This is a genomic window from Mycolicibacterium sp. XJ870 (assembly GCF_053483975.1).
On record NZ_JBEFTI010000001.1, the window covers coordinates 2,105,602 to 2,335,752 of the forward strand.

A 230,151-nucleotide genomic window follows, 5' to 3' on the forward strand; every position below is an offset into this window, starting at 1 on the left:
TCGAGATGGACGCAGGCGCAGGCCCGCTGACCGATGTCGGTGCCTTGTTGACGAGCAGGGCGTCCGACCGGGTGTCGGTCAGCCTGCCGGCCGAGCCGGTTCTGCTCGAGCGCGAGGTTGCCAATGAACTGTTCGCAGCTGCAAGCAATGCCCTCGACAACGTCGCCGCCCATGCCGGGCCGGACGCGCATGCCTTCGTGCTGCTGGAGGATCTGGGCGACTCGGTGACGGTCAGTATCCGCGACGACGGCGTGGGAATTGCGCAAGGACGACTGGCCGAGGCGGCCCGGCAAGGCCGTCTCGGTGTATCGAAATCGATTGTGGGCCGGTTGGATTGGTTGGGCGGCACGGCGCAGTTGACCACCGGGCCGGGTTGCGGAACCGAGTGGGAGCTGACGGTTCCCCGCGGACGTGAGGAGGAATCATGACCGAGTCTGCGCCGACGGTGATGGTGGTGGACGACCATCCGATCTGGCGGGACGCGGTGGCGCGCGACCTGGCCGACGACGGGTTCAACGTCGTGGCGACGGCCGATGGAGTGGCCGCTGCGAGTCGCCGGGCCGCCGTGGTTCGCCCGGACGTGGTGGTGATGGATATGCGACTGGGCGACGGTACGGGTGCTCAGGCGACCGCGGAGGTGCTGGCGGTTTCACCGTCGTCCCGGGTGCTGGTGCTGTCGGCTTCCGACGAGCGCGACGACGTGCTGGAAGCCGTGAAGGCCGGCGCCACCGGCTATCTGGTGAAGAGCGCATCGAAGGCCGAACTCGGTGAGGCGGTACGGGCCACCGCCGAGGGCCGCGCGGTTTTCACGCCGGGCCTGGCCGGGTTGGTGTTGGGCGAGTACCGGCGTATCGCGCAGCATCCGGACGGTGGACCGGCCACGCCAAGCCTCACCGAACGCGAGACCGAGGTGTTGCGGTACGTGGCAAAAGGGTTGACGGCCAAGCAGATCGCCACCCGGCTGTCGCTGAGCCATCGCACCGTGGAGAACCATGTGCAGGCGACGTTCCGCAAACTGCAGGTCGCCAATCGCGTCGAGTTGGCCCGCTACGCGATCGAACACGGACTGGACGAGTAGTCCTACTCATCTACTCGGCGGGTTTGGGTGTCACGCTGACGGCATGACCGAACCGCAGCGGCTTCTGATCACCCGAATGTCGGCGGATTTCGCCGCCATTCACGCCTACATGGCCAGGGTGTCGGCCGACCTGACCGAACTCGACCGGATGCTGGCCCAGCAACCCGAACCCACGCCACCACAATGGGTTCCGGCGCCATACCCCGTCGTTGCGCAAGCTGCGCCTGCGCCTGCGCTCAGACCGGCCGAACGCTCGGAAGGTTGGATCGGCAAGGTGCTCGCCGTCGCCGGGGTGGCCGTGACGCTCACCGGCGTGGTGCTGCTTCTCGTCCTGGCCGCGCAGGCGGGCATCCTGCGGCCCGAGATCCGGGTGATCGCCGGTGCGGCACTGTCCGGCACATTGGTTGCCGCCGCGACTTGGCTGATCCGTCGGCCGGGCGGTCGCGTCGGCGCGATAGCCCTGGCGGCAACCGGTGTGGCGGCGGCGTACATGGATGTGATCGCCGTGACGACGATCTACGAGTGGGTTCCGGCGACAGTCGGCCTCGCGCTGGCCGCCGTCATCGGCGGCGGTGGCCTGATGCTGGCGAGGCGTTGGGGTTCGGAGCATCTTGGTCTGCTCGTGTTGGTGCCGTTGATCGGATTGGCGCCTGTGGTCACCGACGGCATCACGCTGCTGATGATCGGATTCATGCTTGCGCTGTCGGCGGCCTCGCTGCCGGTGCAGCTCGGTAGGGACTGGATCTGGCTGCACACGGCGCGAACCGCTGCGGCCACGTTGCCGTTGCTGATCGCGTTGGCCGTGGCAACATTCGACAACCGGGAGGATGTGCCGTTGGCGATCGCCTGTGGGCTTGCCGCTGTCCTCGCGATCGCGGGCGGGTTGATGCTGCTGCGTTCGACGACGAACGCAGCGGCGACGGGCGTGCTGACCGCGCTGGGAGTGGTTCCGCTGCTTTGTGTTTCGGTCGCTGTCGATCAAGTTTTAGCGGGACTCATGGTTGCCACCCTGGCAGCCGCGCTGCTGGCGATTGTGGCGATCGGTGATCGACTTCCCGGTGTGACGCCCGTGGTGCGTCGGATTTTCTCGGCCTTGTCGGCCGTTGCCGCCCTCATCACGGTCACCGTCGCGTTCGACGGGATGACTGCTGGGCCGGTCCTGTTGGCAATGGCGATCGTGGTTGCCGTGGCAGGCCGACGCGACGCCGTGGCCCGGTGGGCAGCCGTCGGATTCGTCGTCGTCGGAGGTGGCTTCTGTCTCGGGTACGCGCCGCCCGACACCCTGGCCCACGCAACGGAACTGCGGCCGGGGATCGCCGTTTCAGTGTTGATCGCCGGCATCCTCGCGATCGGTGCGGCAGTGGCGATCGGCTGGTCCTGGCCCGTCAGTGCGTCGGGCGGCGATGACACGGCCCGGGTGCTCTGGACCGCCGCGGCGGCAGTGATCGCATATTCGGTCACAACCTTTACCGTCACTGGTGGCGTCCTGATCGGCGGCCCCGGCGGCGGGTTCTTCAGCGGCCACATGGCCGCGACGATCTGCTGGATTGTGGCGTCGGCCGGCTTGTTCAGATACGCCGCCCACCGGCCGAAGGCGCAACGATCGCTGCCGGTCGGCGGCGGGCTCGCCCTGGTGGCTGCGGCCACGGCCAAGCTGTTCCTGTTCGACCTGGCCACTCTCGACGGCATGTTCCGGGTGGTGGTGTTCATCGTCGTCGGCCTGGTCTTGCTCGGTATGGGAGCCGGATATGCCCGGCTGCTGGCCCAGCAGGATGAGCAGGAGCAACGCGGCGCCGACACTGCGGTGTGATATCAGCCACATCGAGTCTATTCTGGATTGATTCCAGAATAGGCCGCGTTGGAACAGGCATGAGTACACGCCGAACTGACGCAGATATCCAAGGTTTCCACGCAACTCCCGAGCTCAGCGGCAACCTGCAGCAGGTTCTCGCTGATCTCGTCGAACTCGCGCTTCAGGGCAAGCAGGCGCATTGGAATGTCGTCGGCACGAACTTCCGCGACCTGCACCTGCAGCTCGACGAACTCGTCGACTTCGCCCGGGAAGGCGCAGACACCATCGCCGAACGTATGCGAGCTCTCGACGCCGTGCCGGACGGCCGGTCTGACACCGTCGCAGCAAGCACCACGCTGCCGGCGTTCCCCGGCTACGAACGCAGCACCGACGAGGTGGTCGACCTCATCACCATCCGCATCTACGCCGCTGTCGACACGATGCGGCGGGTACACGACGCGGTCGATGCCGAGGATCCCACCACCGCCGATGTCCTGCATCAACTGATCGACGGGCTGGAGAAGTTGGCCTGGCTGATCAAATCGGAGAACCGGAAGGTCTGAAGCGTGCCGGGTCGATGACCGCGTCGTCGTCGCGACGGCCGACCAGATACCAGGTGTGCATGACGCCCTTGCCCTTGATCTCGACCTCGCCCCGTTCCTCGAGAACGAAGGCATGGCTGAGACGGTCATGGACGTCCTGCGGCACCTGGATTCGGCCCTCGACATCGGTGGTCTCCATGCGTGAGGCCACGTTGACCGCGTCGCCCCACACGTCGTAGAAGAACTTGCGGGCGCCGACCACACCGGCGACCACCGGACCGGCGGCCAATCCGATCCGCAGCGGAACTTCTCGGCCCTGCGGATCTTTCAGGCCGGCCACCGCCTCGGCCATATCGAGGGCGAGACAGGCCAGCGCCTCGACGTGGTCGGGCCGGGGCTTGGGCACCCCGGCCACCACCATGTAGGAATCTCCACTCGTCTTCACTTTCTCCAGGCCGTGCCGATCCACCAGAGCGTCGAGGTCGGTGTAGAGCCGGTCGAGAAACCGCACCAGATCGGTCGGCGTGGTGTCGCTGGCCCGCTTGGTGTAGCCGGCGATATCAGCGAACAGGATCGATGCGTCGTCGTACTTGTCGGCGATGATGTTTCGCGCCGGGTCCTTGAGCCGTTCGGCGATGGTGGCCGGCAAGATGTTGGCCAAAAGCCTTTCGGAACGCTGATATTCGGCTTCCATCGCCTGTTCGGCGCGAGCGATCTCGCGTAGCGAATACCAGACGGTGGCGAACACCAACACCGCCGACGAGACCGTGGACAGTACGAATCCGACCGTCAGCGTCCAGTGCGGGCCGAGACCACGGTCGTTGGGCGCCAGGATCTCCAGGGCGATGGTGGCTGCAACGCCTGACGCCACCAGTGATGCCGCCAGCACGACGCGTTCGATTCCCAGCACCAGCACCACAAGTGACGCCGCCACCAGAAAGTAGAACTGCAAACCTGAGCCGGTGCCGATCTCGTAACACATGAGCGACACGGAGACGTAGGCGATGACGAAGAACGTCAGCGGTGCGACCAGCTCGCCGAACCGGTACAACAGCGGCATCATCACGAACAGGCAGGCGAAGGCCAGGTTGATGAACCCGAAGCGCCACCGAGGGCGAGCTGGAAGATTCCGAAGCCGCCCGACACCGCTGCGGCGATCCACGTGGCGATTGTGAGCACCCGTAGCCTGCTGGCCACGCTCTCGGCGTAGTGCTGAGTGCGGGCGGGCACGGGGTTGTCCAGCGCAAGTTCGGGCATGCACACCGAGCGTCGGAACTCGCTGACCACCACGGATTGAGCGTATCGCCGCAGGCCGCTCCGTCGGCCGACATTGGTGCAGACAGTGGCCGGGTCCGACCGCAGATCAGCAAACAATTCGCGAGCAAAATGTGTCAGAATGGACGCTGCCAGTGAGTGCGGCGTGGGGTGCCGCGGACCTCCGGGGGAGTTGTGAACGTGGACCGGTCGTGGATGCGCAACACGGCGATCAGCTGTGCAATCGCCTGTGGCGCAATGATTGCCGGGCCCGGTGTGGCCGGCACCGCGATCGCGTCTGCCGATCTGTTCGGTATCGACTTGGACATCTTGGACATCTTTGATCACAAGGAGAAAAAGAAGTCCGACCAGGGCGCCAAGGTGGCTGCGCAGCAAAACGGCGGAACCAAGAGGTCCGGAGGGCCGGGGCATCCTGGTCCCAACAAGGCGCAGGGACCAGGGCAGGGCAGCGTGAGCCGGGCGGCGCCGGGGCAGGCAGACAACGCGGCCGAGTCCGCGAATGTGCCGGGGCGTTCGTCGTTCGGCGGCAGTGCACTAGGCCAGTCGCCGGCCGCCGCGGTGTCCGGCGGTGGCGGCGGCGGCGGTGTGCCCACCAACAGCAATATCGGCCGGGCTCCCAATCTGGCACCGGTGCCCACCACCCCGAGTAACAGGGGCATTGTCATCCGGGCCGAGCCCCCGGCTGGGCCCGCGGCTGGGCCCGCGGCTGCGGCGGGGCCAGCCGTGCCGCAGGCGCCGGTGCTGGCACCGCCGGTCGTTGTTCCGCCGATGCCCGTCGTAGTGCCGCCCCTGCCGGTTGCGCCGCCGGGTGGAGCGCCCGGGGCGCCTGGCGCGCCGAGCACGAATCCGCCCACCGTCAATCTGCCGAATTCTGAACCACCAAGGCCAGATTCATTGCCGCCGAATGCGGTCCCGGAGTCCTTCCGTATCGGCTATGCGGATTACCTGCGGACGGCAAGCACCACGGATCTATTGTTCGCGGCGCTGCCCGGACTTGCCGGGATGGTATTGCTCACCGCCGCGGGCGGCGCGGTCGGCTTCCGTCAAGCACGTGCGGCCCAAACGCTGCCCTCGCCACAGATTGCCCGGTTCCTGCCGTAGCGCCCCGCAGGCGGTTAACCGACCTTGGTCAGTGAGATCGAGCTGGGCGGAACCGCGCCGTCGCCGCAGCCTGCGCCATCGGCAACGGCAATGGCACTGCCGGTCAGCGAAGCGTGCTCGAGGGTGACCGTCTGCGTGCCGGCGACTGTGCGCCCGTCAGCACAACTGATCGCATCGGGCATGTGGTGCTTTGCCACCCACTGTCCGCCCGAATACAGGAGGTCGGCCGTCCACCCGTCGTCCGGGTTGCGGACATGGGCCACGCACCCGTCAGCGTCGCACGCGGTGTCGATGTCCCACTGGTAGGAAACCGACCCGCTTGGGCTGGTCCACACCGCGGTGTAGGTGCCGTTCAAGGCTGGATCCTCTGCTGGTGCAGGAGTGGCGAGAGCAATTGCCACACCGGTGAATGCCGTTGCGGTTATGACGATTCCGACCTTCATGCTTCCGCCCCTCTGATGCCGGCCGCTGCCGGACCCGCGAATGATAACCCACGCCCTCACAGCGGCCTCTCGGTGTCATCACCCACGTAGATCAGGGGGTCGTTGTGCCGCGGGCACACACAGGATGAATTCCTTGTCGCAGGCTGCCCGGGCGTGGAGCGGTTCGGTGCCACTCCATCCCGCTGCGGTTGGTCATCTGCGCGGCTGGCGAGTGGTGGTCACGGCTGGTACTCGGCCGCCGCGCCGACGTTGATCGATGCGGCCGGGCATGCGGATCGGGTGAATGCAAAGGCATTGTGGCGGTCCCTGCCACTACCTCGGTTTGAGCCGTTATTGACACACCGGCATGGTTTACTCATCGAGATCGGTCGCACTCCACGATGCGCCGCATGTTTGCGGTACCTCGCGCCAGACGAGCCTGGAATGCACAGCATTCGAGGCTCGTCTGGCATTCGCGGCCGGTGCGAAGATGCATGTTCGTGCAGCTGACATGGTGGCACGCACGGAAACTGGCGGAGGTACTTGCGATTTTCAGGCTATTGAGGCGGCTGTGGATCCCGCTGGTCATCTTGGTGGTAGTCGTTGCCGGAGGGTTTACTGTGTCGCGGCTTCACGGGGTTTTCGGAACCCAGAATCGGCCCACGTACGCCGGCGCCGAACGTGAGGAGAAGCGGCCGCACGATCCCAAGCACCTGATTTACGAGGTGTTCGGTCCCCCTGGGACGGTGGCAACCATCAGCTATTTCGACGCCGACGCCGAGCCGCAGCTGGTTGAAGATGCCACGCTGCCGTGGTCGGTGGAATTCCCGATCACCGAGGCGACAGCGATGGGAAACGTCACCGCGCAGGGCGACGCCGACAGCATCGGATGCCGCATCACCGTGGGCGATGACATCAAAGACGAGAAGGTCCGGAACGGCGTGAGCGCGTTCACCTTTTGTGTGCTGAAGGCCGCATGAGCACTGACAGCGAACCCATAACGGAGCCGTTGCCGGTCGTCAGTCGCCCGCCGCTGATCGCGCGGATGGTCCGTCGTCTCGCGGTCCCGATCATTCTCGGGTGGTTGGCGATCACTGTCATCTTGAGTATCAGCGTTCCCTCACTCGAGCAGGTCGAGAAAGAGAATGCGGTTGCGATGAATCCCACCGCCGCACCGTCGTTCCAGGCGATGCAGCGCATGGGGGAGATGTTCGGCGAAGCCAATTCCGGCAGTGTGGCGATGATCGTGTTGGAGGGTGAGCAACCCCTCGGCGACGACGCGCACACCTATTACGACGAGATGATTCGTCAGCTAAAAGCCGACACGGTGCATGTGCAGCACGTCCAGGATTTCTGGGGCGACCCGATGACACAGGCCGCCGCGCAAAGTGTCGATGGTAAGGCCACGTATGTCCAAGTAACCCTCGTCGCTCCCGAGGAAGGAGTTTCGGCGAACAAGCCTTTGGAAGCCGTCCGGGGCATCGTCGAACAGACACCACCGCCTCAGGGCGTCACCGCATATGTAACCGGCCCGGCCGCATTCGCCGCGGATCTGGGCCCCGCCGGTAACCGGACGGTCCTCCTCGTAACGTCGTTGAGCCTCGCGGTCATCTTCACGATGTTGCTCCTCGTCTACCGATCCATCATTTCCGTCATTCTGATGCTGGTGGTTGTCGGAATAGAATTGACGGTGGCGCGAGGAGTTGTCGCGTTACTCGGCGATCTCGGGTTTATCGGAATTACCACGTTCGTCGTCAATCTGCTCGTAGCGCTCGCGATCGCGGCTGGAACCGACTACGGAATATTCTTCACCGGGCGTTATCAGGAGGCACGCCAGGCCGGTGAAGATAAAGAGACAGCCTTCTATACCACTTTCCGCAGCGTTGCGAAGGTGGTCTTGGGTTCGGGTTTGACGATTGCCGGAGCGGTTCTCTGCCTGCACTTTACCCGGTTGCCCGTTTATCAAACTCTCGGTATTCCAACTGCGGTGGGTATGGTCGTCGCAGTGGTGGTGGCCATCACGCTGGTTCCGGCGGTTATCACCGTAGGCAGCCGCTTCGGCATATTCGAGCCCAAACGGAAGATAGCGGTCCGTCGGTGGCGGCGATTGGGCACCGCGATCGTGCGGTGGCCGGCACCTATTCTCCTGGCCACGTGTGCGGTCTCGTTGATCGGGCTATTGGCGCTGCCCGCATACCAACCCAGCTACAACGACCAGAAGTACATCCCGCAAGATATTCCCGCCAATGTGGGTTATGAAGCGGCTTCGCGCCACTTCCCCCAATCGTTGATGATGGCGCCCGATATTCTTTTGATCGAAGCCGATCACGATATGCGCAATCCAGCAGACTTTCTGGTGCTGAACAGACTGGCCAAGGGCGTCCTATCCGTTCCCGGTGTCTCCACGGTGCAATCCGTGACCCGCCCAGGAGGCGAGCCGCTCAAGCACACCACGATCCCGTTCATGATCAGCGCCGGCAGCGCATCCCAGTCGCTGTTGATGCCGTTTCAGAAGAATCGCATGGATGACCTGCTGGTCCAGGCGGACGACATGCTGGAAACGATCGGCATCATGCAGCGCATGCAGGGGTTGATGCAGCAGATGGTCAGCACGACCCATGAGATGGTCGGCACCACGCATGAGCTCGAAGAGATCACGAATGAATTGCGGGATCACGTTTCGAATTTCGACGATTTCATCAGACCGATCCGCAACTACTTCTACTGGGAGCCGCACTGCTACGACATTCCGGTGTGTTCTGCGATCAGATCAGTCTTCGATACGCTTGACGGCGTCGACCAGGTCACCGTTCAGATGGAAGGTCTGGTCAAGAACCTAGATCGCCTGGATGCGCTCATGCCGCAAATGCTCGAGCAATTTCCGGTGATGATCGAAACCATGAAATCCACGCGGACCATGATGCTGACCATGCACAGCACCATGACCGGGATCATTGATCAAATGGAGGAGACAACCGACAACGCCTCTGCGATGGGCAAGGCTTTCGACGCGGCGCAAAACGATGACTCCTTCTATCTGCCCCCGGAAGTTTTCGAGAACGAAGACTTCCAACGCGTCATGGATATCTTCCTGTCACCCGACGGGAAGGCGGCTCGTATGCTCATTTCGCAGCGCGGTGACCCGGCGACCCCCGAAGGCATCGCGCTTGTCGATCCGATAGAAACCGCGGCCGAGGAGGCCCTCAAGGGAACTCCGCTGCAAAACGCCACGATCTATCTCACCGGCACCGCCGCGTCGGTGAAAGACATCGTCGACGGGTCCGAATACGATTTGTTGATCGCGGCAACCGCGGCGCTCTGTCTCATTTTCAGCATCATGCTGATTGTGACGCGAAGTTTTGTCGCCGCCCTGGTCATTGTGGGTACGGTGGCGCTTTCGCTCGGCGCGGCCTTCGGGCTTTCTGTGCTCATTTGGCAGCATATTCTCGGCATACCATTGAACTGGGTCGTCCTCGCGATGTCCGTGATCATCCTCTTGGCGGTCGGTTCCGACTACAACCTGCTGCTGGTATCCCGGATGAAAGAGGAGATCCACGCCGGGATCAACACGGGCATCATCCGGGCGATGGGCGGCACCGGCAAGGTGGTGACGGCCGCCGGCCTGGTGTTCGCCTTCACCATGCTGGCGATGGTGTTCAGCGACCTGATCACCATCGGACAGTTGGGTGCCACCATCGGTGTCGGGCTGTTGTTCGACACATTGGTGGTGCGCGCGTTCATGACGCCCGCGATCGCCGCGTTGCTGGGTCGATGGTTCTGGTGGCCGCAGCGGGTGTACGCCCACCCGGTCAGTGCGTCACCGCGCCGGACCGGCGCCCGCCCGCTGATGCGTTCCCTCCTGCAGAGGGAAGAGCGCTGACTGCAATGAACGCGTTTACCTTTTGCCTGGTGAAGGCCGCATGAGCGATCGGCAGATGAGCAGTCGGCCGTCATTCATACCTCGGATGATCTATCGGTTGTCGGTGCCGATCATCCTCGGGTGGTTGGCGGTCATCGCCATCGTGACCTTCGCCGTTCCGTCACTCGAACAGGTCGGACGGGAAAGTTCCGTCTCCCTGATTCCCAAGGACGCACCGTCGTTCCAGGCGATGCAGCGCATGGGGGAGATGTTCGAGGAATCCGACTCCGACAGCGTGGCGATGATCGTCTTGGAGGGACAGCAACGCCTCGGTGGCGACGCGCACCTCTATTACGACGAGTTGATTCGGCAGCTGAGAGCCGATACGACCCATGTGCAGCACATCCAGGATTACTGGGGGGATCCGATCACGGCGTCGGGTGCAGAGAGCGCCGACGGTTTGAGTGCCTATGTCCAACTGAATCTGGCCGGCAACCAGGGCGAGGCGTTGGCCAACGAATCCGTCGAAGCCGTCCGGGACATCGTGGAGCGGACACCGCCGCCGGCCGGTGTACAGGCCTATGTGACAGGTTCGGCACCGTTGGTGTCGGATATGAACCACGCCGGTGATTCGTCACTTGTCAAAATCACGCTGGTGACACTCGTGGTGATCTTCACGATGTTGCTTTTCGTGTATCGCTCCGTCATCACCGTCGTTCTCCTGCTGATGATGGTGGGCGTACAAGTACAGGCGGCCCGGGGGGTTGTCGCATTTCTCGGCGATCACCAGATCATCGGGCTTTCGACGTTCGCCGTCAATCTGCTTGTGTCGCTTGGGATCGCGGTCGGAACGGACTACGGCATCTTCTTCACCGGGCGATATCACGAGGCGCGTCAGGCCGGCGAGGACAAGGAAACGGCGTTTTACACCACCTACCGCAGCGTTGCCAAGGTGGTCGTCGCTTCCGGTTTGACGATTGCTGGTGCGGTTCTCTGTCTGAGCATTACCCGGCTGCCCTATTTCCAGACCATGGGCGTTCCCACCGCCGTGGGTATGGCGGTTGCGGTTGCGGTCGCGGTCACGCTGGTTCCTGCGGTTATTGCCGTAGGCGGTCGTTTCGGATTGTTCGAGCCCAAGCGCAAGGTCATGGTCCGCCGTTGGCGACGGCTGGGCACGGCGATCGTTCGGTGGCCGGCGCCCATTCTCGCCGCCACGTGCGCCGTCGCGTTTATTGGTCTATTGGCACTGCCCGGGTACCAAACCAGCTACGACGATCGGTTGTATGTACCCCAGGACATCCCCGCCAACATGGGATATGCGGCGGCCGAGCGGCATTTTCCCGAGTCGCGAATGACGCCCGACGTCCTGATCGTCGAAGCCGATCATGATATGCGCAATCCAGCGGATTTTGTGGTTCTGCACAAGCTCGCCAAGAGCGTTTTCGCCGTTCCGGGCATTTCGACGGTGCAGAGCATAACGCGGCCCGAGGGAGTCCCGATCGAACGGACATCGATACCGTTCCAGATCAGCCTGCAGAGCGCCGGCCTCTCTCAGATCTTGCCCTTTGGCAAAGAACGCATGGCCGACATCCGCCAGCAGGCCGACGACATGGCGAACATGATCAGCCAAATGGAACGCACCTACCACCTGATGCAACAGATCTCCGATGTCACTCACGAAACGATTGTCGTGAACAGGGAGCTCACTGCGACGGTTGACGAGATGCGGGATAACATCGCGGATTTCGATGATTTCTTCAGGCCGCTCCGCAATTACCTGTACTGGGAGCCGCACTGCGAGAACATTCCGGTTTGCTTTGCGATCAGATCAATATTTCAGGGACTCGACGGCACGGACGAACTCAGCGCCAAGTCGCACGAGATTCTCGAACGCGTAGAGGAAATGGACGGGTTCCAGCGGGAGCTGCTCACCCTGTTCCCGCCGATGATCGTGACCATGCAGTCAATGCGAACCATGATGCTGACGATGCACAGCACCATGTCAGGGATGTTCGCCTTGATCGACGACACGACCTCGAACGCCAGCGCGATGGGAAAGATTTACGACGCCGCGCAGAACGACGACTCCTTCTATCTGCCTCCAGAAGTTTTCGAGAACGAGGACTTCAAACGTGCAATGGGTCTGTTCCTGTCACCGGACGGGAAGGCCGTACGGCTGATCCTGACGCATAGGGGCGATCCCGGGACGCCGGAGGGCATTGCGCGGGTCGACGCCGTGCGGATCGCCGCGGAGGAGGCGCTCAAGGTGTCGCCGCTCGAGAACGCCACGATCCACCTCGCTGGGACGGCGCCGACCTTCAAGGATCTGCGAGACGGGTCGACCTACGATCTGTTGATCGCGGGCGTCGCGGCGCTCTGTCTCATTTTCAGCATCATGCTGATCATGACGCGAAGTTTTATTGCCGCCCTGGTTATCGTTGGGACAGTGGCGCTTTCGCTCGGCGCGGCCTTCGGGCTCTCCGTGCTGATCTGGCAACATATCCTCGGCATCGAATTGCACTGGCTCGTCCTGGCGATGTCCGTAATCGTTCTCCTGGCAGTTGGTTCTGACTACAACCTGCTGCTGGTATCCCGCATGAAAGAGGAAATCGGCGCCGGGATAAACACGGGCATCATCCGGGCAATGGGCGGCACCGGAAAAGTGGTGACCGCCGCGGGCATGGTATTCGCCGTGACCATGTTGTCGATGGTCGTCAGCGACCTGCGCATCATTGGGCAGGTGGGTTCTACCATCGGGCTGGGCTTGTTGTTCGACACGTTGGTGGTGCGCGCATTCATGACGCCCGCGATTGCCGCGCTGTTGGGACGGTGGTTCTGGTGGCCGTTGAGGGTTCGCCAGCGTCCCGCCAGTGAAGTATTGGGCCCGCCAAGACCCGATCCATTGCTCGCGCAGGTGCCATAACTCATTTTCGGTGTAGTCAGCTTCTGGCTGGTTACGCAAAAGCCTGGGCGAGATCGCGGCCGGCCCATATAGAGTCGAAAATGGCCGGGGAGTGATTGTAAGGAGGAAGTCTGCACATGTTCCATCTGTCGTTGACCAGAGTGGCTGTCGGGCTTGGGGGGCTTGCATTGTCGTTGACCGCCGGGGCCGGGATCGCTGCCGCGGGACCCAATTTGGATTCGGCCATCAACACGACGTGCAGTTATCCGCAATTGGTGGCGGCGCTCAACGCACAGGATCCGCAAGTGGGCAGAGCATTCGATCAAACGCCTCTACTGCAGCGCGGTTTGCGGGAATTCCTTGCCGCCGGGCCAGACAGGCGGGCGCAGACGGCTCAGGATGTGGCGAACGCACCGATGTTCCGGCCGTACCTCGGCTCGATTGAGCAGGCTTTCAACACCTGCCATAACTTCTGACCAGATTCGCTGGCCCACTGCGGTGTTCACCCGCAGCGGGTCAGTGAATCTCGCCGCTCAGGCTGAAATCAGCCAGCGTATCTGCGGCCACCGCACGCAGAGCGTCCTTCGTGTTCTGTGCGTCCGGTTGGTAGGCGCCGACGCTGATGAAGATATTGCCGTTGATACGGCCCGAGAGAACGATCATTCGGCCGCCGATGCGGTCTAGGAGCCGTCGTGATTCGCGTTGCCCAGTCCCTCGGGCATTCTCGAACTCGGCGATTGTGCCTGCGGGGCAGCCGATTATCGAGTCGAGGTCGCCGAGATACGAACAGAACACCGACTGATCGGGATCTGCGGGCATCTTGGCGACCATCCGTTTCAGCGCCCGCTTCGGCGCGAACGACGGCAGCCACAGCAGCTGCTTCGACTCGTCCGGTGTCTCCTTCAAGTCATTCAGCGTCTGCTTGATCGTGGCGCGGATGTCCCGCAGATCCGTCGTCAGGGGCGCCGGATCGATGGTGACGCGCGCATACGACAGTGCCATCGCACGGGTGTCGTCTTCAGTGCGGTCGCTGATGGGAACTTGTAGGGTGACGGCGCCGTCATCGGCCCTCCGGCGCCCGATGCGCTCGCCGAACTTCGCAGCGAACGCCGCGGCCAGCGTGTGACTCGCTCCGCCGAGAGCCTCCGCACGGGCATCCCAATCGTTCAGGCCGACGTAGATCGTGATCGCGGGCACCAGGACGACTTCATTGTCATCGCCGCCGACGGCGTTGACGGCGGCGGGCCGTGGTGCCGGAGAACGCTGATTCTCAGCCTTGGTACGGGCCTGTTTCCGGGCCAGTTTGGCTGCCGTGACGAGTGCCCGGCCGACCTGGGGTACGTCGCGCGCCGTCGCGAGGGCATCCTCGCGCAGCGCGCGTAGTCGAGTCCGCGAGCGCGGCGGCGGATAGCCGAGATCGCGCGTCTTGCCAAGGGCCGCTTCGATTATCACGAGTGCGAGCCCGAGACCGTCGATGAGGTTGTGCGAAAGCACGAGGCTGATCGCGGTCGAACCGTCGGTAAGGGGAAGGACGCCGATGTGCCAGCCGGGCCCTGATTCAGCATCAATGGGCAGTTGTGAGCGTTCATCGACCCAGTCGCTGAAGTCGGCCCGGGGACGGGCGCGCTGAGCGATGTCGATGTCCGACGGCCCGCGATCGAGGACCCATCGATGCCGGGCGATCGGCAGCGCCGGACGCTCGATGCGCCGACCCAACAACCCCTGACCGAGATTGTGGTGAAACTGCCGCAGCGCATCGAGGTCGACAGCGTGCTCATACAACCAGGTGACCTGGATGACCACGTTCATGTCGGCGGCGTGATGCTCCGCCAACAAGGCTTCGTCCGCCAAAGCCAGCCGATTGTCCGGTCGCGCATCACCTTTGGATGGGCGCTTACGCTCAGGCACCAATCACCCTCCTTCATTCTCCAGCCGTGCGTTCACGGCTTTACGTAGTGGTTCGCGTTGTCTGCAATGTGGCCAGCGAGTCGGCGAGGTGCCGGCCTAAGGCCCGCGCGGTGTTGTGCGTGGCAATGGCCTTGGGGGTGATGCGAATTCCGGTTTCGGTTTCGATGCGGCTGCGCAATTCGAGGTAACCCAGGGAGTCCAGGCCGTGGTCGGGGAACGGGTGGTCGGGATCGACGGTTCGGCGCAGGATGAGGCCGGCCTGTTCGGTCACCAGGCGCCGAAGCCGCGCCGGCCACTCGTCTGGGGACAGAGACAGCAACTCGGCGCGCACAGTGGCGGTGTCGTGGTGCTCTGCTCCGCCCGCGGTCTTGAACGCCTCGGCGAACGGGCTGCGCGCAACGAGGGCGGTGAACAACGGCGTTCCGGACGTGGGCATGTACCCGGTGTAGGCGCGGTCGTACCGCAGCAGCGTCTGGAAGGCGTGCGCGCCCTCGTGGGGGGCGATCATCGTCGTGCGGCCTTCTTCCATGGCCGCGGCGCGGCCGATCTGTGCCCACGCTCCCCACGCAATCGTGGTGGCGGGCAGGCCTTGAGCGCGTCGCCAATGGGCGAAGGCGTCGAGCCAGCTGTTCGCCGCCGCGTACGCTCCCTGGCCCGGCGAGCCGAGCAGCGCGGCTGCCGACGAGAACGAGCAGAACCAGTCCAGTGGCTGTCCGGCCGTCGCCTGGTGCAGGTGCCAGGCACCGCAGACCTTGGCCACCCAGTCTCGGTCGATCAGATCGTCCGTAATGGTGGTGAGGGTGGCGTCCTCCACCACCGCGGCGGCGTGCAGTACACCACGTACTCCAAGCCCGGTGGCAGTGGCGGCGGCGACCAAGCGACCGGCGGTTTCCGGCTCGGCGATGTCGCCGCACTCCACGTGGATGTCGGCGCCGGTCGCACGGATATCCGCAATAGCCTTCTGGGCCTGGGGGCTTGGTTGCGATCGGCTGGTCAGCACGATGCGGCGGCAGCCCGCCGCCGCCATCTCGGCAGCGAGGAACAGCCCCAGACCGCCAAGCCCGCCGGTGATGATGTAGGCGCCGTCGGAGCGGAAGACCCGCGCCTGCTCCGGTGGCACCACGACGCTGCTGCGTCCACGGCGCGGGACGTCGAGCACGAGCTTTCCCGTGTGCTCGGCCCCGGCCATCACCCGAATCGCGGTCGCCGCCTCGGCGAGCGGATAGTGAGTCCTCTTTGGTGCTGCCAACTCACCGTCTGCGACGAGCCGGTACACGTGGCGTAGCAGATCCGCGACTTTCTGCGGACGACTGGTGACCATCAACGCCAGGTCGACGTAGTGGAACGTGAGGTTGCGGCGGAAGGGATACAGCCCCAGCCGGGTGTTGGCGTAGACGTCGCGTTTGCCGATCTCCACGAAACGTCCGTCGATGGACAGCAGTTCGAGCCCGGCGCGCTGGGCGGCGCCGGTGAGGGAGTTGAGCACGACATCCACGCCGTATCCGTCGGTGTCGCGGCGGATCGCCTCGGCGAACTCGATGCTGCGTGAGTCGTAGACATGCGCTATGCCCATGCGGCGCAGCAATTCTCGACGCGCCGGACTGCCGGCCGTGGCGAAGATCTCCGCACCCGTGGCCCTGGCGATCGCGATGGCCGCCTGGCCCACGCCGCCGGTGGCGGAGTGGATCAACACCCGGTCACCGGCGCGGATCCGGGCTTGGTCGTGCAGGCCGTACCAGGCGGTCGCGTATGCGGTGGTCGTTGCGGCGGCCACCTCGTCGGTCAGCCCGGGTGGCAGTGTGACGGCGGCGCGCGCGTCGCAGGTGACGAACGTGGCCCAGCACCCGTTCTTGGAGAAGCCGCCGACATGGTCACCGATCCGGTGATCGGTGACGTCGGGTCCGACGGCGGTCACGACGCCGGCGAAATCGGTGCCCGGCTGCGGCAGAAGTCCTTCGACGCTGGGGTATTGACCGAAGGCGACCAGGACATCGGCGAAGTTGATGCTGGATGCGGTGACCGCGACTTCGATCTCTCCGCGCCCCGGCGGAACACGTTCGAAGGCCGCGAACTCCATGCTGGCCAGGTCACCAGGAGTGCGGATCTCCAGGCGCATACCGTCGCTCTCGTGATTCACCGCGGTAGTGCGCCGCTCGTCCGGGCGCAACGGTGTGGGCCGCAGTCGCGCGACGTGCCATTGGCCACCCCGCCAAGCGGTTTCGTCCTCGTTCGAGCCGGACAGCAATTCCAGGGCCAGCATTTCGGGGTCGTAGTCGTCGTCCACATCGATGTGGGTGGGACGCAGCTCTGGATGTTCGGCACCGACTACGCGGACCAGTCCGCGCAGCCCCGCTTGTTCCAGGTTGGCCCCCTCCCCGTGCCGGACGGTTTGAGTGGCCCTGGTCAGCACGTAGAGACGCGGCGGTTGCTCCGGTGATTCAGTCAGTTCGCGGGCAATTCGCACGAGGCGAGACACATGCTCGCGGGCCCGGACCAGTCCGTCTTCGTCCGGGTCTCCCACCGGTCCGAACACGACGACCAGGCCTTTGACGGCGCTCGCGCGCAGCCGGCCGTTCAGCTGTTCCACACAGGTCGCATGGTCGGCATGCTGCGGCCAACTAAGCCAATCACAGCGCGCATCAAGGGATTTCAATGCATCGACGAGCCCGGTTGCCAGGGAGTCCTCGGTATCAGAGTTGGTTATCAGCAGCCACTGGCCAGGATCGGTATCCGGGGCGACGGGTGGCTCGCTGCACCGCCACTCGACGGCAAGGAGCCGATCGGCGAGCACCCGCTGCGCGTCACTCCCGGCGGTGGCACTGCTGCCCAGCCGGAACCCCCGCATGATCAGCACTGGCATCCCGGACTCGTCGAGCACATCGAGGTCGGCCTCGAACCCCGACTGATCATGCGGGGTCAACCGGACGAGGCAGTAGCGGGGATTGCGTGCCGGGTCGCAAATGCGGAGCAGTCGCACACCCATCGGCACCAGCAAGCCGCCGTCGCCGACCGCCGGATGGGCAGCGACGGCCTGGAAGCACGCGTCGAGCAACACCGGATGCACGCGGTACGCGCCCCGCTGAGCGCGAAGCGCCTTGGGCAGCGCAATCTCGGCCACCAGAGTGGGCGCGTCCTCGGCGGTGTGGACGGCGATCAGACCGGCGAAAGCAGGACCCAGCTGGACTCCCCGTAGGTCGAACCGCTGCCGTAATTCCTCCCCGTCGATATGTGACGGGTGCGCGGCGAGGAGCGCAGGTACGTCACATGGCGTCGGCGAGGCCTCGTCGTCAGCAAGGCGCAGGGTGGCAACGGCTCGCTGGGTGCGTTCGCCTTCGTGATCGGTCAGCACCTCGAATTCTGCGATGCCAGGCGCGTCAACCGATGCCACGGTGGTTACCTGGGTTTGCTTGTCCAGCAACAACATCTGCTCGAAGCGGATGCCACGAACCTCGGATTGCTCGCCCAGCACCAGGTGAGCAGCTGACAACGCCATCTCACAATAGGCAGCCCCGGGAAGGGCAGGCAGGGCATGAACCCGATGGTCGCTCAGCCACGGCAGTGCCGCGGTCCCGACATCGCCCTGCCAAGCGTGGCGCTCCGGCTCCTCGGGTAGGCGGACATGTGCCCCGAGCAATGGATGCACGGCAACGGTCCGAGTACCGAGTCCCTGGTTGCCCGGGCCACCTGAGCCGACACGCAGTTGGCGGTGCGTCCAGGTCGGCAGGGGTGCATCGACCAGCCGTCCCTCCGGATACAGTGCCGCGAAATCCACTGCGGCGCCGACACAATGGAGATTCGCCAGAAGTTCAGACAGTCCGTGCGGCAGCTCCTGTTGGCGCAACAGGCAGGGCAGGGCCAGAGCTGAGACATCGGCTGCCCGCGCGGACTGCTCCACCGCGCGGGTCAACAACGGATGAGGGGAGAGCTCCGCGAACACTCGATGGCCGTCCTCGAGTGCGGCCTGTACCGCGTCGGCGAACCGCACCGGACGCCGCAGATTGTCCACCCAGTAACGGCCGTCGGTGACCGGTTGCGCCCGTGGATCATCCAACGTGGCCGAGTAGTACGGGACTGACGGCGTCACGGGCGACAGGTCGGCCAACGCCTCGGCCAACTCGGCGAGGATGGGATCGACCTGGGGGGAGTGCGACGCGACGTCGACCGCCACTTCGCGTGCCATGATGCCGCGGCGCTCCCACATCGCCACCAAGTCCTGAACCGACTCGGTCGTGCCGCCGATGACGGTGGACTCCGGCGAGGCAATTACCGACACCACGACATCCGAAATGGTGCGGGCCGCCATCTCCTCACGCACGCGCGCGGCAGGCAGCTCCACCGAGGCCATCGCCCCGGCGCCGGCGACGGTGCACAGCAACCGGGAGCGGCGGCAGATGACGCGCACCCCGTCTTCGAGCGAAAGTGCCCCTGCGACAACGGCGGCCGCGACCTCCCCGAGCGAATGCCCGATGACCGCGCCGGGCACGACCCCATGGGAGCGCATCGCTGCGGCCAACGCGACCTGCATGGTGAACAGGGTCGGCTGGATCTGGTCGATGCCGGTGACCGTATGCTGCGCCGACATCGCCTGGGTGACCGAGAATCCGGCTTCGGCGGCGATCAACGGCTCCGCCTGCGCGACCGTCGCGGCGAAGACCGGCTCGGCCGCCAGCAGGTCCGCACCCATCGCGGCCCACTGTGAGCCCTGCCCGGAGAACACCCATACGGGTCCCCGGTCGTCCTGGCCTACTGCGGGTGGATACGCGGCGTCGCCGTCGGCGACGTTGTGCAGACGCTCGGTCAGCTCCCCGAGGGTCGCGGCGACCACGGCCGCGCGCACCGGACGGTGTCCGCGCCGGCGCGCCAAGGTGTAGGCCAGATCGGACGGCACCAGCTGATCCGTGTGGCGGCTCACCCACTCGGCCAGTCGCGCCGAGGAACGGCGCAGCTCTTCGGTCGAGGTAGCCGACAGCGCGAACACCAGGGAGCGGGCGGGGCCGGGGGAGAGGTCGTGTTGGTGCGCGGTGTCCGGGGCTTGTTCCAGCACGGCATGCACGTTTGTTCCGCTGAGACCGTACGACGACACGGCAGCACGCCGTCGCTCCTGGTCGTTTCGCGACGGCCACGGCATGGCCGCTGTCGGTACGAACAGGCCCGTCTCGATCTGTGCTAGCTCATCGGGCAGCCGGGTGAAGTGCAGCGATGGCGGGATCACCCCTTGTTGCAGTGCCAGGGCGGCCTTGATCAACCCCAACGTGCCTGCCGCGGCCTCGGTGTGCCCGAAGTTGCTCTTCGCCGATCCGAGCGCACAAGGCTCACCGCCTGTGCCGTATACCTGGGCAAGGCTGCCGAACTCGATCGGGTCACCGACCCGGGTGCCGGTGCCGTGGGCTTCCACCATGCCGACCGTTGTGGGATCCACGCCCGCCGCGGCCAGCGCCGCCCGGTACGCGTTGGCCTGCGCATCGAGCGACGGCCGGGAAATGGTTTTGGTGCGGCCATCGTGGTTGGCTGCGGTGCCGCGTACCACAGCGTGGATCCGATCGCCGTCTCGCAGGGCATCCGGCAGCCGCTTCAGCAACACCACGGAACATCCCTCGGAACGCACGAACCCGTCCGCCGCGGCGTCGAACGAATGGCAGTGGCCTGTGCGGGAGTACATGCCAAGCGCCGAACCCGCCGCGTTCATGATCCCGGACATCATCACGTTGACCCCGCCGGCGAGGGCAAGGTCGCTCTCGCCGTGGTGCAGGCTGCGACACGCCAGGTGCAAGGTGAGCAGACCGGTCGAACATGCGGAGTCCACCGTCATCGCCGGGCCGTGTACCCCCAGCCAGTAGGCAATGCGCCCGGAGGCCATGCTGAGTGTGGTCCCAGGGTAGGCGTAGGCATCGTGTATCGCGCCCGCCTCGAATGTAAGTGCGGTGTAGTCATCGTGAGACAACCCCACGAAGACGCCCGTATTGGATCCGAACAGCGAGCGGGGAGCCAGGCCGGCATGCTCGATGGCCTCCCATGCTGTTTCCATCAACACCCGGTGGTGCGGATCCATATGAGTCGCTTCATGCTTGCGGAGACCGAAGAACTCGGCGTCGAAACCCCAGATGTCGTCCAGGAATCCGCCATATCGCGTCACCGACTTGCCGGGCACGCCCGGTTCCGGATCGTAGAATTCGTCGACGTCCCAACGGTCGGCCGGGATTTCGGTGACCAAGTCGTCGCCCCGCTGGAACGCTTCCCACAACTTCTCTGGCGAGTCGATACCCCCGGGGAGCCGGCAACCCATTCCGATCACTGCAACAGGAGTGACGGATGGGTCCGTCATAGCCGTTCACCTCTTTCCAGCCGGTGTTCCAGCAGGCACGGCTGAATCCCGATACGGGTCGGGCTATCGCAGCGGCGTGCTGCCGGCCGTTCAGTCGAGCTCACATTGAATTGAACAGGTCGGTAGCCTAACCACTCCGCTGAGATGTGGTGTGAAAATCGGGATGCCTCGGCGCTCTCCGGTCCGACGGAAGCCGCCGGGGGTGAAAAGATCCGAGCCACAGCCGTCGAGGATCTCGATTTTCGGCGGCCGTCGACCTGAATGTATGCAGGGCAGAGTCCCGGCCTGGACGTCGGGCACCATTTCGCCGAGCAAATGCGCTCGGCACGGTAGGGTTCCGGCCGTGTGGAGCACGCTGCTGGGTTTCGCGTTTCTGTTCGCTATCAACCCGGTGCTTCTTGCCATCATCGTTTTGATGGTCTCCCGACCACGACCAGTGCAAAACCTGCTGGCGTACTGGGCAGGCAGCGTGATGGTGACCATTCCCTGTCTGTTGGTCCCGCTGCTGGTGCTGGACGCTACGTTCAGAGCAGATGATGTGGCCAGCCCGGCCACGAACTCCGTAGTCCGCTACTTCCAACTCGGTATGAGTGTGCTCGCGCTGGCCCTTGCCGTGTTGATGATTGTGCGCGGAGCGCGTCAGCGGGCACAGGTGCCGGTACCCGTCGGGGCCGCATCGGGACCGGAGGCGGACTCAGATCCGCCGAACCCGGTCGCATCGCCGTTCGGCCGCGCGTCGGACACCCCGATAGAGGGCGCATCCGTATTCCGGCGCCTGCTCAGCCGCCTCCAGAAGGCGTGGGAAGACGGTGCATTGTGGGTCGCGTTCGTGTTCGGACTCGGCGGGTTCCCGCCGCCCCCCGTAGTGCTGTTCGTGGGTGCGACCATCATGGCTGCGGGAGTCCCGACCGGCACGCAGGTCCTCGCCGTCGTCGTATTCGTCGTCGCGATGTTTGCGGTTATCGAGATCACCCTCGTGAGTTATCTGGTCGCGCCGACGAAAACCCTTGCGGTCCTACGGCCGATGCATGACTGGGCGCTGGCGCACCGTCGACAGATCCTGATAGCCCTCTTCGCGGTGGGCGGATCCTTTGGGCTCGCCCACAGCTTGGGCATTGTTTGAGCTGGTGGCTCAGAGTGGTGACGGGTCAGTCAGTCCGCCTTGAACCGGCGAATTCTTCCAGGAGATCAGCGGTGCCGGTAACGCTTTCAGCGGGTTTGGTCATCTGGGTAGCGATCTCGCGGGTTTGGGCTACATATCCTGGTTCCAGGATCGTTCGCAGATCCGCTACCAGTGATTCGCGGGTAACAGCCGAAATGCGGCGCCCAAAACCAGCTTTCAGTCGTTTGACCCGAGATGCCCAGATCGCCTGATCGAGCGCCGTCCAGAGAATCAGCATAGGGACTCCGGCGCGCAGACCCGCGGATATCGTTCCCATGCCACCGTGGTGCACCAGGGCGCGGCAGGCCGGAAAGGCCGCCGCGAAATTCATCGTGTCCACCACCTTGACGTGGTCGAAGCCGGGGACGTCGCTGAATTCGCTCAAGGCGGAGCAAACCAGCGCCCGCTCACCCAACTGCGCGCAGGCCGTGCTGATCATGGCGAGCGTGTCAGCGGCGGATTTCACTGGCGTGCTGCCGAACCCGAAGAAAATCGGAGGTGTTCCCGCGGCAATCCACGACGCAACCTCCTCGTCGGTATCCGTGGTCAACTCCATCGTCAGAGCGCCGACAAGCGGCCGTTGACCATTCCATTTCGCCCATTCGGCCGCCAGCCCCGGAAAGCAGACCTCGTCGTAGGCCTGGATTTCCAACGACCCGCGTTCCGTGATCCGCCGTGGCGCGGAGCGCTCGGCCTTCGGCAGGCCCAGTTGGCGGCGCTGCGCATCGTCGAACTTCTTCACCCCGCGCCAGTTCGCCCATTCGAACACTGCCAGTGCTTGCCGGCCCAACGACGACGACAGGAACGGCACCGTATGGCCGTTGGCCCGCACCGGCGAGACATGCAGCGTGGCCAACGGAATGTCGTAATACTCGGCGACGTTGGCAGCCGGCTGCTCGAAATTCAGAAAGGTGACCAGCAGGTCGGCCCCGTCCGCCAGCGATGTCAGCGTCGCGGTGATCTCATCCCAGAACTGGATGACCGACTCCCCGATTTCGCGCATCTCACGCCATACTTCGATCAATTCTCGGATCTTCCAGAAGTTGCCGAAGAATCGCGTCCAGAGGTCGCGGTGCGCGCCCGACCATACCTTCGTGTCCGGCCCGTACGGGACCGCCGCAAGTCCGGCTGACTTGGCGAAGTCAACCAGGTCGGGCGAGACAGCCATGCATACTTCGTGCCCGCGACGCTGAAGTTCAACGCCGACCGCGACGCAGGGCTCCACATCGCCCCGAGTTCCATAGCTTGCCAGCACCACTTTCATCGAGGACCTTTCGGCATGGAATCTCTCTGACCTGTAGCGAACGACGCTGAACCAGCCCAGCTCGGCGCTGAATATCGAGAGGCTAACCTACGTACCTGCGGTGTGCGGCGTTCTCGCCGATCTACTTGGCGCGGGTCACCAGCAGTCGTCCTGCGCCACCGCGCAAGCACGCATTCCTGAAGTGGGAGCTATTGTGCTGCAATACATTAGATGAGACCGCTCAGGCATGGGCATGGTAACCGAGTGGCGCAAGAGGCGGGGGATGTCCTCCACCACGTCGGGGCATTGCAGCCGAGGTGAGCCCCGTCTGCCCGGGGATTATGCGGCATAAAGCGATTCACGACGATAGCGCCGGGCTCATGGTTTATTGTCGCGGCAGTCACTCGCATAGTCGAAGCATTTCTCGAAGGGATGTGCCGACGTACTTGGTCAGCCGGCCGCAGGAGGATCTTATGGCCGCTCGCCCCACCGTTCTGTTCGTGCTGGGTTTCAACCGGTCCGGAACGTCGGCGCTCACCCGGGTTCTCTCGCTTTGCGGAGCTGCGCTCCCGACCGGGTTGGTGGGCGCTATGGCGGCCAATCCTCTCGGCCATTGGGAACCGCGGGCAGCCAACTACATCAATGAAGCCATCTTGCAACGCCACCGCAGCACCACCTTCGACCCGACACTGCGATTGCAGGAGGAAGGGGCGTTCGACGCCAACGAGAAGGCCGCCTGGATCGCCGAGATCCGGACGTTTTTCAGCGCGTTGCCTGCCGCGCCGCTCGTGGTTGTCAAGGACCCGAGAATTACGGTGTTGTCCGGCTTGTGGTTCGAGGCAGCGCGTCTGGCCGGATTCGACATCGTGACCGCAATTGCGGTTCGCCATCCGCAGGAGGTCATCGCATCGGTTGCGAAAAACAGCCCAGCCTCCCCGCAGCTCTCCAGTGCGGTCTGGCTGAAGGCCAATCTGTTGGCCGAACGAGATACTCGCGACTCGCCGCGCGTGTTCGTCGAGTACGCCAACCTCCTGGATGACTGGCGTCGGGAAGTGAAGCGAATTTCGGTAGCGCTCGGGCTCGATCTCGATACCCGCGATGAGGGCGCGATCGACGACTTTCTCACACCGGATCTTCACCGCGAGCGACACTATGGCCCGGTGGCAGAACCCTTCGGCACAGACTGGATGTCTGTGGTCTACGAATGCCTGTGCGCGGCTGCGCGGGACGAGCCCTGGGATCAGGCTGCACTGGACCAAGTTTTCGAGGCGTATCGAGCGACCACACAAGGATTTCAGCCGGTGTTCGAGGATTTCCACCGTTTGCGCAAGTTCAATCGGCTATTCCCGCCGTCCATCATCAAGCTGAACTATGAGGTCCTCGCAATGGTCAACCGGCGCCGCGGGACTTGGGCCTAGAACTCGAAACAATGCCCAGCCTGAACCATTCTGTCGCACAAGGCTTCCGGTGGCGTAGGAGGGCGAAGTTTCCCTCCCCGGGAATCGGCTGCGCAGTTTTGAACCGGAACTGACAAAGGATCGGGATAATGACCGATGCCCATGGCGTTGACCATGGGTACGACGACTGAAAGCTAGAGGTTTCCGCCTTGAAATTTGTGCTGGCGTTCTATGGAACTCGTGGTGATGTTGAGCCCGGTGTCGCTGTCGGACGTGAGTTGCTGCGCCGCGGGCACGACGTGCGGATGGCCGTTCCGCCCGACCTGGTCGGCTTCGCCGAGGCGGCTGGGCTGACCGCGGTCGCCTGCGGCCCCGATGTCCGCGTGTGGCAGGACGTGAACCGTGACTTCTGGGCCCGATTCTTGCGGAACTTCTGGAAGAACTTCTGGCGGATCGGGGATCTGAAGGAGCTGTTGGGCGAGGATTGGCAGTTGTTGACTCAGTGCTGGCAGGACGTCAGCACGACGCTGAAGTCGCTGGCGGCCGATACCGATCTTCTGTTCACCGGCGTGATCGGCGAGGAGTCCGCCGGCAACGTCGCGGAGCATTACGGCATTCCGTTGGCGACGCTGCATGTGTTCCCGATGCGGGCCAACGGCCAACTCGTTCCGAGTCTGCCTTCGGCGGTGGGCCGGTCGGTGATGAAGGCGTCGGAGTGGTTGGGTTGGCCCATGTTGAAACGGCTCGATGACGGGCAGCGTCGTGAACTGGGCCTACCAAAGGCCAAAGGGCCTTCTCCGTGGCGGATCACCGCGCGCGGATCGCTGGAGATCCAGGCCTACGACGAGGTTTGCTTTCCCGGACTGGCAGATGAATGGGCGAAGTTCGATGGCCGACGTCCCTTCGTCGGCGCGCTTACCTTGGATTTGCCGACCGAATCCGATGATGAGGTCGCCTCGTGGATCGCGGCGGGGACGCCTCCTATTGGCTTCGGCTTTGGCAGCATGCCGGTCGAATCTGCCGCCGACACGCTTTCCATGATCAGCGGGGCCTGTGATCAGTTGGGTGAGCGGGCGTTGGTTTGCGCGGGGTCGAGCGACTTCAGCGGGGTTGCCCATTCCGACCACGTCAAAGTGGTCGAGTCGATGAACTACACGGCCGCTTTCCCCGCTTGCCGCGCGGTTGTGCATCACGGTGGCGCGGGCACCACGGCCGCGAGTCTGCGCGCCGGAGTTCCCACCTTGGTCCTTTCGACAGACCTCGATCAGACCCTGTGGGGAGCACGCGTCAAGAAACTGAAAGTGGGTACCGCTCGGCGCTTTTCGGCCACAACAGAGAAGTCGTTGGTGGCGGACATACGCACCGTCCTCGACCCGCAGTATGTCGCGCGCGCCCGCGAGGTCGCCACCCAGATGACCAAGACCGCCGAAAGCGTTACGACCACCGCCGATCTATTGGAGAATTTCGCCGGCCGCAAGCTTGTCGGCTGACCGGCGCGGGCCGTCGGATTGAAGAACATGGACAGCAGAACCCGAGACATCGCGAGCATGCCCAGGGGCGGGCCGGACGCGTCCTGGCTGGACCGGCGATTGCAGACCGACCGGCTGGAATACCTGGACCGCAACGATGTCGACGATCTGAAGCGCAAGGTCATGGTTTCCCTCGACCGCGCCGGCCGGCGACGCTGGATCGGCGTTCACGACAAGTGCGCCCGGATGGCTCTTCGTGAAGTGGCCGATGTGCCATCTCCGAAGATCCTCGAACTCGGGGCCGGCTTCGGCGGGTTGTCGCGCAAGCTGCTGCAGAATCACCCGACCGCTGCGGTGACGATCACCGACATCGATCCCGCGTTCGTGGCTGCCGTCGCCGCCAGTGACCTTGGCCGTCACCCACGTGTCACGGTGCGCGAAATGGATGCGACCGCAATCGATGCGCCGGACGGGTATTACGACCTTGCGGTGTTCGCGTTGTCATTGCACCACCTGTCACCTGAACTCGCTGCCCGGGTATTCGCCGCAGGGACCCGCGCGGCGAGGAAGTTGTTGATCGTCGACCTCCCCAGGCCGCCGGCGCCGCTGCACATGGCGTTGTTGGCGGTGGTGCTGCCACTCACGAAGCTCTCGCCGTTGCAACACGATGGGTTCATCAGCTCGCTGCGTGCCTACAGCCCGTCAGCGCTGCGTGCGCTCGCCCATCACGCAGACCCGGCGATCACCGTCGAGTTCCGGTCCCGACGCGGGTTGGGCCCGACAGTGGCCGTTGCCAGTCGTGATGGGCAAACCCACAATCCACCAAGGGAATCGCCGTGAATCCGTCGAACTCGACGAGGTTGCCGTCGGCAAAAAAAGGAGCCGTTTTGACCGCACCCGAACGTGACGTCCGATCTCTGTACCTAGACCTGATGCGACGCAATCTCACCAGAGACGGGATGCACCAGCGAATGCCCGAGGGGTGGTCGTTGCGGCGCCGCCTGCTCTTCAAAACCATCAAGAAAACGACTCCCGTGCGCTGGCCGGCGGAGGCGGAGACGATGATCGGGATGGAGAGGCTCACCAGCCTGCAGCATTGCGTTGAGACGGTGCTGGCTGAGGAAGTTCCGGGCGATCTGATCGAATGCGGGGTGTGGCGCGGAGGGGCTTGCATCATGATGCGAGCCGTCCTGGCAGCCTATGGCGATGAGACACGGCGGGTATGGCTGGCCGATTCGTTCGAGGGTCTGCCACGCCCGGATCCCGCGAAGTACAAAGCGGATAAAGGTCTCAGATTGGATCTTCTCGCGAGCATCCTGGGGGTGTCAGAGGCAGAAGTCAGGGAGAATTTCCAGCGCTACAACCTGCTGGACGACCGGGTCCACTTCCTTCCTGGCTGGTTCAAAGACACGCTGCACGACGCTCCGATCGATCGCATCGCCGTTCTGAGGCTTGACGGTGACCTGTACGAATCGACGATTCAGGCGCTTGACGCGCTGTACCCGCGATTGTCACCCGGGGGTTTCTGCGTGATCGACGACTATTACGCGATCGAGGCGTGCCGACAAGCTGTCACCGACTACCGCGCGAAACATGAGATATCTGCTCCGATCGTCGACATCGACTGGTCAGGTGTGTTGTGGCGCAAGCAGTGACGGCTCAGACACTGCCCAAGCCTCGGACCACAAGCACGACCCCGGCGACTGTGCACATCGCAATCAGGATCTTGCGATGGTGAGCCCACGCCCAGTCGTGTAGCCGTTGCACGATCGCTTCGGTTTTCGCGGGAGTGACCAGATAGCTGATCAGGATGATCTCGACAACCAAGAGCATCCCGACGATGAACGCGATCACGGCCGCGACCTGGGTGCCGATCGCGGTTCCTGAGACCACGATGATGGCGAGAAGGAACAGCGCTACGTCGGGAGGCGCACCCGCGAATCCGAGCCCGATCACGAAACTGACCCACAGGGATCCGCTTTCCCACGCATTTCGGAGGCGGCCTCGAAGGCGGCGCAATGCCGACCCGTGCTCCGTCGGCGCATCCGTCTCGCCGCCCAGTAGCCGCGAGAGTGCGGTCGGCGTATTCGAGTCCATGACCAACGTCGTCGTATTGCGGTCTGGTGTGGGCACCCGCGCGCGCTGACGCGCCGCCCAGAAGCGCACTGTCAGCAGCGTGGCAGTCGACAGTGCGAGCACACCCATGCCGATTTGGATGAACCCACCGGTCGAGCTCGTGGCCCAACCTTGCGCCGTCGATTTGAACATCGGCGTTGCGTGCAGCAGTGTCAGTGGAATTGCCAGAGTGGGGATACACGCAGTCACACAGCCTGCCCCGTAGGCGAGCAGGTTTTGCACGGGCCGCGGCCGCGAGATCACCAGAAGGGTGATGCCAAGACGCATCGGATCGAGGCCCACCAGCAGCCCTAGCGCCATCACTGAACTCAACACTGCCGGGACCCTACCGCGATGGGCTCCTGTCTGTCGGCTGTTTGCGGTGTTCTGGGCCGCCTGCCGAACCAGGCGCCGAGCCAGTGTTTACTGATCGCACACGGTACGCTTCGTCGAATTCTTTGAGGAGGGCTGAGTGCACACCGTTACCCGAGAATGTCGACTATGCGAGTCGACTGGTCCGCATCAAACTATTGAAGTTCGCGAAATGATGTTCGGGATACGAGAGCCATTCGAATATTTTGGCTGCGCTGAATGCGATACGTTACAGATCGTGAATGCGCTCGAGGGCGAAGAGCTCATGCGCCATTACCCCGAGAATTACTATTCTTACAATGCATCAGCTCAGCCCAAACTTTACCGTTGGCTGATTACCCAGATGGACAAATTCAAATTGGGTTGCGGCAGCAGGATTTTCGGTGGCCTCATGACGACGCCATTGCCCGAAGGAATTATGCGCGTCCTCCTTGGAGGCGACGTCATCAGAATGCTTGCTCAGCTACAGCTCGCACGCGACGCGCGAATTCTTGACGTGGGCTGTGGTGGCGGTGCACTGCTTGACCGGTTGGCCAGCGTGGGTTTCACCAACTTGTCTGGTGCTGATCCCTTCATCACGGCAGATGGCGAGACGCCCCGAGGCGTGCCGCTGATGAAACGAGATTTGAGCGATGTGTCTGGCGCGTTTGATCTCATCATGTTCAATCATTCGCTCGAACACGTGCCCGACCCGGTCGGGATGCTCAAGGTGGCATGCGCAAAGCTTGCTGACGGAGGTATTTGCTTGGCTCGCGTGCCGACTACCTCATCCGAAGCGTGGACCGTTTATGGGGCCGACTGGGTCCAGATCGATGCGCCTCGACATGTCGTCATACCGTCACGGCAGGGGATGGCATTGGCAGCAGAGAAGGCCGAGCTGCAAGTGGAGAAGACGTTTGATGATTCGAACTTGGGTCAATTCATGGGGAGCGAAGCCTATCGGCGTGACGTGGCAGTGACCGACCCCAAAATCCTGCGGTTGTTCGGACCCAAGCAACTCTGGAAGTGGGAAAAGCGCGCATTACGTCTGAATCAGCAGGGCCGAGGTGACCAGGCCGGTTTTGTCTTGCGGGCCAAGTAACAGAGGCGGCGGCGGCACGGCCGTATGACCGGAAGCCGCCCGTGCCGCAACAGTTTTGGTAGCTCCGGATTGCCACCGAAACTACGTTGCGATTTCGCCAGGCCGCCGGACGTCCGCCTAGTACGCTCCGGATGCACGTGGATCCATACCTCGGTGGCAGGAGCAGTCTTGACAGTGACCCAGAGCGACGTTCGATCTCTGTACCTCGACCTGATCAGGAACAACCTCACCAGGTACGGGATGCCCGAGCGGATGCCTGCGCAGTGGCCACTGCGGCGACGCCTCTTTTTCAAAACCGTCAATCGCATGATGGTGCGAAATGGTGCGCATCGACTCGCGCGAGCGACGCCGGACGCACCCCAAAGCACGCTCGTTCAGCGTAGCCGCGACTTGGGCATCGACTGGCCCGCAGAAGCCGAGACGATGATCGGAATGCAGCGGCTGACCAGTCTGCAGGAGTGTGTTGAGACGGTGCTGGCCGAGGACATTCCCGGCGACCTGATCGAATGTGGAGTGTGGCGCGGAGGGGCTTGCATCCTGATGCGTGCGGTCCTCGCGGCGTACGGCGACGAGGCGCGATCCGTGTGGGTAGCCGATTCGTTCGAGGGTCTGCCACGCGTAGATGCGGCGAACTACAAGGCAGACAAAGGGATTAAGACGGAGCGGGTTGCGGGCATACTTGGCGTGCCGGAGACGGAAGTCAGAGAGAATTTCCAGCGCTACGGCCTGCTGGATGATCAGGTCCGCTTTCTTCCCGGCTGGTTCAAAGACACGCTGCACGATGCTCCGATCGAGCGCATCGCTGTCTTGAGGCTTGATGGCGACCTCTACGAATCCACGATACAAGCGCTCGACGCGCTCTACCCGCGACTGTCCCCCGGGGGCTTCTGCATCATCGATGACTACCACGACATGGTGCCGTGTCGGCAGGCCGTCACCGATTACCGGGCGGCACATGGCATTTCGGCCGATATCGTCGAGATCGACGGCAGTGGTGTGCTGTGGCGCAAGTAGTGACAGACCAGAATCCGCAATGAAGTTTGTGCTGGCAAGCTACGGGACTCGCGGCGACATCGAACCGTGTGTCGCTATCGGCCGTGAGTTGCTGCGCCGAGGCCACGACGTGCACATGGCCGTTCCGCCCGACCTGATCGGCTTCGCCGAGGCAGCAGGACTTACGGCCGTTGCTTACGGACCAGATCTGCAGGCCGTTCTGGATGCGCACCGCAACTTCTGGACGCACTTCTTCCGCAACTTCTGGAAGGTGCCGGAACTGATCAGGTTGCGGCGCGAGGTCGTGGGGCCCTTTCTCCAGAGCTGGAAAGAGATCATCGCGACGCTCACCTCGCTGGCCGACGGGGCCGATTTGCTGTTCACCGGCGTGAATTTCGAGGATGCCGCAGGCAACGTCGCCGAGTATTACGACATTCCGTTGGCAACGCTGCATCTGTTCCCGTTGCGGGCCAACGGCCAGTTCCTGTCATTCCTGCCATCGCCGTTGGGCCGGTCCGCGATGAAGGTGTCCGAGTGGGTGGCGTGGCGCGCGGCGCGAAAGGTCGAGGGCGTGCAGCGCGGTGAGCTGCGCTTACCCAAGGCGGCACGGCCCTCGCCGTGGCGGCTCACCGAACGGGGATGCCTGGAAATCCAAGGCTACGATCAGGTCTGCTTTCCCGGGCTGGCTCGCGAATGGACGAAATGGGAGGATCAGCGGCCCTTCGTCGGCGCGCTGACAATGGATTTGGCCGCGGATGCCGATGACGAAGTCGCCTCGTGGATCGCCGCGGGAACACCACCGATCTTCTTCGGCTTTGGCAGCTTGCCGGTCGAATCCGGCACCGAAACGCTCGCGATGATCAGTGCGGCCTGCGCGCAGTTGGGCGAGCGGGCGTTGGTATGTTCTGCCGGAACTGATTACAGCCACGTTCCGGATTCCGGACACGTCAAGGTGGTGGCGGCAATGAACTACTCGGCCGCTTTTCCCACCTGCCGCGCGGTCGTGCACCATGGTGGGCTGGGCACTACCGCTGCAGGCTTGCGCGCCGGGGTTCCCACGCTGATTCTGTCGACGGACCTCGATCAGACGCTGTGGGGAGCTCGGGTCAAACGACTGAAAGTGGGTACTGCCAGGCGCTTTTCGGCGACCACTCAGAAATCGTTGATCGCTGACCTGCGCACGATCCTTGAGCCGCAATGTGTCGCACGGGCCCGCGAGTTCGCCGGCCAGATGACCAAACCCGCCGAGAGCGTTGCGATAGCTGCCGATCTTGTCGAGAAGTTCGCGGCAACTGACAGGCGGTGACGAGAGTCGGATCAGTGTCGCAGGGCGCTACTCCTGCGGCGAATCGCTCGACTGTCTTGTGCCGTGAGCACTGGCAGGGCATTCGGTCGGCACTGCTGCGTGGGATGCCGGCGCAATGTCCCTGATCGCCCGAACTCGGATGTATCCGCCGCGATGCGGCACGAAGGTGACGTGCTTGGACTTCTGTTTCTCGTCGGCGTCTGTGGTGGTGCTCAAGTCGACCCTGCGCAGGATCTCGCGCAGCACGACGCGCATCTCGACCGTGGCGAAAGTGGCACCGAGGCAGCGACGGTTGCCTCCGCCGAACGGCAGATACGCCGTAGGGCTCAGGGTTGCGCCGATCATCCGATCCGGGTCGAACCGCTCCGGATCCGGATACAGTTCGGAGTTCTGGTGCACCAGACCGATTCCCGGGTTGACTATGGCGCCGGCGGGCAGGAGGTAGCCGCCCACCTCGACCGGCTTCTTCAGTAGCCGGCCGGAGCTGAAAATCACCGGGCGGATGCGCAGCGTCTCCTTTGTCACCGCGTCGAGATACTCGTCGCCGGCAGGATCGCCCTCCGCGCTGGCATCGGCGGCGCGCACAGCCTTGGCCAACGTGTCAGGATGGCGCGTCAGCCGCTCGAGCGCCCAAGACAACGATGCCGACGTCGTCTCGTGACCGGCAGCGATCAGCGTCATCAGCTGATCGCGCAGTTCGCGGTCGGCCAGAGTGCGTCCGTCGTCGTCGGCGGCCCGGACCATCATGGCCAGTACATCGGTGCGTTCGGCCAGATCAGGGTCGGCGCGGCGGTCGGCGATCTCGGCATAGAGCAGGGCGTCTGCTTCAGCGAATCGTCGGCCCAGCCCTCGCCACGGGCGATGGCGTTGCAGATTCGGCTTGGCAAGCGCCGGCGTCTCCCATGGCTTCGGGTAGAGCAACTCGGGAATGACCGTGCGCAGCGCGGCCAGCCGGGCCGGATCGGTGGCGCCGATGACGGTCCGCAGGATCACCTCGAGCGTGATCTGGGTCGTCTTGGACTCCACCGGAAATGCCTTGTTCACCGGCCATTCGGCGATGTTCGCAGCAGCGATCTCGGCCATCTGATGAGCCTGGCGCGCAACGGCGTCACGATGAAACGCGGGCATCATCAGCCGGCGCTGGTCCCGGTGGTCGTCCTCGTCGGTCACGAAAAGCGATCTCTCGCCGAGCAATCCGCTCAAGAACCAACGCGCTTCGCCGGCGTGAAAGACCCGCGGGTCGCCGGCGAACACCGTCTTGATGTCGGCGGGATCAGCAAGATAAATCGTCGTGCCCGCCAGTGGTTCTCGCAGTGTGAACACATCGCCGTAGCGCTGCTGACATGCGGTCAGGAAGCGTAAACCGTAGCGAACCATCAATGCGGACTGCACCACCATGGGAAGCGGAGGTCCGGGCGGCAGTGCGGTTTGAGTGGTATCGCTCACAGTGCTCGATCCTAGCTACTTGACGCGTCGAAGATCACTCGCCGACGCCCTTTTCGTCTCCCGCTCATCGATTCATCCGTATGGTGGCTGATTCAACCACCTCGACGTAGTCCTGACTGTCCCCTCGTGGGGCGATCAGCAGAGCCGTCGAACCCCTAGCAACTTCTTTACGTCGTCGGCTCGACCGGCGTAACTGCCGACCGCGGCCGCAAAGGCCTAAGGTTCAGCCCTCTCAGGGGCACTACCTGTAAGTTCACCGCGGTGGGAGCCGCGCACCGGTGGTACCTGGGCCGCGCACCGTCGACTCGGGCTCGGGCATAGCAAATATTGACGAATCTTCTGAAACTACGTACCGTCGCACTCCGCCTCGTCTAGATTTAGAACGTGTTCCACTTCTGTCGCCTAGGTGGTTTGGAGAACAGTTGAGCATCAATCCATTCGACGACGACAAGGGTAGTTTTCTCGTCTTGGTCAACGATGAAGAGCAGCACAGCTTGTGGCCGGCGTTCGCCGATGTCCCAGCTGGCTGGCGGGTGGTCTACGGCGAAGCGGACCGCACCGCGTGCCTGGACTACATCGAACAGAGCTGGCCTGATATCCGGCCGAAGAGTCTGCGCGAGAGATTGGCACAGGGTCGTAGTACGTAAGCGGCGGGCGGAGTCCGATGGAGTGTGACAGCGGGACACTGCCGCTCACGCGTGGTCAGCTGGATATCTGGCTTTCCGAGGAAACGGATCGTTGCGGTGCCAAGTGGCACAACGGCATGCTTGCGAGAATCGACGGCCCGCTCGACCCGGCGATGCTTGAGCAGGCCATCCGTCACGGGTTGCACGAGGCCGAACCGCTCAGAGCCACCTTTTTCGAGGTGGACGGCCAAGTTGTACAAAAAGTGGTCGACGATCCGATCATTGAGCTGGCCTATCACGACCTCATCGGCGCGCAGGATTCCGTAGGGGACGTCTACCGTCTGATTGCATCCATCCAACGCGCTGCAATGCCGCTTGACGGGCAGCTGTTCAAGTTCGCGTTGATCCAGACGCGGGTAGATGAATTCTATTGGTTCGTCTGCTGCCATCACATTGCGATAGACGGAATCGGCATGGCCACCCTCTGCCACCGGATTGCCGCAATCTATTCGGCAATTACCGCCGGCGCGCCGATTCCTCCTCCCGTTTTCGGTTCGCTGAGCAGCCTCGTCGACTGCGAGCTGGAATATGAAGCCTCCGACGATTATCTGACAGACCAGGCCTATTGGGCCGAGAATGCGCCACTCGAAAGCGATGCAAGCTATCGCGTGGCGCCCGGCGGCCCTGGTCAATCCGATGAGTATGTGCCCTCTGCGCCAGTTCAATTGGATCAATCCGTCGTCGCCAAGACCCGCGAGTTATCGCATGCATTGGGGGTGCGTCGCGCCTCGGTGATCACCGCGGCGTGCGCGCTGTTGGTGCGTGGGCAGGACGCCGGGGCCTCTGAGGTCGTGTTCGATTTCCCGGTCAGTCGTCGGGTGACCCCAGAGGCACTGATGGTGCCCGGAATGGTCTCCGGCGTTGTGCCGCTGGTGTTGAAAACTCCGCCGGAGTCAACGGTGGCCGGCTTTTGCGAACATGTCGACAGCCGGATACGAGAAGCGCTGCAGCACCAGCGATTTCCGGCGCGCGCTATCGAGAACAAGGCGCGTTTCCAGGTCGGGCAACCGTCGAACCGGGCAGTCATCAATTTCATTCCGACCGCGCGTCTAGCGGATTTCGCGGGTGCTCCCGGATCGGGGACCGTGACCCATACCGGCATGCTGGATCAGTTCGGTCTCGTCATCATCAGAAACGATGATCAGCTTTTCCTGAGTACGTCGGGTGTTGGGCAATTATTCGCCGGCTGTGATGCCCGCGATGTAGCGGACCGCTTGGAGCGCGTGCTCGAGGCGATGACCGCCGATCCGACGCGGCTGCTTTCGGCAATCGATGTACTCGATCAGGGCGAGCGCCCTCGACTGGATGAGTGGGGTAATCGGGCGGCGTTGACTGGTCCGGCATCGGCCTCCCTGTCGATTCCGGCGTTGTTCGGCGAGCAGGTATCGCGTGATCCCGATGCGGTGGCGGTCAGTTTCGACGGTCGTCACGTGTCGTATCGGGAACTTGATGTGGCGTCGAATCGGTTGGCGCACTTATTGGTTGCTCGGGGTGTGGGTGCGGGTCAGCGGGTGGCGTTGCTGTTCTCCCGCTCGGCCGAGGCGGTCGCGGCCATGCTGGGTGTACTCAAGACCGGTGCTGCATATGTACCGATCGATCCGTCGGTGCCTGATGCGCGGTTGGCGTTCGTGCTCGGTGACGCCTGTCCGGTTGCCGCGCTGACCACCGCCGATCTGGCCGCTAGGTTAGCTGGGCGCGGATTGGTGGTCATCGACGTTGACGACGCGACCGTCGATGCCCAGCCCGTCAGCGCGCTGCCGGAACCGAATCCAGAGGACATTGCGTACCTGATTTACACCTCGGGAACCACGGGTGTGCCCAAAGGGGTGGCAATTCCGCACGAAAACGTGACCCGGTTGCTGCAGGCGATTGCGACTCGGTTGCCGTTGTCGGCGGATTTGGTGTGGTCGCAATGTCATTCGTTGGCCTTCGACTTCTCAGTGTGGGAAATCTTCGGTGCGCTGTTGCGCGGTGGCCGGGTGGTGGTGGTGCCCGAGTCGGTGACGCGGTCGCCCGAAGAGTTGCATGCGCTGCTGGTCGAGCAGCGGGTCAGTGTGTTGAGTCAGACGCCGTCGGCGTTCTATGCGTTGCAGGCTGTTGACGCCGCTGGTGAGTTGGCGCTTGAGTTGGTGGTGTTCGGTGGTGAAGCGCTGGAACCGCAGCGGCTGAAGCCGTGGCTGGACACGCATCCGGAGTCTCCGCGGTTGGTCAACATGTATGGAATCACCGAGACGACGGTGCATGCCTCATTCCGCGAGATCGTTCCCGCGGATCTCGACATTGTGGACAGCCCAATCGGGGTGCCGTTGGCCGACCTGGCGTTTTTTGTCCTGGATGGTTGGCTGCGCCCGGTGTCATCGGGTGTGGTGGGCGAGCTGTATGTGGCCGGTGCGGGTCTGGGTTACGGCTATGCGGGCCGGGCGCCGCTGACGTCGACGCGGTTTGTGGCCTGTCCATTCGGGGAGACCGGACTTCGGATGTACCGCACCGGGGATCTGGCGTGCTGGGGACCCGACGGGCAGTTGCAGTATGTGGGCCGCGCCGATGAGCAGGTCAAGATCCGTGGGTATCGCATAGAGCTCGGCGAAATCCAGTCGGCGCTAACGGCTCTCGACGCGGTGGAGCGGGCCGTGGTGATCGCCCGCGAAGACCGCCCGGGGGATAAGCGTCTCGTTGGATACATCACCGGTACTGCCGATCCGGGGCACATCCGCGCCCAGTTGGCTGAGCGGTTGCCGAGCTACATGGTGCCCGCCGCCGTGGTGGTGATGGACAAGTTGCCGTTGACGGTGAACGGCAAACTGGACAAAAAGGCGCTGCCGGCACCGGAATACGCCGACGTCGACCACTACCGCGCCCCGGCCACCCCTACCGAGGAGATCCTGGCCGGCATCTACGCCCACATCCTGGGCCTGGACCGCGTCGGCGTCGACGACTCATTTTTCAACCTCGGCGGCGACAGCATCCTGTCGATGCAGGTGGCCTCACGTGCCCGGGCCGCCGGCCTGATGTGTCGTCCCCGCGATGTCTTCGTCCAGCAGAGCGTGGCCCGGTTGGCTCAAGTGGTCGGCGTGGCCGTCGGCGCCGGGGGCGAGTTCGACGAGGGCATCGGGCCGGTCGTCGCGACGCCGATCATGCGCTGGCTGAAAGGACTCGAGCGCTCAGCGCTCGATGAGTTCAACCAGACGGTGCTGCTGCAGGCTCCGGCGGGGGTCACCGAGGCCGACGTCGTGATGATGTTGCAGGCCCTGCTGGATCGGCATGCCATGTTGCGCCTGCGCGCCTCGGATGACGGGGCCGGCGGTTGGTCGTTGACGGTGCCCGAGGCTGGATCGGTGGACGCGCGCGCCTGCCTGCGATCGGTGGACGTGCTGTCCGATGCGGCGCTGCTGGCGGCGCGGTCGCGGTTGAACCCGGCCGCCGGGGCGATGCTCAGCGCAGTGTGGGTGTCCTCGACGAACGAGTTGGTGTTGATTGCGCACCATCTGGCCGTCGATGGGGTGTCGTGGCGAATTGTGCTGGAAGACCTCAGCATTGCCTGGACCCAACTACGCAATGGACAACCCATAGCCTTGCCGCCGGCGGGGACGTCGTTCGCGCACTGGTCGGAACTGCTCTTCGAGTACGCGCGCGATTCAGAGGTCGTTGGTCACGCGGACGTCTGGCGACACGTCGCGTCGTCCACTCCCGCGCTGCCTGCGGTGCATCCCGAGGTGGACACATACGTCACTGCCGGGCGGCTCTCGTCGAACTTGGATCACGAGACCACCCGCATGCTGCTCGGTGAGGTGCCTGCGGCGTTTCACACTGGGGTGCACGACATTCTGTTGATCGCGTTCGGGTTGGCGGTCGCAGAGTTCATCGGGAACGACGGCGCGCCGATCGGCATCGATGTGGAGGGTCACGGCCGTCACGAGGAAATCGCCGCCGATGTGGACCTGTCGCGCACGGTGGGGTGGTTCACCACCAAGTACCCGGTGGCGTTGAACTTCGGGAGGCTGCTGGGCGGTTTGCGCTGGGCGCAGGTGGTGGCCGGCGACGCGGCTCTGGGTGCGGCGGTCAAGAACGCCAAGGAACAGCTTCTGGCCCTGCCCGACAGTCTGACCTACGGCCTACTGCGTTACCTGAATCCCGATGTGGAGCTGGCCGGGTCCGACCCGGCGATCGGGTTCAACTATCTGGGTCGACTGGGTGCTGCGGCCATCGAGTCCTCCGACGATGTGTGGCGAATGTCCCCGAAGGCGTTCTCGTTGATCGGCGCGGCAGGCGCTGTTCCCGTTGCTCTGACACACGCCGTGGCACTCGACGCGGCAACCATCGACACCGACGCCGGCCCGCAGCTGCACGCCGACTGGACCTGGGCCACATCGGCACTCGATGAGGGGCGAGTCAGCCGGTTGTCCCACTTGTGGTTCGAGGCGCTTGCCGGCATTTGCGCGCACGTACGTACTGGTGGTGGCGGATTGTCCCCGTCGGATATCGCCCCGGCTCGCCTGAGCCAGCAGCAGATCGACGAGCTCGACAGACAATTCGTGATCGCCGACGTGTTGCCGCTGACCCCGTTGCAGCAGGGACTGCTCTACCACGCCAGCACCGCGCAGGGATCCGGCGATGACGTGTATGCGATGCAACTGGATATCGCCCTGAACGGTCCGCTGGACCAGCACCGCCTGCGTGATGCCGTGCAGGCAGTGGTCGTTCGACATCCACATCTGGCAGCCCGATTCTGCGACCAGTTCGACGAGCCGGTGCAGATCATCCCGGCGGATCCTGTCGCGCATTGGCGGTATATCGAACCGAGCACCGATGAGCCGGCCGAGCAGGTGTGCGCCGCCGAACGTGCGGCGGTCTGCGACCTCAAAGACCAACCCGCCTTCCGGGCGGCTCTCATCCGCGTCGCCGACGACCGCCACCGGTTGGTGCTCACTGCTCACCACATCGTGCTCGACGGCTGGTCGATGCCGATCCTGCTGCAGGAGATCTTCGCCGGCTTCAGCGGGCAACGGCTGCCCGCTGCCGCCTCGTATCGCAGCTTCGTCACCTGGCTTGCCGAGCGGGACCACGTCGCCGCCCACGAGGTATGGCGCGACAGGCTCGCCGATTTGGATGCCCCGACCTTGGTGGGTCCGCCTGACAGGGCGGAACTGGGGGAGCGCGGCAGTGAATCGTTCTCCGTGCCCGAAGATGTCACGCGGGCACTTGGCGAGTTGGCGCGCTCACGCCACACCACCCTCAACATCGTGTTGCAGGCGGCGTTCGCCCGGCTGCTGTGCTCGCTGACCGGTCAGCATGACGTCGCATTCGGCACGACGGTCTCAGGTAGGCCGGCCGAGGTAGTCGGTGCGGAATCGATGGTGGGCCTGCTGATCAACACCGTGCCGGTGCGCGCAACCTTCACGGCGGCCACCACCACAACGGACCTGCTGGATCAGCTGCAAGGCGCGCACATCGACACGCTCGAGCACCAGCACTTGGCGCTCAACGAGATTCACCGCATCACCGGTCAGGAACGCCTCTTCGACACCCTCTTCGTGTTCGAGAACTATCCGATCGACACCGCAGGGCCGCTCGGTATCGACGGGTTGGACATCGCCGAGTTCAATTTCCGCGAATCCAACCACTACCCGCTGGCCGTGCAAGCCCTTCCGGGTCGCGAACTAGGGCTTCGCGTCGAGTTCGACACCGAGGTGTTCGACCTGGCCGGCATCGAGGCGTTGGTCGAGCGGTTCAAGCGGATGTTGGCGGCGATGGCCGCAGACCCGGAGCGGTCGCTGTCGTCGGTGGACCTGCTCGACGCGACTGAGCACATCCGGCTGCAAGAGTGGAGCAACCGGGACGTACTGATCGAGCCGGGGCCAACTGCGGCGGCAATTCCGGCGTTGTTCACCGCGCAGGTGGCGCGCACGCCTGACGCATTGGCGGTGACCTGCGACGGCCGGTCGATGACGTACCGGCAACTCGATGACACCGCGAACCGGTTGGCCCATGTGCTGGCCGGCCAGGGTGTGGGCCCGGGCGAAGTTGTGGCACTGCTGTTTCCGCGGTCGGCTGACGCGATCGTGGCGCTCTTGGCGGTGTTGAAGACCGGCGCGGCGTACCTACCGATCGATCCGGCACTGCCGATGACGCGTATCGAGTTCATGATGACCGATGCCGCGCCTATCGCCGCAATCACCAAGGCTGGTCTGGCCGAGCGGTTCAACGGCTTCGACGTGCCCGTCGTCACCATCGATGGCCCCGCGGTGCCCGTCAAGCCCGGCACGGCACTGGCGGGTCCGGCGCCCGACGACATCGCGTACATCATTTACACCTCGGGCACCACCGGTGTCCCCAAAGGCGTTGCCATCCCGCATCGCAACGTGCCCGGGCTGTTCGGCTCACTCGACGGCAACGTGTCGTCGGGCCCGGGCCAAGTGTGGACACAGTGGCACTCGTACAGCTTCGACGTCTCGGTGTGGGAGATCTTTGGCGCGCTGCTGCATGGAGCGCGGCTGTTGGTGGTGCCCGAACCGGTGGCCGCCTCGCCGGCGGACTTCCATGCGTTGCTGGTCGCCGAACATGTCAGTGTGTTGAGCCAGACCCCGTCGGCGGCGGGGATGCTCTCGCCGCAGGGCCTGGAGTCGGCGGCGTTGGTCGTGGCCGGGGAGGCATGCCCCTCCGAGTTGGTGGATCGGTGGGCGCCCGGGCGAATGATGATCAACGCCTACGGCCCAACCGAGGCCACGGTGTATGCGTCGATCAGCGCGCCCCTGAGGACCCAGGACCCCGGATCGGCGGTGCCGATCGGTGCGCCGGTGGCCGGTGGAGCGTTGTTCGTATTGGACGCCTGGCTGCGCCCGGTGCCGCCCGGAGTGGTCGGAGAGTTGTACGTGGCGGGCCGCGGTGTGGGGTACGGGTATTGGCGCCGTGCGGGTTTGACGTCGTCTCGATTTGTGGCCTGCCCGTTCGGAGAGCCCGGGGCGCGCATGTATCGCACAGGCGATCTGGTGCGGTGGGGCGCCGACGGGCAAGTGCACTATCTCGGGCGCGCCGATGAGCAGGTCAAGATCCGCGGGTATCGCATCGAACTCGGTGAAGTTCAGGCCGCTTTGGCCGATCTGGACGGTGTCACACAGGCGGTGGTGATTGCCCACGGGGACCGTCCCGGCGAGCAGCACCTGATCGGCTACATCACCGGCACCGCCGATCCGGGCCAGATCCGCGCCCGGCTGGCCGAACGGTTGCCTGCCTACATGGTGCCCGCCGCGGTGGTGGCGATCGACGCGGTGCCGTTGACCGTCAACGGCAAACTCGACCGGCGTGCGCTGCCTGCACCGGGCTTCCACGACAGCGATCGCTATCGCGCCCCGGCCAATCCGGTCGAGGAGATCCTGGCCGACGTCTACGCGCGCGTCCTCGGTCTGGACCGAATCGGTGTTGACGAGTCATTCTTCGAGCTTGGCGGGGATTCGTTGTCCGCGATGCGTCTGGTCGCCTCCATCAACATTGCGCTTGATGCCGGCATTGCGGTGCGCTCGTTGTTCGACGCTCCCACGGTCGCGCAGTTGGCGCTTCGTCTCGGCGGAGACAAGGCGCGGCTGGAGCCGTTGGTCGCAGGCGAACGCCCCGCGGTGATTCCGCTGTCGTTTGGCCAAAGCCGGCTGTGGTTCCTCGACCAGTTGCAGGGGCGCTCGTCCGTCTACAACATGACGGCCGCGTTCCGGATCACCGGCGCACTGGATGCCGGTGCGCTCGGTGCGGCGCTGGCCGATGTGGTGGCCCGCCACGAAAGCCTGCGCACGCTGTTCGCCGCTCCCGACGGCATTCCCCGCCAAATAGTGGTGGCCCCTGAGCGGGCCGAGATCAGCTGGGACGTCGTCGATACCGCCGGATGGCCGGCTGATCGACTGGCCGACGCGATCGGCGATGCGGCGCGGCACGCGTTTGACCTGTCCACCGAGATTCCTTTGAAAGCAGTGCTTTACCGTCTCGCCGACGACGAGCATGTGCTGGCGGCGGTGGTGCACCATATCGCCGCCGATGGTTGGTCGATCACCCCGCTGATGGCCGATCTACACGTGGCCTACACCAGCCGATCTACCGGACAGGCGCCGGACTGGGCGCCCTTGCCGGTGCAGTATGTCGATTACACGCTGTGGCAGCGTGCCCAGTTCGGCGATCTCGAAGACAGCAACAGCCGGATCGCGACGCAGCTTGCCTACTGGCAGGATTCGCTGGCCGGGATGCCCGAACGTCTGGCGCTGCCCACCGATCGGCCGTACCCGCCGGTGGCCGACCAGCGCGGCGCCACCGTGGCGGTGGACTGGCCCGTCGAGTTGCAGCAGCAGGTTGCCCGGGTCGCCCGTGAGCACAATGCGACCAGCTTCATGGTGGTTCAGAGCGCCCTGCTTACGCTGCTGTCCAGGCTCAGTGGGACTTCCGATGTGGCAGTGGGATTCCCGATCGCCGGGCGCCGGGACCCTGCGCTGGATGAGCTGGTCGGCTTTTTCGTGAACACTCTGGTACTGCGCGTCGATCTTGCCGGGGATCCGACTGTTTCGGAGTTTTTGGCTCAGGTGCGTGCGCGCAGCCTGGCCGCCTTCGAACATCAGGATGTGCCGTTCGAAGTGCTGGTCGAGCAGGTCAATCCGGCCCGATCCATGACCCATCACCCGCTGGTCCAGGTCGCGTTGGCGTGGCAGAACTTCGCCGGACACGACATCAACGATCCTGCCGCGGCGATTGCGATGGGGGATCTGCAGGTCACCCGGGTGCCGGTGGACACGCACACGGCCCGCATGGACCTGAACTTCTCGCTGTCTGAACGTCGGACCGAGGCCGGTGAACCGGCCGGGATCGGCGGGACGGTGGAATTCCGCACCGACGTGTTCGATCCGGGCACCGTCGAAACACTGATCGCCCGGCTACAGCATGTCCTGACCGTCATGACGAGCGACTCGACGGCACGCATGTCGTCGGTGGATGTGCTCAGTGACGATGAGCGCGCACACCTCACGGCGATGGGTAACCATGCGGCGCTGACCAAAGCTGCGCCCAGGCCGGTGTCGATTCCGGCGCTGTTCGCCGAACATGTGACTCGCACCCCCGAATCGGTGGCGATCACCTACGGCGAGCGATCGTGGACTTACCGTGAACTCGATGAGGCCTCGAACCGATTGGCGCACACACTCATCGGCCGGGGCGCGGCTCCCGGGGAGCGGGTGGCGCTGCTGTTCAATCGGTCCGCCGAGGCGATCGTGGCGATCGTGGCGATCCTCAAGACCGGGGCGGCGTATCTGCCGATCGATCCTGCGGTGCCCGATGCACGGTTGGAGTTCGTGCTGGCTGACGCCAACCCGGTAGTCGCAGTGACCACCGCCGATCTGGCCGACCGGCTCGAGGGGCGGGAACTGGACGTCGTCGACGTGGGTGACCCCGCAGTCGACATGGACGGGAGCCAGTCCATCAGCGCGCCGCCGGGACCGAGCGCCGACGATATCGCCTACCTCATCTACACCTCGGGCACGACGGGTGTTCCCAAAGGCGTTGCCATTACTCACCACAACGTCACGCAGCTGCTGGAGCCGCTCGGCGCCGGCCTGCCGCCCGCCGGCGTGTGGCCGCAGTGTCACTCCTTGGCCTTCGACGTATCGGTGTGGGAGATCTTCGGTGCATTGCTCCGCGGTGGGCGAGTGGTGGTCGTACCCGAGGAGGTGGTGGCCTCACCAGAAGACTTCCATGCCTTGCTGGTTCGTGAACGCGTCAATGTGCTCACTCAAACGCCTTCCGCCGTAGGGGTTTTGCGGCGAGATGGCTTGGAGTCGGCGGCCTTGGTGGTGGTCGGCGAAGCCTGTCCGCCTGAGGTGGTGGATCAATGGGCACCCGGGCGGGTGATGCTCAACGCCTACGGCCCCACCGAGACCACGATGTGCGTGGCGATCAGTGCGCCGCTCACACCCGGGTCGGGGGTGCCGATCGGCTCGCCCGTCCCCTCGGCGGCGCTGTTCGTCCTCGACGAGTGGTTGCGCCCGGTGCCCGCCGGCGTGATCGGTGAACTGTATGTCGCGGGTGCGGGGCTCGGATATGGCTATGTGGGCCGGACGGGTTTGACCGCGTCGCGGTTTGTGGCGTGTCCGTTCGGCGGCCTCGGAGCCCGGATGTATCGCACCGGGGATCTGGTGTGCTGGCGCCCGGACGGTCAGCTGCAATACCTGGGCCGCGCCGACGAGCAGGTCAAGATCCGTGGCTATCGCATCGAACTCGGTGAAGTGCAGGCCGCTCTCGCCGGGCTGGGCGGGGTAGAGCAGGCGGTGGTGATAGCCCGAGAGGACCGTCCTGGGGACAAGCGCCTCGTCGGCTACATCACCGGGACCGCCGAACCGGCCGGGCTGCGCGCTGAACTCGGCGAGCGGCTGCCGCCATACATGGTGCCCGTCGCAGTGGTGGTGCTGGACGCGCTGCCGCTGACGGTCAACGGCAAGCTCGACACCCGCGCACTGCCCGCACCGGAGTACCAGGACGTCGATCGGTACCGCGCCCCCGCAGACGCCGTGGAAGAGATCCTGGCCGACATCTACGCCCAGATCCTTGGACTGGCTCGGGTCGGTGTCGACGACTCATTCTTCGACCTCGGCGGCGACAGCATCATGTCGATGCAGGTGGTGGCCCGGGCGCGGGCCGCCGGCCTGGTGTGTCGCCCGCGCGATGTGTTCGTCGAGCAGACCGTGGCCCGACTGGCGCGAGTGGTCACGGTGGCCGGCAGTGCCTGCGTGATCGATGAGGGTGTCGGGCCGATCCTGGCCACCCCGATCATGCGGTGGCTGCAGTGCACAGATGGCCCGGTCGACGAGTTCAACCAGACGGTGCTGGTACAGGCCCCCGATGGGGCGACCGAGGCCGACGCCGTAATCATGTTGCAGGCCTTGCTCGATCGGCATGGAATGCTGCGATTGCGCGTCGAGGACGACTGGTCACTGACGGTGCCGGAGGCGGGGTCGGTGGACGCGCGACTGTGCCTGCGGTCGGTGGACGTGTTGTCCGATGAGGCACTGACGGCGGCGCGCGCACGGTTGAACCCGGCAGCCGGGGTGATGCTCAGCGCCCTGTGGGTCACCGCCACGGGCCAGCTGGCAGTGAGCATTCACCATCTGGCTGTCGACGGAGTGTCGTGGCGGATCTTGTTGGATGACCTCAACACTGTCTGGTCCCAGCATCGCAGCGGCCGCGCGCCGGTGTTGCCGGTGGCGGGGACGTCGTTCCAGCGATGGGCGGCGCTGTTGGCAGAGCATGCATCCCGTCCGGAAGTGGTTGAGCAGGCGGACATTTGGAGCCAGGTTGCCACGAACCCCGCGGCACTGCCTGCCGTGCAACCCGATGTGGACACGCATCGGAGTGCAGGCCGCTTCTCAGCGGAGCTGGATGCCCAGACCACCGGCATGCTGCTCGATGAGGTACCGGCGGCGTTTCACACTGGGACGCAGGACATCCTGCTGATCGCGTTCGGGTTGGCGGTGGCCGAGATGTTGGGCACCGGGGGCGCGCCGGTCGGCGTCGACGTCGAGGGCCACGGCCGGCACGAAGAAATCGCCGCTGACGTCGACCTGTCGCGCACGGTGGGGTGGTTCACCACCAAATACCCGGTGGCTCTCAACCTCGGCACGCATGTTGGTGGCTTGTCCTGGGAGCAGGTGGTGGCCGGTGACGCAGCGCTGGGGGCGGTCGTCAAAGACGCCAAGGAGCAGCTTCGTGCCCTGCCGGATCCGCTGACCTACGGTCTGCTGCGGTACCTGAATCGCGACGTCGACCTGGCCGCGGCCGAACCGCCGATTGCGTTCAATTACCTGGGGCGGTTGAGCGCGACCGAGGCGTCCGATGAGCTGTGGCGCATGAGCCAGGACAGCTTGACGTCCACCGCCGCGGCCGCGGCGATAGCCATGCCGCTCACCCACACCGTGGCACTCAACGCGGGCATCATCGAGACGGGCACCGGGCCGCGCTTGCGCGCCGACTGGACGTGGGCAGCCTCGGCGCTCGACGAGCGGCAGGTCAGCCGGCTGAGTCAATTGTGGTTCGAGGCCCTGGCCGGGATCTGCGGCCATGTGCGAAGTGGCGGAGGCGGTTTGACGCCGTCGGATATCGTCCCGGCCCGGCTCAGTCAACCGCAGATCGACGAGTTGGCGCGCCATCACCGCATCGCTGACGTTCTGCCGCTGACCGCCTTGCAGCAGGGACTGGTCTTTCACAGCAGCACCGCGCACGGCGTCGACGACGATCTCTATGTGGTGCAGCTGGACATCACGGTGACCGGCGCGCTCGATCAGCACCGGCTGCGTGATGCGGTGCGCGCGGTGGTCAACCGGCATCCCAACCTCGCGGCCCGATTCTGCGACCAGTTCGACGAGCCGGTGCAGATCATCCCGGCTGATCCCGAGGCGGGGTGGCGGTACATCGACCTGGATACCGATGAACCTGACGAGCAGATCAAGCGGCTGTGCGCTGCCGAGCGCGCAGCAGTGTGCGACCTGGCCCAGCCGCCGGCTTTCCGGGTGGCCTTGATCCGTACCGGACGCGACCGGCACCGGTTCGTGCTCACCAATCACCACATCGTGCTCGACGGCTGGTCGTTGCCAATCCTGTTGCAGGAGATCTTCGCCGGCTATCGCGGGCAGCGGCTGCCGGCGGCCACGCCGTATCGGAGCTTCATCACCTGGCTGGCCGAACGCGACCAAGCCGCCGCCCACGCGGCCTGGCGCGAAGTGCTGGCGGACTTCGACACCCCCACCCTCGTCGGGCCGCCGCAAACATCAGAGCCGGGTCGGCGCGGCATCACCTCGCATCATGTGCCCGAGGAGACGACACGGGCGCTTGACGAGCTCGCCCGCTCTCAACACACCACGGTCAACACCGTGCTGCAGGGTGCCTGGGCGCTGCTGCTCACCTCGCTGACCGGTCAGCACGATGTCGCCTTCGGCGTCGTCGTCTCGGGGCGGCCCGCCGAGGTGCCCGGCGCCGAATCCATGGTGGGCCTGCTGATCAACACGGTGCCGGTGCGCGCCGACATCACCGCGGCAACCACCACCACAGATCTACTCGAGCAGTTGCAACGCTCCCACACCAAAACCCTTGAGCACCAACACCTGGCGCTCAGCGAGATCCACCGCATCACCGACCACGACCGACTGTTCGACACCCTGTTCGTGTTCGAGAACTACCCGGTGAACACCAGCGCACTTGCCGGCGCCGACGGGTTGAACATCACCGAGTTCACCAGCCACGAATCCACCGACTACCCGCTGACGATGCAAGCCATCCCGGGCGACGAGCTGCGCCTTCGCGTCGAATACGACACCGACATTTTCGACGCGGCCGGCATCGAAGCGCTCGCCCGTCGGTTCACCCAGGTGTTGGCGGCCATGACCGCCGATCCGCGGCGGCCGTTGTCGGCGGTGGATCTTCTCGACGAAGTTGAGCGCACACACCTTGACGAGATCGGGAACCGGGCGGTGTTGACTCGTCTGCCGGAGCCGGCGTCGGTGCCGGAGTTGTTCGGTTCGCAGGTGGCGCGTGCCCCGGAGGCGGTGGCACTGGTCTGTGGGGACCGGTCGATGACCTATGGGCAGCTGGAGGAGGCGGCCAACCGGCTGGCGCACCTGCTCGTCGCTCACGGGGTCGGCCCGGGCGAGCGGGTGGCGTTGATGTTCCCCCGGTCGGCCGAGGCGATCGTGGCGATTCTGGCTGTGCTCAAGACCGGGGCGGCCTACCTGCCGATCGACCCCGCGCTGCCGGCCGCCCGGGTCGAGTTCATGCTGACCGATGCCGCGCCGATTGCCGCGGTCACCACCACCGCTTTGGTTGATCGGTTCGACGGGCACGACCTGACGATCGTCGACGTCGAGAACCCCGCCGTCGCGACCCAACAGAGCACGCCACTCCCCACGCCGGCGCCCGATGACATCGCCCACATCATTTACACCTCGGGCACCACCGGGCAGCCCAAGGGAGTCGCGGTCACCCAGCGCAACGTGACGCAGCTGTTCGACTCGCTGCAGATCGGCGTGCCGCTCGAGCCGGGCCAGGTGTGGACCCAGTTCCATTCGTATTCCTTCGATTTCTCGGTGTGGGAGATCTGGGGTGCGCTGCTGTACGGCGGCCGCCTGGTGGTGGTGCCTGACCCGGTGACCCGGTCCCCGGAAGATTTCCACGCATTACTGGTGCGTGAGCAGGTCACCGTGTTGACGCAGACCCCGTCCGCGGCGGGGGTGCTGTCGGTGGACGGCCTGGACGCGACAGCGTTGGTGATCGGCGCCGAGCCCTGTCCGCCGGTGTTGGTGGAGCGGTGGGCGCCGGGTCGGGTCATGGTCAACGTTTACGGCCCGACAGAGACCACGATGTGGTTGTGCGCCAGTGCGCCGCTAGAACCCGGGTCGGGATCCCCACCGATCGGCTCGCCGACGGCATGGGCCGCGTTCTTTGTGCTCGATGAGTGGCTGCGTCCGGTGTCCGAGGGTGTGATCGGCGAGTTGTATCTGGCCGGTGCCGGGGTCGGTGTGGGGTACTGGCGACGCTCAGGTTTGACCGCGTCGCGGTTCATGGCCTGCCCGTTCGGTGAACCCGGAAAACGCATGTATCGCACCGGTGATCTGGTGCGCTGGCGCGCCGACGGGCAACTGGACTACTTCGGCCGTGCCGATGAGCAGGTCAAGATCCGCGGGTATCGCATCGAGCTCGGTGAAATCCAGTCTGCGCTGGCCGCATTGGAGGGGGTCGATCAAGCGGCGGTGATCGCCCGCGAGGACCAACCGGGCGACAAGCGCCTGGTGGGCTACATCACCGGCACCGCCGATCCGGTGACCGCGCGTGCCGCGCTGGCCGAGCGGCTACCGACCTACATGGTGCCCACCTCGGTGGTGGCGCTGGCGGCACTGCCGGTCACGGTCAACGGCAAACTCGACGCGCGCGCTCTACCGGCACCGGACTACCAGCAGTCCGATCATTACCGTGCCCCGGCAGGTCCCGTCGAGGAGATCCTTGCCGGAATTTTTGCTCGCGTGCTGGGCGTGGAGCGTGTCGGAGTCGACGACTCGTTCTTCGAACTCGGCGGAGATTCCGTGTCGACGATGCGCCTGGTGTCTGCGATCAACGCCGGGCTGGACACCGATCTTGCGGTGCGCGCGGTGTTCGAGGCGCCGACGGTTGCGCAGTTGGCGCCGCGTGTCGGCGAGGGCGTGGGTCGGCTGGAGCCGCTGGTGGCCGGTGAGCGCCCCGCGGTGGTTCCGCTGTCGTTCGCCCAGAACCGGTTGTGGTTCGTCGACCAATTACAGGGGCCCTCACCGGTTTACAACATGCCGGTGGGACTACGGCTACATGGGCGTCTTGACTCCGACGCCCTGAGCGCTGCGTTGGCAGACGTGATCGGCCGGCATGAAAGCCTACGCACGCGCTTCGAGGCGCCCGACGGAACACCTCGGCAGGTGGTGGCATCCGCCGAAGAGGCCGACTTCAGTTGGGACGTCGTCGATGCCACCGACTGGCCGGAGAGCCGGCTGGCAGAGGCCGTCGGCGCGATGGCCCGCCACAGCTTTGACCTGGCATCCGAAATTCCGTTGTGGGCAAGGCTTTTCCGTGTCTCCGAGGACGAACACGTGTTGGTGGCCGTGGTGCACCATATCGCCGCCGACGGCTGGTCGCTCACCCCGCTGGTGACCGATCTGAGTGTCGCGTACGCCTGCCGGTGCGCCGGACAAGTCCCCGGGTGGCCGCCGTTGGCGGTGCAGTATGTCGATTACACGCTGTGGCAACGCGCGCAGCTCGGTGACCTCGACGACGCTGATAGCCCCATCGCCGCGCAGCTGACCTACTGGGAAGATGCCCTGGCCGGACTTCCCGAGCTCGTAGCGCTACCCACCGATCGGCCCTATCCGGCGGTTGCCGATCAGCGCGGCTCCACGGTGGCGGTGGATTGGCCGGCCGATCTGCAGCACCGGGTACGTACCGTCGCCAGTGAGCACGGTGCGACGAGTTTCATGGTGATGCAGGCTGCCCTGGCGGTGCTGCTGGCCAACGTCAGCGCGAGTTCCGATGTGGCCATTGGCTTCCCGATCGCCGGCCGCCGCGATCCCGCTCTGGACGAGCTTGTGGGCTTTTTCGTCAACAACTTGGTGCTGCGCGTCGATCTGGCAGGCGATCCGACGGTGGCGGAGTTGCTCGCCCAGGTTCGGCAGCGCAGCCTCGCTGCCTACGAGCATCAGGACGTGCCCTTTGAGGTACTGGTGGAGCGGCTCAACCCAACCCGAAGCCTGACTCATCACCCGCTGGTGCAGGTGGCGTTGGCCTGGCAGAACCTTCCTTGGCAGGACACCGGCCCCGCCGACGCGCTGCGCCTGGGCGATCTGCGGGTAACGCCGCTGCCGGTGGACACCCAGACCGCGCGCATGGATCTGACATTCTCCCTCGGGGAACGCTGGACGCAGGACGGTGAGTTGGCCGGAATCGGCGGCGCGGTGGAATTCCGCACCGACGTGTTCGACCCGGACACCATCGAAACCCTTCTCGAACGGTGGCGCAGGGTGTTGGCGGCGATGATTGCCGACCCCGCGCTGCGGCTCTCGTCCATCGATCTGCTCGACGAAGCTGAGCATGCTCGCGTCGATGGGTGGGGCAACCGGGCCGTCCTGGCCGCACCGGCCCGAGCTTCCTCATCGATTCCGGCATTGTTCGGGGCGCAGGTGGCGAGTGTTCCGGAGGCGGTGGCGATCAGTTTCGACGGCCGCCGTACGACCTATCGCGAACTCGATGAGCTATCAAACAGGTTGGCGCACAAGCTTGTCGCCCACGGCATCGGTCCGGCTGCGTGCGTGGCGTTGCTGTCGGAGCGCTCCGCGGATGCTGTGGTGGCGATGCTGGCGGTACTCAAGACCGGTGCCGCCTACCTGCCGATCGACCCCGCACTGCCCGACACGCGGATCGAATTCATGCTCACCGACGCCGCGCCGACCGCCGTGATCACCACCGCCGCCCTGACTCACCGGCTGGCGGGGTGCGACCTGCTGGTCATCGATGTCGGTGACGATACCGAGGTCCCGGCCTTCGCCGGCGGATCCACGGCACTACCGATGTCGGCCGCGGATGATATCGCCTACATCATCTACACCTCGGGCACCACCGGTGTCCCGAAAGGCGTTGCGATCACCCATCACAACGTGACCCAGCTGTTGGGCTCGCGGGACACCTTCCTGGCCGGAGAGGTGTGGACGCAGTGGCATTCGTATTCCTTCGACGCCTCAGTCGAAGAGATCTGGGGTGCACTGCTTCACGGCGGGCGACTGGTCGTCGTACCCGAGTCGGTGGCCCGCTCACCCGAGGACCTCAACGCCTTGCTGGTGGCTGAACAGGTCAGCGTGTTGAGCCAAACCCCCTCGGCGGTGGCGATGTTGTCGCCCGAGTCTTTGGGGTCGGTGGCGCTGTTGGTGGCCGGTGAGCCCTGTTCGGCCGAGCTGGTGGACCGCTGGGCTCCCGGACGAGTGATGGTCAATGCGTACGGCCCGACCGAGACCACGGTGTGTGCGTCCAGGACTGCCGCTTTGACAGCCGAATCGGGAGCACCCCCGATCGGTGCGCCGGTATCGGGCGCGGCGTTGTTCGTGCTCGACGGTTCGTTGCGTCCGGTGCCGCCCGGGGTGGTCGGTGAGTTGTATGTGGCCGGCCGCGGTGTGGGTGTCGGATATGTGGGCCGGGCGGGATTGACCGGGTCACGGTTTGTGGCCTGCCCCTTTGGGGCTGCGGGACAACGGATGTATCGAACCGGGGATCTGGTGCGCTGGGGCGCCGACGGGCAGCTGCGGTATGTGGGGCGCGCCGATGAGCAAGTCAAGATTCGCGGCTATCGCATCGAGCTCGGCGAAATCCAGGCGGTGTTGGCGGGGCTGGACGGGGTCGAGCAGGCGGCGGTGATCGCCCGCGAGGACCGCTCCGGCGATAAACGGCTGGTGGGCTACGTGACGGGCACGGCGAACCCGGCCAAGTTGCGCACCCAGCTGGCCGAGCAGCTTCCGGCCTACATGGTTCCGGCTGCGGTCATGACATTGTCGGCGCTGCCGCTGACGCCCAACGGCAAGCTGAACACCCGCGCGTTGCCGGCACCCGAGTATCAGGACATCGATCACTACCGCGCCCCGGTCACCCTCACCGAGGAGATCTTGACCGGCATCTACGCCCAGGTACTGGGTGTGGAGCGCGTCGGTGTGGACGACTCGTTCTTCGATTTGGGTGGGGATTCCCTCTCCGCGATGCGTCTGGTCGCCGCGGTCAACACCGGCCTCGATGCCGGTCTTGCTGTGCGCACCCTGTTCGAGGCGCCTACGGTGGCCCAGCTGGCGCCTCGTCTCGGTGGGGAAGAGGCTCGGCTGGAGCCGTTGGCCGCAGGCGAGCGGCCTGCGGTGATTCCCTTGTCGTTTGCCCAATCCCGGTTGTGGTTCCTGGATCAGTTGCAGGGCCCGTCGCCGGTGTACAACATGCCGACGGCCCTACGGATCAGCGGGGCACTGGACGTCGACGCGCTCGGTGCGGCGCTGGCCGATGTGGTGGCCCGCCACGAAACCCTGCGCACGTTGTTCCCGGCCGTCGAGGGGATACCCCGGCAGCTGGTCGTGTCCCCCGAGCGGGCCCAGTTCGGCTGGGAAGTCGTCGACGCCACCGGTTGGACGGCGGCGCAACTACACGACGCGATCGGCGCCGCAGCGCGGCACACGTTCGATCTGGCCGCCGAAATCCCCTTGCAGGCCCGGCTTTTCCGCCTCGCCGAGGACGAACACGTACTGGCGGCTGTGGTGCACCACATCGCCGCCGACGCCTGGTCGATCACTCCTCTGGTCGCCGACCTGGGGGTGGCCTACTCCAGCCGATGCGCGGGGCACGCGCCCGGCTGGGCCGATTTGGCTGTCCAGTACGTCGATTACACGTTGTGGCAGCGTGCTCAGTTCGGTGATCTGGCCGACAGCCGAAGCCGTATCGCCACCCAGGTGGCGTACTGGCAGGAGGCACTGGCCGGGATGCCCGAACGTCTGGCGCTGCCCACTGACCGGCCCTACCCGTCGGCGGCCGATCAGCGCGGCGCCACGATGGCAGTGGAGTGGCCTGCCGAGTTGCAGCAGCAGGTTGCCCGAGTCGCCCGTGAACACAACGCGACGAGCTTCATGGTGGTTCAGAGCGCCCTGCTTACGCTGCTGTCCAGGCTCAGTGGGACTTCCGATGTGGCAGTGGGGTTCCCGATCGCCGGGCGGCGCGACCCCGCCCTCGATGAGTTGATCGGATTCTTCGTCAACACCCTGGTGCTGCGCGTCGATCTGGCCGGGGATCCCACCGTGGCGGAGTTACTGGCGCAGGTGCGTACCAGAAGCCTGGCCGCCTACGAGCATCAGGACGTGCCGTTCGAAGTGCTGGTCGAGCGGCTCAACCCGACCCGGTCCATGACGCATCACCCGCTGGTCCAGGTGTCGCTGGGGTGGCAGAACGTCCCCGGGCAGGACGCAGGCGCTTCCGGCGCCGGGCTGGTGCTGGGTGATCTGGAGGTCACCCAGATGCCGGCGGGCACTGACACCGCCCGCATGGACCTGAGTTTCTCGCTGGCGGAACGTCGTACCAAAACCGGTGAGCCGGCCGGAATCGTGGGGACGGTCGAGTTCCGTACCGACGTGTTCGACCCGGCCGGCATCGAAGCGCTGATCAACCGCTTCGAGCGGGTGCTGAAGACGATGACCAGCGACTCCGATCGATACCTGTCCTCGATCGACGTGCTCGATGCCGACGAGCATGCGCGTCTCGACGACATGGGTAATCGGGCCGCATTGACCGCCCCCGCCCCAACCGCGCCGGTGTCGGTTCCCGCGTTGTTCGCGGCACAGGTCGCCCGGGCCCCGCAGGCGGTGGCGATCACCTGCGGTGAGCGGTCGTTGACCTATCGCGAACTCGACGAGGCCGCAAACCGGTTGGCGCGCAATCTCGTCGGGAAGGGTGTAGGCCCAGGGGACTGTGTGACCCTGTTGTTGGAACGGTCCGCGGAAGCGGTCGTCGCGATGCTGGCGGTACTGAGAACTGGGGCGGCGTACCTGGCGATCGACCCCGCACTGCCAGACGCCCGGATCGAGTTCATGCTTGCCGATGCCGCGCCGACCGTCTCGATCACCACCGGCGGTCTGGCCGACCGGCTGGACGGCCGGGACCTACCGGTCATCGATATCAACGACACAGCGCTGGACACGGCCCCTGGAACGGCACTCCCGGTCCCGGACCCCGACGACATTGCGTACCTCATCTACACGTCCGGGACCACCGGTGTCCCCAAGGGCGTGGCCGTGACGCACCACAATCTGACCCACCTCGCACGGTCGACGCCTGAGTGTCTACCTGCGAATCAGGTGTGGACGCAATGTCATTCGTACGCATTCGACTTCTCGGTGTGGGAGATCTGGGCGGCGCTGCTGGGCGGCGGGCGCCTGGTGGTGGTGCCTGAGTCGGTCGTGAGTTCACCCGAGGATTTCCATGCCCTCCTGGTGAATGAGCGGGTCAACGTGCTCACCCAGACCCCGTCGGCCGCAGGGGCGTTGTCCCCGCACGGGCTGGAGTCGGTGGCGTTGCTTCTCGGCGGTGAAGCCTGCCCGGGTGAGGTGGTGGATCGTTGGGCGCCTGGGCGGACGGTGATCAACGCCTACGGCCCCACCGAGATCACGGTGTATGCGTCGATGAGTGCGCCCTTGGAAGCTGGAGCGGCCGGAGCAGCACCCATCGGCGCGCCGGTCTCGACCTCGGCGCTGTTCGTGCTCGACGAGTGGTTGCACCCGGTGCCTGCCGGGGTGATCGGTGAGCTCTATGTGGCCGGTGACGGTGTGGCGTGCGGGTACCTGGGCCGCTCGGATTTGACGGCCGCACGGTTCGTGGCGTGTCCGTTCGGCAGCGCGGGCGCACCAGGGCAAAGGATGTATCGCACTGGCGATCTGGTCAGCTGGCGTGCTGACGGGCAACTGCAGTATCTGGGGCGCGCCGATGATCAAGTCAAGATCCGCGGCTATCGCATCGAACTCGGCGAAGTTCAGGCCGCGCTGGCCGCACTCGACGGTGTGTCGCAGGCGGTGGTGATCGCCCGCGAGGACCATCCGGGCACCAAACGTCTGATCGGCTATGTCACCGAATCGGTGACCGGAGTGGTGGATCCGGCCGCCATGCGGAGCGCGTTGGCAGACCGACTGCCGCCGTACATGGTCCCGGCCGCGGTCGTGGTCCTGGACGCGTTGCCCTTGACGGTCAGCGGCAAGCTCGACACCCGCGCCTTGCCTGCCCCGGACTACCAGGACGTCGATAAGTACCGCGCCCCGGCCGATGCGATCGAGGAGATCCTGGTCGGCATCTACGCCCAAGTTCTCGGGCTCGAGCGGGTTGGGGTCGACGACTCGTTCTTCGACCTTGGTGGAGACAGCATTCTGTCCATGCAGGTGGTGGCCCGAGCCAGGGCGGCGGGCGTGATGTGCAGGCCCCGCGACATTTTCGTCGAGCAGACCGTGGCCCGGCTGGCTCAAGTGGCCGGAGCGGCCGGCAGTGATGACGGCCCGGTCGACGAGGGTGTCGGGCCGGTGACTGCCACGCCGATCATGCGGTGGCTCAAAGGCGTTGACGGGGCGATCGACCAGTTCAACCAGACGGTGGTGGTCCAAGCCCCGCCCGGAGTCACCGAAGCCGATGTGGAGATGCTCCTGGCCGCCCTGCTGGATCGGCACGCGATGCTGCGACTCCGCGCAGAAGGCGCGGACGCGGGGAGCGAATCAACAGACGGTGGCGGAGATTGGTCGCTGCTGGTGCCCGAAAAGGGTTCGGTGGCAGCGCACCTGCAGTCGGTCGACACGTTTTCCGATGAGGCGTTGGCGGCGGCGCGGTCCCGGTTGAACCCAGCCGCTGGGGAGATGGTCAGCGCCCTGTGGGTGGAGTCCACCGGTCAGTTGGTACTGACGATTCATCACCTGGCGGTTGATGCGGTGTCCTGGCGGATCCTGCTCGAAGACCTCAACATCGCCTGGGCCCAGTATCGCCATGGACAACCCGTGGCGTTGCCGACGACGGGAACGTCATTCGCCCGGTGGGCATCGCTACTCGGCCGACATGCCCACGCCTCAACGGTGGTGAAGACAGCCGAGAGCTGGCGACGGGTGTTGGCGACTCCGGCTGCGCTGCCGCCGGTGCGGCCCGAGTTGGACACCTACGCCACCGCTGGGCACCTCACGGCCTCACTCGACGTCGACACGACGCGCGTGTTGCTCGGTGAAGTGCCGGCAGCGTTTCACGCCGGCATCCAGGACATCCTGCTGATCGCATACGGATTGGCGTTGACTGAGTTCTTGGGTACCGCGACGGGCCTGGACACCACCACACCCGTCGCCATCGATGTCGAAGGCCACGGCCGGGATGAAGACATTGCCGCCGGTGTCGACCTGTCCCGCACCGTGGGCTGGTTCACCACCAAGTACCCGGTGGCGCTAACTCTCGGCGGCCTGCGCTGGTTCGAGGTGGTGGCCGGTGATCCGGCGCTCGACCGCGTGATCAAGGACGCCAAGGAACAACTCCGCGCCCTACCCGACGGGATGTCTTACGGACTGATGCGCTACCTCAATCCCGACGTCGACCTCGCCGGGCCCGAACCAACCGTCGGATTCAATTACCTCGGCAGGTTGGGTGGGAGCGGATCGGCCGATCCGACGATTGCCGAACTGTGGCACGTCAGCCCCGAAGGGGCCTCGATCGCCGCCGCGGCTGCTGCGATCGCCATGCCACTGGGGCACACCGTGGAACTCAACGCCAGCGTCGCCGAAACCGACGCCGGCCCAAGCCTTTACGCCACGTGGACGTGGGCCTTCTCGGCGCTGGATGGCGACCAGGTCGGACGGTTGTCCCAGCTCTGGTTCGACGCCCTTACCGGCATTTGCAGCCATGTCGGCCGGGGCGGCGGTGGTCTGACGCCCTCCGACATCACCCCCGCTCGGCTCAGCCAGCAACAGATCGATGAACTTAGCGAGCAACACCGCGTCGCTGACGTGCTGCCCCTGACGCCCCTGCAGCAGGGACTGCTGTTCCACGCCAACGCAACCCGCGGGAATGACGACGACGACGTCTATGCCATGCAACTCGACGTCACTGTCACCGGTCCGCTTGACCCCCAGCGGCTGCGTGAGGCCGTGCGCACCGTGGTCAACCGGCACCCCAACCTGGCTGCGCGGTTCGACCAGCAGTTCGACGAACCGGTGCAGATCATCCCGGCAGACCCCAGCGTGCCGTGGCAGTACCTCGAAATAGCCACGGACGGCGCGGATCACAGCGATGCCACCGACCAGATTCAGCTGCTGTGCGCGGCGGAACGCGCCGCGGTGTGCGACGTGGTGCACCAGTCGGCTTTCCGCGCAGCGCTGATCCGTACCGCCGACAGCGAGCACCGATTCGTGATGACCTATCACCACATCGTGTTGGATGGCTGGTCACTGCCGATCCTGTTGCAGGAGATATTCGCCAGTTATTACGGGCAGCGACTCCCGGCGGCCCCGTCCTACCGCCGATTCGTCACATGGCTGGCCGATCGTGACGTCGACGCGGCCCACAGCGCGTGGCGTGAAGTCCTGGCCGGATTCGACACCCCCACGTTGGTCGCTCCGGTGGGCCGGACCACACCGGGGCGACGGGCCACCGAGTCGTTCCGGCTGCCCACCGAGACCACCCAGGCCGTCAACGAACTGGCCCGTAGCTGCCACACGACCGTCAACACGGTCCTTCAAGCCGCTTGGGCGCAGCTGCTGACGTGGCTGACCGGACATCACGATGTCGCCTTCGGCGTCGCGGTGTCCGGGCGGTCAGCGGAGGTGGCGGGCGCGGAATCGATGGTCGGTCTGTTGATCAACACCGTGCCGGTGCGTGCCACCATCACCCCGGACACCACCATTGCCGACCTTCTCGGCAACCTGCAGCGCCACCACATGGACACACTGGACCACCAGCATCTGGCGCTCAACGAGATTCACCGCGCGGCCGGCCACGATCAACTCTTCGACACCCTGTTCGTGTTCCAGAACTATCCCGTGGACACCGCCGCCATGCACGCCACCAACGGGTTGGCCATCACCGACGTCAACGGCCGGGAGTACAACCACTACCCGCTCACTCTGCAAGCCATGCCGGGCACCGAGCTGGTTCTCCGCGTCGAGTTCGACACCGATGTGTTCGACGCGAACCGCGTCCGCAAGATCATGGGGCGGTTCCAGCGCGTGTTGGCGGCCATGACCGGCGATTCGGTGAAGAAGCCATGACCGCGGACATCACCCGTCGCTTGTTGTCGATGGATCTGGACGACGAGGATGAGCGCGCGGACCTCGATGAGTGGGGTAATCGGGCGGCGTTGACTGCTCCTGTGTCGGCGGTGTTGTCGATTCCGGCTTTGTTCGCCGAGCAGGTGGTTCGTGATCCGGATGTGGTGGCGGTCAGTTTCGGGGATCGTCAGCTGACGTATCGGGAACTTGATGTGGCGTCGAATCGGTTGGCGCACGTGCTTATCGGGTGTGGTGCGGGTCCGGGACAGCGGGTGGCGTTGCTGTTCTCCCGCTCGATCGAGGCGATTGTGGCGATTGTGGGGGTGCTCAAGACCGGTGCGGCGTATGTGCCGATCGATCCTGCGGTGCCTGATGCGCGGTTGGCGTTCGTTCTTGGTGATGCGGGGCCGGTCGCGGCGGTCACGACTGCTGATCTGGTGAGTCGACTCGACGGGTTTGGGCTGGAGGTCATCGATGTTGATGACCCCACGATCGAAGCTCAGCCTGGTGGTGCGCCGGTGGTGGGGCCGGGCGCTGATGATGTGGCGTATCTGATTTACACCTCGGGTACGACGGGTGTGCCTAAGGGGGTGGCGGTCCCGCACCGCAATGTGGCGCGGTTGTTGGACGTGATCGAGACTCGTTTGCCGTTGTCGGCGGGTTTGGTGTGGGCGCAATGTCATTCGTTGGCGTTCGACTTCTCAGTGTGGGAGATTTTCGGGGCGCTGTTGCGTGGTGGTCGGGTGGTGGTGGTGCCCGAGTCGGTGACGCGGTCGCCCGAGGAGTTGCATGCGCTGCTGATTGCCGAGCGGGTCGGTGTGTTGAGTCAGACGCCGTCGGCGTTTTATGCGCTGCAAACTGTCGATGCCGCCGGCGGTCGAGGGTTGGCTGTTGAGGTGGTGGTGTTCGGTGGTGAGGCGCTGGAACCGCAGCGGCTGAAGCCGTGGCTGGATCGGCACCCAGAGTCTCCGCGGTTGATCAATATGTATGGGATCACCGAGACGACGGTGCATGCCTCGTTCCGCGAGATCGTGGCCGCCGATGTCGAAACTACGGGGAGCCCAATCGGGGTGCCGCTGGGCGACCTGGCGTTCTTTGTGCTGGATGGTTGGTTGCGGCCGGTGAGCCCTGGTGTGGTGGGCGAGCTGTATGTGGCCGGTGCGGGTTTGGGTTACGGCTATGTGGGCCGGGCGTCGTTGAGCGCGACGCGGTTTGTGGCGTGTGCGTTCGGTGCGCCGGGGATGCGGATGTATCGCACCGGGGATCTGGTGTCGTGGGGCCCGGATGGGCAGCTGCAGTATTCGGGCCGCGCTGACGAGCAGGTCAAGATTCGTGGGTATCGTATAGAGCTCGGTGAAATCCAGGCCGTGCTGGCCGGGCTCGACGGCGTTGAGCAGGCGGCCGTGATCGCCCGTGAAGACAATCCGGGTGACAAGCGGCTGGTCGGCTATCTCACCGGTACCGCCGACCCGGGGCGCATCCGTGCCCAGTTGGCCGAGCGGCTGCCGGGCTACATGGTGCCCGCCGCGGTGGTGGTGACCGAGTCTTTGCCGTTGACGGTGAACGGTAAACTGGACAAAAAGACGCTGCCGGCACCGGAATACGCCGACGTCGACCACTACCGCGCCCCGGCTACCCCTACCGAGGAGATCCTGGCCGGCATCTACGCCCACATCCTGGGCCTGGACCGCGTCGGCATCGACGACTCATTCTTCAGCCTCGGCGGGGATTCCCTACTGGCGATGCGTCTGGTCGCCGCGATCAACAGATCGTTGGACGCAGGCCTCGAAGTGCGCGCCGTATTCGACGCTCCTACGGTCGCCCAGTTGATACTCCGTATCGGTGGTGATGAAGGTCGGCTGGAGCCGCTGGTCGCCCGTGAGCGGCCCGCGGTGGTTCCGCTGTCGTTTGCGCAAAGCCGGTTGTGGTTCGTCGACCAATTGCAAGGCCCCTCACCGGTGTACAACCTGGGCGTGGGATTGCGGCTCGGCGGGCGCCTCGATGTCGATGCGCTGGGCGCTGCGTTCGCCGATGTGGTGGGTCGCCATGAGAGCCTGCGCACGCTGTTTCCAGCGGTCGACGGGATACCTCAGCAACTGATCGTCCCCGCCGAGCAGGCCGAATTCGGCTGGGAAATCGTCGATGCCACCGGCTGGCCGGAAAGCCTATTGGCGGAAGCTCTCGAGGAAACGGCGCGACACAGTTTCCAGCTGTCCGCCGAGATACCATTGCGGGCAAGGCTTTTCCGTGTCGCCGAGGACGAACACGTGTTGGTGGCGGTGGTGCACCATATCGCCGCCGACGGCTGGTCGCTGACCCCGCTGGTCGCCGATCTGAGCGTCGCGTACGCCTGCCGGTGTGCCGGACAAGTCCCCGGGTGGGCGCCGTTGGCGGTGCAGTACGTCGACTACACGCTGTGGCAACGCGCGCAACTGGGTGAGCTCGACGACAGCGACAGTCGCATCGCCACACAGTTGGACTATTGGCAGGATGCGTTGGCCGGGATGCCTGAACGCGTGGCCATCCCGACCGACCGTCCCTATCCGTTGGTGGCCGATCAAAGCGGCTCCAGGGTGAATGTGAAATGGCCGGCCGATCTGCAGCAGCAAGTTGCTCGCCTGGCTCGCGAGCACAATGCAACGGGTTTCATGGTGATGCAGAGCGCGCTGCTAACCCTGCTCGCCAGCCTCAGCGCCAGTTCCGATGTGGCCGTTGGCTTCCCGATCGCCGGACGACGCGATCCAGCCCTCGACGAGCTCGTCGGATTCTTCGTCAACACCCTGGTGCTGCGGGTCGATGTGGCCGGGGATCCCACTGTCACCGAGATTCTGGCCCAGGTGCGCGCACGCAGCCTGGCCGCCTTTGAGCACCAAGATGTGCCCTTCGAAGTGCTCGTCGAACGGCTCAATCCGGCTCGGTCCTTGACCCATCACCCGCTGGTGCAGGTGATGCTGGCGTGGCAGAACGTTCCCGGACAGACTGGCGATCCTGCCGGCGGCTTGGCGTTGGGCGATCTTCAGGTAACTCAGCTACCGCTGGACACCCACACCGCGCGAATGGATCTGTCCTTCTCGTTGGCGGAATGTTGGACCGAAGCCGGTGACCCCGCAGGGATTTCCGGAACGGTGGAGTTCCGAACCGATGTATTCGACACAGGCAGCATCGAAGCCCTGATCGATCGGCTACAACGGGTGCTCGAGGCGATGACCGACGACCCCACCCAGCGGTTGTCGGCGATCGATGTGCTCGACACCGATGAGCATGCGCGCCTCGATGCGATCGGCAACCGGACGGTACTAACCGCCCCCGCGCCGGCCTCCCCGTCGATTCCGGCGTTGTTCGAGGCGCAAGTGGCCCGAGATCCAGAGGCGGTTGCGGTCAGCTACGACGGCAGCTCGATGACCTATCGCGAGCTGGATCAGGTTTCGAATCGGTTGGCTCACTTACTTATCGGGAACGGCGCGGCTCCCGGTCAGCGGGTGGCGGTGTTGTTCTCCCGATCGGTCGAGGCGGTCGTGGCGATTTTCGCGGTGCTGAAAACCGGTGCGGCGTATGTGCCGATCGATCCGTCGGTGCCTGATGCGCGGTTGGAGTTCGTACTGACCGACGCCGGGCCGGTTGCTGCGGTCACCACCGCCGATCTGGCTGCTCGTCTTGCCGGGCGTGGATTGGTGGTCGTCGACATCGACGACCCGGCCATCGATGACCACCCCGCTAGCGCGCCGCCGGTGGGACCGTGCACCGACGATATCGCGTATCTGATCTACACCTCAGGTACCACGGGCGTGCCCAAGGGCGTGGCGATTCCACACCACAACGTGACGCGGTTGCTGGCGACGCTCGAGGCCGATCTGGAGCTGTCATCGGGCCAGGTCTGGACGCAGAGTCACTCGTTGGCGTTCGACTTTTCGGTCTGGGAGATCTTCGGCGCACTGCTCCATGGCGGGCGGCTGGTGGTGGTCTCGGATTCGGTGGCGCGTTCGCCCGAAGATTTGCACGACTTGCTGGTCGAGCAGCGGGTCAGCATCTTGAGCCAGACGCCGTCGGCGTTCTATGCCCTGCAATCCGTGGAAGAGCTTTCACCTGAGCTGGAATCCGAGCTCGCACTTGAGGTTGTGGTGTTCGGTGGTGAGGCGCTGGAACCGCAGCGGCTGAAGCCGTGGCTGGACACGCATCCGGAGTCTCCGCGGTTGGTCAATATGTATGGGATCACCGAGACGACGGTGCATGCCTCATTCCGCGAGATCTTGGCCGGTGATGTCGCGAGCACCGTCAGCCCGATCGGTGTGCCATTGGGGCATCTGGCGTTCGTCGTCCTCGATGGTTGGTTGCGGCAGGTGCCGGTCGGGGTAGTCGGCGAGTTGTATGTGGCCGGTGCCGGCCTGGGGTCCGGGTATGTGGGCCGGGCGCCATTGACGTCGACGCGGTTTGTGGCGAGTCCGTTCGGTGCACCCGGGATGCGGATGTATCGCACCGGGGACCTGGTGTGCTGGAGCCACGGCGGGCAGCTGCAGTATCTGGGCCGCGCTGACGAGCAGGTCAAGATCCGCGGGCATCGCATCGAGCTCGGTGAAATCCAGTCGACCTTAACGGCTCTCGACGGGGTCGAGCAGGCGGTGGTGATCGCCCGTGAAGACCGCCCGGGGGATAAGCGTCTCGTCGGCTACATCACCGGCACCGCCGATCCGTCCGCAGCGCGTCCCGCGCTGGCCGAGCGGCTGCCGTCCTACATGGTGCCGGCCGCGGTGGTGGCGATCGACGAGCTGCCGTTGACCGTCAACGGAAAACTCGACACTCGCGCACTGCCCGCACCCGAGTACACCGACATCGACCACTACCGGGCCCCGGCGACACCAGTCGAGGAGACCCTGGCCGGGATCTTCGCCGAAGTCCTCGGGCTGGAGCAGGTCGGGGTCGACCAGTCATTCTTCGACCTTGGCGGGGACAGCATTTCGGCCATTCAGGTGGTGTGGCGGGCTCATGCTGCCGGGCTTGTGGGTCGCCCGCGCGATATCTTCGTCCAGCAGACCGTGGCCCGACTGGCCCGGGTGGTCAGGGAAGCCGGCAGCGCCGTAGGGATGGTCGACGAGGGCCTCGGGCCGGTGGTCGCGACCCCGATCATGCGCTGGCTGAAAGGACTGGAAACCGCAGCCGGCTCGCTCGACGAGTTCAACCAGACGGTGCTGCTGCAGGCTCCGGCCGGTGTCACCGAGGCCGACGTGGTGGTGGTGCTTCAGGCCTTGCTGGATCGGCATGCCATGTTGCGGCTGAGGGCCGGGGACGACGGCGCCGGCGGCTGGTTGTTGACGGTGCCCGAGGCCGGATCGGTGGACGTGCGCGCCTGTCTGCATTCGGTGGACGTGCTGTCCGAAGAGGCGCTGTTGGCGGCGCGGTCGCGGTTGAACCCGGCCGCGGGGGTGATGCTCAGCGCGCTGTGGGCTTCCTCCACCGGGCAGTTGGTGGTGATCATCCACCATCTGGCCGTGGATGGGGTGTCGTGGCGAATTGTGTTGGAGGACCTCAACATCGCCTCGACCCAGCTGCGCGGCGGGCAGGAGGTACTGTTGCCGCCCGCGGGGACGTCGTTCCAGCGGTGGGCCGACCGGCTGGCCGAGCACGCGCATCACCCCGACGTGGTCTGCCAAGCCGACGCATGGCGGCAGGTGGCGTCGATCCCAGCGGCGTTGCCTGCGCTGCAACCCGAGGTAGATACGTTTGCCACGGCCGGATATCTGACCGATTTGCTCGACGCCGAGACCACCCACATGTTGCTCGGCGAAGTACCGGCGGCGTTTCATGCCGGGGTCCACGAAATCCTGTTGATCGCCTTTGCCCTGGCGTGGTCACAGTACTTGGGGAGTGGCGGCGCGCCGATCGCCATCGATGTGGAGGGCCACGGGCGTAACGAGGAAATCGCCGCCGATGTGGACCTGTCGCGCACGGTGGGGTGGTTCACCACCAAGTATCCGGTGTCACTGAACTTCGGCGGGCGTCTGTCCTGGACGCAGGTGGTGGCCGGGGATGCGGCGCTGGGCGCGGTGTTCAAAGAGGCGAAAGAGCAGCTTCGGGCCTTGCCCGACGGCCTGACCTACGGACTGCTGCGCTACCTGAATCCCGATGTGGATCTGGCCGGGTCCGACCCGGTGATCGGGTTCAACTATCTCGGGCGGCTGGGCTCCCCGGCTGCCTTTGCGTCTGGTGATGTGTGGCGTTTCAGCGAAGAAGGCTTGTCGATGACCGGCGCTGCTGGGGCGATGCCCATTGCCCTGATGCACACCGTCGAGCTCAACGCGGCCACCATCGACACCGACACCGGCCCGCACCTGAGCGCCACCTGGACGTGGGCGCCCTCGGCGCTGGATCGCATGGCCGTCACCCGGGTCAGCCGGTTGTGGTTCGACGCGCTGGCCGGCATCTGCGCGCATGTCAGGCGCGGCGGTGGCGGGTTGACGCCGTCGGATATCGCTCCCGCTCGGCTGAGCCAGCAGCAGATCGACGAACTGCACGACCGATTCCCGATCGCCGACGTGCTGCTGCTGACCCCGTTGCAGCAGGGATTGCTTTACCACGCCAACATCGCGAAACGCTCCGGCGACGATGTGTATGCGGTGCAACTGGATATCGCGTTGAGCGGGCCGCTCGACGCGCACCGGCTGCGTGATGCCGTGCAGGCCGTGGTCCGCCGGCATCCACACTTGGCAGCCCGGTTCTGCCCCCAGTTCGAGCAACCGGTGCAGGTTGTTCCCGCTGATCCCGTGGCGCCGTGGCTGTATGTCGACCTTGATGCCGATAGTGATGTCGACACGCAGATCGAACAGATCTGTGTCGAAGAACGTGCCGCGGTCTGCGACCTCGTCAACCAACCGGCGTTCCGGGTCGCGCTCATCCGCATCGGCCAGGACCGACACCGGTTCGTGCTCACCAATCACCACATCGTGCTCGATGGCTGGTCGATGCCGATCCTGATGCAGGAGATCTTCGCCGGCTACCACGGTCTGCGGCTTCCCGCGGCGTCGTCGTATCGCAGCTTCATGACCTGGCTGGCTGACCGCGATCACCATGCCGCCCATGCGGCGTGGCGCGAGGCGTTGGCCGGTTTTGACACGCCCATCCTGCTCGGCCCGCCGCGAAAGTTGGGTTTCGGGCGGCGAAGCGTCGAATCGTTCCGGGTTCCTGCGAAGACCACGCGGGCACTCGCCAAGTTGGCGCGCTCGCAGCACACCACGGTCAACATCGTGCTGCAGGGCGCCTGGGCAATACTGCTCAGCTCGCTGACCGGCCGGCATGATGTCGCGTTCGGCACGGTGGTCTCGGGTCGGTCACCAGAGGTGATCGGTGCGGAGTCGATGGTGGGCCTATTGATCAACACGGTGCCGGTGCGGGCGATCATCACGCCCGCCGAGACCACATCCGATCTTCTCGATCAGCTGCAGGGTGCCCACAACGAAACCCTCGAACACCAGCACATGGCGCTCAGCGACATCCACCGCATCACCGGTCACGACAGGTTGTTCGACACGGTCTTCGTCTACGAGAACTATCCGACCGACACCGGCACGCCGCCTGGCGTCGACGGGTTGACGATCACCGGCGTCAACAGCCGCGACTACTACCACTACCCGCTGACGGTTCAGGCTGGGCCGGGCCGGGAACTGGAACTTCGCGTCCAATACGACACCGATGTGTTCGACGCGGAAAGCATCGAAGCGTTGATCCAGCGGTTCAAGCAGGTGTTGGTGGCGATGACCGCCCACCCGCGGCGGGAATTGTCGTCGATGGGTCTGCCGCATTCCAATGGGCGTCCCCGGCTCGAGGGGTGGGGGAGTCGGCCGACCGAGTCGGCGACCACGGTGGCGTCGGCACCCGAAGACCGCGACACCGGCGGTGCTTATTGCGCTCCGGCAACCCTCGTCGAGCAGATCCTGGCGAGCATCTACGCCGAGGTGCTCGGTGTGGACCGCGTCGGGGTCGAGGAGTCGTTTTTCGACCTGGGCGGGGATTCTCTTTCGGCGATGCGGGCGGTCGCCGCGATCAATTCAGCCCTCGATGTCCACCTTGCGGTGCCCGACTTGTTCGAGGCGCCGTCCGTCAGAAGCTTGAGCGGACAGTTGGGCAGGGGAGGAGCCGCGATCACCACATGAGCGGCACGAGGCGATAGCGGGCCTTCTGCGCATACTCCCGGTACCCGTCCAACTCTTCGGCCAGCAGCTTTTCTTCGTCGCGGATGCGCAAGATGAGCACGATCAGGCCAGGGACAACGCAGACGAGTCCCCAATAGGAGCCGAGCGCAAGCGGGAACCCGACGATGGTGATCACGTTGCCGGTGTACATGGGGTGGCGCACCAGCCCGTATAGACCGGTCGAGACGAGCTTCTGCCCCGACTCCACCTGGACCGTCGAGGCCGCGAAACTGTTCTGAATGACCACCAGGCTCGTCACACCCAGGCCGACGGCGACCAGAACATCCCCGGCCAAGCAGATCGCCGTCGGCACCGACGACCAGCCAAAGCGATGGTCGAGGGCACTGACCAGGACCATCGCCGCCAGCGACGAATACCAGCCGGCGATGAGGAGTTTCTGCAGCGTCCGGGTCTCCGCCCCCGGCCCCGCCCGCTTGCGCCGTTCATGCGCGGCGGGGTCTGCCCGCAACAGGTAGGCGCTGGGAATCCACGTCGACAGCGCAAACACCGCCAGGAAAAGCCATGCCTGCCAATAGTCGAAGGTTCCGGCCAGCAAAAACAGCACCAAGCCGAAGACGACGAGTTCAACAAGCCCGAGCACCAACATCTTTGGAATGGCTTTCACGGGTCCTCCTAGCGCAGCGTCGGTTGCAGGCAGCCACAACCGCGGCGCACGGCTAAAGCTACCGCCGGTGACCCCGAACATGTGCGCGATTTGATCCGTGATCTCACTTCCGTTCCGGCCCAAGGGCCTTCAGGGCTCCGGGCGCTGACCGAAAGTGTGCTCGCTATTATCTGTCGGTCATCTGTAGGTGAAGGTTCAACCGTCGAACGGGAATCACATGGCTGCACACGTCGAGCAATTGGAGTTTCAGGCGGAGGCGCGCCAACTGCTGGATCTGATGGTCCACTCGGTGTACTCCAACAAGGATTCTTTCCTGCGCGAGCTGATCTCGAACGCCTCTGACGCGTTGGACAAGCTACGGCTCGAGGCGCTGCGGAACAAGGATCTGGATGTCGACACCTCCGATCTCCACGTCGAGCTCGACGTAGACAACGAGGCAAGAACACTCACGGTCCGCGACAACGGCATCGGGATGACCCGCGAGGAGGTCGTAGACCTGATCGGCACTCTGGCCAAATCGGGTACCGCCGAAGTGCGTCGGAAGTTGCGTGAGGCCAAACACGCCTCCGACTCCGAGGAACTCATCGGCCAGTTCGGCATCGGGTTCTACTCGACGTTCATGGTTGCCGACAAGGTCGAGCTGCTCACCCGCAAGGCCGGCGAGAGTGACGCCACCCGCTGGGTCTCCAGTGGTGATGGCACCTACACCGTCGAATCGGTCGACGATGCTCCGCAGGGAACGTCGGTCACCCTGCACCTCAAGCCGGAAGACGCCGAGGATGAGCTGCACGACTACACCTCGGAGCCGAAGCTCAGGGAACTGGTGAAGAAGTACTCCGACTTCATCGCCTGGCCGATCCGGATGCAGGTCGAGCGACGTACCCCGGCAACAGACGAGGGCGCCGCAGACCAGGTCACCGTCGAAACGCAGACCCTCAACTCGATGAAGGCGCTGTGGGCCAAGACCAAAGACGAGGTCTCCGAGGACGAGTACAAGGAGTTCTACAAGCACATCGCCCACGCTTGGGATGACCCGCTTGAGGTCATTTCGATGAAGGCCGAGGGCACCTTCTCCTATCAGGCGCTGCTCTTCATCCCGTCGCATGCACCGTTCGATCTGTTCACGCGGGACGCGCGGATCGGCGTGCAGTTATATGTCAAGCGGGTCTTCGTCATGGCTGACTGTGACCAACTCGTTCCGGGCTATCTGCGGTTCATCAAGGGCGTCGTGGACGCAGAAGACATGTCGCTCAATGTCTCCCGCGAGATCCTGCAGCAGGATCGGCAACTCACCGCGATCCGTCGCCGCTTGACAAAGAAGGTTCTGTCGACGATCAAGACGCTGCAGTCAGAACGTCCGGACGACTACCGCACGTTGTGGACTCAGTTCGGTGCGGTCCTCAAAGAAGGCCTGATGTCGGACTTCGACAACCAGGACACCCTCCTGCGTGTTTCGTCGTTCGCCTCGACCCATTCCGACGAGGCGCTCACCACGTTGGCCGAGTATGTCGAGCGCATGAAGGACGGTCAGGAGCAGATCTTCTACGCCACCGGACAGTCGCGTGAGCAACTACTGGCGTCACCGCATCTCGAGGCGTTCAAGGCCAAGGGCTACGAGGTGCTGCTGCTCACCGACCCGGTCGACGAGGTCTGGGTGGGAACGGTGACCGAGTTCGACGGCAAGCCGCTGCAATCGGTCGCCAAGGGCGAGGTGGACCTCGACTCCGAGGACGAAAAGGCTGCGCACGAAGCCGAGCGCCGCGAGCTGTCGCAGGACTTTGCTGACCTGCTGACCTGGCTGAAGGAGACCTTGGCAGACCATGTCAAGGAGGTGCGGTTGTCCACGCGCCTGACCGAGTCGCCGGCCTGCCTGATAGCCGACACGTTCGGCATCACCCCGGCGCTTGCGCGCATGTACCGGGCTTCCGGACAGCAGGTACCGGTGGGGAAGCGGATTCTGGAACTCAACCCGAAGCATCCGCTCGTCACCGGCCTGCAGCAGGCCCAGAAAAGCGGCGGCGACGACGCACACCTGCAGCAACTCGCCGAAACGGCCGAACTGCTCTACGGCACAGCGCTTCTGGCCGAAGGTGACATACCTGAGGATCCGGCAAAGTTCGCCGGTTTGCTGGCGGACCGGCTGGCTCGCACGGTATAGCGCTGAGCGCCGCGGTGCCCTCGGTGAGATTCGAACTCACACTGTACGGGTTTTGAATCCGTTTCCTCTGCCAGTTGGGATACGAGGGCGTTGGCACTATTCGTGCCGCGGCCTACCACCATAGAGGATGCCCCCGAGGTCGCTGATCGGTGGTCGTCACGACACAATGTCACCTATGACGTCTCCCATGACCGGGTCATCGAAGGACGCTGAGAAGCCACACCGCGTTCTCATCGCCGAGGACGAGGCCCTGATCCGCCTCGATCTCGCCGAAATGCTGCGCGAGGAGGGCTACGAGGTCGTAGGCGAGGCCGGCGACGGGCAGGAGGCCGTGGATCTGGCCGAAAGCCTGCGACCGGACCTGGTGATCATGGACGTCAAGATGCCCCGCCGCGACGGCATCGACGCGGCATCGGAGATCGCAGGCAAGCGCATCGCCCCGATCGTCATCCTCACCGCGTTCAGCCAACGCGAACTCGTCGAACGTGCCCGTGACGCCGGTGCGATGGCGTACCTGGTCAAACCGTTCAACGTCACCGACCTGATTCCGGCCATCGAGGTGGCGGTCAGTCGGTTCAGCGAGATAGCCGCGCTGGAGACCGAAGTCGCGACGCTGTCGGAGCGACTGGAGACCCGCAAGCTGGTCGAGCGGGCCAAGGGTTTGCTGCAGACCAAGCACAAAATGACCGAACATGAGGCGTTCAAGTGGATTCAGCGCGCCGCCATGGATCGTCGCACGACGATGAAGCGCGTCGCGGAGGTCGTTCTGGAAACTCTCGACGAGCCACAGGAAACTCCCACGCCGGAGCAGTGACAGCCGGCATGGGTGTTAATTCTCGGTTTCCGGGACCGCGATAACTCGATTTCAGCCACTCCGCGCGCCACAAGCATCCGTCAACATCCCGCACTACGCCCCGTCGTTGGCTATGTTCTACCCGAAGCATCGGCGTCGGCTCGTCTCGTGGGCCTGATCGTCGGGGCCGCCGATAACTCTGACGCGGAGGTGAAACGTGCGCGGTCGCGTGGCGCGGAAAGCATTTACTCTCGGTTGTGCGGGTGTGATTGTGCTGGGAATTGCCGGCTGCAATCAGTCCACGCCTGAACAGGAAGCGGCGCAGACCGACCTGAAAATCGTCGAGCAGATACCGATCGACGAGAACGGCGCCGAGATCAAACCACCCGACGCCGCGGCAGCCGCTGATCCGGCCGGCGACGGCAAGGCCACCTGCCCGCCGGTGTCGATCGCCATGGCCGGCGCACTCAACGGTCCCGACGCCGCACTTGGCATCAACATCAAGAACGGCATTCAGCTCGCCATCGACAAGCACAACGGGGCCAACCCGGGCTGCCAGGTGCAGCTGAAGACGTTTGACACCGAAGGCGACCCGCAGAAGGCGAGTGGGATCGCGCCTCAGATCGTCGACGACCAGTACACGATCGGGTTGATCGGGCCTGCGTTCTCCGGTGAGACCATGGCGACCGGCAACGTGTTCAACCAGGCCGGCCTGGTCGCGGCCACCTCGTCTGCCACCAACGTGACACTTTCCCAGAAGGGTTGGCGGACGTTCTTCCGGGGGCTCGGCAATGACGATGTGCAAGGCCGGTCGGTCGCGAACTATATGAAGAACACGCTGGGCTACGACAAGGTCTGTGTGGTCGACGACAGCACCGATTACGGCGTCGGACTGGCCCAGGTGGTGCGTGAAACGCTGGGCCCGGTAGCCGATGGGGCGTGCAACATCTCGGTCAAGAAGGGTGACAAGGACTTTTCCGCGGCAGTCACCCAGATCAACGGCGTCGGTGCCGACGGGGTGTTCTTCAGCGGTTACTACGCCGAGGCCGCGCCGCTCGTCGCGCAGTTGCGCGACGGTGGTGTGACGGCGACGTTCGTCAGCGCAGACGGCACCAAGGATCCGGAGTTCGTCAAGCAGGCCGGCGACGCCGCCAAGGACGCCGTGCTGTCCTGCCCGTGTGCTCCGGCCACCGGCGCGTTCGCCGACGAATACACCCAGAAGTTCAACCAGGCCCCCGGCACCTACAGCGCGGAGGGCTACGACCTCGGCACGATCATGGTCAAGGGCATCGACTCCGGCGCGATCACGAGGCCCGCGCTCCTGGAGTTCGTCCGTAACTACGACGGCCAGGGCGTCGCTCGCCGGTACCAGTGGACCCCCGCTGGTGAGCTCACCACAAACCTGATCTGGGTCTACAAAGTTCAGTAGCGCACCGACGAGACGCGTCCGAGACCATACGGCTCGGACGCGTTTCGTTAGATTGCTTGCCTGAGGAGCCTGCCACCGGATGATCCACCAGTGCCTCGACCAGACCAGCTGCCTGGCGGCCAATATCAATTTCAACGTCGATGGTCTGCTGGATGGGTTCTGGCAGTTGACAATTGACGGCCTGGCCTGGGGTGCGATCTACGCTCTGGTGGCAGTCGGTTACACCCTGGTTTACGGCGTGCTGAAGTTGATCAACTTCGCGCATTCCGAGATCTTCATGGTCGGCATGTTCGGTGCGTACTTCTGCCTGGACATGATCTTGGGCTTCTCGCCGAGCGGCAACACCTATGACAAGGGGATTGCGCTCACCGTCGCCTATCTGGGCATCGCCATGCTCTTTGCGATGCTGGTATCGGGTACCGCCGCCGTGGGTTTGGAGGCAGTCGCGTACCGGCCGCTGCGGCGACGAAACGCCGGACGCCTGTCATTCCTCATCACCGCCATCGGAATGTCGTTCGTGCTGCAGGAATTCGTGCACTTCATCCTGCCCAAGATCATCGAGGGATATGGCGGCTCCAACGCGCAGCAGCCGATCAAGCTGGTCGCGCCGGAAACCCAGTTCACGATCTTCGGAGCGGCCGTCTCCAACATCACCTTGATCATCGTCTGCGCCGCCCTGCTGCTGGCGTTGCTGACCGATATGGCGATAAACCGCACCAAGTTCGGCCGTGGCATTCGTGCGGTGGCTCAGGACCCGGACACCGCAACCCTGATGGGTGTCTCGCGCGAGCGCATCATCATGACGACCTTTCTGATCGGCGGCTTGTTGGCCGGCGCAGCGGCGCTGCTGTACACCCTCAAGGTGCCGCAAGGCATCATCTACTCCGGCGGATTCCTGCTCGGTATCAAGGCTTTCGCAGCGGCGGTGCTGGGCGGCATCGGCAACCTGCGCGGCGCGCTGCTCGGCGGCCTGCTGCTGGGCATCGTGGAGAACTACGGGCAGGTGCTGTTCGGCACCCAGTGGCGCGACGTCATCGCATTCGTTCTGCTCGTGATGGTTCTGCTGATCCGTCCCACGGGCATACTCGGTGAAAGCCTCGGGAAGGCGAGGGCATGAATACGGGTAAGAGCACGACGACGCAAAAACTGCTGGCGCCCGGTGATGTGCTGCGGGAGTGGTGGTCAACGCTGCCCCGGGTCACGAAATGGGGCGTCGGCGTCCTGGGTTTCGGGCTGCTGGCCCTGCTGCCGCTGTTCACCCCGCGCTGGCTGGACACCCCTGGCATCAGCTTCGGCGGCACCATGGCGCAATTCGCGATGGTGGCATTACTCGCAATCGGCCTGAACGTGGTGGTCGGTCAGGCCGGGTTGCTCGACCTCGGCTATGTCGGTTTCTACGCCGTCGGGGCGTATACCGTCGCGCTGCTCACCAGTCCGAGCAGTCCGTGGAACAAGGTCGGGCCCGAAGGGTTCTTCAGCGAGGACTGGGCGTGGTTGTCCTGTGTGCCGCTCGCGATGGCGTTCACTGCACTCGCCGGCCTGATCCTGGGCACCCCCACGTTGCGGTTGCGGGGCGACTACCTGGCCATCGTCACGCTCGGTTTCGGTGAGATCATCCGTCTGCTCGCGGACAATCTGTCCGACATCACCAACGGCTCCCGCGGGCTGCCCGGTATCGCCTACCCGCGGGTGGGGGAGAGCGAGAAGCTGCCCACCGGGGTCTTTTCCAGTGGCAACTCCGCCGGCGATGCCAATTACGGCACCTGGTGGTTCTGGGTCGGCCTGATCATGATCGTGCTGATCCTGTTGTTCGTCGGCAACCTTGAGCGCAGCCGGGTGGGACGCGCCTGGATCGCGATCCGGGAGGACGAGGACGCCGCGGAAGTGATGGGCGTCAACACTTTCCGGTTCAAGCTGTGGGCATTCGTGATCGGCGCCGCCATCGGCGGGTTGTCCGGCGCGCTGTATGCCGGGCAGGTGCAGTTCGTCGCACCTCCGACGTTCAACATCATCAACTCGATGCTGTTCCTGTGTGCGGTGGTGCTCGGCGGCCAGGGCAACAAGCTGGGCGTCATCTTCGGCGCGTTCGTCATCGTCTACCTGCCCAACCGGCTGCTCGGCGTGCACTTCCTCGGTATCAACATGGGCGACTTGAAGTACCTGTTCTTCGGGCTGGCCCTGGTGGTGATGATGATCTTCCGGCCGCAGGGCCTGTTCCCGGCCCGCCAGCAGCTGCTGTCCTACGGCAAGCGTGCGCGGGAGTTGTTGCGGGCCACACCGGTGAAGGAGTCCGCATCGTGAGCGAGCCCATTCAGGTACCGGAAGAAACCATCGAGGAACTGGCAGGCGTCCACCGCGACATTCACGCCGCAGAAGGGGAGATCCTGCTGGAGACACGGGATCTGACGGTCAAGTTCGGTGGCCTGGTGGCACTGGATTCGGTCACGTTCGATATCCGGCGCGGCGAGATCCTCGGCATGATCGGACCAAACGGTGCCGGGAAGACCACCTGCTTCAACGCCATCACCGGCGTTTATCGCCCCACCTCGGGGTCGGTGTTGTTCGACGGCACGCCGCTTGGCAAGGTCAAGCGCCACCAGATCACCCGGCGAGGTATCGCCCGCACCTTCCAGAACGTCAGGCTGTTCGGTGAGATGACGGCGCTGGAGAACGTCATGGTCGGCACCGACGCTCGGCACCACACATCCGTCCCGGGAGCCCTGGTCCGTTCACCCCGGCATCGTCGCGAAGAGCGGTCGGCCATCGAAAGATCCGCGGCCCTATTGCATTTTGTGGGCATCGCGCACCGCGGCGAGGAGAAGGCCAAGAACCTCCCGTACGGGGATCAGCGCCGCCTCGAGATCGCCCGCGCGCTGGCCACCGAGCCCAAGCTGCTCTGCCTGGACGAGCCGGCCGCCGGGTTCAACCCGAGTGAGAAGGCCGCGCTGATCGACCTGATCCGCAAGATCCGAGACGACGGCTACACGGTGTTGTTGATCGAGCACGACATGCGTCTGGTGATGGGCGTGACCGACCGAATCGTGGTACTGGAGTTCGGACGCAAGATCGCCGACGGCGTGCCTTCGGAGATCCGCGAGGATCCGAAGGTCATCGCCGCCTATCTGGGGGTGCCCGATGACTCTGTCTGAATCAACGCCGCCCGATTCCTCTCGCCCGGTCCTGCTCGAGGTGCGCGATGTGGTCGTGCACTACGGCAGAATCCAGGCGCTGCACGGGGTTTCACTCGTGGTGCACGAAGGCGAACTGGTCACCCTGCTCGGCTCCAACGGTGCGGGGAAGACGACGACGATGCGGGCGATCTCGGGTCTGCGTTCGTTGACCTCGGGTTCGGTGTGGTTCGAGGGCCGTGACATCTCCCGGGTCAAACCGCACCTACGCGTCAGCCAAGGACTCATCCAGGCGCCCGAGGGCCGCGGCGTGTTTCCCGGGATGACGGTGGTGGAGAACCTGGAGATGGGCTGTTACGCACGCAAGTTCGCTTCCAAGCAGGAGCATGACGAGCGTTTGGACTGGGTGCTGGAGACGTTTCCGCGCCTGGCCGAGCGACGCACCCAGGTAGGCGGGACGCTGTCCGGTGGGGAGCAGCAGATGCTGGCCATCGGCCGCGCGCTGATGGCCCGACCGAAGGTGTTGCTTCTCGACGAGCCGTCGATGGGGTTGGCGCCGATGGTGATATCGCAGATCTTCAAGATCATCGCGGACATCAACGCGCAGGGCACCACGGTGCTGCTCGTCGAGCAGAACGCCCAGCAGGCGCTCACCCGGTCCGACCGGGCCTACATTCTGGAGACCGGAAACGTCACCCGGACCGGAGCCGCGCGAGATCTGTTGGCAGACGACAGCATTCGCGCCGCCTATCTCGGCGTGGCCTAGCTCTTCATTGCCGAGCGTGCGCGTTTGTCGGCGACACGCCGCACAAACTCCGACATTTGCGCACACTCACGGCAGGCTGGGGTGGTGATGGTCTTCAAGTCGATCTTGCTGTTCGTACTGGCGGCGGTGCTGGAGATCGGTGGGGCCTGGCTGGTGTGGCAGGGCGTCCGGGAGCATCGCGGCTGGCTGTGGGTCGGCGCGGGCGTGATCGCCCTCGGCGCGTACGGCTTCGTGGCGGCATTCCAGCCCGACGCCCACTTCGGCCGGGTGCTGGCCGCCTACGGCGGCGTGTTCATCGCCGGATCGCTGCTGTGGGGCATGGTTGCCGACGGTTTCCGGCCCGATCGCTGGGACATCGTCGGGGCGCTGGTGGCCCTGGCGGGGGTCGCGGTGATCATGTACACCCCGCGCTGACCTGGTCAACCCAACCGTGCGCTCTCGTCGTCGAGGTCGTTCCGGCTCAGGCCCATCGGCGTGGCGGCCGGGACATCGCCGGCCGCCACCACCTGCCGGGTGATCGGAGTCAACGCCTTGAACAGCGCCTCCACCTCATCGTCGGTCAATGGGTCAAGGACTGAGAGAGCGAGCTCGTCCGTGCGATCCTCGATGCTCTGCTTGATCCGGTGGCCGGCGTCGGTGAGCTCGCCGTGCGGGTCCAGCCAGCCGCGCCGGCGTAACTGCTCGGCATAGCGGGCCCATTGCTCGTCGTCGTAGTCGCGGCTGCGCATGATCATCTCTCGGGGAACCCGGCCCGCCGCCGCGTGCAGCACGTTGCATACCCGGCCGCTGATCCCCTCGGCGGCCAGAACCGCGACATGGGTGTCACCACGGTGTTCACGCAACAGGGTCACGGCGTGCCACAGCCTCGCGATCGGTTCCTCCGGCCACTCAAGTGCCAGGTTGGCGGCGTACAGCGGCCGGCCATCGAGCGGGGCGTCACGTGCCGCCCTGCCGGCAAGCTCGGCAGCGGTCCGGGTGGCATCGGAGTCGGTAACCCCGCACCGGCGTAAGGCCGCCACCGCCGATTCCAGGCGCACCGGCAAAACCGTTGATGGCGAAGCGATGTCCCACGCTGCGGGCAGCGCCTTGGCCACCCGCTCGGCAGTGAAGTTGTAGAACATCGCCGCGACGACCGGCGCCGGGACCACGCCCAGTGGGGCCGACCGCGCAGCGAAGTACCCCATCCAGAACCCGCGGTAGCCCAGCGAGTCGAGGGCGGCACGGGATTCCGGCGCGAAATATGTGACGGCGTGTACCGGTTCAAGGCGGTCGAAGAAGCGACGCGCTACCGATGGTGAGCGACCCACCCTGTCAGTTAACCATCGGCGCAATAACCACGCGAGCAGACAGAGAATCGCCCAATAGGGGTGCGAATTGGGCGATTCTGCGTCTGCTCGGCCGAGAACTAAGCGCGGACCACCTGGGTGCCACCGGCAAGCTCGTCGTGCTTGCCTTGCTTGGTCGGGCTGCCGCTGACGGTCACCGCGATCACGATCATGGCGACGACCGCGAGGAACCCGCCGACGAACGGAATGATCGTCAGGATCGTGAACGCGTTGCGGATCGCGGATTGCGCGAGCGTCGGCTTCGGCGCGCCGGCCGGTCCGCGTACCGAAAGGCCGAGCATCTTCTTGGCGGGCGTCCAGCCCTGCGTGGTCTCGAACAGCACGAAATACACGAACATCAGCAGGCCGGTGAACAGGCCCGTCACCCAGATGCTGGACAGCGAATCGGTGACGAAGCTCAGGAAGAACGCGATGATCCCAACAAGGATCCCGTCGATCACCCGGGCGAAGAACCGCCGTGCCAACCCCCCCGGCTGTTGCGCGCCGGACGGCGGCGGATACCAGCCCGGTTGACCGTATTGCCCTGGTTGCGATGCGTAGTCGCCAGTCGTCATACCACCAAACTACCGGCGGCGACGCTGTTTCACCTGGGTGCGCGCCACGTCTGCCAGCTCGCTCGCTCGACCCCGGGCCACGTCGGCGAGTTCGGGGGCCCGTTCACGAGTCACGTCGGCCAGTTCGATGCCGCGTTCGCGGGCCACGTCGGCCCATTCGGTCCCGCGTTCACGCGCCACCTCGGCCAATGCAGCGCCACGTTCGCGGGCCGCTTCGGCCAGCTCGGGCGCATGTTCGCGGGCCACGTGCGCAAGTTCGGTGGCGCGTCCACGGGCCACCTCGGCGAGTTCGCGGCCCCGTTCCGCACCGACCGTGAGGCCGTGGCCGAGCTTTTCGGCGACGGCGCTATCGGTGAGCGAGTCGCCGGCGGCGGCCCCGACCGGCAGCGCCGCCGCAACGGATGCGGTCACCTGCTGGGCGGCCCGACGGCCGCGCCAGGCCAGCGAGGGCTTGCCCGCGGTGTCGGCCGCGGCGATGATCAGCCCGCCGATGAGGCTCACGTCAGTGAGGAATGCCCGACGCTCGTCAGCCGCGCGCTGCGGGTCGGTTTCCTTCCAGAAGGTGTGTGAACCAAGGCTGCCGGGAATCACGCTCAGGGCCAGCGCAGCCGAGGTCAGCCGGGGCAACCGACCGGCGGCGAGCAACAGTCCCCCCGCGACCTGGACCACCCCGTTGACCCGGGCCACCGTTTCGGCGTTGGTCGGGACGTTGGGGCCGACGGGACCGGGAAGCGTGCTCAACATGCCCAGGGTGGGTCGGGCCGCGTCAGCGGCGGGTTTCGGGCTGCGCAGCGCGTCCACGCCACGCGCGATAAAGGTGGCCGACAACATGGGTCGCGCAATTCTTCTGATCAACATGGCGTAGGGGTTCCCCGGCAGCCCAACTGCAAACCTCGCTACGGCAGCAACTCACGCAGCCGGGCTGCGCAGGCCGGGAAGCATCGGATGGGAGTAGCTTCGCAGGCGTGGCTCTTGTTGCTGGCATCGACTCATCCACCCAGTCGTGCAAGATCGTCGTCTGCGACGCTGACGACGGCACCGTCGTGCGCGCGGCCTCCTCGCCGCATCCCGGCGGAACCGAGGTCGATCCGCACCGGTGGTGGGACGCCCTGCAGAGCACCGTGAGTGCCGTCGGCGGGTTGGACGATGTGGACGCGGTATCGGTGGGTGCCCAGCAACACGGCATGGTCTGCCTGGACGAGTCGGGCGCCGTCGTACGAGATGCGTTGCTGTGGAACGACACCCGCTCCGCTTCGAGCGCGACCGATCTGATCGCCGAACTCGGCGGCGCGGCCGAATGGGCAAGTGCGATCGGCGTGGTGCCGGTGGCCTCGATCACCGCCACCAAGCTGCGCTGGCTGGCTGACACGGAGCCGACGAACGCCGACGCCACCGCTGCGGTGTGCCTGCCCCACGACTGGCTCAGCTGGCGGTTGTCCGGTTCGACCGACCTCGCCGATCTGCGCACCGACCGCAGCGATGCCAGCGGAACCGGGTATTTCTCGGCGGAGACGGGCAGCTACCGGACGGACCTGCTGAAACTGGCGATGCGCGGAAGGCAGCCGATGTTGCCGACGGTGCTCGGACCGTACGACAGCGCCGGCCGGCTCCCGAGCGGCGCGATCCTGGGTCCCGGTGCGGGGGACAACGCGGCAGCCGCGTTGGGTCTGGGCGCGGGCCCCGGCGATTGCATCGTCTCGCTCGGGACATCCGGCGTTGTCAGCGCGGTGGGCAACGTTGCGCCCCATGACGCGGAGGGGATCGTCGCGGGATTCGCCGACGCGACGGGCCGGCAACTGCCGCTGGTCTGCACGCTCAACGGGGCGCCGGTGCTGGCCGCTACGGCCGCGATGTTGCGCGTCGACTTCGACGAGTTCGACCGGCTGGCGCTGTCCGCCCCGCCTGGGGCCGAAGGCCTGACACTGGTGCCGTACCTGGAAGGTGAGCGCTCACCCAATCTGCCGCAGGCGCGCGGGGCGCTGCACGGTGTCACCGCTCGGAACTTCAACTCTGCCAACATGGCTCGGGCCGGGGTGGAGGGCCTACTGGCATCGATGGCGTACTGCATCGACAAGATCGTGGGTTACGGCGTCGACATCGAACGGATCATCCTGGTCGGCGGCGGAGCGCGTTCAGAAGCTGTCCGCCGCATCGCCCCGGCGATCTTGGGCCGTCCGGTGGACGTGCCACCGCCGGGCGAGTTTGTCGCGCTCGGCGCTGCCCGGCAGGCGGCCTGGACGTTGACGCAACAGGATTCGCCGCCGTCGTGGACACCCGGCCTGGTCACCCCCTATACCGCGGATCCGACCCCGCACGTGCTCGAGCAGTACCTTGCGGCACAGCCGCTGACGCTGGGGCAGTGAACTACGACTGGGAGAATCTGGGGGACGCACAACCACTTTGATCACTTCCTCGGCTCAGCGGGCTTCCCCGACGCCGAAATGTACTGGGCGAGGAGTCCGGTATCCGGTGATCGATGCGGCATCGGACGTCACCGCCTGGCCGGGCACATTGGATTCAGTGCTGGCCGTCGCCGGACCCGATGCCATCCTCGTACCCGGCCACGGCGCGCTCGTCGACCGGGAATTCGTGCGGCGCCAACAACAGTGGTTGCGGCAGGACAAAGTCAAGTAGTCGACTACGCATGTATTCGGCTTGGCAGGCCTCGACACTGGACTCAGCCAGCATTCACCCGGTCCACTCGAGGAGCCACGATGACGCCACCGGCCACAGGCGAGGCGCTCCGTCCCGACAGTGCCAAGGGGATGTCGTCGACCTGCTTCCAGAACTGCAGTCCGATCCGCAGCCGCTGTCCCGGGCCGGCAGCCCAACTGTCGTGGACGGAGGACGGCTGCTGGACCGCGGTTTGCCGGCGCACCGCCGGGTAGGGGACTGTTCGGCGGCTCATGACTGTGAACAATGGGGCGTGTGGATACCCGGCGGCTGCGTTTGTTGTTGGCTCTCTCGCGACTGGGCTCGATGCGGGCCGTGGCGGATGCGTTCTCGTTGACCACCTCGACGGTGTCGCAGCAATTGGCCGCGCTGGCCAAGGAGACGGACACTCAGCTGATCGAACCCGACGGTCGCCGGGTGCGGCTTACCCCGGCCGGTCAACGGCTGGCAGACCATGCGGTCACCATTCTCGCAGCGGTGGATGCGGCCCGGCTGGACCTCGATCCCGACGCCGAACCCGCAGGCACGCTACGAGTGGGCGGGTTCGCCACCGGCATCCGGGTCTCACTCCTTCCGATACTTCACGACCTGGCGCACACCCATCCGAAGGTTGACGTGGTGATCAGCGAGTACGAGCCGATCGAGGCGTTCGAGCTTTTGGTGAACGATGATCTGGATCTCGCGCTGACGTACGAATACGACTTGGCGCCCGCCTCACCGGATGCCGTGCTCGAGGCCTTCGGGTTGTGGTCGACGCCATGGGGATTGGGGGTGCCCGCCGATGACCCCAACACCGTCGCGGACGTCACGACCTACTCCGACCGATCGTGGATCATCAACTCGCGCAACACTGCTGACGAAGACGCCGTCCGCACATTGGCGTCGCTGGCCGGCTTCACACCGCACATCGCCCATCAGATCGACAGCTTGGATCTAGTGGAGGACCTGATCTTTGCCGGATACGGGGTGGGACTGCTGCCCACCATGCGGCCGGCTCGCGATGGTGTGAAAGTTCTCCCATTGTCGGATCCGCGCGTGGTCATGACGGCATTCGCGATTACCCGACGCGGTCGTTCCACCTGGCCGCCGCTGCGTCTGGTGCTCGACAGGCTGCGGCCCCAACGTGGCAGGCCGCTACCGCTGAAGGGTTGGCCCCGCCCCACCGCGGCTCGTGATTGATACGTCAGGCGGCGGACGGCGGCTGTGTGACCGGGGCCACCGGGCCGGGAAGCGGCCCAGTCGGTGACGGCACATGTGGTGATGGTTCAGCCGGGGTCACGGCAAGCTGCAGGGGCGATGACGGCGGCGGAGTCACCGCAGGATCCGGCACCTCCGACGGCGCCGCCGGGTCCGCAGCATCCATGGCCCAGCTCGCCTGGAGTTGGCTCGCGGCGAACGTGGCGGCCTGATCGACCATGCCGGTATCGACGTACTGGGCGTGAACGGAGAAGCTCCTGCCGTCAGAATCGCAGACCAGGTCATTGTCCACGCACAGGTCGATGGTCTTGGCCACGTACTGAGGGCCGACTGCGACAGGCGGATTGTTGATCGCCCGCATGAACCGGGTCGACGGCTTGCCGAACAGGGCGACCGCCGCAATGTGGTCGCCGACGTCAGGCGGCATCGGGTCGGGCACGTCCATGGAAACCCCGTCGGGCACCGCATCCGCGGTGACGAACCCCGCGACTGCCGCCCCCTGCGAGAACCCGCCCAGCACCATCTTCGTTTCAGGACAGTTCGCCGCGGTGGCAAGAACCCGCGCCCTCGAGTCCCGGATACCGTCGACCGCGGTGGGGAAGTCGATGGTGGCGGGGTAGTTGACCGCATACACCTCGACCGACTTCGGGGCGAGCCGCGAGCGCAGCGACTCGACGAATGCCTGTCCCGTCGGGCCGACGCCCGGCATTTCGGTAGTGCCCCGAGCGAAAATCACCTCGGCGTCGGGACAGGGAGCTGCCTGCGCGGTCGGCATCGGCGCACTTTGCATCGCCCAAGTCGCAGCTGCCGCCGCGCCGATCAATCCAGCGATCCGGCGTGGCATCACCGATTCATGCTGACATACAGCCAGGCCGAGCGCGCGTCGAACGAAAGAGCCCGTGCAGAGGGAGTCGTCACCCTGTGTGCGACGATGCGCCAATGACGGAGCTTGCGGCGCATTTCACCCAGTCTGACCAGGATCGGTTCCTGCCGACCCGGTTCGCGCAGAGCCACTGGGGCGAAGACCATCTCAACGGCCCGGCATTGGTCGGGCTCGCGGCGCGGGCACTGGAATCGGCGTTCGGGCTGCCCGAGTTTCTCCCGGCCCGGCTGACCGTCGACCTGTTCAAGGCAGCCCGCGGGGTGCCGACGACGACGAAGGTGGGCTTGATCCGGGATGGTCGGCGGGTACGCAACTCGGAGTGCGAACTGGTCCAGGACGGCGTGACGGTTGTCCGGGCCACCCTGGTGCAGTACCGCCGGTCGTCGGCTCCGCGGGGCGAGGAATGGGTTACCGACGCCACGTTCGCACCGCCGGCCGACGTCGATTCGGATCTGATGACGTATATGGGCAGCGACGCGGTGGGGTGGAGCCGCGCCATCGCCGACCATCAGAACACCTCGCGCAAGCGGTTCATGAACCGGACCATCACTGTCGTGGAGGGCCGGCCGAACTCGCCGTTCGTGCGGGCGGCGATGGCCGCCGAGGGGACCAGTCTGGTAACCAATCTCGGAACCGGAGGAGTCGGCTACATCAACGGCGACGTCACGGTCGCATTGTCCCGATTGCCGATGGACGAATGGATCGGGGTACAGGCCGATTCGCATTGGGCAACCGACGGAATCGCCGTCGGTGCGTCCACCCTGTTCGACAGTGCAGGCGCATTCGGCACCGGCCTGGTCACGGCCGTCAGCAACCCCGATGTCCAGATCGACTTCGCCAACGATCCGTTTCCGGAGCGCAGTGGACCGAGGTGACCGCCGCGGGTCGTAGGGTTGGCGACGTGGAATTGCTGCTCGGAATCGACATCGGGACAGGCAGCACCAAGGGTGTCCTGGTCGATGCGTCGGGGTCGGTCATCGCCACCGAAACCGTCCCGCATTCGATGGACCTACCCCGGCCCGGCTGGGCTGAGGTGGACGCGCAGAACCTGTGGTGGCGCGAGGTTTGCCAGATCAGCTCGGCGCTGATGGCGCGGATGCCGAGCGGGGGCTCGCTCGCCGGGATGTGTGTCAGCGGCGTGGGCCCCTGCCTGGTGCTGTGCGACGACGACCTGCGGCCACTGCGGCCCGCCATCCTCTACGGCGTCGACACCAGGGCGTCAGCCGAGATCGAGGCACTGACCGCGGAGCTCGGTGAAGCGAACATCCTGGAGCGGGCAGGCACCCTCCTGTCGAGTCAGGCGGTGGGCCCCAAGCTGGAGTGGGTGCGCAGGCACGAGCCCGAAGTGTTCGAACGCGCCACCGGCTGGTACGGGTCGAATTCCTACATCGCCGCGAAGCTCACCGGTGAGTATCTGATGGACCACCACACCGCCAGCCAGTGCGACCCGCTCTACGCCACGCGCGAATTCGACTGGAATATGTCTTGGGCGCAACGGATCTGCGGCCATCTTCCGCTACCGCGGCTGGTGTGGCCGAGCGATGTGGTCGGTACGGTGACGCCGCAGGCGGCCGACGCGACAGGCGTCCCGGTCGGTACCCCGGTGTCGGCAGGCACCGTCGACGCCTATTCGGAGGCGTTCTCGGTCGGGGTGCGTCGCCCGGGTGATCAGATGCTGATGTACGGATCGACGATGTTCCTGGTCCAGGTCATCGACGAGTATCACAGCGATCCGGCGTTGTGGACGACTGCCGGCGTGGAACACGACACTTTGGCGCTGGCCGCGGGCACCGCGACGGCAGGCAGCCTGATCGGCTGGCTGCAGACCGTCACCGGCGGTGCGTCGTTCGACGAACTGATGGCCGAGGCAAGCGACGTGCCGCCCGGTAGCGAAGGGCTGCTGGTGCTGCCGTACCTCGCGGGGGAGCGCACGCCGGTGTTCGATCCGCACGCGCGTGGCGTGGTGGCCGGGCTGACCCTGCGGCACGGCCGCGGGCATCTGTTCCGTGCGGCGTACGAAGGAATCTCGTTCGGTATCCGCCAGATTCTGGAGCGCTTCGACGACGCGCATTCGGCGACCAGGACCGTCGCGGTGGGTGGTGGTCTGCGCAGCCCGATCTGGGCGCAGGCGCTCAGTGACATCACCGGCCGTCCGCAGCTGGTGCCCGCGCAAGGGATCGGGGCCAGCTACGGCGATGCCCTACTGGCGGCGATCGGCGTGGGATTGGTTCCGCCCGATACCGATTGGGCAAAGATCGCCACGGAGATCAAACCGGATGCCCGATACCGCGGGCTCTACGACGACCTGTACGGCACCTGGCAGGAGTTGTACCCGGCGACGCGGGACCAGGTGCACCGGCTCGCCGGACATTAAAGCGTCAGGCCGACTCCGTGGCTTCGAGGATGGCCGCAGCCGTTGCCGGGTCCGTCACCAGCTGGTTGAAGTACCCGCCGCGTGCCCCGGCGATGATGGAATCCACTTTGTCCCTGCCGATGGCCACCGCGATGGTGACCGGAATATGGCGCAGCGCTTCGAGTTCCACCGCGATGAGCCGGTCGCTGCCCTCGAACGCGACGGCTTCCCCGGTTCGGTCGTAGAAGCGCGAGCACACATCGCCGACCGCCGCCCGCAGCGAATTGGACCCGGTGGGCACGAACTGGGGAATGTCGGAGCGCATGAGCGGTGGTGCGCCGACGCCCATCAGTGCACACCGCGCGCGGGGCCACAGATGCAGCACCCGCTGAATCGTCGGATCGTTGATCAGCGACGGGTAGAGATCAGGTCCGGGAAGTGCAGGGGCGAAGAGGTAATTGGGTCGGCCGTTGACCCGGTTGGCGACCAGGCGCGTGATCTCGTTGGTCTGATACCACTCTTCGGGCTGGTCGTTGCCCCCGACTGTGGGGGCCACCAGCACCCCGGGCAGGCTGACGAGTTCGTACTGCGCAACCTCGTACACCGTGCGGCCAGACGACACCAACAGCACGTCGCCCGGCAGTAGCTCGGCCGCCGCGAGGGCTCGACCGACCGCTGGTGCGAGCACGCCGCCCATCACATCCAGGTGTGTTCGGCCCGGGCCCGGGTGAGGTATGGGATGGCTCAGGAAGACCCTGTTCAACGACAGCGCACGAGTTAGCTGTGTGGCGATGTCTCCCGAGCCGAGCTCGTCGGGAGGTACCACTTCGATGCGAACGATGCCACGCCGTTTCGCCTCTGCGAGAAGCCGGCTGACAGTCGCGCGACTCGTCCCGAGTTGGGCTGCAACATCGGCCTGAGTGGCTTCCTCTGTGTAGTAAAGCTTTGCTGCGGCGTACAGAAGGGGGGCCGGGAAGTGGCCGGATTCGGCGTCGGGCGGCTGGCCGTCGACGCCGGCCGAGGGTGTTGGCTGGACGGACCGGGGCACGCCACTGAGTATTGCACTGAACATCTGTTCTTGGTCAAGATTTCCTGAACAGATGTTCTGGACATATGTGCACCGCTTGGTTAGTGTGACTGCAACCACAGCGCGAAAGGTGTGCAGATGTCCGGTCAGATCCCAGAGAAAATGCAGGCAGTGGTGTGTCATGGCCCGCACGACTACAGACTGGAAGAGGTCGCGGTCCCGCAGCGCGGCCCCGGTGAGGCGCTCATCCGTGTCGAAGCGGTCGGCATCTGCGCCAGCGACTTGAAGTGTTACCACGGTGCCGCGAAGTTCTGGGGCGACGAGAACCGGCCGGCCTGGGCCGAGACCATGGTCATCCCCGGCCACGAGTTCGCGGGCCGCGTGGTCGACCTCGACGACGAAGCCGCTCAGCGATGGGGTATCGCGGTCGGAGACCGGGTGGTGTCCGAGCAGATCGTGCCGTGCTGGGAATGCCGGTTCTGTAAGCGCGGTCAGTACCACATGTGCCAGCCGCACGATCTCTACGGCTTCAAGCGGCGCACGCCCGGCGCGATGGCCAGCTACATGGTGTATCCGGTAGAAGCGCTGGTGCACAAGGTGTCCGGAGACATCGCCCCCGCCCACGCGGCCTTCGCCGAACCACTCTCGTGCGCCCTGCACGCCGTCGAGCGCGCGCAGATCACGTTCGAGGACACCGTGGTGGTGGCGGGCTGCGGCCCGATCGGCCTCGGTATGGTCGCCGGCGCCAAGTCCAAGAACCCCATGCGCGTGATCGCGCTGGACATGGCTCCCGAGAAGCTCAAGCTGGCCGAAAAATGCGGCGCCGATCTGACGATCAACATCGCCGAGCAAGATGCGGAGGCGATCGTCAAGGAGCTCACCGAGGGCTACGGCGCGGATGTCTACCTCGAGGGCACCGGCCACACCTCGGCGGTGCCGCAGGGCCTGAACCTGCTGCGCAAGCTCGGCCGCTACGTGGAGTACGGCGTTTTCGGCAGCGACGTGACCGTCGACTGGAGCATCATCAGCGACGACAAGGAACTAGATGTCCTGGGTGCGCACCTGGGCCCGTACTGCTGGCCGGCCGCGATCAAGATGATCGAATCCGGCGTTCTGCCGATGGATGAGATCTGCACACACCAGTTGCCGCTCACCGAATTCCAGAAAGGCCTGGACCTCGTGGCCAGTGGAAAGGAATCGGTCAAAGTCTCCCTGATCCCAGCGTAACGAAGGCAACTGCAAATGACGCGAGAAGTTACCGGCCGGCCGCTGTCGCGGCGAAACATGTTGGCGGCCATGGGCCTGGCCGGCGCAGCGGCCGTGGGAGTACCGCTGCTCAGCTCCTGCGGAGTGGGCGGCCGGATATCGGCGCCGAACGGCGCATCGGATGTGACGGGTGGTTTCGACTGGAAGAAGGCGGCCGGGTCGACCATCAACATCCTGCAGACCCCGCACCCCTATCAGCTGTCGTATCAGCCACTGCTGCAGGAATTCACCGAGTTGACAGGCATCACCGTCAACGTCGATCTGGTGCCGGAGGCGGATTACTTCACCAAGCTCAACACCGAATTGGCCGGCGGCACCGGCAAACACGATGCGTTCATGCTCGGCGCCTACTTCATCTGGCAGTACGGGCCGCCCGGGTGGATCGAGGATCTCGGTCCGTGGCTGCAGAACTCGGCCGCCACCGGACCCGATTACGACTTCGAGGACATCTTCGAGGGCCTGCGCACCTCCACCCGCTGGGACTTCCAGTTGGGCAATCCGCTGGGCACCGGCGGACAGTGGGCGATCCCGTGGGGATTCGAGAACAACGTGGTGGCCTACAACAAGAAGTACTTCGACGATCACGGCATCACGAGGCTGCCGGACAACTTCGACGATTTCATCCAGTTGGCCATCGATCTCACCGACCGGTCGCAGAACCGCTACGGCATCGCCACCCGCGGATCCAAGTCGTGGGCGACCATCCACCCCGGGTTCATGACCCAGTACGTGCGTGAGGGCGCGGTGGATTACACCTTCAACGGCTCGGAATTGGTCGCGGAGATGGCCGGCGACAAGGCCGTCGAGTACACCAAGAAGTGGATCGAGATGCAGCACAAGGCCGGCCCGACGTCGTGGACCACCTACGACTATCCGCAGGCCACCGGCGATCTCGGCGACGGCAAGGCGATGATGGTCTACGACGCCGACAGCGCCACGTACCCGAAGAACAAGCCGGGGGCCAGTGTTCAGGCCGGCAATCTCGGCTGGTACCCGGGCCCGGCCGGTCCGGACGGCAACTACAAGACCAATCTGTGGACGTGGACCTGGGCGATGAACTCCATGTCGAAGAACAAGCTGCCGGCGTGGTTGTTCATCCAGTGGGCCACCGGCAAGGAGTCGATGAGCCAGGCCGTCGAGGGCGGCCAGTACGCGAACCCCACCCGAAAGTCGGTGTTCGACACCACTTTCAAGCGGATCGCCGCCGACCAGTACGGGTACCTGGACACCTTCGAGACCGTCATCGAGTCGTCCAAGATCCAGTTCACCCCGCAGACGAAGTTCTTCGACACCACCAAAGACTGGGCGGTGGCGCTGCAGGACATCTACGGCGGCGACGACGCAGCCTCCCGGCTGCGCAGCCTGGCGAAGACCAACACCTCCAAGGTCAACCTGTAGGAACGGGCCACCATGACAACGCAGACATCCAAAGCGCCCGATACCGCCGCAGAACTCGGTGAGCCGGGTTCGGCGCGCACCCTTCCGGAGGTTCCGGCCTGGCGCCGCAAGTTGCGGCCCTACCTGTTGTCGATCCCGGCCTTGGTGATCGTCATCGGCATTCTGTACCCGTTCTTCGTGGGTGCCTATTACGCCTTCCTCAACTACGCGGCGGTCAACCCCGATCCACACTTCGTCTGGTTCGAGAACTTCAAATCCGTTCTCGGCGATCAGATCTTCTGGAAGAGCGTCCAGGTCACCGGAATCTTCGCCGTCGTGGCCACGGCGATCGAGACGGTCCTCGGCGTCGGCCTGGCGCTGCTGCTCAACCGGTCCTCGATTATCGGCAAGGTGTTCGAGAAGGTGTTGATCCTGCCGTTGATGATCGCGCCGGTCATCGCGGGCGTGATCTGGAAGCTGATGTTCAACCCGCAGTTCGGCATCCTCAATCACGTTCTCGGGCTGGGCAACACCTTCGACTGGTTGTCGTCCACCAATGCGCTGTGGTCGGTGATCCTGGTCGACCTGTGGATCTTCACCCCGTTCGTCGCGATCCTGGTGCTGGCCGGCATCCGCTCGCTGCCCAAGGAGCCGTTCGAGGCCTCCGAGGTCGATGGCGCCAGCTGGTTCTACATGTTCCGCAAGCTGATGCTGCCGATGCTGTGGCCCTACATCCTGGTGGCGGTCATCTTCCGGTTCATGGACAACCTCAAGGTGTTCGACCACATCTACGTGCTGACGGCGGGCGGTCCCGGTGTCGCCACCAGGACGCTGCAGATCGGTGCGTTCGAAGACTCCATCATCAACCTCGACTACTCCCGCGGCAGCACTTACATGCTGCTGCTCTGGATCATCGTGTTCATCACCGCGCGCTACTTGGTCAGCGTGCTGGGCAAGGCGCAGCGTCGAGCTGCCGGAGCGGAGTCGTAATAATGGCCCCCTTGAAAACACTGTTCAGCAGAACCGAGTTGGCTCCCGGGCAGAAGCGGCTGTCGATCGGATCGATCGCGGCCGACGTCGGAGTGATCTTCTGGTTCATCTTCTCGCTGTTCCCGATCTTCTGGATGCTGATGCTGGCCCTGAAGAACGCCGAACAGCAGACCACCACCTACTTCTCATTCAGCCCGACCTGGTCGAATTTCGCGACGGTGCTCTCCGACAAGGGCACTCAGATGACCAGTGTCGACTTCAAGGCCTCGCTGCTCACCAGCCTGCTGAATTGCGGTGGCGCGGTGATCGTGTCACTGGTCATCGGCATCCCGGCCGCCTACGCGGCCGGCCGCTGGCAGTACAAGGGCTCCAATGACCTGATGTTCCAGATGCTGTCGTTCCGGTTCGCGCCAGAACTGATGGTGATCGTGCCGCTGTTCGTGATCTACAACCAGATCGGCCTGTTCGACACCAAGGTCGGCATGATCTGGGTGCTGCAGCTCGTGACCATGCCGCTGGTGGTGTGGATCCTGCGGTCCTACTTCCAGGATCTGCCAGAGGATCTCGAGCAGGCAGCATTGTTGGACGGCTACACGCGACGGCGGGCCTTCGTGATGGTGGCGTTGCCGATCGTGCGACCCGGTATCGCCGCGGCTGCGCTGCTGGCGTTCATCTTCGCCTGGAACAACTACGTGTTCCCGCTGATTCTCGCCGACAGCAATGCCGGCACGGTGACAGTCGCGATCACCAAATTCCTCGGCGGCGGCGGGCAGGCGTACTACAACCTGACCGCTGCGGCCGCCATCATCGCCGCGTTACCACCGCTGATCCTGGCTTTGACCATCCAGCGGTACCTGGTGCGCGGCCTGTCGTTCGGGGCGGTGAAGGCCTGATGGCAACAGTATCGATTGCCGACGTGCACAAGTCTTTCGGCAAGACCAAGGCCGTCAACGGCCTGTCGGTGGATATCGCCGACGGTGAGTTCTTCGTCATCCTCGGCCCCAGTGGCGCGGGCAAGACCACCACGCTGAAGTCGGTGGCGGGACTGGTCGACATCGATGCCGGCTCGGTGCACATCGGCGGTACCGACGTCACTCGGGTGGAGCCGTACCACCGCAACGTCGCGATGGCCTTCGAGAGCTATGCGCTGTACCCCCAGAAGACCGTTGCAGAGAACCTGGCTTCGCCGCTGAAATCCGGTCGAACCGGCAAGTACACCGATGCCCAGCGCGCCGAGCGCATCGACCAGGTGACCACCACGCTGGGAATCAACCACCTGCAGAAGCGGTTTCCGCGTGAACTGTCCAACGGGCAGCGTCAGCGCGTCGCCCTGGGGCGGGTGCTCGTCCGCCCCGCCGACATCTATCTGCTCGACGAGCCGCTCAGCCATCTCGATGCCAAACTGCGCGCCGCGATGCGTGCCGAGCTCAAGCAGCTCGGCGCGATGAGCAACACCACTACGATCTACGTCACCCATGACTACCAGGAGGCACTCGCGCTCGGCGATCGCATCGCGGTGATGCGCGAAGGCAGACTGGTGCAGATCGGCACACCCGAGGAGATCTGGCGCAAGCCGGCGGACACCTTTGTCGCCAAAGCGCTTGGCCAGCCCGAGATCAACCTGCTCGACGGCGTCGTCGACGACGGCCGGATCCGGCTGGGTGACGGGTCGTTCGACGTCGTGATCCCGCCGGGCGTCGAATGCCAACGTGGCGACCGGGTCCGGGTGGGCCTGCGGCCATGCGACATCCATGTCACCGCCGGTCCGGGGTCGTTGCGCGGCAGCGTCTTGCTCGCCGAGCGGCTCGGCCGCAACGTCGAGCTGACCGTCAACATCGGCGGCACTCAACTGATCGTGCTGGCGTCAGGGCGGGAAGGCGTCGGCGAGGGTGCCGAGGTGACGATGTCTATCGCCGAATCCGACATCCACGTGTTCGCCGCGGGAGACGGCGACACCCCGAGATTGTCCGGGGCCGAGCATGGTTCATTGGAGGCAGCACAGTGACGACGACGGTTGCGGAAAAGAAGCAGGCGGGCACAGCGCAGAGCCTGACCCTGACCAAGCTCGTGAAAACGTACTCGTCACGGGGCCGGGAGAGCTTCCAGGCGGTCAAGGGCATCGACATGGCGATCGAGCCGGGCGAGCTGGTGGCGCTGCTGGGGCCATCCGGATGCGGGAAGACCACCACGCTTCGCATGATCGCCGGGCTCGAAACGGTGACCAGCGGCTCGATCCGCATCGGCGATCGCGAGGTGTCGCAACTACCTGCCGCCAAACGCGGTATCGGGGTGGGGTTCGAGAGCTATGCGTTGTACCCGCCGATGTCGGTGCGGGAGAATCTGCTGTACGGGTTGAAGGCCCGCAAGGTCAAAGGCGCCGAGGAGATGGTCGATTCCATCAGCCGCCGGCTGGAGATGGACGACATGCTCCAGCTTCGGCCGGCCGGATTGTCCAGTGGTCAGAAGCAGCGGGTTGCGCTGGCCCGTGCGTTGGTTCGCAATCCTCCGGTGCTCCTGCTCGACGAGCCGCTGAGCCATCTCGATGCGTCGGCCCGGCAACGCGTGCGTCGTGAACTCAAGGTGCTGCAACGCGAATTCGGGTACACGACCATCGTCGTGACCCACGATCAGGTGGAGGCACTGTCTCTGGCCGACCGGCTCGCGGTGATGGACGCCGGGGTGGTGCAGCAGTTCGGCACCCCCGACGAGGTGTTCGACGACCCGGCCAACCTGTTCGTCGCGCAATTCGTCGGAGAACCCCAGATCAACGTGCTGCCCGGGATCGCACGCGTCGACAACGGCCGGACCCGGGTCGAAATCGGCTCGGGCACAGGTTCACTCGACACTGTGGTCACCGGCGTCGCCGACGGCACCCGCGTCACAATCGGTATCCGCCCGCAGGACTGCGCGCTGGCCGCCGAGGGCAGTACGGGAATCCGGACCACCGTGGCGTACTTCGAGCACCTCCTTGAGTTCGGCCTGGCGACCAGCACGGTCGCCGGTGTGGAAGAAGGCATCGTGGTGCAGACTCCCGCTACGGAGGAGTACGAGCCTGAACAACAGGTCGTCGTGACGGCCCCGGCCGAACGCGTCTACCTGTTCGACGTCGATTCGGGGGAGCGGTTGCGATGACCAAGTTGTTCAATGATCCGGCGCGGTTCACCGAGGACATGCTCGTCGGATTCCTGGATGCCAACTCCCGCTACGTCAGTGGCGTCCCCGGTGGCGTGGTGCGGGCACACCGGACCCGGCCCGGCAAGGTCGCCGTCGTGATCGGCGGCGGATCGGGCCACTATCCGGCGTTCTGCGGCACGGTCGGGCCGGGCTTCGCCGACGGTGCGGTGGTCGGCAACATTTTCACGTCCCCCTCGGCGGAGGAAGCGGCCTCGGTCGCGCGGGCCGCGCACAGTGACGCCGGCGTCTTGCTCACCACCGGTAACTATGCCGGCGACGTGATGAACTTCGGACTGGCCGTCACGCAGTTGCGCAGCGAGGGCATCGACGCCCACTACTTCGCCGTCACCGACGACATTGCCAGCGCCGAACGTGGCCAGGAGGCCAAAAGACGCGGTATCGCAGGCGATTTCACCGTCTTCAAGTGCGCCAGCGCGGCGGCTGAAGAGGGCCTGGACATCGCCGGCGTGGTCCGGGTGGCTGAGGCGGCCAACGCCGCCACTCGCACGCTGGGTGTGGCGTTCGACGGCTGCACACTGCCCGGTGCGGACCATCCGCTGTTCACCGTGCCCGAGGGACACATGGGCCTGGGTTTGGGCATCCACGGTGAACCCGGTGTCGCCGACGAGGCCATGCCCACCGCCGCCGGCTTGGCCGCGACACTTGTCGACGGGGTGCTGAGGGACCGGCCGGATGCGCCGGAGAAGCGAATCGCCGTCATCCTCAACGGGCTTGGCCGCACCAAATACGAGGAACTCTTCGTGGTCTGGGGCGAGGTCGCCCGGCTGCTACGGGACCGCGGCTACACCGTGATCGATCCTGAGGTGGGTGAGCTGGTCACCAGCCTTGACATGGCCGGCTGCTCACTGACCGTGATGTGGCTCGACGACGAACTGGAGCGGTACTGGATGGCGCCCGCCGACACTCCGGCGTACAAGAAGGGCACCGCCGCCCAGCCGCAGTCGGGCCAGCTGCGCTCTGACGATGATGCTGAAACCGTCACGGCAACAACGCAGTTGGCGGAGCTGTCCGACGAGGACGGCCGCAAGGGCGCAAAGCTCGTGGCACGCGCATTGGACGCAATGGCCGATGCGCTGGCGGACGCCGAAGAAGAACTCGGCCGCATCGACGCGATCGCCGGGGACGGCGACCACGGACGCGGCATGGTCAAGGGCTCCTCGGCGGCACGCGAAGCCGCCGCCGCCGCGGTCAGCGAAGGTGCCGGGCAAGGTTCGGTATTGACCGCGGCCGGAAAAGCCTGGGCTGCCAAGGCCGGCGGCACGTCCGGTGTGCTGTGGGGCGCGCTGCTCAGTGCGCTCGGTGGCCGACTGGGGGACACCGGTCGGCCCGCCGGGGCTGACATCGCGGCCGGGATGCGCGACGGATACGACGCGCTGGTCCGGCTGGGTGGGGCCGCTCCGGGGGACAAGACCATGCTCGACGCGCTGCTGCCGTTCGTCGAGGACCTCGAGCGCCGCGTCGCCGACGGGCAACGGTGGCAGGACAGTTGGCGCGCAGCGGCCGACGTGGCGACCACCGCGGCGCGCGAAACAGCGCAGCTACGACCGAAAGTCGGGCGAGCCAGACCGCTCGCCGAGCGCAGCGTCGGTACCGCCGACGCCGGCGCCACCTCACTGGCGCTCTGCGCGCGCACCGTCGCCGGCTGCTTCACTCTCACTGCACAAGGAGACAACTGATGCCGCTCAGAATCGTCGTCGGCTCTGACGACGCCGGATACGAATACAAGGAAGCGCTCAAGGGCGATCTCGCGGCCGACGACAGGGTGGCCGAGGTCATCGACGTGGGTGTGGGCGCCGACGAGGACACCGCCTATCCGCATGTCGCGGTGGCCGCGGCGCGCCTGGTCGCCGATGGAAAGGCCGACCGGGCGCTGCTGGTCTGCGGAACCGGTCTGGGCGTGGCGATCAGTGCCAACAAGGTGCCCGGCATCCGTGCCGTCACTGCCCACGACAGTTTCTCGGTGGAACGATCTGTGTTGTCCAACAACGCACAGGTGCTGTGCTTCGGGCAACGGGTCGTGGGCCTGGAGTTGGCGCGCCGGCTGGCACGCGACTGGCTGGGCTACGAGTTCGACCCGGCCAGCAAGTCGGCGGACAAGGTCGAGGCCATCTGCGGGTACGAACCAACGGGGCAGTAACCCGCTGATGTTTTCGCGGCGATGGTTCTGGCTATCCACGCTGCGTGGTTGACGGAGAGCCGGATTGGCGCGGGCTGTTACAAGAACTGTTGACGGCCTATGGGCCGTGCGGCCAGGAGGACGCCGTCCGCGACGTCTGCCGTCGTGAACTGGAGCCGTTCGCCGACGAACTATGGGTCGACGCGGCCGGAAATCTGATCGGATTGATCAGCGGCGAGAAGCAGGACGCCCCGGTCACCCGGGTCATCGCCCACATGGACGAGCTCTCCATGCTCGTCAAGCGGGTCGAACCGGACGGCACGTTGCGGCTGACCCCATTGGGGACGATGTATCCGGCCAACTTCGGGCTCGGCCCGGTCGCGGTGCTCGGTGACCACGAGACGTTGTGTTGCATCTTGGCGCTCGGTTCGGAGCACACCACGCAGGAAAGCCAACGGATTTGGGCGACAAAGCCGGACCAGGGGGACAAGGCGCTGGACTGGCCCGACGTGTACGTCTTCACCGGCCGCACCCCCGACCAGTTGACCGGAGCGGGCATCGGTCCGGGTACTCGGGTCTGCATCGATCGAAGCAAGCGCACGCTGATGGACGTCGCCGACTATCTCGGCTGTTACTTCATGGATGACCGTGCCGCAGTCACGGTTCTGTTGCAGGTCGCACGGCGGTTGAAGATGGATGGGAAGCGTCCGGGGGGCGACGTCTATCTGGTATTCAGCACCAGCGAGGAAATCGGCGGTGTTGGGGCGTCCTACGCATGCCGGACGCTGCCTGGCGAACTCACGCTCGCGCTCGAGGTCGGGCCGACCGAAGCCGAGTACGGGACCACCGTCGGAGGTGGCCCGATCATCGCCTACAGCGACGCGCAATGCGTGTACGACAAGCACGCCGCGGATCGGCTGATGGAGATCGCGACGAAGCTCGACCTGACGCCGCAGGCGGCAGTGCTCGGGGCGTTCGAGTCGGACGCCTCGCACGCAAAGGCAAACGGCCTTTCCGCTCAAGCCGGATTGTTGTGCCTACCCACACTGAGTACCCATGGCTACGAGGTGATCTCGCGCACGGCCGTACCCGCTGCGGTCGATGTGCTTGCCGAGTTTCTCGGCTAGACGCGATCAGCGTCGGAACACGACCCACCGCATGGCGCTGTACATGTACACCGCCTCGCAGCCGCCCGCCACGATGCGGGCGAGCCGATACTCCACGCCCAGGGCTGCCAGCACGTTGGAGACCCCGAGGATGAACGCGAGGTAGTTCACCACGACCACCACGACGTACACCGTCATCTGCGGACCCACCGCGGCATGGGATCGAAAGTTGAAGATGCGGTTGAGGAAGTACGCCAAGCCGAACGCGCAGGCGTAGCCCACGGTCACGGCGACCGGCAGTGGCACCCGGAAACCGCCGTGCAGCACTGTCAGAATCACCAGGTCGACGCCGAAGGTGAAGCTGTTGATCAGCACGAAGCCCAGGAATGTCGGTGCGACAACAGTTCTCAGTCCGAACGGCAGGCGATCGACCACCTGGACACAGAATCGGTGAAACCGCTCGACCGGCGGTACCCGACTCGGCTCGACCCGCACATGGCCACCGTGGCATGCCGAGGTGTCGAATTCGTGATCACGACGCGAACTTCGTGAGGGTTCCCGGTAACCCATATTGTTCGCAATTCATGAACGGTATATCCGCATAAATCACGTGGACGTGAACGGTCGCGGTACCGTTCAATGCACAGGTGACCCCGAACCCGGCCCGCAGCGGCGCACTCATGGCCATGGCCTCCATGGCGTGCGTCCAGGTCGGGCTGGCCGTGGCGGTCTCGTTGATCGACGACATCGGCGCCGAGGGAGCAGCCTGGTTGCGGCTGGCCTGGGCCGGACTCCTGATGCTGGCGATTGTGCGGCCGCGCCCGTCGGCGTTCACCCGCTCGGCGTTCGGCGCCTGCGTGGTGCTGGGCCTCGTCACCGCCGGCGTCACGATGCTGTTCATGGCAGCGCTGTCTCGGATTCCGCTCGGCACCGCCGCAGCACTGGAGTTTCTCGGTCCGCTCGGCGTCGCGGTCGCGCACGGTAAAGGACGCGGTCGGGTGCTCTGGCCGGGCCTCGCGGCTGTAGGCGTGGTCCTGTTGACCGAACCGTGGGCCGGCACCGTCGATCCGATCGGCGTCCTTTACGCATTGGGGGCAGCAGTCTGTTGGGCCTGCTACATCCTGCTCACGCAACGGGTGGGCGACGCGGTGGCCGGCATCAACGGACTGGCGGTGTCCATGCCCGTCGCGGGTCTGGTCGCCACCGTCGTGGTCGGGCCGTCGGTGTTCGGCCAGATGACCCCCGAAACACTTCTCATCGGTGTCGGATTGGCGATCCTGCTACCCGTTGTGCCGTTTGCGCTGGAGATGCTGGCGCTGCGGCGGTTGACCACTGCGGCGTTCGGCACATTGATGAGCTTGGAACCTGGGTTCGCCATGATCGTCGGTCTGGTGATGCTGCATCAGGTTCCCGGGGCGACCGGGGTGATCGGCATCTGCTTCGTCGTGGCCGCGGGCATCGGCGCGGCCCGTACCGGCGCGCGACGAGTCCCGGTGCCGGCTGAGGTCGGTTGATCGGATTCCCGCCGAGATCGACGTGAGGGTCGTGAATCGGCGGAGTTAGCAGCCCTGGCGTCGATTTCGGGGACTGCCAGGCAGCTTCGCTACGCTGGCGCACATGGCACGTGGAGGAATCTTCAATTCGCCCGCCGTCCGCTGGTTCAACGCCGCCGCCGTCGGCCTCACCCGCGTCCCGGTCTTAGGCCGCTGGGTGGGTGACGGCGTGGTGGTCATCCGCTACACCGGGCGCCGCTCGGGGCAGACGTTCGAGACTCCGGTTTCGCTGAAGCGCAACGGCAATCAGGCCACCATCCACGTGATGACGCCCGACAACAAGAACTGGTGGCGCAACTTTCTGGGCGAGGGCGGGCCCATCACCTTGGTCAACCTCGACGGCAAGGATCGCACCGGCCACGCCGTCGCCAACCGTAACGAACAAGGCCGGGTGACGGTCGCCGTAGCGCTGGACTAGGAAGCGATTAGGCGCTGCGCGGCACGCTTTAGATGCCCAGGCTCGCGGCGGCATGCTCGACCCACGTGTCGAGATAGCGGTCGCGGGCGATGCCGCCCGGCGCGCGTCCGATCAGCGAATCGAGTATTTGGTAGTACGTAAGAGACGCGAGCAGCACCGATACTGTTGCCGCCGGATCATCGACATGGACTCGGCCGCTGTTGCGTTCACGCTCGACCCAGTCGGTGAGGCCCCGATAGAGGTTATCCAGCACGCCATCCCAGATCTCGCCCAGCAGATCCGGGAAGGCGTCGAGGTCGCGAAAGATGATTCGGATCAGGTTGCGATCACGTTCGATCGACCGCAGAACCGCCTCTCCAACTATGCGCAGAAACTCACGCGGGTCTTGCGGGGAATCGCCGGCGACGTGGCTCGCACCGTGGGTCAACGTATCCAGATGCTGACGAACCACGGCATCGAGTAGCGCCCGCTTCGACGAAAAGTGTTTGTAGAGCGCACCTGATCCGCCCGTGAGGCCACAGGCGATCTGAATGTCGGCAACCGAGGTTGCCGCGTAGCCACGCTCGGCGAACAGACGTGTCGCCTCCTGTACGAATCGCTGCCGCATCGAGACGTTGGACCGAACCATGGTGAGAGAGTACTCTCTCACCATGGTCCGTGCGCAAGCGACGACAAGCATTCAGTGCAAGCCCGACGAGTTGCTTGAGCTGGTTATGGATATCGAGCGCTATGCCGAGGTAGATGACAAGATCCGACCTGTCTACTGGTCTCGGCGAAGTGGCAACGTCGTCGAGTTCCGGTTCCGGCCGAAGTTCCCGGGCCTTCCATTACGGGCTCCGAAGCTCGCCCAGCGCGTGGAGTTGACTCCCGGTAGACGAATCGACATCACCAACGCTGCCTTGCCGCACAACAAGATCGGGAATCGCATGTCGGACTTTGTCGCGAGCTTTGTGTGCGAGCCGATCGACGACGCGACAGTTGTCACCCGAACGGTCGAGATCACTTTTCGGGCACCGTTGCGCTGGCTGATGGACCTGTTCCTGAGGCGTCGGCTGCAAGCCTCGGTCGACGATGAACTGGCCCGGGCCAAGGACTTGTTGGAGAGCGCAGATGCTCGATAGCGCCGCGGAAAACGTGAGCAAGTCATTCTTTCGGGCGATGGACAAGATGCGCCATCGTGACGCCTCCCAGGTCATCGGAATGGTTCCCACCGGTCAGGACTTCACCGGGTTCGACAAGACGCGCCAGATCCTGCTTGTGACATTCAAGCGCCCGGGGGAGGCGATGCCCAGCCCGATTTATCACGGCGTCGCCGAGGGAAAGCTCTACGTGCGCACCGACGCCCGCACCGGAAAAATCAAGCGGCTGCGCAACAATCCGCATGTCGTGGTCGCGCCGTGCAGTTTGCGCGGAAAGCCGAACGGTCACACCGTTGCGGGCTTGGCGCGGATCCTGCCCGAGACGGACCATGCACACGCCGACGAGGCGATCGCCGCGAACTGGACCTGGCCCATGAAGGCGTTCGAGCGCAGTCTCTACAAGGGGAGCCACGCGATCGGCATACAGGCCGTCTACGTCGAGATCACACCCGCACCCTGATGCCGAGCAGAGCGTGAGAAAGCGTGGGTCCTCAGACCTCGATTCGTTTGCGACGGTAGAGCGTTCCCGCCGCGAGCAGCACCAGACTGACCACCAGGATTGCGGTGGCGAGCACATTGATCTGCGGTGGCACCGCGGCCTTGACCGCCGCATTCACGTACAGCGGGTAGGTGACCGTGGACCCGCTCACGAAATACGTGATGATGAAGTCGTCGAGGGACAGCGCGAACGACAGCATGGCCGCCGCCACGATGCCCGGAACGATCAGCGGCAGCGTCACTTTGAAGAAGGTGCGGGTGGGATTGGCGCCGAGGTCCATCGACGCGTCCTCCAACGTCCAGTCGAAGCCGCGCACCCGGGCCCGCACGGTGTAGGCGATGAAACTGATCTGGAACGCCACGTGCGCGATCACGATGGTGGTGAAGCCTGCCGCCCAACTGAGGTCGAGGAACAACGTCAGCAGCGCGGCGCCCATCACCACTTCGGGCGCCGTCAACGGCAGCACCAGAAACGTGTCGATGGCCTTCTGGCCGCGGAACCGTTGACGCACCAGGGCGATCGCCACCAAGGTGCCCAACACCAGCGCGATGGCGGTGGATAGGGCGGCAACCTCCAGGCTCAGTTTGAGCGCATTGGTCAGCGCCGGGTACTTGAACGGGTCCGCCCAATTCTCCAGGGTGAAGCCCTGCCAGGTGTAGTTGAACTTGCCCGCCGGCTTGTTGAACGAGAACAGGATGATCACGAAGATCGGGATGAACAGGTACAGCAGCACAAGTCCGGCCACGACCCGCAATATCAGATCCCCCCAGCGGGGAAAACCTTTGACCGACTTGGGTTTCGTCGGTTCGAGTGGCTCCGTCATCGCCTGGGTGGTCATACGAGATCCTCCGTGCCAAGGGCCCGGGTGTAGAGCAGCACACCGACCAGGATGATGCCCATCAGGACCATGCTGAGGGCCGCGGCCGCCGGGTAGTCCTTGACCACCAGGAATTGCTTTTGAATGACGTTGCCGATCATGGTGGTCTGCGTACTGCCCAGATAGTCGGCGTTGATGAAGTCGCCGGCGGCCGGAATGAACACCAGCATGCTGCCCGCCAGCACGCCCGGCATCGACAGCGGCAGAATCACTTTGGTGAAGCTGCGGGTGTTCGACGAGTAGAGGTCCTTGGACGCTTCGATCAGCCGCGGGTCGATCTTCTCCAGGCTGACGTACAGCGGCAGGATCATGAAGATGATCCAGTTGTAGGTCAACCCGCCGATCACGGCCCAGCTGGTCGAGAGGAGTCTGCCCTCGTCGGGCAGAAGACCGACGGTGCCCAACGCACTGACCACCCAGCCGTCGTCGGCCAGGATGGTCTTCCAGGCGATGGTGCGGATCAGGAACGTCACGAAGAACGGCAGGATCACCAAGCCGAGGATCAGGTTCTTGAAACGTCCTGCCTTGAACGCGATGACGTAGGCCAACGGGAACGCGAGTATCACGCACAGCACCGTCGCGGCCAGGGCGTAGCCGAACGTCCGCAGAATCTGGTCCTGGTACTCGGTGAACGCGTGCAGGTAGTTGCCGACGTTCCAATCGAACGTCAACGTCGGCAGATACACCGAACCACCTGACGAGGACAACGAGGTCCGCGCCAGCGTGAAGAACGGCACCACGAAGAAGATCCCGAGGTACACCAACGCCGGCAGGATCATCAGGTACGGAGCGATCTTGCTCCGCTGCCGACTACTGGTGGCTACGCCCGCCACCGTGTCAGCCTCCGGTCACTGCGGCGTAGAGGTTGTTGAACTCCTGGGTCTGCTCGTCGCTCAGCGCCGCCCACGACTGCAGGTTGTTCGACATCTCGGCGGGCGGGTTGATCAGCGGGTTCTGGGCGATCGCGGGATCGATCTTCGACAGCTCGTCGGTCATCTCCGACAGCACCGGCACGAACTGCGTGAATGCGATGAGCTTCGCGTAATTGGCACGGTCGTAGATGTAGTCGATCCACGCTTCGGCCGCTTTCTGGTTCTGCGTGGTGTACGGAATCACCATCGTGTCGATGAACCAGTCGCCGCCGGACTCGGGCACGACGAACTGCAGGTCGGGATTGTCGGCCTGCAACTGCACGACGTCACCCGAATATGCCTGGGCCACAGCGATATTGCCGGCAGCGAGATCGTCGGCGTAGTCATTGCCGGTGAACCTGCGGATCTGGCCCTTGTCCTTCTGCTCGCGGACGAAGTCGACGGCCTTGGTCACGGTCTCCGACGTCGGGTCCTCCACGGAGTTGCCCTGCCACTGCATGATCATGCCGAGCCCGTCCTGGACATCGGAGAACAGGCTGACCCGGCCCTTGAACGCGGGATCCCACAGATCGTCGATCTTGGTGATGTCGCGTCCGGTCGCGGCCCGGTTGTAGGCGAGGCCGACCATGCCGGTCATGTACGGCGCGGTCACCTTGCGGCCCGGGTCGACCTTCGAGTTGAGTAGGTCCTCGCGCAGATTCTTCTTGTTGGGGACGCGGGATTCACTGATCTCGTTGAGCCACTTGAGACCGTTGAGCCGGGCCGCCATGAACTCGGTGGGCACGACGAGGTCGGCACCGATGTCCTGCTTGCGGGCCAACGGCTCCTTGACCTTGGCGAACCACTGCTCGTTGTCGTTGAAATCCTCTTTGTAGTCCACCGTCAGGCCGGATGCGGTCTGGAACGCCGCGACGAATCCTTCCGCCATGTACAGCGGCCAGTTCGAGACGCGCAGCGTGCCGCTGGCCGGCGAGCCATCATCCGGAGCGGCGGACGTTGTCGCGGAGGTCTCGTCCCCGCCGGAGCCACACGCGGCGAGCACCGCCGGGCCCAGCGCCAGCGCTGCTGCAGCCGCCGCACCGCCACCCAGGAATCGGCGCCGCGACGTGCGGTTGGTGGCAAATCGTGCGAGCAGTCGGGGATCAGTGTTGTTCGGCATGGGGGGAGAGTGCCTTTCGTCGAGAGGGGAGTGGGGACGGCGACTGGCACTCGTTACGAGTCGTCCAGCATCTCTTCGAGATCTTCTGTGGTGGGGATATCGGCAGCCGGGAGCACCCGGGAGGCGTCAGGCGCCCAGCTGACATGCACCTGGTCACCAGGTCGCAGGAGGGGAAGATCCTGCTCCGCCCCGACGTGGGCAACGATTGGCGAATCATCAGGAGCGGCAAGCGATAGCCGCACCACCGCCCCCTGGAAGGTCAGGTCGGTGACAGTCGCGGAGACAGTGGCGACCTCGCCGATGGGCGCATCCATGGAAACCCGGACCCGCTCCGGACGGATCATCAGCGTGGCTTGGCCACCGGGCTCGATCGTGGTGTCACCGGGCTTGGCCTTCAACGTGGTTCCGAGAACGTCTACTTCGACGTAATCGCGGTTGGCCCGGCCCGTCTGCCGCCCGGGCCACAGGTTGGCCTGGCCGATGAAGCTGGCGACGAAGACCGTCGACGGACGATCGTAGATCTCGGTCGGGCTGCCGATCTGCTCGACATTGCCCGCGTTCATCACCGCGATCCGGTCGCTCATCGTGAGCGCCTCTTCCTGGTCGTGGGTGACGTAGACGAACGTGATCCCGACCTCACGCTGAATCCGCTTGAGCTCGAACTGCATTGCGTGGCGCAGCTTGAGGTCAAGTGCGCCCAGTGGCTCGTCGAGCAGCAGGGCGCTCGGGTAGTTGACCAGAGCCCGGGCCAGTGCGACCCGCTGCTGCTGTCCACCGGACAACTGCCCGGGTTTGCGTTTGGCGAAGTCCGTCAGCCGAACGATCTCCAGCAGTTCGTCGACACTGCGTTTGATCTCTGCCTTTTCTTTTTTCGCGCTGCGCGGGCCGTAGGCGACGTTGTCCCACACGGTCATGTGCGGGAACAGCGCATAGTGCTGGAAGACGGTGTTGACGTTGCGCTTGTGCGGAGGAACGCGGGAGACGTCCACACCCTCGAGCCGAATTGCACCCTCGGTCGGGCTCTCGAAGCCGGCGATCATGCGCAGCGTGGTGGTCTTCCCGCAGCCAGACGGCCCGAGCATCGAGAAGAACTCGCCCGAGGCTATCGAGAAGTCGGCGTCGGCGACAGCGACGTAATCGGCGAACCGTTTCGTGACGTTGTCGATCTCGATGACAGGTTTGCCACTGATGCGTCGCGCGTCGTCTTGTCCCGCCGGGTGGTCGACGGCGGTGGTGTCTGGGCCGGTCAGCGTGGTCCTCCTTGAGAGCAGCCGTGGTGGCTGTGCGTAAACAATCGCGGATTCAGCCGACCTTCGCAAGCGATTCCGCAACGATTTAACATTTTTACAATGGAATCCTTCGTTGAGCAGCGCTTCGGGCGCGTGATTCCACACTGAGGGACGCCACGTCCGCACCTGTTGGGCTCAGTCTCGCAGTCCGCAGGCCGGGCATGGGCGGGAAATCGCGAGTAGGTCAGCCCCACTCGTGGTTCATGGCGCGGGACTCCGACAGATTCCGCAGCGACTCCCGGTGCCGGTCAGGCGCCCGTGACACCGCGATCAGCGCCATCGCCAACCCGGCCGTGACGGCGCCGGCGACAAAGATCATCACGAAACTTGCCTCCGCAGGTACCACGCTGTGGCCGAGCAGGACAGCGACGAGCGCGGCCGCCGTCGAGCTGCCGATCGTCCTGGCGATGGCGTTCATGCTGGTGGCGACGCCGGTCTGGTCGGCGTCCACTTCGCTGACGACCAGTGCGGGCAGGGCGCCGTATCCCAGGCTGATGTAGGCGTTGGCCAACACCCCAGCCACGATCACCTGCCACGCGCGGTCATGCGCAACGGCCAGCATGACGAATCCGGCGATGCCGGCCAGCGCGGCCACCACCAACACCCGTCGCGCGCCGAATCGGTCGATGAACCGGCCGCTGATCAATGCCACGACGAATCCGGCAAGCGCACCTGGCAGCAGGAAGTACACGCTGGCCTGCAGCACGGTGGCGCCGAATCCGTACCCGCCGGCTTCCCGCGGCATCTGCACGAACTGGGTGAGCCCGAGGAACGCGAAGTACAGCCCCATCCCGACGAATATCGTGGCGAGGTTGGTCAGCAGTATCGGTCGTCGGGCCAGCATCCCGGTGGACACCAGCGGATGTGCGATCCGACGCTCCCAGAACCACCAGCCCACGAGCACCGCCACGCCACCGCCCAAAACCCCGAGCGTCGCGGGCGCCGTCCAGCCCCACGAATTGCCCTGGGTGATCGCCAGGAGCACCGCGGACAACCCACCGGCGAGACCCAACGCGCCGAGCCAGTCGATGTCGCCACGGGCGGTCGGCGTGCGCGCCGGTACAACCAGAGCGGTCACCACGATCACCACTGCCGTGAAGGCAGTGGTGAGCCAGAAGACCCGGTGATAGCCGGCGTCGCCGGACATCAACAGGCCGGTCACGACAAGGCCGGTTCCGCCGCCGAAGCCCAGCGTCCCGGACAGCACCGACATCGCGCTCACCAGGCGGTCCTCGGCGAGTTCCTCCCGCAGGATCGAAATGCTGATCGGGTAGAGGGCGTAGGACGCACCTTGCAGGATTCGGCCCACGATCAGCAGCGGCACCGACGCCGTGGCGGCCGCGAGCACTGAACCGGCCAGCACCACCGTCAACACCACAAGGAGCACCCGCTTCTTGCTGTACAGGTCGGCGAGGCGCCCGATCAATGGTGTCGCGGCGGCCGCCGCGAGCAGGTTCGCGGTGACCGCCCAACTGACCGCGACGGAAGAGGTGTGCAACTGCGTGGCGATGATGCCAAGGACCGGCACCACCGCGGTCTGCAGCACTGCGACGGTGAGGACGACCAGGCTGAGCCCCGCGATCAGCAGGGCAGGGCGGCGATGTGCGTCATCTTGGCGGCGAGCGGACCGATCGGTGTCGGTCTCACTGCCGGCCCCAGCCACATCCGCTCCGATCGTTAGCTCATCTTCGTGTTTGTCGATTATGAACCGCCGCCGCACGGCGGGGCCAATCAGCAGCGCAGGGCCGTGATCGAATGGGCGCATGCCTTCCGGACTCAGATCGCGTGGGACGCGCTGGTCGGTGTCGCCGTTCTTGTCGCGCTGGGGATTCGAGGCGTGGTCGGATTCTTCGGCTACAAGTTGATCCACCGCCTGCATGCGGGGCCGCGCGAGCATCGACCCGGGGATCGAACCACCTACAGGCGCGACGCGGTTGCCGCGCTGATCGCCTTCGTGCTGGCCTACCTGATCGCGATGCCGTTCATGAACACCACGCTCATCCAAGGTCCCGTGGCGGTCGCTTGGCATGGCGCCGACATCGCGTATTTCGTCAATTTCCTTGCGACGCTGGCATTCTACGGCGGTTACCGGATGCTGTCGCGGTCTAAGGTTCCTCGGCCATAGCTGTCAATCGCCGGAGCAGCGGCGCTGCCTCGACCAATACCGCCACCTCATGGTCGGTCATGGCATCCAGCTGACGTTGCAGCGCCGTGGTCCAGGCGTCGTTGATCATCCGCGAGTGGTCTTTGGCGGTCGCGCTCAGATGCAGTCGCGCCGACCGCCGATCCCGCGGGTCGACCTCACGGACCAACAGTCTGCGAGCCATCAACCGAAGTTGTCCGCTCAACTCCACCGGCCCCGGCCCAGATGGCGCCACCGGTGATCGCGGTCCTGGCACTGCTCACCGCTGTTGCACCACTCGCGACGGACATGTACCTGCCGGCCTTCCCGGCGATGGCCGCCGAACTAGGGGTGAGCGCTTCGGCGATCCAGCTGACCCTGACGGCATTCATGGTCGGATTGGCGATCGGCCAGTTGGTGATCGGGCCCTTGTCGGACCAGTTCGGTCGCAGGCCGTTGTTGATCGGCGGGACAGCGCTGTGTGTGGTGGCAAGTGCGGCATGCGCCTTGGCGCCCTCGATCGCACTGCTCGGTGCCGCTCGCTTCCTGCAAGGACTCACCGGCGCTGCGGGACTCGTGCTCGGCCGGGCGATCATCTCCGACCGGGCGAAGGGCGCCGCAGCGGCCAAGATGTTCAGCCTGATGATGGTGATCACCGGTGTCGCACCGGTGGCGGCTCCGCTGGTAGGCGGTGCGCTGATCGCGCACATCGGTTGGCGCGGGGTGTTCTGGGTTCTCACCGGTGTTGCGGTCGTCATGATGGTCGGTGTCCTAGTGTGGATCGCCGAGACACATCCGCAGGACCAGCGGATGCGTGGTGGACTACCCGCGTTACTCCAGAACGCCAAGGGACTGCTCATCAACCGCGGATTCGTCTGCTACACGATTGCTTTCGGATTCAGCTTCGCCGTGTTGTTTGCGTACATCGCGGCCTCGCCTTTCGTACTGCAGGAGATGCTCGGGCTGTCGCAGACCTGGTTCTCGGTTGCCTTCGCCGGCAACGCAGTCGGATTGATCGCCATGAGCACGATCAACGCGCGGTTGGTCGATCGCGTCAGTCCTGTGACGCTGTTGCGGATCGGTGTGACCGGACTGTTGGTCTTCTCGTCGGCTCTGCTCGTCGACGGGCTGATCGGCCCGCAGCGTTGGCTCACTCTGCTGTTGTTGTTCAGCACGGTCGCGTGCCTGGGTTTGGTGATGGCAAATGCGACCGCGCTGGCGATTGGCGGGGCGACCGGCGCGGCCGGCACAGCCTCGGCCATCCTCGGCGCCCTGCAGGCGGGGCTGGCGGCCCTGGTGTCGCCGTTGGTCGGTCTCGGCGGTACCGCAACCATGGTGCCAATGGCTGTGGTGATGGTGACCAGTGCCGTGATCGCCGTGGCCGCAACCGGTTTGGCGTCCAGGCTAACCGGCGCGGGGGTCGGGAACCGCTCGGATGGCGAGGAACCCCGTCGGCTCGGATGAAAGTCGACGGTAGGTTTCGGGATCCAACTCGGCCGCCGGAGCCGTCGGTCTTGGTTCGCGCAACTGCTCGATGAGAAAGCCGGCATGGCGCAGTTCATCGCAGGTCTGCTCCAGCGGCGCCAGCCAATACCGGACCCGCCAACCTTTGCTCCAGGTCTCCTCGATCACCCTGGCCTCGAAGTAGTTGCCGCCGTGGCGCAGCCAGTCACCGGTCGGATGCTGGCGGGACAACACGAGTGCACCGTCGGGCCGCAGGACCCTGTGAAACTCCCGCAGCGTCGCCGTGCGGTCGTCGACGTACTCCAACGCGAGGGCGAACAGCACCAGATCCACCGAATGGTCGGGCATCCAGTCGAGGGACTCGGCCAGATCATGCACCCGGAAGTCGCCGGCCGGAACTCGCTCGCGGGACAGCTCGACCATGCGCCGGCTCTGGTCGAGACCGATCACCCTGGCCCCGCGCCGCACGAGTTCCTCCGCGTACAGGCCCGGGCCACACGCTGCATCCAGCACGGTGCGGCCACCAACCTCACCGAGCAGGGCCAAACACGCCGGGCGATCGTAGTGGGCGTTGTAGAGGCCGTCGCGGGCATGGTCGAGGAATTCGTCAGCGAACACGTCGTACTGCGGTCGAGGTCCTACTGCGTCAGCCACCTGCCCAGTGTGCCGATCAGATCGGGTGCGCCGCGAACCACTCCAACAACAGATCCGCGACCGCATCCGGCTTCTCCTCCGGCAGCCAGTGCGATGCGCCATGCAGGGTTTCGAAGCGGTAGGGGCCGGCCACGTAGTTCGCGCTGTCATGGGCGGACTTGGCGGTGATCGCGATGTCGCCATCGCTCCAGACATACAGCGTCGGCACCGTGATCTTGCGCCCGGCAGCCCGTGAGCGGGACAGCGACATCGACAGGGGCATCGCCCGGTACCAGCTCATCGCGGCGGTGAGGACGCCCGGTTCAAGCATCGCCCGGGTGTCCCGTTCGGCGGCCTCGCGGGACAGCCCGCTGCGGAGTAGGGATTTGGTCATCAGCTTGCCGGTGCGGTCGCGTCCCAGCAGCAACCGCTCCGGAATGCGCGGTAGCTGAGTGACGTACATGTACCACGACGCCAAGCCCTGCCGGCTACTGCGGAGCGCGCGGAGGAAGGCGATCGGGTGGGGGACTGACAGCGCCGACACCGTCGCCAGTTGGGCCGGCGCCGCTGCCGCCACACTCCAGGCCACGCCCGCACCCCAGTCATGGCCGACAAGGTGGACACGCTCGGCACCGCTGGCCTCGATGAGGGCCACCGTGTCCCGGACAAGCTCCGACATCAGGTAGTCCCGCCGACGCGTCGGGCGCGCTCCAGGCGAATACCCGCGCTGGTTCGGCGCCAGACACCGGAAACCCTCCGCGGTGAGCCGGGCGATGACCGCCTCCCAACTGGTGTTCTGCTGGGGAAATCCGTGCAACAGCACGACCACCGGGCCATCCGCGGGACCTACGTCGATGACATCGAAAACCAGGTCACCGCGCCGGTATTGATCCATGCTGCACCTTCAATTTCATCGACGGTCAACCTCGCTCACTATGCCAGCCGGATGACGGTCCTCAACGCTGGTTACAGCGGAAGCCAGGTACGACCCTGGTCGAATTCACCAACGCGGTTCTGATCATCCGTAATACTTTCCTCAGGTGCGGAAGGAAGCCTGATGCCGACGTGTATTGACGGCCACAGTTCAGCGGCCGAAGACTACTGCGACGTGTGCGGCGCGCCGATGGCTTCTTCTGCCGCACAAACTGATTCGTCAAGCGTCGAACTGACCGAACCGGGCACACCGGTCAGGGCCGCGGCGCCGGACACACCTTCGCCCGCCTCGGCCGGCGGGTGGGCGGCTGTGGTGGCCGCCGACCGGGAGTTCTATGAGCGGGTTTTGGCCCGGGAAGGCCCCGACACTGTCGAGTTCCCCGCGTTCTTTCCCGAGCGCCGGATTGCGCTACAACGCAGTACCACGCTGATCGGTCGGCGGAAACAGGACCAGGCCGTCGAACCCGATATCGACCTCAGCATCCAGCCCGCCGATCGCGGTGTGTCCAGTCAACACGCGGTGCTGCGTCTCCGTGAGTCTGGGCTGACGGTGACCGACCTGGGTTCGACCAATGGCACGAGCCTCAACGGAAGTGACGAGCGGTTGAAGGAGGGTGTGGAAACGCCACTGACCGACGGCGATCGGATTCACGTCGGGGCGTGGACCACGATCACGATCGAGCAAGTGCGGTAACCAGAGCTTCGGTGACTTCGGTTGTCGAGGCGTGGCCGCCGAGGTCAGGCGTTCGGGTGTCGGGGTTGGCCAAGGTGGCCTCCATCGCCTTGACGACGTCCGCGGCGGCCGTGGTATGGCCCAGATGGTCGAGCATCATCGCCGCCGACCAGACGGCACCGACCGGGTTGGCGATGCCTTGGCCCGCGATATCGGGGGCCGACCCGTGGACCGGCTCGAACATCGACGGGTATTGCTTGGTGGGGTCGAGGTTGGCCGACGGAGCAATGCCGATCGAGCCGGCTACCGCTGCAGCGAGGTCGGAAAGGATGTCGCCGAACAGATTTGAGCCGACCACCACATCGAATCGTTCCGGTTGCAGGACGAACTTGGCGGCCAGGGCGTCGATGTGCTCGCTGTCGACGGTCACGTCGGGGTGCAACGCCGCCCGCTCGGCGACAACTTCGTCCCAGAACGGCAGGGTGTGGACGATGCCGTTCGATTTGGTGGCCGAGGTGACATAGCTACGCCGCGTCTCGGCGAGTTCGAGCGCGAAGTCGGCGATCCGGCTCACCCCGACACGGGTGAACACCGACTCCTGAACGGCCATCTCGTCGGGAAAGCCTCGGTTGAGGCGGCCGCCGATTTCGCTGTATTCGCCTTCGACGTTTTCGCGCACCACGACGAAGTCGACGTCCACGGCGTTGCGGAGCGGACTGGAAACTCCTTGGAACACCCGGATGGGCCGCAGGTTGACGTACTGGCGGAAGGCGCGGCGGATCGGGATCAGCAGCCCCCACAGCGATACGTGGTCGGGCACCCCGGGCCAGCCCACCGCCCCGAGAAAAATCGCGTCGAACTCGCCCAGCGTGTCGATCGCGTCGGCGGGCATCATCGCCCCGGTCTGCGTATAGCGCTGGCACGACCAGTCGAATTCGGTGTAGCCGAGGTCGATTGCGTGCCGGGCGCACACCGCGTCGAGAACGGCGCGGGCGGATGCGATGACTTCTCCGCCGATCCCGTCGCCTGGGATGACCGCGATCCGCTGTCCGGCCATCAGCTACCCAGACCGATCAGCGCAATCATCAAGGGCAGGAACACGATGATCAGAATAGCCCCGGCGATGTCGAAGGTGACTCCGGAGCGGATCATCGTCGTGATCGGTACCGCCCCTGAGCCGTAGGCGATGGCGTTCTGCGGGGTCGACACCGGCAGCATGAAGCCGAACGATGCGGCGAACGTGGCGGCGAGTGCGGGCACAAACGGGTTGATGCCCGCCGCGACCGCGATCGGAATGACGATCGGCACAACGACGGCAGCGGAGGCGGTGTTGCTCGTCGTCTCGGAGACCACGATCGCGAGCAGCACTGCGAAGATGGTGATGGGAACGACACTGGACAGCCCCAGGGCAGAGGCGACCGAGGTTCCGATCGTCTCGGCGAGCCCGGTCTCGGCGAGCAGTGAACCGAAGATGATGCCCGTTCCGAACAAAACGATTGTGCCCCAGTCGATAGCGGCTGCGTCCCGCCAGCGCAGCGTGAACTCCCGGTTCTTCCATTCAGTGGGAAGCAGAAAGAGCAACGCGGCACCGAACACTGCGACGGTGCCCTCGTCGAGACGCTCGCTGACGGTGCCGTAGATGTCGGAATCGTTGCCGAAGATCAGCGCGATCACGCCAGGAAAGATCCACAGCGACACCGTGACACCGAACGCGATCAGCGTGTTCTTCTCGGCCCGGGACAGCGGGCCCATCTCCGCGCGTTCTTTTGCGACGTAGTCGCTGACCCCTTCGATGTTCTTGATCTCGGGCTTGTTGAGCTTGACGAGTACGAATGCGAGCACGAGGAACATGAGCAGGCAGATCGGCGCGGCATGCACCATCCACTGACCGAAGCTGATCCGTTCCCCGGTGGCCTCTTCGATCAGACCGCGGCCGATCAGGTTCGGCGGACTACCCACGGGAGTCAGCAGACCGCCGACGCTGGCGGCATAGGCGAGCATCAGCATGATCGCTGCGCCCACCTTCAGGCGCAGCGGATCGAAGTCGGGTGCGACCTTGCCTTGCTTCTGCAAGAGTTTCGCAATCACGCCGATGATGCCGAGCGCGGTGGGCAGCAGCATGGCGACGGTGGCGGTATTGGAGACGAATGCAGAGAGCAGGCTGGTGATCGCGCCGAACGCGATGATGAGCCCCGTGGTGGAGCTGCCAGCGCGGGGAAGGGCGAGAATCCGGAATGCGAACCGTCGGGCGAGGCCGTGTTTCAGCATTGCCTGGGCGAGGATGAAGGCCCCGATGAACGTGAAGATCGTCGATGATCCGAACGGCGCCAGCACATCGTCGACCGGAGCTACGCCGAGGAAGACCACGACGGCAACGCCGAGCAATCCACCGATGGGAATCGGTACCGCCTCACTGACCCACAGCACGATCACGCCGAGCAGGACCGCGGCGAGGGTCTGCTGCTGAGGCGGAATGTCCAGGGGGAGCAGCAGGAACACGATCGTGACGGCCGGCGCGAGGAACAGACCGATCGTGCGGCGAGCCTTCTCGAATCTCTCTTCGGCCGGCGTCAGCCTCTGCTCGCCGAGGCTGCGATACGTGGCACTACCGAGCAGCGCCTTGTCGACGTCGGTCTTTGCGACCGGCTCTTGAGTGGTCATGATGATGTCCCCTGTCGACAGGTCAACACGCACGATATGGCCCAGATCACTAACCTGGATTCCCGATGCAGCGGAAAACTAACCTCCGAAACACGCGCCGGTTTGTGGGTGCTTCAGATCTGGCTCAATGAATCTGCGGCATCGCGCCTTTGCCACAGGTTGAGCACATTGGTGAGCATCTGCAGTGGTGCACGCAGGCTTTCGTCGTCGCGAATGCCCGGGTCGAACCGGGACATGCCCTGCGCGGACTGACCCAGCTTCGCCCCGATCCGCGACGGTACGTCGAGCAGCCAGGTGATTCCCATGATGACCGCGTACAGGACGATTTGACGGCTCAGCTCGTCCACGTCGAGTTCGGGACCACCGGACTGCCGTAGTTCCGCGATGAACAGCGGAAGCACGTCGCTGTCGAAATGCTCGTCCCATAAGGAGGTTTCGGCGGCGCAGAGACTTCCCCACAGTGCCATCGCGACATTCAGCTGGCTGACACAGCCCCAGTCCATGAGACCGCATTGCAAGGCGCCCTGGCTGTCCCGCCAGAACCAAGCGTTGTCGACGTTGGCGTTCCAGTGGCACAGGGCGAGGTAATCGAGGTTTCTCTCGAGATGGCGCCACACCTGCGCTTCACGGCGTACGAACTCGGCACCCTGCGCGGGGAGGCGCGAAAGGAACTGTGGTGAGCAGACATTGGCGGGCAACAGCTTCGGGTGGGTTTGGATGAAGTCGACCAGGCGGTGCAGCTGCCGGTGCACCTTTTCGGCCCGCAGTGGGGAACGTTCACCGACCGTGGCCGCCTGGAGGTCGACAGGGAACCGCTCGATCAGAGTCGCCGGTGCCGTGCCGGATCGATGCCAGCCGGCCAGGCGCCCCAGTGCGGTCAATAATGCCCGGTAATGCTCAACCGGCTCGGCCAGCCGATAGTCGAGGCATTTGTGGTGCTGGGGTTCGACACCGTCCGCGCCGAATTGGATCCGTTCGCTGATCAGCAGTCCGGTACCGGACTCAGTGTGGTAGTCGGCGAACATGGTGACCGGCACCGTGATTGGAAAGTCTGGTGTGCGTGACAGTTCCGCGAACCGTACCTCAGGTTCCATCTGCGAACGGCCGACGTCGCGCACGGGGTGGTCGAAGTCGCGGGAGAACTTTGCGAACAATTCGGTATGAAGGCTCGGCCCGGGCCGGGCATAGTCCACCGACAGCGCCACTTTCCGGCCGGTGCTGCCGCCGCGGAACTCCTGGAACCCGGTGATGCGGCTGACCGCATTGTCGGCATCCAACGTCGCGGCGGCCTGGAACGCGCGCGTGAGGAATTTCTCGCCACTGCTCGACAATGCGTCGGGATGGGCAGGGAACTCGATGCCGTAGTGATCACCGGTCACCCACTGTTCGACGGACGGCACCCGCCAAGTCTTTCAGCGGTGGAACCGTTTCGGGGTATTTGTACTCTCCGCTTAGCCGCTTCCTCGTGCCCCGAACCTCACCGCGGGCTTCGTGAAACGTTATTCGAGTCGTTCGAGCGCACCCAGAGCGACAACGTGGTAACGCTTGGCCTATGTCGCATATCAGACGATGGGGAGCTGTCTACCTTCTACTAATTCTGTTCGCGGGCTCGTGGATCGGGCAGTTCTTCACACAAATGTCCGAGTACACCAGCACGCAGCAGATGCACGGCCAGCCGTTTGAATGGAGCGGCTATATGGCTGAGTTCTTCGCGAGCACCTTCGAGAACTGGCAGAGCGAATGGCTCCAGCTGGTATTCCAGGCGATTCTGCTGCTGGGAGCCAAGCACTGGATATTCCGTGTCGATGCCGAAGACCTCGAGCGGATCGAGGCCAAGATCGACGACCTGAAGGATGCGGTCGGATTGCCCACTCCGCCGCCCAATTAAGCAACTGCACCAATTTGCGCAAATTTTCGACCCATTCGGCTGTTTGCCGGTCCGCTATCGGGCACGATGGAGATACGCCATCCACCCGGCTACGGGAGATGAATCGCCAATGGCTGGTTCACGCAGGGCACCAAGGGCAATCGGAGATGCTGCGTGCAGGGGCAAGCCAGGGGCAATAAGTGCTGAGGTCTTCCGATCGCCCACGGGTTGTCTGGTTCGGGTGAAAGGCGCGTTCACCGGTTCGGCAGCCGAGCGAACACGTCGCCTCCTGATCGCTGAGTTACAGCGCTCACCACGGCTGCTGGCATTGGACCTGTCGGACGTGTCTGACATGGACACCGCGGCAACGGACCTCCTGACCGCGATCGCGAAGCTGGCCGGCGAGTTCCACATCGCGTTGGCGCTCACCGGAAGCCTGCAGCATCGCGTCGAAGACGCGCTGCGACGTGCCGGTCTTACCGATTTGTTCTCCACGACGCCTACTCCTGGGCAGGCGCTGACGCCGGCACCTGGCACGGCAGCCCGGCGCTGCCGCACTCCACGGCGGTAACGGCTGTCCGCGTTGCTGCCAAAGGTGTTGTGCACTGAAGGAATCCGCCCGACCACCGACGCTTGACATATGACGGCCCATGTCAAATGATCGCGCCGCCGATGGGCAATTTCTCGTTCGGGTATCGGAGCGCACTGACCGGCCAACAAAGGCCGCGTTCCGGCGGACATCGAAATATTTGCAAGTTCATCAACCAGGCTGTGTCGCGGGACCCAATTTCGGCCCGTCGCCGGTCCATCGGAGCTATAAACACCTATGGGCGGGGGAGCATATGTTGGTCGAGTCGCGGGGTTGGCAGTGGCGTTGGGTGTCGGCGGCGCCGTCGCCGGATGGGGGTGCGCGACGGCGTCGGCCGACGAGTCGACGTCCGTTTCCGGGGGAAGCGAAGCCTCAGCAAGCACTGATGCACCGGCAGCCAAAGGTCGAGCCGGAAACCCAGGCCCGAGGTCGGCACCCAAGAACAAGGTCCGGAAGTCACCGAACCACAAAGGCGGTGCGCTCACCGATGATCGTGACGACGATGACGCCGAGCAGCCCCGCGGGACCCTGCGGCGAGGCAAGCATCGACAGACCCCGATGGAAAACCGGCAGATCTCCGATGTGCCGGGCCGCGTGCCGGATCGAGCCGTCGTCACGCTGAAGCCTCGCGCTGAGTCAGAACCGCTCGCGGTGGCGTCGGCGACAGCGACAGCGAAGCCGAGGATTTCCGACACAGTCGTCACCGCGCTGCGAAACCCGTTCACAGCGGACGCCGCACCGAAGGTGCCATCCGCACAGCCAGGGGTGTGGGCAGTGTTGGCGGCAGCGCGCCGTGAGGTCGAGACCGCAATGAAGCCTGCGCTACCGCGACAGCCCGTCGAGAGTTCGACTACGAGTCAGATTGTCCACGGCGTCGCAGCGGTCGAGAACTCGTTGACATATACCCCCGGGCCGCAATTGCGGGATCAGGGCGCCGTGCTCGTACAGTACGGTTTGAAGGCGATCTCCGACATCATCGGCGTGAACATCTACCAGCAGATCAATACGGTGCTGGAGAGTGACCGTCCGCCGCTCTTCCTGACGCTCGGCATGGACACCCGGCAGACGACATTCACCACCGCAGAAGGCGCCGAATGGCAGGTGTGGGAGATCCATCCGCCAAACCCGAGCGGCAAGACCGTGATCGCCATGCACGGCGGTGGGTTCATCAGTGAGCCGAATCTGCTGCACTGGATCGACTACACGTTCATGGCACGCGAGACCGGAGCCGTGGTAGTTGTGCCCATGTATCCGCTCGCGACAACGGAAGCCGGGCGGGCAACCGTCGTCATCCCCGGCATGGCCGATTTCATCTCGCATCAGATCCAGGCGAGCGGCGGCGCCGAGAATGTCAGTGTGTACGCCGACTCGGCGGGCAGCACACTCGCCATGGGCGCGGTGCGAGAGCTGATATTGCGCGGAGACCCGGTGCCGTCGAGCATGGTGATTCTGTCGTTGTCGGCCGATTTCTCGATGCAGAATCCCGACATCGCGGAGATCGACGATCCGATCCTGGGTGACTGGAAGGAAAGCACCGGTGACGCCCATTTCACCGACGGCATCACCGATCTCCGGGATCCACTGATCAGTCCGTTGTTCTTCGAGCCCGAGGTTCTTCAGGGGCTTCCTCCAACGACGATTTACGTTGGGGAAGTAGAGATTCTGTATCCCGACACGCTGCTGCTGCACGAGCGGGCGGTGGCGGAAGGCGCACCGATTTCCGTGGTGGTCGGTACCGGGTTGCTCCACGACTGGCCGCTGTCGGGATTGCCGATCTACTCCCAAACATCGGTGGTGCGTCCGGACATCTACCGCCAACTCGGCCTGACCGATGAGTCGGCGACGCCGATCTGACTCGCTTACCGCGCGGCGAGCTGACGCGCGATTTCGCCGTACCGTTCAAGGCGTTCGGGGTCGGCCAAAGCGTTGTACAAGACGATACGAGTGGCTATTCCGTCGTACTTGGCGACGAGCGCGTCGGCCAAGTTGTCCCACGTCGACTCGGTGGCAAACGTCGCAATGTGTTCGTCGGTGATCTGCGCTGCCATACCTTGAAAGTCGCCGGCCTTCTGTTTCTCTCGAAGGCGGGCCGTCGTACCCTCGAATCCCGCCTCGTCCCAAATGAAGGCGTAGTTCGGGGTGCTGCCGTAGAAGCTCATGCTGGCCCGTACGAGCTCACGCTCGTTCGCGCGCTCTGCGTCGCTGTCGCCCACGATGGTCATGACTGGGACGATCATCGCGATATCGGCCGGTGAGCGGCCCGATTTCGCCGCCCCCGCAACGATGTTCGGCGTGACATGACGGACGATATAGCCCGGCTCGCCGAGTGGATGGACGTGGACTCCATCAGCCACTTCGCCTGCCATCCGCAACATCCACGGATTCACCGCTGCGATATCGACTTTGGGGTCCGGTGTGTCGATGGGACCCGGACTCCACTGCGGGGTGATGAAGTCGAGATCGTAGAACTGGCTGTGATGATCGAGCTTTCCCGTTCGGAACGCGGCGAAGCAGGCCTTCACCGCATGCACGTAGTCACGCAGCCGTGGACCGGGATGTTCGAAGGGCATGCCGTAGCGCCGCACGATGTGGGTCCGGACTTGCGTGCCAAGGCCGAGCCGAAACCTCCCGCCGGTTGCCTCTTGGAGTTCCCATGCCGCCGCGGCCGAGATGAAAGGACTGCGCGGAAAGGCAACGGCGACACCGGTTGAGATGTCGAGATGGGGGGCAGCCTGCGACGCCACGGCAGCGTTGAGATACGCGGTGCGACCGGTCTCGGTGAACAGCAGACCGGAGAATCCCGAAGCTTGAGTACGGCGGGCCAACTCGCCGATCCGGCTCAACGGCAGTGGTGTGGTCATCGCATCGACGTACACGCTGGCAGAGTACGCCGCTTTTGTTGCGCGTCCTCGCAGGATGGCGACCGCGTCAGACATGTAGAACGGTCACATGAGAGTCATCGTTGTCGGGGCCACCGGCACCATCGGGTCGGCGGTTGCCGACGCATTGAAGATCAACCATGAGGTGGTCCGGGCATCTCGGCGCGGGCCCGTGCGGGTGGATATCGATGACAGCACCTCGATCGACGCCTTGTTCGCGACGGTGCCAGCCGTTGATGCAGTGGTCGTCACCGCGGCGAGTGGAAAGCTGACGCCCCTGGATTCCGATGACGACTTCACCCGCGCGATGCAGGGCAAACTGTTTGGGCAATTGCACCTGGTTCGCCAGGCGATCCGGCATCTGCGTGCCGGTGGCTCGGTCACCCTGACCAGCGGCACATTCGAAAGCCCGATGGTAGGCGGATCCTTTGGCGCAATGGTCAACGCAGGCCTGGAAGAATTCACCAAGCACGCCGCCATCGAAATGCCTCGCGGGCTGCGCCTGAACACCGTCAGCCCAGGCTGGGTGTCGGAGACCCTGGAGAATATGGGTCTGGATCCAGCTGGTGGCACTCGCGCAGACATCGTTGCCCGCTCATATGTCGAAGCCGTGGAAGGTGACGCCCAGGGGCAAACTTTCCGACCACATTCGTAAGGGCATCAGCCGAAAGATGTTCGTCCCCAGCAGAGTTAGCCGCTTCGGGCGGATGTAGGCCGATCGTCCCGCTGCACGCGCTCGAGCTTGGTCCAACCGGTCCAGCCATGTTTGTTGAGCAGCTCGATCAGTCGACGGGCCGCCGGCGCGGCGTCGAGGACCAGCGTGTCGAGCAGCTCGACCAACGATGGCGCAATGTCGCCGCCGACGTAATCCTCGCCCTGTTCGTCAGCCAACTGGGTGAGATATGCGGCCGACTTATCGGCCAAGTCGATCAGCACGGTGTCGCTGTCGGCACGGTCGAGCGCCCACCCCAGCGTGAGGTAGAAGTCGACGAGCTGCGGATGGGAGATTTGCTCGCGCTTGCGTGCCATCAACTCAGGTACCCGCTCGGGTGAGTGCGCGGCCAGTGGGATCCATCCGTCGCGTTCGACCTCGACGATCCGCTCGTCGACCCCGAGCGCCCGTAGCTGGTCGAGAAATTCGACGACCTCCGGCGGCAACGCCAGTTGGCCTTCCGCTGCGAGGCGGGCGATCTGCTCGCGGTGCCGCTGCCGCTGCCGGATCTCCGCGCGCAGCCGCTTGTCGATGTCCTTAGCCGCCGCGGCGAACTCGTCCTCGTCGGCCTGCAGCAGCTCTCGTACGCGCGCCAGCGGGACGCCGGCCTCAGCGAGTATCCGGATCTTGATCAGCTCGACTACGGTGCCGGCGGCATACCTGCGGTAGCCGGAGCGGTCTCGCTCCGGCTCCGGCAGCAGCCCCCTGGCGTGATAGTGCCGGACGGCGCGCACTGTCACGCCGGCGTACGACGCGAGCTCGCCGATGGTCAGCATCCGACCAGTCTCCTCGACTAGCCACCGGTCACGACGTCGGCCGGCCGGGGTGACTTTTGTGGACTCCGGATGATGCGGGCGATCTCCGGGGCATGGGTTATGACGAGCGCGTGGTTGGCATCGACCCAGGACAATGAGATGTCTGGCCGGGCGCGAACGAGTCGCTCAATGCCGGCACGCCATAGCCGATTGTGCCGCGCTGCGCGCCCCACGCCGCTGTCGCCGGCCATCGAGGTCGACATGATCATGCGGACCGGGCAGTCAATCTGGCGGTATCGCTCCAGGATTGCGGCGCGCACGACATCCATCTCAAGATTGAGCTCGAGGACTTCCTGCGCTGTGAGCAACACCTGACGCGGGGTGCCTTTGGCGGCCTCGTGCCACACAGCCAGGTTCTCCCACAGTGTGCGGAACTCCGGCAGGTCGGCCTCGGTGATGAACGGTGCGGGCAAGGGGTTCGCGCCGTCGATGAGAACGAGCTCGGCTACGGTGTCTGGGTTCTCGGCGGCATAGTGCACGATCAGATCCGCGCCCAACGAGTGGCCCGCCAGTACCGGCGACGAGCGCAAGCCGAGGCGGCCTACCTCCTCCATCACTGTGGTGAAATCGCCGAGGAACGCCTCGAAGGTGTAGCTGTCGGCGGCCGAGGAGAGGCCATGTCCCCGCAGGTCGAACGTCACTACGTCGTAGTCGTGCCGCAGCAACTCGATCAACTCGCATAGCTCGGCCTGGGTCGACGTCAAGCCAGGACAAAGAACCAGCGGGCGGCCTGTGCCGCCGCGAGACACCGCGATCGTGACACCGTCGTGGTGGATCGTGAATTGATCGGCTTTCGTGGTCATACCAACCATGCTGCGGGGTTGACCCTGCGTCAGGGTCAACCTCGTCGCCGAAATCCGTCCTTCCCCACCGCTCAGATGATCGGCGAGTCCCCGGGCCGACGCAGTCGCAGCCAGCGGTAACCGTAGGGCGGCAGATCCAACTCGACGCGGCATTCCGAATCGAGTTCGTGCTCGGAGAGGCCGTCGAGCAGATTGACGAGAATGGAGCCAGGCGGCACGTCTGCGAGCTGGACGGGCACCAGACATCCGTCAGCGCCGAAATTGTGCAGTGCGACCAGTGCCCAGCCGGACTCCTCACGGCACATGTGGGCCAGCACCGCCGGGTTGGGCTGCTCGAGAATTTCCAGTGTCGACCAGCCGATCTCCGGTTGTTGCCGGTAGGTATAGATGAGGTTGCGCATGAACCACCAGAACGACTCGTGGTCGTGGCGTTGGTCGGCGGCGTTCACGCGCTCCGGGCCGTACAGGCCCTCGGGCAGCTGGCGGCAAAGGCGGCGCTTGGTCGCTTTAGAGAAACCGCCGTTCACGTCGCCGGTCCATTGCATGGGTGTCCGGACAGCGAATCGCCCTGGAACATCGAGGTTTTCAGCCATGCCGATTTCCTCGCCGTAGAACAGGACCGGAGTGCCCGGCAGTGAGAACGCCAGCGAGTAGGCCATCTTCATCCGCTGTGTGTCTCCACCGAGCATGGCCGGCAGCCTGCGCCGAAGCCCGCGGCCGTAGAGCTGCATGTCCTTATCCGGGGCGAAGGCGTCAAAGACCTCTTGGCGTTCATCCTTGCTGAGCTTATCGAGAGTGAGCTCGTCGTGGTTACGCACGAAATTCGCCCACTGACTGGTGATGTCGAGGTGCGGCCGTTGCCGCAAGGCCTTGACGAGCGGACCCGCGTCCCCGCGGGCGAGCGATAGGTAGAAGTTCTGCATGCCGATGAAGTCGAACTGCATGTTGAGCCCATCACCGTCGGGCCCGCCGAAGAACGTCTCCTGGTCTTTGTACGGAAGGTTGACTTCGCCCAACAGCACGGCGTCTCCGACTCGCCGGGTGACGAAGTTGCGCACGTCGCCGAGGTATTGGTTGGGGTCGAATACGCCCGGATCGCCAGGCGCACCGTCCTTGGCGAACAGGAACGGGACGGCGTCGACCCGAAAGCCCGAGACGCCGAGCTCCAGCCAGAAGCCAAGTGTGCGCGAGATTTCTTCCTGCACTTTGGTATTGGCGATATTCAGGTCAGGCTGATGCTTGTAGAAATGGTGCAGATACCACTCGTTGGTCTTGGGCTCGAGTTCCCAGAGGCTGTCTTCCTGGTCGGGGAAGACGACGTCCTTCTTGGTCGACTTGGGCTCGGTCGCGCTCCACACGAAGTAGTCCCGGTACGGGTCGTCCTTGCTGCGGCGGGCGGACTTGAACCACGGGTGATGGTCCGAGGTGTGGTTCATGACGAAATCGATGATCACGCGGATCCCGCTCGCCTTCGCCGTTCGCACCAGCTCGACGAAGTCGCCGAGGGTTCCGAGGCGGGGGTCGACTCCGAAGAAGTCGGTGATGTCGTAACCGTCGTCCTTACGCGCGGTCGGATAGAAGGGCATCAGCCACAGGCATGTCACGCCGAGGTCGAAGAGGTATTCGATGCGGTCGGTCATGCCCCGGATGTCGCCGGTACCGTCGCCGTTCCAGTCGAAGAAGGTTTCGACGTCCGCGCAGTAGAAGACGGCGTTCTTCCACCACAGGTCGCCCGTGTCGGCGCTTCTCATGCCCTGACCTCCTGCGACGCAGTAGGGGACAGCTGCGGCAGGATGTGCTCGCCGAACGTGTCGATGAACCCGGTCTGTTGCTGGCCTACGAAGTGCAGGTAGAGCTCGTCCCAGCCTTGCTCGATGTAGTCGTGCAGCCACTGAGCGTGTCGGCCGAGGTCGGCGGAGACGTTCACCGACTTCTTGACCTGGTCGGGGGTGACGTCCGCACTGATCACGTCGAACGCCTCGACTGATTCCAGGTCCCAGCACACCGGGGGGCTGAAGATGTTGCTGCGCCATTGGTCGTGGGCGATGGCGAGGGCCTGTTCGTCGGTGGGCGCCCAGCTGAGGTGGATCTGCAGTCGGGCAGGACCGCGGCCGCCGGCCTCGCGGTAAGCGTCAAGGACCTGTTGCAGCGTCTCCTTCGACTGGTTCACGCTGATGAGACCGTCGGCCCATGCCGCGTGGCGGGCCGCCGTCTGCGGGGTGACCGCTGGGCCGACGAGGTCGGGCACGGTGTCGGGCAGCGTCCACAGCCGCGCCCGGTTGACGTGCACGAGGCCGTCGTGGCTGACCTCCGCACCTTTGAGCAGACGCCGGATGACGTCGACGCACTCGACGAGACGTTGGTCGCGTAGCTCCTTGCGCGGCCACACCTCGCCGGTTACCCGCTCGTTCGACGCCTCGCCCGAGCCGAGCGCTGCCCAGAACCGGCCGGAGAACATCTGCGCCAGCGTGGCGATGGCCTGAGCGATGATCGCGGGGTGATAGCGCTGACCGGGGGCGTTGACGACGCCGAAGGGCAGGTTGGTGGTGGCCAGTGCAGCGCCGAGGAAAGACCAGGCGAACCCGGACTCGCCCTGGCGTTCGCTCCATGGGCTGAGGTGGTCCGACGACATTCCGGCGGTGAAACCGGCCTGTTCGGCGCGCTGTACGTCGCGGAGCAGTTGGGCGGGACTGATCTGTTCGTGGGAACAGTGAAAGCCGATGACGGTCATGGGCCCGGGATACCCGTTATTGACCCGTGCGTCGCATCAGGGCACAAGGGGCGAGACTCGACAGTTAGCCTTCTGCCATGACGACCACCGCCCGCGCGAGCTTGCAGCACGAGGATGAGCGGGTGCGGGTCACCCGCTGGGATTTCGAGCCCGGCCAGAGCACCGGCCGCCACGTGCACGAATACGACTACGTCGTCGTCCCCGTCACCGACGGCCAGACCGACGTGATCACCCCCGACGGCACGGTCACCTCCTCACAGCTGCGGGCTGGTGCTTCCTACGCCCGCCCGGCCGGCGCCGAACACGAGGTCGTCAACGCCGGCACATTGCCGCTGGCCTTCGTCGAGATCGAAGTAAAGCGGGCGTGACGGCACCCGAGCAGCGGCGCGCCACTCATGACGTGCTCGGAGTGTCTACTATTGGCTGACCTGGGTGCAAATATGTTGTCCAACAGGATAATTCAGCTGCATCGTGACCATATTCGACCGAGCAACTCGACATTGCGCTTCGCGGTCCGACTTTCGGGGCACGTCCTGGGCAATGTCGGCTGTGGGCGCTGTGCCGAGCGTGCAGGTTATCGAGGTGATCGAGGAGAAAAGCCGCAAGAACCGACACACTCGCCACAGGGCCGGCTCACGACATCACGGACTCGTCCGATCGCGACGGGTACCAAACACAATGTCCGAAGTCAGCTGAGGGGACGGGAATCCGCGACGTCGCTGTTCCGGCTGCTAATTCGGTGCAGCGTATTCGCATACTGCCGAACCCAATGATTCCGGTGTCAATTCTCCTTACCCTGAGTTTGCAACACGCGATCAGAGGGCAGTCCTTCGCTACGCCGGTACCGCCGGGCTTGCGCCGAGAAGGAGGAATACACAATGACGAATGTTTCGGAGAACGCTTTTTCTCGCCGCAGGTTCATGCGTACTGCGGCGTGGTCAGCGCCCCTCATCGGCACGGTGCTCGTCGCACCGGTCGCTGGGGCGGCTCCTCAGGAATGCGGGGATCCGTCCGGAAAGGTGGGCAATTGCCCGGCTCAACTGCCGGAGGAGTTCAGCTCGACGAGCTTCAGCACGACGGCGATTGTGAACGGCACGAACTACTCAATCTTGTTCAGCACGAGGATCCGAAGAGATCCGGTCGTACCGCCGGGTGCCACCGGTTACCGGATTCGCAGCGTCAGCATCTCCGGTACAAAGCGGGACGGCACCCCATTCCACCTCACACCGGGAATCGGCGAGGCCGGCCCGCGGGTGCTCGGTGCGCTGTCCGCGTCATCCCTCGGTTTCGCTCTGGATGTGCCGTGGGATCCGAACCAGCTCGTGCGTTCGTTCCTCTACGCCTACGACGTGGAATTCCTCATGGGGCTGACGGGAATTCAGACATGCTCCTATACGACGACGATGACACTCGCCGACAACGGCATGACGCTCGGCGGCGTCGGATCGGTGACGTTCTCCCCGCCGATGCTCACCGCGTGCGACGCGCAACCCCCGACACCACCTCCGCCTCCGCAGTGAGCCGTCCGCGAAGGGTGGTCACATGAAGAAGCGGACGCTGGCGGCGCTGGCTCCCGCCGCCACTGTCGCGGGGCTTGCAGTGCGGGACCTGCTTCAGAAGGAGCACGCTCTTCGCCGCAATTTCCCGGTCGTCGCCCGGCTCCGGTATCTCCTGGAGTCGATCGGTCCGGAGCTGCGCCAGTACATCATCACGAGCAACGACGAAGAGCGACCGTTCAGCCGTGACCAACGGCGCTGGGTGTACTCGTCGGCCAAGAAAGAGAACAATTACTTCGCGTTCGGCACGGACAACGACACCGAGAACGCCGCGTACCCGATCATCAAGCAGGCCACGTTTTCTGACGTCGTCCCCGCGTCCCCGATCCACGGGCGTGACATCGAGGTGCCAGGCGCAAAGGTGCTCGGCGGCCCGCGAGGGCGCCGGTACGCCTTTCGGCCCGCATCGGTCGTCAATGTGTCGGCGATGTCGTTCGGGTCGCTCAGTCCCCAGGCGGTCCAAGCGATCAACAAGGCTGCCACGATCGCGGACTTCTGGCACAACACCGGCGAGGGCGGACTGTCGGACCATCACCGTCAGGGTGGCGACCTCGTCTTCCAAATCGGCACAGGCTATTTCGGCTGCCGCGACGAGCACGGGAAGTTCGATCTAGACCGGCTGGTCGACGTCGTCGGCTCCGCCCCCGTACGCGCGATCGAGATCAAGCTGAGCCAGGGCGCCAAGCCGGGCCTGGGCGGACATCTCCCAGGCGCCAAGGTGAACGCGGAGATCGCCCGCATCCGTGGCGTCGAGCAGGGCAAGGACGTCGCGAGCCCTTCCCGACACACCGCGTTCCGCAACGTCGATGAGATGCTCGATGTCGTCGAGCGGATCGCGGATGCCACGGGGCTTCCGGTCGGCATCAAATCGGCGGTGGGGGAGCTGGGCTTCTGGCGCGACTTGGCCGACCGCATGGCCGATGAGCAGCGGGGCGTTGACTTCATCACTATCGACGGGGGCGAGGGCGGCACCGGCGCCGCACCGCTCGTCTTCGCCGACCATGTGTCCTTCCCGTTCCGGCTCGGCTTCGCTCGGGTCTATGGCCTGTTTGCACAAGCTGACCTCAGCGACCGCGTCACGTGGATCGGTGCAGGGAAGCTCGGTGTGCCCGGTAACGCGATCGTGGCGTTCGCACTGGGCGTCGACCTCATCAACGTGGCCAGGGAAGCGATGCTCGCGATCGGGTGTATCCAGGCGCAGAAGTGCCACACCGATCACTGCCCAACCGGCGTCGCGACGCAGAACGCGTGGCTGACTCGAGGGCTTGATCCGGAGCAGAAGTCGCATCGGCTGGCCAACTACATCCTGACGCTGCGCCGCGATCTGCTGAAGGTGTCAGAGGCGGCCGGCGTTCGCCACCCGGCCATGTTGGGCCCAAACGACGTCGAGATCCTCGACGGCGACCGCGGCCACCGGCCGCTCGCCGAGGTGTACCACTATGAGGAGGGATGGGGCGTTCCCGGCCCGGAGATCGTCCGCGAGATCGATGCGTACATGTCCCGCTACGACGACAGGCCTGGCACCGACGAGGTCGTCCAGCACCAGCCGCTGAAGGTTGACTCCGAGCCGAATCAGGCGACGGAGTAGGCGGTGCCGGCGGCCGGCGAGAGAATCACCCAGCGGCGCGGGCGAGGCGCCGCTCGTCGTAGTAGGACGCCTTCGCATCGACAAGCTCGAGGAATTCCCCGAGTTGGTCTCGTGCGCGGGCGCCCTCGCCACTGAAGTCCTCGCGTTCGAAGATCTTCCAGAACCGCAGAACCGGACGTAGGACGTCGTCCAAATGCGAACGGAGGTCATATATTCCGGCTTTGGCGATCATCACCGCGTTCTCGGCGAAGCCAGGCATGTTGTTGCCCGGCATCTGAAAGTTGATCACCTCAGCCGCAATCGCCTCCATGGTCGCATCGGGTGCGACCTCAAGAGCGGCCGCAGCCAGATTTCTGTAGAAGACCATGTGCAGGTTCTCGTCTGCAGCGACGCGGGTGAGCAGTTGCTCGGCGATCGGACATCCGGCTGCCCGGCCCGTGTTGCGGTGGCTGATGCGGGTGGCCAACTCCTGGAATGAGACATACGCGAGCGTTTCGAGAACGGTCTTGTCGCCCGAGTCGTATCCGGCCACCGTGTGCTGCATCCGAAGACGCTCGAGTGCGACGGGATCCACGCCGCGCGTCACGACGAGGTAGTCGCGGATCGCGATGCTGTGGCGACCCTCTTCGGCAGTCCACTGACCGACCCACTGGCCCCACGGGCCGTCAAGGCCGAACCGGGTGGCGATCTCACGGTGGTACGAGGGAAGGTTGTCTTCGGTAAGGAGATTCACGACCAACGCGGTCTTCGCGACCTCATCGAGTTGCGAATCCTCCGGCGACCAGTCCTGACCGCCCAACAGTGCGAAGTCGCGGCCACGGCTCCACGGCACGTAGTCGTGCGGGTTCCACACTTTCGCCTGCTCGAGGTGCCTGTTGAGATTGGCCTCAACAACCGACTCCAGCTCCGTCAACACTGCGTCTTGCGTAGTAACCATCCGGTTCTCCCACTCAGCTATCAGAGTGCTCGGTTGCGCTGGACGTACTTACGCAACCGTAGGTTACGGTAGCGTAGGTCGCGGACGGCGTCGAGACCCCAACAGCGTTTCGTTTGCGTGGGCAAGCGGTGCGGCGGACGGCAATACGCCAACGGCCACAGGCGTGGTCGTCGTTTGTCGTAGCCTGAGGCATGCGTCGCTACAGCTGTGTCGTCGGTGTGATTGCGTGGGTTGCTGTGGCCGCTGTCGTGGCAGCAGGGTGCGCCACAATCGCCGGAACACCGGTGGCAGATACCGCTGACAACCCCACCACCGCGCAGGTTACGACGTCGGAGGCGGCGCCCGCCGGCAAGCCGGTCGGCACGGCGGTAATGAAGGTCAGCGGCGGCAGCGCTCAAGTGACGATCCGATACCGGATCAACGGCGGACCCGAGAAAACTGAGACGGACGTAACGCTGCCTTGGGAGAAGCAATACCCCGTTTACGACAAGTTGGAATCTGAGGTTGCCGCTGACGGTGGCGACGCCGAACTCACCTGCACCATCATGATGGACGGGGACATGTTGGTGGCATTCAAGACTGAGCCGCGGCCTGTGTGCACCTTCGCCTACTGGGGTTAGTCCCTGACGGTGGGCGTCGAGTCAGCCGAACTCCAGCAAGGTGTAGGCGCCGCGGAACTGCTTGGTCAATGCCAACTGCCAGAAGGCGGGGAACAGCTTGTTGAACAGCAAGCCCCGGCCGCTTGGCATCGGTAAGTCATGCACCGCACGGATTCCCGGCACGGTGTGGGCCAAGTCAGCCAGTTGAGATGCCGACAAGCTGAAGGGCATCGGCGGGACGCGGTACCGCCGCGAGGATCGCAGTCCTTTGGGAGCGAACTTCTTCACGAGCACCGGAGGCAGGTCGAAGATCATCTGGCCGCCCGGAAATCGGCTGGCGCACTTGGTGATCAGGTCCATCGCATCTTCGGGCTGGAGATACATGAGCAGCCCCTCCGCGGTGATGAACACCCCGTCACCGGCGTCCACCTGATCCATCCAGCTGTGGTCCAGCGCAGACTGAGCGAGGTAGGCGATCCTAGGGGAGGAGGGCAACAGTCGCTGACGCAAATCGATTACGGGTTCGAAATCGACAGTAATCCAGCGAAATTCGGCATCGGGCAGGACGCTGCTCAGTCGCCAGAAGCTGGTTTGCAGCCCCTCGGCGAGGGCAACCACCGTGGCGGCCGGATGCTCCGACAGGTAACGGATCGCCGCCCGGTCGAAAGCCAGGGAACGCAAGGCCATCTCCTGGCCCTTGCGACCGAACTTCTCGAAGTCGAAATCAATCGCATCGACAAGCCGGATCGCCATCGGATCGTCGATGATGGCATTAGGATGGCGAGCCTGATGCGCCCTGCCGTACAGCGTCAACAATGCCGTCTCTGAGACGCCGGTCAGGGAACTGGCGTCGACTTTCCCGCCGTCTGCGTGATCCACCAGATCCAAACTACTCGCGCAAGTTGCCTGAGCGGCGCAGGAATCCGAGTTTCATGAGGGCACCTCCACCCAAGTCGAGGATTCAGAGGAGTTGATCACCGCGTCCACCAGTGCGGCGGCACGAACCCCGTCGGCGAACGCGGGCAGCCCGTCCGGGGCGGACCCGCCGATCGCGGCGTAAGTGTCCGCGACGAAGGCGTTGAAGCAGTCCTGGTAGCCCTGCGGATGCCCGGGCGGGAGCAGCGAATAGCGGGCCGCCGCAGCGGAACTCGCGGGCGACCCGCGGTGGACGGTGAGGTTGCCCTGTAGTCCGCCGACAAACAGGTTTTCCGGGCATTCCTGGTCGAAGCCGTATGCGGCGTCGGCACCGTCGAGGGAGAACCGCAGCGCGTTGCGTCTGCCGATCGCTGTCTGGCTGACCAACATCGAGCCCGACGCGTCGGTGTCGGTGACGAACTGCACGGTGGTCACCCGGCCGCCGCCGGAAGTATGGGCCAGCAGTCGGGTGATGCGGTGCCCGGTGGTGAATTCGACGAGATCGCACCAGTGCACGCCGATGTCGGCGAACGCCCGATACGCGCCGCCTTCGGCATCGTCGCCGCGCCAACCGGCCGAGGCGCCCCCGGCCTGCCAGTCCTGCAAATAAGCCCCGTGCAGCAGGTGTAGAGGACCGGCCTCCCCGGCGGAGACACGTGCCCGGGCTTCGCGGACCGCCGGATAGAACCGGTAGACGAAGGGAACAGTCGCCACCTGGCCACCTGCGGCGGCCGCCAACGACCGCGCATCGGAAAGCGTTGTGGCGAGCGGCTTCTCGCACACCACCGGCTTTCCGGCAGCAAGGGCGCGCTGCGCCAGTGGCGTGTGCAGTGAGTTCGGGGTGCAGATGTGCACCACCTGCACGTCATCGGAATCGATCAGCTCCTCGGCGGTGGCGGCGGGGCGGAGAGCGCCGAGTCGGTCGGCAGCCGCGGCGGACCGCTCTGGCGTGGACGCCGCGACCCGCGTGACCGACCCGCCGGCGGCGCGCACCGCATTGGCGTGCACGGTGCCGATGAAACCAGCTCCGATGATGCCTGCACGCACCTGCTCAGCCATCACTGCCTCCACGCACCGAAGGTCGTGAACCGATGCACGTCACCCGAGAGCAGATTGATCCACAAGGCCGGAACCATTGGCAGGACTGAACTTTCAGTCGCCACGGCGACGGTCGGGGATGAGCTCGACCATCCTGCGGACTTATGAACATCGGGCCTCCTGCGGCGTCATCCCGAACCGCGCCTTGAAACGTGCCTGGAAGGCGCTGAGTGAACGGAAGCCACTGGAGTGAGCGATGTCGGCCACGGTGCGCTGGGGAGGCGCGGTGCGAAGCAGGGAGCGCGCAAGGTCGAGCCGCGCACCACGCAGCAGCGCCGCGGGCGTCGTGCCGGTCTCGTGCAGAGCGAGCTGTACCTGCCGCAAGGACCAGCCCAACGCCCGCGCGATCCCTTCCGGAGTCAGTTCGGGGTCGGCGGCGTGACGGCGGACGTAGTCGCGCGCTGCGGCGTCCACAGTTGCCAGGGTGCTGGGCAATTCGGCGCGCGGGCGCACGCACAGTGGAAGAAGCTCGGTAAGCGTGTCGCAGGCAGATGAAAACGCACTGCCATCCAATGCCTCCCGCTGAGCTCCAAGTTCGGCGATCATGCTGCCGACCACCGACCCGAGGCCCTGGGATACGTCAAACAACACGGGTCCAGGGCAGGCGTCCATGGGGATGACTCCGACGGGCAGCGTCATCAGCCATGTCCGCATCCGGTGGCTGTGTTCGATGTCGAATGCGCGGGCCTTCGTCACCAACCCAGCGAATCTCGGCCCGACCTGGGCAGTGACCCCGTCCTGGCTCAGCAACGTCGTGCCGGCGATAGGCACGAATAAGCGCAAGCTTTCATCGCCATCTCTCCGGAAGTCGTCGGCACGGCGCGAGTAGCCGATGCCCTCAGACCAGAAGTCGACCAGCAGGTGCGCGCGGGCTCGCTGCTGAACGAAACCGCCGTGGAACGTGGTCGCATTGGCGAAACGTAACCGCATGGTGCCGTGATGGCGACAGACATTCTCCGCCCAGAACTCCGTCGCATCACCCCTGGCCAACGTAGTGGTGTCGTGCTTCTCCACAACATACGACTCGGCAAGGGGCATGATACCTCCACCTAGCGTGCGCATCTCCGTGAGTGATTGCGCGATTCAGGGCGAACGACAAGCCGTGCGCTCCTAACGGTCGGGCTAAAACGTATCGCACACCGAGGAATGCCGCACGCGTAGCGTTGACGGCGTCGCGCCGCACCTGATCATGCTTGCTGCCCGGCGAAGCATTGGATCCATCTGCGCATTACGAACGGATTCACGCATGTGTTGCTCAGCTGTCGTAGTCGACTGAGACCGTCGGGCTGGTGGGATGGGATTGACACGTCAGCACGAAGCCGGCCTCCAATTCCGCTGCGTTGAGGGCGAAGTTCTGCTCCATCGACACCGCTCCCGCGGTGATCTTGCCCTTGCACGTGCCGCACGCTCCGCCAAGACAGGCATAGGGCGCGTCGATGTTGTTTCGCAGCGCGGATTCGAGCACAGTCTCACCCCCGGTGAGTTTCACGGTGTGATCCGCGCCGGCCAGCGTGATCGTCACGTCGGACGTGGGGAAGTCATCGACGTGCGTGGGCCGGTTCGTGCCGCGGAAGAGTTCGAGGTGTATCCGGTCGGTGGGCACGCCATCAGACGTGAGACCATTGCGCATTGAAGTGACGAGATCGCCTGGGCCGCATAGGTACCAGCGATCGATTGAGGTGAGGTCGCCGGCGAGGTGCCGCTGGACCATCGCCATGTCGATACGGCCGCGAAGGGTTGCCGGGTGGTGCGCCTCGGCTGAGCGGATGTGGACGATGCGTAACCGGTCGGCATACCGAGACTCGAGTTCATCGAGCTCGGTGGCGAACATCGTCGACTCAGCGGTGCGGTTGCCGTAGAACAGGGTGAACCGGCTCTCGGTCTCGATCTCCATGGTGGTGCGCATGATCGATATGATCGGCGTGATGCCGCTGCCGGCGGCCACCGCGACATAGTCGCGCCGAGCGAGTGGATCAAGGGGTGCGCCGAAGCTGCCCGTGGGCGTCATCAGTTCCAAAACATCACCGGCTCGCAGTGTTTCGACCGCGAAGGTTGAGAATCTCCCGCCGTCGATGTGCCGTACGCCGATCGCCAGTTCTCCCGATGTGGCCGCGGTGCAGATCGAGTAGTTTCGTCGCACCTCATCTCCGCCGATTCGGTGTTTGACGGTCAGGTGTTGGCCTGCCTGGAACTGGAACTGGCCGCGCAGGTGGTCGGGAACGTCGAACGTGACTTTGACGCTGTCTGGGGTCAGGGGCTCGACGCATTTGACGGGAATCGGGTGGGTGCCGGCGTGGTGCGCCGCGGAGGACGGCGGCATTCGGACTGGCAGCAGCGCAGTCAGTTTGCCGTTGAGGCGTTTCCACTCGTGGTACTGCGTGGCATCGAGCTGCTGCCCGAAGACGGTGCTCATTGCCGAGTCGCGCTCGAGGTAGGCGGACTCGTTCCGTCGCCAGGTCGCGACGTAGCGGTAGAAGGGGATGGAGGGATGTAAGTGGTGGACCAGGTGATAGTTCTGCGACAGGAGCAGGGGTGTCAGGATCCACTCTGAGCCGACGCGGTTGCGGGTCGCGCGATAGCGGTTCTCGCGTTGGGTGTCTTCCAGGTCGTGGTGGGGTAGCCAATCGAACCACCACGCCAGCACGAACATCGCCACCCGCTCGGGAATCAGGTAGATCAGTGCGAGCGTCCACAGATGTCCGCCGAAGGCGGCCGACACGATCACCGTCAGTGAGACGGTCATGAGGGCCACCGTCTCGAGAACCTCCGCGCGTGGGCGCTTGCGTACGTTGCGTACCAAGAAGCTGATGTAGGGCAGGTCCATGGCCGGGAAGCGGATCGGCAGCTGCCACCAGGGCGCGGCGCTGACGAAGTGATCGGGATCGGAATCACCGTCATTGGTGTTGCGGTGGTGCTCGATGTGGATGAACGCGAACGACTTGAAGGAGATCAGCGGCGAGACGAAGAACATCGCCACGCGGCCGAACGCGACGTTGACCCAGCGGTGCGAACTGATCGAGTAGTGCGAGGCGTCGTGCAAGACGGTGAACAGAACGAAGATTGCCGCGGAGCTGGCGGCGACGGTGGCGATCGCCGGCAAAGCATCGGTGAGCGCAGCCCAGGTTGATGTGCCGAAGAGCGCAAGCGCGAAGGTGAAGATTCCAACGATCGGCCAGGACAGCGTTGGAACCTGCTCGCCCGGATCAGGCAGGGCGTGCTGCGAGGCTACCGGGGATGGGGAGCGTTGAGTCGTGGTCGACATCGGAGTCCTTCGCGCGGTTCGGGATGAGGTGCCTCGAAACCTACAAACGGCCGGTGTCGGTCAACAAGGCCCTACCAGCCCTCCGCGGTGTGCTGACAGCACATCCAGCACGCTCCGTCTCCTGGCAGCGAAGCTATGAATCGGGCAATACCGAGGTCCCCAGCACGTCGCAGACGTGTAGCGCGGCGTGCAGTTCGGCGATCTTGATCGTTGCGGGCCGGCCCCTGCGCTCTTCGGCACGACGCACCCTTTGCAGGACCGTGTTCTTGTGGATTCCCAAGCTGCGTGCTGCGGCCGTCAGACTGCCCTGCGCGTCGAGAACAGCCAGGAGTGCGGCGCGCTCGCCGCGCTCTTTCGCGTCATCTCGTGCGAGATCGCCGAGCTGAGCGGCAACGAAGGCCCTTGCCGCATCCAGGTCGCGCGAGATCGCGTCCACCAACGCGACATCGCTGAACTCGGTGAATGACGGCGCCGCGCGCCCGGACAGTTCGATGACCCGCCGAGTGCGTAGAGCCTCGAGGTGCGAGATGCGAAAGCCCGCAACCCCGGGATGTGGCGAGCCCACCGCGGTGTGAACGTTTTCGCGTTCGCCGGGGAACTCCGTCGCCACGCCCGTGAGCGACGTCCTCACGTCACCGGTGATTGATGCCCATCCCCATACCGCGAGCGGGCCGTCCGCCACGACGAACGAATGACCTGCGCCCAGAGACCTGCCAACCTTCCTAGCGAAGCCCTCAAGGTCGACGCCACGGTCGTCGGCCCAGCAGACGAAACCGACCTGCCGACCGGTGAGGCGGTGGCTGAGCACACGTTCGGCCCTGGCGATGTCGACACGTTCGCCGGCGAGCAGTGCCCGCACGAGGTCGTCGCGCTCGGCTCTCGCCTGGTTCTGCCGTCGGTCAAGCTCAGCGACGTACTCGGCAGCCACCAGACTGGAGATGCGGTCGATGTATCGAAACCCGAACCGCTCGAGATCGATGAACGTTCTCAGCGCGACAGTGGGATCGTCGATCCGGTCGGTGAGCAGGTCGGAGAGCTTGTCGGTGAAGTACTCGTGACCCAACCGGTAGAACCGCAGCATCGCATCGACGCTGTGCCCTCGTGATGCCATTGCTCGCGCGTGTTCGAGCGCTGTTACCGGCGCCTCGGCAGCCGTTACGTCAATCCCATGGCGGAACATCGAAAGTACCGCTTCGAGATTCGACGAGCACGATCCAAGGGTCAGGCCGCGAAGCTCGGCATCGCCGCCGACCTCCGGTATCCGCTCGACTATGTACCTGGCCATGTCTTCGGCCAGGCCGGACACATTCGCCAGCAGCGACGCTGCGGTACGCCTTCCCACATCCGCGCCGTCGGCCGGTTCTAGCGGGTCCATAACTGCACACTAGCGGCGACTGAGCTGCATCGGTTACACCGCAACTCAGTGCTGACCGCGCGGAACGGCGACATCAAAATCTGTTCAGCCGCAACGAGTTCTGTTTACGGACCTCGAAGGTTCGAAATCCGGTTTTAACGTAAGCGGCACGCTTGGGAAATATCACCTTCCTACGGTTTCGATAACAAATCGAAACTAGTGATGAAGGGATCGCCGATGACGCGCGATGCAGCTGAAGCCGAGATCATGGCCAAGCAGTTGAGAGAAGACGGTGTTCGATTCAGCATCGCCGGCTACACAGATCTGCACGGCAACATCAAGGGGAAGATGGTGCCGATCGATCACTTCGTCCAGATGTCGCAGGGCTCGGAGTTGTTCACCGGTGCCGCCCTCGACGGCTTGCCGCAGGACGTCAGCGACGAGGAGCTCTCCGCCCACCCCGATCTCGACCGGGGCTTCGTCTTGCCATGGCGCAAGGACGTCGCTCTGTTCCTGTCCGATCTCTACGTCGGTGGCGAGCCGTTCGAGGCGTCGACGCGAAACATCCTCGGCCGCCAGATGAAGGCAGCCGAGGAGATGGGCTACCAATTCAATCTCGGCGTCGAGACCGAGTTCTTCGTCCTGGAGGACGGACCCACCGGCCCGAACACCCTGAGCGAACGCGACACTCTCGAAAAGCCTTGCTACGCAGTTCCGATGCTGTTGGACAACTTCGGCTGGCTCAACGAGCTTGTCGACTACATGAACGAACTCGGTTGGGATGTCTACTCGTTCGATCATGAGGACGCGCAGGGCCAGTTCGAGATCGACTTCGCCTACGCCGACGGATTGTCGATGGCCGACCGTGTCGTGTTCTTCCGCATGATGGCCAACGAGGTCGCCCGCAAGTACGGCGCATACGTCTCGTTCATGCCGAAGCCGTTCGCCGACAGGACGGGCTCGGGCGCCCACTTCAACATGTCGCTGGCAGGTCTGGACAGCGGGCTGAACCTCTTCGAGTCCGCCGACGACCCACGGGCCGCCGGACTGAGCAACATCGGCTACCACTTCGCGGCCGGTATCGTCCGGCACGCCGCGGCGATCTGTGCGGTCATTGCTCCGACGGTCAACAGCTACAAGCGCTTGGTGCGGCAAGGCAGCATGTCCGGCTCGACATGGGCACCGATCTTCGCCAGCTGCGGCGACAACAACCGCACCAACATGCTGCGCATACCGCTCGGTGGTGGCCGGGTCGAATGCCGTGCCGTGGATTCGGCGGCCAACCCGCACCTCGCGGCAGCTCTTTTGCTCGCTGCCGGTTTGGAAGGCGTGCGCGAGAAGCTCGAGTTGGAGCACTTCCACACCGAGAACCTCTACGAGGTCGACCCGGCCGAGTACGAGAAGCGTGGTCTTTCACTGCTTCCGCGAACGCTCGAGGAAGCGGTGGACGCGTTCGAGGCCGACCCGTTCACCAAGCAGGTGTGCGGGGAGAAGCTCTGGCAGTCGTTCATCGACTACAAGCGCGACGAGTGGACGTCCTATGCCACTGCCGTCACCGACTGGGAACGGAACCGGTATCTCAAGTTCTTCTGAGCGGCCGAACCGGGAAGGAAGCCAGGCGATATGACGATGGACCGCGAGCACGGCATCAGGAAACAGCTTCTCCTGCCGGAGTTTTCACTGGAGTCGGGTGCGGTGCTGGTCGATGCGCAGATCAGCTTCCGAATGTACGGATCGCTCTCGCCCGCCAAGGACAACGCCGTCCTGTTGTTCACCTATTACACCGGTGACGATGAGAGCTACCGGCCCTGGATCGGCCCGGGGCGACCGATCGACCCGAGTGAGCACTTCGTGGTCGTCGTCAATCACTTCGGTGGCGGGGTCTCGTCGTCGCCCTCGACGAGTGGCGCAGGGTTTCCCGACGTGCGCGTCGGGGACAGTGTGCGTGCGGCGAAACTCGTCCTCGACGATCTGGGCGTTCAGCATCTGCGACTCGTCGCGGGATGGTCGTTGGGGGGCATGCAATCGCTGGACTTCGCGGCGCGGTACCCCGGGTGCGTCTCCGCGCTGTTCGCCTTGTGTTCCGCGGCACGGTGTTCGCCGATCAACGAGGTCTTCCTCGACTCGGTCGGCGCCACGCTGACGGCCGGCTGCCAAATCGCGAACGCCCATGACCCGGAGGTGCTGGAACGGCTCGATGCGTTCGGCCGGGTCTATGCCGGTTGGGCGTACTGCGAACAGTTCTTCGCCGAGGATGTGTACCGCGAGTTCGGATACACCAGCCCTGCCGAGGTGCTCGAGCAGTGGGGCAAGGATCACCAGTCCATGCACGCCGGGGATCTGATGGCATCGCTGCGGATGTGGCGCATGGCAGACGGCGGGGGAAGTCTCGACGCGCTGCGAGATCGGCTCGGTCGGATCACGGCGCGCACGGTCTTCATGCCGTCGGTGACCGACAAGTACTTCACGCCCACCGAGAACTTCCTCGAGGCGGGCTGCGTCAACGACGCGGAAGTACGACCGATGGTGTCTCCGCTGGGACATGTAGCCGGGCGCCCGGGCATTCGCGCCGAAGAACAAGACGAGGTCGACGCGTGCCTGCGCGAGCTCGTGAAAACGCCGTGACCACACCGCGGTCAACAACGAATCGCACAGAGATCTAGAGCAGGAGAACCAGACGAGTGTCACTCAACGTCGTAGTCGCAGGTCTACCCAAGGCAGTGCAGAATGCCGAGGACCCTGACGAGGGAATCTGGCTGACCCCCGAGCAGAGGAGGCGGATCACAGGAGTCACCGAAGACGTGTGGCTGGAACATATCCCGGTCTCGGAACTGAATGCCGGGCGGGCGCCGCAGCGCCCGCCGCACGCCATCATGGTCGAGACCAGCGGCTCCAAGAAGGAGATCGAGATCGAGCAGGGCATCCTGAAGATGCCCGGACTCGAGCAATTGTTCAATCCAGACCTGAAGCTCCTGCAGTCGATGAGCGCGGGCGCCGAGCACCTGATCGGGATCATGCCCGCGGGCGTGGTGTTGGCGAATGCCTCCGGAGTCGCGGCCAATGCCATCGCCGAGACCGTGATCGCGGGCATTCTGGCGCACGCGAAGATGCTGCGAGAGCGCTGGAATCACCAGGCGGCGCGGGAGTGGAAGGAACTGCCCGCGCGTGAACTGGCAGGTTCCACCATGACGGTGCTCGGAACCGGCAACATCGGAACGCGAACGGCGACGATCGCACGGGTGTTGGGTATCCGGACGATCGGGGTCAACCGTCGCGGCCACGCGGTCGAAGGTTTCGATGAAACAGTCTGCACCGCAAAGTTACTCGGGGCACTGGCCGAATCTGACTACCTCGTGATCGCCGCACCCCTGACCCCGGACACGCGCGGCCTGATCGATGCGAAGGCGCTCGCGGCGATGAAGCCGGATGGCTGGGTGGCGAACGTCGCTCGCGGCGCGATCCATAATGCCGACGCACTCACCGATGCGCTGGAACGCGGTCATTTGTCCGGAGCGCTGATCGACTGTCACGTCACCGAGCCGCTGCCGGCCGACGACCCGTTGTGGAAAGCGCCGGGAGCCATGGTTTTTCCGCATGATTCGCACGCGTCTCAGTTGCTGGGTGACCGCCAGGTGGACGTGTTCGTCGACAACCTGCAGCGACTCGTCGCCGGGCGTGAGTTCCGCAATGTCGTCGATCTGTCGCTGGGGTACTGAGGAGGTGACTGTGAACATTGGATTTATCGGGCTCGGTGTGATGGGCGAGCCGATGGCAGGCCATCTCGTGGACGCCGGCCACGAAGTGGTGGTGTTCAACCGCTCCCGCTGGAAGGTCGACGCGTTGGAGGCGCGCGGGGCGGTGGGCGGTACCAGTCCCGCGCACGTGGGGGAGAAGGCCGACGTCGTCATCACGATGCTGCCTGACTCACCGGATGTCGAAGAGGTGCTGTTCGGCGCAGCAGGAGTTGTCTCAACGCTTCGGCGCGGCTCACTCGTAATCGACTGCAGCACAATCTCACCGGATGCTGCGGTTGCGATCGCTGCGCGGCTGGCCGAGAAGGACATCGCGTTCGTGGACGCACCGGTCAGCGGAGGGGACGTCGGAGCGATCGCCGGAACCCTCGCGGTCATGATGGGCGGCGAAGAGGAGGCGGTGCGCCGGGCCTGCTCGGTACTCAACGCTGTGGCGGCGACGCTGGTGCACGTCGGCCCTGTCGGTGCCGGACAGCTGGTGAAGGCGGCCAATCAGATGCTCGTCGCGGGCAACATCGCACTGGTCGGGGAGGCGCTGACGGTGCTGCAGCGCACCGGTGTCGATGTGGATGCCGCGCTTACCGTTCTCGGCGGCGGCCTGGCGGCCAGCAAGGTGCTCGAGGTGAAGGCGCCGAAGATGCTGGCCCGCGATTTCGCGCCGGGCTTCCGGCTGGATCTGCACTACAAGGATCTGAAGATCGCGCTGGCGGCCGCTGAGCGGGCGCAGATCGCGGTCCCGCTCACCGGCGTCATCACGCAGCTCGTTCAGGCGCTGCGCTCCGCCGGGGACGGCGGGCTGGATCACAGTGCGCTCATCAAGGCACTCGAGCGACTGAGCGGAACGCCATGTCGAAAGGAAGACTAGTCGTGCCAACAGCATTGATCTGCGGCGGTGGAGTCGCCGGACTGTCGTCTGCCCTGCACCTGAAGCAGAAGGGCTGGAAAGTCCAGATCTTCGAGAGCGATTCGGAACTGCGAACGGCCGGCGTGGGGCTCAACATCTGGCCCAACGGGGTGCGGGTCATCGACGGGCTCGGGCTGGGTGAGGAGTTCCGGTCGTTCTGTGCCGAGATGGACCGGTGGTGGGCCCTCGACAGCGACGGCACACTCACCTCCGACACCGATGTGAGCACTTGGTCCGAACATCTGGGCGCGCCGGTCACCGGGGCGCGTCGTCGGCGGTTGAACGCCATGCTCGCAACGGCACTCGACCCACAGGAAATCGAGTTCAACACTACGGCGGTGGGGTACACACAGACCGACGACAAGGTCACGGTGCACTTCGAAGACGGTCGAAGCGCCGAGGGGGATGTGCTGCTCGGTGCGGATGGCATCGGGTCGCGGATCCGCAACGCCATGCTGGGAGAAGTCCCGACGTTCACCGATGAAGGGATCGTCCGCTGGCGAGGGGTCTTCGAGACCGCACAAGCCGGCGTCCCCACCAAAGTGCAGGCCGACGTATACGGCGCCGACGGTCATTTTGGTTGGATACCAATCGATTCCACGCATGCCTACTGGTACGGATCCATCGGTGGACTCTCCACATTCGATGAGTTCCGCGGCGTCTACGACACCTGGACCAACACTCCCGTTCCGCAGATCATCGCTTGCAGCGAACCGGAGTCGATCATCGGCCGCGAAATCGGGCACTACCGCGACCACCTGCCGCGGTGGGTGGACGGGCGTGCGGCGCTGATCGGCGATGCGGCGCACCCGATGTACCCCGGGATGGCGCAGGGGGCGAACCAGGCGCTGATCGACGGGCAGACGCTCGCGGAGTCCCTCGCCGCTCACGGCGACGTGCGTGTGGCGTTGAGGGCGTTCGAGGAGGAGCGCATTCCAGTCGCGAACAAGATGGTCGATTACTCGCGGCTGCACTTCGATTACGAGCGCACCCGTAAGGAGTACCAGTCCGGGCAGGGCAACCTCCAGATCAACCGGTACCTGGAGTTCGAATCATGACTGCCGTCGCTGCGTTGGCGCTTCCGTGGCAGCGACGCACACCTTCTCTCAATGTCGACGGGCGCGTCCTGACCGTGGCGTTCATCGTCGGCCTGATCGGTTTGCAGGAGATCCTCACTCGGACTGATGTCCTGCCGGCCGGTTACTTTCCGCCCGCGAGTGAGATCGTGGCAGCGTTCTTCGCCGAGTTGACCGGGTCGGCGCTGGGATCGGCGTTGTGGCACACGATGAGTACCTGGCTGCTGGCGCTGTGCATCGCGGTTGTCCTCGGAACCGTGGCGGGAACTGCGCTCGGCCTGCTCGTCCCTCTGGAAGCGCTGCTGAGACCGGTCATCGAATTTCTGCGGCCGGTGCCGTCGGTCGCGTTGATCCCGTTGGTGGTCCTCACCATCGGTACCGGATCTGAAAGCGCGTTGTTTCTAGCGGTATTCGCAGCGTTCTGGCAGGTGCTGGTGCCGGCGATCGCCGGGGTGCGGGCGGCTCATCCGGTGGCGCTGGAGACGGCCCGGTCGTACCACCTCACGACATGGCAGACGATCCGCTGGATCCAACTTCCGAGCATGTTGCCGTACTTGGCCACCGCGATCCGCTTGGCGACCTCGACGACGCTCATCCTCGTCGTCACCGCCGAGATCATCATCCAGATGCCCGGTCTCGGTTACGAGATCACGATGTCGCGGTCCGCCGGAAACCCAGCGCGCATGTACGCCTACATCGCCTTGAGTGGCCTCGCAGGGATCGCGCTGAACGCGCTGATGCGCCGGTTGGAGAACAAGGTGCTGTCGGCACAGGGATTGGGGGACAGCCGATGAGTACATGGATGGCGGCATCGTCCACCGGCCGTGGCCGTGCGGCCCTGGGTGTCATCGGAGCGGTCGGGGCGCTGGCGGCGTGGTTCTTCATTTCCGCCAGCAGCGGGACCGCATACTTTCCGGCACTCTCGGCGATCATCGCCGAGGCGATCGAATACTGGACGACGTCGGAAGGACTGGCCAACATCCGTGCCAGCTTGACGACACTGAGCGCGGGCCTGGGGATCGCGGTGATTATCGGGGTTGCTGTGGGATTGGTGATCGGCCAACTCCCGATCGTCGAGCGCACGGTGTCGCCGACATTGGAGTTCGCCCGCGCGATTCCCAGCACAGCGCTCATCCCGTTCGCGATGATGCTGTTCGGCGTGAGCCCTGAGATGAAGATCTTTCTCATCGCGCTGGGCTGTGTCTGGCCAGTTCTGCTCAGTACCGCCGACGGTGCGCGCCGGCTCGATACAACGATGATCGCCTCGGTGCGTGCGTTCAACATCTCCGGCTTCCAACGTCAGCTGTATGTCGTACTCCCGGCCGTACTGCCGCGGGTCCTGGTCGGTGTGCGGATCGCAATCCCGCTCAGCCTCATCCTGATGGTGACGAGCGAGATGGTAGGCGCCCGAGAGGGTTTGGGTTTTGTCATCACTCAGGCGCAGGCGACTTTTCAGCTGCTGACGATGTGGTCGGGAATCCTGGTCCTGGGGCTCCTCGGGTTCCTCATGACGTTCCTCTACTCCTTGGCAGAACGTCGGTTGTTGCGGTGGTGCGACCCACGACGCTCCGACACCCGCTGAATGTGCGTGCCTTGCCCAATTGACTTCTGTCAAACCGAAATACGTGAAAGGCAGTGATCGATGCTCGTCGTTACCAGCCTCGAGAAGACCTACCCCGTCAAGGGTGGCGGTTTCACCGCCGTCGCCGATATGTCCTTCAGCGTGGAGGAAGGGGAGCTGTTCAGCATTGTCGGCCCCTCAGGCGCCGGGAAGACGACGCTGCTGCGATGCATCGCCGGACTGGACCGACCGACGAGCGGTTCGGTGACGTTCAACGGCCAGCGCGTCGACGGTCCGCCCGTCAACTTCGCGGTGGTGTTCCAAGACTATGCGCGCTCGTTGTTTCCCTGGATCACGGTGGCGAAGAATGTCGAGCTGCCGCTGATCAAGAAGGGTATCAGCGCAATTGAGCGTCGAGCGCGTGTCGACCAAGCGTTGGACGAGGTTGGCCTGGCGGATGCTGCACACAAGAAGCCGTTCCAGCTTTCCGGCGGCATGCAGCAGCGGGTTGCGATCGCGCGGGCGATCGCCTATCGCCCGGCCGTCCTCATCATGGATGAGCCCTTCGCGTCGGTCGACGCGCAGACCCGCGCAGATCTCGAGGACCTGCTGCTGCGCGTGCGCGAAGAGACCGGTACCACCGTTCTTTTCGTGACCCACGATGTTGATGAATCGGTGTATTTGAGCAACAGAGTGGCCATCGTGACGCGTTCACCGAGCTGTGTCGCCGAGATCGTCCACATCGATCTGCCGGACCGTCGCGATCAGATCGAGACCAAATCTCTGCCCGAATTCGCGCATCTACGCGCCCATGTATTCAGCCGTATCCGCGAGATGGTCCGCAACGATGCGGCTCTCGCGGCCGTTTGACACCTAACCGATCGGAGAACGTCAATGATCAAACAACTTTCACACCTCGCACGGCGGGGCGGAGTCCTCGCCGCCGCTGCCGTCGCCCTGACGGCCTGTGGCGGCGGTAGTGGCGCCGAGACCGCCACGACCGAGAACGGGCTGACCCAGGTCAATGTCGGAACGATCCCCGCAATTCTCAGCGCGCCGCTGTTCGTCGGGATCCAGGAGGGAATCTTCGAGAAGCACGGCCTGGATGTACAGGTCAACTTCGCCGACGGCGGTGCCGCCGTCATCCCGTCGGTGCTCAGCGGTGAGAACCAATTCGGCTACTCGAACACCGTGAGCCAGCTCGCGGCGATCGATCAGGGGTTGCCATTACGGCTGGTGCAGCCGGCGTGGGCGCCACACTCGGACCCCAACGAGGACGATCACGGCGTGCTCGTACTCCCGGACAAAGGAATCCATGAGCCGAAGGATCTGGAGGGGGCGAATATCGCAGTCAATACGCTGCAGAACATCGGCGAGGTTGAAATCCGCCGCGTGTTCGACAAGAAGGGGCTCAACCACGAGACCCTGACGTGGACGCAGCTTCCGTTCTCGGACATGGGTGAGGCACTCGAGCGGGGCGACGTCGACGCGATCTGGGTGTCCGAGCCGCACCGCACGCCGGGACTGAACAAAGGATGGAAGCAGATCATCGGCCCCGGTGCCGAGTCGTTCCCGGATCAGGTGAGCGGCTACTACTCGACGTCACAGAACTTCGCCGAATCGAACCCTGAGACAGTGACGTCGTTCCGAGATGCGATGAAAGAGGTCAACGCATTCGCTCAGGAAAACCCCGATCGGGTAGGCGAGGTGGCTGTCGCCGAGATGGGTATTGATGCCGCAATCATCGACCAGGTCAACTTCCCGAAGTTCCCCGTCGAAGACGACGGTCAGGCACTGCGCGATTACGGAGCTGCCGTTGTGGAGTACGGCATCATCGAGAAGGAGCCTGCAGACTACGACGCGCTGTTCGCCGTCAAGGACTAACCGCGCCTTACCATCTCCGTATGACTAGAGCGCAATCGCAGGGGGGTCGTCCGCGACGAAGCGGTGTGGTCGCGGACGACCCTCGCGGGGACATCCTCAAAGCCGCCGCTGAGCTGTTCGCCGCGAGAGGGTTCGGATCCACCCGCATGGATGCCATCGCCGAGAGAGCGGGGCTGGGGCAGTCATCCCTGTATTACTGGTTCAGGTCCAAGGACGAGATCCTGCGCGGGATCATGAACCAGAATCGCGTGTCGTTAGAGGCAGCGCGGGTGTTGGCCCCTCGGGACGAGTCAGCGGCAGTGCGGCTTCACATCGTGCTGTATCAGGACGTTGTTCAAATGTGCACGGCCCCATTGAATTTCTACGACTTAGAGGAAGCGGCCAAGAAGCAACCGGAGGTGTTCGGCGACTTCCAGGAAGACTACGACGAGTTATCGGCGTTGCTCCGCAGCATCATCGCAGCAGGGGTCGGGTCCGGTGAATTCATCGACGTGTCACCGGAGGAGTTCGCGCGGACGGCGCTCAGCCTGAACGAGGGAAGCCAGTACCGGTTCCATGCAAGTGGTCAGGGTCGCGATGATCTGCACACCTTCGCCGACGCTGCAGCAAGAACGTCGCTGCGGGCGGTGATGTCCGAAGTCGACAGACTGGCTGACGTACAAGAAGCTGCTCGCAGCGGCATCGCTGGTTTCAGAAGCCTGGTGTTGCCGGCGCCGTAGTGGACCGCCGCCTCAGTATCCGCGGCGGCCCTGCGCAAGAACTTAAGTAGCCCAGTACTCATGCCCGGCGTGGGCCGTCGGCCGATGATGGCCGAGAGACGCGTCATCACATCATCGAAAGGGCCGCCAATGAGTAAGAAGGTGAAGCTGGGAATTCTGCGGCTGCGCCACGATTCATCCCAGCCGAAGATTGATGATGCGGCCTGCCATGAAATGTTGACCACCGGCTACCACTCGGTGTTTGGGTTCTGGGAAGATTCCAGCTACGGCTATCTCGACTTGTCCGATTTCACGATGTTCGAGTGGCTGACTGTGCCGTTGACGGCCGACCATCTGACGATCCCCGACCCCGCCAATAACGCCAGCGCAGTGGTTCGCAGAGTCATTCAAGCCGAGATCGCGATCGACGCCCTGCGCGCTCGGCACCCAGACGGCGATCCACTGGCAGGGCTGGACGGCCTGGTCGTGATCACCCTGCCCGGCACCACATTTGTTATGGCGAATCCCCAAGCAGGACAACCCGACCAGCCCGCCAACCTCACCGTCAACTTCGACGCCGGCGCCGCTGCCGCCCGCGGCTTCGCAACTTGCGCACTGCCTGTGGCTACAACGACTCACTCCTTTGCCACACATGAAGTCGGCCACGTCCTGGGACTGCGTCACTCTTTCGGGTTGCTCAACGGCGGCTCCAACTGGAATCCCCTCAGCACCGCCGACGACTGGCTGCCCACGTACGGATCGCCCTACGACGTCATGTCCGCCGAGCAATTCGGTGGCGGACGGCCCACCTATATCGAAGACTCAAGCCCCGCGGCCAGCGTGCCGCCACGCTGGCCGGGAGCCCGATGGGCTTCGATGGGCCCAGCCTTGTCGACGGCAATGTTGTACCGGGCGTGGCCGCAAGCGCTCACTGGCCGTGCTGAGATCCGCAACCTACCGAGTAACGGTCAGGTCGGCACCGCCCGCATTCACCGCGCCCACTCGGCCAACGGGTCTGTCGCCCTGATCCTGAAACCGCCCGGCGCCAACGGGAATGACCCGAAAGGAAGCGTGGTCATCGAATACCGCACCCCGGTGGGCTGGGACTCGGGTCTGGACACCGACGGTGATGACGCCGCACGCGCCGGCGTCGTTGTGCACGCCATCATCGAAACAAACACCGACAACGGCGTGCAGCCCTGGTATCAAGGCAACATCGTCGATGACGGGCTCCGTTCGGATCTGGTTGTTCCCGGTCGCGCTCTCGCCATCAGCGTCAAGCAATTCCACCACGCCATTGGTGGTTCAAGTGATTACGTCGACATCTCCTACCAGACCTCGAGCTTGCCGTCGTTGGCGATCATCAGCATTGAACGCCGGGACCAGGTCGTGGGAGGGGAGGTGCACCGCACCAGTCGCACCCCGTGCGGCGACACAGTTCAGTTCGGCCACTGGCTGCTGAGCAGTATTGAAGAGTTTGGCGCTCAGGTGGCGGGTCTGGCATCCACGCCGATGCGGACGGATGACACGTCACCGATAGACATCACATGGCTGGTGGCGGGGCAAGCCGTGCCGGCGGGCGTGGGTCAACTCACCGTCACCAGCAACGGAATGCTGGTGGAGCTACAGACATTCGTCGATGCTTCGACCCAGCACCTGCAACTGCAAACGCCGGCCGGGACAGCAGTATCTGTCGTTGTGACAGCGACAGCGCGCGACCACGGAGGCAGAACCGCCGCCAGCGGGCCGGCGCTGTTCAGCGCCGACGGCACCTTTGACGGGATCAATCCCGAGCACATACCGGTGGTTGTGGCGTGCATCAAGCGCACCATCCCCAGCTTGCCGCTTCCCACTGTCATCGTTCGGCCTCCGCGGGATCCCCAGTATCTCCGCGAATTCTGGGCCCTGCAGACAGTGGGGGCTCTTGCCGGACTTCGGGCCATGGACCTCGGGCGCGCAGCACGTGACGCCATCGACCGGGTCCGTGATGTCATTTCCCTGACCGGCCAACGGTGAAACCTAACCCGCCGACGCCCGCTGCCCGACTCCGCTGGCGAATTCCCTTTCGCGGAATCTCCCGCCAGCCTTGGGATCAAGCGGGGGTGTATCCATCCCGCTGCCGTCGCGCAGCCCGTCGAGGAACTCCTGAATCGCATCGAGTGAGGTATGCGCCGGACTCCAGTCGAGTTCCGTGCGTGCGCGCGTGGTGTCCATGATCGGCAGGCTCAACGCGAGATCGACGAGTGTTGGGGCTCGCCGGTATCAGGTGCAGATTCCACGCTGCGGCGACAGCCGCATTGGGCAGCAACGGTCCGGCAAAAAGTCGGCGTTGCGCGGCGGCCGACTCGCGCTTGAAGATGAACCCCGGCCGCACCACCCGGATACCGGGGTGATCGAGGTCGTGTCGGCACGGTGTGTGAATCAGAACGGCATTCTTTCTCCGCTGGTCCTCGGTGAAGTCACCGAACCGCTGGGATCGTCCAGACGCCGCTAGCGTACTTCGGCTGGAACCCAAGCGTTCTCCATGAAGATGTCAAGGGACGATTGGGCACCGCACTGGTTCGGCTTCCATACAACGACGCGACTGTATGTCCCGGGACCGGTCGACCACATTACCTTCAGCGCGGGATTCGTCGGCCTGGTGAACAACGAAGGACACTCACGGGTGGAAATTGGTGTAACCGGCTACCTAGAGGCAGCCCCGCCCAGCTGATTGGCTGCAGTGTCCAAAGACGACCTCCACCCGCAATTCATCACTGTGATGAAATAGCTTGTGCTACATCCCTTTCCGCGAGGGGGAGAGGTAGTTGGTTCCCGGTCAGCTAGGGGAGGCGATTGCCGCGGCGACCTGGTCCATTAGCGTCGGGAGGTCGTAGTAGTCGCGCCAGCGCGTGATCCGGCCATTGGAGTCAACGTCGAAGACGCCCACGGCTTCAATGCCGATCGGCTTGCCCTCGATCTCGATATTGTCGACTCGCTGTGCCAGCACAGTCCCATCACTGATGGCAAGAGTCTTGATGTCGACCGTGGTGCTCGGAACCATCGCGAAGATCGACTGAAGTTCGGTTCTGATGGCATCGATGCCTCGATGAACGCCCCGTGGGCCATCGATGTATACAGCGTCATCGCTGAAGAATCCAACCATCTCGTCCACGTCTGACCGCGGAAAGCAGCCCAAGAATTTCCGGATCACCGACGCTGCCGAATCCGACAAGGTTCCCCCTCTGACCTGCATGTTTTGACATTCTAAAACACGGAGCCTAAGGCACTCGGCGCGCAGTCGTCGTCCCTTTTGGTGAAACCCTTGGGCTGCAACGTGACTCGCGCTGGTCAACTGGCAAACGGTGCATGGTGAACAGGTGCGAGTTACTCCGATCGGCGAATGAATGCGGCGACGGACCACGCGTGCGCAGGTCGGCGGCTAAAAGTACGCGTCCACGACCAAGGCCCCGAAAGATGATGACGAAAATGTCTGTCCAGCAGGCATTTCCACCATGCAGCCATGTAGCGCAAAACCGTCACTGTGACGTATTAACTCCGTCGGGGGATTGGGAATCGGGGTCCGTGTCAGCCGCGATCGCCACGGTCAAGGGATCGACGCGAGCAACCGGCGGGTGTAGCCGGGGCGCGACGGGATCCTTGGCGGCACGGGGCCGGCACTGCGGCGCTTGCGCGCCTTGCACATGGCGCAGCCGCGCCACGAACGGGACGGATGATGGTTGGGCGCGATGCTCCCGAGCAGACTCCGCGCTGAGGCGAAGAATGTGACGCTACTCGGAGGCGCATGCGCAGAACCAGCATCTCCGTAAACGCCGATAACCTACATTATGTCAAGTTGAGTACGCCAGTTCATTAGATGAATCATGCGGCATCCTGTCCACTTTCAGTCAAGTTGGCGGTTGTCGCATTAATCCTGGCGGTCGACGGATCGCACCAGGATTCACGGTCAACCTGGCGGGCATCCCTTGCCAATCCAGGAAAGGTCGTCAGCGGGCGGCAATCATCACAGCCGCCGTACTCGTTGTAGCTGCAGGGCGTCCGCCATTCCGCTCAGCGGAAATAAGGTTCAACCGTGCCACTGAGCTTGACGACCATAGGATTTCCGTGGCGATCCTTCGCGGTAGGGACTTCAACACGCACCCAACCCTCGGCCACGTTGTATTCGTGAACATTGGTCTTCTCGGCGCCATTAAAGCGAATACCTACATCGCGGCGAAGCACCTCTTCGCTATAGAAGGCGCTTCGCGGGTCGATGGAGAGATGATTCGGTGGAACGTCTGTGTTCTGATCCTCGGACATGGCGGCCTTCGTTGAATGCTCGGATTATTCTCAAAGAATCTACGCGACCCTGCCGTTGCGGGTTGCGTGTAGGCCTTGGAGGGCCGCCCCCACGTTCATTCGGCGAGCAAGGCCGAGGAATGCCATCATTGCCCGGAGCGATGCGTCCGTTCGCGCCGTAGGCTCACGGCGTGCACAACGTGACCCTGGCCAACGCCGCGTCAACGGCGGCGCTGACGGTGGGGCTGGCGGCCTATGCAGCGTTGATCTTCGCCGGCATCGCGGTGGCGATCTTCGACGCACGCCGGCACCGACGGGGCCGGGCGACCGCCGCCGCGGTGATGGTCGGAGTGCTGACCCTAGGCGGGCTGGTTGTCGCGATCGCCAGCAGCGTCGCGTGACCCGTCACAACGCGGCCGGGTGAACACCGGATAGTTGGCGGGGTCCGGTAACTCCCGGAAGTAATCCCTTGAAGACCTTCCCACGACGCGCCGATCCCGTGAGCGGACCCCAACGAGCCTCGAGCCGCAGAGTGATACCAGTTCTGGTCCGGCCGCTGGGGACAGCGACCGAACGTGGATTCTCGATCCGACGGCTATCGCGCCCGCCGATACGCTCGAAGCGGGCTGACTGCTCGGGGAAAACCACCAGGGTGGACACTATGACGTGGCCCTTTCTGCAACAGTATTCAAAGTCGAACTTGGCGTCTCCGATGTCGATCACGGTTACTACGCCGACCACACGCTGACCGTGGCCCGTCATCCCAGTGAGACCGACGAGCGGATGGTGGTGCGGTTGTTGGCGTTTGGGCTGCGCGCACACCGGCTCAGCGACGTCGACGGTGAGTTGGCGTTCGGGGCGGGCCTGTCCACCCCTGGCATACCGGACCTGCGACTCGCCGACTACACGGGCCGGATCCTGGAGTGGATCAACGTCGGCCAGCCCGATGCTCGCGCCTTGGGCAAGGCTGCCAGCCAGGCTGACCAGGTGCTGCTGTTCCCGTTCGCGGCCGGCGTGGCCACCTGGTGGCGCACCGTCGGCCCCAAAGTGGCGGGGCTGCCGAACCTGTCGGTGGTGCAGATACCGCACGCGTCGGTGCAACAGCTGGCCCAGACTGTCGATCGACGGGTCTCGGCGCAGGTGATGGTGATGGAAGGTCAGGTCACGATGACCGTGGGCGGTGTCGACGTCACCTTCACGCCCGAGCCATTGGAGTGAACGTCTGCGCCCGAGGTGCTAGTCGATAGCGTTGGCGCCATGGACGCTGACGTCATCGTTCGCGGGCGGCCCTGGCCGACCTGCTCCCCTGCGCCTCGGTCGCGAGCCGGCGGCGGCACAGGTCTGCTTTGCGACGCGAGGGGAACATTTCGACTGGGCCAGAATACGGAACTGTCAGCACGAACGAGACGACCAACCGTCATCCCCTCTCAGATTCCTGGCAATTCCAAAGGTCCTGTCTGCCAAATTATTTGAGGCCGGACAGATGTTGATGTGACGGTGCAGCGCTTACAGATCTAGGACGATGCGCAGTGCCGCGCCAACACGGCGCATCTCGTCGAAGCTCAGGAACCCGACGCTCTTGCCGAGACGGCCCGGGTCAACGGCCGCGGCCTGCTCGGCAAGTACCCGCGTGTTCACACCGCCGATTTCAACCTCGGGACGAAAACTGGCTGCACGGGCCGACGTAGACGTCGGGGCCACCAGCCAGGTCGACAGCGGCAGCTGATCTGACTGGACGACCACGGCGTAGCGGGAGCCGGACTGCTCGTGACCGCGACTCCCCCGCGGGCCACGCAAATGAAAGACCTCACCACGCACGCAGCGTCTCCATATCGCGCAGCACCTGCATTGCCTCAGCGCGGTCCGACTCGTCGGCAGCAAGCCTTTCCGCCTCAGCGCGAATCGCCGCACTGGCCTTCCGCCGTGCGGCATCGATGAGGGCAGATCGAACGGCTGCGGACACAGCCGTTCCATCTTTGGTCAAGACCTCCAGCGCCTTCGATGCGTCTTCGTCCGGCCGGAAGGTAATCGTGTCAGCCATAGCACCAGTGTACGACGTTTTGTAAGACAGCCACTGGATCCGCATGTGCGACGGTTAGCACAGCTACCTGCCGACAACCCGACGTAGCCGTGCAGCACACAGAACACGCCCACCCGGAATCTTCGCGGCCATCGCTCACAATGACCCTTTGTCGCCATGGATATCAGGGGTTCCAGCGTCTCGTGGTGCGCTCGAGTTGCAACTCGATTCAGGAGGAATACGGCGGAAACGAATATGGCGGGTTACCAGTAACGACGCCGTTCATCTGACGAATAACAGACGTTCGGATTCCTGGGCAGATGCGGACTGCTACTGCTAAACCGCTGTGCTGCAGTGCATTTCACTGACGTCGTTTCGCAAGTGACGCGCGGCGTTTGCGGCCAAGCGGTTACGGCGATGCCAAATCCCACGGATTGACGAGTTCGACGCCGGTGTCAACGAAGTCATTGACGTTGCGCGTCGCAAGTCCGGCGTTCCAGTTGCGGCAAATTGCGGCGATCTGCCCATCGGCCATGCTGATCTGGAGTCCGCTACGCTCCCGGTCAGCAACGATGTCTGCATAGTGGGTTGCCGCCAGCGCGTCGAATGGCAAAATCCTGTCCCGGAAATCCTCCGCCAGCAGTCCGTCGACCATTTCACGAAGGTCACGTCGGCGACGCCCGTTCGGCAATCGGGCTACGCCGTACATCAGTTCCGCCGCCGTCACGGCAGTCAGCATTATGTCGGACACATCCAAACAGTCGACCCAACGACTGACGCCAGGTTCCGGTGCTGGGCGCATCAGCTCCGAGACGACGTTGGTATCCAAGACGATCATTCGTCAAGGACCGCAGCACGTGGCCGCTCGGTCCGGCTGGGCTGGTCAAGCTCCACCCCCCCGCTTCCCGAGAAGCGCTGCCGAATCCGCGTCGCCATCCCCGGACCACCCACAGGGCGTTCCAATGCCGTGCGCAAGATCTCGCGTACCTCCGATTCCATCGACCGGCCGTGCTCTGCTGCGCGAATACGCAGTGCCGCTTTGAGCTCGTCGTCAAAATCGCGAATCGTCAAGGTCGCCATCAGTCACCCCTCGCGTGGTGCTTGCATTGCAGTCAATGCTAGCAGCTATTCGGCACTTGGCGCGATTCCTATCCGGCAAACTCCGCGCCCGGTTTACTGGGGCAGGACCGACGATTGGAACGACGACCCCGGCTGGCGGATGACGACTCTCCTGCATACCAACTGGCCAACCCGCTGGCGGTACCTGCAGTGGAGGAAATACGGCGGGTTACCAGTTAAGTACGCAGTTTTCGATTGTGGCCCAACGGTTTTGAAAGTCCGTTCATTCGCCCGCCCGTGTGTCACAGATCGAGAACAAGAAGCAGCGCTTGGTCATCGGCGGAGCGGATCCCGGCCATTCCAGGCGACGAGGCGGTCGATGGCGGGGGCGTCCTCGGAGATCGGGACGGCCTCGGCGAACGGGACACGGACCTCGTCGAGCCCCATCCCGGCTGAGATCTCTTCGTAGAACGCCAGGCGGTTCTCGGGCGGGAGGAAATGGCGTGCCCCGAGCGCCGCGGCGACGACGGTGTCGTCCCAGTCGGGCTGCTGACCGGTCGCCGTCGCAAGGTCCCACGTGTGGACTGTCAGCTCGGAGAAGTAGGTCGACAGCACCTCGGCGCCGCTGCCTTCGATCCACGGCAGTGCCATGGGGCGTTCGAGTACGGCGTCGTCGCTCCAGGCATCCGCGGCTCGTCTCCCCGACTCCCGCCACCCATCGGGCCATCGATTGTCGGCGACTGGGGTCTCGGTGACTGCAAACGGATTCTCGCCGTTGCCGAGCGCGGCAATTCGGTCGAGCACGCCGATGAGGTGGGCGAGCAGTGCGCGGACGTCCATGTCTGTGCATGGCGTCGGGTCGGTGAGTTGCTCTGGCCGGACGCCGGCGATGGCGAGCCCGACGGTGGCGATGGCACGGTCGAGGATTGGGCGGGGGTCCGTGGTGTTGGTCGATGTGATCATGGCGCCATTGTGCCGACCTAAACCGGTCACCTTGTGGCCAGTTTGATGTGGAAGTGTGGTTGCATGCGAGCCGACCGGCTAGTGGCCATCCTCCTGCTGCTGCAACAGCGCGAGCAGGTGACAGCGTCCGAGGTCGCCCTGGAGTTGGAGGTGTCCGAGCGCACCGCCCGTCGCGATCTCGAAGCGTTGAGCGTCGCCGGGTTGCCGGTGTACTCCATGCAGGGCCGAGGGGGCGGGTGGCGCCTCTTGGGTGGGGCTCGCACCGATCTGTCCGGGCTGACCGCGAGCGAGGCCCGCGCGCTGTTTCTGGTCGCCGGACCGGCCTCGGCGGCAACCCCGACCGTGAAAGCCGCTCTGCGCAAGCTCGTTCGCGCGCTGCCAGAGCCGTTCCGGGAGCAGGCCGAGGCGGCCGCGACATCCGTCGTCGTCGACCCAGGACACTGGGGATCCAGCCAGCTCGCTCCCCGACCACCCCGGTTTCTCGACGACCTTCAAGAGGCGGTGGTGCGCGGTGTTCAGGTACGGCTCGGTTACGTCGACCGTAAGGGTTCGGAGACCGTGCGGACCGTGCACCCACTGGGCATCGTCGCCAAGGGCTCGACGTGGTACCTGGTCTCCAATACCGACGCCGGTCGACGAACCTTCCGGATCGACCGTGTGTCGTCGGTCGAGTTGACCGACGATCGCGTCCAACGACCCGACGGATTCGACCTTGCCGAGAGCTGGCGCGAGATCGCCGACGAGGTTGATCGAAGGCGCACTCCCCTTGAGGCCCAGGCCATATGCGCTCCCGACGGGCTCGGCGTGCTTCGGATGGCGTTCGGGGGCCGCCTCGAAATTGGCGGTTCCACGCTCGACGGTCGGATCGAGATCGTCGTCCGCGGCCACGACGAGTACACCCTCGCAGGCGAACTTGCCGGTCTCAACGAATGGCTCGAAGTCACCGGCCCGCAGGGCGTGCGCGACCACCTCGCCTCGATCGGCGGCGCGCTTGTAGCGCGGTACAGCTGAGCCGGGCCCCTATGACCGCTGACCGACGGAACGGGACGCGCGCACTCCCCTTCCCGACGAAGCAGTTTCGGACCCACCATCAAACCGCTGAACTGCCAGTTGCAGCGAGGCAATCCGGAGCAACCGTGCTCACAGTCCGGGGCAGCTCGCCGTACCTTGCGTCATCCCCGCTGGGCTTCCACCGTGATCGTATGCGTAAGCATCTCCCCTGGACTGAATACGGCGGGCTGCCAGCATACCTCGCCGGTTTACGCTGCTGCCCAACGATTTTCGTTTACCGAGCGAGGCCAAGGAATGGCATCATTGCCCGTCCTTGCAAGTCGAAACCTCGCGGCCTGTCCGGCAAATCTGCGGTATACGCCCTGCACCCGAAAGAAGGCAGCGAGTGTTCGACGCACGGCTCAGTCCTTGTCCGTGGTTTGTAGTAACCCCCACGAGAACACCATCCAACTGTGCTCGACCGCTTTTCCTGGCTCGGCGATCTGGAACTTGTACGACTCGTACGGGGGCCACAAATCGCCTTCCTCGACTGGGGGCCCGAAGTGCTCGACAACCTCATCCCGAAGGCAACTCCACGGCACAAGGTCGGCGAGGCCGGAAACAGTAACGCGCGGGGCGTGGGCACGTCGCGCGAATCCGGCGTTATGCGCGATCGGAAGTTCGGGCGATGCCAGATAAAAGAACTCCATGTCCGGCCACAAGGGCAGGTTGGCGTAGGTGCATCGGGTCAGCATCGTGGGCTGGCTGCCCGCGGATGGCTCCGTGTGCAGTGATTGGGGCGGCCCCAGTAGGCCAGGTACCTGGTCGAACCAGACGGGAGGCCGGAAGATGGTTTCGTATTCGACTGCGACCCTGCTCATTTCGTGGCGGTCAGCGCCCAACTCTGTGAGCGCCCTGTCAACGATGGAATCGTTGCCTCGAAACCCGGAAAGCAGCCTGAGCTGAAATAATCGGATACCCGCATCGGTGTGATCAGCCATGCCAACACCCCTTCTTGAGATCGTGCGGCGAGCGCTAACCACCTCGACGCCAATGTAGTCGGCATGACCGGGTGCCGAGATTGTCATGCACCAGAAGGCTTCGCGCTCGTCGAGAACGGAGTTCGGACGCACAGACGCGCGCATCGTCACTGCAAACATTCACGCCGCGGAGCGTTCACGGCACATTGGGCATGAATTGGTTGGACATGCGCATCATCTGAACGGTCACATCACTCGTTTCCAGTCCGCATCGGCTACGTCAGGACCTGGGCTACTACCTGAGCCGATCGGTGGACGATGCACATTATCCTGTCCGAGAATGCCTGTGCTGTCATGTGAATCGAGGAAGATCCCGGTAGCGGAACATCTGCGGTTTGTGTGACGGTACTGGCATGACAATCTTCGTCATCGATGCACCGGTGGCCATCGACCTCGCCGCTAGCGGAGCGACCATTCCAACGGCACACAGCCTGGCGGCTCCTACCCTGTTGCGCTCGCAGGCGCTCGCCCTCGTGTACCAATCAGTGCACCGCGGCGAGATCGATGAACGGGCCGGCCGGAAAATTCTCGACGATATTCGTAAGCTGCGGATCCGGCTGCTCGGCGACCGAGTGCTGCAGGACCACGCGTGGCGAATAGCCGAGAAGTTGAACTGGCAGGACACCTACCAGGCTGAGTACATCGCACTAACCCAACTGCAGGGCGACGTGCTGGCCACTGCGGACAAGAAACTCGCTGCCGCAGCGCTCGCACTTGTCGAAACCGTGTCCCCGGCCGACATTCTGCGACCGTAGCGTAATGCACGCAGGTCCGAATGTAGTCCGCCCATGACCTGGTGGATCGCAGATCTTCCACGACCCCTTTTGCACTATTACGCGGGTAGGCCTTGGCGAGGGGTGGCCTCTAGCAAACAAACCTCAGGGCAAGCACGAGGTGTGACCGGGCCAGCGCAGTCTCTCCCGACGAAGTCATCGCACATATGCGATCGTCGATTGCCGCACCATCGCGCACACTAGGACCCGCATCCGACGCCGTGGAGGAACCTTGCCGGAAATGAGCCCTGTCGCCGAGTTCGACTTCGTCATCGTGGGAGCAGGCAGTGCGGGCTGCCTGCTCGCCAATCGGCTCAGCGCCAATCCTGAACACCGTGTGCTCTTGATTGAGGCCGGCGGCAAAGACAACTGGTTCTGGATCAAGGTGCCGGTGGGCTACCTGTACACAATTGCCAACCCGCGCACCGACTGGTGCTTCACGACCGAGGCCGACCCAGGTCTCGCCGGCCGCAGCATTCACTACGCGCGGGGCCGCGTGATCGGCGGCAGCTCGTCGATCAACGCCATGATCCACATGCGCGGGCAGGCTTCCGATTTCGACCTGTGGGCGCAGGCCACCGGTGACGAGCGCTGGCGTTGGGGTGGCCCGGACGGTGCCGGCGAGACTCTGGCGATCTATAGGGACTTGGAAGACTACTTCGGCGGAGCCGACGACTGGCACGGCGCCGGTGGCGAGATTCCCGTCGAGCGGCCGCGGGTGCGCTGGAAGATCTTGGACGCCTGGCAGGCAGCCGCTGCCCAGGTGGGCATCTCCCCGATCGACGAGTTCAACCGGGGTGACAACGCCGGTAGCGCGTACTTTCACGTCAATCAGCGGCGTGGCCGTCGCTGGTCGATGGCTGATGCCTTCCTGCATCCCGTCGCCCAACGACCAAATCTCACCATCTACACCCAGACCCAGGCCTTGCGGCTGCTGATGGACGACCAGGTCCGCGAGGATCAGCGTCGCGGCGCCTGGACCACAGCTCAGCACCGCGCCACCGGCGTGCGACTGCTCAAAGACGGCCAAATCGTCGATGTCCAAGCCCGCAGTGAGGTGATCCTGAGCGCCGGAGCGATCGGGTCGCCGCATCTGATGCAGGCATCCGGTCTGGGCCCAGCCGAGCTGCTTACGCAGCATCAAGTGCCGGTGGCCGTCGATCTGCCGGGAGTGGGTGAAAACCTCCAGGACCACCTGCAGCTGCGAACGATCTACCGGATGCGGGGCGCCCGGACCGTCAACACCCTGTACCGGAATTGGATCACCCGTGGAGGGATGGGACTTCAGTACCTGTTGCTGCGCTCAGGACCCATGACCATGCCGCCCTCCACCCTGGGGGCTTTCGCCAAAAGCGATCCCGCGCAGGCCAGTTGCGATCTGGAGTGGCATGTGCAGCCCTTGTCGTTGGCCAAGTTCGGCGAACCTCTGCACCGTTTCGGAGCGATCACTCCCTCGGTGTGCAATCTGCGACCCAGCTCGCGCGGCCATGTGCGGATCGCCAGCGCAGATCCGCTTATCTACCCGAAGATCTCCTGCAACTACCTGTCCACTGATGACGATCGTCAAACTGCCGTGCGCGGACTCCGGATGACCCGGCGGATCATGGCGGCGCAGCCTTTGGCCCGCTATTGCCCGGAAGAATTACTTCCTGGCCCGGAACTGGTGAGCGACGAAGACCTGCAGCAGGCGGCCCGCGAACTCGGTACAACCATCTTTCACCCGGTGGGCACCTGCGCGATGGGAGCCTTTGACACGCGTGGTCTGCCACGGTCCGCCGCGACGGTGCTCGACACCGATTGTCGCGTCTACGGCGTCGCCGGCCTTCGAGTGGCTGACGCTTCGGCGATGCCCACCATCACGTCCGGGAACACCAACGCGCCGGTCATGCTGGTCGCGGAACGCGCAGCGCGGGCGATCCTGGGATAGGCCGACGTGCCGATGCGGAATAAACTCCGCGCCCAATGAACTTGGCTCAAGAGTCGCCCCTCCCCGACTCAGGAGCATCCATGAACCGTCCCGTCCGCGTCGCTGTGCAGATCCAGCCCGGCGGCACCCCCGATTACCGCACCTGGCGCGAGGCCGTCCTCGCCGCCGATGACCTAGGCGTCGACGTGATCTTCGGCTACGACCACTTCCACCGCCCGGCGATGAAGGGCATTGTCGACGGCAAGCCCGTCATGTTCGACGAGCAGCCCGACGTCGCCAACTTCGAGGGATGGACCGCGCTGGCGTCGTGGGGCGAGATCACCTCACACGCCGAGATCGGGCTCCTCGTCACCGGCGTCGGCTACCGCAACGCGGACCTGCTCGCTGACATGGCGCGCACCGTCGACCACATCAGTGGCGGCCGGCTCATCCTGGGCCTCGGCGCGGGGTGGTACGAAAAGGACTACACCACATACGGTTACGACTTCGGCACCTTCGGCTCCCGCTTCGATCTGTTCGACGACAGCTTGATCCGCATCGAGAACCGACTCGCAGCACTGATTCCGCCGCCCGTGCGCAAGCTACCGATCCTCATCGGCGGCACGGGACCCAAGCGCTCGCTGCCCGCCGTTGCCCGGCACGCCGACATCTGGCACGCGTTCCAGGATCTCGACGCCTTCCGCAAGTCCAGCGACCGCGTCGATGAGCTGGCGGCGACGTTCGGCCGCAACGGCGCTGACATCGAACGCTCGACGCTGTGGGAGAACGCCGACAGCGCCGATGCCTTTCGCGAGGCAGGAGTCACGCTGTTCCAGACCGAACTCACCGCCGACGACGGTTACGACCTCGCGTCTCTCAAGGAGGTGCTCACCTGGCGGGACAACGGGTGAGCCCGCGACGCAATGTCGGATGGATGGCTTTCGGACAGAATCGATTGGCGCGCAATGCTGCTGGCCTTTGCCGCCGTCTACAGCCCGGAGGGCACGACCTTGTCGTTGATCGTCACCTCAACCTGGCCGGTCGTCGTGTTGTACTCGACCTTGCCGTGCTCGAACGTCGTCACGAGCAGATCGCCGACGGCGTTCTCGTCGCTGGTGGGTGCGCCCAGCGGACCCACCGAGCCGTTTTCGCCGATGACCGCAGGCACGCCGTCAGGGTCGCGCGGGACATTCCAGGCCTCCCGGATCTTGCCCCAGGTGATATATCCAGGCGTGCCCGCCTCGTCGTTCTTGGCAGTGATTACGCCGCCCTGGAATTGCTGGAACAGCACGCCGCTCTCCCGTGCTCCCGCGTTACGGTCACCCGTCAGTGGCTTGCCTAGTCCCTCCCTCTGACTCTGGGATGCCGACGAGTACTTGGCAGCGATCGGACCCGTCAGGGTCACCTCGACGTCTCTCTCCCCGATGAGCTTCACTTCGGTGGGCTGCGGCGGAGTCTCAACCGTGGAGGTGACGATCAACGCGACCTGAGGCGGCATCGACGAATCGACAGTCTGGCCGTTGCTGCAGCCCACAGTCATCAGTGCGACGGCGGCCATGCCCAGGACTGCCCTCTGGCGGTATGCGATCGTCCTCATCGGTTTCCTCGCGCGTCTTCCTGTGGGGTGGTCAACTTTCGGCGAACTCCCAGCCGGCCCGGACTATAACCGAAACACTTGAGTGGCGCGCCATTCCGCTTAAAACGCCCGCTTCCGCCAAATGAGTCAGGCCGCTTCGCGTCCCAATTCTGAGTTCTCCGCAGTCTCGCATATCCCTCCCCTGTCCGGGAACCTCTGAGGCCCCGAGGCGGGTGAGTACGTCGCTCTTGGGGAAACTTCGCGCCGTAGTCTCGTTCGAACGCGGTGATCGCCGCCCGCGCCTGTCGGCGTCCTCGGCGTTGTAGATTTCCTTCATCGCGGCCTGCGCACCCGCATGCGCCGCTGCGGGAAGACGTCGCGTAGCAGTCGCCCACGACTCGCAGGCAAGTTCTCCTGTTCCAGCCGCATTTTTCAGGTGAATCCACTGGCAGTAATCGGGTCAAGCACTCCTCGCTCCCGCAGCACCTGCGCCCAGCGCGCCACAGCCATGCTGATGTTACGGCTGAAGATCGACCAACGGTCTTGAGGCATAAGCGGTATCGCGCTGCACCCCAATTGTTTTCATCACCTGCTCTCCGAGCAAGCCCTCCCACGATTACTCCATGCGGTGATTACCTGGCTGGCGAAGTCGAGCAGCTGCTCGAGGCTGGGGAACAGTGCGAAGGCATCCACGATCGCCTCATCGACGCCGTCCCCCGAGAAACGTTCGATCTTGTCGACCACCGAGTCAACGGACATGCCGGGTTCGACGTTGATCCGCATGGCGGTCTTCAGTGTGTCAGGATCACGACCGGCGTCCTGCGCCACCCGGCGGGCGATCGACCACAAGTGGTCGGAATCCTGCAGACCCTCGACCCCGAGCCAGCCGGTGCCGATGCGGCCGACCCGACGCATCGCGGCCTCGCTGGCCCCGCCGATCCAGATGGGCGGACCACCAGCCTGGACCGGGCGCAGGTCCGCATGGACCGGCGGCAGGGAGAAGAACTCGCTGTCCCACGACACCGGAGTGGTCGTCCACCATTCCTGCAGGAACGCCAGCACGTCGTCGAGCATCCGCCCGCGCCGGCGCCAGTCTGCACCGCGGGCGATGTCATGTTCGTCCTTCATCCACCCGACCCCCACGCCAACGTCAAGCCGGCCGTCGCTGAGCACGTCGAGGGTTGTCAGCTGCCGGGCCAGGTGCGTCGGCTCGTAGTAGAACGTGCTGAGCGTGCTCGCGTTCAGCCGCACCCGACTGGTTGCCGTCGCGGCGACCGTCCACAGCAGCACCGGATCGAGGTAACGGGTCATCTGCGGCGGGTACGGCTGCTCTTTGCCCGGATAGGTGCTCTGCATATTCACCGGTGTGACCAGTCGATCGCCGACCCACAGCGTGTCATAACCAAGGTCCTCGAGCCCTCGGCAGAACACGCTCAGGCCGACCGCGCTGCTGATAGCAGGCCCGACGATAGGAATGACGAAACCAAGCTTCATCGCGTGAACCCTGCTCATGAGATGTTGTGTCCTGTCGCATTTTTAGTGTCATGCCCGTCGCCGTCGGATCCGGCACGGGGCCCGCCCCGCGAGGTCGTGCCCGACTGTCAGCCGAGGTTCACGCCGAGGGAGAAGTTCAAGTTCCCAACGCCATGGCTGGCCAGGCCTACTGACAGCAGGCCCGCGCCCTCCAGCCAGTGCGCCATGCTCAGGCCGCCGGTGTCCTGCGGGCGCAGTCCGAGACTCTCGATGAACGCTGACACGCTCGCCTTGGCCTGCGCGTCATCGCCGGCGATGAACACATCCAGCGGACCACCCGCAGCCAGGACGTCGCGAAACAGTGTGTTGAACGCCTTCACGACATGGGCGCTCCTCGGGGCGGCCTCGGCGACCATTTTCGCGATGGAGGTGCCGTCAGGGACGGCCAGTCCGGTGACGCTGGCGTTGAAGGGGTTGGTGATGTCGACGATGATCTTGCCTGCCAGCGCGTCCCCGAACTGATTGACGGTCGGCACGGCGCTATCGAAAAGCACTGCGAGGAAGACGATCTCGCCCGCTGGCGTGGCGCCCCACGTTCCGGCTGTCGCGCCATTGCCGAGCGTGCCGGCCAGGGCTGCGGCCTTGGCCGCATCGCGACCTATGACTTCGACGGCGTTGCCGCCTTTGACGGCCAGGGCGCCGATGGCGCTGGCCATGTTCCCCGAGCCGATGATGCTGATGCTGCTCATGGCGTGGTCTCTTTCACTTGTTGTCTCGTTCGAGCGAGTTGGTGGTGCTCACATGCACTTTGGAGATCAGGCCGCGCGGTCACTGCGAATGGGTGAGAAGTTCCCAGGGCTGCATGCCGAGGAGACCGGCAAGGTGTCCCTGCATCTGGACACCAGACGGCAGCGGGCGCCACCATATGGTCACCTCGGCGATCTTCCCGTTCGCGTCGAGCAGGATGTAGTCCATTCCGTCGACCACGGTGTTTTCGATCTGCAGCCGGAAGTACGCGGCGTGGTGCGTCTCGCCGCTGAGGACTTCCTTGTAGGTGAGGTCGGCCGCCACGGTGCCGACCGTCCGCATGGCTTCCAGGACGGCCTCGCGGCCCGTGAATGGCTCATCGCCGAGCGGGCCGTACAGCACCACATTCTCGGCGAGGATTCCGGAAAGGGCGTCTTTGTCTGCGCCGCCGTGCATGCTGTCGACGAAGAACTCCACCGTCTTGCGGTGCGGGGCGAAGGTGGTCATGGTAGTCCCTAACATCGTTGTGTTGTAGCAGGTTTGGGAGCTTCTGGCTCAGATCACTGTGGTGCCGCCGTCGACCACCAACTCCATGCCGTTGACATAGCTCGAGTCGTCGGAGGCGAGGAACAACGCGGTCGACGCGATCTCCTCGGGGCGGCCCATCTCTCGGCGCGGGATCACGGACTCGAACTGCGCCTTCATCTCGTCGTCCATCACTTCTGCCAACATCGGCGAGGCGACTTGGCCGGGGGTCAGCACGTTCACCCGGATCTTCCTGTCCCTCAGCTCCGACACCCACACCCGTGCGTAGGCGGGCAGCACGGCCTTGCTCGCTGCGTACACACTCCAATTCGGGTAGCCCCGCAGCGACGCGTTCGACCCGGTCATGAAGATCGAGCCGCCATCGTTGAACAGCGGTAGCGCCTTCTGGACCGTGAACAGCGTGCCGCGCGCGTTCAGCCCGAAGGCGGCATCGAAATCCTCCTCGGTGATCTCGCCGAGCTTGCTCTGCGCGCCCGTCCCGGAACTCGCCCACAGCACGTCGATCGCGCCCTTCTCCTGCTTGACCGTGTCGAACAACCGGTCCAGATCGTCGAGGTTGGCCGAATCACCCTGCACGCCAGTGACATTCCGGCCGATCAGTTCGACGGCCTGGTCCAGCGCGTCCTTCCGTCGGCCCGAGATGAAAACGTGGGCTCCTTCGTCCACGAACAACTTGGCGCCGGCCAGCGCCATACCGCTTGTTGCGCCGGTGATTACCGCGACCTTGCCATCGAGCTTTCCCACGATTACTCCATTCAATCGCCAGCGCCAGTGCTATGTACACCGATCTGCGTGCTTAACGTATCGGACGGCCACGCGAAGCGCAAGCTATGCACACCGATCCGTACCCACCTCGGCTAAACTGGGCGTATGACGGAGTTGGAGAAGGGGCCGCGAGGCCTGCGCCGCGGCAGAGGCGCACGAGAGCGCATCCTCGGCGCGTCACGACAGCTGTTCCGCGATCAAGGCATCAACAGCACCGGCCTGGACCAGCTTTGCGCGGTGGCCCAGGTGTCCAAGCGCACGTTTTACCAGCACTTCACCAGCAAGGATGAGCTGATCGCCGAACACCTACGCCGGTTCGATCCCGACGTCCTGCCTGAGGTGTTCGACCGCACCGACCTCACGCCCCGCGAACGGCTCCTCGCCGCCTTCGACATTCGCGCTCCCCTGTGCCCGTACATCGCGGCAGCCGTCGAACTCCACGACGCGGGCCACCCGGCACGCATGCATGCCCGCGACTACAAGAAGGCTTTCGCCGCGCGGCTCACCGATACCGCGCGCGAGGCCGGCGCCACCGACCCCGAACAACTCGGCGAACAACTGGCGCTGCTCTTGGATGGCGCCTCGGCCCGTAACCGAGTCCTCGACAGCGAAACCTTCGCCACCGCCGCCGCCATCGCCGCCGTCCTCATCGACAACGCCATCCCCAAGCGGCGAGCTCAGTCGAAGTTGACGCCAAGGGAGAAGTTGAAGCCCACCACGCCATAGCCGCCCCGGCCTACCGACTGCAAGCCCGCCTCTAGTCAGTGCCACTGCACCCCAATAGTTTTCATCCGACGCACCAGTCTCGATACGATGTGCGATAGCCGGGCAACCGCTATGGCCCACGACGCCGGCCGGGCTTTGTTGCGGTGTATAGCCATCCATGGGCCGGAAGCCGGACCCCGTCATCCGACTCACTGCCTCGCAACGTTTTCAGGACCGCAGCACGCGCCCGGTGCCGACCAGCCGCATTGGCGTGCCTGAGCATTGGGTGCAACGGCCCATCGAATAGAAAGTCCGTCGCTTCCTCGGCTCCTCGACCGATGAAACTGACGACATCCACAGGCTTGGCCACGATCTCAACGAAACCCGCCCCATAAAGGATCGACCCGACCTGTTGCGGCTCAGCGAATAGCTCCACGCCGTCTCCGCTCAGCTCGTCCGCAACAGCGACGTGTTCAGCTACGGCCTCGTAGATGGCTTGAAACGGCTTGCTTGCGTCACGATGCGTGACGAATGCGACGCGACCGCCGGGTCGAATCGTGTCCAAGATGTTGACGAACGCAGCGACCGGATCGGCGAAGAACATGACCCCGGCACGGCTGATCGCGACGTCGAAGTGATCTCTTGGGAAGGAATGGACCTGCGCGTCTGCGCGCACAAACGAGAGATTGGTGATCCCCTCCTCGGTGGCGAGCCGGCGCGCACACTCCAACATCGGCGCCGACAGGTCGACACCAACAACCCTGCCCCGCCGGGACTGTCGCGCAGCCAACCGCGTGGTTTGACCAGTCCCACAACCGATATCGAGTACGTCGCTCGCTTCGGTGAGCGCAGCGCCAACCAGCAGTTCGCGGTCAAAGCCCTGGGCCATCGCGTCATAGCGCTCAAAGTGGTCGGCCCAATGGACACCGTCCACACCATTCCAGACTTCGTCCTGATGAACGTTTACGACCTCAGCCATCATGCATCTGCCGCGGTGCCCTGGTGACGATCAAGGAAAGTACGACGGCAACCGGGGCAGCAGAATCCGTACGTGCTTCCGCCTACCTCCGCGGTGAAGGCGACCGAGTCGTTGACCCGCACCGTCGCGCCACATACCGGGTCGACCGCCATCCCGTCGGGCACTTCTCCGAAGCCCCGGACAGCGTCACTGATCATGTCCGTCAGGACGGAGTCGCTGACAACGCGCCCGAACACGCCGTAGCTTCCCTCCGGTACACCCAAGACATGCACCTCTGCGTGCGGCTGCCGATACACCCGGCCTGAATCGGCGTCCGCCTCAGCCAACGTGCGAGTAATACGGCCAATCAAGTACTCGCTCAACGGCTTGCGCCACGGGCCCGGCACATAGACACGCACGACGTAGCGCGGTGGTTCGGTCGGGTCGCGCCGACGGCCCCCGGCGACCCACACGTCAACCTCATGCACGACCACATGGGTGATGCTTTCGAGGAAATCCAGGACACCAGGGTCGGCGCGTTCGGCGTCTGGCTCGCTGAAGGCCTGCGGGTCATCGTGCATTCCGTGCGCGGTGAGCCGGTGCGCAAGTCGCTCGAGTTCCGCCCGCGAATGTGCTCCCCTCGGCACGAACAGTTCGGTGAACATCACGTGAGTTCCTCCCGTCGGCAATAAGTTTGGAACTGACGGTGCATCGCGGCTCTGGCCGGGCCAGATACGCTCCGCCCTTTCCCACTGTAGGCGTACAGCGTAAACTTTCAAGTGATGCCCCGATCTCGAACATTGACCCGAGCCGCCATCGCCACTGCCGCGCTAGCTGTACTGGATCGCGGCGGACTTGCCGCCCTTTCCATGCGGGCCGTGGCCAGCGAACTCGGCATGAGCGCGATGGCGCTCTACCGCTACGTCGACGATCGCGAACAACTCGAAAAATGCATCGTGGAGCACCTTTTGGATCCCATCGACCTCAGGTTGCCCGTCGAGCTCTCCTGGAAGGACCAGATCGAGGCGTTGATGGATCGCCTCCGCAGCGCCATCGGCGCCCATTCCGCGGCCGTCCCCCTCCTACTCGCCCATCGCCATCAGTCACTCGCATCCCTGCGCTGGATCGAGGCGATGCTGGACGTGCTCGCCGAGGCGGGCCTAACCGGAAAAGATAGGGCCATCGCGCAACGCAGCCTCGTCAGCTACCTGCTCGGCAGTCTCACCAATCAGCACCTGGGTTCCCTGTCCGGGTCGGGCACCGCTGCTATGGCCGCGCTTTCGAACACTGAATTCCCCCGGGTAGCCGAAGCGGCCCGCACGGCCCGACTCATCACGCCCGACGAAGAATTTCAGCGCGGCCTCGCGGTCTTCCTGCACGGCCTCAAGATCCTTGGTACCTCAGGTTGAGCTGTGAAGGTCCGAACCGGCACTCGACCCAGCCAAGCCAGTTGATTGGTGCGGGTACGAGTACGCCGGTGTACCGGCAAAGTAGTCCTGCTTATTGCATTGCCCCGTAAAGGGTTTCTCCTTATTTGGCGCTTTGCGGCAGCAGCGTAAGTCCGCCGAATCACTGCCCATTTGTGCGTAATTCCCAGGGCTGCATGCCGATTGCATCCGCGAGGTTCCGCTGCAGTGCGACGCCGGACGGCAAAGTGCGGTAGAAGATGTTCACCTCGGCGATCTTGCCGTCCACGTCGAGCAGGACGAAGAATATGCCGTTGACTGCGGCTTCTCCGACTTGCAGCCGGAAGTGTGCGGCGTGGTGGGTCTCGCCGCTGAGGACCTCCATGTAGGTGTCGTCGGATGACAGCTTGTTGACTTTCCTGATGGTTTCCACGGCGACCTCGCGGCCGGTGACTGGCTCGTCGCCGAACGGGCCGTACAGCACCACGTCCTCGGCGAGCAATCGGGTGAGCGTGTCTTCGTCTGCGCCGCCGTTGATGCAGTCGACGAAGGACTCCAAGGTGTCGCGGTGCGCGGCGAACGTCGTCATGGTTACTCCCGGTGATTTGTGAATGTGGTTGGTGTGCTTAGGCCGTCAGCCGGCCGGAGAAGTAATGGCCGTTGTCCAGGTCGGCGAGCAGTTTGGGCTGGACGGGTTCCCAGCCGAGGCTCTGGCGCGTGATCAGGTTCGAGGCCGGGAGATCCATCGTGACCAGGTTCGTGAACATGCCGAAGTACCCCGGCAGCATCAGTACGTCCCTGGGAACGCTCGCGGTGGGCAGGCCCAGACGGCTGCCGATGGCCTCGGCGATCTCGCGGAACGGGATGCCCCCGTCTTCAATCGCGTGCCAATAGCTGCCAGCCGGACCCTTCTCCAGCGCCAAGCGGAACAGGGAGGCGACATCGCGGATGTGCACGGCACCCCACAGATTCTCGCCGTCTCCGGGATAGCCGGCGAAGCCCTTCTCCTTCGCGAGCGCGATCAGTCCCGGGAGGAAGCCTGCACTATCGGTCGTGCTGTGCGCGATGGTGGGAAGTCGCACGATCGACGACCGCACTCCCCGCTCGGCGAGACCGATTACGGCGGTCTCCACGGCGTTACGGAAGCGCAGGGTGCCCTTGTGCTCATCGCCGCTGAGCAGGGCCGGATCCTCCTCGGTCACCGGCCGGCCCAGATTCCCGGGCGAGGCCATGCTGCCAGCCGCGACCAGCGGCTTTCCGGTTCCAGCGAGTGCCTCGCCGTACGCGTCGATGACCGGCAGTTCCGCGGCGGTCACCGCGTCGATGCCGCCGGACGGCAGCAGGTCTTGCCTGTGCGCGACGTGGATGACGCCGTCGGAGTCGGCGGCCGCCTCCTTGAGCCCGTCGAGATCCTCGAGGCTGCCGCGACGCACCTTCGCGCCGAGCGCGGACAGGGCCGTCGCGGACGTGCCGGACCGGGCCAGGCCGGTGACCTCGTGCCCGGCGGCGATGAGTTCGGGGATGATGTACGAACCGGAGTGGCCGGTTCCGCCAGTGACGAAAACGCGCATGTGACTGTCCTTTTGGGGGTAGGTGTAGGGGCTGGTGCGCGTAGTCAGCTGAGAATGCTGACGCCGAGGACGAAGTTGGTGTGCTTGACGGAGTGGGTCATCAGGCCAAGCTGCAGCAGGGCGGCGTTCTCCAGTGCCCGCGCCATGGGCAGCTGACCGGCGTCCATTGGGCGCAGGCCCAGGCTCTCGATGAACTCCGACACACGTGCCTTTGCCTGCGCGTCATCGCCGGCGATGAACACGTCTAATGGGCGACCCTCGGCTGAGCCGGCCGCCAGAACATTGGCGAACAGAGTGTTGAGCGCCTTGACGACATGCGCGCCGGCGGGGGCAGCCTTGGCGATCTCTTGCGCGCCGGAACTGCCCTCGGGGGTGACGAAGCCCGTGAAATCGGGGGTCACGGGGTTGGTGATATCGATGATGACCTTGCCGCCCAGGGCATCCCCGTATTCGCTGACCACCGCCGCCGCGTTGGCGTATGGCACGGCGACGATAACGATGTCGCCCGCCGGGGCGGTCCCGGCCGTCCCGACAGTGGCGCCGTCGAGCGCCGTCGCCAATTCCTTCGCCTTGACCGGGTCGCGTCCGATGACCTCGACTGCGTTGCCGCCAGCGAGCGCCCGTTCGGCCAAGGCGCTGGCCATGTTCCCCAAGCCGATGATGCTGATGCTGCTCATGAGATGTCCCGTCTACACTGTCAATCAATGGTTGATGACTCAACCATAATGTGCTTTGGTTGACGTGTCAACAAATGGAAAGGTGAGGAGGCCGATGAACCCGAATTGGCTGAACGTTCGTGAAGACCGCGCCTGGCGGGCCTTCATACATGCGCATCAACAAATCGAAGTCCACCTGAGCCGACGCCTGCAGGAATCGGGCCTGTCCGGGTCCGATTACGAGGTCCTCGCGTTACTCTCGGCTCTCGACGGAGACCGCATGCCCGCCCACGCCCTGTGCGAGGCACTGGGCTGGGAGAAGAGCCGTCTCTCCCACCAGGTGCGGCGCATGCAGAACGACGGGCTGGTCAGCCGGGAACCCAATCCCGACGACGCCCGCAGCACCATGGTCTGTCTGCTGCCGGCCGGCCTCGCGGCGATCGAGAAGGCGGCACCGAGGCACGTGGAAGACGTCCGCCGAAACTTCATCGACTTGTTCACCCCGGCTGAGCTCGACATGCTCGCCACCCTCAACGAACGAGTCCTGCACCACCTGGCCAAAGACAACTCCCCCGCCGAAGGCGATCCTTCGTAACCTTCGTCGGCGGTGAGCATTTCGTCACATTCCGCCTGCTACACCACCCGAGAGTTGACGCCGCCGCTTTCAACCCTGGGACGAATGCTGGCGGCACGAGCACGTGGATGATGACGCACTCACGCAGAGATAATTGTCGTACCCGGCTGCGATAATCAGGTCATGTCCTCGGCCGCAGCCTCTTTCCCCACTGAGGCGTGCCCCAACTCGAACATCGCGACCGCTGCTGCGCGGTACCCGGCTGCGCCGCCACCCGCGGCCTACACGCCCATCACATCGTGCACTTGGAAGACGGCGGCACTTACCAGAGATCGCCGGCACGCCAATCGCAGATCAGAGGTGTCGATTTCGCGAGACCGAACGGAGTGCTCGACGATGTCAAAAGGAAGATCCGGTCGGCCGGGTCGTAGGTATCCACTAATCCGCTGGGCGTGTCTGCCTGGGTAGGACCATCCCAAGGATTCCAGCCACGGCGCGCATAGAACGGTGCCGCACTCTCCACCGCGTTCAGAGCACCGATGGCGTGCCTTGTGCGAACCAGGGACTCCGTGTGGTCCATCACGAGACATCCCAGCCCGCGGCCCTGTCGGTCGCTGCGCACGGCAACCCCTTCGACGTAACCGGCATCAAAGACAACGCCATCGTGGCGCAACGTGCGAGCAACTACCGACGCGTGAGCCAGCAGCACACCGCCTTCGGTGATCAACACATGAACACCATCGACACCATGTAGCCAGTCGTGCGTACGGAAGCTGTCACCGAATGCCGATCGGACCAACGCCTCAGCGGAATCCAAGTCGTGTTTGCTCAGTTCGTCGGGCTCAGCGATCCGCACAGCCATCACCAGGCCAGAATGTCACGTCGGCATGGTTTGAGTCGGGAACCGGATTGCCCGACGGCCCAGTGTCAGGACTGCTTGAAGCGCATGCAGCTGCCGACGAAATCCACAATGACCGGTTCGTCGCCGTCGGCAGGGTTCCAGACCACGCCGACCCGGCTCGGGCCGACGCCGGTCACCGGCACGAACACCACGCCGGGACGCCGGTAGTAGCGGGCGCTGGATTCGGGGGCCAAGGCGACGCCGTATCCGTTGGTGATCGCGCTGAGCCAATCGTCCGGATGCTCGGTGACAGCACCGATTCGGGGCGGATCGCCGTGCCGCTCTTCGACGGCCAGCCAGTAGTCGCGCCACTGGCCGGTCGAGTCCGGCGCAGCGACGAACGGCTCGTCTCGCAATTCATGGAAGGCAATCTCGCTGCGGCCGGCGAGGCGGTGCGAGCTCGGCAGAACAACGCAGCGGGACTCGGTCAGCAGCACCTCAACCCGCCAGGACTCCTGGCCGGGAAACGGCAACCGCAAGAGGGCGATATCCACGCTGCCCCCAGCTAGTCCTGCCGTGGGATCCGACCAGGAACTCTGCCTCATCTCGACTCGCCAGCCGGGCCTGCGCTCGCCGAAATCCGCGATGATCTGCTGGGTTTGTTCGTTGGCGGCGCTGGCAAGGAACCCGACTCGCAATACCAGGGCCTCCCGCGCCGCCGCGGCCTTCGTCTCGGCGACCGCGCGCTGCCAATCGGCAAGCAGCGCAGGGGCCGAACGGGCAAGGGAGCGCCCGGCTTCCGTCAGCGACATGCCCGTCCGTGAACGGGTGAACAGGCGCACACCGAGCAGAGTCTCAAGCCGCCTGACCTGCTTGGTCAACGCCGGCTGCGACACGTATAGCCGTTGTGCCGCCTGGGTCAGATTCTCCTCCTCGGCGACAGCGGCGAAGTAACGCAGCAGCCGGGTATCGACATCCATTCCAACAGGTTATGGACACGGGTATTGGACCGGCAACGCCCGAAGAGCCAACACTGGATACAGAAGGCCGCGCGCCCCCGGACTGCGTTATCCCTGTTTTCGCTCCTAGGAAGGAATCCCCGTGTTCGTCCTCTACGTCATCCTGACTTTGGTCACGGCTCTCGCCGCCGCTGCCGGAACGTGGATGAACTACACGCATCACCCGATTCCGGTCGCCGCGGCCAAGCAAGTCCAGGTCCCGCAGTCCTGGATGGTCCCGCTGGGCACCCTGCAGGGCGCCGGCGCGCTGGGGCTGATCGCAGGATTCGTGTTGCCGCCGATCGGGTTGGCGGCGGCCATCGGATTGGTGCTGTTCTTCATCGGAGCGGTGATTGCGCACCTGCGGGTGGGCGATCGCCACTTCAGCGCCGTCCTGCCCGCTCTCACTCTGGTCACGGCAACCCTGGCCGTCACGGTGGCATACCAATTCGGTTGAGTCGTCCGCTACAACACGAGGCGGCCTCATATGTTTCCTCCGGCGTTGTCCCTACGTCATCGCCGGTGTATCAACGCGATCCACGGCTCGGGCACTCGGGGGCGCAACATGCACGTGGCGGCCTACGATCGTTGGTGGTGAAGAACCTCAAAGGCGACGCCGACCTCGACTCTCTCTACGGCACGCGGCCGGAGGAGTTCATCGCGCGGCGCAAAGAGCTCGCAGCGGCGGCCAGGGAGCGTGGTGACGCGGAGGCGGCCAAGGTGATCGCCGCGGCTCGACGGCCGACGACGGCGGCGTGGGTGGTGAACCTGCTGGCGCTGACCGATGCGACAGTACGCCCGAGATTGACCGACCTGCGCGAAGCCCTACGCGCCGCACATGCAGCCATGGACGGACAACGCATCCGCGAACTGTCAACGGCGCAACGGATACTTGTACAGGAACTGGCCCGCGCCGGGTTTGGCGCCGCCGGACTACGGGATCCGACGGCGGCGTTGCGCGACGACGTCACGGGCACGCTGCAGGCGGCAGTCGCCGATCCCGAGGTCGCAGCGCGGCTGGGCCGGCTATCCAAAGCCGAAGAGTGGTCAGGCTTCGGAGACTTCGGGGCGTCGTCCGCAGTGGGCACGCAGCCCCGCTCCGATACGGCGTCACGGACTCCCCCGCGCCCGTCGACCAAGGAACAGTCACGCCCAGACCGTGCCGCAACCGAGGAGGCCCGACGCAACCGCGACGCCGCCGCAACCGCACTGAGCGAGGCGCGCGCCGCGCATGAAGAAGCACTCGTGGCGGTGAACGAGCGCAGCGGCAAAGTCGCGACCGCGCGGCGGCGCTACGAGAAACTCCTCGAGACCCTCGCGGCCGCCGAGCGCGAGCTCGAGGACGCCGATGCGCAGCTCGACATCGCACAGGGGTCTGCGAAGGAAGCGCAAAAGAGGATGCGAACAGCCGAAGCCGCCCTGGCGCAGGCTGATTCGCACCTGACCGAACTCACTGGCGGGTGATATTTCCCGACGAAACAACAGAAGAGGATGAATGCTCTTGAGTACCAATCGAATTACCAACGGCACCGAGCGAATGGTCATCGAGAACATGCTCGATCGCAACCGCGTGGCGCTCATCGGAACCGCACGCGGCCTGTCTGATGCGGACGCCCGCCGGCGTCTTGTGTCCTCACTGACCACGCCGATCTCATTGATCAAGCATGCCGCTGCCGCGGAACGAATCTGGTTCCAGCGGTTCTGGGGCGGGCTCGACGAATCCGATTGTGATGGATACTCCGCTCGCGACGAGGGCACCTTCGCCGTTTCCGACGATGAGTCCCTGACCGACGTCATCGCCGAGTTCGAGCGCGCAAGCCAGCGATCACGAGTGATCGCGTCCCGCTTCCACCTCGATGACACCAAGGACAATCCCCTCGAGGGCAAGGTCAGCATGCGGTGGACCCTGCTCTCCATGATCGAAGAATTCGCCCGGCACGCGGGTCACGGCGACATCCTCCGCGAACAGATCCTTGACGCCGCTGGATAAATCCTGGCATCGGAGGGCGTTCAACGAGAAAGACAGGTCATTCCGCCATGTCTTCGGGTACAGCCCTCAGGAGGAGAACAACATGAGCTTGGACAGCATTTCGCGTGTCGACAGGTCGGGGCTCGACGAGTTGGTGCCGTCGCGCTACGTCCAGAAAGTCGGCGATATCGACGTCATGGTGATCAGCGACGGGGTGCTACCGATCACGGCGTCGACGATGGCCACCAACGCCGAGCCTGCCGAGTACTCAGCCTGGCTCAAGGACATGTACCTGCCGCCGGAAGTGCTCGATTGGCCGCTCAATGTGGCCGTGGTGCGCAGCGGCGGCAAGACCATCCTCATCGACTCCGGGCTGGGCACCGAGTTCCCCGATTTCCCGCGGGCCGGACAGCTGGGCATGCGCCTCGCGGCCGCCGGGATCGAACCGTCTTCCGTGACCGACGTCGTGCTCACCCACCTACACATGGATCACATCGGTGGGCTGCTCGTCGACGGGCTGCGGAACAAGCTGCGCCCCGACCTACGCGTGCACCTCGCGGCCGCTGAGGCCGAATTCTGGGAGAACCCCGACTTCTCGCACACCGTCATGCCTGCGCCGATTCCGGATGTGCTCCGGCGGACCGCCACGCAGTTCTTGGACCTCTACCGCGGCCAGCTGCGGCCGTTCGAGACCGAGTACGAGGTGGCACCCGGTGTGCTGCTGCGCCGCACGGGCGGTCACACACCCGGCCACTGCATCGTGCGCATCGAATCCCGGGGTGAGGCCCTGACTTTCGCCGGTGATGCCGTGTTCCAGCCCGGCTTCGACAAGCCCGAGTGGCAGAACGGCTTCGAACACGACCCCGAAGAATCGGCGCGTGTCCGGATCCGCCTGCTGCAGGAGCTGGCGGCCAGCGGCGAGGCGCTGGTGGCGACGCACCTGCCGTTCCCGTCCGTCTGCCACGTGGCGGTCGCCGGGGACGCCTTCCGTTTCATCCCGGCCACCTGGGACTACTGACCCTCGTTGGGCGAGACTGTAAGAACTGAGCCGGCGCCTGGGTCGGCTCAGTTCTTACAATTGGTGTTCGCCACTGTCCTACGTCGACGATGTAGCGTGCGGTATGCCGGAAACAGCGATCGGCGAGCCGTTGGCCCTCGCGTGCGGGCAGGTATTGGAGAACCGGCTGATGAAGGCCGGACTCAGCGAGCAGCTCAGTGATCGTGAGAATGCACCGACCGACCGGCTGGAACGTCTTTACGACCGTTGGGGGCGAAGCGGTTGCGGCTTGATCATCACCGGCAATGTGACCGTGGACCGACGGCACATGGCCGAGCCTCGCAACGTCGCCATCGAGGATGACCGTGATCGTGATCGCTTGCACCGCTGGGCTCGGGCTGCCCAGCGCGGCGGCACCCGCATCTGGGTGCAACTCAATCACCCAGGGCGCCAAGCCAACCCGCTCGCTGGACGCACACGACCGGTCGCACCAAGCGCAGTCGCCCTCGGTATTCCCGGTGCGCCGCGCCCGCGCGCAATGACTGCGGGCGAAATTGAGGCGACCGTACAGCGCTTTGCGACGGCAGCGGCGATCGTCAAGGACGCCGGATTCGACGGCGTCCAACTGCACGGCGCGCACGGCTACCTGATCTCGCAGTTTCTCTCACCATTGGCCAATCTGCGCGACGATCAATGGGGCGGTGACCTCGATCGGCGCATGCGCTTCCCGGTGGAAGTGTTGCGCGCCGTACGCGGCGCAGTCGGTGCTGAGTTCGCCGTCGGGATCAAGCTGAACTCAGCCGATTTCCAACGAGGCGGTTTCACCGAGGTTGAGTCTGAACAAGTCGTCGCTCGACTCGCATGCGAGCGCGTGGATCTCATCGAGATCAGCGGCGGCACATTTGAACGGCCGGCGATGATGGGATCCGTTGCACGGCAGAGCACCCGGGAACGCGAAGCCTACTTTCTCTCCTACGCCGAGCAAGTTCGCGCGCATGCCGGCAACGTGCCGCTCGCCGTCACCGGTGGCTTCCGTTCCCGCAGTGCCATGGATCAAGCGCTGGCCGAAGGCGCGTGCGATGTCATCGGCCTCGGCCGGCCGCTGTGCATCGACCCCGAGGCCGCACACCGACTGCTGGGCGATGCCGACCACTACGCCGCCGCCGGCACTCCGCGCGTTACGGCTCGCGGACTGCTCGGCCGCGTGTTCGACCTGCACGCCGCTGACGCGCTTCTCGATATCCAGTGGCACACCGACCAGATCCATCGACTCGCGGCCGGCCGCGAGCCCGACCCACACCGCCGATGGTGGCGCACCACCGCCACGACGGTGCGCCGCAACGGTTTCGCCGCGATCCCACGTCCGCGACGAACTTGACCGAAAAGAGGCGAACCCGCAGCGATTGCAGCGCTAGCTGTGACAGCGCTACACTTGCTACATGAACGCTGCCGAGTATGCCTACGAGGTGGCCGAGCGAGCCGACCATCTCGAGGTGCGCGGGGTGAGCCGTCGCGATGTGGAGGACGCGCTCGAACTCATCGGCAAAGTCCGTGTCCTACAAGCTGATCATGTGGCGGCCACCAGGGCGGATCTTCTCCGGGCGCTGATGGCGGGCAATGTCGCTCTCACGCCACCGGCCACCGTGGCTCAGGCCCAACGGCTGGCCACCCACCGGGACGCGCTGTTGGCTACGCCGGTGTTCACCCATGACACCCTGCGCGCGTTGCGCGGTGACGCCAAGGCTTCGAGCACCAGGACGTGGCTGGCCCGTCGCCGCGACAACCATGAGGCGTTCACCGTCACCCACAACGGTCGCACGCTGATCCCGGCATTTCAGCTCGACGAATCGGGCCGGCCCCGCGCCGAACTGCGTCCCGTACTGGAAGCGCTCGCCGGCGGCGGGGTCACCGGATGGACGCTGTGGACGTGGCTGACCAGTCCCACCGCGCTGCTGTCCGGTGAGATTCCCGAGCAGCTCGCCCGTCGGGCGCCGGCCAGGGTGCTGCGGGCCGCGCGGCGATTCGCCTCCGCTGCAGCCGCATAACTCGACGGGATGACCGTTCCGCCAGTAGATCTGGACTGCCCCGACCCTGACGGCTGCCCCGTCGCGGTATCACTGCCCCGGCTTCGTTCCATGACGCTGCGCGCGGGCTCCCCGCTCTACCGGGTCTACGACGCCACCTGGGGCTACGACGAACATAACCCGGGATACGGGGATGCCCGCTTCTCCCCCATCGACGAACCCGCCACGGCCGACCGCCTGCCGAGCATGTATCTCGCATCAACCCCGACCGCCGCGCTACTCGAAACGGTGTTCCACGACGTCCATCAGCACAGCAGCCGCATCATTTACGAGCGGGACTTACGGGGCAAGCTGTTGGCGCACCTACGAGTACCGGCCGCAGCCACCCTCGGCGACCTCCGGGATCCCGAGCTCGACCGGCTCGGTCTTTCCCGTGCGCAGGTGGTGTCCAGCCCCGCCGAGCACTACCCCTGCACCCGCCGACTTGCCGGCGCAGCGCTCAGCCAAAGCCGGCGCGGACGTGCACTGGCGGGATTGATCTGGCACTCCCGACAAGCCGAACTCGCCAACGCCAATCCCGTGGAAGCCGTCGTACTCTTCGGCGGACCGCGCTACCCCTCTGGGCGCGGGAGCTGGCCACTGTTCGGCCCGGGTGCCTCATCACTCTTCGAGGGCCCTGGCCGGCTCCTGGTCGACGAGATCGCCGAATCACTCAGCGCCGTAATCGAACTCGATGGCTCCGACAAATGAGATGGATTCTAATTGCCGAGCACTTCAATCCGGCACCTCGGGCCGTGCGCGCGCGCGAGCCTGCCATCCAGGGTCAACAGGGTCGCGTCTAGTGCCTCGGCGAGGGTGACGTAAAACGCATCCCACCCTCGCACCGAATCACGCAGCTGCCAGACCCTGTCGATCATCCACCGGTGGGCGAATCGCTCCCCCGGCCAGTCGCGCAGATCGGCGACCGCCTGTCCAGCGGCTGTCCCGTCGAGCGCTCCAGCCAAGTACTGAGCGCGGATCACGCCGAGCACCTCGACGTCGACCACCTCGGGCGCCGCGTGATCGGTGTCGGCTGCCAGTCGGGCCGCGATCTCGGCAGACCGAGGGGTATCGGCGACGACTTCGAACAGGCACGACGCGTCAACGACGAGCATCAGGCCACTCACCACGCCACGTATCGAGAGTGGTCAAAACCTCTTCGGTGGACACGTTTGAGGGGCGACGCCCTGTGCGTCGCAGCCACTCGGCGATCGACGGCCGTGCCGCCAGCCGACCCGCTTCACGGCGCAGCAGTTCAGGGACCGTGAGTCCCTCTTCTCCGGCTCGTCGCACCAAGCCGGCATACACGTCATCATCGATGTCACGGATCTGCACCGTCTTAGGCATACATGCACCATAGCATGCAAGTGTGCATGTCATCAGTAGACAATGCATGAGCAATCTAGCCTGTGGCGGCATCCCACGGATCCCCGCGACCAATCGATACGCCCACATTCGGGTTAGCCGACCTTTTCAAGGTCCGAAGTTACAAGTCGCACGAATGGTATTGACATGTCGTTCGTATGGTATGTAACTTTGGACTTGTGTCCGCTGAGCATCGTCGATCCCAGGCTGAGCGTCGTGCGGCAACGGAGTCTCGCTTGCTTGCCGCCACGATCGACTGCTTGGTGGATAAGGGGTACGCGCATACGTCGACGCGTGATATCGCGGGGAGGGCTGAAGTGACGCTCGGCGCTCTGCAACATCACTTTTCAGGCAAGGCCGATCTGATGGCGGAGGCCGTCAAATCCCTCGGAAATCAGATGGCCGACGAGTTCATGATCGAGGCGAACACCGACGGCACGCCGAGTGAACGAATCGGGCAGCTTCTGGATCGGGTCTGGCAGGCGCATCGCGGTCCGCTATTTACTGCGGGACTCGAACTTTGGGTGGCGGCACGAACAGATCCGACGTTGCGTGCGGCGATGAGGGATGTGGCCGACTCGCAAGCGCTGCGTGTTGTCGAAGGGACCGTTGGCGCTTTCCCGGAATTGGCAGCAAGTCCGGGCTTTGCTGAAGCGGTAACGATCGGATTGGCGACAATACGGGGACTGGCGATGTCGGATCTGGTCGGCGGTGTCGACCCCGATGCTTTGTGGGCTATCGCAAAGCCGCAGATGCTCAAGGGCTTTGAAGATTCGCTGTTTGGCGCGCCGACGTCAGACAGCTGACGTGGTGCAACTACTCAAGGAGGATTCGATGACCAAATCCATTGCGCAACTGGCTCCATACAGAAACGCGGGCGGTGTGGTGCCCGAGAGGATCAACTGGCGCGAACTGTTGTCGTGCTGGCGGACACTATTCGAACCAGGCAAAGATCTGGACCGGCTCTACGAAATGCTGGTGGTGGTTCAGGCGCCGGCCGGCGCGCGCACATATCACCGGGTGAAGGCACATCCCAGCGGGCGCAAACTGTTTGAGAACAAGCCGGACATCCTCGCGCTCTTGGAGGACGACGACTATCTGGCATCACTTCCCGTGGGCAGTGTTGGGCACGCATTCCGTTCGTTCTTGACGACCAACCGACTAGATGCCGGGGTGTATAGCGAAGCTGTCATCCGGCCTATCGCCGAGAAGAACAACTGGTCCGAGGATTACTTCTACAGCGTGGTGCGGGACACGGCACTTCACGACGTCCTTCACGCGATCACCGGGTACGGCCCGGACGCGGCCGGTGAAGCCCTCGCTCTTGGATTCTTCTGCGGACAAACCGAGCCGGCCGGCCCGATCCGGTTGGCGGGGCTCACTTTGACTCTCATCACGCCAGGCGCCTCGCTTCGCCACAAACTGCGCTGTTACCGAGAAGCTACCGAGCGAGGCCGCCGCGCCGACAACATCTTTGCCGCACCCTGGGAAGAACTGCTGGACAAGCCCCTTGGTGAAGTCAGAGAGCTCCTAGGCGTCACCTCGAAAACGGCCGCACACCCGAACGGCACCTGGTACACCGATTGGATGCCAGTGGGCATGAATACCCCGGCCGCCTGGGACTACGACGAAACTCTCGCGCGCACAGCCTAGTTTGGCGCCTGGGAACATTTGGTTGTAGCACTCTGCTACGTTTGTTTCAGACTGCTACAACGAAGGCTCGCCATGACAGACCCTGCAGACCGGGTGACTCGGTTCGCCGCGGATTTGATCGACAGTGCCGCCGCCGAAGGCGCGCGTCAGAGCCGGTCGGCGAAACAGCAGCTCGACCACTGGGCCCGCGTCGGGCGCGCGGTATCGAGCCAGCAGAGCGCCGCGCGCCGCAAGGTGGAGGCAGCGTTGGCAGGCGACACTCCCCTGCGCGACCTCTCCGAGGAGGAGGGCGTCGTGTTCAACGCAGAGATCGCTGTGGCCATCGAGGAGACGCTGGCGCGCGCCGATTACGGCAAGACCCTGGCCGCGCGCGGGATCACCACGGTCGCGATCAATGACGACGGGGAGATCGTGCAGTACCGCCCCGACGGCAGCACATCGGTGCTCACACACCAGCAGTGATCGCTGACGCAGACCGGACCTTCGCGCGGTGAAGCGCCTCGATCTGGTCGTCGGCTCCAACGGCGCCGGCAAGTCCACGTTCATCGAACTCACTCTCGTGCCGCTGCTTCCGGGCAGTTCCGTCGTCAATGCCGACGAGATCGCCAAGCGCCGCTGGCCGGATGACCCGGCCAACCATGCCTACGAGGCCGCACGTATCGCCTCCGACACCAGGGCCAAACTCATCGAGCAAGACGAGTCATTCATCGCCGAAACCGTGTTCTCTCATCCCTCCAAGCTGGACCTCGTCGACGGCGCACACGAGGCCGGGTACGTCGTGATCGCGCACGTCGTCCTGATCCCGGAGGAACTCGCCGTACTGCGGGTGCGGCACCGGGTGGAAGCGGGCGGCCATGACGTGCCCGAGCATAAGATTCGTGAGCGCTATCAACGGCTTTGGAGCCTGGTCGCGGTCGCCGCGATGCGTGCGGGCTCGGCGACCTTCTACGACAACAGCACTGTCAGGGGTCCACGCACCGTGGCTCAGCTCGCCGGAGGATTCCTCGTCGGGTCGCCCTCCTGGCGGACCTGGACACCGTCGGCCCTGGTTTCCGGCTTGCAACAATGATCGTATGAGCGAGCAGAGCATCTGGATGCAGAAGGTCGCCGCGGATCCCGGGCATTCGCAGTGGTACATCGAACGCTTTCGGTCCATGGCGCGCGCCGGAGCCGATCTGGCCGGCGAGGCTCGCCTCGTGGACGCGATGGCGCCCCGCGGCGCCCGCATCCTCGACGCCGGTTGCGGGCCGGGCCGGTTGGGCGGGTATCTGGCCGAGGCCGGCCACGACGTGGTCGGTGTCGATGTCGATCCCGCACTCATCGCGGCAGCCGAAGAGGACCATCCTGGACCGCGCTGGCTCGTAGGAGACCTCGCCGAACTCGACTTGCCTGCGCGTGGCATCACCGAACCGTTCGACGTGATCGTGTCGGCAGGCAACGTGATGACATTTCTCGCCCCGAGTACCCGAGTCCAAGTGCTGGCCCGTTTGCGCGCTCACCTTGCGGCTGACGGTCGAGCGGTGATCGGCTTCGGCGCCGGCCGCGACTACGAGTTCAGCCAGTTTCTCGAAGACGCAGCAGAGGCTGGGTTCACCCCGGATCTACTCCTGTCCACCTGGGACCTGCGACCGTTCACCGATAGCTCCGACTTCCTCGCCGCAATCCTTCGGCTGTAGCGTGACGGCGGTGAACTCCCCCCGCGTGTCCTCTTCCCTCGCGCTCGCGGCGTGCTCCGCGGCGCTCGTCGTGGCGCTCTCCGCCTGTGGCTCCGATACGGAGACTGCATCGGCGACTTCATCGCCGACCACGTCCTCCCTGGCCGAAGTTCTCTCGCCCTCCATCGCCGAAACCGCAACAGAGGCGAGCACCTGCCCAATGGCAGCGCCGGAAAACGCCGGCACACCCGAATGGACGCTTCCTGGCGCCACCGGCAGCGTCGCGGTCACCGGATCCACCGATACCGTCGCGCCGCGCGTCGACGTCACCGCGCCATTCAGCGTGACTGAGACTCAGGTGCAGACCCTGAAGGCCGGCGACGGACCGGTCGTCGCAGACACGGCCACGGTTTCCGTCTGCTACATGGGCGTCAATGGCCGTGACGGGACGGTGTTCGACAGCAGTTACGAGCAGGGCGCCCCGGTTGAATTCCCGCTCGACGGAGTCGTGGCCGGCTTCCAGAAGGCCATCGCAGGTCAGAAGGTCGGCTCCACGGTCGCAGTCGCAATGACGTCCGAAGACGGCTACCCCGAGGGTCAGCCCGCCGCGGGAATCCAGCAGGGTGACTCGCTCATCTTCGCGATCAAAATCCTCAACGCCACGAGTTGAGCTGTACGTGCCGGCCGTCGTCGTGGGCTCCACGACGACGAGCCTGCTCAACTCGCTACGGCATCGGTGCTGGTGGCGGCGGGGCTGCAGGAGCCGGCGCCCCCGGCGAGTTGAACTGGTACCCGGGTGGCGGCGGACCGTCCAACGGGTAGTAACCGGGCGGCAAAGCCGGACCCGCCGCGGGCCCGGCGTTCGGGTCTGGCGCAGCGATGGGAGTTTCGGAACCCGGCGCGTTCATCGAGACATACCCGGGCGGCAGAGGCGGCGACACACCGGCTCCCGGTGGCGGTGGGGCGGCAGGCCCGGTGGGGCCTTGGAGGTCATACGGGTTCTGCGCCTGGTGCCATAGGTCCCGGAGAGTTCCGAGCGGGCCCGAGCCGGATTGACCCGAGCCGTACACCGGGTTCGAAATCTCAGGCACCGACGGCGGACCAGGCACCGACGGCGGACCAGCGGGCGGCGGCGCGGGTTCGCCGGGCAGCACTACGGGCTGGCCGGGCGCTGCCGCTGCCGGATCCGTGGGTGGCGGTATGGGGACGGGCGCCGCCGGATCCGCTGCAGATACTCCCGCCGCGGCCAGTGCAGCACCGACGACGGCCAGGCTTGCGATCGCGAACTTCGCTGCGCTGGCGAACAGCGCGGGTCCGTGTTCTTCGGTCATATGTCCGGCAGTCCTCTCGCTTACGCCCATGGCATCGTCGCACAGATCGGCCAGCGATTCAGGAGCGGGCGAGCGGCTTGTAGAACACCAAACCGTTGCCCTTGTTGTCGTACACGACGGCACGGCGCTCGTGTGCGTCATCGTAGGGACCCTTCACAATGCCGCCACCGCTTGCTTCGACCGCCTTCGCGGCGGCGTCGACATCAGCGGTTTTGATACCCACCACGACCTGGCCGGGTATGGGATGGTCCACCGCGGTCGCCAGTGCGACGGTGACCGGCCCGCCGTCGAGCGCCGCGAAGTGCGTTCCGTCGCGGAATTTCAGTGGCATACCCAGGGTTTCGCTGTAGAACCGGATCGATTCATCCAAGTCGTCGGTCGACAAGATGATCATCTTTACTTCATGCTCACTCACGGCGCCTCCTGATGTGCGGGCTGAATCACCAACCATCGTGGCACCGTGATTGAGATCAACGACCGCTTTGCGCGCACAATCAAGCGATTAGATAGGCTTCGCATGTCCGCTGTTCTGTCTGAAACGCCGAGGTGCGCAAAATGACCTTCACGAAGACTGCTTTCACCGTCGCAGTCGCGAGCGCGATCGCCGGTGCTGCACTGGGCCTGAGCGCGGCCACGGCGAGCGCCGACCCACTTCCGCCACCCGGCGCGCCGAAGAAGCCGGCGGAATCATGGCAGGGACATCCAATGGTGTGGGCGCAGTTGCCTGCAGGTGGGCACTGGGGCGTCTGGATCAACGGAGACTTCCTGCCGTTCACCTGATAACCACCCCGGTGAACCTCACCGGCAAGCGTTGAGCCGTGCGGCCTGACGCGTCAAGTGGTCACGCTCGGCGAGGTTCGGTGCCTTCTGCGCGCCTTCGGCGTAAAGCCGTGCCGCCGTCGCCAGATCGCCCTCGCGTTCGTGCAGGTACGCCGCCACCGCGGCGTACCGCGGCAGTGAATCGTCGAGCGTCATGAGCGCCGCCAGCCCGGCGCGCGGTCCGTCGGCCTCCCCCACTGCCACCGCACGGTTGAGCCGCACGATCGGGCTGTCGGTCAGCCGCACGAGCTCGTCGTACCACTCCACGATCTGCACCCAGTCGGTCTCGCCGGCGGTTCGCGCATCCGCGTGCAGTGCCGCAATCGCGGCCTGGGCCTGGAATTCGCCGAGCCGATCGCGGGCCAGGGCCGCCTGCAGGATCTCGACGCCCTCGGCGATCAGGCGGGTGTCCCAGAGCTCGCGGTCCTGCTCGGCCAGCGGCACCAGGCTGCCGTCGGGCGCAGTCCGTGCGGTGCGCCGGGCGTGGTGCAACAGCATGAGGGCAAGCAGGCCCGCCACCTCGGGGTGATCGATCGCCGCCGCAAGCTGCCGGGTGAGCCGGATCGCCTCGTCCGCGAGGTCGACATCGCCGGAGTAGCCCTCGTTGAAAACCAAGTAGAGGACGCGTAGCACGGTGGCGACGTCACCGGGCTGGTCGAACCGCACGCCGGAGACGGTGCGCTTGGCCCGACTGATGCGTTGGGCCATGGTCGCCTCGGGCACGAGGTAAGCCTCGGCGATCTGGCGGGTGGTCAGCCCACCGACGGCGCGCAGGGTCAGCGCCACCGCCGATGACGGCGTCAGCGACGGGTGGGCGCACAGGAAGTAGAGCTGCAGCGTGTCGTCCACCGCGGGTGCGGGCCCTGGCGGCGGCTGCAGGTCGACCAGTTCCTCACGCCGGCGACGGGATGCGTCCGCCCGGCTCGCGTCGAGGAACTTGCGCCAGGCAGCGGTGACCAACCAGCCCTTGGGGTCCCGCGGCGGGTCGGCCGACCAGACTCGGAGCGCCTCGACCAGCGCGTCCTGCACGGCGTCCTCGGCCGCCGCGAAGTCAGCCCCGCGGCGGACGAGGATCCCGAGCACGCTCGGCGTGAGGCTCCGAATCAGGACCTCGTTCACATGAGAGGTCACTCCGTGATGGTCGGCGGCGAGGTCAGGAACGGGCGCAGCTCGAGCCATTCGTGGATCGGCTTACCGCCCGCACCAGGTGCGGCCGACAGCTCCCCCGCCAGCTCGATGGCGCGTTCGTAGCTGTCGACGTCGATGACCATCCAGCCGGCGATGAGGTCCTTGGTCTCGGCGAACGGGCCGTCGGTGACCGGCGGACGTCCCTCGCCGTCATACCGGACGAACGTGCCCTCGGGGGCGAGTGCCTGACCGTCGACGTACTCCCCGGTCCCCTCGAGCCGTGCCGCGAAATCGTTCATGTACTGCACGTGTGCCGAGATCTCTTCGGGCTTCCACTGGTCCATGGGCACGTCATTGACTGCCGCTGGGGCGCCGCGATAGTGCTTGAGCAACAAGTACTTGGTCATCGTGGTTCTCCTCGGTGCTGGTGTGCGACCCATTTTGGTCGCATTCACTACGGGGACGGAGCCAGCCGTCAGTTCTCGACATCGGCAGTTCATGATGGATGTCATGGAGTCGGCCCGGGTGGATCGGTGGTTGTGGTCGGTGCGGCTGACGAAGACCCGGCCGGACGCCGCCGCGGCCTGCCGAGGTGGGCACGTGCGGGTCAACGATCGGCCGGCAAAGCCGTCGACGACGGTGGTTCCCGGTGACGAGGTGCGCGCCCGCCTGGGTGACAGGACGCGGATCGTCGAGGTGGTCCGGGTCATCCAAAAGCGAGTGGGCGCGGCCGATGCCGTGAGCTGCTACCTCGATCGAACACCCGCGCCGCCTCCGGTCTCACCCGTTCCTGTCGCGGCCCGTGAACGCGGTGCCGGGCGCCCGACGAAACGGGACCGCCGCGTTCTGGACCGGTGGCTCGCCGGCCAGGGCTGATTTTCCCGACGGGAGCATCTGGCCGAAAAGCTCCAATCGCCCGTGTCGCCCGAAGTCGATGGCGCACCATCGGGTGGTCGGCACCAACGAAGGGCGAGCACCGGTGGGCACTGTGGAACGCTCGAAATGGGACCCGGTGCTCATCCGGCAGGTGACGGCCTCGGTTCGACCGCTCATGCGGCTCTGGTACCGCGCAGAAGTTCGCCGGGTTGACCGGATCCCGGCGACCGGGGCGGCGCTGATCGTATGCAACCATTCCGGCGGGATGATGACGCCCGATGTCCTGATCTTCGGCCCGGCATTTTACGAACATTTCGGGTACGACCGGCCTTTGCACACTTTGGCGCATTACGGCGTTCTCATGGGCCCGCTCTCGTTGGTGATGAATCGGCTGGGCGTCATCGAGGCCAGTCCGGCGAATGCCGCAGCGGCGCTTGGGTCCGGTGCGGTGGTGCTCGTCTTTCCTGGCGGCGATTACGACTCCTACCGCCCCACGTTCGGGGCCAACACCATCGACTTCAACGGTCGGACTGGATATGTGCGAACCGCAATTGAAGCCGGAGTGCCGATCGTTCCGGCGGTATCCATCGGTGGGCAGGAGACCCAGCTGTTCTTGAGTCGGGGCCATCGACTCGCTCATCTGTTGGGACTCAATCGGATTCGTTTGGAGATCCTTCCGGTCAGCGTCGGCTTGCCGTTCGGACTGACCGTGTTGTTACCACCCAACATTCCGCTCCCGGCCAAGATCGTCACCGAAGTGCTGGAACCGATCGACATCCCGGCACAGTTCGGAGCCGAACCGGACGTCGATGAGGTCGACGCTCACGTACGAGCGGTGATGCAGGCGGCGCTCGACCGCCTGGCCGAGAACCGGCGGCTGCCTATCCTCGGCTGATACCCACGTCACCGCCAGAACAGGTGGTGAGTCACCCCGCTCGGGCTGGGGACGACGTCGACGTTGAACCGGTCGCGCAACTCGTCAGGCGACTCCCAGAGCCGCGATCCGGCTCCGAGGTCCATCGGCGAGACCGCCACATGGAGGGTGTCGATCAGGTCGGCGTCCAGGAACTCCCGGATGGTGGTTGCCCCGCCACCGAGTCGGACATCCTTGCCCTGCGCGGCCTCCCGGGCCCGCTCAAGGACTGTGACCGGATCACCGTTGATGAAGTGGAACGTGGTGTCGGACAGGGTGAACGACGGACGCTCGTAGTGAGTCATCACGAACACCGGGGTGTGGAACGGCGGCTCATCACCCCACCAGCCCTGCCATTCGTGGTCGCGCCACGGGCCGCGCTGTGGGCTGAACTTGTTGCGGCCCATGATCTCTGCGCCGATGTTGTGGGCGAAGTCCCGCGTGAGATAGTCGTCGAGACCGCGGCTCCCGCCGGGTTCGGTCCGGTTGGGCCAGCTCGCCGTCGCGCCGGCCCAGGCGAACATGTCGCCGGGCTCGGCGTGGCCGAATGGCCGCTCCAGGCTCTGGTTCTCCCCCGCCCCGAAACCGTCTCGCGAGACGTTGAAATTCTGGACTCTGAGCAACTGGGCCACGCATTCCTCCTGTGTGATCGTCGACAGTGAGTAGACCGGGCGGGCGGGCGAAATTCATCGCTGGATCCCTTGCCGGCTTAGGTTTCCTCGCGCTCGCCCTCGGGCCGCTCGTCGCTCTCGGCGGAGTCCGTGTCGTCGGCGGTCGCCGGTTCCAGGGCGACACTCTTCGAAAGTTGGCCGCTGGTGGCGCTCGGTTGTGGTTCCTCCGCCGGCTGCAGGTGCACGACATCCCGGCCGACGGCGCGTCGGAGCCCGGGTGGCCCCTCTTTGCGCAGGAAATCACCGATGCGTCCGGCTCGGTACCGCAGTGGCGAACCGAGCAACTCGCCCATCACGACCCCGCTGCCGAGTGCGAGCGCTGTCGCCCCCGCAGCCAGCATCTGGGCCAGGCCATCGTTGAACCTCTCGTCGACGGCAAAATAGAACACTGCGCGGAACACCGGGAGGCCCGGAAGCATCGGCGTGATACCTGCCGTGGCCGTCACCAGTGCCGGTGCCTGCCGACGGATCGAGATCAGGGTGGCGAGGAAGCCGACACCGATCGCCGCGACTCCGGTGGCGACCCACTGGCCGAAGCCGGCTCCACCGAGCCCGATCAGTACCAGTTCGGCAAGCCCGGCCGCGAGCCCGGTTGTGACCATCGAACGCAGCGGTGCGTAACACGCGATTGTCAGGCACACCCCCGCCAAGGCAGCGCCGAGTACCGCCAGGATGATCGGCAGCGGGCGCGTCGGTGTGACGAACGTCTGGGTCGCGTCGACATGCAGTTCGATCTCGATGCCGGCAACGGTGGCGATCTGGAGTGCCGCGACGATGCCGACCACGATCCCCGCGGTCAGGAACAGTGCGTCGCCGATGCGGGCAACGGCGGTCAGCATGTAGCCGGTCAACGCATCCTGTACCGCACCGACCAACGCCATGCCCGACAACAGCATCACGATCAGGGTGGCCACCAGCGGACTCAACGCCAGGCCGGCAAACCGGTGCGCCACCACGGCGACCAGGGTTGCGATCGCTGCCCCGACCGCGTGCTGGAAGAAGAACGGGGTCCCGATCCGGTTCAGCAGGCGGCCGAATCGGTCGATCACCGCGGACGTAACGGCAGCCAGGAGGCAGGTGAGCCAGGTTCCGCCGAGCAGCATGGCGATCCCGAGAGCGAACCCCGCCCATGCGGCGGTCGCCAACCAGCGCGGGTACGGGTGCGGCTGCTCGGTCAGCTCGTCCATGGCTTCGTGGGCCTGGTCGACGGTGACGCCGCCGGAGGTGATCCGCTGGACCAGCCGGTCGAGATCGGCCAGCCGGGTGTAATCGGTCGCCCGGGCTCGTACCGACCGCACGATGGTCACAGGTTGCCGGTCCGTCGTCGGTGGCGCCGACACGATGATGGTGGTGACGGTGACATCGACGACACAATCGGTGAGCTGGTAGGCCTGGGCCACGTCTTGGGCCGTCGCAACGACATCCGCGGTGCCAGAACCGGACGACAACATCACCTCGGCGAGCCGGATGGTGAGATCGAGAACCTTTCGCGTGTGCAGGTCACCCAGGCCGCCCGAGGTGCGGCTGCGCTGGCCGGCGACGGGTGCCGGATCCCGACGCCCCCGCAGTGCGACCTGTAGACCACGCCGGAGCCGGGCGGAGCCTTCCCTTCGATCTTGCGCCATCGACAGAAACGATACTGACGGCACAGCGTTATCCCGTTCGCACGCGCCGCGCAGGGGTACCTGCTAGGAGCTGCCGGGTCCTGGCTGTTCTGCCGGCGGCGGCATTGGCTGGTCCCATGTCGACCAGGTGTAGCGCTGCTCAGGTGTGGCGGCATCGCCGAGCATGAAGGCCCGGTGGTAGCGGCTGGCACGGGCGATGGTCGCCAACCAGGTCGCGACGGTGCTGACCCGATTGCGCATCCCGGTCAGAAATGCGATGTGGATGAATCCCCATGCCAGCCAACCCGCGAAGCCGGCGACCCTGACGGGCCCGACCTGCAACAGAGCCTTGCCACGGCTGATGTACGCGGCTGAACCGAGATCGCGGTAGCGATACGGGCGCCGGGGTTTTCCGGCAAGTTCGCGGCGGATGCAGGAGGCGACGTGTAGTCCGCCCTGCATGGCGTTCTCGGCAACTCCGGGAAGGTTGTCCCGTCCGACCAGGTCGCCGACGACGAAGATCTCGGGATGCCCGGGGACGGACAGATCGGGTTCCACTTCCATTCGACCGGCGCGGTCGGAGCCGACGCCGAGCACCTCGGCGATATGCCGCGCGAACGGTACCGCCTCGACACCGGCCGTCCACAGCACGGTTCGTGCCGCGAACTGTTCGTCGGGGCCGCCCGCCTTCGGGGTGATGGTCACCCCTTCTCGCCGAACATCGGTGACGTGCACTCCCATTCGCAACTCGACGCCGAGCTTCTGCAAAGCCTGGGTGGCTTTATCCGCCAAGTCCGGAGCGAAGCTCTTCAGAACACGTTGCCCGCCATCGAACAGCAGCACCCTGGCTTCCTCCGGCTCGATGCTGTGAAACTCGTTGGCCAAGGTGCGCGTCGCCATCTCACGGATCTGTCCGGCCAACTCCACCCCGGTTGGGCCCCCACCGGCAACGGCGAAGGTCAGCCAGCCGTCACGCTCCGGTCCGGGCGGCAGCGTCTCGGCGATCTCGAACGCGGTGAACAACCGCTGGCGGATGCTCAAGGCGTCGTCGAGTGTCTTCATGCCCGGGGCCCACTGGGCGAAATGCTCGTTGTTGAAGTAGGACTGACGCATTCCGGCGGCGACGACAAGCACGTCGTAGTCGAGGGTGAAGGTGGTCTCGTCGGGTCGCAACGCAGTCACCTGGCGCAAGTTGGGATCGAGTTCGATCGCTTCACCGAGCAGGGTGACGACGTTGGGTTGGCGCGAAAACTGCTCGCGCAGTGGGCGGCTGATATGTCCGATGCTCAGCGTTCCGGTGGCGCATTGATACAGCAGTGGTTGGAAGAGGTGACCGGCTGCGCGATCGAGCAGCGTGACGTCGACGCCCTCCAGACCGCCCAACCTGCGGGCACAGAACAGGCCGCCGAATCCCCCGCCGATGATCAGCACCTTCTTGGGTCCGTTGCTCATCATCATGAGCGTAGCCATCACCAAGCCATCCGGGGCGTAGCCGGCATTTACTGCGGGTGCGTCGCCAGATAGTCGTGAACGGGAATCGGTGTGGCCGCGACGTATCCGATGGGCAGCAGGACGTCACCAGCGGTGGTGCGGTAGTAGATGTCCCACCGGTGATAGCCGGAGAACGCCGCGGGATCGGCCGCCAGTACCTCGGCATAGTCGTGTGCCGCTTGTACATACCGGTTCGAGTTGTTGTAGCGGAAGATCGCGTGATCGCGGTCCTCGGCGAAGCCGTTGGCGGCGAGGTGGCGACCGGCGGCCATGATGCTGTCGTGCAGTGAGTGGATGTCACCACCGTCGCCGTACTCGGCGAATGTCGACGGCAAGAACTGCATCGGACCTTGAGCGCCGGCGGAGCTCGTGCCGGCGATGCGGCCCAGCCCGGTTTCGATGAGATGGATCGCCGCCAGGTAGTTCCACCCAACGCCCGTCGCCGCCTCGGCTTTCCGGTAGTAGCCGAGCAACTCCTCGGGCGGGGCAGGCGGGCCGATGCGCCATGCGGGCAGCGTGTCCTTCACGTCGCTCGCGCCCAACACGGTCAACTGCCGGCGCGCGTCGATGTTGCGGTCGTAGACGTCGAGAAGTGCCGGCGGGATCTGTGCGCGTGCCGCGGTGTCCCACTCTGGATGTCTGCCGAGGGCGCGGTAGGCCGACTGTTGGCGGCGCGCAGCCTCTGCCAGAGCAGACTCCGCCGACGACGGGTCGCGCAGCGTCTGCTCGTCAGCGACCAGATCCCTGGCCAGCTGCGCGGGATCCGAGGCCAACCGCGGCTGCGCGGGCCGGACCGTCGGCGGCGTGGCGGTCGTGATCGCCGACGGTTCGGCGGTCGACGTCGATGCGTCCGGCGGTTTGGTCGGCTCTGAGCACGCCACGAGCGCGAATGTGACCGCGACGACCAGCAGCCCGTTGATGTGCTTGCGGCTCAGCGCTTTCACGGCAAACCCACCGCCTGGTCCCCGAGCACCGCGAGCATTCGCAGATTTTCCAGCGCCGACGAGCCCGCGGGTGGAGTGAGAACCACCAACTGTTGGCCGTCGGTAGTCGCCAGCACTTCACAGTCCAGGGTGATCGCACCGACTCGGGTCAGGAATGTCTTGCGCTGCAGGCGGCGAGTCGCGACCTCGTGACGTTCCCACAGCTCGACGAATTCGGGGCTGTGTTGCAGCAGGCACTCCACGAGTTCACGCATGTCCGCATCGGTACGCCGGCGGGACCACGCCGCTCGCAGGTCGGCCACCATGATCCGACTGTTCTTGTGGTGATCGTCGGTGGGAACGCCGTCGCGCGCGCTCGGATCAGCGAACCACCGCCAGATGAGGCTGGAGTGCACACCTCTCTCACCGATGACGTGATCACCCATCAACAGCTTTGCCATCTCGTTCTGCGCGAGCACGACACCGGTGTCGGAGCAGACGAATGCGGCGGCGTCGCGCATCTGGTCCAGGACGAACATCAGAGCCGGCCGCACATGGACCGATTGCAGGTCGCGATCAGGAACCGCATGTCCCGCCAATCGGTAGAGGTGAGCGGTTTCGTCATCAGTCAGGCGCAGGGCCCGGGCCAGCGCCTTCAGCATCTGCGGCGACGGCTGTGCGCTGCGCGCCTGCTCCAACCTGCCGTAGTAGTCCACCGACATCCCGGTCAGCTGCGCGACTTCTTCGCGCCGCAGGCCCACTGTGCGGCGGCGTATGCCCGGGGGCAGGCCAACGTCTGCCGGGCTCACCGCCTCCCGGCGGCGCCGAAGGAAGTCGGCCAGCGTTTCACGGTCCACCCGGCCATTGTCCGCTCGGGCGCAACATGTAGGGAGGGACTGGCGGTCCCCGGTTCAACGAGTCGTGGTCGCGTTGCCGGTTCCGACGAAAACTGGGTTCATGGAAACGAAGAAGCTTGGAACATTGACCACATCGGCCCTTGGACTCGGCTGCATGGGGATGTCCGGCGCGTACGGCGAGACTGACCGCGCCGAGAGCATCGCCACCGTGCACGCCGCGCTCGACGCCGGAATCACCTTGCTCGACACGGGCGATTTCTACGGCATGGGACACAACGAGCTCCTGCTTGCTGAAGCGCTGCGTTCCACATCCCGCGACACCTATCAACTCAGCGTGAAGTTCGGCGGCCAGCTCGGCCCCGACGGCTCCTGGGTCGGCTACGACGCTCGTCCGGCCGCGGTGAAGGCCGCCGCCGCCTACTCCCTGCAGCGGCTGGGCACCGACTACATCGACATCTACCGGCCGGCGCGCCTGGATCCGGCGGTGCCCATCGAGGACACCATCGGTGCGGTCGGTGAGCTGGTCGACGCGGGATACGTGCGACGCATCGGTTTGTCCGAAGTGGGATCGGACACGATCCGTCGCGCTGCCGCAGTGCGGCCGATCACCGACCTCCAGATCGAGTACTCCCTGGCCTCACGGGGCGTTGAGCACGACATTCTGAGCACCTGCCGCGACCTGGGTATCGGAATCACCGCGTACGGCGTGTTGTCTCGCGGTCTTATCGGTGGGCACTGGACGAAATCCAGTGGTGGACAAGGGGATTTCCGAGCTGCCAGCCCACGCTTCGCAGACGACAACGTGGACCGCAATCTTGCTCTCGTCGAGGCATTGCGCGGTGTCGCCGACGAGCTGGGGATCTCTGTGGCCCAGGCGGCCATCGCATGGGTGGGCTCTCGCGGGACGGATATCGTGCCGCTGATCGGTGCCCGCACGCGCGTGCGATTGGCCGAGGCGCTGCGCTCGGTCGAGATGGCATTGGACGACGAGCAGCTGGCCCGGATCGAAGCGGCGGTGCCCGCGGAGAAAGTGGCCGGTGACCGCTACCCCGCCGCACATATGGCAGCCCTCGACTCGGAGCGTTGAAGCTGTGTGACCTACGAGCCGAGGCGCTTGCCGCCGGGATTGAAGTTGAAATTGGCTATGGCCGTGGATAACCCGCTGCCGATCGGCCCGAGCCGGTCGAACAGACTGGCGCTGCCGGTGGCCACGCCATCGGAGCTGTAATGGGTCAGCGCGGCCAAGCCGATGTAGGGGCCGTCTGGCAATCGACTCAGCGTCAGGGTGTAGTCGGCGTTGATGAATGCCAACCCCGCCGAGCTGAAGTTGGTCATCGAACTGGTGACGTCGACGGCCATGGCTGCACGGACGAATGGCGTCGGCTCCTCACCGTCGACCAGATCGCGCACCTCGCGCACCCACGCATACCGCGGACCGCTTTGCTGCCAAGGGAACTCCCTGCTGCTGGGCGAGTCGGCTCCATATGCCCGGATGAACATCGGCACGGTGTCATCGAATTGGACCGGCTCATCCGGTATCGGCGGCAGGCTGACCTCGGTACTCCAGAACTCACCCTCCGGTTGCACACCCCGCCGCAGATACAGTGCCGACGCCCGCGCGACAACCTCACCCTGCTGGGTCATGGCGGCATCGATTGCCCGCATTCGCGATCCGGAGCGGATCACGGATGCGCTGACCCGTACTGGAGCACTGGCGACGCGGCGCAGAATCTCGACCGTGAGCCGTGCGGGCTGCAAATCTTCCTCGGTGACGTGCTGTTCGATGGCGCGCGCCAGCAGACCGCCGACCACCTGGCCGCCAAGCGTCGGGCCCCACCCGCCGTGGGCGATCTCATTCGGCACGAATCCGTCATCACGGCGGAGCAGAAATGGCGTCAGGGCGATGGGCTCCACGGCAGTACCTCTCGTCGAGAGCCGTGCTACGCGGCTCAACAAACACTGGCTCTATTACCAATACCCCCTACCGTTGCGTCGACAGTAACTTGGGGTTGGCCGCATTCTTGACGCCTCGAGAGCGAATTGCCGAATTCTCCTCAAGTTGACACCGACGCTGGTTATTGTCAGCCCGACAGTACGACGTGCGGGGGGAACTTTGATGCAGGCGACGGGGTGGTTGGGGGCCGGGTTACTGACGGCCGGGGTGTCTGCGGCGATGTTCGCTGGGGCGGGTGCCGCGAGCGCGGATACGGACACTGGGTCGGATGCCGCCTCGGCGAAATCTACTGCCGCCCAAGGTTCCGATTCGGCCGCGAGAGCGACGTCTGATCAACGACGTGGCCCCGCCGCGCGCGCGAAGAAGGCGAAGGACAGGGCCGATTCCGGCACGACGGACTCCCGGCGCGGTGACCGCGCGGTGCGTCCGAAATCGCCGCGGAAATCCAGCCTTCCGCGTGGCGAACGCGCTGACGCCGCCCGGCCCGACGTCACCGCGGACACACCAACTCGCAGACAACTTCGCCACCGGGATACCGCAGTGGCTGCAGAGCCGATCACCGCCGCCGAGGAGAAGACACCCGCGGAGAGCCCGCTGGCGATCGCCGTGAAGGATGTCCGGCAACGGCTCGCGCCTGTCGAGCGGGATCTGCGGCAGCGTCTGGAGCCTGTGACGGCGGAGATGTCCCGCACCATCGACGCGGTCACTGAGCTCGCAGCCCGGCGCGCAGCGTCCGCGCCTGAACCAACAGCCGCCGAGAACATCTCGACAGCCATCGAAAGCACCTCTCCGAACTCGCTATTTGGCCCTTTCCCAGGGGAATATCCCGCGGTGGTCGAGGCGATCGGCTCAGGGATTTTCAATCTCATCGGCACCGTGATCCGAACGGTTGACGGGCCACCCATGGTGCCGCCGTCATTGCGTGACTCCGTGGAGACCAAGAGCTCCACGCTCGTGATCGCGCCCGGCAACGAGGTGCAGGCCGACTGGTACTTCCCCACCGGCCAGACACCCGAACGAATGATCTATCTCCAACACGGTTTCCTGGCCAGCGGGCCGATGTACAGCTACACCGCGTCCTACCTGGCGGACCGGACCAACAGCGTGGTCGTCGTGACGTCACTGACGTCCAATCCGTTTACCGAAGGCGGCATGTGGCTCGGCGGCGACAACATGCACAAAGCCGTGGCGCAGCTGTTCCTCGACGAAGACCGTGAGGCACTCAACACGAGCTTGTCGACTGCGGCGGCGAAGGCCGGCCGCGAGGATCTCATCGTGCCGGATCGGTTCGTACTCGTCGGGCACTCGTTGGGCGGCGGTTTCGCTCCCGGCGTCGCCGGCCACTACGCCGAGGGGCTGGTCGCCCGACGTGCGGACGGGCAGGAGGCACCGAACGAACTCGACGGGGTGGTGGTGCTCGACGCCGTGCCCGTCTCTCCGATCATGCCCAACGCGATGGAACGCCTGCAGCAGCTCGAAGACAGCAACAACGGTGATCCCGCCGACTACGTCCCGGTGTACGAGATCGGCGCACCGCCGAACTTCCTGAACTCGTCGAGCAACATCAACGACGAACTGTCCGCAGCACGTCCCGGCAAGTTCAACGGGGTCGTGGTCAACGATGGCGCCCACATGGACGGCATGCTGGGCGGCAATCCGCTGATCCAGGTCGCCGCGTATCTCGTCGCGGGCATCCCGCAACCGCAGAATCCGCCGGCCGTACAGCTGCTGATGTCCGGATGGATCAACGACATGTTCGAGGAGAAGATCGACCCGACGACCGGTCGTTGCCTTGAGGACTGCGACGGCACCTACGGTGCGCCGGGCGAAACAGTCGTCATACCCACTGATCACGGCGACGCGTCCGCAGTCGTGATCGACTCCGGGTCCCTGCCTGCTGCGGCGTCGCCGGTCTACCCGAGGCGCGGGATCCTGCTCGACATCGCCGTCTGATCTCCGGTGAAGCAGGCGCGGTACTCGCTGGGCGTGGTGCGCAGCTGGCGGACGAAGTGGTGCCGATAGGTCACAGCGGACTCGAAGCCGACGCGCGTGGCGATCTGCTCGATCGACAACGGCGACGATTCCAGTAGCGCCAGACTCGCCTGGATGCGCTGTTCGATCAGCCACTTGATGGGTGTGGTCCCGGTGGCTTTCGTGAATTGGCGCAAGTAGGTGCGCCGCGACAGGGCCGACTGTGCCGCCAAATCGTCCAGCGTGATGGGCTCATCCAGATGTGCCAGGGCCCAATCCATTCCGGCTGTGATCCGCCCGTCAGCCGCAGGTTCGGGTACGGGAGTGTCGATGTACTGGGCTTGTCCGCCTGATCGGTGCGGCGAGATCACCAGCCGCCGAGCGACGTCGTTGGCGACTCGAACACCATGATCTGACCGCACGATGTGCAGGCACAGATCCAAGCCCGCCGCGCAGCCTGCGCTCGTGAGCACGCGGCCCCCGTCGACGTAGAGCGGCGCCGGATCGACGTCGACTTCGGGATAGCGCTGTTGGAGCAGATCCACGTATATCCAGTGAGTCGTGGCCGGCCGACCGTCGAGAACTCCGGCGGCGGCCAGTGCGAACGCCCCGGAACAGATCGACACCAGCCGCGCGTTTCGCTCGTGCGCCGCCCTGATGGCGTCGATGAGCTCCGGCGTGGGCAGCTCCGTCACATCGTGAACACTCGGGATGATGACCGTGTCGGCCGTCGCCAAATCGGACAAGCCGTATGAAGTCCGGACGGTGGCACCGCCCAGCATTCGCACCTCGGGCGTCTGCGCGCACAACTTGACCGCGTACCAGGGCCGCGGAATGTCCGCCGAGAACCTCTCGGACAGATCGGTCATCCCGAAGATTTCCGCCGCCAGCCCGGATTCGAATCCCGACATCCCGTCGTAGGCGAGGATCGCCACCGAATGCATGTCACTATCTTAACGGATAACGTCTCTAGTGCCACTGTTGTAGATGGCCTCCCGGAGTCAGAATCGAAACATGTTGTATAGAACGTCATCTCGCGGGATCCGTCTGCGCTGGCACCGCAACTTCCGGTTGTTGGCCGCCCTGGCCGCCGGAGTCCACGCGGCCAACGGACTGGCACACGGCGTGCAACCGCCGCAGAGCTCGACGGCCCGCCCGTCACACCGGGACGCGGATGCCGTCAGCCCCGCGCCCTAGGCGACGTGCTGTCCTGCAACAGATTTGACGGTGAACGCGCAGGCACTGAATAAGCTTCGCCACAGCTGGGTAACCAGTCCGGCATGACAACGCGCTCATACGGTCAGCCCTGCTCCGGAGACGGTCAGATGAACCGATCTTGCAGAAGTACTTGACTGTGTCCAGTTATGCGCGTGATATTGGCGCTATGCCCTCGAGGGCAGATTTCGCAGATCAACTGCGCAAGCTCGAACTGCGGGTGACCCAACCACGGGTGGCCGTATTAGAGGCTGTGCAGATCAACCCGCATGCCGATACCGAAACCATTTTTCTGGCCGTGCGGAACAGCCTCCCCAACGTGTCGCGCCAGGCGGTCTACGACGTCCTCCACGCACTGACCTCGGCAGGGCTGGTTCGGCGGATACAGCCATCGGGATCGCCCGCCCGCTACGAATCTCGGGTCGGCGACAACCATCACCATGTCGTGTGCCGCAGCTGCGGGGTCATCGCCGACGTCGACTGTGCGGTCGGAGAGGCGCCCTGCCTGACTCCGTCGGACGACAACAACGCTCTGGACGGCTTCGTTCTCGATGAGGCCGAAGTCATCTACTGGGGCCTGTGCCGTGACTGCACACCTGATCACAGCCCGTGATCACAGCCCGATCACCCATCACAACCCGGAAGGAATGCGATGTCATCCGATACGTCCGACAGCCGCCCGCCCTACCCCGAAGAGAAGACCGCCAGCGCCAGTGAGAGCGAGAACCCGGCGATCCCCTCGCCCAAGCCCAAGTCGAACGCTCCCCTGACGAACCGGGACTGGTGGCCTGACCAGATCGACGTGTCAAGGCTGCACCCGCATTCGCCTCAGTCCAACCCGCTCGGCGAGGACTTCGACTACGCCACCGAGTTTGCGAAACTCGACGTCGACGCGCTCAAGGCCGACGTGATCGCCCTGATGACGCAGTCGCAGGACTGGTGGCCGGCGGACTACGGGCACTACGGCGGCCTTTTCATCCGAATGAGTTGGCATTCGGCAGGCACCTACCGCATCCACGATGGCCGCGGCGGTGGCGGCGAGGGGGCGCAGCGTTTCGCCCCACTCAACAGCTGGCCGGACAACGTGAGCCTGGACAAGGCCCGCCGCCTGCTCTGGCCGGTCAAGCAGAAGTACGGCAACAAGATCTCCTGGGCCGACCTGCTGGTCTTCGCCGGCAACTGCGCGCTGGAGTCGATGGGCTTCAAGACCTTCGGATTCGCCTTCGGCAGGGAGGACATTTGGGAGCCCGAGGAGATTCTTTTCGGCGAAGAGGACACCTGGCTGGGCACCGACAAGCGCTACTCCGGCTCGGGCGAGCGGCAGCTGGCCGAGCCCTACGGTGCCACCACCATGGGCCTGATCTACGTGAATCCCGAAGGCCCCGAAGGGAAACCGGATCCGATCGCCGCGGCATTCGATATCCGTGAGACGTTCGGCCGAATGGCGATGAACGACGTGGAGACGGCCGCACTGATCGTCGGCGGCCACACGTTCGGCAAAACCCACGGCGCCGGCGACGCCGACCTCGTCGGCCCCGAGCCGGAAGCAGCCCCTATCGAACAACAAGGATTGGGCTGGAAGAGCTCATACGGCACCGGCAAGGGCAAGGACGCCATCACCAGCGGCCTCGAAGTCGTCTGGACGCCCACTCCGACCAAGTGGGACAACACCTTCCTCGAGACGCTCTACGGCTACGAATGGGAACTGACGAAGAGCCCGGCCGGTGCCTATCAGTTCACCGCGAAGGACGGCGCAGGCGCGGGAACCATCCCGGATCCGTTCGACGGACCGGGGCGCGCCCCGACGATGCTGGTCACCGACATCTCGATGCGGGAGAGCCCGATTTATGCCGACATCACCCGGCGCTGGCTCGATCACCCCGAAGAGCTCCAGGACGAGTTCGCCAAGGCGTGGTACAAGCTGCTGCACCGCGATATGGGACCGATCACCCGGTATCTCGGTCCGTGGGTGCCGGAACCGCAGCTGTGGCAGGACCCGGTCCCGGACGTCGACCACGAGCTGGTCGACGAGAGCGACGTGGCAACGCTGAAAGGCAAGGTCCTCGAGTCCGGCCTGTCGGTGCGGCAGCTCGTGAACACGGCTTGGTCCGCGGCTTCGAGCTTCCGTCGTACCGACTACCGGGGCGGCGCAAATGGCGCACGCATTCGCCTTGAGCCACAAAAGAACTGGGAAGCCACTGAGCCGGCCGAGCTCGCGAAGGTGCTGCCGGTTCTGGAGAACATCCAGCAGGAGTTCAACAGTTCGGCAGCCGGCGGCAAGAAGATCTCGCTGGCAGATCTGATTGTGCTGGCCGGTTCGGCGGCGGTCGAACAGGCCGCCAAGGTTGCCGGGCATGCGGTTACTGTGCCGTTCACGCCGGGCCGCACCGACGCCACGCAGGAGAACACCGACGTGGAGTCGTTCGCAATGTTGGAGCCGCGGGCAGACGGGTTCCGTAACTATGTCCGGCCCGGCGAGAAGGCCCCGTTGGAGCAGCTGCTGCTGGAACGGGCCTACATGCTGGGCGTTACCGGTCCGGAGTTGACGGTGCTCGTCGGCGGGCTGCGCGCCATGGACACCAACCACGGCGGCAGCAAGCACGGGGTGCTCACCGACCGGCCAGGCACATTGACGAACGACTTCTTCGTCAATCTTCTCGACATGGGCACGGAATGGAAGCCGTCGGAGTCCGCGGAGAACGTCTACGAGGGTCACGACCGGGCCTCGGGAGCGCGGAAGTGGACTGCCACCGCGAATGACCTTGTGTTCGGCTCCAATTCGGTGCTGCGTGGGCTCGTGGAGTTCTATGCCCAGTCGGACATGAAGGACCGGTTCGTGGCCGACTTCGTCAAAGCCTGGGTCAAGGTCATGAACAACGACCGGTTCGACATCAAGTAGCCCCAGGCCCGATCGCCGATGCCCCACGAGCGGCAGCTCGTGGGGCACGGGTCACCGTTGGAACCGCACGTACCGACCGACCATGGCCGCGTCTGCGGCCGAGTAGCTCACGCTGTCGACCTGATTGCCCTGGTCGTCGATCAGGAGCAGGTTGCCTCCACTGTTGCCGAGTTGCACGCCTGTGCCGTCGAGCACGATGACCGCTGACGTGCCACCGGACAGCACCTCGTCCAGCTTGGTCTCGCGTTCGTTGCGGTCGACCAGCCGCCAGCCGTGCAGTGACGTGTCAGTCGTCGCGTAGTTCCCGATCACCACGGCTTCAGCGCCCGGGTCCGCACCAGCCGGATTCACCAGGGCCCGCTCCAAGTAGGCCGCACCGGATACCACCGGGGTCGGGACGCCCGGATGGCCGCCGATCAGCCGGGACAGCGGCTGTGCGCCGGGTGCAGCGGCGCCGACCGGGTCGGTGGGTATCCGCTGGGTCTGAAAAGCCAGTAACAGCGCAACGATTCGATCCGGGAAGGCCAGCACCAGACCACCGTCGTGGAAGGCGCCGTTGTCTTGGGCGTGGGCGCCGACGTTGCCCTGATTCATGTGGATGTCGTGGACTCCGTGCAACCCGTCGGTGTTCCCGAACTCGACGTCGATGGGTTTGCGCAGATTGCGATCGAATTTCGCGCCGAATGCGTAGATTTCGCCGCCGGCCGCCTTGCACTGGTTGAGATACAGAACCAGGAGGTCCTGCAGGTCATCAGCGTTGGCATTGCCGCTGGGTGGTAGGGCCCGGCCGAGGGCGAAATCGAACAGCGGGGCCTTCACGTAGTCCAGCGACGCCGCCGAATTGCCGGGTGTCACGGTGAAACCGGATGACACCCCCGACAGGTCGCCGAGAATGGGATGCCCGGTGAGCGGATCCACCACCCAGAACACCACCTCGCTCCCGTCGTTGGACTGCACGTTGACCGCGACCCGCCACGGTTGCCCGGAGTCATCGACCGCCCGGATCTGAAGATGTGGCGTCGAATCGCCGTCCTCCCGGACGAACCGATCCGGCCGAGCCCGCAGCACCCCGTAGTCAAGTGCCATGATCGACTCCCGTCGTCGGTGGGCCCAGTGCGTTTCAGCTGAGCCCACGTTGGACGGTAATGACACCGGTCCGCGGCAACACGCGTAGCCGACTACCTGAAGTATGCGTCCGACTCAGTGCTATCGCCCGTGCGCAGCGAAGAATTGCGCGGACGCTGTCGATGCGTCGCCCGGCCAGTTGTGACCACCGCCGTTCACCCGCGTGAGCACGACCTCGGTGCCCGCCGCACACTGCGGATACGTGACCCGCTCGGTTCCGGCCCAGCTACCGGAAGGCGCAACCGGTGAGGAAGAATCCGGGCAACCGTTGATCTGGCGCCATCGGTCCACCAACGCCTGGGCGGCCAGGATGTTGCTGGCGCCGCCCCGTCCGGTCATCGGGCCGCCGCCGAACGGTACGACGGGATCCGCGGTTCCGTGCGTTGCCAGCACGGACACCGGCCGCGCCGGATTGCACGCCACGTTCGCACCGAGAGTTCCGGCGACCGGGGCGACGGCGGCAAACAGGTCGGCGCGCTCACATGCCAACCGGTTCGCCATGAACCCGCCCGCCGACAGCCCGGTCGCGAATACCCGGCCCGGCGGGATGCCGAACTCCGAAACAAGTCGATTGACCAGTGCCGCAATGAATCCCACGTCGTCGACACCTTGACGATCGGGTAGCGAGGCGCCCCGCCCGTCGGCCCAACTGAGGCCAACGCCGTCCGGGTACACCACCACGAAGCCGTGAGCGTCGGCGACGGCATCGTAATGCGTCCACGCTGCCTGATCTCGCCCGGTCGCGCCCGCGCCATGCAGATTGACGACGAGACCCGACGGTTTCCCGGGCGGAACATGCAGTTGGAACGTCCGTACCAGACCGCCGAAGTCGATCTGGGCGGCCGGAGGGTCGGCTTGCGCCGGCGTGGCCACGGCCAGCGCGCACAACAGCACAGTAAACAGAGCAACGAGCGCTTTCGGGCCCCCAGCCATACATCCCCCACCGGTCGTCATTCAGCAAACCGACCAATGACGCTACCGGGAGGGACTGTCGAATTCGCCAAGATACGCGGATTCGATGAGCCGGTTGGTTCCCCGGCAACCCACTATGCGTAAAGCTTCTCGAACTGTCCGATCGAGCGCTCGATGTCACCCTTGACCGCGCGGGCGGCCACCGTGCCGATCGGACCGAACAACGGTGCGCCGCCCAAGTCGATCGTCACCGCGAAAGCACAACCTGACGGCGTGGGCTTCACCTTCATCTTCAGTCCGTACCTGGTTCCTCCCACGCCCTTGCCGGTGACTTCCAGCAGGTGGGGTGCGTCGATCTTTCGCACGGTCCAGGTGACGCGGTTACGCATCCCCTTTGCGCCGGCCACGCCGATCAGGGTGGTGCCGACGGTCAGCTCGTCGGGTATGTCGCTGCGCCAACCTTCGTGCATCACCAACCAGTCGCCGAGCTCGCCGAGATTCGACGCGTGTTCCCATGCGTTTTCCGGGCTGAGTGACAGTTCGCGGGAGAGCTCGACCTTGGCCATTGGCGAATGCTAGCCAACCCGACTTCAGACCGTCAGAACCATGCGGTAACGCGCCCGTCCTTCTTCCATTGCGGCATAGGCGTTTGCGGCGTCGGCCAGCGGCCGTTCCTCAATTTGTGCGCGCACGCCGGTGAGCACCGCGAAGTGCATCGTTTCTTCGACATCACGCGCGGTGCCCGATGGGTGCCCGGAAATGCTGAGCGCGGGCTGAATCAGTTGTGCGGGGCTGATCGGCAACGGATCGGTCGCCACCCCGATGGCGACCAACTCGCCGCGCGGCGCGAGCCCGCCGATCGTGTCCGCCATCGCCTGTGAGTTGCCTGCGGTTGCCAAGACCACCGCGGCGCCGCCCAGTTTCCGAAGTGACCCGCTGACATCCTCGGCGGTCGAGTCGATGTAGTGCCGTGCGCCGAACGCGCGAGCGTCCTTCTCCTTGTCGCTGCCACGCGCGATGGCAACGGTTTCGAAACCCATCGCGCTGGCGAACTGTACCCCGAGGTGGCCGAGGCCGCCGACCCCCAGTACTGCCACCAAGTCGCCGGGCAGGGCCCGCGTGTGGCGCAGTGCGTTGTAGGTGGTCACGCCGGCGCAGCCCATCGGAGCAGCTTCGGCGAAAGAGAGTTCGTCTGGGATTCGCGCCAGCGCATTCGCCGGTACCGTCGCCGATTCCGCGTATCCGCCCGGATAGTGCAAGCTCGGGATCTGGCCGATCTCGCAATGGATGAAAAGGCCCTTGCGACAGGGAATGCAGGTGCCGCAGTGACCGCCGAACCACCCGATCGACACCCGGTCGCCTACCGCGAAATCATCTACGCCTGCGCCTAATTCGGCTACCGTTCCGGCGATCTCGTGGCCGGGCGTCAACGGCCAGGTGATTCCGGGAAATCCGCCATTGACGATTGCGCGGTCGGTGCCGCAGACGCCACACGCGGCGACGGCGACACGAACGTGACCACGCTCGGGAGACATCGTCTCCGCGTCAGCCAATTCCAGAGAGCCACCGCTGGACTGGACGTGTACGGCTCGGTGAGTAGGCATGGACGCACCCTTCTGGTCATCGTCGATGTTCCACGCCATCATGGTCCGTCAACAGTGCAGGGGCAACGGGCCCATTCACTTCATCCGAGAACGAACGGGAGCCTTGCCGCCAACTCGCCCAGTTCGGACGTTTCGGCGTCAGTCGGAGCGCGACGACCGGTTCCCACCAGCAGAGCGTCGCCGTCGGAGAACGACGCCGGGAATTGCGCCCCCGCGATCGTCTGCAGCATCTCGCGCGACCGCGCGAGCCCCTCGGCCGGCGGTCCCGCGGCGCCCGGCAGCGCGGCGATGTCGTCCAGGTGAAACTTCAGCAGCCACGGCTCGCCGTATGCGGCGGCGAGGCGGACAGTGAACGCATCGAGGGGTTATCGCCGGTGGGCGGCGTCCCGGAGACCTGCCAGTAGGTCACCGCGTTCCGGGTCGGTTGCGTGTCGGCGGGTGACACCAGCGTGATCAGGACATCCTGGGAATCAATGATCAAGTGGCACACCAGGTCTCGCACGAACCAGCCGGCACAGCCGGACGGCTGCGCGAAGTCCCCGTCCGCGAGTCCGGCCACGACTGTGCGCAGCTCCGTCCAAGTCCGGGTAAAAGTTCCACAACCGCAAGCTAGCAGCGGGCCTGCTCAGCGGCGAGGTGTGCTCTTGGGCACATTTGCCGGTCCGAATTTGACGGGCAACTCTCCCCAAGGGGTAGAGTTCTGAATCGACGTCGGACATTTCCTGGCGTCCCGGTGAATGCCTTTCCCGGACAAAGCCTTCCACGCGTTGACGCGTTTCGGACTCACTCAACAATTCGCCGTGCAGTGCTGCTGCGTGCCGGCAGAACGGAGAAGTGGTGGTTGCCCTACCGCAGGCGAAGACGCCTCGTGAGGAACAGTCGGTACTGGCCGCGTTACGGTCGCCGCGCCGGCTACGCACGGAGGTGCTTGCCGGACTCGTCGTGGCATTGGCGCTGATACCGGAGGCGATCTCGTTTTCGATCATCGCCGGGGTGGATCCGCGTGTGGGATTGTTCGCCGCATTCACGATGGCCGTCACCATTGCGTTCGTCGGTGGCAGGCCCGCCATGATCTCTGCAGCCACCGGCGCCGTCGCCCTGGTCGTGGCGCCGCTCGTACAAAGCCACGGTCTCGACTACTTGATTGCCGCGGTCATCCTGGCCGGCGTGCTGCAACTTGTGCTCGGCGGTCTCGGCGTCGCGAAGCTGATGCGGTTCATCCCGCGCAGTGTGATGGTGGGATTCGTCAACGCGCTGGCCATCCTCATCTTCATCGCCCAGTTGCCACACCTTCTCGGGGTCCCCTGGTTGGTCTATCCATTGGTGGCAGTCGGCATCGTGCTCATCGTGGCGCTTCCCAAAATCACCACCACGATCCCGGGACCGCTGGTGGCAATCGTCGTGCTGACCGTCGCCACCGTGGCGTTCGGTTGGTCGGTGCCGAACGTCGGCGACGAAGGTGAGCTACCGTCCAGCCTTCCGACACTGCTGTTCCCCGACGTTCCCCTCACTCTGCACACACTCGCGGTGATCGCGCCCTACGCGCTGACAATGGCGATCGTCGGGCTGCTGGAGTCGCTGATGACCGCCAAACTCGTCGACGACATCACCGACACCCATTCGAACAAGTCTCGTGAAGCGCTCGGCCAAGGCGTGGCCAACATCGTCACCGGCTTCTTCGGTGGAATGGGTGGCTGCGCGATGATCGGCCAGACGATGATCAACGTGAAGGCCTGCGGAGCGAGAACCCGGATATCGACGTTTCTGGCCGGTGCCATGCTGCTGGGATTGGTCGTCGGCCTCGGAGATGTTGTCGCGCTCATACCGATGGCCGCCCTGGTCGCCGTGATGATCATGGTCTCGGTCGGCACCTTCGATTGGCACAGCATCAATCCGAAGACGTTGCGGCGCATGCCCAAGAGTGAAACCACCGTGATGCTCGCCACTGTTGGGGTGACGGTGGCCACCGACAACCTGGCCTATGGTGTGGTCGTCGGAACACTGGCTGCCATGGTGCTGTTTGCCCGCCGGGTGGCCCACCTCACCGAGGTCGTCGGTATCGACCACCCCGACGAGAACACTCGGGTATACGCCGTCAAGGGGGCACTGTTCTTCGCCTCCAGCAACGACCTCGTCTACCAATTCGACTACGCGGGCGATCCGGACAACGTCGTCATCGACATGAGCGAGGCCCACGTCTGGGACGCGTCAACCGTCGCCACGCTGGACGCCATCACCACCAAATATGCGGCGAAAGGCAAGAACGTCACCATCATCGGGATGAACGACAACAGCGCCGAACGTCACCACCGGCTCAGCGGCCGCCTCGCCGGGGCCCACTGAGAGACTGCCATGAGCATCGCTGAGGAAGAACGCCTGCAGATCGGCGAAGTAGCTGCGGCAACCGAGCTTTCGATCAAGACCATCCGGCATTATGACGAGGTCGGTCTGGTCACACCGTCGGCGCGGTCGAGCGGCGGGTTCCGGTTGTACACCGGCGCCGACGTCGACCGGCTTCTCGCCATCCGCCGGATGAAGCCACTCGGCTTCACCCTCGACGAGATGCGTGAATTACTCTCCGCCCTCGAGACGCTGGACGCACCGGCGACAAAAACCGAACGGGCGCAAGCCATCACGTACCTTGCCGAGTGTCACTCCCGCGCCCAGCAGGCATGTGAACAACTCACCAAGCAGCTTGCGTATGCACGTGAACTCACCGATCAGCTGGCGCAGTACGGCAACTGACGGGCCTAGTGCGCTCCCAAGGTTCCGTCCAGATACTGACTCCGGCAGGCTCTCCGGGCCAGCTTGCCGCTGGTGGTCCGCGGGATGGCACCGGCCGGCAGGAAGCGCACATCGGCGACGGAAAACCCATGCCTGGCAGCCACCTCCGCCCGGATCGCCTCGACCGCCGGTTGCGGGTCGGCACGCCCGGTGCGCGGCGCGCGTTCGGCGATCACCACCAGACGTTCAGCAGATTCGTCGTTCCCGGGAACCGAAAACGCTGCGACGTAACCCCGGCGTACGAGCTCTGACGCGTCCGCGACCGTCGCCTCGACATCCTGCGGGTAGTGACTGCGCCCCTCGATGACAATCAGGTCTGCCGTCCGCCCGGTGACATAGAGTTCACCGCCCAGGTACACCCCGAGATCACCCGTCCGCAGCCAGGTGGCGTCCGACGGCGAGCCCTCGGCGTGGCCGCCCGCCGTAAGTCGGGATTGCAGTGTCGCGCCGAACGTCTTGCGCGTTTCGTCCGGGCGGCCCCAGTACCCGCGCCCAATGTTGTTGCCGTGCAACCATATTTCGCCGATCTCACCGTCAGGCACTTCCATGGCGATATCGGGGTCGACGATGACGGCCCACTGACTGCGGGCGATCTGACCGCACGACACGTGGGCGACCGCACGCGGATGATCGGCCGCGACGGGCACAGCGCGGCCTCCGGCTAGTTGCTCGCGGTCGAAGTAGACCACCGACGATTGGGCTGCGGGCGCAATTGTCGACACGAACAGGGTCGCCTCGGCGATGCCGTACGACGGTTTGAATGCCGTTGCGGGTAGCCCATAGGGAGCGAATGCCTTGTTGAATGTCGCTATCGCACCCGGACTGACCGGCTCCGAACCGATGATGAGCACCACATTGCTGAGGTCGATGTCCTCCCCCGCCGCAGGCACGCCACGCTGAGCGGTCCACTCGTACGCGAAATTCGGTGCGGCCGTGATCACGCGGCCGTACGACGACTCCGCCGACAATGCCTGAATCCAGCGCTGTGGCCGCCGGACAAAGGCGGTTGGCGACATCAGCGTGGAGTGGCCACCGTAGACCGCCGGGAACCCGATCATCGACAGACCCATGTCGTGGTAGAGCGGTAACCAGCTCAGCCCGTGGGTGTTTCGGTTCAGCAGATCGATCGAGAGGATCATCTGCAACAGATTGGTGCCGACCGCCCGATGGGTGATCTCCACGCCGACCGGCGGTCGCGTCGAACCCGACGTGTACTGCAGATGCGAGACGTCGTCGGCATCGACCTCGACCGGAATGAACCCATCACCCACCGAATCGGGTACCTCGTCGATGATGACGACCTGCGGACGACGGCTGGTCGGCAGTTTCGACAGGAATGCCTGCACCGCTGCGTTTGCCGACGCGGTCGTCAGCACCGTGCTGGGGCGGGCATCGGTGAGCGCGGTTTCGAGTCGCTCGGCATGCCCCTGCAATTCGGGCGCAAACAGTGGCACCGCTATCGTCCCCGCCTTGATCGCGGCGAAGAATCCGGCGACGTAATCGAGGCCCTGTGGCGCGAGGATCGCCACTCTGTCCCCTGGGCTTGCCACCCGTTGCAAGTGGGCGGCGAGCGCCCGCAGCCGGGCGCCCAACTGGTTCCAGGTCAGCTCGACGGCTTGACCCTCGGCGTGGCGGTAGTCCAGATAGCGATACGCCACCGAGTCGCCGACGCTGGCGATGTTGCGGTCGATGAGCGATATCAGGTTGGTGCCCGGCGGCAGCACGATGCCGCCGGCAGCGTCGAGGCAGTCCTCGATCCGCAGTAGGCCAGACGGAGCCTCGTATTGAACCCGGGAACCGCTATCCATGACCGCAGTCTAAATCGCGAGGAGAATCAGTCCTTCTACCTGTGAAGTGTTCCTGATCACCGGCGTTCGAGAACCGCGGCAAGCTGCTCGGCAGTGAGTATCCAGCCGTTGTGGAAGTCGTCGTATTCCTCAGACGGTAGCAGAGAATGCTCGATCGACATGAGGGTCTCCTCGTCGCCGACCGGCTCGAACGCGACGTTGACCACACTGACCACCGTGGGGTCCGACCAGTTCGAGTTGCTCCAGGTGAAGCGCAGCACGCGCGGGCGGTCGACGGTCAGGAACTGACCGGTTATCAGGACACTGGTGCCCGAATCATCGACGTCGAAGCGAACTCTGCCGCCCACATGAGGTTCCACGGTGACGGCGACGCAGTAGACCGGGCGCGGACACATCCAGTCCGCCAATGACTCCGGATCGAGCCACTCGTCGAACACCACATCCGGGGTGGCCGGCATGACCCGCTCAACGCGAACTGTCACCCCATCGGTCATCGGTTGCGTCCCTTCCGGCGAAGCCGCTCCTCGAGCGCGTCCGCACGTGTGTTCCAGAAGTCGGCCTGCTCGTCGATCCAGCGCTGGGCCACCGTCAAGCCGTCCGGTTTCAGGGACAGCCAGTGCTCGCGGCCGCGAATCTCCCGACGCACGAGACCCGCAGATTCCAACACGCCGATATGGCGCGAGACTCCGGCGAACGTCATGGGTAAGGGATCGGCCAGGTCACTGATCCGGGCGTCGCCCTGGCGCAGAGTCTCCAACAACCAACGGCGGGTCGGATCGGCGAGCGCCGAGTACGTCCGATCCAGCACCTGATCTTCAACCACATTGTTGACTATAGCGGCATCCCGTGGTGTGCTGGAGACAGATATTCAACCGATATGTTGAATGTTGAACACAGCCTCTTGAGGAAGGGAAGAACACATATGCAGACCCCTCCGATCGTGTCGGCACAGGAATGGCAGGCCGCGCTCAAGGACATGCTCGTCAAGGAAAAAGAGCACACCCGCGCAGGTGACGCCTTGGCCGCCCAGCGCAGGAGGATGCCGTGGACGCCCGTGGAGAAGCCGTACGAGTTCGACGGGCCGGAAGGCAGGGTGACGCTGCTCGACCTCTTCGATGGTCGGCGTCAGCTGATCGTCTACCGGGCCTTCCTCGATCCCGGCGTGGACGACTGGCCTGAGCACGGCTGCATCGGCTGCTCATTGATGGCCGACCACATCCCCAACCTCGCCCATCTGAACGCCCGGGACACCACGCTCGTCTACGCCTCGCGCGGGTCGCAAGCTGACCTCCAGCGGATCAAGGCACGCATGGGCTGGAACCATCCGTGGTACACGATCGTGCCCGGACCCGACGGCGCCTTCGACGTCGACTTCGGCGTCGATCAATGGCACGGCACCAACGCGTTCATCCGGGATGGCGACCGGGTGTTCCGGACGTACTTCATCGACAACCGCGGCGACGAGACGTTCGTCAACACCTGGGACTTCCTCGACATGACCGCGCTCGGGCGCCAGGAGACGTGGGAGGACTCACCGGACGGCTACCCACAGACCAAGCCCTACGAATGGTGGTCCTGGCACGACACCTACGCCGAACGTCAACCGTCGCGGTGGTTCGGCGACCCGGACCCCAACGATCCGCACGATCCGCGGCCCCCTCGCGACCAAGGATGTGATTCCTGTGGCAGTCACTGATCCGGTACAGAGCGCCCGCCGCTACCAGGAGACGAGGGAACGGATCCTCGCCCTGCTAGCGGGATCGGACAGGTTCTGGAGCGCCGCTGTTGCGGCCTGTCCCGGATGGTCGGTGCGCGATGTGGTGGCCCACATGACCGCCGTGGCCGAGGACTGGACCAGCGGACGCCTGGCGGGAGCGCCCACCGACGAACAGACGGCCGCCCAGATCGCCAGGTTCGCCGATCATGATGTCAACGGCATCCTGTCGGCCTGGGATGAAGCGGCTGCTCAGTTGGACCACCTGGCCGAAACCGACGGGTTGAAACCTCCGTTGGGCGACATCGTCGTGCACGAGCACGACATCCGCGGTGCCCTCGGCCGACCTGGGGCACGGGACTCCGCCGCCGCACACGACGTCTCGGACCAGCTGCTCAACATGCTTCGCCCCCCGGTGCCGCTCGTCGTGGCGGTGGAAGACGCCGAGTACCGCAGCGGGCCCGCGGATGGGCCCGAAATACGGCTGTCCACAACCCGATTCGAGTCCCTGCGCTGGCGGACGGGACGACGCAGCCGCGCCCAGCTGGCTGCCATGAACTGGTCGGACGATCCGACTCCGGTCCTGGACCACCTGTACTTGTTCGGCCCGGCCGACGCTGATCTCGTGGAGTAGCCCGCTCGCCGGAATTTCCCATTGGAGAAGATGGGCGGGTGACGCAAGCACCGTTGACGATCCCCGCACTCCTCGAGCGCAGCGTTCGGGAGTTCGGCCAGGCCACCTATCTCGTAACCCCCACCGCAAGGCTGACGTATGAGGCTGCCGAGCAGCGGTCGGCCCGCGCTGCACGCTGGCTCCTGCACAAGGGGGTGGGCAAGGGCAGTCGCGTCGGCCTGTTCTTCGCCAACGGCACCGATTGGATCGTCTGGTGGCTCGCGGTGTCGCGGATCGGTGCGGTGGCCGTACCGCTGAGCACGCTGTACACCCCGGCCGAAATCGCAAAAGTGTTGCGGCTGGCCGATATCGGACTGCTGGTGGCGCCCGGCCGCGTTCTGAATATCGATGTCTCCGAGCGTTTGGAGGCCGCGTTGCCGGGGCTTGCCGGTCAACAGTCCGGCCGGCTGGCGCTGGGCGGCGCTCCGTACCTGCGCTGCATCACGGTGACCGGGCACACCGACCGGGCGTGGGCCACCCACTGGGACGACGCTTCCGCGGGCGTGCCCGAGGAGGTGCTGTCCGCCGTCGAGGCCGAGGTCTCCCCTGCCGACCTCGCTGTCATGATCCACACGTCGGGGTCCACCGCCGACCCGAAAGGCGTGCTTCATACCCACGGCACGCTTGTCCGGCAGACCTCGACGTGGCCAAGCGCCATCCGCGCCATCACCCATTCCGAAGCGCAAGCCCGAATTCTGTGCGCCATGCCGTTCTTCTGGGTCGGCGGGTTGCTCGCCGCGATGGGCGCGCTGCATGAACCGGTAACCCTTGTGGTGATGCCCAAACTCGACGCCGAAACAGCGCTCGATCTGGCTGAAGGTGAGCAGGTCACCGGAATTGTGGGATGGCCCGCGTTCACCCAGCGGTTACGTGAACATCCGTCCTTCCCCACTCGCGATCTGAGCAGCGCACCGATGCTTCGGGAGGGCCCGTTGGACATCGCGATGACAGATGTGCCGGACGGGTTTCCGGTACACCGCACCATGTCTGAGACCGCGGGCGGATTCGCCTACACGGATATGCAGATCGTCGGCGAGGACGGCCGGCCCGTCGCCCCCGGTGTCACCGGCGAACTCCTCATCCGAGGCATCGGTGTGATGGCCGGATACAACAAGCGCGAGCGACCCGAGACGTTCGACGAAAACGGCTGGTATCACACCGGCGATCGCGTCTACCGCAAGACCGACGACCCCCGCTTGTTCTATGTCGGTCGCACCACCGACCTCATCAAGGCCGCCGGCGCAAACGTGTCACCGCTTGAGGTTGAAGCGGTCATCGAGGAGTTCACCGACGTCGCGCAATGCGTGGTTGTGGGAATCGACGATCCCGAGCGCGGCGAGGAGGTGTGCGCGGTGGTGGTCCCGGCCGCGCAGCTCGACGTCCAGTCGGTGGCGGACCGCACTCGCGAGCGGCTGTCGGCCTACAAGGTTCCGACGCGGTGGGCCATTGCGACCAGCGATCTGATACCGACGTTGCCCAGCGGCAAGTTCGACCGGAAATCCCTGCGGCAGTTGATCATCGACGGTGAGCTGGACTCCGCTCGTTTCACGCCGGCGTGAACCGTACCGGCATCGACCGGATCCCGCTCATCAGGTTCGAGCGCACCCGTTCGACCGGCCCGGTGAGCTCGAGATCGTTCATGCGCGCCAATATCTCGGGGAAGATCGCGGCGGCCTCCACCCGTGCCAGATTCGCGCCGAGGCAGTAATGCGTGCCCCCACCGCCGAAAGCCAGATGCGGGTTGGGGTCTCGGCCGATGTCGAAGCGGTCAGGGTCGTGGAAACGGGTCTCGTCGCGGTTCGCCGACGGGTAGAACATGGCCACCCGGTCGCCCTTCTTGACGGGAACACCGCGCAACTCGGTGTCTTTCGTAGCTGTGCGCGCGAATACGGTGACTGGGCTGACGTAGCGCAGCATTTCTTCGATAGCGCTGGACAGCAGGGTTGGATCATCGGACAGTCGCGTCTGCTCAGCGGGGTGTTCCAGTAGCGCCAGGGTGCCTGCTGAGACCAGGTTGCGGGTCGTGTCACCGCCGGCGTTGATCAGCAGTAGAAAGAACAGGTTGAACTCCAGATCGGTGAGACGTTGGCCGTCCACCTCGGCATGCAGCAGCGACGTGGCAATGTCATCGCCCGGGGCGGCGCGCTTGCTTTCCGCGAGTGCGGCGGCGTACTGGAACATCTCCAACTGGACGTGCTCCACGTCTCCGGTTGCGGTCCCGACGTTTTCGGAGTTCATGATCTCGGTCAACTCGTAGAGCCGACGACCGTCGTCATGCGGAATGCCGAGCAATTCCGCGATCACGAACGACGGCAGGGCACCGGCGACGTCGGTGACGAAATCGCACTCGCCGCGCTCGAGCACATCATCGACGATCTGATGTGCCAGATGTCCGATGCGCTCGTTGAGCCGGGCGACCTGACGCGGCGTGAATCCCTTGCTCACCAATGTTCGCAGGGCGGTGTGCCGTGGCGGGTCCATTGTCAGCATCATGAGGCTCAACTGGTAGGAGTCCTCGGGCCGGGGAACGTCGAAGAACACGCCGGTCTGCTCGGACGACCACGTTGCGCTGTCCCGCGACACCGCGAGAATCTCGTCATAACCGGTGAGGGCCAGGAAGCCCGGTCCGTCCTTGTACGGATGCCACCCGACGGGCGCGCGCTGCCGCAGCCTCCGAAAAGCCTCCAACGGCGTGCCTGCCTCGTAGGTCGCCGGATCGGTAAGGTCGACACCGCCGATGCTCATGGCGTTCTCGCGCATGGCGTGACGATAGCCAGCTAGCCAACCGGATCAATCAGATTACGGAAACCGGCCGCTGCAGTCACGGACGCGCCTGCGGTGCGGACCCGCTCGGCCAGCGTGCTGTCCGAGGTCACCACGGTGATTTCGGCAGGGGTGGCGTCGGCCCGGACCAAGCGGACGATCTCGTCGTCGGCGGAGTTCGCCCCCGCCGCGGGCGCATGGCCGATCTCCACGACTGCCGACTCGAGCGGCGGCGAGGTCGGCGACTCGAACACCACTGTCACACAGTGGCCTTCCGCCGAAGCCCAGCGCTCAAGCTGGCCCACCAAGCGTGCCATCGCCTGCCTGCGGTTTCTCCACCAGCCGTCCGGGCGAGAGCCGATCACATTCATGCCGTCGACGATCCACCGCACCTGGCCGACACTACCCACGCGATGTCACAAACCGGCGCCGGCCGGTGTCTAGTGGGTGTGAACAACAACCACGAGACAGGAGGCGCCCGAAGCATGACCGCGGACAGCCGCCCGGACCCCGCCACCGAGGTATTCGTCGCGCATCGCAACTTGCTCTTCACCGTCGCCTACGAACTGCTCGGATCGGCGGCTGACGCCGAAGACGTCCTGCAAGAGACCTGGCTGCGCTGGGTGGACGTGGATCTCGACACCGTGCGCGATCACCGCGCGTACCTGGTGCGCATCGCTGCCCGGCAGGCACTCGGCCGGATCCGCACGCTCAGCCGCCGCAAAGAGTCCTACTTCGGCCAATGGTTGCCGGAGCCGCTGTTGACCTCACCGGATGTGGCCGACGACGTCGCACTCGCGGACAGCGTGTCGATGGCGATGATGCTCGTGCTGGAAACCCTCACGCCGACCGAGCGCGCCGTGTTCGTGCTGCGCGAAGTTTTCGACGTCGACTACGACGAAATCGCCGAGGCAGTCGACAAGAGCCCTGCCGCGGTCCGCCAGATCGCACACCGGGCACGGGAGCATGTCGCCGCGCGGCGGCCGCGTGAGGTGGTGTCCGACGCCGAGACCCGCAGCGCCCTCGCAGCGTTCCAGCGCGCGGTCGAAACCGGTGATCTGCAGGGCCTTCTCGACATCCTTGCGCCCGATGTGGTGGCGATCGGCGACGGCGGCGGCCTGAAACAGGCATTCCCGCGGCCCATCGTGGGGGCCGACCGGGTGGCCCGGGTGTTTGCCTCCGGCCTGCGCAGGTTCTCCGGCGACATGACCTTCGAGCCCATCCTGGTCAACGGCCACCCCGCGATGATCACCCGGATCGACGGCGAGCTCGACGGCGTTGTGGCGCTGCGCATCGACCACGGCCTGGTCACCGGCATGTACTACGTGCGCAATCCCGAGAAGTTGACGCGGATCGACCGGGAGTTCACGATGGCGCGCTGAGCTTGGGCCCAGCACTCACCGCATCTCGAAATGCTGGTAGTCGATGGGTGACCGCCAATAGCCACCCCAGCGCCAGCCGCGATCGGTAAAGACACGCACCGCGGGATCACCTGCACGCAGCATGCCGGGGTCGGTGCGGGTGCGGTCCAGATATGGTGCCGCATTGGCGGGCTGGAATCCGCCCCGGCTGTCGATGTATGGATTGACCAGCGGATTCACGTCGATGGCGCGGCCGTAGGCATGCAGCGACCAACTCCGCGATCCCGGTATCCCGCGGCAGTTGAATGCCGAGGTGTTGTTGTCCCGCATGGACAATTCATCCTCGGCCCCCGGATAGTGGTCAACGGTGCGCATCGTCGCGATCGGATAGCGCTGCCGATACAGCTCATCGAAGATCGCAATTACTTCCCGCACAAGCTCTTTGTGCACGACGAGCGAACCGCGGTGGGTCTGGCCGTCCGACCCGACGAAATTCAGTTCGACGCGTGAAAGCAGCTCCGGCCCCACTGGGCAGCCAGGTCGCCAGGTGGCGCCCAACTCGGCAGTGGCGACCGGATGCACGGTGGCGGGGACGGGCGCACGCGTCGGTGTCGTGGTCGATGCGGGTGGTGAGGTTTCCGGCGGGGCCGGCGTGGGAGCGGGCGGGGACGGCGTGGGAGCGGGCGGGGACGGCGTGGGAGCGGGCGGGGACGACGTGGGAGCGGGCGGGGACGACGAGCACTGAACTGTCAGGACGCCGGCGGCGGCGACGATCGCCGCCGCGCACCAGCGCCGGAGACCCGCCCGACCATCAGCCCTCATTCTTCCGGTGTACCCGCCGACCACATTCGCCTATCCCCCTTGGGTGTCACCGCTGCGCGACCGGTCGATTCACGGTTGACTGGAGGCTCGTCCGGGCATGTGCACGGGGGAAGGAAGCGACGTGATGGTCAGCGACGAGATCACTGAATCGGGTCCTGCCGCGTCGGCGGCGCCGGCCCAGGGCACTTCCCGGCACATCCGGCTGACCTCGCACAGCGGCGACGCGGATACTCCGACGATCCAGTGGGGCGCGGCGACGGCAGCCGAACGCGGCCCGGTCATCGGTACGACGACCACCCGGGCGCATCGCAACGTCATCGGCACCCACAGCGGTTCCTACAGTGTGTACCGGGCCCTGGCGGTCGCGGCCGGTGCGCTCTCCCCGGCACATCGGGCCGATCTGACCAACACGTCGCCCACCGATGTGATCGGCCCCTATCCACAGTGGAGCGAGCCCGGCACGATCGTCAGTCTCGACCCGTGGGGCGCGATGGTCGCCGACGCCTTCACCGCGGAACTGGCGGCCGGCTACGACATCCGTCCGACCATCGCGGTCACCAAGGCGCACGTTTTCCTGCCCGAGATCGCTGACGCGATCGCCAAGGGCCGACTACGCCCCGACGGTCACGTCCTGCTGGCCACGGGGGCGGCGTTGGTCACCAAGGCGGCCATCGAACCGGTCTGGCACCTGCCCGGCGTCGCCGCACGGTTCGGTTGCAGCGAAACCACGCTGCGCCGTGTGCTGTTCGAAGAGACCGGCGGCATGTACCCCGAACTGGTCACTCGCGGTGACCTGGAGGTGTTCCTGCCCCCGATCGGCGGGCAGACCCTCTACATCTTCGGAGACGCATGCGATCTGGCCGATCCCGCCGTGGAATTGACCGCCCGCGTGCACGACGAATGCAACGGCTCGGACGTGTTCGGTTCCGACATCTGCACCTGCCGGCCCTATCTCACCCACGCGATCGAAGAGTGCATCCAGGGCGTGCAACGTGGCGGCGTCGGGTTGGTGTCCTATTCGCGCAAGGAGGGCCGTGCGCTCGGCGAGGTCACCAAGTTCCTGGTCTACAACGCCCGGAAGCGACAGGTCGGCGGCGATACCGCCGACCAGTACTTCGCGCGCACTGAATGCGTGGCCGGTGTGCAGGACATGCGGTTCCAGGAACTCATGCCAGATGTCCTGCACTGGCTGGGGATTCGCAAAATCCATCGGCTGGTTTCGATGAGCAACATGAAGTACGACGCCATCACCGGCTCCGGTATCGAGGTCGGCGAACGGGTCAATATCCCCGACGACTTGATCCCGGCCGACGCTCGCGTGGAAATCGACGCCAAAATGGCCGCAGGCTACTTCACGCCGGGCCCGGTTCCCGGCGCCGACGAGTTGAAGATCGCCAAGGGTCGCGGACTCGTTCCATGACCACCACCGACACCGAGGCGAAGTCCGCCGTCGCCACCCTGCGCACCACCCGCGCAATCCGCGAACGTTCGAATTATCTGCTGCAGCGCGCCCGTGCCGGCGAATCGGCGTGGTTCGTGGTTGACGACGATGCGTTGCACGGCGCGGCACGTGAAGTCGCAACGGTCACCCGGCAGCGTTACCCCGATCTCGACATCCCCTACCACAGCCGGTGGCGCCATTTCGAAGCGGGCGGAATCGACCGCAAGACCGAGATGGACACTCTGTTAGCAGGTTTGGACGTCACATCCAGCGCCAGGGCGATGATCGACCTGACCCTCGTCAGCGTGCTGCTCGACGCCGGTGCCGGTCCGGACTGGGAGTACACCGAAGTCGCCACCGGCCAGCGGTTCTCCCGCTCCGAGGGCCTCGGCGTGGCGAGCTGGCACGCCTTCTGCGGCGGGTTGTTCTCCAGCGATCCCGCGCATCCGTTGCAGGCCGACGCCGCGGGACTGGAGTGCCTCGACGTAGACCGACTCGCCCAGGCATTCCAGGTCAGCGATGACAATCCCCTGCTCGGATTGCATGGCCGCGTGCAGCTTCTGCGTCGACTCGGTACGGCGATGACAGCGCGACCCGAAGTGTTCGGAAAGCACAGTCGTCCGGGCGGGCTGTTCGACGCGCTGGCCGGCACCACCGTCGCGGCCCACGACATCCTCTCCCAACTGCTGGTCTCTTTGTCCGGGGTTTGGCTGGCCGACAACGCCATTGACGGCCATCCTCTCGGCGATTGCTGGCGCCACCCGGCGGTTCCCGGGCCGGCACAGTCGCAGGGTTGGATGCCGTTTCACAAACTGTCGCAATGGCTCACCTACTCACTGTTGGAGCCGTTCGAATGGGCCGGCGTGCGGGTCACCGATCTCGATGCGTTGACCGGCCTACCCGAATACCGCAACGGCGGATTGCTTCTCGACACCGCGGTCCTTCAATTGCGGGAGCCCACGATGGCCACGCAAATCTGGTCGGTGGGTGACGAGTTGGTGGTCGAGTGGCGGGCGCTGACCGTGGCGCTGCTGGACGAACTCGCGCCTCTGGTGCGCGCAGAACTCGACAGGCCGGAACTGCCGCTGGCCTGCGTGCTCGAAGGCGGCACCTGGGCGGCGGGTCGCGCGCTGGCCCAGCGGCTGCGCGCCGGCCGGCCGCCACTGTCCATCGATAGCGACGGCACGGTGTTCTAGGAGGACATGATGGGCAACCTGCATCTCATCGACCATCCACTGGTCCAGCACAAGCTCACACTGATGCGTCAGAAAGAAGTGTCCTCCAAGGGATTCCGTGAGCTCTTGACCGAGATCTCGAAGCTGATGGCCTACGAGGTGCTGCGCGATATGCCGATGCACGAGATCGAAGTGGAGACCCCATTGGAATCCACCACGGGGTCGGTGATCGACGGCAAGAAGCTGGTTTTCGTTTCCATCCTGCGGGCGGGCAGCGGAATCCTCGACGGAATGTTGAGCGTGGTGCCGAACGCCCGCGTCGGCCATATCGGCCTGTACCGCGACCCGAAAACCCTTGTTGCGGTGGAGTACTACTTCAAGATGCCAAACGATCTGCACGAGCGTGACGTGGTGGTGGTCGACCCGATGCTGGCCACCGGCAACTCGGCGGTGGCCGCAATCGACCGGCTCAAGGAGCACCGGCCGAAATCCATCAAGTTCGTCTGCCTGCTGACCTGTCCGGAAGGCGTGGCCGCCATGCAGGCAGCCCATCCGGAAGTGCCGATCTTCACCGCGGCGCTGGACCGCGAACTCGACGAGCACGGTTATATCGTGCCTGGTCTCGGCGACGCCGGTGACCGGATCTTCGGCACCAAATAGCTGACCGCGCGCTCACCGCTTCCGGTCGCGCACCTTGTACGTCGAGGGCCACGACACGCGACTCTCGTCCCCGAGCAGCGGAGTTCCGGAGCCTCCAACTCGAACGTCGTAAGCCTCCTGCCCGGCACCGACCTCGCGGTTGGCATGCTCCTGGGCGAGGTAGTAGAGCTGATCGATCTCCGCTTCGCTGAAGGCGACGAACGTCGTCTTGCGGACGATGTCGTTCATCCCCGCGGTCATCCGGTCGGGCAGGATCCGGGAGGCCAGCGCGGCCAGGCCCAGCAGAATGAACGGGATGACCCAGTAGCAGATGAACGAGAGCGGAGTCTTGGTGTCCAGGATCGTCGCATCGCCCTGCACGATCGGCGGTATCGCCGACGAGATGGTCATCCCGGCGAAGGCGCCGACCCAGATCCAGGTCAGAAGCGCGACGATCCGCTTGAACAGATCGCTCTCCACAACACCCGGGGGCTGACCAGCTTCCGCGAACTCCCGCACGAACGGCTTGCCGACGAGCGCGCCGACGAGCGCGACCACGAAGATCCCGGCATTGCTCAGCGGCTGCATCCACCGCTCCATCACGTCCTGGCTGAGTACGAGCGTCAGCACTGTCAACACGACGAAGGTGGCCAGCGCACCGATCTCCAGCGTGCGGCCCGCACCGCCAGAGATCCGGCTGATGACGAACGTGGCGATCGCCGCCGCCAGCGCCACCAGCACGGCGATGAGGAACGGCACGTTGCCGACGAGTACCCAGTAAATGATCCACGGCGCGAAGCCAAACAGAATGCCCACCCGGCAAGTCTAGGGGCTTACCGTTGCCGTTACGGCATACCACCCATCCGGCCCTACCCGTCGTCGTCGCGTCGCGCATTGCGGCGCCACTCGGAGATCCTGCGGCCCACCGAGTCGGCCGCGTTCGTCGCCGCCTGTCCGACCCCGTCGACCAGGCCACCGAGACCGTCGCGCATCCCCCGGACCAGCGGGTCGTTCGACTGGTCGAATCCGTCCTTGTAGTACCGGGCGGCGGCACTCAGATCTTCGTTCCACCCAACCTTGTCGTCGTCGGACCGCAGCGGATACTCGCCGGCCATGACCGCGCCGTATCCCCCGGTGTCTACCCACTTGGTCAGCGCCGCAGCGCGTAGCACCGAGAACGGATGGGTCTGCAGTTCGAGGTTGAGCAGCTTGAGCAAGCCGTCGCGCATGTCTCCGGTCCGCTCATACTCCTGCGCTTGGGCCAGGAACGCCTGGGAGTCGAGTTTGTCGAGCCTCTCCCCGCCGGCCAGTTTCAGCTCGACTCGAATGGCCGCGTCGACATCCTGGCCGCACAACAGTCCCGCCCGATCCCCCGAAAGTTCTGATTTGCGTTGCCATTCCATCAACGCCGCGACGATGGCGCGCAGAGCCCAGCCGCCGATCGGGATGAAGCCGAACGACGATGCGAGCCGCATGAGGTGCATCAGCATGGTGCGGTACACCGCATGACCGCTCAGTGCGTGGCCGAGTTCGTGCCCGATGACGAATCGCATCTCGTCGGGCGACATCAGGTCGTACATGCCGGAGGTGATGACGATGAACGGTTCGTCCATCCCGATCGTGTATGCGTTGGCGATGGGCGACTGCGTGACGAACAACTCCGGACGCACCGCAGCGTCGAGAACCTGCACACAGTCGTCGAGCAATGCGTCGAGGTCGTCGAACTGACGCGGACCCACCCTCGCCGCACTCGCCAGGTACAGCAGCCGGTGCTGACGTTCGCGCAGCATCCCGGACAGCAATTTGAGGAGGTGGTCGAAACCCTTGAGCCGGCGCAGCGCAGACAGCGCGGTCCGATCTGCGGGATGTTCCCATGCGCGGGAGCTGATGCCGGGAAAGACCGTGCGTGCAGGTGTCTCGTTCATCGTGGCCGCCCTTCGTTATCCGCAGCTCAACACTACGGAGCGAAGTGGGGCGTTTGTCAGGCGATGATCCGGCCGAGGTATGGCGTCATACCCTCGGTGCGGACGGGCGTCACGGTGACCGCGGGATCGGTGCCCTGGATCATCTGGCCGTTGCCCAGGTACAGCGCGACGCTCTGCGTGCCTTCCGGACCGTAGAAGATCAGGTCGCCCGGGAGAGCCTGGGAGGGCAGCACCTTCTGGGCCACCTTGTACTGCTCGCCCGAGGAGCGCGGCATCTTCACCCCGGCTCCGGCGAAGGCGTACACGATGAGCCCGGAGGCGTCGAACCCGACAACGTTGGCCGACGGGTCAATTGCGGGGACACCGATGCTCGGGGTGGTCACCGTCGGCATGCTCAATCCAGGCGCGGCCGGGGGCAGCGCCGGGGTGGCTGGAGGCAGCCCGGGGGCCGTGGAGGTCAGGCCACCGGCGGGGACGCCGCGCGGTACACCGCGCGTCGGGCCGTTTGTATCGCCGCCACCGTAGCTGAACGGCACGCCGCGCTGCGAAAGTGCGCGCGCGATAACACGTTCCACGAACTGCTGATTACCGGCCGGCCGGTCCAACGGGGCGGCCACGGCAAGTCCTGGAGTAGCAACGAGCAGGGCCAGGCTCACCACGAGGGCATACGTGCGCCTCATCCGAACACCAACTCCCTCGACCACGGCGAAACACCACGCTGTCTGCTGGTCGCTCTCAGCAGCGTCAGCTATTTGTACCGTCCACTGCCGAGAATGCCCAATCGTTATGGGGGACAACGTTGATCAGATGCCATACCGTGACCGAACGGTGATCCAAGCAATCTCGCGGATCAGTCTGCGCTCGCCGGAGGTGTGACGGTCCAGCCATATTCGGCAGTGCTGACAAGATGGACCGATGACTCAGCAATCCTGGTCTGCCCGGCTGTGGCAGGAAATCGAGCCCACGTTCGCAGCGATTCTTTCGCACCCGTTTGTGACCGGACTGACCGACGGCACGCTCGACGAGCAGGCGTTCGCGCAGTATGTGGCCCAGGACGCGCACTACCTGCGGGACTACGCCCGGTCGCTGGCGATCGTGGCGGCCAAGGCTCCCACGTTGGCCGACACCGCGATGTTCTCTCGCCATGCCGCCGAGGTGTTCGATGTCGAACTCGGTCTGCACAACGAGCTGTTACCGGAACTCGGGCTGGATCCCGCCGAGTTGGACGCGGTGCCGGTCTCCCCCACGACACGCGCCTACACCAGTTACCTGATCGCCACCGCGTACGGCGGCAGCTTCGCCGACGGGCTGGCCGCGGTCCTGCCGTGCTACTGGATCTATGCCCGCGTCGGGGCCGAACTGCTGAAACGGGGATCGGCCGATCGGCGCTATCAGCGCTGGATCGACAGTTACGGCGGCGATGAATTCGCCGCGACGGTGGCCGAGGTGTTGGCTCTGACCGACCGGGTCGGACCGACGCTCAGTGCGTCGGAGGAAGCGGCCGCACGGGCCCACTTCGTCGTGACTGCGAAATACGAGTGGATGTTCTTCGACGCTGCGCACCGGCGCGAGCAGTGGCCGGTCTGAGGCGACCGGCCACCGCCCGGACGGCTACTTGAGCGCGGCGAGCGCGGCGTCGTAGTTGGGCTCGGTGCCGATCTCGGGCACCAGTTCGGTGTAGGCGACCTTGCCGTCGGCGCCGATCACGACGACCGCACGCCCGAGCAGGCCGGCCATGGGGCCGTCGCTGATGGTGATGCCGTAGTCCTCACCGAAACTGTCGCGGAACGCCGAGGCGGCGGTGACGTTCTCGATGCCCTCGGCGCCACAGAACCGCTTCTGCGCGAACGGCAGATCCTTCGACACGCACAGCACGGTCGCACCGCTGCCCGCGGCCTTCTCGTTGAAGGTCCGCACGCTGGCGCTGCAAACCGGGGTGTCGACCGACGGGAAGATGTTGAGCAGCACGGCCTTGTCGCGGAACTGCTCGCTGGTGACCGCGCCGAGATCGGTGCCGGTCAGGGTGAAGCTGGGGGCCGGGGCGCCGACAGCGGGAAGCTCGCCGACGGTGTTGATGGGGTTTCCACGCAGGGTTATCTGTGCCATGTGCACCAGTCTGTCAAAACCGGACGCGGGCGGGGCAGTCCGGGGTGCGTGCGACGATGGGCGAGATGATCGAATTGCCCGGCGCGGTCCGCACGATGGCCACGCGTGGGCCGCTGTGGCAGGCCTGGGTCGATGCCCTGCCCCGGCTCGTGCGGGACCAGCTGGATGAGTGGCAACTCACCCCTGATGGCGACGCGATGTCCGGTTACTGCTCGATCGTGGTGCCTGCCCGCACCCGCGACGGGGTTTCGGCGGTTCTGAAGATCGGCTTCCCCGATGACGAGTCCGAACACGAGCACCTTGTGCTGCGCCGATGGGCGGGAAACGGCGCGGTCCGGTTGTTGCGGGCCGAGCCGCACCGGCGGGCCATGTTGCTCGAGCGGTTGCATGTGCGAAATCTCAACGAGCTCTGGGACATTGAGGCATGCGAGATCGTCGCGGCGCTGTACGGCAGGATCCACGTACCTGCTCTTCCGCAGCTGCGGTCGCTCACCGAACTGGTCGAGCGATGGACCACCGGGCTGGCCGCACTCCCCCGCAACGCGCCGGTCCCGCGCCGACTGGTGGAACAGGCGATCTCCCTCGGTACCGAACTGTGTACCGATCCGCGCGCCAGCAGCTGCGTCATCCATGGCGACCTGCACTACGAGAATGTGCTTGCCGCCGACCGGGAACCATGGCTGGTGATTGATCCCAAGCCGATGAACGGCGACCCGCACTACGAAATCGCACCGATGCTGTGGAACCGATGGGATGAATTGGCCGGTTATGTGCGGGATGGGGTCCGGCGCCGGTTCTCTGCGTTGGTCGACGCCGCCGGCCTGGACGCTGACCGCGCCCGCGATTGGGTGATCGTCCGAATGATGCACAACGCGATGTGGGAGCTGACCGAGAGTGTGGAGCCGGACCCGGGCTGGCTGACCACCTGCGTGGCCATCGCCAAGGCAGTGCAGGATTAGGACGTCGGTGATGTCATGAGCCCAACACTGTGGCGAACGTGTAGGTTTCCGCGGTGTTCAGTGCCGTTTCATGTGCATAAGCTGCAGGCTCGGCACAGCACGCCACGGGCACTGCCAAGCCGGGACACGAAAACTTGTCAGACACGGCCTCGGGCCGCATCGAAGTTGAAGCCAGGGACAAAAACGGCGTTGATTTCGTCCCTGGCTGCAATTTCGGTGCGGCTCCCACTTCGGTGCACGCGGCGCTTGATTCGCGTCTAGATCACCTTGTAGGTCAGGTCATAACGGGCACCGGCGCCCAGGAATTGCTGGGTCACATCACCGTGACCCAATTCGTCGGATCGAATGACCACCGACCCGAGATTCTGCTCGTCGTCAGTTTGCGGGTCGATCTCTTTCAACACGATTTCGAGTTCGCCGTCGAACGGCAGCAGCCGGTCCAGATCCACGACATCGCCTTGGCACATCGATATCGATTCGAACTGAAACCCATCAGCTCTGCTGATACTCAGCTCGTCGACGCCCTGCCCGTCCTGGGTTTTGACGGCTCTGAACTCCGTGAGTTTGGCGAACAGCGACATGTCATCCTCCATGGACCTTGAAAATCTGGGGTTGCTGCCCATCCGATCTTCAAGTTGCCGCCCCGACCCGCACATGCGTAGTGGGCTACTCGATTTTGACAGCCGCAAGTCAGGCTGCGGCGGCAGCGGCCCGCACAAGCTCCCGCCACCACGCCACCCGTTGCGGGTCGATCACCGAGTAGCGCTCGAGAAGATCCGGTTGTGGGGCCGGTGGCATCGGGGCCACCGGCAGATAACCGTCGACGGGGATCAGCGAGCGCGATTCGGCGACTAGATCGCCGGCCAGCAGACGTCTGGTGCCGAGCTCGCAGGCGAATGGCAACTCCGGAAGCGCGCCGGCGAGCGCGAGGCCCGCGGCCAACCCGATGCTGGTCTCCAGCGCGGACGTGACCGCGCACGGCAACCCGCATGCCTCGGCCACCCGCAGCGAGCGGCGCGCGCCCCCAAGCGGTCCGCAGGTCAGAACCACGACATCGGCTGCCTCGCCCAGCTGGATCCGGACCGGATCCTCGGCATCGCGGACCGATTCGTCCGCAGCGATGCGGACGTCCACCTTGCGCCTCACTACCGCCAGGTCGGTGATCGTGAGGCACGGCTGCTCGATGAACTCCAGGCCGTTGGCCGCTGCGTCGAGTGCAGCGATCGCTGCAGGGGCGGTGTCGGGGTCCCAACGCCCGCGCGCGTCGCAGCGGAGCGTACCGCCGGGGCCGAGCGCGTCGCGCACCGCCTCGACCCGCGCAATGTCGTCGGCCAGTGCGCCCGCACCGACCTCCACCGAGGCCGTCCGGCAGCCCGCCGCCGTGACGATCTGGTGCGCGCGGGCGGGATCGACGGAAGGCACGGTGACGGCGATCGGCACTCGCCCGCGCACCGGGTCGGGCCAGCCGACCGTGCCGGGTTCGGTGGCCGCGGTCAGCCAGCGGACGATCGAGCGGTCGCCTGGCCGCGGACTGAACTCCCCCCAACCCTGCGGCCCTTCGAGGAGCATGCCTTCCCGCACAGTGCCGTCACCGACCTTCGGGATCGCGAAGATCGGTGCGCTGTCGAAGTCGATGAGGGTCTGCACAAGCAGGTGACGGTAACCGACGGAGCCGCGCCCGTCGCAACCTTTGCCGCCAACTGCCGGTCAACCCCGCCGCTGACACTTAGACTGCGGCGGAGGCGCGACGACATGGGTAGGAGTCGGGATGGCGAGTCCAGGGTGGCGGGGAGTTTTCGCGGCGTTTTCTGTCGCGTTACTGGCGGCAGCACCGATGGCGGTGGGCACGATCGGGACACCGGCAGTCAGTGCGGCGTGCCTGCCTGGTGAGACCGGCGTGACCAATGGATGCGCCTCGTTCTGCCTGCCCGGACTGCAACTCGACACCCAGACCGGGTTGTGCCTGAAGGTCCCACCGCCGGTCTCGCCGAATCGCGTCGCGACGCCGCTGTTGTAAAGGCCCCATTACTCTTGGCGCATGCCGAGCGTTCTGACCGTCAACGTGGCCGAACTGCGGGCCAATCCGGCCAATGAGAAGACCCTGACCGGTATCGACAAACGGCCGGTCGAAGGGGCGGTCGGTGTGCGCGCGCCCGGACCGATGCAGGGTGGCCTTGGCAGTGGATTGGTCGGCGACTCCATCGGAAACCCGCAGTTTCACGGCGGTGACGATCAGGCGGTGTACGCCTACGCTCGCGAAGACCTCGACAACTGGCAGACGGAACTCGGCCGGGAGATCTCCAACGGGATGTTCGGGGAGAACCTCACCACTGCGGGTATCGATGTCACCAACGCCCGCATCGGCGAGCGGTGGCGCGTCGGATCGGACGGTCTCGAACTCGAGGTCAGCTGCCCGCGGATCCCATGCCGGACGTTTGCAGCCTGGCTGCAGATCAACGGCGGGATGAAAACCTTTACCAAGGCGGCGATTCCAGGTGCCTACACACGTTTGGTGAATCCGGGAACGGTGCGTGCCGGGGACCCCATCGTGGTCACCGAGCGACCGGACCACGACGTCACCGTCGGGTTGGTGTTCCGTGCAATGACCTTGGAGGCGCACCTGTTGCCGGAGATTCTGCGTGCCGACGCGCTTCCCGACGACCTCAAGAAACTCGCGAGCCGCCGCACCGGCGCATGAATACCTTTGTCAGATAAGCGATTTCGTCCGTATAAACGATGAGCGGCGGCGGGGGCATCAGACCCAGCGCGGAAGTTGGTCGCCGATCAGCGGGGCGATCTTGTCCGCCATGTAGGCGTGGCCGGCATCCGTCGGGTGCACACCGTCGGGACCGATCAGTTCCGGCCGCCCGACGAACCAGCCCTCCTGAATGGGGTCGATGAACGTCGCGCCGGCCTCGCGAGCCTGGGTTCTCAGGATGTCGCGGATCTGCAGCATCGTCGGCGGCACATCAGCGGTCGGCCACGGCGGGCCGATGACCAGTAACCGTGCCGACGGCGCGATGCGCCGAGCCAGGGCCAAGGCGTCGTGACTCATGCGGGTGATTACCACCGGGTCGGCGTCCTTGTCATTGCGGGACCCGTAGAACACCACCAGGGAATCGTCGGGCTGCACTGCCCTGGCCGTCAGATCCACAAAGATGCTGCCACGATTGCCCCGCACCACGTAGCCGGCACCGCCTTCGGCCACGACATCGGCAGTCACCTGCATCCCGCGACGTGCCAGTTGCTCCCAGGCCAGGGTGGCCCAGCCCTTCGGCCCCAGCCCGCCCTCGTTGCTACCCGTGGTGTACGAGTCGCCGATCACCGCGATGTGGTTGATCCTGGGGTCCAGGCCCGATGTGGTGTACCGCTGCGCGGGAACATGCGCAAACAACCCGACCAGAAGGCCAAGCGAGACGATGAAAGTGGTCAGACGACTCACTGCTACCTCCACTGCCGGTGAGACGCACCCGTCCCGCACCGCGATTCTCGATCAGACTCCCAGCCGACGATGACGCGGCGATAACGAGCCCATAACAACCTGTCGGGCAGCATAATTCAGGGCGCTCCGAGGTCATCCGGCACGGGCCGAAACCGGGGTGTGCCGGTTCTGGGACTCTTCATCGATATCGATATCGATATCGATCCGGTGCAGCTTGCTGTTACCGGGATCCGCGGGTCTGATGTCGACCATCCTGCGCATCCACCGCCGCGCCGGTTCCTCGACGAAGTGGTACAGCAGGACCGCCCCGAGGACCGATATCGCCAGAAGTCCGACCAGGGTCGCCTTCCCCCCAAGGTCCGGTGACAAGGTGAGCTCGAACTGCTTGACCGTCCAAATCCACGCCGTATGCACCAGCTCGTGCACCATGTACAGGCCGAATGAGATCTGCCCGCCATACACCAGCAGTCTCGTCGACAGCAACGCCGGCAGGCTGCCGGAACCGACCGCCATCGCGACAACCAGCGGCACGAACAGGATGTCGACCAGGCCGCCGGCGTCGCCCGCCGTGTTCAACGGATGCGCATCGAAGAAGTAAAGCCCGCCGACGATGACGACGGCCAGCAGGATCGTCAGGTAGCCGGCACGACGCCGAGCGGGATCGGTCAGGTGCAGCTTGCGCACGGCCGCGCACGCCAGCGCACCTGCGGTGAACTGCATGACGATCCGCGGCAGCCAACTCCACGGCGTGTAGAAGTGGCCGGTGGCCATCAGCAACACCACGGGCGGCAGTGAAGCGGCGATCGCCAGAAAGACCAGGCTTCTGACTCTGGTTGCACGGGCGATCCGGAAGACCACCAGGATCAATGCTCCGAAGAGCAAGTAGGCCAACCATTCCGCGCTGATCGACCACGCCGGGCCATCCCAGCTCGACCCGTCGAAGTAGGGCTGGAACCACAGCTGCACCAGGAAGAGCTGACGCACGTAGCTGACCGCGTTGTAGCCGCTGGTGTCTTCCGGCGGCACGTGGCCGACATTGAGGGTGAAGATCAGCCATAGAGCGGCCAGATGCAAGGTGACCAGATAAACCGGCCACACGCGGGACAGTCGCAGCCACAGGAAATGCAGGGTGGCCCGGGTCGACCAGGCCGGACCCATCCGGTCGAAGTAGTTCCAGGTGAGCACAAAACCGCTGAGGATGAAGAACAGGTCGACGCCCTGCGCCCCGCGATCGAGGATGGGTGCGAGCGCTTCGGTGAAATCCGGTGCAGCTTCGTACAACAACGGCCGGAAGTGAAACAGCACGACCCACACGGCAGCGACGATGCGCAGTCCCGTCAGGGCCTTGATCTCTGCGCCGCGCACAACACTCTTTCCGTATCCCCACCCACGCCGATTCGACTGCGCCATTGCCGCGCCTGGCCGGGCGGATCGCGGTCCCGCGATCTGGCAACCGGCAGCTTTCGCAGACTATCAGCGTCGCCGTTCCAAGCACGCCCGCATGGACCTGTGCGGTTTCTGGACAACGGCTGAGAACCCGGCGCCGGTAAGACGGGTTATGTTGCGCAGCAAAGCAATTCCATCGCGCGCGGGATTGGCTTCCGGTGCGCTTGCCAGCGACGACACGGCGTGTCGGCGAGAGCCGGCCATCCGGGCCGCAATGGTGTGGCGGCCCAGTCATCGGCCAGGCTTACGTCAGGGCAGCGGCACCTGTGAACCGTCGAATTGACGCGCGTTGTTGTTCAGGGAATTCAGCCAGGCCCACAGTTTGGCCTTGGCGACGAGCGCCGGAACAGCGCCGGTGGCGGGTGCCGCAGGCGGTGCCGCGTCGGTCTTCTGCCACGTCTGGCATCCGCTGGTCTTGAAGGCCTTGTCGGTGGCGTCGATCAGCACGGTCTGCGGCTTCTTGCTGAAAGCGTTGTCGACGATGTCGCCGCCGTGCAGGTCAGCCATTCGCTTCCAGTAGCAGGTGCCGTTCTCGACGGGGCCTGCCGATGCGTAGGTGCCGGGTTCGATATCGGTTCCGACCACGAATATGCCGTCATGGTCGATTGCGGTCGCCGGAGCCGGCGGTGGTCCCGGTGCGGGTGCCGGAACGGGAGCGGGAGCCGGTGGGGGCGGATCAGCGCTTGCGATGCCGCTGAACGCCCCGCCCGCGACGATCGCCATCGCGGCGACGGCGGTCGCTGCTTTGATCGGCTTCATAAACCGTCAGCGTACCGGCCACGCGGGAGTGGTCGGCCTCACCGCCTGCTGTGCGTTCTGTGGCAGGCTCGCGATGTGGATGCGCCGCAGCCCGATCCCGTCCTCCCCCACCTGGCCGATGTGGTTCCCGCCGTGCTCGCGGCCATGGGCGTGGCCGGCTTTCCCGCGCGGATCGATCTGCCCGGACCGATCAGCGGCGCCTGTGTCCTGCTGATCGACGGATTGGGTGCCGAACTGCTGGACACGCACGCCGCCGACGCACCGGTGTTGGCGGGGCTGCGAGGACAGACCCTGCAGGTTGGGTTTCCGTCGACGACGGCGGCCGGGCTGGCCGCCCTCGGCACGGGCTGTCGTTCGGGCGAGCACGGCCTGGTGGGCTACTCCTTCCGGATTCCCGACGCCGGCCCGGCGGTCGACGTGATCAACGCGCTGCGGTGGCGGCCCCACCCGTGGGGGGACGACCTGCGCGACACCGTCCGGCCCGAGAGCGTTCAGCCCCTGCCGACCACCTTCGAGCGGGCCGCAGCCGCGGGTGTCGCGGTCAGCGTCGTATCCGGCGCGGAGTTCGCGCGCTCCGGACTCACTCGCGCCGTCTTGCGCGGCGGCGACTACATCGGCGTACACGCGATCGGCGAGCTGGCCGCCGCAGTGTCCGGAGTCGTCGCAAAGGGCGGATTCTGCTACGGGTATCACAGCGAGCTCGATCAGGTCGGTCATCTGCACGGGCCGGGTTCGATCGCCTGGCGGATGCAATTGCGCCAAGTCGACCGATTGGTGGAATCGGTGGTGGAGGCACTGCCGCCGGGCGGCCTACTCGCAGTGGTCGCCGACCACGGCATGGTCACCGTCGATCCGGCGGCCGTCGTCGACATCGACTCCAGCGCAGCGCTGCACGAAGGTGTGCAGGCCGTGGGTGGTGAACCGCGGGCGCGGCACGTCTATACCGTCGACGGCAGCGCCGGTGACGTGCTCGCGGCCTGGCGCGAAACTCTCGCCGAGACCGCGTGGGTGCTGTCGCGGGACGAGGCGATCGCCGCGGGCTGGTTCGGTGAACGGATCCGCGACGGCGTAATCCCGCGCATCGGGGACGTCGTGGCCGCCGCACGGGGCTGCGCTGCACTGCTGCGCCGCAACGCCGAACCGCTGGAATCGGCGTTGATCGGCCACCACGGTTCGCTGACCAGCGCCGAACAACACGTCCCGCTACTGCTGGCGATCGGCTGAGCGGGATGCCAGACCACGCGAGAGTTAGATGCACTAAGATCCACCGCATGAAGCTTGCAGGGTTGGCAGTACTCGGTGCTGCCGCGGCACTCACGTTCGCGGCCCCGGCGCATGCCGAAATCGACACGGACTTCGCCAATGAGCTGCACACCTACGGCATCTACGGGCAGCGCGACTACAACGCGTGGATCGCCAAGATCGCGTGCAAGCGACTGCACAACGGTGTCGACCGGAACGCCGACGACTCGGCCGCGTTTGTCGGCAAGAACTTGGACAAGGACAGCAGCACAGCGCAGCACTGGCAGTTCCTCGGCACCGCCATCAACTACTACTGCCCTGATCAGCGCTTCATCATGGAACAGGCTGCAGCGCAGTCACGGTGAGAACCCGGCCGGCCACATTCGAGAGTTTTGGAGTGACATGTTCAACCGCAGTCTGAGTAATCTGATCCGCGCCGGAGTGGCCGCGTGCGCAGTGGCCGGCAGCCTCGCCGCCGCCCCCGGTATCGCTTCAGCCGATGCCACCGACGACTACCCGATCCCGAACCGGATCCTCAAGACGACGTGCACCGCGGAGCAGATCATGGCTGCGGCCCGCGACGTGGAACCCGTGTACTACGAGCGGTACATGATCGACTTCAACAACAAGCCGGCCCACGTTCAGCAGGCCACGAAGGACCGGATCCATTGGTTCTTCTCGATGGACTACGCCGGCCGCAGGCAGTACTCGGAGAACACGGCGACCAACGCCTTCTTCGAGCAGTTGGCGTGGATGTGGCCGAACTGGGCGAAACTGTTCTTCAACAACAAGGGTGTTGCGGCCAACACCACCGATATCTGCACTAGCTACCCGCCGGACGACATGTCTGTGTGGAACTGGCGGTAGGTCCGCGCTTTCGCAGACATGGTTTTCGCTGCCCGCCCAATCGGACGAATAGCGAAAGCTTCGGCAATTCGTAACCTGCGTCACCACCGGCACTCCCGCATAATTGCGCCCAGCGCGGTTGGACCCACCGAACACGGGGACCAATCCTTATGCGATCGGGTGACACTGGCGGCAACACTGGGCGGGCTCGGTGGGCCGAGCATCACAAGAAGTCTGCGTTTTGGCATTCTGTTAAATAAGCTAATATCTCGCTAACTTAGCCAACCGGTGGAGACGGCGAGGCACATTGAGGTGAACATGGCGCACAGGAGCTACCACATCCGGGGTCGTGTCGGCCGTCCGGCAGCGGGGCCGGCCACCGCGCAGCACTCCCCACGCGGTGCTGTGCGGTGATGACCAACGCTACGAAACACTCACGGGGCAAACAGTTCTCGATCTCAGGACTGGCAAAGCGGTTTTGGATTCCGTTGCTCATCGCGGTGGTGGTGGTGGTCGGCGCGTTCACCGTCATGCGGGTCCGCACGTTCTTCGGCAGCGGCGACGGGACAGGTCTCGCCAGCGCCAAGGTC

205 protein-coding genes, 1 tRNA gene and 2 pseudogenes (1 of these 208 only partly in view) are annotated in these 230,151 nt (G+C 65.0%); 115 read left to right on the forward strand and 93 right to left on the reverse strand.

The features are described 5' to 3' along the window. The 4 genes in view from macS to ABQF30_RS10355 are tightly spaced (at most 59 nt apart) and all read left to right on the forward strand, a layout consistent with a single transcriptional unit that may run on beyond the window. On the forward strand, window positions 1-428 hold the 3' end of the coding sequence (macS, locus tag ABQF30_RS10340) for a MacS family sensor histidine kinase (RefSeq protein ID WP_448462951.1). 718 nt of this gene lie to the left of the window's left edge; only the last 428 of its 1,146 coding nucleotides appear in the window; its start codon lies beyond the left edge, outside the window; it ends in the stop codon at window positions 426-428. After that, on the forward strand, window positions 425-1,078 hold the full coding sequence (locus tag ABQF30_RS10345; RefSeq protein WP_448462953.1) for a response regulator: 654 nt from the start codon (window positions 425-427) through the stop codon (window positions 1,076-1,078). The genes macS and ABQF30_RS10345 overlap by 4 nt, the downstream gene beginning before the upstream one ends. Before the next feature lie 43 nt (window positions 1,079-1,121). After that, window positions 1,122-2,888 carry a DUF2339 domain-containing protein gene (locus ABQF30_RS10350; protein WP_448462955.1) on the forward strand — a complete coding sequence of 589 codons (1,767 nt, stop codon included), beginning with the start codon at window positions 1,122-1,124 and terminating at the stop codon, window positions 2,886-2,888. Between the two features lie 59 nt (window positions 2,889-2,947). Beyond that, a complete protein-coding gene (locus tag ABQF30_RS10355; protein ID WP_448462957.1) occupies window positions 2,948-3,433 on the forward strand; it encodes a Dps family protein in 486 nt (161 codons plus the stop codon). Here ABQF30_RS10355 and ABQF30_RS10360 read toward each other — a convergent pair. Continuing rightward, window positions 3,408-4,669 (reverse strand): annotated as a pseudogene (locus ABQF30_RS10360) (adenylate/guanylate cyclase domain-containing protein). The gene ABQF30_RS10355 and the pseudogene ABQF30_RS10360 overlap by 26 nt on opposite strands. Before the next feature lie 198 nt (window positions 4,670-4,867). On the opposite strand from ABQF30_RS10360, the gene ABQF30_RS10365 reads away from it, so the two are divergent. Continuing rightward, window positions 4,868-5,788 carry a hypothetical protein gene (locus tag ABQF30_RS10365; protein WP_448462959.1) on the forward strand — a complete coding sequence of 307 codons (921 nt, stop codon included), beginning with the start codon at window positions 4,868-4,870 and terminating at the stop codon, window positions 5,786-5,788. Window positions 5,789-5,802: 14 nt separating this feature from the next. Here the strand turns inward: ABQF30_RS10365 and ABQF30_RS10370 are convergent, their stop codons facing one another. Then, window positions 5,803-6,231, reverse strand: a complete 429-nt coding sequence (locus ABQF30_RS10370) for a hypothetical protein (RefSeq protein ID WP_448462961.1) — start codon at window positions 6,229-6,231, stop codon at window positions 5,803-5,805. 548 nt (window positions 6,232-6,779) lie between these two features. Between ABQF30_RS10370 and ABQF30_RS10375 the strand changes: the two genes are divergently transcribed. The 4 genes from ABQF30_RS10375 to ABQF30_RS10390 all read left to right on the forward strand — a co-directional run bounded on the left by ABQF30_RS10375 (window position 6,780) and on the right by ABQF30_RS10390 (window position 13,447). Next, window positions 6,780-7,190 (forward strand): MmpS family transport accessory protein, encoded by a 411-nt coding sequence (locus ABQF30_RS10375; protein ID WP_448463602.1) that lies wholly within the window; start codon window positions 6,780-6,782, stop codon window positions 7,188-7,190. Next, window positions 7,187-10,090: an MMPL/RND family transporter gene (locus ABQF30_RS10380; RefSeq protein WP_448462963.1), complete on the forward strand. Its 2,904-nt coding sequence runs from the start codon at window positions 7,187-7,189 to the stop codon at window positions 10,088-10,090. The genes ABQF30_RS10375 and ABQF30_RS10380 overlap by 4 nt, the downstream gene beginning before the upstream one ends. 40 nt (window positions 10,091-10,130) lie before the next feature. Continuing rightward, window positions 10,131-12,992 carry an MMPL/RND family transporter gene (locus tag ABQF30_RS10385; RefSeq protein ID WP_448462965.1) on the forward strand — a complete coding sequence of 954 codons (2,862 nt, stop codon included), beginning with the start codon at window positions 10,131-10,133 and terminating at the stop codon, window positions 12,990-12,992. Window positions 12,993-13,108: 116 nt separating this feature from the next. After that, on the forward strand, window positions 13,109-13,447 hold the full coding sequence (locus ABQF30_RS10390; protein ID WP_448462967.1) for a hemophore-related protein: 339 nt from the start codon (window positions 13,109-13,111) through the stop codon (window positions 13,445-13,447). Window positions 13,448-13,487: 40 nt separating this feature from the next. Here ABQF30_RS10390 and ABQF30_RS10395 read toward each other — a convergent pair whose 3' ends face one another. Together ABQF30_RS10395 and pks2 are read right to left on the reverse strand one after the other, a co-directional pair. Beyond that, entirely contained in the window at window positions 13,488-14,780 is a 1,293-nt protein-coding gene (locus ABQF30_RS10395; protein ID WP_448463604.1) for a condensation domain-containing protein, read from the reverse strand. 139 nt (window positions 14,781-14,919) lie between these two features. Then, window positions 14,920-21,201 carry a sulfolipid-1 biosynthesis phthioceranic/hydroxyphthioceranic acid synthase gene (gene pks2 / locus ABQF30_RS10400; protein ID WP_448462969.1) on the reverse strand — a complete coding sequence of 2,094 codons (6,282 nt, stop codon included), beginning with the start codon at window positions 21,199-21,201 and terminating at the stop codon, window positions 14,920-14,922. A gap of 343 nt (window positions 21,202-21,544) precedes the next feature. Between pks2 and ABQF30_RS10405 the strand changes: the two genes are divergently transcribed. Further along, on the forward strand, window positions 21,545-22,324 hold the full coding sequence (locus ABQF30_RS10405; RefSeq protein WP_448462971.1) for a GAP family protein: 780 nt from the start codon (window positions 21,545-21,547) through the stop codon (window positions 22,322-22,324). Window positions 22,325-22,349: 25 nt separating this feature from the next. Here ABQF30_RS10405 and ABQF30_RS10410 read toward each other — a convergent pair whose 3' ends face one another. After that, complete coding sequence (locus ABQF30_RS10410; RefSeq protein WP_448462973.1) at window positions 22,350-23,627, reverse strand: glycosyltransferase; 1,278 nt, start codon at window positions 23,625-23,627, stop codon at window positions 22,350-22,352. A gap of 452 nt (window positions 23,628-24,079) precedes the next feature. Between ABQF30_RS10410 and ABQF30_RS10415 the strand changes: the two genes are divergently transcribed. The 4 genes from ABQF30_RS10415 to ABQF30_RS10430 all read left to right on the forward strand — a co-directional run bounded on the left by ABQF30_RS10415 (window position 24,080) and on the right by ABQF30_RS10430 (window position 28,127). After that, window positions 24,080-25,024 carry a sulfotransferase family protein gene (locus ABQF30_RS10415; RefSeq protein ID WP_448463606.1) on the forward strand — a complete coding sequence of 315 codons (945 nt, stop codon included), beginning with the start codon at window positions 24,080-24,082 and terminating at the stop codon, window positions 25,022-25,024. Window positions 25,025-25,212: 188 nt separating this feature from the next. Next, window positions 25,213-26,493, forward strand: a complete 1,281-nt coding sequence (locus tag ABQF30_RS10420; protein WP_448462975.1) for a glycosyltransferase — start codon at window positions 25,213-25,215, stop codon at window positions 26,491-26,493. Window positions 26,494-26,520: 27 nt separating this feature from the next. Beyond that, window positions 26,521-27,312 carry a class I SAM-dependent methyltransferase gene (locus ABQF30_RS10425; RefSeq protein ID WP_448462977.1) on the forward strand — a complete coding sequence of 264 codons (792 nt, stop codon included), beginning with the start codon at window positions 26,521-26,523 and terminating at the stop codon, window positions 27,310-27,312. Between the two features lie 92 nt (window positions 27,313-27,404). After that, window positions 27,405-28,127: a TylF/MycF/NovP-related O-methyltransferase gene (locus ABQF30_RS10430; protein ID WP_448463608.1), complete on the forward strand. Its 723-nt coding sequence runs from the start codon at window positions 27,405-27,407 to the stop codon at window positions 28,125-28,127. Window positions 28,128-28,131: 4 nt separating this feature from the next. Here the strand turns inward: ABQF30_RS10430 and ABQF30_RS10435 are convergent, their stop codons facing one another. After that, window positions 28,132-28,923: a GAP family protein gene (locus ABQF30_RS10435; RefSeq protein ID WP_448462979.1), complete on the reverse strand. Its 792-nt coding sequence runs from the start codon at window positions 28,921-28,923 to the stop codon at window positions 28,132-28,134. 136 nt (window positions 28,924-29,059) lie between these two features. On the opposite strand from ABQF30_RS10435, the gene ABQF30_RS10440 reads away from it, so the two are divergent. The 3 genes from ABQF30_RS10440 to ABQF30_RS10450 all read left to right on the forward strand — a co-directional run bounded on the left by ABQF30_RS10440 (window position 29,060) and on the right by ABQF30_RS10450 (window position 32,339). Continuing rightward, window positions 29,060-30,040: a class I SAM-dependent methyltransferase gene (locus ABQF30_RS10440; RefSeq protein ID WP_448462981.1), complete on the forward strand. Its 981-nt coding sequence runs from the start codon at window positions 29,060-29,062 to the stop codon at window positions 30,038-30,040. Between the two features lie 174 nt (window positions 30,041-30,214). After that, complete coding sequence (locus ABQF30_RS10445) at window positions 30,215-31,054, forward strand: TylF/MycF/NovP-related O-methyltransferase (RefSeq protein WP_448462983.1); 840 nt, start codon at window positions 30,215-30,217, stop codon at window positions 31,052-31,054. A 19-nt stretch (window positions 31,055-31,073) separates the two neighbouring features. After that, window positions 31,074-32,339, forward strand: coding sequence for a glycosyltransferase (locus ABQF30_RS10450; RefSeq protein WP_448462985.1), 1,266 nt, complete (start codon window positions 31,074-31,076; stop codon window positions 32,337-32,339). Window positions 32,340-32,366: 27 nt separating this feature from the next. Here ABQF30_RS10450 and ABQF30_RS10455 read toward each other — a convergent pair whose 3' ends face one another. After that, window positions 32,367-33,785: a cytochrome P450 gene (locus tag ABQF30_RS10455; RefSeq protein ID WP_448462987.1), complete on the reverse strand. Its 1,419-nt coding sequence runs from the start codon at window positions 33,783-33,785 to the stop codon at window positions 32,367-32,369. Window positions 33,786-34,207: 422 nt separating this feature from the next. Between ABQF30_RS10455 and ABQF30_RS10460 the strand changes: the two genes are divergently transcribed. From ABQF30_RS10460 to ABQF30_RS10470, 3 genes are all read left to right on the forward strand, one after another. After that, window positions 34,208-34,432, forward strand: coding sequence for an MbtH family protein (locus ABQF30_RS10460; protein WP_448462989.1), 225 nt, complete (start codon window positions 34,208-34,210; stop codon window positions 34,430-34,432). Between the two features lie 17 nt (window positions 34,433-34,449). Continuing rightward, on the forward strand, window positions 34,450-58,782 hold the full coding sequence (locus ABQF30_RS10465) for a non-ribosomal peptide synthase/polyketide synthase (RefSeq protein ID WP_448462991.1): 24,333 nt from the start codon (window positions 34,450-34,452) through the stop codon (window positions 58,780-58,782). A 113-nt stretch (window positions 58,783-58,895) separates the two neighbouring features. Next, a complete protein-coding gene (locus ABQF30_RS10470; protein WP_448463610.1) occupies window positions 58,896-66,923 on the forward strand; it encodes a non-ribosomal peptide synthetase in 8,028 nt (2,675 codons plus the stop codon). On the opposite strand, the gene ABQF30_RS10475 is transcribed toward ABQF30_RS10470, so the two are convergent. Continuing rightward, window positions 66,913-67,587, reverse strand: coding sequence for a methyltransferase family protein (locus ABQF30_RS10475; RefSeq protein WP_448462993.1), 675 nt, complete (start codon window positions 67,585-67,587; stop codon window positions 66,913-66,915). The two genes, ABQF30_RS10470 and ABQF30_RS10475, sit on opposite strands and share 11 nt — an antisense overlap. A gap of 217 nt (window positions 67,588-67,804) precedes the next feature. Here ABQF30_RS10475 and htpG point away from each other — a divergent pair, with 217 nt between their 5' ends. Next, the gene (gene htpG / locus ABQF30_RS10480) at window positions 67,805-69,745 is read left to right on the forward strand and encodes a molecular chaperone HtpG (protein WP_448462995.1); all 1,941 of its coding nucleotides are present in this window, start codon (window positions 67,805-67,807) and stop codon (window positions 69,743-69,745) included. Between the two features lie 15 nt (window positions 69,746-69,760). Here htpG and ABQF30_RS10485 read toward each other — a convergent pair. Then, window positions 69,761-69,834, reverse strand: a tRNA-Leu gene (locus ABQF30_RS10485). Window positions 69,835-69,911: 77 nt separating this feature from the next. Between ABQF30_RS10485 and ABQF30_RS10490 the strand changes: the two genes are divergently transcribed. From ABQF30_RS10490 to ABQF30_RS10520, 7 genes are all read left to right on the forward strand, one after another. Beyond that, a complete protein-coding gene (locus tag ABQF30_RS10490) occupies window positions 69,912-70,559 on the forward strand; it encodes a two-component system response regulator PdtaR (protein WP_448462997.1) in 648 nt (215 codons plus the stop codon). 196 nt (window positions 70,560-70,755) lie between these two features. Further along, complete coding sequence (locus ABQF30_RS10495) at window positions 70,756-71,967, forward strand: branched-chain amino acid ABC transporter substrate-binding protein (protein ID WP_448462999.1); 1,212 nt, start codon at window positions 70,756-70,758, stop codon at window positions 71,965-71,967. 79 nt (window positions 71,968-72,046) lie between these two features. Further along, a complete protein-coding gene (locus ABQF30_RS10500) occupies window positions 72,047-73,084 on the forward strand; it encodes a branched-chain amino acid ABC transporter permease (protein WP_448463001.1) in 1,038 nt (345 codons plus the stop codon). After that, window positions 73,081-74,268, forward strand: a complete 1,188-nt coding sequence (locus tag ABQF30_RS10505; RefSeq protein WP_448463003.1) for a branched-chain amino acid ABC transporter permease — start codon at window positions 73,081-73,083, stop codon at window positions 74,266-74,268. The genes ABQF30_RS10500 and ABQF30_RS10505 overlap by 4 nt, the downstream gene beginning before the upstream one ends. Next, entirely contained in the window at window positions 74,265-75,116 is an 852-nt protein-coding gene (locus ABQF30_RS10510) for an ABC transporter ATP-binding protein (protein WP_448463005.1), read from the forward strand. Before ABQF30_RS10505 ends, ABQF30_RS10510 begins: the two co-directional genes overlap by 4 nt. After that, window positions 75,103-75,861: an ABC transporter ATP-binding protein gene (locus ABQF30_RS10515; protein ID WP_448463007.1), complete on the forward strand. Its 759-nt coding sequence runs from the start codon at window positions 75,103-75,105 to the stop codon at window positions 75,859-75,861. Before ABQF30_RS10510 ends, ABQF30_RS10515 begins: the two co-directional genes overlap by 14 nt. A gap of 87 nt (window positions 75,862-75,948) precedes the next feature. Next, window positions 75,949-76,275: a YnfA family protein gene (locus ABQF30_RS10520; RefSeq protein WP_448463612.1), complete on the forward strand. Its 327-nt coding sequence runs from the start codon at window positions 75,949-75,951 to the stop codon at window positions 76,273-76,275. A 5-nt stretch (window positions 76,276-76,280) separates the two neighbouring features. Here ABQF30_RS10520 and ABQF30_RS10525 read toward each other — a convergent pair whose 3' ends face one another. The 3 genes from ABQF30_RS10525 to ABQF30_RS10535 all read right to left on the reverse strand — a co-directional run bounded on the left by ABQF30_RS10525 (window position 76,281) and on the right by ABQF30_RS10535 (window position 78,619). Beyond that, window positions 76,281-77,168: an SCO6745 family protein gene (locus ABQF30_RS10525; RefSeq protein ID WP_448463009.1), complete on the reverse strand. Its 888-nt coding sequence runs from the start codon at window positions 77,166-77,168 to the stop codon at window positions 76,281-76,283. Between the two features lie 98 nt (window positions 77,169-77,266). Next, a complete protein-coding gene (locus ABQF30_RS10530) occupies window positions 77,267-77,761 on the reverse strand; it encodes an RDD family protein (RefSeq protein WP_448463011.1) in 495 nt (164 codons plus the stop codon). Window positions 77,762-77,770: 9 nt separating this feature from the next. Continuing rightward, the gene (locus ABQF30_RS10535; protein WP_448463013.1) at window positions 77,771-78,619 is read right to left on the reverse strand and encodes a DoxX family protein; all 849 of its coding nucleotides are present in this window, start codon (window positions 78,617-78,619) and stop codon (window positions 77,771-77,773) included. 107 nt (window positions 78,620-78,726) lie between these two features. Here ABQF30_RS10535 and xylB point away from each other — a divergent pair, with 107 nt between their 5' ends. Then, window positions 78,727-80,124 carry a xylulokinase gene (gene xylB, locus ABQF30_RS10540; protein ID WP_448463015.1) on the forward strand — a complete coding sequence of 466 codons (1,398 nt, stop codon included), beginning with the start codon at window positions 78,727-78,729 and terminating at the stop codon, window positions 80,122-80,124. Window positions 80,125-80,230: 106 nt separating this feature from the next. After that, a complete protein-coding gene (locus ABQF30_RS10545) occupies window positions 80,231-80,395 on the forward strand; it encodes a hypothetical protein (RefSeq protein WP_448463017.1) in 165 nt (54 codons plus the stop codon). 43 nt (window positions 80,396-80,438) lie between these two features. On the opposite strand, the gene ABQF30_RS10550 is transcribed toward ABQF30_RS10545, so the two are convergent. Continuing rightward, window positions 80,439-80,669 carry a hypothetical protein gene (locus ABQF30_RS10550; protein ID WP_448463019.1) on the reverse strand — a complete coding sequence of 77 codons (231 nt, stop codon included), beginning with the start codon at window positions 80,667-80,669 and terminating at the stop codon, window positions 80,439-80,441. A 20-nt stretch (window positions 80,670-80,689) separates the two neighbouring features. Here ABQF30_RS10550 and ABQF30_RS10555 point away from each other — a divergent pair, with 20 nt between their 5' ends. Beyond that, a complete protein-coding gene (locus ABQF30_RS10555; protein ID WP_448463021.1) occupies window positions 80,690-81,613 on the forward strand; it encodes a LysR family transcriptional regulator in 924 nt (307 codons plus the stop codon). Window positions 81,614-81,617: 4 nt separating this feature from the next. On the opposite strand, the gene ABQF30_RS10560 is transcribed toward ABQF30_RS10555, so the two are convergent. Continuing rightward, window positions 81,618-82,406: a cutinase family protein gene (locus ABQF30_RS10560; RefSeq protein ID WP_448463023.1), complete on the reverse strand. Its 789-nt coding sequence runs from the start codon at window positions 82,404-82,406 to the stop codon at window positions 81,618-81,620. A gap of 164 nt (window positions 82,407-82,570) precedes the next feature. Between ABQF30_RS10560 and ABQF30_RS10565 the strand changes: the two genes are divergently transcribed. Beyond that, window positions 82,571-83,389 carry an acyl-CoA thioesterase domain-containing protein gene (locus tag ABQF30_RS10565; protein WP_448463025.1) on the forward strand — a complete coding sequence of 273 codons (819 nt, stop codon included), beginning with the start codon at window positions 82,571-82,573 and terminating at the stop codon, window positions 83,387-83,389. Between the two features lie 26 nt (window positions 83,390-83,415). After that, window positions 83,416-84,888 (forward strand): FGGY-family carbohydrate kinase, encoded by a 1,473-nt coding sequence (locus ABQF30_RS10570; protein ID WP_448463027.1) that lies wholly within the window; start codon window positions 83,416-83,418, stop codon window positions 84,886-84,888. A 4-nt stretch (window positions 84,889-84,892) separates the two neighbouring features. Here the strand turns inward: ABQF30_RS10570 and ABQF30_RS10575 are convergent, their stop codons facing one another. After that, entirely contained in the window at window positions 84,893-85,915 is a 1,023-nt protein-coding gene (locus tag ABQF30_RS10575) for a sugar-binding transcriptional regulator (RefSeq protein ID WP_448463029.1), read from the reverse strand. Window positions 85,916-86,032: 117 nt separating this feature from the next. On the opposite strand from ABQF30_RS10575, the gene eltD reads away from it, so the two are divergent. From eltD to ABQF30_RS10620, 9 genes are read left to right on the forward strand one after another with little or no spacing between them, the layout of a single operon-like run. Next, complete coding sequence (eltD, locus tag ABQF30_RS10580) at window positions 86,033-87,121, forward strand: erythritol/L-threitol dehyrogenase (RefSeq protein WP_448463031.1); 1,089 nt, start codon at window positions 86,033-86,035, stop codon at window positions 87,119-87,121. A 15-nt stretch (window positions 87,122-87,136) separates the two neighbouring features. Continuing rightward, complete coding sequence (locus ABQF30_RS10585; RefSeq protein ID WP_448463033.1) at window positions 87,137-88,558, forward strand: ABC transporter substrate-binding protein; 1,422 nt, start codon at window positions 87,137-87,139, stop codon at window positions 88,556-88,558. 12 nt (window positions 88,559-88,570) lie between these two features. Beyond that, window positions 88,571-89,527 (forward strand): carbohydrate ABC transporter permease, encoded by a 957-nt coding sequence (locus ABQF30_RS10590; protein WP_448463035.1) that lies wholly within the window; start codon window positions 88,571-88,573, stop codon window positions 89,525-89,527. Window positions 89,528-89,547: 20 nt separating this feature from the next. Beyond that, window positions 89,548-90,420, forward strand: a complete 873-nt coding sequence (locus ABQF30_RS10595; protein ID WP_448463614.1) for a carbohydrate ABC transporter permease — start codon at window positions 89,548-89,550, stop codon at window positions 90,418-90,420. Then, complete coding sequence (locus tag ABQF30_RS10600; protein ID WP_448463037.1) at window positions 90,420-91,532, forward strand: ABC transporter ATP-binding protein; 1,113 nt, start codon at window positions 90,420-90,422, stop codon at window positions 91,530-91,532. The genes ABQF30_RS10595 and ABQF30_RS10600 overlap by 1 nt, the downstream gene beginning before the upstream one ends. Then, a complete protein-coding gene (locus tag ABQF30_RS10605; protein WP_448463039.1) occupies window positions 91,529-92,659 on the forward strand; it encodes an ABC transporter ATP-binding protein in 1,131 nt (376 codons plus the stop codon). The genes ABQF30_RS10600 and ABQF30_RS10605 overlap by 4 nt, the downstream gene beginning before the upstream one ends. Continuing rightward, window positions 92,656-94,398 carry a D-erythrulose 4-kinase gene (derK, locus tag ABQF30_RS10610; protein ID WP_448463041.1) on the forward strand — a complete coding sequence of 581 codons (1,743 nt, stop codon included), beginning with the start codon at window positions 92,656-92,658 and terminating at the stop codon, window positions 94,396-94,398. Before ABQF30_RS10605 ends, derK begins: the two co-directional genes overlap by 4 nt. Beyond that, complete coding sequence (gene derI1, locus ABQF30_RS10615) at window positions 94,398-94,859, forward strand: D-erythrulose 4-phosphate isomerase DerI1 (protein ID WP_448463043.1); 462 nt, start codon at window positions 94,398-94,400, stop codon at window positions 94,857-94,859. Before derK ends, derI1 begins: the two co-directional genes overlap by 1 nt. Before the next feature lie 44 nt (window positions 94,860-94,903). Beyond that, window positions 94,904-95,965, forward strand: a complete 1,062-nt coding sequence (locus tag ABQF30_RS10620) for a M42 family metallopeptidase (RefSeq protein WP_448463045.1) — start codon at window positions 94,904-94,906, stop codon at window positions 95,963-95,965. A 6-nt stretch (window positions 95,966-95,971) separates the two neighbouring features. Here ABQF30_RS10620 and ABQF30_RS10625 read toward each other — a convergent pair whose 3' ends face one another. Further along, a complete protein-coding gene (locus ABQF30_RS10625) occupies window positions 95,972-96,439 on the reverse strand; it encodes a GtrA family protein (RefSeq protein WP_448463046.1) in 468 nt (155 codons plus the stop codon). Between the two features lie 185 nt (window positions 96,440-96,624). Here ABQF30_RS10625 and ABQF30_RS10630 point away from each other — a divergent pair, with 185 nt between their 5' ends. Beyond that, window positions 96,625-97,458 (forward strand): EamA family transporter, encoded by an 834-nt coding sequence (locus tag ABQF30_RS10630; RefSeq protein ID WP_448463616.1) that lies wholly within the window; start codon window positions 96,625-96,627, stop codon window positions 97,456-97,458. Window positions 97,459-97,561: 103 nt separating this feature from the next. Beyond that, on the forward strand, window positions 97,562-97,915 hold the full coding sequence (locus ABQF30_RS10635) for a hypothetical protein (protein WP_448463048.1): 354 nt from the start codon (window positions 97,562-97,564) through the stop codon (window positions 97,913-97,915). A 28-nt stretch (window positions 97,916-97,943) separates the two neighbouring features. Here ABQF30_RS10635 and ABQF30_RS10640 read toward each other — a convergent pair whose 3' ends face one another. Next, complete coding sequence (locus tag ABQF30_RS10640; protein ID WP_448463050.1) at window positions 97,944-98,522, reverse strand: TetR/AcrR family transcriptional regulator; 579 nt, start codon at window positions 98,520-98,522, stop codon at window positions 97,944-97,946. A gap of 43 nt (window positions 98,523-98,565) precedes the next feature. Between ABQF30_RS10640 and ABQF30_RS10645 the strand changes: the two genes are divergently transcribed. Beyond that, window positions 98,566-99,036, forward strand: a complete 471-nt coding sequence (locus tag ABQF30_RS10645; protein WP_448463052.1) for an SRPBCC family protein — start codon at window positions 98,566-98,568, stop codon at window positions 99,034-99,036. Continuing rightward, complete coding sequence (locus ABQF30_RS10650) at window positions 99,026-99,514, forward strand: PPOX class F420-dependent oxidoreductase (protein ID WP_448463054.1); 489 nt, start codon at window positions 99,026-99,028, stop codon at window positions 99,512-99,514. The genes ABQF30_RS10645 and ABQF30_RS10650 overlap by 11 nt, the downstream gene beginning before the upstream one ends. Window positions 99,515-99,545: 31 nt before the next feature. Here the strand turns inward: ABQF30_RS10650 and ABQF30_RS10655 are convergent, their stop codons facing one another. The 5 genes from ABQF30_RS10655 to ABQF30_RS10675 form a co-directional block, all read right to left on the reverse strand. Then, window positions 99,546-100,391 (reverse strand): ABC transporter permease, encoded by an 846-nt coding sequence (locus ABQF30_RS10655; protein WP_448463056.1) that lies wholly within the window; start codon window positions 100,389-100,391, stop codon window positions 99,546-99,548. Beyond that, window positions 100,388-101,263: an ABC transporter permease gene (locus ABQF30_RS10660; protein WP_448463058.1), complete on the reverse strand. Its 876-nt coding sequence runs from the start codon at window positions 101,261-101,263 to the stop codon at window positions 100,388-100,390. The genes ABQF30_RS10655 and ABQF30_RS10660 overlap by 4 nt, the downstream gene beginning before the upstream one ends. 4 nt (window positions 101,264-101,267) lie before the next feature. Further along, on the reverse strand, window positions 101,268-102,461 hold the full coding sequence (locus ABQF30_RS10665) for a polyamine ABC transporter substrate-binding protein (RefSeq protein ID WP_448463060.1): 1,194 nt from the start codon (window positions 102,459-102,461) through the stop codon (window positions 101,268-101,270). 53 nt (window positions 102,462-102,514) lie between these two features. Further along, window positions 102,515-103,651: an ABC transporter ATP-binding protein gene (locus tag ABQF30_RS10670; RefSeq protein ID WP_448463618.1), complete on the reverse strand. Its 1,137-nt coding sequence runs from the start codon at window positions 103,649-103,651 to the stop codon at window positions 102,515-102,517. Between the two features lie 283 nt (window positions 103,652-103,934). Then, complete coding sequence (locus ABQF30_RS10675) at window positions 103,935-105,413, reverse strand: MFS transporter (protein ID WP_448463062.1); 1,479 nt, start codon at window positions 105,411-105,413, stop codon at window positions 103,935-103,937. A gap of 27 nt (window positions 105,414-105,440) precedes the next feature. On the opposite strand from ABQF30_RS10675, the gene ABQF30_RS10680 reads away from it, so the two are divergent. Beyond that, window positions 105,441-105,875: a hypothetical protein gene (locus ABQF30_RS10680; RefSeq protein ID WP_448463064.1), complete on the forward strand. Its 435-nt coding sequence runs from the start codon at window positions 105,441-105,443 to the stop codon at window positions 105,873-105,875. Here the strand turns inward: ABQF30_RS10680 and ABQF30_RS10685 are convergent. Further along, a complete protein-coding gene (locus tag ABQF30_RS10685) occupies window positions 105,856-106,077 on the reverse strand; it encodes a winged helix DNA-binding protein (protein ID WP_448463066.1) in 222 nt (73 codons plus the stop codon). The two genes, ABQF30_RS10680 and ABQF30_RS10685, sit on opposite strands and share 20 nt — an antisense overlap. 53 nt (window positions 106,078-106,130) lie before the next feature. Here ABQF30_RS10685 and ABQF30_RS10690 point away from each other — a divergent pair, with 53 nt between their 5' ends. Beyond that, window positions 106,131-107,336 carry a multidrug effflux MFS transporter gene (locus tag ABQF30_RS10690; protein WP_448463068.1) on the forward strand — a complete coding sequence of 402 codons (1,206 nt, stop codon included), beginning with the start codon at window positions 106,131-106,133 and terminating at the stop codon, window positions 107,334-107,336. Here the strand turns inward: ABQF30_RS10690 and ABQF30_RS10695 are convergent. Together ABQF30_RS10695 and ABQF30_RS10700 are read right to left on the reverse strand one after the other, a co-directional pair. Beyond that, window positions 107,277-107,990: a class I SAM-dependent methyltransferase gene (locus ABQF30_RS10695; protein WP_448463070.1), complete on the reverse strand. Its 714-nt coding sequence runs from the start codon at window positions 107,988-107,990 to the stop codon at window positions 107,277-107,279. The genes ABQF30_RS10690 and ABQF30_RS10695 overlap by 60 nt on opposite strands. 16 nt (window positions 107,991-108,006) lie before the next feature. Next, window positions 108,007-108,864 carry an alpha/beta fold hydrolase gene (locus ABQF30_RS10700; RefSeq protein ID WP_448463072.1) on the reverse strand — a complete coding sequence of 286 codons (858 nt, stop codon included), beginning with the start codon at window positions 108,862-108,864 and terminating at the stop codon, window positions 108,007-108,009. A 162-nt stretch (window positions 108,865-109,026) separates the two neighbouring features. On the opposite strand from ABQF30_RS10700, the gene ABQF30_RS10705 reads away from it, so the two are divergent. Next, window positions 109,027-109,596 carry an FHA domain-containing protein gene (locus ABQF30_RS10705; RefSeq protein WP_448463074.1) on the forward strand — a complete coding sequence of 190 codons (570 nt, stop codon included), beginning with the start codon at window positions 109,027-109,029 and terminating at the stop codon, window positions 109,594-109,596. On the opposite strand, the gene ABQF30_RS10710 is transcribed toward ABQF30_RS10705, so the two are convergent. The 3 genes from ABQF30_RS10710 to ABQF30_RS10720 form a co-directional block, all read right to left on the reverse strand. Further along, window positions 109,574-110,632 (reverse strand): tartrate dehydrogenase, encoded by a 1,059-nt coding sequence (locus tag ABQF30_RS10710; protein WP_448463076.1) that lies wholly within the window; start codon window positions 110,630-110,632, stop codon window positions 109,574-109,576. The genes ABQF30_RS10705 and ABQF30_RS10710 overlap by 23 nt on opposite strands. Continuing rightward, window positions 110,632-112,236, reverse strand: coding sequence for an SLC13 family permease (locus ABQF30_RS10715; protein WP_448463078.1), 1,605 nt, complete (start codon window positions 112,234-112,236; stop codon window positions 110,632-110,634). Before ABQF30_RS10715 ends, ABQF30_RS10710 begins: the two co-directional genes overlap by 1 nt. 113 nt (window positions 112,237-112,349) lie before the next feature. Further along, the gene (locus ABQF30_RS10720; protein ID WP_448463620.1) at window positions 112,350-113,615 is read right to left on the reverse strand and encodes a hypothetical protein; all 1,266 of its coding nucleotides are present in this window, start codon (window positions 113,613-113,615) and stop codon (window positions 112,350-112,352) included. Between the two features lie 173 nt (window positions 113,616-113,788). On the opposite strand from ABQF30_RS10720, the gene ABQF30_RS10725 reads away from it, so the two are divergent. The 3 genes from ABQF30_RS10725 (at window position 113,789) to ABQF30_RS10735 (ending at window position 116,546) form a co-directional block, all read left to right on the forward strand. Beyond that, window positions 113,789-114,124: a DUF6766 family protein gene (locus ABQF30_RS10725; RefSeq protein WP_448463080.1), complete on the forward strand. Its 336-nt coding sequence runs from the start codon at window positions 113,789-113,791 to the stop codon at window positions 114,122-114,124. A 109-nt stretch (window positions 114,125-114,233) separates the two neighbouring features. After that, window positions 114,234-114,674 carry an STAS domain-containing protein gene (locus ABQF30_RS10730; RefSeq protein WP_448463082.1) on the forward strand — a complete coding sequence of 147 codons (441 nt, stop codon included), beginning with the start codon at window positions 114,234-114,236 and terminating at the stop codon, window positions 114,672-114,674. A 297-nt stretch (window positions 114,675-114,971) separates the two neighbouring features. Further along, window positions 114,972-116,546 carry an alpha/beta hydrolase fold domain-containing protein gene (locus ABQF30_RS10735; RefSeq protein WP_448463622.1) on the forward strand — a complete coding sequence of 525 codons (1,575 nt, stop codon included), beginning with the start codon at window positions 114,972-114,974 and terminating at the stop codon, window positions 116,544-116,546. A 5-nt stretch (window positions 116,547-116,551) separates the two neighbouring features. Here the strand turns inward: ABQF30_RS10735 and ABQF30_RS10740 are convergent, their stop codons facing one another. Beyond that, a complete protein-coding gene (locus ABQF30_RS10740; protein WP_448463084.1) occupies window positions 116,552-117,568 on the reverse strand; it encodes a TIGR03617 family F420-dependent LLM class oxidoreductase in 1,017 nt (338 codons plus the stop codon). 73 nt (window positions 117,569-117,641) lie between these two features. On the opposite strand from ABQF30_RS10740, the gene ABQF30_RS10745 reads away from it, so the two are divergent. Continuing rightward, window positions 117,642-118,226, forward strand: a complete 585-nt coding sequence (locus tag ABQF30_RS10745) for a short chain dehydrogenase (protein ID WP_448463086.1) — start codon at window positions 117,642-117,644, stop codon at window positions 118,224-118,226. Between the two features lie 35 nt (window positions 118,227-118,261). Here ABQF30_RS10745 and ABQF30_RS10750 read toward each other — a convergent pair whose 3' ends face one another. The 4 genes from ABQF30_RS10750 to ABQF30_RS10765 form a co-directional block, all read right to left on the reverse strand. After that, a complete protein-coding gene (locus tag ABQF30_RS10750; RefSeq protein ID WP_448463088.1) occupies window positions 118,262-119,059 on the reverse strand; it encodes a MerR family transcriptional regulator in 798 nt (265 codons plus the stop codon). Window positions 119,060-119,076: 17 nt separating this feature from the next. After that, a complete protein-coding gene (locus ABQF30_RS10755) occupies window positions 119,077-119,901 on the reverse strand; it encodes an alpha/beta fold hydrolase (protein WP_448463090.1) in 825 nt (274 codons plus the stop codon). A 71-nt stretch (window positions 119,902-119,972) separates the two neighbouring features. Then, entirely contained in the window at window positions 119,973-121,652 is a 1,680-nt protein-coding gene (locus tag ABQF30_RS10760; protein WP_448463092.1) for an alpha-amylase family protein, read from the reverse strand. Then, complete coding sequence (locus ABQF30_RS10765; protein WP_448463094.1) at window positions 121,649-122,632, reverse strand: TIGR03885 family FMN-dependent LLM class oxidoreductase; 984 nt, start codon at window positions 122,630-122,632, stop codon at window positions 121,649-121,651. The genes ABQF30_RS10760 and ABQF30_RS10765 overlap by 4 nt, the downstream gene beginning before the upstream one ends. A gap of 77 nt (window positions 122,633-122,709) precedes the next feature. Between ABQF30_RS10765 and ABQF30_RS10770 the strand changes: the two genes are divergently transcribed. The 3 genes from ABQF30_RS10770 to ABQF30_RS10780 all read left to right on the forward strand — a co-directional run bounded on the left by ABQF30_RS10770 (window position 122,710) and on the right by ABQF30_RS10780 (window position 125,776). Beyond that, window positions 122,710-123,000, forward strand: coding sequence for a cupin domain-containing protein (locus ABQF30_RS10770; protein ID WP_448463096.1), 291 nt, complete (start codon window positions 122,710-122,712; stop codon window positions 122,998-123,000). Between the two features lie 510 nt (window positions 123,001-123,510). Continuing rightward, window positions 123,511-124,152 (forward strand): hypothetical protein, encoded by a 642-nt coding sequence (locus tag ABQF30_RS10775; protein WP_448463098.1) that lies wholly within the window; start codon window positions 123,511-123,513, stop codon window positions 124,150-124,152. 22 nt (window positions 124,153-124,174) lie between these two features. Next, window positions 124,175-125,776, forward strand: coding sequence for an FMN-binding glutamate synthase family protein (locus ABQF30_RS10780; protein ID WP_448463100.1), 1,602 nt, complete (start codon window positions 124,175-124,177; stop codon window positions 125,774-125,776). 25 nt (window positions 125,777-125,801) lie between these two features. Here the strand turns inward: ABQF30_RS10780 and ABQF30_RS10785 are convergent, their stop codons facing one another. Further along, window positions 125,802-126,713 (reverse strand): acyl-ACP desaturase, encoded by a 912-nt coding sequence (locus tag ABQF30_RS10785; protein ID WP_448463102.1) that lies wholly within the window; start codon window positions 126,711-126,713, stop codon window positions 125,802-125,804. Between the two features lie 284 nt (window positions 126,714-126,997). Between ABQF30_RS10785 and ABQF30_RS10790 the strand changes: the two genes are divergently transcribed. Continuing rightward, window positions 126,998-127,333 carry a hypothetical protein gene (locus ABQF30_RS10790; protein ID WP_448463104.1) on the forward strand — a complete coding sequence of 112 codons (336 nt, stop codon included), beginning with the start codon at window positions 126,998-127,000 and terminating at the stop codon, window positions 127,331-127,333. Between the two features lie 21 nt (window positions 127,334-127,354). On the opposite strand, the gene ABQF30_RS10795 is transcribed toward ABQF30_RS10790, so the two are convergent. The 5 genes from ABQF30_RS10795 to ABQF30_RS10815 all read right to left on the reverse strand — a co-directional run bounded on the left by ABQF30_RS10795 (window position 127,355) and on the right by ABQF30_RS10815 (window position 133,962). Beyond that, window positions 127,355-128,191, reverse strand: a complete 837-nt coding sequence (locus tag ABQF30_RS10795) for a class I SAM-dependent methyltransferase (protein WP_448463106.1) — start codon at window positions 128,189-128,191, stop codon at window positions 127,355-127,357. 51 nt (window positions 128,192-128,242) lie between these two features. Then, window positions 128,243-129,286: a Gfo/Idh/MocA family protein gene (locus ABQF30_RS10800; protein ID WP_448463108.1), complete on the reverse strand. Its 1,044-nt coding sequence runs from the start codon at window positions 129,284-129,286 to the stop codon at window positions 128,243-128,245. A 141-nt stretch (window positions 129,287-129,427) separates the two neighbouring features. After that, window positions 129,428-130,363 (reverse strand): AraC family transcriptional regulator, encoded by a 936-nt coding sequence (locus ABQF30_RS10805; protein WP_448463110.1) that lies wholly within the window; start codon window positions 130,361-130,363, stop codon window positions 129,428-129,430. 217 nt (window positions 130,364-130,580) lie between these two features. After that, the gene (locus tag ABQF30_RS10810; RefSeq protein ID WP_448463112.1) at window positions 130,581-132,587 is read right to left on the reverse strand and encodes a fatty acid desaturase; all 2,007 of its coding nucleotides are present in this window, start codon (window positions 132,585-132,587) and stop codon (window positions 130,581-130,583) included. Between the two features lie 133 nt (window positions 132,588-132,720). Next, entirely contained in the window at window positions 132,721-133,962 is a 1,242-nt protein-coding gene (locus ABQF30_RS10815) for a PucR family transcriptional regulator (protein ID WP_448463114.1), read from the reverse strand. A 216-nt stretch (window positions 133,963-134,178) separates the two neighbouring features. Between ABQF30_RS10815 and glnT the strand changes: the two genes are divergently transcribed. From glnT to ABQF30_RS10870, 11 genes are all read left to right on the forward strand, one after another. Continuing rightward, window positions 134,179-135,534 (forward strand): type III glutamate--ammonia ligase, encoded by a 1,356-nt coding sequence (glnT, locus tag ABQF30_RS10820; protein WP_448463116.1) that lies wholly within the window; start codon window positions 134,179-134,181, stop codon window positions 135,532-135,534. A 30-nt stretch (window positions 135,535-135,564) separates the two neighbouring features. After that, window positions 135,565-136,566, forward strand: a complete 1,002-nt coding sequence (locus ABQF30_RS10825; protein ID WP_448463118.1) for an alpha/beta fold hydrolase — start codon at window positions 135,565-135,567, stop codon at window positions 136,564-136,566. Between the two features lie 56 nt (window positions 136,567-136,622). Then, window positions 136,623-137,657 (forward strand): D-2-hydroxyacid dehydrogenase, encoded by a 1,035-nt coding sequence (locus ABQF30_RS10830; RefSeq protein WP_448463120.1) that lies wholly within the window; start codon window positions 136,623-136,625, stop codon window positions 137,655-137,657. Between the two features lie 10 nt (window positions 137,658-137,667). Next, window positions 137,668-138,558 carry an NAD(P)-dependent oxidoreductase gene (locus ABQF30_RS10835; RefSeq protein ID WP_448463122.1) on the forward strand — a complete coding sequence of 297 codons (891 nt, stop codon included), beginning with the start codon at window positions 137,668-137,670 and terminating at the stop codon, window positions 138,556-138,558. A gap of 2 nt (window positions 138,559-138,560) precedes the next feature. Next, window positions 138,561-139,655, forward strand: coding sequence for an FAD-dependent oxidoreductase (locus ABQF30_RS10840; protein ID WP_448463124.1), 1,095 nt, complete (start codon window positions 138,561-138,563; stop codon window positions 139,653-139,655). Beyond that, window positions 139,652-140,467, forward strand: coding sequence for an ABC transporter permease (locus ABQF30_RS10845; RefSeq protein WP_448463125.1), 816 nt, complete (start codon window positions 139,652-139,654; stop codon window positions 140,465-140,467). Before ABQF30_RS10840 ends, ABQF30_RS10845 begins: the two co-directional genes overlap by 4 nt. Next, window positions 140,464-141,255 (forward strand): ABC transporter permease, encoded by a 792-nt coding sequence (locus ABQF30_RS10850; RefSeq protein WP_448463127.1) that lies wholly within the window; start codon window positions 140,464-140,466, stop codon window positions 141,253-141,255. The genes ABQF30_RS10845 and ABQF30_RS10850 overlap by 4 nt, the downstream gene beginning before the upstream one ends. Before the next feature lie 60 nt (window positions 141,256-141,315). Further along, window positions 141,316-142,104, forward strand: coding sequence for an ABC transporter ATP-binding protein (locus ABQF30_RS10855; RefSeq protein ID WP_448463129.1), 789 nt, complete (start codon window positions 141,316-141,318; stop codon window positions 142,102-142,104). 24 nt (window positions 142,105-142,128) lie between these two features. Continuing rightward, window positions 142,129-143,118 (forward strand): ABC transporter substrate-binding protein, encoded by a 990-nt coding sequence (locus ABQF30_RS10860; protein WP_448463131.1) that lies wholly within the window; start codon window positions 142,129-142,131, stop codon window positions 143,116-143,118. A gap of 20 nt (window positions 143,119-143,138) precedes the next feature. After that, a complete protein-coding gene (locus ABQF30_RS10865) occupies window positions 143,139-143,837 on the forward strand; it encodes a TetR/AcrR family transcriptional regulator (protein WP_448463133.1) in 699 nt (232 codons plus the stop codon). A 129-nt stretch (window positions 143,838-143,966) separates the two neighbouring features. Beyond that, a complete protein-coding gene (locus ABQF30_RS10870; RefSeq protein WP_448463135.1) occupies window positions 143,967-145,832 on the forward strand; it encodes a zinc metalloprotease in 1,866 nt (621 codons plus the stop codon). A gap of 3 nt (window positions 145,833-145,835) precedes the next feature. On the opposite strand, the gene ABQF30_RS10875 is transcribed toward ABQF30_RS10870, so the two are convergent. The 3 genes from ABQF30_RS10875 to ABQF30_RS10885 form a co-directional block, all read right to left on the reverse strand. Next, a complete protein-coding gene (locus tag ABQF30_RS10875) occupies window positions 145,836-146,030 on the reverse strand; it encodes a hypothetical protein (RefSeq protein ID WP_448463137.1) in 195 nt (64 codons plus the stop codon). Window positions 146,031-146,634: 604 nt separating this feature from the next. Then, window positions 146,635-147,051: a nuclear transport factor 2 family protein gene (locus ABQF30_RS10880; RefSeq protein WP_448463139.1), complete on the reverse strand. Its 417-nt coding sequence runs from the start codon at window positions 147,049-147,051 to the stop codon at window positions 146,635-146,637. Window positions 147,052-147,866: 815 nt separating this feature from the next. Further along, window positions 147,867-148,115: a DUF3297 family protein gene (locus ABQF30_RS10885; protein WP_448463141.1), complete on the reverse strand. Its 249-nt coding sequence runs from the start codon at window positions 148,113-148,115 to the stop codon at window positions 147,867-147,869. Window positions 148,116-148,285: 170 nt separating this feature from the next. Here ABQF30_RS10885 and ABQF30_RS10890 point away from each other — a divergent pair, with 170 nt between their 5' ends. Together ABQF30_RS10890 and ABQF30_RS10895 are read left to right on the forward strand one after the other, a co-directional pair. Next, window positions 148,286-148,495 (forward strand): hypothetical protein, encoded by a 210-nt coding sequence (locus tag ABQF30_RS10890; protein ID WP_448463143.1) that lies wholly within the window; start codon window positions 148,286-148,288, stop codon window positions 148,493-148,495. A gap of 265 nt (window positions 148,496-148,760) precedes the next feature. Next, entirely contained in the window at window positions 148,761-149,312 is a 552-nt protein-coding gene (locus tag ABQF30_RS10895; protein ID WP_448463145.1) for a YaeQ family protein, read from the forward strand. A 288-nt stretch (window positions 149,313-149,600) separates the two neighbouring features. Here the strand turns inward: ABQF30_RS10895 and ABQF30_RS10900 are convergent, their stop codons facing one another. From ABQF30_RS10900 to ABQF30_RS10920, 5 genes are all read right to left on the reverse strand, one after another. Continuing rightward, window positions 149,601-149,912: a type II toxin-antitoxin system PemK/MazF family toxin gene (locus ABQF30_RS10900; RefSeq protein ID WP_448463147.1), complete on the reverse strand. Its 312-nt coding sequence runs from the start codon at window positions 149,910-149,912 to the stop codon at window positions 149,601-149,603. Beyond that, on the reverse strand, window positions 149,902-150,135 hold the full coding sequence (locus tag ABQF30_RS10905) for a hypothetical protein (protein ID WP_448463149.1): 234 nt from the start codon (window positions 150,133-150,135) through the stop codon (window positions 149,902-149,904). The genes ABQF30_RS10900 and ABQF30_RS10905 overlap by 11 nt, the downstream gene beginning before the upstream one ends. 388 nt (window positions 150,136-150,523) lie before the next feature. After that, window positions 150,524-150,952, reverse strand: coding sequence for a type II toxin-antitoxin system VapC family toxin (locus ABQF30_RS10910; RefSeq protein WP_448463151.1), 429 nt, complete (start codon window positions 150,950-150,952; stop codon window positions 150,524-150,526). Continuing rightward, window positions 150,949-151,194, reverse strand: coding sequence for a FitA-like ribbon-helix-helix domain-containing protein (locus ABQF30_RS10915; protein WP_448463153.1), 246 nt, complete (start codon window positions 151,192-151,194; stop codon window positions 150,949-150,951). Before ABQF30_RS10915 ends, ABQF30_RS10910 begins: the two co-directional genes overlap by 4 nt. A gap of 312 nt (window positions 151,195-151,506) precedes the next feature. Beyond that, a complete protein-coding gene (locus ABQF30_RS10920) occupies window positions 151,507-152,136 on the reverse strand; it encodes a TIGR03086 family metal-binding protein (protein WP_448463155.1) in 630 nt (209 codons plus the stop codon). Window positions 152,137-152,199: 63 nt separating this feature from the next. Here ABQF30_RS10920 and ABQF30_RS10925 point away from each other — a divergent pair, with 63 nt between their 5' ends. Next, a complete protein-coding gene (locus ABQF30_RS10925; protein ID WP_448463157.1) occupies window positions 152,200-153,147 on the forward strand; it encodes a helix-turn-helix transcriptional regulator in 948 nt (315 codons plus the stop codon). 401 nt (window positions 153,148-153,548) lie between these two features. Here the strand turns inward: ABQF30_RS10925 and ABQF30_RS10930 are convergent, their stop codons facing one another. Beyond that, entirely contained in the window at window positions 153,549-154,127 is a 579-nt protein-coding gene (locus ABQF30_RS10930) for a hypothetical protein (protein ID WP_448463159.1), read from the reverse strand. Between the two features lie 392 nt (window positions 154,128-154,519). Here ABQF30_RS10930 and ABQF30_RS10935 point away from each other — a divergent pair, with 392 nt between their 5' ends. From ABQF30_RS10935 to ABQF30_RS10945, 3 genes are all read left to right on the forward strand, one after another. Continuing rightward, window positions 154,520-154,921: a type II toxin-antitoxin system VapC family toxin gene (locus ABQF30_RS10935; protein WP_448463161.1), complete on the forward strand. Its 402-nt coding sequence runs from the start codon at window positions 154,520-154,522 to the stop codon at window positions 154,919-154,921. Window positions 154,922-155,180: 259 nt separating this feature from the next. Continuing rightward, a complete protein-coding gene (locus ABQF30_RS10940) occupies window positions 155,181-156,866 on the forward strand; it encodes a GMC family oxidoreductase (RefSeq protein ID WP_448463163.1) in 1,686 nt (561 codons plus the stop codon). Between the two features lie 80 nt (window positions 156,867-156,946). Continuing rightward, window positions 156,947-157,756 (forward strand): LLM class F420-dependent oxidoreductase, encoded by an 810-nt coding sequence (locus ABQF30_RS10945; RefSeq protein ID WP_448463165.1) that lies wholly within the window; start codon window positions 156,947-156,949, stop codon window positions 157,754-157,756. Between the two features lie 77 nt (window positions 157,757-157,833). Here the strand turns inward: ABQF30_RS10945 and ABQF30_RS10950 are convergent, their stop codons facing one another. The 5 genes from ABQF30_RS10950 to ABQF30_RS10970 all read right to left on the reverse strand — a co-directional run bounded on the left by ABQF30_RS10950 (window position 157,834) and on the right by ABQF30_RS10970 (window position 161,931). Next, window positions 157,834-158,442 (reverse strand): LGFP repeat-containing protein, encoded by a 609-nt coding sequence (locus tag ABQF30_RS10950; RefSeq protein ID WP_448463167.1) that lies wholly within the window; start codon window positions 158,440-158,442, stop codon window positions 157,834-157,836. A gap of 564 nt (window positions 158,443-159,006) precedes the next feature. Then, on the reverse strand, window positions 159,007-159,915 hold the full coding sequence (locus tag ABQF30_RS10955) for a TIGR03619 family F420-dependent LLM class oxidoreductase (protein ID WP_448463169.1): 909 nt from the start codon (window positions 159,913-159,915) through the stop codon (window positions 159,007-159,009). A gap of 107 nt (window positions 159,916-160,022) precedes the next feature. After that, a complete protein-coding gene (locus ABQF30_RS10960) occupies window positions 160,023-160,643 on the reverse strand; it encodes an NADPH-dependent F420 reductase (protein WP_448463171.1) in 621 nt (206 codons plus the stop codon). A gap of 79 nt (window positions 160,644-160,722) precedes the next feature. After that, window positions 160,723-161,148: a nuclear transport factor 2 family protein gene (locus tag ABQF30_RS10965; protein WP_448463173.1), complete on the reverse strand. Its 426-nt coding sequence runs from the start codon at window positions 161,146-161,148 to the stop codon at window positions 160,723-160,725. A gap of 48 nt (window positions 161,149-161,196) precedes the next feature. Continuing rightward, entirely contained in the window at window positions 161,197-161,931 is a 735-nt protein-coding gene (locus tag ABQF30_RS10970; RefSeq protein WP_448463175.1) for an SDR family NAD(P)-dependent oxidoreductase, read from the reverse strand. 126 nt (window positions 161,932-162,057) lie between these two features. Between ABQF30_RS10970 and ABQF30_RS10975 the strand changes: the two genes are divergently transcribed. Further along, window positions 162,058-162,678 (forward strand): TetR/AcrR family transcriptional regulator, encoded by a 621-nt coding sequence (locus tag ABQF30_RS10975; protein WP_448463177.1) that lies wholly within the window; start codon window positions 162,058-162,060, stop codon window positions 162,676-162,678. A gap of 109 nt (window positions 162,679-162,787) precedes the next feature. Here ABQF30_RS10975 and ABQF30_RS10980 read toward each other — a convergent pair whose 3' ends face one another. Together ABQF30_RS10980 and ABQF30_RS10985 are read right to left on the reverse strand one after the other, a co-directional pair. Further along, window positions 162,788-163,639, reverse strand: a complete 852-nt coding sequence (locus tag ABQF30_RS10980; RefSeq protein ID WP_448463179.1) for a class I SAM-dependent methyltransferase — start codon at window positions 163,637-163,639, stop codon at window positions 162,788-162,790. Next, on the reverse strand, window positions 163,636-164,280 hold the full coding sequence (locus ABQF30_RS10985) for a hypothetical protein (protein ID WP_448463624.1): 645 nt from the start codon (window positions 164,278-164,280) through the stop codon (window positions 163,636-163,638). The genes ABQF30_RS10980 and ABQF30_RS10985 overlap by 4 nt, the downstream gene beginning before the upstream one ends. A gap of 117 nt (window positions 164,281-164,397) precedes the next feature. Here ABQF30_RS10985 and ABQF30_RS10990 point away from each other — a divergent pair, with 117 nt between their 5' ends. Beyond that, window positions 164,398-165,024: a TetR/AcrR family transcriptional regulator gene (locus ABQF30_RS10990; protein ID WP_448463181.1), complete on the forward strand. Its 627-nt coding sequence runs from the start codon at window positions 164,398-164,400 to the stop codon at window positions 165,022-165,024. Between the two features lie 160 nt (window positions 165,025-165,184). Here ABQF30_RS10990 and ABQF30_RS10995 read toward each other — a convergent pair whose 3' ends face one another. The 3 genes from ABQF30_RS10995 to ABQF30_RS11005 are packed head-to-tail and all read right to left on the reverse strand — an operon-like array spanning window position 165,185 to window position 167,269. Then, window positions 165,185-165,610 (reverse strand): nuclear transport factor 2-like protein, encoded by a 426-nt coding sequence (locus ABQF30_RS10995; RefSeq protein WP_448463183.1) that lies wholly within the window; start codon window positions 165,608-165,610, stop codon window positions 165,185-165,187. Window positions 165,611-165,647: 37 nt separating this feature from the next. Continuing rightward, complete coding sequence (locus tag ABQF30_RS11000; protein WP_448463184.1) at window positions 165,648-166,592, reverse strand: SDR family oxidoreductase; 945 nt, start codon at window positions 166,590-166,592, stop codon at window positions 165,648-165,650. A gap of 44 nt (window positions 166,593-166,636) precedes the next feature. Then, window positions 166,637-167,269, reverse strand: coding sequence for an NADPH-dependent F420 reductase (locus tag ABQF30_RS11005; protein WP_448463186.1), 633 nt, complete (start codon window positions 167,267-167,269; stop codon window positions 166,637-166,639). A gap of 94 nt (window positions 167,270-167,363) precedes the next feature. On the opposite strand from ABQF30_RS11005, the gene ABQF30_RS11010 reads away from it, so the two are divergent. Further along, entirely contained in the window at window positions 167,364-167,843 is a 480-nt protein-coding gene (locus ABQF30_RS11010; protein WP_448463188.1) for a MarR family winged helix-turn-helix transcriptional regulator, read from the forward strand. A gap of 301 nt (window positions 167,844-168,144) precedes the next feature. On the opposite strand, the gene ABQF30_RS11015 is transcribed toward ABQF30_RS11010, so the two are convergent. Both ABQF30_RS11015 and ABQF30_RS11020 read right to left on the reverse strand, forming a co-directional pair. Beyond that, window positions 168,145-168,684 carry a GNAT family N-acetyltransferase gene (locus tag ABQF30_RS11015; protein WP_448463626.1) on the reverse strand — a complete coding sequence of 180 codons (540 nt, stop codon included), beginning with the start codon at window positions 168,682-168,684 and terminating at the stop codon, window positions 168,145-168,147. 65 nt (window positions 168,685-168,749) lie between these two features. Beyond that, a complete protein-coding gene (locus ABQF30_RS11020; protein ID WP_448463190.1) occupies window positions 168,750-169,643 on the reverse strand; it encodes a LysR family transcriptional regulator in 894 nt (297 codons plus the stop codon). Between the two features lie 121 nt (window positions 169,644-169,764). Between ABQF30_RS11020 and ABQF30_RS11025 the strand changes: the two genes are divergently transcribed. The 7 genes from ABQF30_RS11025 (at window position 169,765) to ABQF30_RS11055 (ending at window position 175,401) form a co-directional block, all read left to right on the forward strand. Then, window positions 169,765-170,118 carry a DoxX family protein gene (locus tag ABQF30_RS11025; RefSeq protein ID WP_448463192.1) on the forward strand — a complete coding sequence of 118 codons (354 nt, stop codon included), beginning with the start codon at window positions 169,765-169,767 and terminating at the stop codon, window positions 170,116-170,118. Between the two features lie 137 nt (window positions 170,119-170,255). Next, on the forward strand, window positions 170,256-171,125 hold the full coding sequence (locus ABQF30_RS11030) for a hypothetical protein (protein ID WP_448463194.1): 870 nt from the start codon (window positions 170,256-170,258) through the stop codon (window positions 171,123-171,125). 37 nt (window positions 171,126-171,162) lie between these two features. Then, complete coding sequence (locus tag ABQF30_RS11035) at window positions 171,163-171,651, forward strand: DinB family protein (RefSeq protein WP_448463196.1); 489 nt, start codon at window positions 171,163-171,165, stop codon at window positions 171,649-171,651. An 82-nt stretch (window positions 171,652-171,733) separates the two neighbouring features. Next, window positions 171,734-172,648, forward strand: coding sequence for an MBL fold metallo-hydrolase (locus ABQF30_RS11040; protein WP_448463198.1), 915 nt, complete (start codon window positions 171,734-171,736; stop codon window positions 172,646-172,648). A 103-nt stretch (window positions 172,649-172,751) separates the two neighbouring features. Next, the gene (locus ABQF30_RS11045; RefSeq protein WP_448463200.1) at window positions 172,752-174,005 is read left to right on the forward strand and encodes an NADH:flavin oxidoreductase/NADH oxidase family protein; all 1,254 of its coding nucleotides are present in this window, start codon (window positions 172,752-172,754) and stop codon (window positions 174,003-174,005) included. Between the two features lie 61 nt (window positions 174,006-174,066). Beyond that, window positions 174,067-174,672 carry a hypothetical protein gene (locus ABQF30_RS11050; protein ID WP_448463202.1) on the forward strand — a complete coding sequence of 202 codons (606 nt, stop codon included), beginning with the start codon at window positions 174,067-174,069 and terminating at the stop codon, window positions 174,670-174,672. A 9-nt stretch (window positions 174,673-174,681) separates the two neighbouring features. Then, window positions 174,682-175,401, forward strand: a complete 720-nt coding sequence (locus tag ABQF30_RS11055) for an RES family NAD+ phosphorylase (RefSeq protein WP_448463203.1) — start codon at window positions 174,682-174,684, stop codon at window positions 175,399-175,401. Window positions 175,402-175,409: 8 nt separating this feature from the next. Here ABQF30_RS11055 and ABQF30_RS11060 read toward each other — a convergent pair whose 3' ends face one another. Further along, on the reverse strand, window positions 175,410-175,805 hold the full coding sequence (locus ABQF30_RS11060; protein WP_448463204.1) for a type II toxin-antitoxin system VapC family toxin: 396 nt from the start codon (window positions 175,803-175,805) through the stop codon (window positions 175,410-175,412). Further along, window positions 175,792-176,037: a hypothetical protein gene (locus tag ABQF30_RS11065; RefSeq protein ID WP_448463206.1), complete on the reverse strand. Its 246-nt coding sequence runs from the start codon at window positions 176,035-176,037 to the stop codon at window positions 175,792-175,794. The genes ABQF30_RS11060 and ABQF30_RS11065 overlap by 14 nt, the downstream gene beginning before the upstream one ends. Before the next feature lie 254 nt (window positions 176,038-176,291). On the opposite strand from ABQF30_RS11065, the gene ABQF30_RS11070 reads away from it, so the two are divergent. The 6 genes from ABQF30_RS11070 (at window position 176,292) to ABQF30_RS11095 (ending at window position 180,033) form a co-directional block, all read left to right on the forward strand. Continuing rightward, window positions 176,292-176,861: a TetR/AcrR family transcriptional regulator gene (locus tag ABQF30_RS11070; protein ID WP_448463208.1), complete on the forward strand. Its 570-nt coding sequence runs from the start codon at window positions 176,292-176,294 to the stop codon at window positions 176,859-176,861. A 28-nt stretch (window positions 176,862-176,889) separates the two neighbouring features. Further along, window positions 176,890-177,708: a Coq4 family protein gene (locus tag ABQF30_RS11075; protein WP_448463209.1), complete on the forward strand. Its 819-nt coding sequence runs from the start codon at window positions 176,890-176,892 to the stop codon at window positions 177,706-177,708. Between the two features lie 72 nt (window positions 177,709-177,780). After that, on the forward strand, window positions 177,781-178,170 hold the full coding sequence (locus tag ABQF30_RS11080; protein WP_448463211.1) for a TA system antitoxin ParD family protein: 390 nt from the start codon (window positions 177,781-177,783) through the stop codon (window positions 178,168-178,170). Between the two features lie 28 nt (window positions 178,171-178,198). Continuing rightward, window positions 178,199-178,777: an ATPase gene (locus ABQF30_RS11085; RefSeq protein ID WP_448463213.1), complete on the forward strand. Its 579-nt coding sequence runs from the start codon at window positions 178,199-178,201 to the stop codon at window positions 178,775-178,777. Between the two features lie 4 nt (window positions 178,778-178,781). Next, window positions 178,782-179,384 (forward strand): class I SAM-dependent methyltransferase, encoded by a 603-nt coding sequence (locus ABQF30_RS11090; RefSeq protein WP_448463215.1) that lies wholly within the window; start codon window positions 178,782-178,784, stop codon window positions 179,382-179,384. Between the two features lie 10 nt (window positions 179,385-179,394). Beyond that, window positions 179,395-180,033: an FKBP-type peptidyl-prolyl cis-trans isomerase gene (locus tag ABQF30_RS11095; RefSeq protein WP_448463217.1), complete on the forward strand. Its 639-nt coding sequence runs from the start codon at window positions 179,395-179,397 to the stop codon at window positions 180,031-180,033. Between the two features lie 55 nt (window positions 180,034-180,088). Here ABQF30_RS11095 and ABQF30_RS11100 read toward each other — a convergent pair whose 3' ends face one another. Continuing rightward, on the reverse strand, window positions 180,089-180,694 hold the full coding sequence (locus tag ABQF30_RS11100; RefSeq protein ID WP_448463219.1) for a hypothetical protein: 606 nt from the start codon (window positions 180,692-180,694) through the stop codon (window positions 180,089-180,091). A gap of 58 nt (window positions 180,695-180,752) precedes the next feature. Next, window positions 180,753-181,109 (reverse strand): VOC family protein, encoded by a 357-nt coding sequence (locus ABQF30_RS11105; RefSeq protein ID WP_448463221.1) that lies wholly within the window; start codon window positions 181,107-181,109, stop codon window positions 180,753-180,755. Between the two features lie 140 nt (window positions 181,110-181,249). Between ABQF30_RS11105 and ABQF30_RS11110 the strand changes: the two genes are divergently transcribed. Then, window positions 181,250-181,474 carry a hypothetical protein gene (locus tag ABQF30_RS11110; protein ID WP_448463222.1) on the forward strand — a complete coding sequence of 75 codons (225 nt, stop codon included), beginning with the start codon at window positions 181,250-181,252 and terminating at the stop codon, window positions 181,472-181,474. A gap of 18 nt (window positions 181,475-181,492) precedes the next feature. On the opposite strand, the gene ABQF30_RS11115 is transcribed toward ABQF30_RS11110, so the two are convergent. Both ABQF30_RS11115 and ABQF30_RS11120 read right to left on the reverse strand, forming a co-directional pair. Further along, on the reverse strand, window positions 181,493-182,632 hold the full coding sequence (locus ABQF30_RS11115; RefSeq protein WP_448463628.1) for an RNA polymerase sigma factor: 1,140 nt from the start codon (window positions 182,630-182,632) through the stop codon (window positions 181,493-181,495). Between the two features lie 8 nt (window positions 182,633-182,640). Continuing rightward, window positions 182,641-183,048, reverse strand: coding sequence for a YciI family protein (locus tag ABQF30_RS11120; protein WP_448463224.1), 408 nt, complete (start codon window positions 183,046-183,048; stop codon window positions 182,641-182,643). Window positions 183,049-183,151: 103 nt separating this feature from the next. On the opposite strand from ABQF30_RS11120, the gene ABQF30_RS11125 reads away from it, so the two are divergent. Both ABQF30_RS11125 and ABQF30_RS11130 read left to right on the forward strand, forming a co-directional pair. Further along, window positions 183,152-183,517 (forward strand): Hsp15 family ribosome-associated heat shock protein, encoded by a 366-nt coding sequence (locus tag ABQF30_RS11125; protein WP_448463226.1) that lies wholly within the window; start codon window positions 183,152-183,154, stop codon window positions 183,515-183,517. Window positions 183,518-183,575: 58 nt separating this feature from the next. Further along, a complete protein-coding gene (locus tag ABQF30_RS11130) occupies window positions 183,576-184,412 on the forward strand; it encodes a 1-acyl-sn-glycerol-3-phosphate acyltransferase (protein WP_448463227.1) in 837 nt (278 codons plus the stop codon). Window positions 184,413-184,420: 8 nt separating this feature from the next. Here the strand turns inward: ABQF30_RS11130 and ABQF30_RS11135 are convergent, their stop codons facing one another. The 5 genes from ABQF30_RS11135 to ABQF30_RS11155 all read right to left on the reverse strand — a co-directional run bounded on the left by ABQF30_RS11135 (window position 184,421) and on the right by ABQF30_RS11155 (window position 189,976). Next, window positions 184,421-185,062 (reverse strand): dihydrofolate reductase family protein, encoded by a 642-nt coding sequence (locus ABQF30_RS11135; RefSeq protein WP_448463229.1) that lies wholly within the window; start codon window positions 185,060-185,062, stop codon window positions 184,421-184,423. Window positions 185,063-185,139: 77 nt separating this feature from the next. Continuing rightward, window positions 185,140-186,726, reverse strand: a complete 1,587-nt coding sequence (locus ABQF30_RS11140) for a threonine/serine exporter family protein (protein ID WP_448463231.1) — start codon at window positions 186,724-186,726, stop codon at window positions 185,140-185,142. Window positions 186,727-186,789: 63 nt separating this feature from the next. Further along, a complete protein-coding gene (locus tag ABQF30_RS11145; protein ID WP_448463630.1) occupies window positions 186,790-188,160 on the reverse strand; it encodes an NAD(P)/FAD-dependent oxidoreductase in 1,371 nt (456 codons plus the stop codon). A gap of 44 nt (window positions 188,161-188,204) precedes the next feature. Continuing rightward, complete coding sequence (locus tag ABQF30_RS11150) at window positions 188,205-189,131, reverse strand: lytic transglycosylase domain-containing protein (protein WP_448463632.1); 927 nt, start codon at window positions 189,129-189,131, stop codon at window positions 188,205-188,207. Between the two features lie 5 nt (window positions 189,132-189,136). After that, complete coding sequence (locus ABQF30_RS11155; protein WP_448463233.1) at window positions 189,137-189,976, reverse strand: helix-turn-helix transcriptional regulator; 840 nt, start codon at window positions 189,974-189,976, stop codon at window positions 189,137-189,139. 100 nt (window positions 189,977-190,076) lie between these two features. Here ABQF30_RS11155 and ABQF30_RS11160 point away from each other — a divergent pair, with 100 nt between their 5' ends. Beyond that, window positions 190,077-191,063 (forward strand): aldo/keto reductase, encoded by a 987-nt coding sequence (locus ABQF30_RS11160; protein WP_448463235.1) that lies wholly within the window; start codon window positions 190,077-190,079, stop codon window positions 191,061-191,063. Window positions 191,064-191,074: 11 nt separating this feature from the next. Here ABQF30_RS11160 and ABQF30_RS11165 read toward each other — a convergent pair whose 3' ends face one another. Beyond that, a complete protein-coding gene (locus ABQF30_RS11165; protein ID WP_448463237.1) occupies window positions 191,075-191,890 on the reverse strand; it encodes a thioesterase family protein in 816 nt (271 codons plus the stop codon). Window positions 191,891-192,470: 580 nt separating this feature from the next. On the opposite strand from ABQF30_RS11165, the gene ABQF30_RS11170 reads away from it, so the two are divergent. After that, a complete protein-coding gene (locus ABQF30_RS11170) occupies window positions 192,471-193,883 on the forward strand; it encodes a dienelactone hydrolase family protein (RefSeq protein ID WP_448463239.1) in 1,413 nt (470 codons plus the stop codon). Here ABQF30_RS11170 and ABQF30_RS11175 read toward each other — a convergent pair. After that, window positions 193,844-194,845, reverse strand: coding sequence for a helix-turn-helix domain-containing protein (locus ABQF30_RS11175; protein WP_448463241.1), 1,002 nt, complete (start codon window positions 194,843-194,845; stop codon window positions 193,844-193,846). The two genes, ABQF30_RS11170 and ABQF30_RS11175, sit on opposite strands and share 40 nt — an antisense overlap. A gap of 70 nt (window positions 194,846-194,915) precedes the next feature. On the opposite strand from ABQF30_RS11175, the gene ABQF30_RS11180 reads away from it, so the two are divergent. From ABQF30_RS11180 to katG, 3 genes are all read left to right on the forward strand, one after another. Beyond that, window positions 194,916-195,098 carry a hypothetical protein gene (locus tag ABQF30_RS11180; RefSeq protein WP_448463243.1) on the forward strand — a complete coding sequence of 61 codons (183 nt, stop codon included), beginning with the start codon at window positions 194,916-194,918 and terminating at the stop codon, window positions 195,096-195,098. A 187-nt stretch (window positions 195,099-195,285) separates the two neighbouring features. Then, on the forward strand, window positions 195,286-195,729 hold the full coding sequence (locus ABQF30_RS11185; protein ID WP_448463245.1) for a Fur family transcriptional regulator: 444 nt from the start codon (window positions 195,286-195,288) through the stop codon (window positions 195,727-195,729). Window positions 195,730-195,768: 39 nt separating this feature from the next. Then, window positions 195,769-198,015 carry a catalase/peroxidase HPI gene (gene katG, locus ABQF30_RS11190; RefSeq protein ID WP_448463247.1) on the forward strand — a complete coding sequence of 749 codons (2,247 nt, stop codon included), beginning with the start codon at window positions 195,769-195,771 and terminating at the stop codon, window positions 198,013-198,015. A gap of 51 nt (window positions 198,016-198,066) precedes the next feature. On the opposite strand, the gene ABQF30_RS11195 is transcribed toward katG, so the two are convergent. From ABQF30_RS11195 to ABQF30_RS11215, 5 genes and pseudogenes are all read right to left on the reverse strand, one after another. Beyond that, window positions 198,067-199,101 (reverse strand): DUF2278 family protein, encoded by a 1,035-nt coding sequence (locus tag ABQF30_RS11195; protein ID WP_448463249.1) that lies wholly within the window; start codon window positions 199,099-199,101, stop codon window positions 198,067-198,069. A gap of 120 nt (window positions 199,102-199,221) precedes the next feature. Further along, a complete protein-coding gene (locus tag ABQF30_RS11200) occupies window positions 199,222-200,073 on the reverse strand; it encodes an extracellular catalytic domain type 1 short-chain-length polyhydroxyalkanoate depolymerase (protein WP_448463251.1) in 852 nt (283 codons plus the stop codon). A 113-nt stretch (window positions 200,074-200,186) separates the two neighbouring features. After that, complete coding sequence (locus ABQF30_RS11205) at window positions 200,187-200,618, reverse strand: type II toxin-antitoxin system Rv0910 family toxin (RefSeq protein WP_448463253.1); 432 nt, start codon at window positions 200,616-200,618, stop codon at window positions 200,187-200,189. A 24-nt stretch (window positions 200,619-200,642) separates the two neighbouring features. Then, entirely contained in the window at window positions 200,643-201,656 is a 1,014-nt protein-coding gene (locus ABQF30_RS11210; protein WP_448463255.1) for an alcohol dehydrogenase catalytic domain-containing protein, read from the reverse strand. Between the two features lie 80 nt (window positions 201,657-201,736). Beyond that, window positions 201,737-202,272, reverse strand: a pseudogene (locus tag ABQF30_RS11215) (maleylpyruvate isomerase N-terminal domain-containing protein). A gap of 221 nt (window positions 202,273-202,493) precedes the next feature. On the opposite strand from ABQF30_RS11215, the gene ABQF30_RS11220 reads away from it, so the two are divergent. Together ABQF30_RS11220 and ABQF30_RS11225 are read left to right on the forward strand one after the other, a co-directional pair. After that, the gene (locus tag ABQF30_RS11220) at window positions 202,494-203,999 is read left to right on the forward strand and encodes a SulP family inorganic anion transporter (RefSeq protein WP_448463257.1); all 1,506 of its coding nucleotides are present in this window, start codon (window positions 202,494-202,496) and stop codon (window positions 203,997-203,999) included. A 9-nt stretch (window positions 204,000-204,008) separates the two neighbouring features. Next, window positions 204,009-204,401, forward strand: a complete 393-nt coding sequence (locus ABQF30_RS11225) for a MerR family transcriptional regulator (RefSeq protein WP_448463259.1) — start codon at window positions 204,009-204,011, stop codon at window positions 204,399-204,401. 5 nt (window positions 204,402-204,406) lie between these two features. Here ABQF30_RS11225 and ABQF30_RS11230 read toward each other — a convergent pair whose 3' ends face one another. From ABQF30_RS11230 to ABQF30_RS11240, 3 genes are read right to left on the reverse strand one after another with little or no spacing between them, the layout of a single operon-like run. After that, complete coding sequence (locus ABQF30_RS11230) at window positions 204,407-206,248, reverse strand: fatty acyl-AMP ligase (RefSeq protein WP_448463261.1); 1,842 nt, start codon at window positions 206,246-206,248, stop codon at window positions 204,407-204,409. 56 nt (window positions 206,249-206,304) lie between these two features. Then, on the reverse strand, window positions 206,305-206,742 hold the full coding sequence (locus ABQF30_RS11235; protein ID WP_448463263.1) for an SRPBCC family protein: 438 nt from the start codon (window positions 206,740-206,742) through the stop codon (window positions 206,305-206,307). After that, window positions 206,739-207,071, reverse strand: coding sequence for an ArsR/SmtB family transcription factor (locus ABQF30_RS11240; RefSeq protein WP_448463265.1), 333 nt, complete (start codon window positions 207,069-207,071; stop codon window positions 206,739-206,741). The genes ABQF30_RS11235 and ABQF30_RS11240 overlap by 4 nt, the downstream gene beginning before the upstream one ends. A 99-nt stretch (window positions 207,072-207,170) precedes the next feature. Here ABQF30_RS11240 and ABQF30_RS11245 point away from each other — a divergent pair, with 99 nt between their 5' ends. The 3 genes from ABQF30_RS11245 to ABQF30_RS11255 are packed head-to-tail and all read left to right on the forward strand — an operon-like array spanning window position 207,171 to window position 210,194. Then, window positions 207,171-207,944: a DUF899 domain-containing protein gene (locus ABQF30_RS11245; RefSeq protein ID WP_448463267.1), complete on the forward strand. Its 774-nt coding sequence runs from the start codon at window positions 207,171-207,173 to the stop codon at window positions 207,942-207,944. Beyond that, the gene (locus tag ABQF30_RS11250) at window positions 207,931-208,596 is read left to right on the forward strand and encodes a maleylpyruvate isomerase family mycothiol-dependent enzyme (protein WP_448463268.1); all 666 of its coding nucleotides are present in this window, start codon (window positions 207,931-207,933) and stop codon (window positions 208,594-208,596) included. The genes ABQF30_RS11245 and ABQF30_RS11250 overlap by 14 nt, the downstream gene beginning before the upstream one ends. A 38-nt stretch (window positions 208,597-208,634) precedes the next feature. Then, window positions 208,635-210,194 carry a class I adenylate-forming enzyme family protein gene (locus tag ABQF30_RS11255; protein WP_448463270.1) on the forward strand — a complete coding sequence of 520 codons (1,560 nt, stop codon included), beginning with the start codon at window positions 208,635-208,637 and terminating at the stop codon, window positions 210,192-210,194. On the opposite strand, the gene ABQF30_RS11260 is transcribed toward ABQF30_RS11255, so the two are convergent. Together ABQF30_RS11260 and ABQF30_RS11265 are read right to left on the reverse strand one after the other, a co-directional pair. After that, the gene (locus ABQF30_RS11260) at window positions 210,181-211,395 is read right to left on the reverse strand and encodes a cytochrome P450 (protein WP_448463272.1); all 1,215 of its coding nucleotides are present in this window, start codon (window positions 211,393-211,395) and stop codon (window positions 210,181-210,183) included. The two genes, ABQF30_RS11255 and ABQF30_RS11260, sit on opposite strands and share 14 nt — an antisense overlap. 17 nt (window positions 211,396-211,412) lie before the next feature. Then, the gene (locus ABQF30_RS11265; protein ID WP_448463274.1) at window positions 211,413-211,790 is read right to left on the reverse strand and encodes an NYN domain-containing protein; all 378 of its coding nucleotides are present in this window, start codon (window positions 211,788-211,790) and stop codon (window positions 211,413-211,415) included. Window positions 211,791-211,883: 93 nt separating this feature from the next. Between ABQF30_RS11265 and ABQF30_RS11270 the strand changes: the two genes are divergently transcribed. Continuing rightward, a complete protein-coding gene (locus ABQF30_RS11270; protein WP_448463276.1) occupies window positions 211,884-212,780 on the forward strand; it encodes an RNA polymerase sigma-70 factor in 897 nt (298 codons plus the stop codon). 15 nt (window positions 212,781-212,795) lie between these two features. On the opposite strand, the gene ABQF30_RS11275 is transcribed toward ABQF30_RS11270, so the two are convergent. Continuing rightward, a complete protein-coding gene (locus ABQF30_RS11275; protein WP_448463278.1) occupies window positions 212,796-213,581 on the reverse strand; it encodes a M15 family metallopeptidase in 786 nt (261 codons plus the stop codon). Between the two features lie 124 nt (window positions 213,582-213,705). On the opposite strand from ABQF30_RS11275, the gene ABQF30_RS11280 reads away from it, so the two are divergent. Genes ABQF30_RS11280 through upp form a run of 3 tightly spaced genes read left to right on the forward strand, consistent with a single transcriptional unit; the run spans window position 213,706 to window position 216,857 of the window. Continuing rightward, window positions 213,706-215,001: a GTP cyclohydrolase II gene (locus ABQF30_RS11280; protein WP_448463634.1), complete on the forward strand. Its 1,296-nt coding sequence runs from the start codon at window positions 213,706-213,708 to the stop codon at window positions 214,999-215,001. After that, window positions 214,998-216,218 carry a URC4/urg3 family protein gene (locus ABQF30_RS11285; protein WP_448463280.1) on the forward strand — a complete coding sequence of 407 codons (1,221 nt, stop codon included), beginning with the start codon at window positions 214,998-215,000 and terminating at the stop codon, window positions 216,216-216,218. The genes ABQF30_RS11280 and ABQF30_RS11285 overlap by 4 nt, the downstream gene beginning before the upstream one ends. Before the next feature lie 9 nt (window positions 216,219-216,227). Further along, window positions 216,228-216,857, forward strand: coding sequence for a uracil phosphoribosyltransferase (upp, locus tag ABQF30_RS11290; RefSeq protein ID WP_448463282.1), 630 nt, complete (start codon window positions 216,228-216,230; stop codon window positions 216,855-216,857). 12 nt (window positions 216,858-216,869) lie between these two features. On the opposite strand, the gene ABQF30_RS11295 is transcribed toward upp, so the two are convergent. Genes ABQF30_RS11295 through ripD form a run of 3 tightly spaced genes read right to left on the reverse strand, consistent with a single transcriptional unit; the run spans window position 216,870 to window position 219,441 of the window. Further along, the gene (locus ABQF30_RS11295) at window positions 216,870-217,652 is read right to left on the reverse strand and encodes a hypothetical protein (RefSeq protein WP_448463284.1); all 783 of its coding nucleotides are present in this window, start codon (window positions 217,650-217,652) and stop codon (window positions 216,870-216,872) included. A gap of 53 nt (window positions 217,653-217,705) precedes the next feature. Then, window positions 217,706-218,761, reverse strand: a complete 1,056-nt coding sequence (locus tag ABQF30_RS11300) for a M48 family metallopeptidase (protein ID WP_448463286.1) — start codon at window positions 218,759-218,761, stop codon at window positions 217,706-217,708. A 56-nt stretch (window positions 218,762-218,817) separates the two neighbouring features. Continuing rightward, window positions 218,818-219,441, reverse strand: coding sequence for an NlpC/P60 family peptidoglycan-binding protein RipD (gene ripD / locus ABQF30_RS11305; RefSeq protein ID WP_448463288.1), 624 nt, complete (start codon window positions 219,439-219,441; stop codon window positions 218,818-218,820). 235 nt (window positions 219,442-219,676) lie between these two features. Between ripD and tenA the strand changes: the two genes are divergently transcribed. Further along, window positions 219,677-220,348 (forward strand): thiaminase II, encoded by a 672-nt coding sequence (gene tenA, locus ABQF30_RS11310; protein ID WP_448463290.1) that lies wholly within the window; start codon window positions 219,677-219,679, stop codon window positions 220,346-220,348. Between the two features lie 24 nt (window positions 220,349-220,372). On the opposite strand, the gene tpx is transcribed toward tenA, so the two are convergent. Further along, window positions 220,373-220,867 carry a thiol peroxidase gene (tpx, locus tag ABQF30_RS11315; protein WP_448463292.1) on the reverse strand — a complete coding sequence of 165 codons (495 nt, stop codon included), beginning with the start codon at window positions 220,865-220,867 and terminating at the stop codon, window positions 220,373-220,375. A 65-nt stretch (window positions 220,868-220,932) separates the two neighbouring features. On the opposite strand from tpx, the gene ABQF30_RS11320 reads away from it, so the two are divergent. After that, window positions 220,933-221,826: an aminoglycoside phosphotransferase family protein gene (locus tag ABQF30_RS11320; RefSeq protein ID WP_448463636.1), complete on the forward strand. Its 894-nt coding sequence runs from the start codon at window positions 220,933-220,935 to the stop codon at window positions 221,824-221,826. A 257-nt stretch (window positions 221,827-222,083) separates the two neighbouring features. Here ABQF30_RS11320 and ABQF30_RS11325 read toward each other — a convergent pair whose 3' ends face one another. Together ABQF30_RS11325 and ABQF30_RS11330 are read right to left on the reverse strand one after the other, a co-directional pair. Then, window positions 222,084-222,407 (reverse strand): hypothetical protein, encoded by a 324-nt coding sequence (locus ABQF30_RS11325; RefSeq protein WP_448463294.1) that lies wholly within the window; start codon window positions 222,405-222,407, stop codon window positions 222,084-222,086. A 109-nt stretch (window positions 222,408-222,516) separates the two neighbouring features. After that, entirely contained in the window at window positions 222,517-223,473 is a 957-nt protein-coding gene (locus ABQF30_RS11330) for an o-succinylbenzoate synthase (RefSeq protein ID WP_448463296.1), read from the reverse strand. A gap of 121 nt (window positions 223,474-223,594) precedes the next feature. Here ABQF30_RS11330 and ABQF30_RS11335 point away from each other — a divergent pair, with 121 nt between their 5' ends. Continuing rightward, window positions 223,595-223,843, forward strand: a complete 249-nt coding sequence (locus ABQF30_RS11335) for a hypothetical protein (RefSeq protein ID WP_448463298.1) — start codon at window positions 223,595-223,597, stop codon at window positions 223,841-223,843. Between the two features lie 21 nt (window positions 223,844-223,864). Further along, window positions 223,865-224,524, forward strand: coding sequence for an MOSC domain-containing protein (locus tag ABQF30_RS11340; protein WP_448463300.1), 660 nt, complete (start codon window positions 223,865-223,867; stop codon window positions 224,522-224,524). Window positions 224,525-224,581: 57 nt separating this feature from the next. On the opposite strand, the gene ABQF30_RS11345 is transcribed toward ABQF30_RS11340, so the two are convergent. The 3 genes from ABQF30_RS11345 to ABQF30_RS11355 form a co-directional block, all read right to left on the reverse strand. Further along, window positions 224,582-225,268 (reverse strand): Rv0518 family GDSL lipase, encoded by a 687-nt coding sequence (locus tag ABQF30_RS11345; RefSeq protein ID WP_448463302.1) that lies wholly within the window; start codon window positions 225,266-225,268, stop codon window positions 224,582-224,584. Between the two features lie 132 nt (window positions 225,269-225,400). After that, window positions 225,401-226,678: an acyltransferase family protein gene (locus ABQF30_RS11350; protein ID WP_448463304.1), complete on the reverse strand. Its 1,278-nt coding sequence runs from the start codon at window positions 226,676-226,678 to the stop codon at window positions 225,401-225,403. Between the two features lie 285 nt (window positions 226,679-226,963). Then, window positions 226,964-227,473: an Rv1352/Rv1906c domain-containing protein gene (locus ABQF30_RS11355; protein ID WP_448463306.1), complete on the reverse strand. Its 510-nt coding sequence runs from the start codon at window positions 227,471-227,473 to the stop codon at window positions 226,964-226,966. Between the two features lie 75 nt (window positions 227,474-227,548). Between ABQF30_RS11355 and ABQF30_RS11360 the strand changes: the two genes are divergently transcribed. The 4 genes from ABQF30_RS11360 to ABQF30_RS11375 form a co-directional block, all read left to right on the forward strand. Beyond that, window positions 227,549-228,697 (forward strand): alkaline phosphatase family protein, encoded by a 1,149-nt coding sequence (locus tag ABQF30_RS11360; RefSeq protein WP_448463308.1) that lies wholly within the window; start codon window positions 227,549-227,551, stop codon window positions 228,695-228,697. A gap of 47 nt (window positions 228,698-228,744) precedes the next feature. After that, window positions 228,745-229,080 (forward strand): DUF732 domain-containing protein, encoded by a 336-nt coding sequence (locus ABQF30_RS11365; protein WP_448463310.1) that lies wholly within the window; start codon window positions 228,745-228,747, stop codon window positions 229,078-229,080. 37 nt (window positions 229,081-229,117) lie between these two features. After that, on the forward strand, window positions 229,118-229,582 hold the full coding sequence (locus ABQF30_RS11370; protein ID WP_448463312.1) for a DUF5078 domain-containing protein: 465 nt from the start codon (window positions 229,118-229,120) through the stop codon (window positions 229,580-229,582). A gap of 392 nt (window positions 229,583-229,974) precedes the next feature. Then, window positions 229,975-230,151, forward strand: a 177-nt coding sequence (locus ABQF30_RS11375) for an MmpS family transport accessory protein (RefSeq protein WP_448463638.1), incomplete at its 3' end; no start/stop codon positions are given.

What these genes read in the sequence shown, in the direction of transcription:
- ABQF30_RS10730 (WP_448463082.1), top strand. Translation starts at nt 114,234, where the DNA reads ATGGCTGGTTCACGCAGGGCACCAAGGGCAATCGGAGATGCTGCGTGC.
- ABQF30_RS10685 (WP_448463066.1), bottom strand. Translation starts at nt 106,077, where the DNA reads ATGGCTCGCAGACTGTTGGTCCGTGAGGTCGACCCGCGGGATCGGCGG.
- ABQF30_RS10505 (WP_448463003.1), top strand. Translation starts at nt 73,081, where the DNA reads ATGAATACGGGTAAGAGCACGACGACGCAAAAACTGCTGGCGCCCGGT.
- ABQF30_RS10380 (WP_448462963.1), top strand. Translation starts at nt 7,187, where the DNA reads ATGAGCACTGACAGCGAACCCATAACGGAGCCGTTGCCGGTCGTCAGT.
- ABQF30_RS11000 (WP_448463184.1), bottom strand. Translation starts at nt 166,592, where the DNA reads ATGCGCGTTTTCGTCACTGGCGGAACCGGCCACTCCGGTTCGTACATC.
- ABQF30_RS11210 (WP_448463255.1), bottom strand. Translation starts at nt 201,656, where the DNA reads ATGCCTACTCACCGAGCCGTACACGTCCAGTCCAGCGGTGGCTCTCTG.
- ABQF30_RS10965 (WP_448463173.1), bottom strand. Translation starts at nt 161,148, where the DNA reads ATGACCACCTTCGCCCCGCACCGCAAGACGGTGGAGTTCTTCGTCGAC.
- ABQF30_RS10350 (WP_448462955.1), top strand. Translation starts at nt 1,122, where the DNA reads ATGACCGAACCGCAGCGGCTTCTGATCACCCGAATGTCGGCGGATTTC.
- ABQF30_RS10800 (WP_448463108.1), bottom strand. Translation starts at nt 129,286, where the DNA reads ATGGCTGAGCAGGTGCGTGCAGGCATCATCGGAGCTGGTTTCATCGGC.
- ABQF30_RS11365 (WP_448463310.1), top strand. Translation starts at nt 228,745, where the DNA reads ATGAAGCTTGCAGGGTTGGCAGTACTCGGTGCTGCCGCGGCACTCACG.
- ABQF30_RS10980 (WP_448463179.1), bottom strand. Translation starts at nt 163,639, where the DNA reads ATGATGGCTGAGGTCGTAAACGTTCATCAGGACGAAGTCTGGAATGGT.
- ABQF30_RS11120 (WP_448463224.1), bottom strand. Translation starts at nt 183,048, where the DNA reads ATGACCAAGTACTTGTTGCTCAAGCACTATCGCGGCGCCCCAGCGGCA.
- ABQF30_RS11270 (WP_448463276.1), top strand. Translation starts at nt 211,884, where the DNA reads ATGACCGCGGACAGCCGCCCGGACCCCGCCACCGAGGTATTCGTCGCG.
- ABQF30_RS10705 (WP_448463074.1), top strand. Translation starts at nt 109,027, where the DNA reads ATGCCGACGTGTATTGACGGCCACAGTTCAGCGGCCGAAGACTACTGC.
- ABQF30_RS10630 (WP_448463616.1), top strand. Translation starts at nt 96,625, where the DNA reads ATGGCCATGGCCTCCATGGCGTGCGTCCAGGTCGGGCTGGCCGTGGCG.
- ABQF30_RS10520 (WP_448463612.1), top strand. Translation starts at nt 75,949, where the DNA reads ATGGTCTTCAAGTCGATCTTGCTGTTCGTACTGGCGGCGGTGCTGGAG.
- ABQF30_RS10565 (WP_448463025.1), top strand. Translation starts at nt 82,571, where the DNA reads ATGACGGAGCTTGCGGCGCATTTCACCCAGTCTGACCAGGATCGGTTC.
- ABQF30_RS10585 (WP_448463033.1), top strand. Translation starts at nt 87,137, where the DNA reads ATGACGCGAGAAGTTACCGGCCGGCCGCTGTCGCGGCGAAACATGTTG.
- ABQF30_RS10955 (WP_448463169.1), bottom strand. Translation starts at nt 159,915, where the DNA reads ATGAAGCTTGGTTTCGTCATTCCTATCGTCGGGCCTGCTATCAGCAGC.
- ABQF30_RS10925 (WP_448463157.1), top strand. Translation starts at nt 152,200, where the DNA reads ATGCGAGCCGACCGGCTAGTGGCCATCCTCCTGCTGCTGCAACAGCGC.
- derK (WP_448463041.1), top strand. Translation starts at nt 92,656, where the DNA reads ATGACCAAGTTGTTCAATGATCCGGCGCGGTTCACCGAGGACATGCTC.
- ABQF30_RS11235 (WP_448463263.1), bottom strand. Translation starts at nt 206,742, where the DNA reads ATGACCGATGGGGTGACAGTTCGCGTTGAGCGGGTCATGCCGGCCACC.
- ABQF30_RS10845 (WP_448463125.1), top strand. Translation starts at nt 139,652, where the DNA reads ATGACTGCCGTCGCTGCGTTGGCGCTTCCGTGGCAGCGACGCACACCT.
- ABQF30_RS10935 (WP_448463161.1), top strand. Translation starts at nt 154,520, where the DNA reads ATGACAATCTTCGTCATCGATGCACCGGTGGCCATCGACCTCGCCGCT.
- ABQF30_RS10710 (WP_448463076.1), bottom strand. Translation starts at nt 110,632, where the DNA reads ATGGCCGGACAGCGGATCGCGGTCATCCCAGGCGACGGGATCGGCGGA.
- ABQF30_RS11195 (WP_448463249.1), bottom strand. Translation starts at nt 199,101, where the DNA reads ATGGCACTTGACTACGGGGTGCTGCGGGCTCGGCCGGATCGGTTCGTC.
- ABQF30_RS10950 (WP_448463167.1), bottom strand. Translation starts at nt 158,442, where the DNA reads ATGAGGACGATCGCATACCGCCAGAGGGCAGTCCTGGGCATGGCCGCC.
- ABQF30_RS11260 (WP_448463272.1), bottom strand. Translation starts at nt 211,395, where the DNA reads ATGCGCGAGAACGCCATGAGCATCGGCGGTGTCGACCTTACCGATCCG.
- ABQF30_RS11370 (WP_448463312.1), top strand. Translation starts at nt 229,118, where the DNA reads ATGTTCAACCGCAGTCTGAGTAATCTGATCCGCGCCGGAGTGGCCGCG.
- ABQF30_RS11280 (WP_448463634.1), top strand. Translation starts at nt 213,706, where the DNA reads ATGGTCAGCGACGAGATCACTGAATCGGGTCCTGCCGCGTCGGCGGCG.
- ABQF30_RS11015 (WP_448463626.1), bottom strand. Translation starts at nt 168,684, where the DNA reads ATGGCTGTGCGGATCGCTGAGCCCGACGAACTGAGCAAACACGACTTG.
- ABQF30_RS11230 (WP_448463261.1), bottom strand. Translation starts at nt 206,248, where the DNA reads ATGGATAGCGGTTCCCGGGTTCAATACGAGGCTCCGTCTGGCCTACTG.
- ABQF30_RS11160 (WP_448463235.1), top strand. Translation starts at nt 190,077, where the DNA reads ATGGAAACGAAGAAGCTTGGAACATTGACCACATCGGCCCTTGGACTC.
- ABQF30_RS10975 (WP_448463177.1), top strand. Translation starts at nt 162,058, where the DNA reads ATGACGGAGTTGGAGAAGGGGCCGCGAGGCCTGCGCCGCGGCAGAGGC.
- ABQF30_RS10600 (WP_448463037.1), top strand. Translation starts at nt 90,420, where the DNA reads ATGGCAACAGTATCGATTGCCGACGTGCACAAGTCTTTCGGCAAGACC.
- ABQF30_RS10850 (WP_448463127.1), top strand. Translation starts at nt 140,464, where the DNA reads ATGAGTACATGGATGGCGGCATCGTCCACCGGCCGTGGCCGTGCGGCC.
- ABQF30_RS11020 (WP_448463190.1), bottom strand. Translation starts at nt 169,643, where the DNA reads ATGGATGTCGATACCCGGCTGCTGCGTTACTTCGCCGCTGTCGCCGAG.
- ABQF30_RS11075 (WP_448463209.1), top strand. Translation starts at nt 176,890, where the DNA reads ATGACCAAATCCATTGCGCAACTGGCTCCATACAGAAACGCGGGCGGT.
- ABQF30_RS10945 (WP_448463165.1), top strand. Translation starts at nt 156,947, where the DNA reads ATGAACCGTCCCGTCCGCGTCGCTGTGCAGATCCAGCCCGGCGGCACC.
- ABQF30_RS10425 (WP_448462977.1), top strand. Translation starts at nt 26,521, where the DNA reads ATGGACAGCAGAACCCGAGACATCGCGAGCATGCCCAGGGGCGGGCCG.
- ABQF30_RS10930 (WP_448463159.1), bottom strand. Translation starts at nt 154,127, where the DNA reads ATGGCTGATCACACCGATGCGGGTATCCGATTATTTCAGCTCAGGCTG.
- ABQF30_RS10860 (WP_448463131.1), top strand. Translation starts at nt 142,129, where the DNA reads ATGATCAAACAACTTTCACACCTCGCACGGCGGGGCGGAGTCCTCGCC.
- ABQF30_RS10990 (WP_448463181.1), top strand. Translation starts at nt 164,398, where the DNA reads ATGCCCCGATCTCGAACATTGACCCGAGCCGCCATCGCCACTGCCGCG.
- ABQF30_RS10810 (WP_448463112.1), bottom strand. Translation starts at nt 132,587, where the DNA reads ATGTCGACCACGACTCAACGCTCCCCATCCCCGGTAGCCTCGCAGCAC.
- ABQF30_RS11080 (WP_448463211.1), top strand. Translation starts at nt 177,781, where the DNA reads ATGACAGACCCTGCAGACCGGGTGACTCGGTTCGCCGCGGATTTGATC.
- ABQF30_RS10960 (WP_448463171.1), bottom strand. Translation starts at nt 160,643, where the DNA reads ATGAGCAGCATCAGCATCATCGGCTCGGGGAACATGGCCAGCGCCATC.
- ABQF30_RS11125 (WP_448463226.1), top strand. Translation starts at nt 183,152, where the DNA reads ATGGAGTCGGCCCGGGTGGATCGGTGGTTGTGGTCGGTGCGGCTGACG.
- ABQF30_RS11045 (WP_448463200.1), top strand. Translation starts at nt 172,752, where the DNA reads ATGCCGGAAACAGCGATCGGCGAGCCGTTGGCCCTCGCGTGCGGGCAG.
- ABQF30_RS10785 (WP_448463102.1), bottom strand. Translation starts at nt 126,713, where the DNA reads ATGGTTACTACGCAAGACGCAGTGTTGACGGAGCTGGAGTCGGTTGTT.
- ABQF30_RS10985 (WP_448463624.1), bottom strand. Translation starts at nt 164,280, where the DNA reads ATGTTCACCGAACTGTTCGTGCCGAGGGGAGCACATTCGCGGGCGGAA.
- ABQF30_RS10715 (WP_448463078.1), bottom strand. Translation starts at nt 112,236, where the DNA reads ATGACCACTCAAGAGCCGGTCGCAAAGACCGACGTCGACAAGGCGCTG.
- ABQF30_RS11055 (WP_448463203.1), top strand. Translation starts at nt 174,682, where the DNA reads ATGACCGTTCCGCCAGTAGATCTGGACTGCCCCGACCCTGACGGCTGC.
- ABQF30_RS11275 (WP_448463278.1), bottom strand. Translation starts at nt 213,581, where the DNA reads ATGAGGGCTGATGGTCGGGCGGGTCTCCGGCGCTGGTGCGCGGCGGCG.
- ABQF30_RS10465 (WP_448462991.1), top strand. Translation starts at nt 34,450, where the DNA reads ATGGAGTGTGACAGCGGGACACTGCCGCTCACGCGTGGTCAGCTGGAT.
- ABQF30_RS11320 (WP_448463636.1), top strand. Translation starts at nt 220,933, where the DNA reads ATGATCGAATTGCCCGGCGCGGTCCGCACGATGGCCACGCGTGGGCCG.
- ABQF30_RS10355 (WP_448462957.1), top strand. Translation starts at nt 2,948, where the DNA reads ATGAGTACACGCCGAACTGACGCAGATATCCAAGGTTTCCACGCAACT.
- ABQF30_RS11065 (WP_448463206.1), bottom strand. Translation starts at nt 176,037, where the DNA reads ATGCCTAAGACGGTGCAGATCCGTGACATCGATGATGACGTGTATGCC.
- ABQF30_RS10515 (WP_448463007.1), top strand. Translation starts at nt 75,103, where the DNA reads ATGACTCTGTCTGAATCAACGCCGCCCGATTCCTCTCGCCCGGTCCTG.
- ABQF30_RS10910 (WP_448463151.1), bottom strand. Translation starts at nt 150,952, where the DNA reads ATGATCGTCTTGGATACCAACGTCGTCTCGGAGCTGATGCGCCCAGCA.
- ABQF30_RS10770 (WP_448463096.1), top strand. Translation starts at nt 122,710, where the DNA reads ATGACGACCACCGCCCGCGCGAGCTTGCAGCACGAGGATGAGCGGGTG.
- ABQF30_RS10415 (WP_448463606.1), top strand. Translation starts at nt 24,080, where the DNA reads ATGGCCGCTCGCCCCACCGTTCTGTTCGTGCTGGGTTTCAACCGGTCC.
- ABQF30_RS11140 (WP_448463231.1), bottom strand. Translation starts at nt 186,726, where the DNA reads ATGGCGCAAGATCGAAGGGAAGGCTCCGCCCGGCTCCGGCGTGGTCTA.
- ripD (WP_448463288.1), bottom strand. Translation starts at nt 219,441, where the DNA reads ATGAGGCGCACGTATGCCCTCGTGGTGAGCCTGGCCCTGCTCGTTGCT.
- ABQF30_RS10700 (WP_448463072.1), bottom strand. Translation starts at nt 108,864, where the DNA reads ATGGATCAATACCGGCGCGGTGACCTGGTTTTCGATGTCATCGACGTA.
- ABQF30_RS10870 (WP_448463135.1), top strand. Translation starts at nt 143,967, where the DNA reads ATGAGTAAGAAGGTGAAGCTGGGAATTCTGCGGCTGCGCCACGATTCA.
- ABQF30_RS10550 (WP_448463019.1), bottom strand. Translation starts at nt 80,669, where the DNA reads ATGAGCCGCCGAACAGTCCCCTACCCGGCGGTGCGCCGGCAAACCGCG.
- katG (WP_448463247.1), top strand. Translation starts at nt 195,769, where the DNA reads ATGTCATCCGATACGTCCGACAGCCGCCCGCCCTACCCCGAAGAGAAG.
- ABQF30_RS10535 (WP_448463013.1), bottom strand. Translation starts at nt 78,619, where the DNA reads ATGTTGATCAGAAGAATTGCGCGACCCATGTTGTCGGCCACCTTTATC.
- ABQF30_RS11100 (WP_448463219.1), bottom strand. Translation starts at nt 180,694, where the DNA reads ATGACCGAAGAACACGGACCCGCGCTGTTCGCCAGCGCAGCGAAGTTC.
- ABQF30_RS10725 (WP_448463080.1), top strand. Translation starts at nt 113,789, where the DNA reads ATGTCGCATATCAGACGATGGGGAGCTGTCTACCTTCTACTAATTCTG.
- ABQF30_RS11110 (WP_448463222.1), top strand. Translation starts at nt 181,250, where the DNA reads ATGACCTTCACGAAGACTGCTTTCACCGTCGCAGTCGCGAGCGCGATC.
- ABQF30_RS11180 (WP_448463243.1), top strand. Translation starts at nt 194,916, where the DNA reads ATGTTGTATAGAACGTCATCTCGCGGGATCCGTCTGCGCTGGCACCGC.
- ABQF30_RS11010 (WP_448463188.1), top strand. Translation starts at nt 167,364, where the DNA reads ATGAACCCGAATTGGCTGAACGTTCGTGAAGACCGCGCCTGGCGGGCC.
- ABQF30_RS11040 (WP_448463198.1), top strand. Translation starts at nt 171,734, where the DNA reads ATGAGCTTGGACAGCATTTCGCGTGTCGACAGGTCGGGGCTCGACGAG.
- ABQF30_RS10430 (WP_448463608.1), top strand. Translation starts at nt 27,405, where the DNA reads ATGCGACGCAATCTCACCAGAGACGGGATGCACCAGCGAATGCCCGAG.
- ABQF30_RS10635 (WP_448463048.1), top strand. Translation starts at nt 97,562, where the DNA reads ATGGCACGTGGAGGAATCTTCAATTCGCCCGCCGTCCGCTGGTTCAAC.
- ABQF30_RS10920 (WP_448463155.1), bottom strand. Translation starts at nt 152,136, where the DNA reads ATGATCACATCGACCAACACCACGGACCCCCGCCCAATCCTCGACCGT.
- ABQF30_RS10500 (WP_448463001.1), top strand. Translation starts at nt 72,047, where the DNA reads ATGATCCACCAGTGCCTCGACCAGACCAGCTGCCTGGCGGCCAATATC.
- ABQF30_RS10385 (WP_448462965.1), top strand. Translation starts at nt 10,131, where the DNA reads ATGAGCGATCGGCAGATGAGCAGTCGGCCGTCATTCATACCTCGGATG.
- tpx (WP_448463292.1), bottom strand. Translation starts at nt 220,867, where the DNA reads ATGGCACAGATAACCCTGCGTGGAAACCCCATCAACACCGTCGGCGAG.
- ABQF30_RS10665 (WP_448463060.1), bottom strand. Translation starts at nt 102,461, where the DNA reads ATGCCGAACAACACTGATCCCCGACTGCTCGCACGATTTGCCACCAAC.
- ABQF30_RS11350 (WP_448463304.1), bottom strand. Translation starts at nt 226,678, where the DNA reads ATGGCGCAGTCGAATCGGCGTGGGTGGGGATACGGAAAGAGTGTTGTG.
- ABQF30_RS10745 (WP_448463086.1), top strand. Translation starts at nt 117,642, where the DNA reads ATGAGAGTCATCGTTGTCGGGGCCACCGGCACCATCGGGTCGGCGGTT.
- ABQF30_RS10390 (WP_448462967.1), top strand. Translation starts at nt 13,109, where the DNA reads ATGTTCCATCTGTCGTTGACCAGAGTGGCTGTCGGGCTTGGGGGGCTT.
- htpG (WP_448462995.1), top strand. Translation starts at nt 67,805, where the DNA reads ATGGCTGCACACGTCGAGCAATTGGAGTTTCAGGCGGAGGCGCGCCAA.
- ABQF30_RS10370 (WP_448462961.1), bottom strand. Translation starts at nt 6,231, where the DNA reads ATGAAGGTCGGAATCGTCATAACCGCAACGGCATTCACCGGTGTGGCA.
- tenA (WP_448463290.1), top strand. Translation starts at nt 219,677, where the DNA reads ATGACTCAGCAATCCTGGTCTGCCCGGCTGTGGCAGGAAATCGAGCCC.
- ABQF30_RS11340 (WP_448463300.1), top strand. Translation starts at nt 223,865, where the DNA reads ATGCCGAGCGTTCTGACCGTCAACGTGGCCGAACTGCGGGCCAATCCG.
- ABQF30_RS10560 (WP_448463023.1), bottom strand. Translation starts at nt 82,406, where the DNA reads ATGCCGACCGCGCAGGCAGCTCCCTGTCCCGACGCCGAGGTGATTTTC.
- ABQF30_RS11175 (WP_448463241.1), bottom strand. Translation starts at nt 194,845, where the DNA reads ATGCATTCGGTGGCGATCCTCGCCTACGACGGGATGTCGGGATTCGAA.
- ABQF30_RS10345 (WP_448462953.1), top strand. Translation starts at nt 425, where the DNA reads ATGACCGAGTCTGCGCCGACGGTGATGGTGGTGGACGACCATCCGATC.
- ABQF30_RS10905 (WP_448463149.1), bottom strand. Translation starts at nt 150,135, where the DNA reads ATGGCTGACACGATTACCTTCCGGCCGGACGAAGACGCATCGAAGGCG.
- ABQF30_RS10645 (WP_448463052.1), top strand. Translation starts at nt 98,566, where the DNA reads ATGGTCCGTGCGCAAGCGACGACAAGCATTCAGTGCAAGCCCGACGAG.
- ABQF30_RS11060 (WP_448463204.1), bottom strand. Translation starts at nt 175,805, where the DNA reads ATGCTCGTCGTTGACGCGTCGTGCCTGTTCGAAGTCGTCGCCGATACC.
- ABQF30_RS10755 (WP_448463090.1), bottom strand. Translation starts at nt 119,901, where the DNA reads ATGACCACGAAAGCCGATCAATTCACGATCCACCACGACGGTGTCACG.
- ABQF30_RS11005 (WP_448463186.1), bottom strand. Translation starts at nt 167,269, where the DNA reads ATGAGCAGCATCAGCATCATCGGCTTGGGGAACATGGCCAGCGCCTTG.
- ABQF30_RS10410 (WP_448462973.1), bottom strand. Translation starts at nt 23,627, where the DNA reads ATGAAAGTGGTGCTGGCAAGCTATGGAACTCGGGGCGATGTGGAGCCC.
- ABQF30_RS11145 (WP_448463630.1), bottom strand. Translation starts at nt 188,160, where the DNA reads ATGATGAGCAACGGACCCAAGAAGGTGCTGATCATCGGCGGGGGATTC.
- eltD (WP_448463031.1), top strand. Translation starts at nt 86,033, where the DNA reads ATGTCCGGTCAGATCCCAGAGAAAATGCAGGCAGTGGTGTGTCATGGC.
- ABQF30_RS10780 (WP_448463100.1), top strand. Translation starts at nt 124,175, where the DNA reads ATGAAGAAGCGGACGCTGGCGGCGCTGGCTCCCGCCGCCACTGTCGCG.
- ABQF30_RS10805 (WP_448463110.1), bottom strand. Translation starts at nt 130,363, where the DNA reads ATGCCCCTTGCCGAGTCGTATGTTGTGGAGAAGCACGACACCACTACG.
- ABQF30_RS10855 (WP_448463129.1), top strand. Translation starts at nt 141,316, where the DNA reads ATGCTCGTCGTTACCAGCCTCGAGAAGACCTACCCCGTCAAGGGTGGC.
- ABQF30_RS11225 (WP_448463259.1), top strand. Translation starts at nt 204,009, where the DNA reads ATGAGCATCGCTGAGGAAGAACGCCTGCAGATCGGCGAAGTAGCTGCG.
- ABQF30_RS11325 (WP_448463294.1), bottom strand. Translation starts at nt 222,407, where the DNA reads ATGTCGCTGTTCGCCAAACTCACGGAGTTCAGAGCCGTCAAAACCCAG.
- ABQF30_RS10880 (WP_448463139.1), bottom strand. Translation starts at nt 147,051, where the DNA reads ATGCAGGTCAGAGGGGGAACCTTGTCGGATTCGGCAGCGTCGGTGATC.
- upp (WP_448463282.1), top strand. Translation starts at nt 216,228, where the DNA reads ATGGGCAACCTGCATCTCATCGACCATCCACTGGTCCAGCACAAGCTC.
- ABQF30_RS11355 (WP_448463306.1), bottom strand. Translation starts at nt 227,473, where the DNA reads ATGAAGCCGATCAAAGCAGCGACCGCCGTCGCCGCGATGGCGATCGTC.
- ABQF30_RS10450 (WP_448462985.1), top strand. Translation starts at nt 31,074, where the DNA reads ATGAAGTTTGTGCTGGCAAGCTACGGGACTCGCGGCGACATCGAACCG.
- ABQF30_RS10765 (WP_448463094.1), bottom strand. Translation starts at nt 122,632, where the DNA reads ATGACCGTCATCGGCTTTCACTGTTCCCACGAACAGATCAGTCCCGCC.
- ABQF30_RS10885 (WP_448463141.1), bottom strand. Translation starts at nt 148,115, where the DNA reads ATGTCCGAGGATCAGAACACAGACGTTCCACCGAATCATCTCTCCATC.
- derI1 (WP_448463043.1), top strand. Translation starts at nt 94,398, where the DNA reads ATGCCGCTCAGAATCGTCGTCGGCTCTGACGACGCCGGATACGAATAC.
- ABQF30_RS11200 (WP_448463251.1), bottom strand. Translation starts at nt 200,073, where the DNA reads ATGGCTGGGGGCCCGAAAGCGCTCGTTGCTCTGTTTACTGTGCTGTTG.
- ABQF30_RS10590 (WP_448463035.1), top strand. Translation starts at nt 88,571, where the DNA reads ATGACAACGCAGACATCCAAAGCGCCCGATACCGCCGCAGAACTCGGT.
- ABQF30_RS10530 (WP_448463011.1), bottom strand. Translation starts at nt 77,761, where the DNA reads ATGACGACTGGCGACTACGCATCGCAACCAGGGCAATACGGTCAACCG.
- ABQF30_RS10640 (WP_448463050.1), bottom strand. Translation starts at nt 98,522, where the DNA reads ATGCGGCAGCGATTCGTACAGGAGGCGACACGTCTGTTCGCCGAGCGT.
- ABQF30_RS11285 (WP_448463280.1), top strand. Translation starts at nt 214,998, where the DNA reads ATGACCACCACCGACACCGAGGCGAAGTCCGCCGTCGCCACCCTGCGC.
- ABQF30_RS11050 (WP_448463202.1), top strand. Translation starts at nt 174,067, where the DNA reads ATGAACGCTGCCGAGTATGCCTACGAGGTGGCCGAGCGAGCCGACCAT.
- pks2 (WP_448462969.1), bottom strand. Translation starts at nt 21,201, where the DNA reads ATGACGGACCCATCCGTCACTCCTGTTGCAGTGATCGGAATGGGTTGC.
- ABQF30_RS11300 (WP_448463286.1), bottom strand. Translation starts at nt 218,761, where the DNA reads ATGAACGAGACACCTGCACGCACGGTCTTTCCCGGCATCAGCTCCCGC.
- ABQF30_RS11205 (WP_448463253.1), bottom strand. Translation starts at nt 200,618, where the DNA reads ATGGCCAAGGTCGAGCTCTCCCGCGAACTGTCACTCAGCCCGGAAAAC.
- ABQF30_RS10775 (WP_448463098.1), top strand. Translation starts at nt 123,511, where the DNA reads ATGACGAATGTTTCGGAGAACGCTTTTTCTCGCCGCAGGTTCATGCGT.
- ABQF30_RS10875 (WP_448463137.1), bottom strand. Translation starts at nt 146,030, where the DNA reads ATGGACACCACGCGCGCACGCACGGAACTCGACTGGAGTCCGGCGCAT.
- ABQF30_RS10815 (WP_448463114.1), bottom strand. Translation starts at nt 133,962, where the DNA reads ATGGACCCGCTAGAACCGGCCGACGGCGCGGATGTGGGAAGGCGTACC.
- ABQF30_RS11335 (WP_448463298.1), top strand. Translation starts at nt 223,595, where the DNA reads ATGGCGAGTCCAGGGTGGCGGGGAGTTTTCGCGGCGTTTTCTGTCGCG.
- ABQF30_RS10825 (WP_448463118.1), top strand. Translation starts at nt 135,565, where the DNA reads ATGACGATGGACCGCGAGCACGGCATCAGGAAACAGCTTCTCCTGCCG.
- ABQF30_RS10915 (WP_448463153.1), bottom strand. Translation starts at nt 151,194, where the DNA reads ATGGCGACCTTGACGATTCGCGATTTTGACGACGAGCTCAAAGCGGCA.
- ABQF30_RS10940 (WP_448463163.1), top strand. Translation starts at nt 155,181, where the DNA reads ATGAGCCCTGTCGCCGAGTTCGACTTCGTCATCGTGGGAGCAGGCAGT.
- ABQF30_RS10490 (WP_448462997.1), top strand. Translation starts at nt 69,912, where the DNA reads ATGTCACCTATGACGTCTCCCATGACCGGGTCATCGAAGGACGCTGAG.
- ABQF30_RS11185 (WP_448463245.1), top strand. Translation starts at nt 195,286, where the DNA reads ATGCCCTCGAGGGCAGATTTCGCAGATCAACTGCGCAAGCTCGAACTG.
- ABQF30_RS10760 (WP_448463092.1), bottom strand. Translation starts at nt 121,652, where the DNA reads ATGAGAAGCGCCGACACGGGCGACCTGTGGTGGAAGAACGCCGTCTTC.
- ABQF30_RS10995 (WP_448463183.1), bottom strand. Translation starts at nt 165,610, where the DNA reads ATGACGACGTTCGCCGCGCACCGCGACACCTTGGAGTCCTTCGTCGAC.
- ABQF30_RS10395 (WP_448463604.1), bottom strand. Translation starts at nt 14,780, where the DNA reads ATGAACGTGGTCATCCAGGTCACCTGGTTGTATGAGCACGCTGTCGAC.
- ABQF30_RS11130 (WP_448463227.1), top strand. Translation starts at nt 183,576, where the DNA reads ATGGCGCACCATCGGGTGGTCGGCACCAACGAAGGGCGAGCACCGGTG.
- ABQF30_RS11090 (WP_448463215.1), top strand. Translation starts at nt 178,782, where the DNA reads ATGAGCGAGCAGAGCATCTGGATGCAGAAGGTCGCCGCGGATCCCGGG.
- glnT (WP_448463116.1), top strand. Translation starts at nt 134,179, where the DNA reads ATGACGCGCGATGCAGCTGAAGCCGAGATCATGGCCAAGCAGTTGAGA.
- ABQF30_RS10750 (WP_448463088.1), bottom strand. Translation starts at nt 119,059, where the DNA reads ATGCTGACCATCGGCGAGCTCGCGTCGTACGCCGGCGTGACAGTGCGC.
- ABQF30_RS10655 (WP_448463056.1), bottom strand. Translation starts at nt 100,391, where the DNA reads ATGACCACCCAGGCGATGACGGAGCCACTCGAACCGACGAAACCCAAG.
- ABQF30_RS10865 (WP_448463133.1), top strand. Translation starts at nt 143,139, where the DNA reads ATGACTAGAGCGCAATCGCAGGGGGGTCGTCCGCGACGAAGCGGTGTG.
- ABQF30_RS10650 (WP_448463054.1), top strand. Translation starts at nt 99,026, where the DNA reads ATGCTCGATAGCGCCGCGGAAAACGTGAGCAAGTCATTCTTTCGGGCG.
- ABQF30_RS11245 (WP_448463267.1), top strand. Translation starts at nt 207,171, where the DNA reads ATGCAGACCCCTCCGATCGTGTCGGCACAGGAATGGCAGGCCGCGCTC.